The sequence below is a fragment of the Paraburkholderia phymatum genome (assembly GCF_040965635.1).
Classification (GTDB): domain Bacteria; phylum Pseudomonadota; class Gammaproteobacteria; order Burkholderiales; family Burkholderiaceae; genus Paraburkholderia; species Paraburkholderia phymatum_B.
Genome location: NZ_JBFRCH010000013.1, coordinates 1 through 181,295 on the forward strand (window position 1 = coordinate 1; position 181,295 = coordinate 181,295).

165 protein-coding genes and 11 pseudogenes are annotated in these 181,295 nt (G+C 61.1%); 104 read left to right on the top strand and 72 right to left on the bottom strand.

The genetic code is table 11. The annotated features are described in order from the left end of the window. Positions 1-319 precede the first annotated feature (319 nt). The 4 genes and pseudogenes from nhaA (at position 320) to AB4Y32_RS21710 (ending at position 4,391) form a co-directional block, all read left to right on the top strand. Complete coding sequence (gene nhaA, locus AB4Y32_RS21695) at positions 320-1,549, top strand: Na+/H+ antiporter NhaA (protein ID WP_368723469.1); 1,230 nt, start codon at positions 320-322, stop codon at positions 1,547-1,549. 50 nt (positions 1,550-1,599) lie between these two features. Beyond that, positions 1,600-1,938, top strand: coding sequence for a YXWGXW repeat-containing protein (locus AB4Y32_RS21700; protein ID WP_368723314.1), 339 nt, complete (start codon positions 1,600-1,602; stop codon positions 1,936-1,938). A 400-nt stretch (positions 1,939-2,338) separates the two neighbouring features. Further along, positions 2,339-2,698, top strand: a complete 360-nt coding sequence (locus AB4Y32_RS21705) for a hypothetical protein (RefSeq protein ID WP_368723315.1) — start codon at positions 2,339-2,341, stop codon at positions 2,696-2,698. Positions 2,699-2,862: 164 nt separating this feature from the next. After that, a pseudogene (locus AB4Y32_RS21710) lies at positions 2,863-4,391 on the top strand (phospholipase D family protein). Positions 4,392-4,426: 35 nt separating this feature from the next. Here the strand turns inward: AB4Y32_RS21710 and AB4Y32_RS21715 are convergent. Further along, positions 4,427-5,458: an AraC family transcriptional regulator gene (locus AB4Y32_RS21715; protein WP_368723316.1), complete on the bottom strand. Its 1,032-nt coding sequence runs from the start codon at positions 5,456-5,458 to the stop codon at positions 4,427-4,429. 142 nt (positions 5,459-5,600) lie between these two features. On the opposite strand from AB4Y32_RS21715, the gene AB4Y32_RS21720 reads away from it, so the two are divergent. The 12 genes and pseudogenes from AB4Y32_RS21720 to AB4Y32_RS21775 all read left to right on the top strand — a co-directional run. Continuing rightward, positions 5,601-6,008, top strand: a complete 408-nt coding sequence (locus AB4Y32_RS21720) for a carboxymuconolactone decarboxylase family protein (RefSeq protein WP_368723317.1) — start codon at positions 5,601-5,603, stop codon at positions 6,006-6,008. A 42-nt stretch (positions 6,009-6,050) separates the two neighbouring features. Next, positions 6,051-7,106: a 3-keto-5-aminohexanoate cleavage protein gene (locus AB4Y32_RS21725; protein WP_368723318.1), complete on the top strand. Its 1,056-nt coding sequence runs from the start codon at positions 6,051-6,053 to the stop codon at positions 7,104-7,106. 72 nt (positions 7,107-7,178) lie between these two features. Further along, on the top strand, positions 7,179-8,459 hold the full coding sequence (locus AB4Y32_RS21730; protein WP_368723319.1) for an MFS transporter: 1,281 nt from the start codon (positions 7,179-7,181) through the stop codon (positions 8,457-8,459). 2 nt (positions 8,460-8,461) lie between these two features. Then, a complete protein-coding gene (locus tag AB4Y32_RS21735; RefSeq protein ID WP_368723320.1) occupies positions 8,462-9,298 on the top strand; it encodes an SDR family NAD(P)-dependent oxidoreductase in 837 nt (278 codons plus the stop codon). A gap of 13 nt (positions 9,299-9,311) precedes the next feature. Beyond that, positions 9,312-9,542 carry a DUF1289 domain-containing protein gene (locus AB4Y32_RS21740; protein WP_368723321.1) on the top strand — a complete coding sequence of 77 codons (231 nt, stop codon included), beginning with the start codon at positions 9,312-9,314 and terminating at the stop codon, positions 9,540-9,542. A 12-nt stretch (positions 9,543-9,554) separates the two neighbouring features. Continuing rightward, complete coding sequence (locus tag AB4Y32_RS21745) at positions 9,555-11,192, top strand: 3-(methylthio)propionyl-CoA ligase (RefSeq protein ID WP_368723322.1); 1,638 nt, start codon at positions 9,555-9,557, stop codon at positions 11,190-11,192. A 79-nt stretch (positions 11,193-11,271) separates the two neighbouring features. After that, positions 11,272-12,417 carry a porin gene (locus tag AB4Y32_RS21750; RefSeq protein WP_368723323.1) on the top strand — a complete coding sequence of 382 codons (1,146 nt, stop codon included), beginning with the start codon at positions 11,272-11,274 and terminating at the stop codon, positions 12,415-12,417. Between the two features lie 32 nt (positions 12,418-12,449). Beyond that, complete coding sequence (locus AB4Y32_RS21755) at positions 12,450-12,824, top strand: BON domain-containing protein (protein ID WP_368723324.1); 375 nt, start codon at positions 12,450-12,452, stop codon at positions 12,822-12,824. 154 nt (positions 12,825-12,978) lie between these two features. After that, entirely contained in the window at positions 12,979-13,953 is a 975-nt protein-coding gene (locus AB4Y32_RS21760) for an NAD(P)H-dependent flavin oxidoreductase (protein ID WP_368723325.1), read from the top strand. Positions 13,954-14,257: 304 nt separating this feature from the next. After that, positions 14,258-14,398 carry a hypothetical protein gene (locus AB4Y32_RS21765; protein ID WP_368723326.1) on the top strand — a complete coding sequence of 47 codons (141 nt, stop codon included), beginning with the start codon at positions 14,258-14,260 and terminating at the stop codon, positions 14,396-14,398. A gap of 246 nt (positions 14,399-14,644) precedes the next feature. Next, a complete protein-coding gene (locus AB4Y32_RS21770) occupies positions 14,645-15,052 on the top strand; it encodes a hypothetical protein (protein WP_368723327.1) in 408 nt (135 codons plus the stop codon). Continuing rightward, positions 14,989-15,435, top strand: a pseudogene (locus AB4Y32_RS21775) (ABC transporter substrate-binding protein); the annotation flags it as partial. The gene AB4Y32_RS21770 and the pseudogene AB4Y32_RS21775, both read left to right, overlap by 64 nt. 467 nt (positions 15,436-15,902) lie before the next feature. Here the strand turns inward: AB4Y32_RS21775 and AB4Y32_RS21780 are convergent. The 5 genes from AB4Y32_RS21780 to AB4Y32_RS21800 all read right to left on the bottom strand — a co-directional run bounded on the left by AB4Y32_RS21780 (position 15,903) and on the right by AB4Y32_RS21800 (position 20,687). Further along, complete coding sequence (locus AB4Y32_RS21780) at positions 15,903-16,598, bottom strand: hypothetical protein (protein ID WP_368723328.1); 696 nt, start codon at positions 16,596-16,598, stop codon at positions 15,903-15,905. A gap of 440 nt (positions 16,599-17,038) precedes the next feature. Then, the gene (gene argE / locus AB4Y32_RS21785) at positions 17,039-18,217 is read right to left on the bottom strand and encodes an acetylornithine deacetylase (protein WP_368723329.1); all 1,179 of its coding nucleotides are present in this window, start codon (positions 18,215-18,217) and stop codon (positions 17,039-17,041) included. Beyond that, positions 18,210-18,887 (bottom strand): DUF1028 domain-containing protein, encoded by a 678-nt coding sequence (locus AB4Y32_RS21790; protein ID WP_368723330.1) that lies wholly within the window; start codon positions 18,885-18,887, stop codon positions 18,210-18,212. Before AB4Y32_RS21790 ends, argE begins: the two co-directional genes overlap by 8 nt. A gap of 10 nt (positions 18,888-18,897) precedes the next feature. Beyond that, complete coding sequence (locus AB4Y32_RS21795) at positions 18,898-19,329, bottom strand: RidA family protein (RefSeq protein ID WP_368723331.1); 432 nt, start codon at positions 19,327-19,329, stop codon at positions 18,898-18,900. Further along, positions 19,329-20,687 (bottom strand): flavin-containing monooxygenase, encoded by a 1,359-nt coding sequence (locus tag AB4Y32_RS21800; protein WP_368723332.1) that lies wholly within the window; start codon positions 20,685-20,687, stop codon positions 19,329-19,331. Before AB4Y32_RS21800 ends, AB4Y32_RS21795 begins: the two co-directional genes overlap by 1 nt. Positions 20,688-20,951: 264 nt before the next feature. On the opposite strand from AB4Y32_RS21800, the gene AB4Y32_RS21805 reads away from it, so the two are divergent. The 7 genes from AB4Y32_RS21805 to AB4Y32_RS21835 all read left to right on the top strand — a co-directional run bounded on the left by AB4Y32_RS21805 (position 20,952) and on the right by AB4Y32_RS21835 (position 28,877). Beyond that, complete coding sequence (locus tag AB4Y32_RS21805) at positions 20,952-21,875, top strand: LysR family transcriptional regulator (protein ID WP_368723333.1); 924 nt, start codon at positions 20,952-20,954, stop codon at positions 21,873-21,875. A gap of 131 nt (positions 21,876-22,006) precedes the next feature. After that, positions 22,007-23,158 (top strand): SRPBCC family protein, encoded by a 1,152-nt coding sequence (locus AB4Y32_RS21810; protein WP_368723334.1) that lies wholly within the window; start codon positions 22,007-22,009, stop codon positions 23,156-23,158. A 44-nt stretch (positions 23,159-23,202) separates the two neighbouring features. Continuing rightward, the gene (locus AB4Y32_RS21815; protein WP_368723335.1) at positions 23,203-24,405 is read left to right on the top strand and encodes an ABC transporter ATP-binding protein; all 1,203 of its coding nucleotides are present in this window, start codon (positions 23,203-23,205) and stop codon (positions 24,403-24,405) included. 2 nt (positions 24,406-24,407) lie between these two features. Further along, positions 24,408-25,463 (top strand): ABC transporter substrate-binding protein, encoded by a 1,056-nt coding sequence (locus AB4Y32_RS21820; RefSeq protein ID WP_368723336.1) that lies wholly within the window; start codon positions 24,408-24,410, stop codon positions 25,461-25,463. 27 nt (positions 25,464-25,490) lie between these two features. Further along, positions 25,491-26,747 (top strand): ABC transporter permease, encoded by a 1,257-nt coding sequence (locus AB4Y32_RS21825; RefSeq protein WP_368723337.1) that lies wholly within the window; start codon positions 25,491-25,493, stop codon positions 26,745-26,747. Between the two features lie 54 nt (positions 26,748-26,801). Beyond that, entirely contained in the window at positions 26,802-27,629 is an 828-nt protein-coding gene (locus tag AB4Y32_RS21830) for an ABC transporter permease (RefSeq protein WP_368723338.1), read from the top strand. Between the two features lie 234 nt (positions 27,630-27,863). Continuing rightward, entirely contained in the window at positions 27,864-28,877 is a 1,014-nt protein-coding gene (locus AB4Y32_RS21835; protein WP_368723339.1) for an SGNH/GDSL hydrolase family protein, read from the top strand. 263 nt (positions 28,878-29,140) lie between these two features. On the opposite strand, the pseudogene AB4Y32_RS21840 reads toward AB4Y32_RS21835, so the two are convergent. Further along, a pseudogene (locus AB4Y32_RS21840) lies at positions 29,141-30,979 on the bottom strand (efflux RND transporter permease subunit); the annotation flags it as partial. Between the two features lie 12 nt (positions 30,980-30,991). Further along, positions 30,992-31,642, bottom strand: a complete 651-nt coding sequence (locus AB4Y32_RS21845) for a hypothetical protein (protein WP_368723340.1) — start codon at positions 31,640-31,642, stop codon at positions 30,992-30,994. Positions 31,643-31,646: 4 nt separating this feature from the next. Between AB4Y32_RS21845 and AB4Y32_RS21850 the strand changes: the two genes are divergently transcribed. From AB4Y32_RS21850 to AB4Y32_RS21860, 3 genes are all read left to right on the top strand, one after another. Continuing rightward, positions 31,647-31,976 (top strand): potassium channel family protein, encoded by a 330-nt coding sequence (locus tag AB4Y32_RS21850; protein WP_368723341.1) that lies wholly within the window; start codon positions 31,647-31,649, stop codon positions 31,974-31,976. Between the two features lie 61 nt (positions 31,977-32,037). Then, positions 32,038-32,280, top strand: a complete 243-nt coding sequence (locus AB4Y32_RS21855; RefSeq protein WP_368723342.1) for a DUF2252 family protein — start codon at positions 32,038-32,040, stop codon at positions 32,278-32,280. A 41-nt stretch (positions 32,281-32,321) separates the two neighbouring features. Further along, positions 32,322-32,639, top strand: a complete 318-nt coding sequence (locus tag AB4Y32_RS21860) for a RidA family protein (RefSeq protein ID WP_368723343.1) — start codon at positions 32,322-32,324, stop codon at positions 32,637-32,639. A gap of 307 nt (positions 32,640-32,946) precedes the next feature. On the opposite strand, the gene AB4Y32_RS21865 is transcribed toward AB4Y32_RS21860, so the two are convergent. Continuing rightward, positions 32,947-33,924 carry a LysR family transcriptional regulator gene (locus tag AB4Y32_RS21865; protein ID WP_368723344.1) on the bottom strand — a complete coding sequence of 326 codons (978 nt, stop codon included), beginning with the start codon at positions 33,922-33,924 and terminating at the stop codon, positions 32,947-32,949. An 83-nt stretch (positions 33,925-34,007) separates the two neighbouring features. Between AB4Y32_RS21865 and AB4Y32_RS21870 the strand changes: the two genes are divergently transcribed. The 3 genes from AB4Y32_RS21870 to AB4Y32_RS21880 are packed head-to-tail and all read left to right on the top strand — an operon-like array spanning position 34,008 to position 36,267. Continuing rightward, a complete protein-coding gene (locus AB4Y32_RS21870; RefSeq protein WP_368723345.1) occupies positions 34,008-34,859 on the top strand; it encodes a class I SAM-dependent methyltransferase in 852 nt (283 codons plus the stop codon). Next, on the top strand, positions 34,856-35,695 hold the full coding sequence (locus tag AB4Y32_RS21875) for an MFS transporter (RefSeq protein WP_368723346.1): 840 nt from the start codon (positions 34,856-34,858) through the stop codon (positions 35,693-35,695). Before AB4Y32_RS21870 ends, AB4Y32_RS21875 begins: the two co-directional genes overlap by 4 nt. A 50-nt stretch (positions 35,696-35,745) precedes the next feature. Beyond that, positions 35,746-36,267 (top strand): hypothetical protein, encoded by a 522-nt coding sequence (locus AB4Y32_RS21880; protein WP_368723347.1) that lies wholly within the window; start codon positions 35,746-35,748, stop codon positions 36,265-36,267. A gap of 242 nt (positions 36,268-36,509) precedes the next feature. On the opposite strand, the gene AB4Y32_RS21885 is transcribed toward AB4Y32_RS21880, so the two are convergent. The 3 genes from AB4Y32_RS21885 to AB4Y32_RS21895 all read right to left on the bottom strand — a co-directional run bounded on the left by AB4Y32_RS21885 (position 36,510) and on the right by AB4Y32_RS21895 (position 39,995). After that, on the bottom strand, positions 36,510-36,869 hold the full coding sequence (locus AB4Y32_RS21885; RefSeq protein WP_368723348.1) for an acetoacetate decarboxylase family protein: 360 nt from the start codon (positions 36,867-36,869) through the stop codon (positions 36,510-36,512). Between the two features lie 135 nt (positions 36,870-37,004). Continuing rightward, a complete protein-coding gene (locus tag AB4Y32_RS21890) occupies positions 37,005-37,988 on the bottom strand; it encodes a LysR family transcriptional regulator (protein ID WP_368723349.1) in 984 nt (327 codons plus the stop codon). Between the two features lie 51 nt (positions 37,989-38,039). Continuing rightward, positions 38,040-39,995, bottom strand: a complete 1,956-nt coding sequence (locus tag AB4Y32_RS21895; protein ID WP_368723350.1) for an aconitate hydratase — start codon at positions 39,993-39,995, stop codon at positions 38,040-38,042. Between the two features lie 413 nt (positions 39,996-40,408). Between AB4Y32_RS21895 and AB4Y32_RS21900 the strand changes: the two genes are divergently transcribed. The 5 genes from AB4Y32_RS21900 to AB4Y32_RS21920 all read left to right on the top strand — a co-directional run bounded on the left by AB4Y32_RS21900 (position 40,409) and on the right by AB4Y32_RS21920 (position 45,657). Further along, entirely contained in the window at positions 40,409-41,605 is a 1,197-nt protein-coding gene (locus AB4Y32_RS21900) for a DUF3182 family protein (protein ID WP_368723351.1), read from the top strand. Next, the gene (locus tag AB4Y32_RS21905) at positions 41,602-42,378 is read left to right on the top strand and encodes an alpha/beta hydrolase family protein (protein ID WP_368723352.1); all 777 of its coding nucleotides are present in this window, start codon (positions 41,602-41,604) and stop codon (positions 42,376-42,378) included. Before AB4Y32_RS21900 ends, AB4Y32_RS21905 begins: the two co-directional genes overlap by 4 nt. A gap of 225 nt (positions 42,379-42,603) precedes the next feature. After that, a complete protein-coding gene (locus tag AB4Y32_RS21910) occupies positions 42,604-42,774 on the top strand; it encodes a hypothetical protein (protein WP_368723353.1) in 171 nt (56 codons plus the stop codon). A gap of 23 nt (positions 42,775-42,797) precedes the next feature. Further along, positions 42,798-44,018, top strand: coding sequence for a permease (locus tag AB4Y32_RS21915; protein WP_368723354.1), 1,221 nt, complete (start codon positions 42,798-42,800; stop codon positions 44,016-44,018). Between the two features lie 1,123 nt (positions 44,019-45,141). Continuing rightward, entirely contained in the window at positions 45,142-45,657 is a 516-nt protein-coding gene (locus tag AB4Y32_RS21920) for a peroxiredoxin-like family protein (RefSeq protein WP_368723355.1), read from the top strand. Between the two features lie 1,027 nt (positions 45,658-46,684). On the opposite strand, the gene AB4Y32_RS21925 is transcribed toward AB4Y32_RS21920, so the two are convergent. Then, entirely contained in the window at positions 46,685-48,004 is a 1,320-nt protein-coding gene (locus AB4Y32_RS21925) for a cation:proton antiporter (protein WP_368723356.1), read from the bottom strand. Positions 48,005-48,055: 51 nt separating this feature from the next. Further along, positions 48,056-49,000 (bottom strand): ribokinase, encoded by a 945-nt coding sequence (locus AB4Y32_RS21930; RefSeq protein WP_368723357.1) that lies wholly within the window; start codon positions 48,998-49,000, stop codon positions 48,056-48,058. A gap of 446 nt (positions 49,001-49,446) precedes the next feature. Between AB4Y32_RS21930 and AB4Y32_RS21940 the strand changes: the two are divergent. Further along, positions 49,447-50,334 (top strand): annotated as a pseudogene (locus AB4Y32_RS21940) (hypothetical protein). 95 nt (positions 50,335-50,429) lie between these two features. Here the strand turns inward: AB4Y32_RS21940 and AB4Y32_RS21945 are convergent. Next, positions 50,430-50,555, bottom strand: coding sequence for a DUF1328 family protein (locus AB4Y32_RS21945; RefSeq protein WP_368723470.1), 126 nt, complete (start codon positions 50,553-50,555; stop codon positions 50,430-50,432). Between the two features lie 107 nt (positions 50,556-50,662). Between AB4Y32_RS21945 and AB4Y32_RS21950 the strand changes: the two genes are divergently transcribed. Next, positions 50,663-50,851: a DUF3008 family protein gene (locus AB4Y32_RS21950; protein WP_368723358.1), complete on the top strand. Its 189-nt coding sequence runs from the start codon at positions 50,663-50,665 to the stop codon at positions 50,849-50,851. Positions 50,852-51,041: 190 nt separating this feature from the next. Here the strand turns inward: AB4Y32_RS21950 and AB4Y32_RS21955 are convergent, their stop codons facing one another. Continuing rightward, positions 51,042-51,479, bottom strand: a complete 438-nt coding sequence (locus tag AB4Y32_RS21955) for a CBS domain-containing protein (protein WP_368723359.1) — start codon at positions 51,477-51,479, stop codon at positions 51,042-51,044. A gap of 375 nt (positions 51,480-51,854) precedes the next feature. On the opposite strand from AB4Y32_RS21955, the gene AB4Y32_RS21960 reads away from it, so the two are divergent. The 3 genes from AB4Y32_RS21960 to AB4Y32_RS21970 all read left to right on the top strand — a co-directional run bounded on the left by AB4Y32_RS21960 (position 51,855) and on the right by AB4Y32_RS21970 (position 53,739). Further along, positions 51,855-52,343, top strand: coding sequence for a PhzF family phenazine biosynthesis protein (locus AB4Y32_RS21960; protein ID WP_368723360.1), 489 nt, complete (start codon positions 51,855-51,857; stop codon positions 52,341-52,343). Further along, positions 52,274-52,747 carry a PhzF family phenazine biosynthesis protein gene (locus tag AB4Y32_RS21965; protein ID WP_368723361.1) on the top strand — a complete coding sequence of 158 codons (474 nt, stop codon included), beginning with the start codon at positions 52,274-52,276 and terminating at the stop codon, positions 52,745-52,747. Before AB4Y32_RS21960 ends, AB4Y32_RS21965 begins: the two co-directional genes overlap by 70 nt. 449 nt (positions 52,748-53,196) lie before the next feature. Further along, positions 53,197-53,739 (top strand): LysR family transcriptional regulator substrate-binding protein, encoded by a 543-nt coding sequence (locus AB4Y32_RS21970; protein WP_368723362.1) that lies wholly within the window; start codon positions 53,197-53,199, stop codon positions 53,737-53,739. Positions 53,740-54,029: 290 nt separating this feature from the next. On the opposite strand, the gene AB4Y32_RS21975 is transcribed toward AB4Y32_RS21970, so the two are convergent. Further along, positions 54,030-55,241: a glycosyltransferase gene (locus AB4Y32_RS21975; protein ID WP_368723363.1), complete on the bottom strand. Its 1,212-nt coding sequence runs from the start codon at positions 55,239-55,241 to the stop codon at positions 54,030-54,032. Between the two features lie 108 nt (positions 55,242-55,349). Next, on the bottom strand, positions 55,350-56,528 hold the full coding sequence (locus AB4Y32_RS21980) for a glycosyltransferase family 4 protein (protein WP_368723365.1): 1,179 nt from the start codon (positions 56,526-56,528) through the stop codon (positions 55,350-55,352). A gap of 504 nt (positions 56,529-57,032) precedes the next feature. Here AB4Y32_RS21980 and AB4Y32_RS21985 point away from each other — a divergent pair. Beyond that, positions 57,033-57,929, top strand: a complete 897-nt coding sequence (locus AB4Y32_RS21985) for an ATP-grasp fold amidoligase family protein (RefSeq protein WP_368723366.1) — start codon at positions 57,033-57,035, stop codon at positions 57,927-57,929. Between the two features lie 448 nt (positions 57,930-58,377). On the opposite strand, the gene AB4Y32_RS21990 is transcribed toward AB4Y32_RS21985, so the two are convergent. Next, entirely contained in the window at positions 58,378-60,348 is a 1,971-nt protein-coding gene (locus AB4Y32_RS21990) for a lytic transglycosylase domain-containing protein (RefSeq protein WP_368723367.1), read from the bottom strand. 1,152 nt (positions 60,349-61,500) lie between these two features. Here AB4Y32_RS21990 and AB4Y32_RS21995 point away from each other — a divergent pair. From AB4Y32_RS21995 to AB4Y32_RS22005, 3 genes are all read left to right on the top strand, one after another. Continuing rightward, positions 61,501-61,899 carry a hypothetical protein gene (locus tag AB4Y32_RS21995; protein ID WP_368723368.1) on the top strand — a complete coding sequence of 133 codons (399 nt, stop codon included), beginning with the start codon at positions 61,501-61,503 and terminating at the stop codon, positions 61,897-61,899. A gap of 1,135 nt (positions 61,900-63,034) precedes the next feature. Beyond that, positions 63,035-63,238, top strand: coding sequence for a cold-shock protein (locus tag AB4Y32_RS22000; protein ID WP_368723369.1), 204 nt, complete (start codon positions 63,035-63,037; stop codon positions 63,236-63,238). A gap of 191 nt (positions 63,239-63,429) precedes the next feature. Then, on the top strand, positions 63,430-63,765 hold the full coding sequence (locus AB4Y32_RS22005) for an H-NS histone family protein (RefSeq protein ID WP_368723471.1): 336 nt from the start codon (positions 63,430-63,432) through the stop codon (positions 63,763-63,765). Positions 63,766-63,958: 193 nt separating this feature from the next. On the opposite strand, the pseudogene AB4Y32_RS22010 reads toward AB4Y32_RS22005, so the two are convergent. The 6 genes and pseudogenes from AB4Y32_RS22010 to tcuA form a co-directional block, all read right to left on the bottom strand. Continuing rightward, positions 63,959-64,154: pseudogene (locus AB4Y32_RS22010) on the bottom strand (Rid family hydrolase); the annotation flags it as partial. Continuing rightward, positions 64,153-64,574: pseudogene (locus AB4Y32_RS22015) on the bottom strand (NAD(P)/FAD-dependent oxidoreductase); the annotation flags it as partial. The pseudogenes AB4Y32_RS22015 and AB4Y32_RS22010, both read right to left, overlap by 2 nt. Positions 64,575-64,724: 150 nt before the next feature. After that, a complete protein-coding gene (locus tag AB4Y32_RS22020) occupies positions 64,725-66,131 on the bottom strand; it encodes a CoA transferase (RefSeq protein WP_368723370.1) in 1,407 nt (468 codons plus the stop codon). 40 nt (positions 66,132-66,171) lie between these two features. Further along, positions 66,172-67,482 carry an MFS transporter gene (locus tag AB4Y32_RS22025; RefSeq protein ID WP_368723371.1) on the bottom strand — a complete coding sequence of 437 codons (1,311 nt, stop codon included), beginning with the start codon at positions 67,480-67,482 and terminating at the stop codon, positions 66,172-66,174. A gap of 158 nt (positions 67,483-67,640) precedes the next feature. Further along, positions 67,641-68,813 carry a tricarballylate utilization 4Fe-4S protein TcuB gene (gene tcuB, locus AB4Y32_RS22030; protein ID WP_368723372.1) on the bottom strand — a complete coding sequence of 391 codons (1,173 nt, stop codon included), beginning with the start codon at positions 68,811-68,813 and terminating at the stop codon, positions 67,641-67,643. Next, on the bottom strand, positions 68,800-70,203 hold the full coding sequence (gene tcuA, locus AB4Y32_RS22035) for an FAD-dependent tricarballylate dehydrogenase TcuA (RefSeq protein ID WP_368723472.1): 1,404 nt from the start codon (positions 70,201-70,203) through the stop codon (positions 68,800-68,802). The genes tcuB and tcuA overlap by 14 nt, the downstream gene beginning before the upstream one ends. Before the next feature lie 234 nt (positions 70,204-70,437). Between tcuA and AB4Y32_RS22040 the strand changes: the two genes are divergently transcribed. Continuing rightward, the gene (locus tag AB4Y32_RS22040; protein ID WP_368723373.1) at positions 70,438-70,683 is read left to right on the top strand and encodes a hypothetical protein; all 246 of its coding nucleotides are present in this window, start codon (positions 70,438-70,440) and stop codon (positions 70,681-70,683) included. A gap of 530 nt (positions 70,684-71,213) precedes the next feature. On the opposite strand, the gene AB4Y32_RS22045 is transcribed toward AB4Y32_RS22040, so the two are convergent. The 5 genes and pseudogenes from AB4Y32_RS22045 to AB4Y32_RS22065 form a co-directional block, all read right to left on the bottom strand. Further along, a complete protein-coding gene (locus AB4Y32_RS22045) occupies positions 71,214-72,362 on the bottom strand; it encodes a branched-chain amino acid ABC transporter substrate-binding protein (RefSeq protein ID WP_368723374.1) in 1,149 nt (382 codons plus the stop codon). A gap of 5 nt (positions 72,363-72,367) precedes the next feature. Beyond that, positions 72,368-73,453, bottom strand: a complete 1,086-nt coding sequence (hppD, locus tag AB4Y32_RS22050; protein ID WP_368723375.1) for a 4-hydroxyphenylpyruvate dioxygenase — start codon at positions 73,451-73,453, stop codon at positions 72,368-72,370. Between the two features lie 25 nt (positions 73,454-73,478). Next, positions 73,479-74,843, bottom strand: a pseudogene (locus AB4Y32_RS22055) (amino acid permease). A 17-nt stretch (positions 74,844-74,860) separates the two neighbouring features. Next, positions 74,861-75,190: a hypothetical protein gene (locus AB4Y32_RS22060; protein WP_368723376.1), complete on the bottom strand. Its 330-nt coding sequence runs from the start codon at positions 75,188-75,190 to the stop codon at positions 74,861-74,863. A gap of 54 nt (positions 75,191-75,244) precedes the next feature. After that, positions 75,245-76,573: an NAD(P)/FAD-dependent oxidoreductase gene (locus AB4Y32_RS22065; protein WP_368723377.1), complete on the bottom strand. Its 1,329-nt coding sequence runs from the start codon at positions 76,571-76,573 to the stop codon at positions 75,245-75,247. Positions 76,574-76,822: 249 nt separating this feature from the next. Between AB4Y32_RS22065 and AB4Y32_RS22070 the strand changes: the two genes are divergently transcribed. From AB4Y32_RS22070 to AB4Y32_RS22170, 21 genes and pseudogenes are all read left to right on the top strand, one after another. After that, on the top strand, positions 76,823-77,512 hold the full coding sequence (locus AB4Y32_RS22070; protein WP_368723378.1) for a TetR/AcrR family transcriptional regulator: 690 nt from the start codon (positions 76,823-76,825) through the stop codon (positions 77,510-77,512). 344 nt (positions 77,513-77,856) lie between these two features. Further along, positions 77,857-78,564 (top strand): TetR/AcrR family transcriptional regulator, encoded by a 708-nt coding sequence (locus AB4Y32_RS22075; RefSeq protein WP_368723379.1) that lies wholly within the window; start codon positions 77,857-77,859, stop codon positions 78,562-78,564. 397 nt (positions 78,565-78,961) lie between these two features. Next, the gene (locus tag AB4Y32_RS22080; protein ID WP_368723380.1) at positions 78,962-80,263 is read left to right on the top strand and encodes an MFS transporter; all 1,302 of its coding nucleotides are present in this window, start codon (positions 78,962-78,964) and stop codon (positions 80,261-80,263) included. A gap of 21 nt (positions 80,264-80,284) precedes the next feature. Next, positions 80,285-81,292: a dipeptidase gene (locus tag AB4Y32_RS22085; RefSeq protein WP_368723381.1), complete on the top strand. Its 1,008-nt coding sequence runs from the start codon at positions 80,285-80,287 to the stop codon at positions 81,290-81,292. A gap of 334 nt (positions 81,293-81,626) precedes the next feature. Then, a pseudogene (locus AB4Y32_RS22090) lies at positions 81,627-82,007 on the top strand (integrase); the annotation flags it as partial. Positions 82,008-82,402: 395 nt separating this feature from the next. Further along, positions 82,403-83,773: an FAD-binding oxidoreductase gene (locus AB4Y32_RS22095; RefSeq protein ID WP_368723382.1), complete on the top strand. Its 1,371-nt coding sequence runs from the start codon at positions 82,403-82,405 to the stop codon at positions 83,771-83,773. 484 nt (positions 83,774-84,257) lie between these two features. Further along, complete coding sequence (locus AB4Y32_RS22100) at positions 84,258-85,286, top strand: hypothetical protein (protein WP_368723383.1); 1,029 nt, start codon at positions 84,258-84,260, stop codon at positions 85,284-85,286. 373 nt (positions 85,287-85,659) lie between these two features. After that, positions 85,660-86,221, top strand: a pseudogene (locus tag AB4Y32_RS22105) (tyrosine-type recombinase/integrase). After that, a pseudogene (locus AB4Y32_RS22110) lies at positions 86,179-86,964 on the top strand (amidohydrolase); the annotation flags it as partial. The pseudogenes AB4Y32_RS22105 and AB4Y32_RS22110, both read left to right, overlap by 43 nt. A gap of 3 nt (positions 86,965-86,967) precedes the next feature. Next, a pseudogene (locus AB4Y32_RS22115) lies at positions 86,968-88,015 on the top strand (diaminopropionate ammonia-lyase); the annotation flags it as partial. Positions 88,016-88,481: 466 nt separating this feature from the next. Beyond that, the gene (locus tag AB4Y32_RS22120) at positions 88,482-89,312 is read left to right on the top strand and encodes a substrate-binding periplasmic protein (protein ID WP_368723384.1); all 831 of its coding nucleotides are present in this window, start codon (positions 88,482-88,484) and stop codon (positions 89,310-89,312) included. Between the two features lie 385 nt (positions 89,313-89,697). Continuing rightward, positions 89,698-90,531, top strand: coding sequence for an amino acid ABC transporter ATP-binding protein (locus AB4Y32_RS22125; protein ID WP_368723385.1), 834 nt, complete (start codon positions 89,698-89,700; stop codon positions 90,529-90,531). An 8-nt stretch (positions 90,532-90,539) separates the two neighbouring features. After that, on the top strand, positions 90,540-91,208 hold the full coding sequence (locus AB4Y32_RS22130) for an amino acid ABC transporter permease (protein WP_368723386.1): 669 nt from the start codon (positions 90,540-90,542) through the stop codon (positions 91,206-91,208). A gap of 10 nt (positions 91,209-91,218) precedes the next feature. Beyond that, positions 91,219-91,884, top strand: a complete 666-nt coding sequence (locus tag AB4Y32_RS22135) for an amino acid ABC transporter permease (RefSeq protein ID WP_368723387.1) — start codon at positions 91,219-91,221, stop codon at positions 91,882-91,884. A gap of 32 nt (positions 91,885-91,916) precedes the next feature. Further along, positions 91,917-92,795, top strand: coding sequence for a dihydrodipicolinate synthase family protein (locus AB4Y32_RS22140; protein ID WP_368723388.1), 879 nt, complete (start codon positions 91,917-91,919; stop codon positions 92,793-92,795). A 55-nt stretch (positions 92,796-92,850) separates the two neighbouring features. Beyond that, positions 92,851-93,867 carry a 4-hydroxyproline epimerase gene (locus AB4Y32_RS22145; protein WP_368723389.1) on the top strand — a complete coding sequence of 339 codons (1,017 nt, stop codon included), beginning with the start codon at positions 92,851-92,853 and terminating at the stop codon, positions 93,865-93,867. After that, on the top strand, positions 93,864-95,153 hold the full coding sequence (locus AB4Y32_RS22150; protein ID WP_368723390.1) for an NAD(P)/FAD-dependent oxidoreductase: 1,290 nt from the start codon (positions 93,864-93,866) through the stop codon (positions 95,151-95,153). Before AB4Y32_RS22145 ends, AB4Y32_RS22150 begins: the two co-directional genes overlap by 4 nt. A gap of 40 nt (positions 95,154-95,193) precedes the next feature. Beyond that, positions 95,194-96,237: a proline racemase family protein gene (locus tag AB4Y32_RS22155; RefSeq protein WP_368723391.1), complete on the top strand. Its 1,044-nt coding sequence runs from the start codon at positions 95,194-95,196 to the stop codon at positions 96,235-96,237. A 2-nt stretch (positions 96,238-96,239) separates the two neighbouring features. Further along, positions 96,240-97,721: an aldehyde dehydrogenase family protein gene (locus tag AB4Y32_RS22160; RefSeq protein ID WP_368723392.1), complete on the top strand. Its 1,482-nt coding sequence runs from the start codon at positions 96,240-96,242 to the stop codon at positions 97,719-97,721. Between the two features lie 11 nt (positions 97,722-97,732). Further along, entirely contained in the window at positions 97,733-98,764 is a 1,032-nt protein-coding gene (locus tag AB4Y32_RS22165) for a proline racemase family protein (RefSeq protein ID WP_368723393.1), read from the top strand. Between the two features lie 72 nt (positions 98,765-98,836). Further along, entirely contained in the window at positions 98,837-99,544 is a 708-nt protein-coding gene (locus AB4Y32_RS22170) for a GntR family transcriptional regulator (protein WP_368723394.1), read from the top strand. Positions 99,545-99,595: 51 nt separating this feature from the next. Here AB4Y32_RS22170 and AB4Y32_RS22175 read toward each other — a convergent pair whose 3' ends face one another. Then, positions 99,596-101,008, bottom strand: a complete 1,413-nt coding sequence (locus AB4Y32_RS22175; protein ID WP_368723395.1) for a PLP-dependent aminotransferase family protein — start codon at positions 101,006-101,008, stop codon at positions 99,596-99,598. Positions 101,009-101,119: 111 nt separating this feature from the next. Between AB4Y32_RS22175 and AB4Y32_RS22180 the strand changes: the two genes are divergently transcribed. From AB4Y32_RS22180 to AB4Y32_RS22195, 4 genes are all read left to right on the top strand, one after another. Beyond that, positions 101,120-102,448, top strand: coding sequence for an aspartate aminotransferase family protein (locus AB4Y32_RS22180; protein ID WP_439899820.1), 1,329 nt, complete (start codon positions 101,120-101,122; stop codon positions 102,446-102,448). Between the two features lie 45 nt (positions 102,449-102,493). Further along, positions 102,494-104,017, top strand: a complete 1,524-nt coding sequence (locus AB4Y32_RS22185; RefSeq protein WP_368723396.1) for a CoA-acylating methylmalonate-semialdehyde dehydrogenase — start codon at positions 102,494-102,496, stop codon at positions 104,015-104,017. Between the two features lie 452 nt (positions 104,018-104,469). Beyond that, on the top strand, positions 104,470-104,781 hold the full coding sequence (locus AB4Y32_RS22190; RefSeq protein WP_368723397.1) for a high-potential iron-sulfur protein: 312 nt from the start codon (positions 104,470-104,472) through the stop codon (positions 104,779-104,781). Positions 104,782-105,083: 302 nt separating this feature from the next. After that, entirely contained in the window at positions 105,084-106,703 is a 1,620-nt protein-coding gene (locus tag AB4Y32_RS22195; protein ID WP_368723398.1) for an L-lactate permease, read from the top strand. An 81-nt stretch (positions 106,704-106,784) separates the two neighbouring features. Here AB4Y32_RS22195 and AB4Y32_RS22200 read toward each other — a convergent pair whose 3' ends face one another. Next, the gene (locus AB4Y32_RS22200) at positions 106,785-106,961 is read right to left on the bottom strand and encodes a hypothetical protein (RefSeq protein ID WP_368723399.1); all 177 of its coding nucleotides are present in this window, start codon (positions 106,959-106,961) and stop codon (positions 106,785-106,787) included. Positions 106,962-107,169: 208 nt separating this feature from the next. After that, entirely contained in the window at positions 107,170-107,406 is a 237-nt protein-coding gene (locus AB4Y32_RS22205; protein WP_368723400.1) for a hypothetical protein, read from the bottom strand. 35 nt (positions 107,407-107,441) lie between these two features. Between AB4Y32_RS22205 and AB4Y32_RS22210 the strand changes: the two genes are divergently transcribed. Further along, a complete protein-coding gene (locus AB4Y32_RS22210; RefSeq protein WP_368723401.1) occupies positions 107,442-107,681 on the top strand; it encodes a hypothetical protein in 240 nt (79 codons plus the stop codon). 139 nt (positions 107,682-107,820) lie between these two features. On the opposite strand, the gene AB4Y32_RS22215 is transcribed toward AB4Y32_RS22210, so the two are convergent. Beyond that, positions 107,821-108,099 carry a DUF1643 domain-containing protein gene (locus AB4Y32_RS22215; RefSeq protein ID WP_368723402.1) on the bottom strand — a complete coding sequence of 93 codons (279 nt, stop codon included), beginning with the start codon at positions 108,097-108,099 and terminating at the stop codon, positions 107,821-107,823. Between the two features lie 163 nt (positions 108,100-108,262). Between AB4Y32_RS22215 and AB4Y32_RS22220 the strand changes: the two genes are divergently transcribed. Next, entirely contained in the window at positions 108,263-108,571 is a 309-nt protein-coding gene (locus AB4Y32_RS22220; RefSeq protein WP_368723403.1) for a hypothetical protein, read from the top strand. 325 nt (positions 108,572-108,896) lie between these two features. Here the strand turns inward: AB4Y32_RS22220 and AB4Y32_RS22225 are convergent, their stop codons facing one another. After that, positions 108,897-109,613 (bottom strand): transposase, encoded by a 717-nt coding sequence (locus AB4Y32_RS22225; protein WP_368723404.1) that lies wholly within the window; start codon positions 109,611-109,613, stop codon positions 108,897-108,899. Positions 109,614-109,961: 348 nt separating this feature from the next. Here AB4Y32_RS22225 and AB4Y32_RS22230 point away from each other — a divergent pair, with 348 nt between their 5' ends. After that, positions 109,962-111,611 carry a diguanylate cyclase gene (locus tag AB4Y32_RS22230; RefSeq protein WP_368723405.1) on the top strand — a complete coding sequence of 550 codons (1,650 nt, stop codon included), beginning with the start codon at positions 109,962-109,964 and terminating at the stop codon, positions 111,609-111,611. 216 nt (positions 111,612-111,827) lie between these two features. Here AB4Y32_RS22230 and AB4Y32_RS22235 read toward each other — a convergent pair whose 3' ends face one another. Together AB4Y32_RS22235 and AB4Y32_RS22240 are read right to left on the bottom strand one after the other, a co-directional pair. Then, positions 111,828-113,006 carry an aminotransferase class V-fold PLP-dependent enzyme gene (locus AB4Y32_RS22235; protein WP_368723406.1) on the bottom strand — a complete coding sequence of 393 codons (1,179 nt, stop codon included), beginning with the start codon at positions 113,004-113,006 and terminating at the stop codon, positions 111,828-111,830. Positions 113,007-113,221: 215 nt separating this feature from the next. Continuing rightward, entirely contained in the window at positions 113,222-114,118 is an 897-nt protein-coding gene (locus tag AB4Y32_RS22240) for a GNAT family N-acetyltransferase (RefSeq protein WP_368723407.1), read from the bottom strand. A 212-nt stretch (positions 114,119-114,330) separates the two neighbouring features. Here AB4Y32_RS22240 and AB4Y32_RS22245 point away from each other — a divergent pair, with 212 nt between their 5' ends. From AB4Y32_RS22245 to AB4Y32_RS22295, 11 genes are all read left to right on the top strand, one after another. Then, positions 114,331-115,809 (top strand): aldehyde dehydrogenase, encoded by a 1,479-nt coding sequence (locus AB4Y32_RS22245; protein ID WP_368723408.1) that lies wholly within the window; start codon positions 114,331-114,333, stop codon positions 115,807-115,809. 225 nt (positions 115,810-116,034) lie between these two features. Then, on the top strand, positions 116,035-116,703 hold the full coding sequence (locus AB4Y32_RS22250; protein WP_368723409.1) for a haloacid dehalogenase type II: 669 nt from the start codon (positions 116,035-116,037) through the stop codon (positions 116,701-116,703). Positions 116,704-116,734: 31 nt separating this feature from the next. Beyond that, positions 116,735-118,009, top strand: a complete 1,275-nt coding sequence (locus AB4Y32_RS22255) for an NAD(P)/FAD-dependent oxidoreductase (protein WP_368723410.1) — start codon at positions 116,735-116,737, stop codon at positions 118,007-118,009. Positions 118,010-118,075: 66 nt separating this feature from the next. Further along, the gene (locus tag AB4Y32_RS22260; protein ID WP_368723411.1) at positions 118,076-119,698 is read left to right on the top strand and encodes an ABC transporter substrate-binding protein; all 1,623 of its coding nucleotides are present in this window, start codon (positions 118,076-118,078) and stop codon (positions 119,696-119,698) included. Between the two features lie 73 nt (positions 119,699-119,771). Beyond that, positions 119,772-120,728 (top strand): ABC transporter permease, encoded by a 957-nt coding sequence (locus tag AB4Y32_RS22265; protein WP_368723412.1) that lies wholly within the window; start codon positions 119,772-119,774, stop codon positions 120,726-120,728. Then, complete coding sequence (locus AB4Y32_RS22270) at positions 120,725-121,681, top strand: ABC transporter permease (protein WP_368723413.1); 957 nt, start codon at positions 120,725-120,727, stop codon at positions 121,679-121,681. Before AB4Y32_RS22265 ends, AB4Y32_RS22270 begins: the two co-directional genes overlap by 4 nt. Continuing rightward, a complete protein-coding gene (locus AB4Y32_RS22275; protein ID WP_368723414.1) occupies positions 121,678-123,507 on the top strand; it encodes an ABC transporter ATP-binding protein in 1,830 nt (609 codons plus the stop codon). The genes AB4Y32_RS22270 and AB4Y32_RS22275 overlap by 4 nt, the downstream gene beginning before the upstream one ends. Beyond that, positions 123,504-123,824 carry a (2Fe-2S)-binding protein gene (locus AB4Y32_RS22280; RefSeq protein WP_368723415.1) on the top strand — a complete coding sequence of 107 codons (321 nt, stop codon included), beginning with the start codon at positions 123,504-123,506 and terminating at the stop codon, positions 123,822-123,824. The genes AB4Y32_RS22275 and AB4Y32_RS22280 overlap by 4 nt, the downstream gene beginning before the upstream one ends. Beyond that, on the top strand, positions 123,803-125,245 hold the full coding sequence (locus AB4Y32_RS22285; protein ID WP_368723416.1) for an NAD(P)/FAD-dependent oxidoreductase: 1,443 nt from the start codon (positions 123,803-123,805) through the stop codon (positions 125,243-125,245). Before AB4Y32_RS22280 ends, AB4Y32_RS22285 begins: the two co-directional genes overlap by 22 nt. Beyond that, positions 125,242-126,411, top strand: a complete 1,170-nt coding sequence (locus AB4Y32_RS22290; RefSeq protein ID WP_368723417.1) for an NAD(P)/FAD-dependent oxidoreductase — start codon at positions 125,242-125,244, stop codon at positions 126,409-126,411. The genes AB4Y32_RS22285 and AB4Y32_RS22290 overlap by 4 nt, the downstream gene beginning before the upstream one ends. Beyond that, entirely contained in the window at positions 126,408-126,752 is a 345-nt protein-coding gene (locus AB4Y32_RS22295) for a helix-turn-helix domain-containing protein (protein ID WP_368723418.1), read from the top strand. The genes AB4Y32_RS22290 and AB4Y32_RS22295 overlap by 4 nt, the downstream gene beginning before the upstream one ends. 129 nt (positions 126,753-126,881) lie before the next feature. Here AB4Y32_RS22295 and AB4Y32_RS22300 read toward each other — a convergent pair whose 3' ends face one another. Further along, complete coding sequence (locus AB4Y32_RS22300) at positions 126,882-127,853, bottom strand: LysR family transcriptional regulator (RefSeq protein WP_368723419.1); 972 nt, start codon at positions 127,851-127,853, stop codon at positions 126,882-126,884. Positions 127,854-127,954: 101 nt separating this feature from the next. Between AB4Y32_RS22300 and AB4Y32_RS22305 the strand changes: the two genes are divergently transcribed. The 5 genes from AB4Y32_RS22305 (at position 127,955) to AB4Y32_RS22325 (ending at position 132,847) form a co-directional block, all read left to right on the top strand. Beyond that, the gene (locus tag AB4Y32_RS22305) at positions 127,955-129,031 is read left to right on the top strand and encodes an ABC transporter ATP-binding protein (RefSeq protein ID WP_368723420.1); all 1,077 of its coding nucleotides are present in this window, start codon (positions 127,955-127,957) and stop codon (positions 129,029-129,031) included. A gap of 69 nt (positions 129,032-129,100) precedes the next feature. Continuing rightward, positions 129,101-129,811 (top strand): HAD-IA family hydrolase, encoded by a 711-nt coding sequence (locus tag AB4Y32_RS22310; protein WP_368723421.1) that lies wholly within the window; start codon positions 129,101-129,103, stop codon positions 129,809-129,811. Positions 129,812-129,813: 2 nt separating this feature from the next. Then, on the top strand, positions 129,814-131,145 hold the full coding sequence (locus AB4Y32_RS22315) for an NAD(P)/FAD-dependent oxidoreductase (protein WP_368723422.1): 1,332 nt from the start codon (positions 129,814-129,816) through the stop codon (positions 131,143-131,145). A 38-nt stretch (positions 131,146-131,183) separates the two neighbouring features. Then, complete coding sequence (locus AB4Y32_RS22320; protein WP_439899821.1) at positions 131,184-132,053, top strand: ABC transporter permease; 870 nt, start codon at positions 131,184-131,186, stop codon at positions 132,051-132,053. Further along, positions 132,050-132,847: an ABC transporter permease gene (locus AB4Y32_RS22325; protein WP_368723424.1), complete on the top strand. Its 798-nt coding sequence runs from the start codon at positions 132,050-132,052 to the stop codon at positions 132,845-132,847. The genes AB4Y32_RS22320 and AB4Y32_RS22325 overlap by 4 nt, the downstream gene beginning before the upstream one ends. Positions 132,848-132,879: 32 nt before the next feature. On the opposite strand, the gene AB4Y32_RS22330 is transcribed toward AB4Y32_RS22325, so the two are convergent. The 6 genes from AB4Y32_RS22330 to AB4Y32_RS22355 form a co-directional block, all read right to left on the bottom strand. Then, positions 132,880-134,565, bottom strand: coding sequence for a GMC family oxidoreductase (locus AB4Y32_RS22330; RefSeq protein WP_368723425.1), 1,686 nt, complete (start codon positions 134,563-134,565; stop codon positions 132,880-132,882). Between the two features lie 115 nt (positions 134,566-134,680). Further along, on the bottom strand, positions 134,681-135,691 hold the full coding sequence (locus tag AB4Y32_RS22335) for an ABC transporter substrate-binding protein (protein ID WP_368723474.1): 1,011 nt from the start codon (positions 135,689-135,691) through the stop codon (positions 134,681-134,683). 243 nt (positions 135,692-135,934) lie between these two features. Continuing rightward, positions 135,935-136,279, bottom strand: a complete 345-nt coding sequence (locus AB4Y32_RS22340) for a cupin domain-containing protein (protein ID WP_368723426.1) — start codon at positions 136,277-136,279, stop codon at positions 135,935-135,937. Positions 136,280-136,319: 40 nt separating this feature from the next. Continuing rightward, on the bottom strand, positions 136,320-137,303 hold the full coding sequence (locus AB4Y32_RS22345) for a M14 family metallopeptidase (RefSeq protein ID WP_368723427.1): 984 nt from the start codon (positions 137,301-137,303) through the stop codon (positions 136,320-136,322). After that, complete coding sequence (locus tag AB4Y32_RS22350) at positions 137,300-138,772, bottom strand: NAD-dependent succinate-semialdehyde dehydrogenase (RefSeq protein WP_368723428.1); 1,473 nt, start codon at positions 138,770-138,772, stop codon at positions 137,300-137,302. The genes AB4Y32_RS22345 and AB4Y32_RS22350 overlap by 4 nt, the downstream gene beginning before the upstream one ends. Positions 138,773-138,805: 33 nt before the next feature. Next, positions 138,806-139,885, bottom strand: coding sequence for a tartrate dehydrogenase (locus AB4Y32_RS22355; RefSeq protein ID WP_368723429.1), 1,080 nt, complete (start codon positions 139,883-139,885; stop codon positions 138,806-138,808). A 143-nt stretch (positions 139,886-140,028) separates the two neighbouring features. Between AB4Y32_RS22355 and AB4Y32_RS22360 the strand changes: the two genes are divergently transcribed. Continuing rightward, on the top strand, positions 140,029-140,946 hold the full coding sequence (locus tag AB4Y32_RS22360) for a LysR substrate-binding domain-containing protein (RefSeq protein ID WP_368723430.1): 918 nt from the start codon (positions 140,029-140,031) through the stop codon (positions 140,944-140,946). Here the strand turns inward: AB4Y32_RS22360 and AB4Y32_RS22365 are convergent. The 8 genes from AB4Y32_RS22365 to AB4Y32_RS22400 form a co-directional block, all read right to left on the bottom strand. Next, positions 140,940-141,437, bottom strand: a complete 498-nt coding sequence (locus tag AB4Y32_RS22365; RefSeq protein WP_368723431.1) for an Lrp/AsnC family transcriptional regulator — start codon at positions 141,435-141,437, stop codon at positions 140,940-140,942. The genes AB4Y32_RS22360 and AB4Y32_RS22365 overlap by 7 nt on opposite strands. 43 nt (positions 141,438-141,480) lie before the next feature. Further along, positions 141,481-142,890 carry an aspartate aminotransferase family protein gene (locus AB4Y32_RS22370; protein ID WP_368723432.1) on the bottom strand — a complete coding sequence of 470 codons (1,410 nt, stop codon included), beginning with the start codon at positions 142,888-142,890 and terminating at the stop codon, positions 141,481-141,483. Positions 142,891-143,046: 156 nt separating this feature from the next. Continuing rightward, positions 143,047-143,973 carry a 2-hydroxyacid dehydrogenase gene (locus tag AB4Y32_RS22375; protein WP_368723433.1) on the bottom strand — a complete coding sequence of 309 codons (927 nt, stop codon included), beginning with the start codon at positions 143,971-143,973 and terminating at the stop codon, positions 143,047-143,049. A 3-nt stretch (positions 143,974-143,976) separates the two neighbouring features. Continuing rightward, positions 143,977-144,861, bottom strand: coding sequence for a GNAT family N-acetyltransferase (locus AB4Y32_RS22380; protein WP_368723434.1), 885 nt, complete (start codon positions 144,859-144,861; stop codon positions 143,977-143,979). A 156-nt stretch (positions 144,862-145,017) separates the two neighbouring features. Then, positions 145,018-146,652, bottom strand: a complete 1,635-nt coding sequence (locus AB4Y32_RS22385) for a choline dehydrogenase (RefSeq protein ID WP_368723475.1) — start codon at positions 146,650-146,652, stop codon at positions 145,018-145,020. A 2-nt stretch (positions 146,653-146,654) separates the two neighbouring features. Continuing rightward, the gene (locus AB4Y32_RS22390) at positions 146,655-146,966 is read right to left on the bottom strand and encodes a cupin domain-containing protein (RefSeq protein WP_368723435.1); all 312 of its coding nucleotides are present in this window, start codon (positions 146,964-146,966) and stop codon (positions 146,655-146,657) included. An 81-nt stretch (positions 146,967-147,047) separates the two neighbouring features. Continuing rightward, entirely contained in the window at positions 147,048-147,911 is an 864-nt protein-coding gene (locus AB4Y32_RS22395; protein WP_368723436.1) for a glycine betaine ABC transporter substrate-binding protein, read from the bottom strand. Positions 147,912-147,967: 56 nt separating this feature from the next. Continuing rightward, a complete protein-coding gene (locus AB4Y32_RS22400) occupies positions 147,968-149,224 on the bottom strand; it encodes a M24 family metallopeptidase (RefSeq protein ID WP_368723437.1) in 1,257 nt (418 codons plus the stop codon). Between the two features lie 202 nt (positions 149,225-149,426). Here AB4Y32_RS22400 and AB4Y32_RS22405 point away from each other — a divergent pair, with 202 nt between their 5' ends. Continuing rightward, positions 149,427-150,332, top strand: a complete 906-nt coding sequence (locus AB4Y32_RS22405; RefSeq protein WP_368723438.1) for a LysR substrate-binding domain-containing protein — start codon at positions 149,427-149,429, stop codon at positions 150,330-150,332. A gap of 143 nt (positions 150,333-150,475) precedes the next feature. Further along, complete coding sequence (locus tag AB4Y32_RS22410) at positions 150,476-151,018, top strand: DUF488 family protein (RefSeq protein ID WP_368723439.1); 543 nt, start codon at positions 150,476-150,478, stop codon at positions 151,016-151,018. Between the two features lie 78 nt (positions 151,019-151,096). Here the strand turns inward: AB4Y32_RS22410 and AB4Y32_RS22415 are convergent, their stop codons facing one another. From AB4Y32_RS22415 to AB4Y32_RS22425, 3 genes are all read right to left on the bottom strand, one after another. Beyond that, complete coding sequence (locus AB4Y32_RS22415; RefSeq protein ID WP_368723440.1) at positions 151,097-152,668, bottom strand: intermembrane transport protein PqiB; 1,572 nt, start codon at positions 152,666-152,668, stop codon at positions 151,097-151,099. A 259-nt stretch (positions 152,669-152,927) separates the two neighbouring features. Continuing rightward, entirely contained in the window at positions 152,928-153,110 is a 183-nt protein-coding gene (locus AB4Y32_RS22420; protein WP_368723441.1) for a hypothetical protein, read from the bottom strand. Positions 153,111-153,258: 148 nt separating this feature from the next. Then, positions 153,259-153,921: a DUF3313 domain-containing protein gene (locus AB4Y32_RS22425; RefSeq protein ID WP_368723442.1), complete on the bottom strand. Its 663-nt coding sequence runs from the start codon at positions 153,919-153,921 to the stop codon at positions 153,259-153,261. Positions 153,922-154,190: 269 nt separating this feature from the next. Between AB4Y32_RS22425 and AB4Y32_RS22430 the strand changes: the two genes are divergently transcribed. Continuing rightward, positions 154,191-154,787 (top strand): TetR/AcrR family transcriptional regulator, encoded by a 597-nt coding sequence (locus tag AB4Y32_RS22430; protein WP_368723443.1) that lies wholly within the window; start codon positions 154,191-154,193, stop codon positions 154,785-154,787. 65 nt (positions 154,788-154,852) lie between these two features. On the opposite strand, the gene AB4Y32_RS22435 is transcribed toward AB4Y32_RS22430, so the two are convergent. Genes AB4Y32_RS22435 through AB4Y32_RS22450 form a run of 4 tightly spaced genes read right to left on the bottom strand, consistent with a single transcriptional unit; the run spans position 154,853 to position 155,985 of the window. Further along, complete coding sequence (locus tag AB4Y32_RS22435; RefSeq protein ID WP_368723444.1) at positions 154,853-155,173, bottom strand: hypothetical protein; 321 nt, start codon at positions 155,171-155,173, stop codon at positions 154,853-154,855. A 38-nt stretch (positions 155,174-155,211) separates the two neighbouring features. After that, entirely contained in the window at positions 155,212-155,493 is a 282-nt protein-coding gene (locus tag AB4Y32_RS22440; protein ID WP_368723445.1) for a hypothetical protein, read from the bottom strand. A 10-nt stretch (positions 155,494-155,503) separates the two neighbouring features. Beyond that, entirely contained in the window at positions 155,504-155,713 is a 210-nt protein-coding gene (locus AB4Y32_RS22445; RefSeq protein WP_368723446.1) for a hypothetical protein, read from the bottom strand. 26 nt (positions 155,714-155,739) lie between these two features. Then, positions 155,740-155,985, bottom strand: coding sequence for a hypothetical protein (locus AB4Y32_RS22450; RefSeq protein ID WP_368723447.1), 246 nt, complete (start codon positions 155,983-155,985; stop codon positions 155,740-155,742). Positions 155,986-156,296: 311 nt separating this feature from the next. Here AB4Y32_RS22450 and AB4Y32_RS22455 point away from each other — a divergent pair, with 311 nt between their 5' ends. The 5 genes from AB4Y32_RS22455 to AB4Y32_RS22475 all read left to right on the top strand — a co-directional run bounded on the left by AB4Y32_RS22455 (position 156,297) and on the right by AB4Y32_RS22475 (position 162,238). Next, positions 156,297-156,617, top strand: a complete 321-nt coding sequence (locus AB4Y32_RS22455; RefSeq protein ID WP_368723476.1) for a hypothetical protein — start codon at positions 156,297-156,299, stop codon at positions 156,615-156,617. A 169-nt stretch (positions 156,618-156,786) separates the two neighbouring features. After that, entirely contained in the window at positions 156,787-158,943 is a 2,157-nt protein-coding gene (locus AB4Y32_RS22460) for an ATP-binding protein (RefSeq protein WP_368723448.1), read from the top strand. Continuing rightward, positions 158,940-160,565: a response regulator gene (locus AB4Y32_RS22465; protein WP_368723449.1), complete on the top strand. Its 1,626-nt coding sequence runs from the start codon at positions 158,940-158,942 to the stop codon at positions 160,563-160,565. Before AB4Y32_RS22460 ends, AB4Y32_RS22465 begins: the two co-directional genes overlap by 4 nt. Continuing rightward, complete coding sequence (locus AB4Y32_RS22470; RefSeq protein WP_368723450.1) at positions 160,562-161,194, top strand: response regulator; 633 nt, start codon at positions 160,562-160,564, stop codon at positions 161,192-161,194. Before AB4Y32_RS22465 ends, AB4Y32_RS22470 begins: the two co-directional genes overlap by 4 nt. Before the next feature lie 165 nt (positions 161,195-161,359). Then, a complete protein-coding gene (locus tag AB4Y32_RS22475; protein ID WP_368723477.1) occupies positions 161,360-162,238 on the top strand; it encodes a hypothetical protein in 879 nt (292 codons plus the stop codon). Positions 162,239-162,420: 182 nt separating this feature from the next. On the opposite strand, the gene AB4Y32_RS22480 is transcribed toward AB4Y32_RS22475, so the two are convergent. Then, on the bottom strand, positions 162,421-162,894 hold the full coding sequence (locus AB4Y32_RS22480) for a YbhB/YbcL family Raf kinase inhibitor-like protein (RefSeq protein WP_368723451.1): 474 nt from the start codon (positions 162,892-162,894) through the stop codon (positions 162,421-162,423). 581 nt (positions 162,895-163,475) lie between these two features. On the opposite strand from AB4Y32_RS22480, the gene AB4Y32_RS22485 reads away from it, so the two are divergent. Then, entirely contained in the window at positions 163,476-164,396 is a 921-nt protein-coding gene (locus AB4Y32_RS22485; RefSeq protein WP_368723452.1) for an adenylate/guanylate cyclase domain-containing protein, read from the top strand. Positions 164,397-164,603: 207 nt separating this feature from the next. On the opposite strand, the gene AB4Y32_RS22490 is transcribed toward AB4Y32_RS22485, so the two are convergent. Then, on the bottom strand, positions 164,604-165,341 hold the full coding sequence (locus AB4Y32_RS22490) for a glycine zipper 2TM domain-containing protein (RefSeq protein ID WP_368723453.1): 738 nt from the start codon (positions 165,339-165,341) through the stop codon (positions 164,604-164,606). A 363-nt stretch (positions 165,342-165,704) separates the two neighbouring features. Between AB4Y32_RS22490 and AB4Y32_RS22495 the strand changes: the two genes are divergently transcribed. The 3 genes from AB4Y32_RS22495 to AB4Y32_RS22505 all read left to right on the top strand — a co-directional run bounded on the left by AB4Y32_RS22495 (position 165,705) and on the right by AB4Y32_RS22505 (position 167,021). Then, complete coding sequence (locus AB4Y32_RS22495) at positions 165,705-166,244, top strand: DUF4142 domain-containing protein (protein ID WP_368723454.1); 540 nt, start codon at positions 165,705-165,707, stop codon at positions 166,242-166,244. 220 nt (positions 166,245-166,464) lie between these two features. Beyond that, positions 166,465-166,722, top strand: coding sequence for a type II toxin-antitoxin system ParD family antitoxin (locus tag AB4Y32_RS22500; protein WP_368723455.1), 258 nt, complete (start codon positions 166,465-166,467; stop codon positions 166,720-166,722). After that, a complete protein-coding gene (locus tag AB4Y32_RS22505; protein ID WP_368723456.1) occupies positions 166,719-167,021 on the top strand; it encodes a type II toxin-antitoxin system RelE/ParE family toxin in 303 nt (100 codons plus the stop codon). The genes AB4Y32_RS22500 and AB4Y32_RS22505 overlap by 4 nt, the downstream gene beginning before the upstream one ends. A 279-nt stretch (positions 167,022-167,300) precedes the next feature. Here the strand turns inward: AB4Y32_RS22505 and AB4Y32_RS22510 are convergent, their stop codons facing one another. Next, complete coding sequence (locus AB4Y32_RS22510; RefSeq protein ID WP_368723457.1) at positions 167,301-167,681, bottom strand: TraR/DksA family transcriptional regulator; 381 nt, start codon at positions 167,679-167,681, stop codon at positions 167,301-167,303. A 234-nt stretch (positions 167,682-167,915) separates the two neighbouring features. Here AB4Y32_RS22510 and AB4Y32_RS22515 point away from each other — a divergent pair, with 234 nt between their 5' ends. Next, positions 167,916-168,590: a dienelactone hydrolase family protein gene (locus AB4Y32_RS22515; RefSeq protein ID WP_439899822.1), complete on the top strand. Its 675-nt coding sequence runs from the start codon at positions 167,916-167,918 to the stop codon at positions 168,588-168,590. 67 nt (positions 168,591-168,657) lie between these two features. On the opposite strand, the gene AB4Y32_RS22520 is transcribed toward AB4Y32_RS22515, so the two are convergent. Continuing rightward, complete coding sequence (locus tag AB4Y32_RS22520) at positions 168,658-169,770, bottom strand: CapA family protein (protein ID WP_368723459.1); 1,113 nt, start codon at positions 169,768-169,770, stop codon at positions 168,658-168,660. A 228-nt stretch (positions 169,771-169,998) separates the two neighbouring features. On the opposite strand from AB4Y32_RS22520, the gene AB4Y32_RS22525 reads away from it, so the two are divergent. Further along, positions 169,999-170,334, top strand: a complete 336-nt coding sequence (locus tag AB4Y32_RS22525; protein ID WP_368723460.1) for a hypothetical protein — start codon at positions 169,999-170,001, stop codon at positions 170,332-170,334. A gap of 304 nt (positions 170,335-170,638) precedes the next feature. Here AB4Y32_RS22525 and AB4Y32_RS22530 read toward each other — a convergent pair whose 3' ends face one another. From AB4Y32_RS22530 to AB4Y32_RS22570, 9 genes are all read right to left on the bottom strand, one after another. Beyond that, a complete protein-coding gene (locus AB4Y32_RS22530) occupies positions 170,639-172,420 on the bottom strand; it encodes a Rieske (2Fe-2S) protein (protein ID WP_368723461.1) in 1,782 nt (593 codons plus the stop codon). Positions 172,421-173,076: 656 nt separating this feature from the next. Further along, positions 173,077-173,382 (bottom strand): hypothetical protein, encoded by a 306-nt coding sequence (locus tag AB4Y32_RS22535; RefSeq protein ID WP_368723462.1) that lies wholly within the window; start codon positions 173,380-173,382, stop codon positions 173,077-173,079. Between the two features lie 147 nt (positions 173,383-173,529). Then, the gene (locus AB4Y32_RS22540) at positions 173,530-173,817 is read right to left on the bottom strand and encodes a GYD domain-containing protein (protein WP_090869651.1); all 288 of its coding nucleotides are present in this window, start codon (positions 173,815-173,817) and stop codon (positions 173,530-173,532) included. 340 nt (positions 173,818-174,157) lie between these two features. Next, a complete protein-coding gene (locus AB4Y32_RS22545) occupies positions 174,158-174,802 on the bottom strand; it encodes a 2OG-Fe(II) oxygenase family protein (RefSeq protein ID WP_368723478.1) in 645 nt (214 codons plus the stop codon). A gap of 297 nt (positions 174,803-175,099) precedes the next feature. After that, positions 175,100-175,519, bottom strand: a complete 420-nt coding sequence (locus AB4Y32_RS22550) for a DUF3830 family protein (protein ID WP_368723463.1) — start codon at positions 175,517-175,519, stop codon at positions 175,100-175,102. A 17-nt stretch (positions 175,520-175,536) separates the two neighbouring features. Beyond that, positions 175,537-176,289, bottom strand: coding sequence for an aspartate/glutamate racemase family protein (locus AB4Y32_RS22555; RefSeq protein WP_368723464.1), 753 nt, complete (start codon positions 176,287-176,289; stop codon positions 175,537-175,539). 14 nt (positions 176,290-176,303) lie between these two features. Next, a complete protein-coding gene (gene hydA / locus AB4Y32_RS22560; protein WP_368723465.1) occupies positions 176,304-177,719 on the bottom strand; it encodes a dihydropyrimidinase in 1,416 nt (471 codons plus the stop codon). A gap of 10 nt (positions 177,720-177,729) precedes the next feature. Then, positions 177,730-178,458, bottom strand: a complete 729-nt coding sequence (locus AB4Y32_RS22565) for a maleate cis-trans isomerase family protein (protein ID WP_368723466.1) — start codon at positions 178,456-178,458, stop codon at positions 177,730-177,732. Positions 178,459-178,500: 42 nt separating this feature from the next. Continuing rightward, positions 178,501-179,796, bottom strand: coding sequence for an MFS transporter (locus AB4Y32_RS22570; protein WP_368723467.1), 1,296 nt, complete (start codon positions 179,794-179,796; stop codon positions 178,501-178,503). 224 nt (positions 179,797-180,020) lie between these two features. On the opposite strand from AB4Y32_RS22570, the gene AB4Y32_RS22575 reads away from it, so the two are divergent. Next, on the top strand, positions 180,021-180,719 hold the full coding sequence (locus tag AB4Y32_RS22575; RefSeq protein ID WP_368723468.1) for a GntR family transcriptional regulator: 699 nt from the start codon (positions 180,021-180,023) through the stop codon (positions 180,717-180,719). Positions 180,720-181,295: the final 576 nt, after the last annotated feature.

Genomic DNA, 181,295 nt, shown 5'->3' on the forward strand with positions numbered 1-181,295 from the left:
CTTGCGGGTGCGCTTCGTCGACAGATCCAGACCAAGACCAAGCTGTGTCATCTCGCCGCTCCTTGAAGTATCCCCATCCCAGGATAGTTCACGCTCACGTCAGTGCCAGGACTTTTGCAGAGATTCCATTACTTAACTAAGAGAGTGCGCGTCATTCGATGGCTGGAACGCGTCAGGCAAGCTCTTCTTGTTTCTGCCCGCATGCGTGACTAAATTGAGTAGGGTTTTCGATTGAGCGTCACGTTTCTGAGTGGCGAGGCCGTGCCGCAAACTGTGCCTCCGCCAGGTCTCGCCCGCTTGCGTAATTTACGGAGCCAACATCGTGATCGGCAACACGCTTCGCAAGACGAACGAGGGAATTTCCAACTTCCTTAAACTGGAGTCGGCGGGCGGGCTGATACTTGCAGCAACGGTTGTGCTTGCGTTGATCTGCAGCAACTCACCACTTCGCGTCGCTTACAACGAACTGCTGACGATTCCCGTGGAAGTTCGGGTCGGGTCGCTCAGTCTCGGAAAACCGCTTTTACTGTGGATCAACGATGGACTGATGGCGATCTTCTTTTTTTTGATCGGCCTTGAGGTCAAGCGCGAAGTGGTCGAAGGCGAACTGTCCAGTCCCGAGCAAGTCGTGCTGCCCGTCGTCGCAGGATCGGGAGGGATGCTTTTGCCCGCGCTTGTCTTCTTCGTCATTAACCGTGAGAGCGGCGTGGCGATGAATGGCTGGGCGATTCCGACGGCCACTGACATCGCATTTGCGCTCGGCATTCTCTCGCTTCTCGGCGACCGGGTGCCAGGGGCGCTCAAAATATTCCTGACCGCCGTCGCGATTGCTGACGATCTGGGCGCAATCATCATTATTGCGCTGTTTTATACCGCCGACCTGTCGTTCCCGATGCTGATTTTAGCGGTCGTTGCCATTGGGTTGCTGTTTGCCTTCAACTTCTTCAACGTCACGCGGATTGCGCCTTACGTGATTGTCGGCGTAATCCTGTGGGTATTTGTTCTGAAGTCCGGCGTTCACGCGACCCTCGCGGGGGTTGTAACTGCTTTCGCCGTGCCACTTAAAGCAAAGGATGCCGAAGGCCATGTTCCCCTGCACTGGCTTGAGCATAACCTCCATCCGTGGGTGGCTTTGGGCGTGTTGCCAATTTTCGCGTTTGCGAACGCGGGAGTTTCATTTACCGGAATAACCATAGCGGCGCTCGCAGATCCTCTCCCGCTCGGCATCGCCGCCGGCCTTTTCGTCGGAAAGGTTGTCGGGGTTTTCGGAGCGAGCGCTGTGCTGATCGGGCTGGGGCTGTCCAAACTTCCTGCTGGCGTCGGCTGGTCGCAACTGGCGGGTGTCGCTGCACTGTGCGGCATTGGCTTTACCATGAGCTTGTTCATCGGATCCCTGGCGTTCGAAGGACAGGAATACTTCACGCCCATCCGATTGGGCGTGATTACCGGATCGGTGCTTTCGGGCGTTACTGGCTATCTGTTGCTCAGGTTCGTGCCGAGGCGAGCCACAAAAGTTTCGCTTGATGGCCGCGCCGTCGAACCACCCTGAACCATATTTGCAATTGACCCGGTTCCGATACAACGTAACCGGACTTCTCCATGACAAAGATCATTCTTGCGGCATCGCTGGGATTGCTACTGGCCGGCGCGCTGCCTCCTGCTAGCGCCAACGCAGCCGACAAATCCCTGATTGTCGTGGAACAGGCTCCGCCGCTGGAACGCCACGAACGCGCGCCGAAGCCGCGCCGAGGCTACGTATGGGTAGAGGGCTACTGGACGTTCCGCGGCAAACACTACGCGTGGCAAAAAGGACGCTGGGTACTTGCACGCCCAGGTTATGAATATCAGCAGGCACGATGGGTAAAAATTCCGGGCGGATGGGAGTTGCGCCAAGGTGGTTGGAGACGTCCGCCTGAGGCACCTTTGCAGCCGCAGTAACTGAAGGGCAAACCCATTCAGTCGGTTGCAATACACAAACGTTCGCTTCTACCTGCCGAAGTTGATGGCAGTTCCGCCGACCCGTCTCACAGGCGGAAATCAGGATGCTGTGCGCGATACAATGCGGCCGCTACATCCCACCGATTGGAAGAGCAATCCACACGTGCCGGACGCAGCCAGACCTCCAAGGAACGACGGCTCCCGCGACAGCTTTCCACCGCAACACGGTAATGCCCGCCGTCTTGCCGTCACCCGCATAGTATGGCTTCCCGGGTGACGGCTTGGCCATAACATGGCTGTGGTTGCGCATGTGTAGCCGCTTCTGTCAATCTGCGTCGAATACGCCAGACATGATGCCCTGATCACCGAAAGCGCCGAAGCCATATTGAGGAGCGACTCCATGCGAGGTTTCACACAGCCGGTCACGCATGCACTTTTCGATCAAGGCGGACTGAAAGCCGCATTTGAGCATGTCCGGAACCTGGTCATTGCGACGGTCCTGGTCGCAGCGGGTTTCGAGACGATAAAGCGCTTCGATGTTATCGACTTGCCCGGATTGTCGAATCCGCGCTTCGCCGGCTACGTCGTAGCCGGTATCGGATGCGCACTCATCGTTCTCAATCTGCTGGCCGGGCTTAGGCAGTTGTCCAGACTGAAGTGGCATTTCGCATTGCAGACGGCGCTCACGATCATTTACATGATCTTCTCACTGAGAATGGTCCAGTTGATTATTCTTTTCAGAACAAATACGTGTCAATGAACCGGCCCAACGGCACTTAAGGGATCTGATCCTATCTTGATCTGTCTGCGAGCGATCCATCTGGGTAGAGCACGTCTGCGGGCGTTTCATGTCAACGGCCTCCGGCCACAATGCGCCAGTACACAATTTTCCCGGGAGCGGTCGTCTCATACAAACGCCCGATCATGGCGTTGATTCTGTTACTGGCGACGATGCTCGCAGGTTGCGCCATCCCGCCACCAGCGAACCGCACGCAATCAGCCGCGGTGACGCCTAAGCAGGCACGGGCTACTCATCTGGGTCGCGTGGTTGCACCTGAACTGGAAAAACATCCCGGCCTTGCCGGCATTGATCCGCTCGTCGATCCTCTCGATGCATTCGCAGCAAGGATGGATCTCGCCCGCTCGGCGCAGCGCTCGCTCGACGTTCAATACTACATCTGGCGCGATGACCTGACGGGCACGCTGCTGCTGGAAGAGCTTCGCGAAGCGGCGGACCGGGGCGTCCGTGTGCGCCTGCTGCTCGACGACAACGGCATCCCTTCGGATCTCGATGACACGCTGGCAGCGCTTGGCGCTCATCCGAATATCGAAGTGCGCCTGTTCAATCCATTCAAAATCCGCAGGCCAAAGTTCATTGGCTTTCTCGCCGATTTTTCGCGTCTGAACCGTCGCATGCACAACAAGTCCTTTACCGCTGACGCTGTCGAAACGATCGTCGGTGGCCGGAATATTGGAGATGAATACTGCGGAGCGACCGACGGTATGGTTTTCGCCGATCTCGATGTCCTCGCCGTCGGTCCCGCTGCGACGGACGCTGCTTCGGATTTCGACCGTTACTGGGCGAGTGCCTCTTCCTATCCCGTCGGGCAGATCCTTGCGACCGCGCCGCGCGATCAACTGGAAGCGCTGGATCGCAAGGCTCTCGCGGTACAAAGTGATCCGGCGGCCACCGCATATACGGCCGCGCTGCGGGAGACGACCGATGTGGCCGACTGCTTCAGGGGGCGCTGAAACTTGAATGGGCCAGGACCCGCCTCGTCAGCGATGATCCCGCCAAGGCCTTTAACAGCGCGTCACCGGACACACTCGTGACGCGTCAGCTGCAGGAGATATTAGGCGTGCCGACGCGGGAACTCGACCTTGTCTCCCCGTATTTCATGCCTGCCGAAGCGGGAACGCACTACTTTACGCAGTTGGCTGGTCGAGGCGTCGCGGTGCGCGTGCTGACCAATTCACTGGAGGCCACGGACATCGCACTGGTTCACTCCGGTTATGCGAGAAGGCGCGTCGAACTCCTGTCGGGCGGTGTCGAACTCTTCGAACTGGCACGCTTTCCGGATACCTCTGCCAGACACCACCGCGCGGATAATGCCGGCAGCGGGGGATCGAGCCTGCATGCGAAGACCTTCGCGGTTGACGCCGAGCGTGTGTTCGTCGGATCACTCAATTTCGATCCACGCTCGGCGAACCTCAATACGGAAATGGGTCTCTTGATTGAAAGCCCTAGGCTGGCAAGCCGCATTGAAGCCGTATTCCATTCGCTCGCGCCGCAACTCGCATATCGTGTCAACCTGGACCAAGGTGGCAAGGTGTACTGGATCAGACGAAACGGGGACGCGCTGGTGCGCTATGACAGGGAACCGAATTCGACGTGGGCTACCCGGCTCGGCATCTGGTTTTTCTCGATTCTTCCCATCGAATGGTTGTTGTGACGGGCGGGAAAATGTGACGAACCGGCATTTGTGTTCTAACGGTCGCCGTCTTCGTCAGCGCCAATAGCGCGTTGCCTGTTTTCCCGGCGCCACGCAGACACGCTGCAGCCGAACCGGCCGCTGAACCAGCGGGAAAACGCACTCAACGATGAAAAGCCGAATAGCGAGGCGACTTCAGACACCGGCCTGTTGCCGCTACCGAGATACCGCGTCACCATCTCTACCCGCACCGAATCGACAATCGACAGATAGTTCTCGCCGTGCTGTGCGAGATTGCGATGCACGGTCCTGCGATCCACGCCCAGATGCTGCGCGATCCGATCGACCGAACAGGCGCCTGACGGCAGCAGCGCAACGATCAGCTTCCTGATCTTGTCGGGCATCGTCGCGCTGGACTGCAGCAGCATCGAATCGAGGTAGCGGCGCACCTGCTTTGCCATGACCGGATCGTAGGCGGGAATCGCGGCATCAAGATCGGACGCGAGGCACACAATGCCGTCGAAGTCCTGGTTGAATTCGACGGTTACGCCAAATACGCGCGCGTGGATCGTGGTGCCGGCGGGAGCATGATGCGTGAAACAGACGGCGCGCGGTTTCCAGGCGGCGCCCAGCACCATGTCCAGTACGCGGTACAGGACCCCCAGTACCAGCTCCGTTGCCTGACGCATCGAACCGGGTACGCCCACGATGTCCTCGCGGATGACCACCAGTCCCTCCGATTCCTCGATGCGCATCACCACGGCCTCGTTCTGCAACCGCAGGTAGTGCGCCGCGGATTCCAGCGCCTTTCGTAGCGTCGGCTGTTCGCGCATCACAAAACCGAGCGCGCCGAGGTTCGAGATATGGCGGGTCTCGGCCATGCGCAGCCCCAGATCCTCGACGGCGGCGCCCCGGGCCGATGTCTCCAGCAGTCGCGCTACTGCCTCGGCCGGAATCATGATGTCGGGATCGAGCAGCACGGACCGCTCGATTCCCGCGTCGCCCAACTGCTGATAGGGATCGAGGCCCACCAGTCGGGCCTCCTCGACGAAATTGGTGAGGGCTGCACTGCGAAGCAGATAGGACATATCGTTTTCCCGTAGTGTCCCAAAATGTAAATTCTTCGTCCCAATCCGTCAAACGTCTCTTTGCCGAAATCCGATACTTGTCCCCGTGGGGACACCACCAAGCAATGTACCGACTCTTTCAGAAATGCAGAGGACACAGGCAATGAGCAATGAGACGAACCGCAGCGCCACGTCAGTGTGCGATCAGCTGCGCGCAACGGGCAACTGGAATCCTGCGTGGGATGCGATTGCCGAACTCGATCCCGTCTGGGCCGAGAAATTCATGACGATGGGCGCACACACCGTGATGTCCGGTGTGCTTGAGCCCAAGGTGCTGGAGTTCCTTGCCATCGCGGTCGATTCGTCCTGCACGCACATGTATGCGCCGGGCACGCGCCGGCATATCCGCAAGGCGCTCGAACTGGGCGCCACAAAGGAAGAGATCGCCGCGGTTCTGCAGGCCGTAAGCGTCCTTGGCATTCATTCGTCCAGTCTCGGTGCGCCGATCCTGCTGGAGGAACTGGCAGCGTTTGAGCAGGCAAAGAGCAACGGCGCGCGGGCCGCTGTCTGACGCCACCCAACATCTACCCATTCTCAATCAGGAATACACATCATGCATTTCATGGACGATTCGCTGCTGCCTGAAAATCAGGAAAAACTTGTGATTCAGGTCGCGCCTTACGGACCGCAATGGATCCCGGGCGATTCGGACGATATCCCGGTCGCGATGGACGAGCAGGTGCAGAAAGCCGTCGACTGCTACAACGCGGGTGCAACGGTGCTGCACGTGCACGTGCGCGAAGAGGACGGCAAGGGCAGCAAGCGCCTGTCGAAGTTCAACGAGATGCTCGCGCTTCTGCGCGAAGCGGTGCCGAAGATGATCCTGCAGGTCGGCGGCTCGATCTCGTTCGCGCCGGAAAGCGACGGCGAGATGGCCAGGTGGGCGAACGACGACACGCGCCACATGCTCGCGGAGCTGAGCCCGCGTCCCGAACAGGTGACCGTCGCGATCAACACGGGCCAGATGAACATCATGGAGTTGCTGACAGAGGCCGACATCGCCGGCACCTCGTTCATGAACCCCGCGCTGCAGGCGGCTTACCGCGACATGATCTCGCCGTCCAATCCGTCGTGGCATGTCGAGCACATCCGGCGGCTGTTTGCCGCGGGCATCCAGCCACAGTTCATGCTGGGCAATCTCACGCAGCTCGAAACACTCGAGCGCCTGATCCGCAAGGGTGTCTATACGGGGCCGCTAAACCTCAATTACGTGGCCATCGGTGGTGGCGCGGCAGGGCTGCATCCGGCCGACATGCTGGAGTTCGCGCGCCGCACGCCGGATGGTGCCGTGCTCACGATCGAAACGCTGGGCCGCAATGTCGTGCCGATGAACACGATGGCCATCGCGCTGGGCCTCCATGTGCGTGTCGGCATCGAGGACACGCTGCTCGGCCCGGACGGCAAACGCGCGACCTCCGTGCAGCAGATCGAGCAGATGGTGCGCATTGCGCGCGAGCTCAATCGTGACGTCGCAAGTGCGGAGGAGGCACGCGGCATCTACCAGATCGGTACCCAATGGAAGTCGGTTGAAGAGACGCTGGACAAGCTGCGCATGGCACCGAACCGGGCATCCGACCAGCGCGGCGTACTGGCACGCAAGGTCGCCTGAGCAGCATGACGAGGTGCAGGCGGCAACATGCTGCGCCTCGCATGTAGTCCAACCCATCAGGCATGGAGACAGATGATGTTCTGGAAGAAAAGCCCCGCTGCCGTCGTGGCATCCCTGCTGGTGATTCACCTGCTGGCGCACACCGACCGCAACATGCTGCTCGGGTTTTCGCCGCAGATCATCCGGGATCTGGCGCTCAGCCATACGCAATACGGGTTTCTCGCGGGTGCAGTGTGGGTGCTGAGTTTCGGCGTGATGGCGATGTTCATGGGTACGCTCGCCGATCGCTTCAGCCGCCCCCGGATCATCGCCGCCGGTGTGCTGATCTGGAGCGCCTGCACGCTGGCGTCGGGCCACGCCCAGAGCTTTGAACAGATGGTGGTGGCCCGGTTCTTCGTCGCCAGCGGCGAGGCGGCGCTGGTCCCTGCCGCAGTGGCCCTGCTGGCGGAACTCTTCTCCGGCAAGCGGCGTGGTACGGCAATGGGGCTCTTTTTCATGGGCATTCCGCTGGGTGTCGGCTGCAGTTTCCTGCTCGCCGGCAGTTTCGGCGCCACGCTCGGGTGGCGGTCGACATTCCATGCGCTGGGCGTGATTGGCATTGCGATTGCGCTACCGCTGGCACTGCTCAAGGAGAACCGAAGCGTACTCGCACCGCAGGAGCGCGGCGCACCATTCCTCGAGCAGGCACTCGCCGTGTTGCGCACCGTTGGCAGTAGTCGTGCACTGGGTTTCACGATTGTCGGTTTCGTGCTGGTGCACCTGGTTTTTGCCAGCTTCTCCTTCACGCAACTGTGGCTCGTTGACGAACGGGGCATGAACGCGGCCGGTATCGCCACACGGATCGGGGCGTTGCAGCTGGTATTCGGCACGCTTGGCGCGGTCGCGGGAGGCGCAGTGGGGGATCGCGTCGCGAGGCGCCTGCGCGGGGGGCACGCAAGCTTCATGGCGCTGCTCGTCCTGGTCTGCGCACCGTTGATCCTCTCATATCGATTCGTACCGGTCGGCTCGCCCGCGTTCTATGTCGGCATGTGTGCCGGATTCTTCCTGCCGATGGCGGTCTATGGCTCGGCCCTTTCGGCCATCACCGGTATGACGCCGGCAAGGATGCGCTCGACGGTGACTGGCTTCACGATGTTGCTGATCAATGTATTCGCGCTTGCCATTGGCACGGTGGTCATCGGCATGCTGGCTGACCATTTGAAGCGGGCAGGCAGCACCGCTCCGCTAACGGGCGTCCTGTTCCTCAGCGATGTGCTGGCGATCAGCTCGGCCCTGTGGTTCGCCCTTGCGGCGCGCGCCTCAGGCAGGCAGCGCGCTCCCGCGACCGAAAATGTTCAGCCTGTGAGATCTTGAGAATGCAGAACCAGCGTCAGAATCTGGGGGGGCGTATTGCCCTAGTTACGGGTGCCGGTCGCGGCATGGGTGGCGCCATTGCCATCGACCTGGCCCGCGCGGGCGCAGACGTCGCGATCTGCGATATCGACATGCCTGCGCTCGAAGCCACGCGCGCAGCGGTGGAAGCGACCGGCGTGCAGTGTCTCGCGCTACGCTGCGATGTCTCGTCGAGCAGCGAAGTCGCGCGGCTGTTTTCCGCCATCGCGGAGCGCTTCGGCACGCTGCATATCCTTGTCAACAACGCCGCACGCGTGCCGAACACGCCCGTCGATACCGGGCGTCGCAACGAACACTACGCCTATATCACCACACCCGTGCCGCGGCAGTCGCTAGGCTTTACCAGCACCATCAGCGATGAGGAATGGCATCGCTACTGGGACGTCAATGTGCATGGCCTCTTCTATTGCACGCGCGAAGCGCTCAGGCTGATGGAGCCGCAGCGCGACGGCAGGATCATCAACATCGCGTCGATTGCGGGCATATCGGCGATGAGCGCGCACAGTCCGCACTATTGCGCGACCAAGGGTGCGGTGATTGCCTTCACGAAGTCGGTTGCGGCCGAGGTGGCGGGCGCCAATATCTTCGTCAATGCAATGGCGCCGGGTGGGGTGGCCACGCCTGAATTCAACCAATACTTCGAGGCCGCAGGTGAGGAAAAGTGCAACCAGTTCTGGCAACTGGTACCCGCCGGGCGTCTGGGTACGATGCAGGAATATGCCTCGATGGTGACCTACATGGCTGGCGATCACTATCTGGTCGGCCAGATCATCAGCCCGAACGGCGGCGTCGTGATCTGACCGGATGTGCCACATGAATCGAAGCTATACCGTCGCCAATCCTTGCATCAATATCTGCAGGATGGACCCGAATGGTCAGTTCTGCCAGGGGTGCTGGAGGACGCTCCGTGAGATTGGCCTCTGGGATCAGATGAACGACCAGCAGAAGGCCGAAGTCGCCGCATTGCTCGCGTGCCGTCGCAGCGGAATGTTGCGGGTGGCGTTGACCGGCGACTCCGCTTTAGAGAATGAATTGCCGAAATGAATGGGAGACCTCATGAATGGTTTGATGCTGCAGAAGCAGTTACTGGTTTCCTCGCTGATCGTGCATGCGGATCGCCATCACGGCGATACCGAAATCGTGTCACGCAGGGTCGAGGGTGACATCCATCGCTATACGTACCGCGACTGCCACCGCCGCGCGCGTCAGCTGGCCAATGCGCTTGCCAACCTGGGCGTCCAGCCGTCCGACCGCGTCGGCACGCTGGCGTGGAACGGCTATCGCCACATGGAGCTGTACTACGGCATCTCCGGCATGGGCGCGGTGATGCACACGATCAATCCGCGCCTGCACGCGGACCAGATCGCCTACATCGTCGATCATGCGGAGGACCAGTACCTGTTCTTCGATCTGACGTTCCTGCCGCTGGTCAAAGCCATCGCCGGCCGCTGCAAGACAGTCAAGGCGTTTATCGCCATGACCGACTCCGCGCACATGCCCCAGGACTCCGGCATTGCATGCCTGCTGTGCTACGAAGACCTGATCGAAGGAAGTTCGTCTGATTACGCGTGGCCGAATTTCGACGAGGATACCGCGTGTACGCTGTGCTACACGTCGGGTACGACGGGCAACCCGAAGGGTGTGCTGTACTCGCATCGCTCGTCGCTACTGCACACCTGGGCCGCCGCGTTGCCGGATGCGCTGAACTGCTCGGCGCGTGATGTGGTCCTGCCGGTCGTGCCGATGTTCCATGTCAATGCGTGGGGCCTGCCATACGTCGCGTGCATGGTCGGAGCGAAGCTGGTGTTCCCCGGCGCGGGACTCGACGGCAAGTCGCTGTACGAGCTTCTCGAAGCCGAACAGGTCACGTTCGCCGCCGGCGTGCCGACTGTATGGCAGGGACTGCTGGGTCATCTCGAACGGGAAGGCCGGACATTCTCGACCCTGAAGCGCACTGTGATTGGCGGCGCAGCCTGCCCGCCCGCGATGCTCCAAAAGTTCCAGGACAGGTACGGCGTGGAGGTCCTGCACGCATGGGGCATGACCGAACTAAGTCCGCTCGGCACCATCGGCACGATGAAATACAGGCACCTGACGATGTCCCGGGAGGAGCGTTGCGCCGTGCAGTCGAAGCAGGGGCGCGCGGTGTTTGGCGTCGACATGAAAATCGTCGACGCGAACGGGCAGGAACTGCCATGGGACGGCGTGACTTCGGGTGAATTGCTCGTGCGCGGGCCGTGGGTGGTGCGCAACTACTTCCGCAATGAGGGCGGCAATCCGCTGCGCATCGACGCCGACGCGCATGGCTGGTTCCCGACCGGCGATATCGCGACGATCGATGCAGACGGCTTCATGCAGATCACCGACCGCAGCAAGGATGTGATCAAGTCCGGCGGCGAATGGATCAGCTCGATCGACATCGAGAACATCGCAGCCGCACATCCGGCGATAGCGGGCGCGGCCTGTATCGCGGCAAGACATCCGAAGTGGGGCGAGCGGCCGCTGCTTGTCGCCGTGAAGCGGCCCGAAGCACGGGTGACGACGGAGGAACTGCTGGCGTACTTCGACGGAAAGATCGCGAAGTGGTGGATGCCGGACGCCGTCGTGTTCATCGAGGCGATGCCAATGGGCGCCACAGGCAAAGTGCTGAAGAACCAGCTGCGCGAAGCGTTTGGGGACTATCTGCTGGTCTGATGTGTGGGATGACGGTTCTTTGCATCGAGTGGGATGGAAGTCATTGCGAATTGATTAGACATGCTAAGCAGGAGACAAGATGAAGTTGAAGTGGTTAGCGGCAGCCGTGCTGGCTGCAACGGGAAGCGCCACATACGCGCAGTCGTCGGTGACGTTGTATGGCGTCATCGATTCCGGACTGTTGTATCAGAGCGCGAATGCGGCGAACTTTCAGTCGAAAGTGAATCTCGGACATGTCTACGCACTCAAGGACGGCGGGATCTATTCGAGCGTCTGGGGTCTCAAGGGCAGCGAAGACATCGGGGGTGGCTACAAGGTCAACTTCAGGTTGCAGGGGGCGTTCAACAGTTCGAACGGCAAGTCCGGGCTGTCTGATACGCCGGGCGCCACAGCGATGTTCAACCAGCAGACGACAGTGGGCGTGTCGAGCCCGTTCGGCACGATCGACATGGGCCGGCAGATCGTGCCGATGATCTATGCGATGGCGGACACCGATGTACGGAACGCCCAATACTTCGGCAGTATCCTGACCGCATGGCTCGGCATGAACCAGGCTGCGGGCTGGCAGGGCCTCAGCACGAACGGCCCGATCGGCGCGCTGTATGACGACAACGCGATCGTCTACCGGTCGCCGAAGTTCTATGGCGCGTCGCTCGCGCTCGAGTATTCGCCCGGCGGCGTCCCAGGCCAGTTCCAGGGCGGCACGCGCGAGTCCGCCGTGCTGCAGTATTCGAACTATGGCCTGAACCTGGCGGCCGTTTACTACAACGGGCACGATACGAATCCATTTACGCAGACGGGCCCTACGACAATCGTCACGGCGCCGTCGACGGGCCTGGCCAACAACCGCTTCTGGTATCTGGGCGCGCAGTACACCTTCCACGATTTTTCCGTGTCGACGTCATACAGCATCGGCAAGAACCCCGCGAACAGCGGCCAGGCCAACTTCGAGATGATTTCCGGGGGGCTCGGCTACAGGTTCAGTCCGGCCTTCAAGGTTACCTCGGGCTTCTATTACCTGAAGGATCGTAACCACTCGTCCAATCAATCGGATGAGTTCGCGCTGGGCGCCGAATACAGCCTGTCCAAGGCGACCCTCGCCTATGCGCAGGTTGGCTACGTCAACAACCGCGGCAATATGAGCCAGACGATCACCTACGGCGCGCCCGTTCCGGAAGGCAGGTCAACCACGGCGGCGATGATCGGTATCCGCCACGGCTTCTGATGACCTCACACAGACAACGACTGGAGCATGCAATGAAAGCAAACTGGGCGCTCGGGATTGCGGGCGGCGTATTGATCGCCTCGGCATCTGTTCATGCCTGGGCGCAGGCGGGCGCGAGCACGGCTTCGAACGGAACGGCGATCGCGGCTTCGGGCAGCATGTCGGCGAAAGACATCCGGAAAGCCGATCGTGCGCTGCGCCGCAAGGTCTATTCTGCGATCGTCACGCACAAGGCGATCAACGCTGGCAACATCAGCGTCATCGCGAAGAGCGGCGCAGTGACGCTCGACGGAACCGTGGTCGATGCATCGCAGATCGATAAAGTGAGCGAGATCGCGAGAGGTGTTCCGGGCGTCACATCCGTCACCAACAGGTTGACGGTCAAAAAGCCGTTTGGCGGGCAGTAACTGTCTCCGGCCTTTGGCTCTGGCCGGTTGGTGCGAGACCACGGCACCATTGCGCCGGCCTGGCGGCAATCCGACAGGGTCCGGTGTGATGTCGGGGCAGGCGCTTAACGCCCAATCCATTTCTATCAACCGAACGAGGTCGAGGAGTTCCACAATGACAATTCCTGTCGCGCTGGGAAAGAACCTGAAGTTGCCCGTTATCGCCGCGCCGATGTTTCTGGTATCCGGTCCGGAGCTCGTCATCGCGACCTGCCGGAGCGGAGCGATCGGCACCTTTCCTGCCCTGAATCAGCGCACCACTGAGGGGTACGCGCAATGGCTGGATACGATCAAGGCGGGACTGGGTCCCAACGACGCCGGGTTCGGTGTCAATCTGATCGTCCACAAGACCAACCCGCGGTTGAGTGCTGATCTCGACGTTACCGTGCGACACCAGGTACCACTAGTGGTTACTTCGCTGGGCGCCGCACGAGAAGTCGTCGATGCTGTGCACGCCTACGGAGGATTAGTGTTTCACGACGTCACCACAATCGCGCACGCCAGGAAGGCTGCCGAAAAAGGCGTGGACGGTCTGATCCTCGTCTGCGCCGGCGCGGGTGGCCATGCCGGAACGCGGAATCCTTTCGCTTTTGTGCACGAAGTGCGTCAGTTCTTCTGCGGCACCATCATCCTGTCGGGTTGTATCTCCACCGGTCGCGACGTAGCGGCGACGATGCTGATGGGCGCGGACCTCGCCTACATGGGTACACGATTTATCAATACCCGTGAGAGTCGAGCCGCCGCCGAATACCGGGAGATGATCATCGCCAGCCAATCGGACGACATCACCTATACCGCCGCCATCTCCGGCATTCCGGCGAACTTCCTGAATGCATCCCTTGCCGCTTGCGGCCTTGACCCGAAGTGCCTGCCGGAGAAGGGCGCGGTAGATATTGGCGGAGAACTCAATCATGAGGCACGGGCCTGGAAGGACATCTGGTCCGCCGGCCAGGGAGCCGGCGCAATTACAGACGTATTGTCGACGTCGGAATTGATCGTGCAGTTGGCGCGCGAACTGGATGCGGCGCGGTCTGAATTGCCCGCGCGACTCTCGCAATTCGCTGAACCGCTCACGGAAGGACACGCATGATGTTCGACCCGGTCTCCGCGGCCTGGGTGGGCTGGCCCCCTGCCAACTGGCGAACTGCTGCTTGAACTCTGGCGGGTACACCCGTCCGTGCCATGACCGCTATCACGGACACGATCTCACGGCGTGGCATCCCGCTCGCGCATCCTCTAACACCGCGAAGCGTCCCGGCCCATCAATCACCACGGCCTCACACGACTCCGACTGCGTCGGGGCATTCCGCAGTTTCCTGCCTTCCAGTTTATTCAACGCGTGCCCGCATGTCCCGTCGCGCGCTTCTGGCCCTGTAGACATGGACCGCCAGGCGTTGAGCAGACTTCAAGAGCACCCGCCGGTCGAAGTGATCGCGCGAATGGCCGTTGCAGTTGAAAAAGCCGCCGTCGAGGCGGCGCTGGGTCGAACGGCGGGAGTGGGTCGCGAAGACTCATTCGAAGGCGGCGAGAGCTGACATTCGAGGCTACGACGGCGCGAATGGCGGCAAAGCGCCTACCAGATGCCTCACGGTGGTAGACGCCCGAATGTCATCAAAGCCGAAACGGCTCCTCTGCTCATTGAGGCAAATTTTGCTGTGAATCAGCCGGCGAGTCACAGTGGTTGGGACTGTTCCAGCGGCAACAATCGGCGCGATTGTGAACAGTAGTGACGGCAGCGTCGTTTGACAATGGAACTGCCATCTTTCCTGTGGGAGTCTGCCATGAAGACCCAACAACCTCGTGAAGCGTGGAATAAAGGCAAGCTGGTCGGCCAGAAGCCGCCGCTCCGACCCAAAGACGTTTGGGCCATCCGGATCCACCTACAGAACGCTCATGCCGTCCGCGATCTTTCCTTGTTCAACCTCGCAATCGACAGCAAACTGCGTGGCTGCGATCTTGTCAGTCTGCGAGTCCGGGATGTCACTCACTTCAATCAGGCCTTGATTTACAAACGCACGAAGAATCTCAGAGCCGTCCAGTTGCTGCTCGGCCATAGCAAGATCGAAAGCACAATCAGGTATCTTGGCGTTGAAGTCGATGACGCGCTGGAGATCTCCGAACATGGACGACTGAGCCGACCACATCACTGTTGCGCGCGAGTGGTGACGCAAAAGTGTTGGTCGATTTGAGCAGCGTTGATGGTACCCGCGCCGCTCTGGGCGGGTTGTATCCCGCGTCCAGTCTTTATGTCCAGCGCAGTTGGGCACAAACACATAAAACTGAAGCGGAGAAACTGGCAAGAGCGTTTGTCAGAACCTTGCGGTTTATCCATACACACTCCCCCGACGAAATTGCCGCGAAGATGCCTGCTGACTACTACGGCGGCAACAAAGCGCCATACGTTCAGGCGTTGAAAGCGTCGCTGCCGATGTACTCACCCGATGGAAAGATGCCGGATGAAGGCCCCCAAACAGTACTGAAGGTGCTGACGGGCTTTAATCCCAACATCGAGGGCAAGCATATCGATCTGTCGAAAACCTACACCAACGAATTCGTCGATCGGGTCAAGTGAGGGCGCGGGATTTGTTCCGATTGCCGTGGCGTCTCTCGCTGTGTACCAGGCGCTTTAAAGGAATTGAAATGTCAATTGACAATGTCTTTGTGACTTCGGAAGTCGTGCCAATACCTTCGCCGCTGATCGAACACACGAAGTCTCAACGATATCTACCAGAGCGCTCATTTCCTGCTTTCGCTGGAGGACAATTATCGGCCTCAGCTGACTTTCAGGCTCACCGTTTGTAAGGCCGCTCCAGTTCTTTCTTGTCGTTCGGACGTGCACGGCCGCGAATAACTCAGGAGGCGTTCAGCGAACGCGAACTCGCGACCCGTTGCAGACGAATATCATTCGTGCATGGCCTCGGATCCCGTGCGCCTCCAGCGAAGACTTCACAAAACCGCACTCGACCATGTGCACGATGAACCGATACAGAAGGTGAGCAGCCGCCTCACGTCCCTTCGGTGTTCCCATCGCCTGCTCGATTACCATGAAACGCCCTGGCAGCATCCGCAGCCCCGGAAAACGAGCGGCATCATATTCGAGCTGCTGCCTGACGCCTGCTGGTACCTCATAGCCCTCTGACATCTTTCGGGGAAAAGGTAAGCCCCCTCGATCAGAAGATAAGGACGGGTCTGTTCGATCTCTTTGCCGCGCAACGGATCTCGCGCAACAAATGCAACGTCCCATTCGTCCCGCTCGCTCCCGGCAACCACTTCGCCAGCACCGTCATACAGGATCAGTTGCAGAGGCGCATCGATCAGGGCGGCCAGCTTTGTCGCAAGATAGACGGAGACGCCGCACGGTTCACCCGTTTTCGGATCGCGAGTGGCAAGTATCGGATTGCCGAAGTTGATCGCCGGCCGAAGCTGACCTGTCGGCACCAGTTCGCGTGCCTCTCGTGGAAGCTTCAAAGCGGTTGATCTTCTCTTTCCGGTGCGCTGAAACATTCGCATTACGACTCTTTTTCCTGTTGGCCTTTTGTTCTCTCGGCACAACTCTTGGAAGGATTGCCAATAGGCATTGAAACGAGCTTTTTCGCCTTCGATCTTCGCTTTATGTCTGGCCTCCCGTCCTCTTTGTACTAGTTGCGCAGCATACTCTGGTGCCCGCTTAAGGATGCAGGTATAGCTAACGTCGAGAAGCCTGGCGGTTTGAAGTAGATTCTTCGTCTTCCCCAAGTTGTCGGGCCTCTTCAACCCTACTATCAGACGTTCAGGAGATTGAAACTTGCCGAGTCTAGGTCGATGCTTTACTTTTGTCCTAAACTTAAAGCTTGTATACGTCGCTTTCAGCTTAACTTCGTTTCAAAGTAAGACATCGGAAATTGCGCAGCCACAACGGCTCGCGATATTTGCCAGATGTGGAAGCGATGGCTGTGTTCAGGAGCGCCCGTTACCGTGATAAGGCGGTTACCATGCCTTGACAACATCCATCTTAATTTGGATCGCCCAATAGATTAGATATGCATATTAAGAAAAGTACGCGTTAATACAAGAAAAGTTATCTTTATAGAACGATCTGTGCGCTCGTTTTGTCGGAAAAGTGGGCTTCGATCATCGACGTGTCCACTTCTACATCATCGAGGTCAGAAGGGCGCAGCAAAGAAAAGCTCTGCACTTTATGACAAAAGGCTCGCGAAAGCGCTCCGAAGATGCTCACCCAGGCGCACCAGCATCGCGTCGCATCGGTGCAGTTGCTCGAGCGTGACGAACTCATCCGGTTTGTGGCCCTGGTCCATGCTGCCGGGTCCGCAGATCATGGCCGGAATGCCTGCTTGCGTGAACAATCCGCCTTCGCTGCCGAAGGCCACCGTTTCGAATGCGTTCGATCCGCTCAGCAGCGCGAGCAGCCGTGCAGCGTCGCTATCGGGTGAAGTCGCAAGGCCCGGATAGTCATTCAACGCCTGCAACCGGATGCCTGTATCGGCTTGCACCGCGCGCATCTTCGGCAGCAGTTCGGCTTCCGCATAGGCTTGCAGCTTGTCCGTGACGACGCTGGCGTCGAAGCCCGGCACGGTGCGCACTTCGAAATCGAACTCGCATTCGGCGGGCACGATGTTCAGCGCACGTCCGCCTTTGATGACGCCCGTCTGCACCGTCGAGAACGGCGGATCGAAACGCGCGTCGCGATGTTCTCGCTGCGCGAGCTCGTCGCCGACCTCTTCCAGCCGGTTGATCAGCCGCGCCGCATATTGAATCGCGTTGACACCCTGCGGCGCGTACGCCGAATGACATGCAGCGCCCTTCACATGGCAACGCATCGCGAGCTTGCCCTTATGTCCGAGCACCGGTTTCAGTGCGGTCGGCTCGCCGATCACGCACAGACGCGGCTTGTGCACGCGCTTTTCGAGTTCGGCGAGCATCGGCCGCACGCCGAGGCAGCCCACTTCCTCGTCGTACGAGAACGCGAGATGCACGGGCAGCTCCAGCTTCTGCTTCAGGAAAGCGGGCACGGCCGCCAGCACGGACGCGATGTAGCCCTTCATGTCGGCGGTGCCGCGTCCGTACAGGCGCCCGTCTTTCTGCGTGAGACGGAAAGGGTCTACGGTCCACGCCTGCCCGTCGACGGGCACGACATCGGTATGACCGGACAGCACGATGCCACCACGGTCGTGCGGACCGATGGTGGCGAACAGACTGGCCTTGGTGCGCTCGGCGTTATGGAACAGCTCGCTCTGCACGCCGAGATCCGCGAGGTATTGCTGCACGAACGCGATGAGCTCGAGATTCGAATCGCGGCTGACGGTCGCGAATCCGATCAGCCGCTCCAGCAGCTCGCGGCTCGACAGCTCACTCATCGCCCGGCACTCCGTAGCTTGGCGCCGTGGTCGGATTGAGTGCGCGCACGATGTAATCCTGCATCTGCGGCCGATAGGCTTGCCACAGCGCATCGAGCCGGCCGATGGGGTCATCGTCCGCCCAGTCGATACGCAGATCGACGACCGGCCAGACTTGTGCATCGACGATCTTCAGTGCGGCTGAGTGCACGGGACCCGCTTCGCCGCCCGCTTCGACCGCGGCATGCAGCGCCTGTATCAGGCGATCGGCGAGCGCGCCTTGTGTGCTCTCGAACGCCTTCACCATCGCGTCGATCACCTGCTTGCCGGCGAGCAGATTGCCCGCCCCGACACACTGATTGCCGGCGAGAGCGTGATGCACGCCGAGCGCTTCCTTGCCGGTGAACATCGCGGTTCGGCCCTGACTGTCGATCACCGTCACCTGCCGGTACTCGCTCCATTCGCTCGAACTCAACGCGCGTTGTAGCGCCGCGTCAGGCGTGAGCTGTTCGCGTTCGAGCAGATCGAGAATCTGCGGACCGAGCGCAGGCAGCGTGACGTTCTGGGTTGCCACCGCGCCGACTCGCGCACGCGCCCACGGACACCGCGCGCCCACCGAGATGCTCGACGAACTGATCGCGAGGCCGAGTTGGCCCGTCTTTTCGCAACGTCCGACGATCGAGAATGTCATGGGTCGCTCCTTACGCCTGAGCGGGCTTCCAGTTGTCCGGAATCACCGCGATCACGTCGATTTCCATTAGCCACTGCGGCTGGCCGAGCGCGCTGACGACGAGTCCCGTCGAAATCGGATACACGCCCTTCAGCCATTTGCCGACCTCCTGATACACCGGCTCGCGATAACGCGGATCGATGATGTACGTCGTCGTCTTGACGATGTGCGTCAGGTCGCTGCCCGCTTCTTCGAGCAACTGCTTGACGTTCTTCATCGCCTGCTCGGCTTGGGCACGCGGATCGCCGAGACCGATCAGATTGCCTTCGAAATCCGTGCCGACCTGGCCGCGCACATAGACCGTGTTGCCCGCGCGAACAGCCTGGCAAAGATCGTTGTCGAGCGACTGGTTCGGGTAGGTATCCTTCGTATTGAACATGCGGATGCGGGTATGCGTCGGCATCAGTTCACTCCCATTTCGTTGACCTTCCGTGCGTGCGGCTCGTCGCACGCGGCATCGGTTGCGTTGCCATCATGCGCGCGCCGCGCGTCCTGCTGACGCTGCGACGCGTCGCGATAGGCGAGATATTTGCGCTGCGTGACGATGTGATCGGCAATATGCTTCGCGTCGTGCCAGACGCCCCAGATGAACGACGACGCGCGACGCGAGAGCCACGGCAAGCCGAGGAAATACAGGCCCGGCTCCTTCGACACGCCACGCTGATGCTGCGGCTTGCCCTTCGCGTCGAACGCGTCCACATGCAGCCAGCTGAAATCGACGGCATAGCCGGTGGCCCAGATGATCGAGTTCACACCCGCCTTCGCCAGATCGAGCTCGGCGAGCGGATGAGTCACGCATTCCGGGTCGGACGGAATCGAGCGCGCCTCGGGATCTTCCGGCAGATCGATACCGGTGCGCGTAACATAGGCGTCGGCCGCATCGAGCAGCGACATCAGGTTTTCGTCGCCGCGCTTCAGATTCGCAGCGAGGTCCTGTTCGAAACTCACGACGCCATTGTCGAACGATTTCGTCAGACCTACGAGCGTCATCCCTTGATGCGCGAGTCTGCGGAAATCGATGGTCTGGCCACCGTATGCGCCGCTTACCGCAATGGTCACGTGCTCTCGTCCCGGCGTGGCGACTTCCTTGTCCCACTCTCCGAGCACGCCCAGCCACCAGCAGAAATCGCGATTGCGATACGCACGCGGCGGACGGTCGTGTGCGCCAACCGACAGATAAACTTTGCGGCCCGCGCGTTGCATTTCATCCGCGATCTGCACGCCCGACGAACCCGCGCCGACGACGAGCACAGCGCCCTCCGGCAGTTGCGCGGGGTTGCGATAGTCGGCGGAATGGAGCTGCGTGAGATTTGCATCCCGAGGGGCGATCGGCGGAATGACGGGACGCTGGAAAGGCCCCGTCGCGACGACCAAGCGATTCGCTTCGATCGTGCCGTCTGACGTTTCGATCATGAAGCCCGGACGCCCCTCCCGCCGCGCGACGCCTGTCACTTCGACGCCCGTGCGGATCGGCGCGTCGACCTTGCGCGCATAGGCTTCGAAGTACTCGGCGACCTGATCCTTCCCAGCAAACGCATCGGGATCGAGTCCTTCGAACTCCATATTGGGGAAACGGTCGTGCCAGGCCGGGCCATTCGCGACCAGCGAATCCCAGCGGCATGTACGCCAGCGTTCGGCGATGCGGTCGCGCTCCACCACGAGATGCGGCACACCCAGTTTGCCCAGATGTTCGCTCATCGCGATGCCCGCCTGACCAGCACCGATTATCAGCGTGTCGATCGACAACCGTTCAGCCGTCATGGCTGTCTCCTTCTGAAAAGCACTCTGACTCAGGTCCATGTTCGATGACGCATTGCAAGATCGAGGCGACTGACGACGGCGACGCGGTTTTCGCATCGGCGTGTTGTGTCGCCCACGTCACGCCCGGTCACTGTTCGGACACAATGTACGCTGCGCTACGCATAAACAAAAATACATTCAAAAAATGCCATGCATTGTTTTTGGCTATGCAGCTCATCCCGATTGCGACGACAATGACTGTGAACGATGCTCCGGAACGAACTCATGGACGGAAATACAGTGCGTTATTCGCTGCGCCAGTTGCGGTACTTCGTCGTGGCAGCGGAAGCGCTCTCTTTCACCGCGGCGGCAAAGCGATTGCATATTTCGCAGCCTTCGATTTCGACAGCACTGGCCGATCTCGAAGCGTCTTTCGGCGTGCAACTTTTCATTCGGCATCACGCCAGCGGTCTGTCGCTCACGCAGCCCGGCCGCGATCTGCTGGGGCACGCGCGCAATCTGTTGAAGAATGCCGAAGAACTGCAATTGACGGCCAAAGAGATGGATGGCGGAATGTCAGGCTCGATTTCTCTCGGGTGCCTGGTATCGCTTGCCCCGCCTCTCATGCCGGGCATCATCAGCCGCTTCGTGCAGGAGTATCCCGCCATATCGTTCCGGACCACCGAAGCCCATCAGGACACGCTGTTAAACGGTCTGCATGACGGCTCACTCGATATTGTGCTGACCTATAGCCTCGATATCGCCGATGGCATCGCGTTTACGCCACTGCTTTCGCTGCCGCCCTATGCGATCCTGCCCAGAACGCACAGGCTTGCGCGGGCGCGCAAGGTGTCGTTGGCCGATCTGCTTCACGAGCCGTATGTGATGCTGGACCTTCCGCATAGCCGGGAGTACTTCTCTGCGCTATTCGATGCGGTCGGCAGCCGTCCCACCGCGGCCTTCCGTTCGTCGCAGCCCGAAGTCGTGCGTGGCATGGTCGCCAATGGACTGGGCTACAGCATTCTCAACTTCCCGCTCAAGTCGAACCGGACCGTCGACGGCGAGGACTTCGTCATCAAGCGCTTCAAGGAGAACGTCAACGCCACCACGCTCGGCATCGCGCGATCCGGCAGCATGAAGCCGCGCGAAATCGTCAAACGCTTTTCGGCGTTCTGCGAAACATACATTCGCCGTCTGCACATCGAATAGAAGTAATAGAAGTCAGCAGAAGCACTGCATAGCAGTAGTCTATTCAATGCATCCAAAAACAGTATTTTGACTTGAAAATTGGATTGTTAGATTGGAGTTCATCGCGATACATACGCTGACACGGAGGCCGCATGGCAGCTATTCCCATTCCGACGACCAATGGGCTCGACGTCGTTCGCAATCTGCGCGAGAACTGTGAGCGCCCCTTCGAGGATGCGCACGCGATGCCTCCCGCTGTCTACACGTCGGAGGCGTTTCTCGCGCTCGAACGGGGTGGCGTATTTCGCAGCGAGTGGCTATGCATGGGCCGCACGAGCGCGCTAGCGAACAACGGCGACTATCTGACAGGGACAATAGACGATCAGCCGGTCTTCGTATTGCGCGATGCGAACGGCGAGTTGCGCGCGTTCTCGAATGTCTGTCTGCACCGGATGTCGGTGCTGCTGGAAGGACGCGGCAACGTGCGCCGCATCGTCTGCCCGTATCACGCGTGGAATTACACGCTCGCCGGCGCACTCGCCGGCGCGCCTTTGATGGATCGCCAGGCGGGCTTCTGCAAGGAACAATACAGGCTGCCTGCCGTGCGTTGCGAGACATGGCAAGGCTGGATCTATGTGACGCTCAACGCGGAGGCGCCGCCAGTCGACGCGCATCTGGCGGACCTGACGAAGCTGATCGAGCCATACGGCATGAGCGATTACGTCGAGACCTTCCACGAAGAGCACGTGTGGAACACCAACTGGAAGATCCTCGCGGAAAACTTCATGGAGAGCTACCACCTGCCGATGCTGCATCGCGCAACGGTCGGCCCGCACTCGAAGCTCGAAGAAATGGAATGCCCGCCGGGCCTTCCCGCGTTCAACTATCACTGGATCACGAAGGAAGCTTCGCTGCCGATCGGCAATGCGCATCCCGCCAATACGCGCCTGCAAGGCCACTGGCGCCGCACCACCGCGTTGCTGGCGATTTATCCGACGCATCTGATCACACTGACCCCCGGCTACTTCTGGTATCTGATCCTGCAGCCGCAGGGCGTCGGCCGCGTGCATATCCGCTTCGGCGGCGGCCTCGCGCCGGAATTCATCGACGATCCGAAAGCCGCCGACTACATGGCGACGCTCAAGACACTGCTTGACGAGGTGAACGCCGAAGACAGGCGCGGCGTCGAGGCCGTGTTTCGCGGCGTGCATGCGCCGCTCGCAAAGCCGGGCAATCTGAGCCCGCTCGAGCGGCCGAATTATGACTTTGCGCGCTACCTCGCGGCACGCGTGGGCGCGACGTGACAGCGACGCCTCGCATGGATCGCCAACACTCACCCGAGCCTCCCATGTCAAGCCAATCATTCATTTCCTTTGCAGGCGTCAGCAAGTCATACGATGGCCTGCACAGCGTGGTCGAAGGGCTCGACCTCGACGTCGCGCGCGGCGAATTCGTCTCGCTGCTCGGACCATCGGGTTCGGGCAAGACCACGACGCTGATGATGCTCGCCGGTTTCGAATCGCCCACGCGCGGCGAGATCCGCCTCGCGGGCAAGCGTCTGGACGACAAGCCGCCCCATCAGCGCGACATCGGCATGGTGTTCCAGAACTACGCGCTCTTCCCTCATATGACGATCGCCGAGAACGTAGCATTCCCGTTGTCCGTGCGCAGGGTGAGCCGCAGCGAGCAGAAGACGCGGGTGATGCGTGTGCTCGACATGGTGGAGCTGTCGCATCTCGCGGGACGGCGTCCGTCGCAGTTGTCGGGTGGCCAGCAGCAGCGCGTCGCGCTTGCCCGCGCGCTGGTGTTCGAGCCGAGCGTGGTGTTGATGGATGAGCCGCTCGGCGCGCTCGACAAGCGGCTACGCGAAAACATGCAGTATGAAATCATGAGGCTCCATCGCGAACTGTCGCTCACGATCGTCTATGTGACGCACGACCAGAACGAAGCGTTGACGATGTCGAACCGCGTCGCCGTGTTCTCCGATGGACGCATCCAGCAGGCCGCCACGCCGACCGAGCTCTACGAAAACGCAGCGAATGCCTTCGTTGCCAACTTCGTCGGCGAGAACAATGGACTGACGGGTCGCGTGATTCCGGACAACGGCGAATGGGCCGCGATGCAGCTCGCCGACGGCGGCATCGTATTCGGCCGCGCAGGGGCGGGACTCGCGGTCGGCGATACCGCGATGCTGGCGCTGCGCCCCGAGCGAGCGCACATCGCGGCGACGCCCGATGCCGAGCAGGAAGCGGCACGGCAGAACATGAACGTCGTGCACGCGCTCGTGGAAGAACTCGTCTATTGCGGCGACCATCATCGCGTTCATCTGAAGCTCGGCCATGGCGAAACCGTGGTCGTCAAGGTGCCGAATACGCAGCACCACGATCTGCCTGCGCTAGGCCGTCCGACGGCCGTGACCTGGCATCGCGACGATTGCAAGGTGCTGCCCGCAGCCGAAGTTCTGCGCGCCGCCGGACCTTCTGACAGCGCAGCCCGTTCCGCGACTTTTCCTTCCTCGTCCGCCTCGCCACTCATCGCAGGAGTCAACTGAAAATGAAAACCAACATTTCGTTATTCCGGACCACCATCGCGGCGTGCGCGCTGGGCGTGTTCGCTGCCGCTACGGCTCACGCGGCCGATACGATTTCCGTCGTCACGTTCGGCGGCGCCTATGAAGCCGCCGCGAAAAAGGCCTGGTTCGAACCGTTCACTGCGAAGACAGGCGACCAGTTCGCGACGGAATCGTATGATGGCGGCCTTGCGAAGTTGCAAGCGATGGAGCAGGCGAAGAACCCGACGTGGGATCTGATCGACCTCGAAACCAACGATGCGATCACCGCATGCGACGAAGGCCTGATCGCGAAGTTCGACAGAAAGTCGCTTGGCAGCACCAGCGATTTTCTGCCGGGCTCGCTCAGCGACTGTGCGGTCGCGGCGATGGTGTGGTCCACAGTCTATGCGTACGACACCAGCAAGCTGAAGACGGCGCCGAGCAGCATCAACGATTTCTTCGACCTGAAGAAATATCCCGGCAAGCGCGGCATGCGCAAGTCACCGAAGGTGGCAATGGAGTGGGCGCTGATTGCCGACGGCGTCGCGCCCAAGGACGTCTACAAGACACTGGGCACGCCCGCCGGCGTCGATCGCGCGTTCAAGAAGCTCGACACGATCAAGTCGAGCATCGTCTGGTGGGAAGCGGGGGCACAAGCACCGCAGCTGCTTGCCGACGGCGCAGTCGTGATGACGCAGGCCTACAACGGCCGCATCGACGATGCCGTTCATAAGGACAAGAAGCCGTTCAAGATTGTCTGGGACGCGCAGGTGTACGACTACGAATGGTGGGCCGTGGTCAGCGGCGCGAAACATGCCGACGCGGCGCAAAAATTCATCGTGTCGGCCTCGACGCCGCAAGCCTACGCGGATCTGTCGAAGTACATCGCCTACGCGCCGCCGCGCAAGGACGCGATTCCGCTGATCGACAAGGCGCGCCTGAACGATCTGCCGACCGCGCCGGAGAACTTCAAACGTCCGCTGCAAATCAATGCAACGTTCTGGGCCGACAACGCCGATGCGATCAACAAGCGCTTCCAGAACTGGTTGACGCAGTAAGGCCAGAGCGAAACGAGATTGACGACGATGAACACGCCGCTGCCAACCACTGCTCCCTTTGGCCGCGGCCCGCGCGCCGCGGATCGCGAGCTGTTTCGCGCCGCGCGCCGCAAGGCTGCGATGCGCGCGCTGCTGCTCGCGTTGCCGCTGCTCGTGTTTCTGCTGGTGACGTTCGTCGCGCCGATCGCGAGCCTGCTCGGCCGCAGCGTACAAAATCCCGAAGTGCGTGACGGCATGCCCGAGCTGAGCGCGGCGCTGGCCGCGTGGAACGGTGCGGGCGTGCCCGGCGAGCCTGCATTTGCCGCGCTTGCGCACGACCTGAAGCGTGCCGGCGAAAACGGCCAGCTCGGCAACATCGCGCGACGCATGAACTTTTATCAGTCGGAATTCCGCAGCCTGCTCTTCAAGACGGCGCGCGCCACGCGTTCGCAGACGTCCGCGCAATGGAAGCCTGCTCTGACTGATATCGACGCACGCTGGAACGAGCCGGAAACCTGGCGTCTGCTCAAGCGTGCGTCCGTTTCGCCGACACCCGACTATTTGCTGAACGCCGTCGACGCGCAAGTCGCACCTGACGGCTCAGTGGCGCCTGTCGCAGCCGATAGCGCCATCTACCGCGCCGCATTCGGCCGCACGGTGACGATCAGTGCGACGGTCACGCTGCTATGCCTGCTCTTCGGCTACCCGGTCGCGTATCTGCTCGCGACATTGCCGGACAAGCAGAGCAACCGCCTGATCCTCTTTGTGATCGTGCCGTTCTGGACTTCGCTGCTCGTGCGCACGACCGCGTGGTACGTGCTGCTGCAACCGGGCGGCGTGATCAACAGCGCGCTGACCCGCCTTGGGCTCGTCAGTCATCCACTGCCGCTCATCTTCAACCGTACCGGCGTGCTGATCGGCATGACGCATATCCTGTTGCCGTACATGATCCTCGCGATCTATTCGGTGATGAAGAATGTGTCGCCCGTGTACATGCGCGCGGCAAAATCGCTCGGCGCGCATCCCGCCGTTGCATTCGTGCGCGTCTACATTCCGCAGACGTTGCCGGGTGTGGGCGCGGGATGTTTTCTTGTGTTCGTGCTCGCGCTCGGCTATTACATCACCCCCGCGCTGCTGGGCGGCGCAGGCGACGAAATGATCAGCCAGCTGATCGCGTCGCAGACCAACGAGAGACTGAACTGGGGCCTTGCGGGCGCGCTATCGTGCTATCTGGTCGTCTTCACCGCCGTGTTCTATTTCATCTTCAACAGGCTGGTCGGGATCGACCGCTTGCGCTTCGGCTAGCATGCAGCGAGGCGCGACGCTCACTCCGTATCGCTCATCGACAGGTGGATTCACATGAAAGACGGACGCACGCGGCTACTTTCGGAACGCATCGCCGGCGCGGGATTACGCGCGCATTGCGCGATCATGTTCTTTTTCCTTGTCGCGCCGATTCTCGCGATCGTGCCGCTGTCGTTCAATTCGGGCTCGTTCTTCTCGTACCCGATGCAGGGCTTCTCGCTGCGCTGGTACGCGCAGGCGCTGGCTTCGCCGGACTGGCAACGCGCGTTCGTGAACAGCATCGGCATCGGCGCGGCGTCGACGCTGATCGCGACGGTGCTCGGCACGCTTGCTGCGCTAGGCTTGAGCCGCGCGCAGTTTCCGTTCCGCTCGATCGTCATGCCCGTCATCGTGTCACCGATGATCGTGCCCATCGTGGTCGTCGCGGCAGGCTTCTACCTGGTCTTTTCGCCGCTCGGCCTGGTGAATTCGTATCCCGGCGTCGTGCTTGCACATGCCGCACTCGGCACGCCGTTCGTCGTCGTCACGGTGACGGCATCGCTGCTGTCGTTCGACCAGAGCCTGCTTCGCGCCGCGTCGGGACTGGGGGCGCCGCCATGGGTCGCATTCCGCCGCGTCACGCTTCCGCTTATCGCGCCCGCCGTTGCAACGGGCAGCGTGTTCGCGTTCGCGACTTCGTTCGACGAAGTGGTCGTCATTCTGTTCATCGGCGGCCCGGATCAGCGCACCGTGCCACGACAAATGTGGAGCGGCATCCGCGAGCAGATCGACCCGTCGATCCTCGCCGTGGCCACGCTGCTGATGGTGTTCGCAATCGCGCTGTTTGCGTGCATGAACTGGTTGCGCAAGCGTGCAGCGGCGGCTAGCCGATCGTTTGCGTGAACTGGGCGTTTCACTGAAACAGCGACCTCTCAGCCGGACAACGGCGGGAGCGTTTGCGCCAGGAAACGTGTCAGCCAGTCGATGCCGGCTTGTCCCACGAATAGGTGATGTATCCTAGGGCTACGCAGGGTGCCTCTTTGCGAGAGCATGGTTCATCGCGGGTTATGTCAGGTGCGTGACGAGGAACCATGTATGTGGAGGCATGGCAATCCGGTCGCGCAGTGGAGAACCCCGATGAGACGAATTCGTCAGTGGGCATACCTGGCATCGTTGGTCATACTGATTGCAGTACTTGCCGCATGCGGGGGAGGCGGCGGCGGTTCCAGTGGTGCAAGCAGTCCGCCGGGCGGCGTTCGTCTTCAAGTTGTCTCCTTTGGCGACAGCCTGTCGGACGTGGGAACCTTTGCGCCCGTCGCGAGCACCGTGGGTGGGGGCCGTTTCACGACCAACCCGGGGCAGGTATGGACTCAGGATGTGGCGCAATATTATGGGGACACGCTGAGCGCTGCCTTCACGGTCAGTGTCGATCATAAACTCAGCGCACACGACGGCCTGGGTTATGCGGAGGGCGGCGCAACGGTTTCGACGCCAGCCAACCTGAATGATTTTCTTGTCGACGTGATCGGCAACGTTGAAATGCCCGTCAACCAGCAGGTTTCGAGCTATCTCGCCGCTCACGGAAGCTTCAATGCCGGTCAACTTGTTCTGGTCTGGGCTGGCGCGAACGACGTACTTCGCGCGGGCTCGCCGCCCGCCGCTGTGACGACGGTGCAAGCGGCGGCAATTACCCTGGCCCAGATTGTGGGGCAGATTGTCCAGAACGGCGGCACGCACGTCGTCGTGGTCAACGTTCCCAACGTCGGTATCTCGCCCAAGGGGCGCGTCGCGTCTGACGGTGGGGCGAACCTGACCCAGTTGTCGCAACTCTTTAACACAACATTGAACGCTGCCTTGCAGGGCAGTGGCCTGCAAGGCAAGGTTATCCAGATCGATTCCTATAACTGGGTGAATCAGATCATCGCGAACTTCAAGGGCAACGGCTTTGCCGTGTCCAACACGGGTCAGGCCTGCGATCCCGCGAAGACCCCCGATGACACGGCGCTGCTGTGTTCGCCTGCTACATACGTCACACCCAATGCCGATCAGACGTATATGTTTGCTGACGACCTTCATCCGACCACGCGTTTGCATACGCTTTTCGCCCAGTTCGTCGAGCAGCAGATCGCCGGTAGCGGTCTTGGTCGCTGAGCATCGGAACGTTGAAAGTTACGGGGCGGACCTTGTCGTCGCATTTACGGCGCAAGCCAAAGCGCCGCCTCGCGGGCGCTTGACGTTTCGCCCCGTGCCGGAGGACAAATCGTGTATCGGATCACGCCAACGTCCGTCTCGTCGGAATAGCCACTGGGCATAACCAGTTCGATATTCTGGGGTCGTCCAAAAAAGCCGTGCAGACATGAAGGCCAGGAAAGGCAAACGTCCAGCCCTCATGGTCTGCGTCGAAAAACCACCCATCAGCCCGTCCGGCTCCCCGGACCGCGCTTTTTCATCAGCAACTGAAGCAGCACGGGCAGCAGCAAAAGCACGAGCGGCAACTGCACGATGAGCCCGGAGATGATCGCAATGGCGAGCGGCTGCTGCATCGCCGAGCCCTGGCCCAGTGCAAACGCGAGCGTCAGCAGCGCGAGAATTGCAGCGATGGTCGTCATCGCGATGGGACGCAGACGGTTGCAGCCCGCTTCAATAAGCGCGCGCTCGAACGGCAGGCCTTCGTCGCGCACAAGTCCCTGCAGTTCCGACACGTAAAAGATGGCGACCTCGGTCACGATGACGATGATCATCGTCATGCCCATCATCGCGGAGATGTTGAGTTAGTTGCCCGTCACCCATAGCCCGATGAAGACCGCGCCCGCTGCGAGCAGCGGCATCGCCATCACCGAGAGCGCAACGCGAAAGCGCTCGTAGAGAAAGAGCAGCAGGCCGAAAACGAGCGCTACGGCCCCGCCGAGCACCGTGACGAGTCTCTCGAACGCGATCTTCTGCTGCTGGTACAGACCACCAAGCTCGCAATAGACGCTCGACGACAGCAGTTGCGGTTCACTGAGCGCCTTCTGCACGTCGGCGACCATCGAGCCCAGATCGCGCCCGTCAATGCGTGCCGTCACGGCCACCATGCGCTTGAGGTTGTCGCGGCTGATCTCCGGCTGTCCCGTGACCTTGACCATGTCCGCGACGCGGCCAACGGGAAACAGATGACCGTCCGGGGCGCGCACGAGCAGCTGGCCGAGCTGTGTATCGGTGAGGCTCAGCGCGTTGGCGACACGCACGCGCACGCCGACCGTCTTTGGCCCGCTCTGGAACTGCGTGGCAACGCTGCCTTCCAGCATGTCGGAGACAGCCTGCGCGACCGATTGCATATCCATCCCTTCGGCCGCCGCTGCGTCGGGGCGGATACGCAGTTCGAGCGCATCGCCCGCAGGGTTGATGCCGTCGTTCACATCGACGATGCCAGGAATCTTCGCAATGCGGGCCGCGACGTTGCGGGCCGTCGTGTCGAGCGTGTTCTGGTCGTCGGAATAGATCTTGATCTGCACGGGTTGCGGCACCACTGTCAGATCGCCGATCAGATGCTCCATCAGTTGTGCGAGCTCGACGCTAACGCCCGGGACCTTACTCTCGACCTGCGAACGGATTTCTTCCATCACCGTTTCGATCGGCTCGCGACTGCCGGACTTGAGCCGCACGAAGAAGTCACCACGATTCGGTTCGTTCAGGTCGCTACCCAGACCCGCGCCTGTGCGGCGCGAGTACGTCGAGACATTCGGATTGGACTGCACGACCGATTCGATCTGCTGCATCAGACGGTCCGTTTCGGCGATGGACGTGCCGGGCGCCGTGTGATAGCCAAGCACGAAGCCGCCTTCGTCCATCGTCGGCATGAAGCCGCTGCCGACCTGCGTGAACGCGAACGCCGCGACAGTGATGAGCGGCACGAGACCAGTCAGCACGAGCAAAGCCTTCGACGTCACATGCTCGATCAGATACGCGTAGCGCCTGTTCATCCACGAGGCGAGGCACGTTCCTTCTTCTTCCGCGTCCTTCGCCTTGAGCCAGTGATCATACAGAATTGGTACGGCGAGCCACGTCACGATGAACGAGATGAGCAGCGCGCTGGCCATCGTCACGGACAGCGCCTTGAAAAACGCGCCCGTCACGCCGGAAAGAAACGCAAGCGACACGAAGATGATCAGCGTCGCGGCCGACGAGCCCGCAAACGGCCGCGTGAACTCGAGCGCTGCCGACATCACGCGGCCATGAAACGCCTGCGCGCCCGCTTCGCGCATGCGTCGCACGTTCGGTCACGGTTACAGGCAGATCGAGGAGCACGAAATGAGCGGCAATTCCAGCCTGACAAGCGGGTACTCCTGCACAAGCCCTTTCCCGAACCGTTCGGGCTTAAGGGCGGTGTGCAACATCGGAACGTGGCTCGATCGATCTCTCATTGCACGATGGATAACAGCCTCGGCATATTCAGAATCGGTGGCGTGGATTCGCACGATAGTCCGCGAGCGATTCGCGCATGGCGCCATATCCGCTGGTTCTTGTGTGCATGGAGCCTGCTGGCCATTCCTGCCTTTTACGGCGAACTCACCGCGACCACCCATGTTGCGCTGGCCGTCGCGCGGATGCTGTATCTGTGCATGTTCGCAGGTTTCGCTGTTTCGATCCTCTGGGTGCTGTACCTCAGCAAGAAGCCGAAGACGCTGCTTACGCATAATCGCCTCGACGTTCTGATCGCGATGGGTGCCGCATTCAGTGCGGGATGGGGCGCGCCGCCATGGCAGACGGCCGAATGGATACTCCGGTTGTTGTTCGTGAGCCTCGTCGCCGTGCGGATCGTGTTGTCCTTGCAAGGCTTTTTTACGCCGAACCGGCTTGTCTGGCTGCTGGTGGCGGGCGCTGCCGTGCTGGCAATGGCGGGTGCCGGCTTTTTGTGGCTCGAACCCAAAGTGCATTCCTATGCGGACGGACTGTGGCTCGCGTTCGAAAGCAGCGCAACCGTTCGGATATGGCGACATCGCCCCGACCACGCCAGCTTCGCGCGTATTCGCCGTATTCGTCGTGCTGCTGGGTTACGGCATGTTATCGCTGGTCTTTGCGAGCATTGCAGCGGCGCTCATCGGAAGGGAGGAAAGGGCGCTGCGACGGGAAATGCATCGGGACATCAAGCATCTGACGGGCGAAATAGGCAGACTGCACGTCGAGCTTCGTGCGCTCCAGGAAACGCTGGTGCAGTCTTCCAATACGCCTGGCGAGGCATGCCGCCCAGCCCCGCGCGAGCATGGGTGAAAACCACTTCGAATCACTCGCCGCGAAAACCCGGCAATGGTAACGAGCGCTTGAACGTCTCGTGAGTTGCGGGCTTTCACGGACTCGCCACGCTGGCAGAAGCCGTGACTTCCGGCGCGTAGCCACCGATCTCGTGCGCCAATACCGCGAGCGCATGCACGACTATGCGTCGATGCGCGCACTCGACGTTTGGTACGACAGAATCGATCTGCAAAAATTTCAGGACCGGACGGGCCGTCGCGACTACAGGGATTTTATCCAGGCGATCCGGGAAGGTCGGATTCAGGCAATGACCGAGGAATAGGCAAGGCCATCGTGTCGCGGTCCGTTCGTACGCAGACGGCCATGCCGCCTCGCCAGAGGGGCTCGCGGGCGGCCTCGCATCCATTCGACGCGCAGGGCCGAAAGCTGACGGACGCGTCATTCGAGGTGCAAGCCGGACAGGTGCTAACAAATCTCGCGACGGCGCTGGAAGGTGCTGGCAGCAGCATCGCGCGACTGGTGCAGGTTCGGGTTTATCTGGCCGATATCGAGCATTGGCCGAGCTTCAATCGGATTTACGCGGACTGGGCGGGCGATGCACGACCAGCCCGCGCGATCGTGCCAGTTGGTCCGCTTCACTTCGGCTTCAATATCGAGATCGAAGCTACGGCGATGGTGTGAGGCAGCGTGGGGCAGGAGTCGGCCGAGGTGGTGTGAAAACGCAAAAGTACTCGGTTTTCGGGTGTCGCTTTACCCTTCACGAGTCGCCACCAGGCCGATACGTGGCGATCTGAAGGGTCGACTTTTGAGAAGGCTTCGTGAGCAGCGCGTTTTCACACGACCTCGGCCATCAACGGCCGCTCCTGGGCAACTCTTGTCGGACGCTCGAACGTCCCTTCCGCTTCCGAAAACTGCCCTTTGCCCAATACAGGACGACGTATCGGGGATGAGCCGCGCGCCGTCTCATGCCTGGAATTCGCGCAGGCCCTCACCCTCTTTTGCCCGACCCGGCACGCCTGGAGTCATCTTGTACCCGAGCCTTGCTATCGCCTGCCGGGCGGCTCTTCACGTGATCGATGAATGCGCGGAGCTTCGGCAGGATCTGCCGGCGGCCTGGATAGTAGAGAAACACGCCCGGTATCACCGGTGCGAACGGCTCCAGCACTTGCACGAGTTTTCCCGCTTTCAATGCCTCGGCGGCCATCGGCTCGGGTATCTGGGCAAGGCCTATGCCTTCGATCGCGGCGCCGAGCATGGTGGGAAAGTCACTGGCGATGAGCGGGCCGGATACAGCGATCTCGATCGTGTTGCCGTTGTCGTTATCGTTGAATGACCATAGCGCGAGCGCGCCGCTGGATCGCCGCCATCGCAAGCATGCGTGCTGGCGCAGATCGTCCGTTTGCCTGGGCCTGCCGCGCCCTTCGAAGTAGGCTGGGCTGCCGACGACGATGAGACGAAACGGTGGCGTCAACGGCACCGCGATCATGTCGTCGGCAATGAACTGACCCAGCCGGATGCCGGCGTCAAATCCTTCCGCTGCAAGATCGATCAGCTCCTTGCCGGCCGCAATCTCCACCTCGACTTCGGGATACGCCTTGCAGAAGGATGCGATCAGTGGCTCCAGCAGGATCGGCACCACCGCGCGCGGCACGGAAAGACGCAACAATCCGGCGGGCCGCTGGCCGAGTCCCCGAGCAACCTCGCTTGCGGCAACAAGCTCCTCGAAGGCAGGCTTTGCGCGCGAGAGAAACCGTTCGCCTGCTTCCGTGAGGCCAACGCTACGCGTGGTGCGGATGAAGAGCGCTGCGCCAATGCGCGTTTCCAGTACACGCACCGCCTGACTGATGGCCGACGGCGTCACGCCGAGTTCCGCGGCTGCCCTGCGAAAACTCCGATGCTGGGCCACGCTCAAGAACGCCTCCACACCATCGAGCGCTCCCTGTCTGACTGTGAAGTTCTGCTTCATGGCCCATCAACATTGTGATGAATAGTCGTTCACGCAAGACGATGGTACATCTAACGTGCAAATCAGGAGTGAGGAGCCTTGCAATGACTGATGCACTTGATGGTGTGCGCGACCACTATCGCGCGACTGGCCTGACCGGGCGGCTGAAGGCCGCGCTCACGGTTCTTGGACCCGAGGATCAGCCGCTCACACCGCAGCAACTGGTCGCGCTCGACCAGTTTCACACCCGTGGGTTCGCAGCGACGGCCGAGCTTGCAGAACTGGCTGGTATCACCGCCGACATGTCGGTGCTGGACGTCGGCTCGGGCGTTGGCGGCCCGGCCCGTCTGATCGCTGCAACCTGTGGCTGCCACGTGACGGGTATCGATCTGAGCGAAGCGTTCGTGGATGCCGCACGCTATCTCACCCGGCGAACAGGGCTGAGCGAACAGGTGTCGTTCCATGCTGCCAGCGCGCTGGAACTTCCCTTCGACGGCAGCCATTTCGACGCCGTATTGCTGCAGCACGTGGCGATGAACATCTCCGGGCGCGCCCGCCTTTACCGGGAGATAGGGCGCGTGCTGAAGCCAGGCGGCAGGTTTGCGACGTTCGACATCGTCGCAAACGGTGGCGAACCGTACTATCCCGTTCCCTGGGCACGAACGCCGTCAACAAGCTTTCTGCTGACAGCCGATGCAACGCGCGAGGTGATCGAACAGGCGGGCTTTCGTACGCTGGTATGGCAGGACGACGCCGAGGCCGCCAAGGCCTGGTTCGCCCAGCTGCGTGCGTCAGGGCCGCCGCCCTCGCCAAATCTCGGCGTGGTGATGGGGCCGGACTTCGCACAGCTTTCCGCGAACCTCGCGCGAAGTCTTATGGAAGGCCGACTCGGCATCTTCACCGGGGTATTCGAGGCCGCATCCGCGAAGACACACGTTCAACCGGAGCGCCAATGATGAGCACCGCCCACGTTCCCGCTGGTATCGTTCCGCCGCATCCCGCCTGGCGCATCATGCTTTGGATCGTCCCGCTGACAGGCTTGTGGATTGCGTTGATCTACTGGCAACCGGTTATCCCGGACAGCGGCGTTCCAACCACCGCCCACCAGCTGATGGCTCATGCGTTTATCGCGGTCGGCTTGTGGCTCGGCCTCGAAAGCACTGACCTGACGCCGAACCAACGCCGCGCGACCTGGCTCGCGATCATGATCACAGACACGCTCTGGTTTGCGGTCGTCTGGAGCGCGGCGATCAATGGCGTCTTTCACCTCGACGCCTCACCGCGGTCTGTGCCGTGGCTGCCGTTGGCGATCTTCCTGCCGGTGATGATCGGCGCGCCGTTGTTACTGTTGTCGAAGCGGGTGGGGCAGGTGCTCGACGCGATGCCGGCGAGCTGGCTCATCGCGCTTCAGCTTTACCGGGTATTCGGCAGCTGGGCGCTTGCTGCGTGGCTGCGTGGGGTGCTGCCCGGCGTGTTTGCGTTGCCGGCGGGAACCGGCGATCTGCTGACCGGCCTGTCCGCCGTGCCGGCGGCAATCGCGGTGGCGAGCGGTACAGCGCAAGGGCGGAGGGCGGCGATCGCCTGGAACCTCTTCGGCCTCGCCGATTTCGCAGTCGCACTTACCTTGGGGCTGATCACCTCGCCCGGCCGGTTCCAGTTGATCGTTCCAAATGTGCCGGGCATTGGTGCCGGCGCTTATCCGAATGTGCTGACCCCTGCTTTCGTGGTACCAGGCTCGATCCTGCTGCACGTGCTGTCGCTGCGCCAGCTGATCCGACGACGTGCTTGCTGATCTTCTTCCTATCCATCCATGCGCCAGACGACAACTGGCAGGAGGGCAACATGTCACCTGAACTTCTCTTCCGGTTGCATCTCGTTCTGGGGTATGTCACCTGGCTGCCTTGCTTCGGTGTGTACGTTTGGCCCAGGCTCAAGTCGATGGACCCACTTGAAGCGCAACGCGCGATCGCCACCTTGCACAGCTTCCGTTTCTTCGGGCTGGCCTTCATCCTGCCGGGCGTCGTCAGTCCCGATCTGCCGGCCAGCTTCACTGTGTTCGCCGCATATGGCGACTTCGCAACGGGAGTGCTGGCGCTGCTGGCGCTACTCACGGCACGCATACGCCCACTCTTTTGGCTGTTCGTCGTAGCCTTCAATCTTGTGGGGGCGATCGACCTCATCCTCGACTACTACCACGCTACCCTGGCCGATCTACCTGCGCGTGCGGGAGAGTTGGGCGCCATGTATGCGATTCCGATCATCTACGTGCCTGTGCTGGCGATTACGCATGTTGCCGCCTTCTATCTCCTGCTGCGACCACAGCCCAAGGCGGTTCGAAGCTACTGGTCGTTCCGCAAGCCATGAAATTTCCGAAGCGTAGCTTGCTTCTGGCCGGCGGCGATGATGCCATGCCCGAGTGACCGCAACATGGCCGATGAGCGGAAGGCGTGGGCATGAACGAATGGTGGATGGACTTTGAGAACGGACGTTCGGAGCATAAACACCCGATAGGCTGCAACGGCTCGACATCAGGCGTCGTCATAAATTTTAGGCGCCACACAAGCGGCCGCCGCAGGTGCAAGGCACGGCCGCAGCCCTTGTGGCCACTAACCGCGCGAAGCTCCCCTAGTCGCGCTCCCGTTGGAAGCGCTGCACCAGGCCGCGGCTTCTTGGCGAGGAACGACCTCCATGTAGTCATGCAACACACGTCCATAAGGGAGCGTGATGTCGGCAATGAAATCAACGGCTCCGAAAACGCGCTTGACGGGAAGATCAGCAACGGGCGCATTGACGTGCGGAACAAGACCGAGTCGCGCCGGACCCGACCATGCGCCTTTGACGCGAATGTCGGCCAGGCTGTAGCCGACGAGTTGCGCAATGGCAGGCGCGCGCCGTCCACGCCCCGGAATGATCTTCAGATTGACTGGGTGGTACTCATCTTGTCGATAGTCGACGTAGGGGAGCACGCACGTCTGCCTTCGACGTCGTAGAGCAGATGCTGATGCTTGTGTCCCATCGTGCCGACAGCGACCTTGATAGCCCCGTTACGATGTCGATCCGCAGCGAAACACCATCGCATGGGGCAAAAGTGAGGAACTGCGTTACCGGGCCACCATACCCTGCTTACCTTCCGGGTGCTGTGGTGCGCCGCCTGCCTCGACCAGAAAATCGACGAACGTGCGCACCTTCGCTGATGTATGGCGATTGCCGGGATAGACGACTGAGACCGACTGCGGCGGAGGACGAAAATCAGCCAACACCTCGACGAGACGACCACTGCGTAGATCGTCCTCGACAGTGAAATCGAGCAGTTGCGCGAAGCCCGCATCGTTTAGCGCACCTGCCAGTGTCGCCAGCGGGTGATCAAACGTGATCGAGGGCCGAATGGCAACTTCGTACGCAGCGCGTTCGCTTCCTGAAAACGTCCAGGGCAGCACGCGGCCGCTGTCGGGCATCACGAGACCGAGGCAATCGCAACCGCGCAAGTCTTCCGGCCGCGCTGGAACGGCGTGCCGGCGCAAATAGCCCGGCGCGGCCACTACGCGAAAACTGGCCTGGTGCAAGGTCCGCGCGACAAGGCGCGAATCGGCCACGTGGCCCAACCGGATCGCCATGTCGAAGTCCTGCTTCACGAAATCCGTCAGGCTGTTGCCGAGGGAAACGGCGACTTTCACCTGTCCCAGATAGCGTTCGACGTACCTGGGTATCAGTGGAATAACCCGTTTGATTCCATAGCTGTACGGCAGACTGATCCGCAATTCTCCACGCGGCATGCCATGGCGCGTTAGCGCCTGTTCGGCGTCCTGGATGCTTTGCAACGCCGTCTGACAGGTCTTGTAGTAGGCAAGACCATCGTCGGTCAGACGGATCGCGCGCGTCGTGCGCTGGAACAATTTGAGCCCCAGCCGGTTTTCGAGGCGCTGCACGGCTTTGCTGATGGCGGAGGGTGTCACTCCCAACGCCGATGCCGCGGCAGTGAAGCTTTGCGCTTTCGCCGCGGCGCAGAAGAGTTCCACCGCATTCAGCCGGTCGATCCCTGAATCTTTCATGAAGTGCGTGCCCCTCGGGTCGGAAAGGACGCCCATCGTGCCCGAGTCTCGCGTCCCTTTTCAAGGCTTCGAGTTTGGGACACCCACTCATCCACGCTGTGCGAGCGCATCCCTCATCCAGTTGATGAGGCCGCCCTTGAGCACCTGCTCGACCTGACGCGGCGACAGGCAGTGGCGAACCGCGAAGGACAGCTTTCCGCCGTCGACTTCGGCGTGCAGTTCGCTGCCTTCAGCGAGCCGGCGCCTGACTTCATCGAGCCGTACCGTTTGACCTGCTTCGATACGTTCGTAATCCTCCGGCTTCACGAACACGAGCGGCAGCACGCCGAAGTTGGCGAGGTTCTGCGCATGAATGCGCGCAAAGCCCTTCGCGATCACAGCACGCAGCCCCAGAAAACGCGGGCCCAATGCCGCATGTTCGCGGCTCGAGCCCTGCCCGTAGTTCCAGCCACCCACCACAAGGTGCCCTTGCACGGTCTTCGCCTGCTCCACATAGGTCGGTTCGACGGCGTTGAAGCTGAATTCGGCAATCCGGGGAATATTGCTGCGAAACGGTAGTACGCGTGCGCCCGCCGGCATGATCTCGTCGGTCGAGAGGTTGTCGCCGACCTTGACGATGACCGGGCCTGTGATGGAATCGGGCAAGGGATCGAACGACGGCAGCGACGCGATGTTGGGTCCCTTCTCGAGTGCAACGTTCGAGGCAGTTTGCGCGTCAGGCGGTGCGACGAACAATTGACGGTCGACGATCGGCGAATCGCAATCCGTGACGTGCGGGTACGGCATGCCGAGCGTACGCGGGTCCGTGATGACGCCGGCGAGCGCAGACGCGGCTGCCGTTTCAGGACTGACGAGGCATACCCTGTCTTCCTTCGTGCCGGAGCGTCCGGGGAAGTTGCGCGGCACCGTGCGCAGCGAAAGCACATGCGTCGCGGGCGCCTGTCCCATTCCGATGCAGCCGTTGCAACCGGCCTGATGCAGGCGCGCGCCCGCGTGCAGCAGACTGCCTATATGCCCGTCGCGCGTCAGCGTCTCGAGCAGTGCGCGAGACGTCGGATTGACATCGAATGACACACGGTCGTGCGCCACGCGTCCCTTGACGATCTCGGCTGCGATTGCGAAGTCGCGGTATCCGGGGTTGGCGGAAGAACCAATGTAGGCCTGATAGATCGGCTGACCCGCGACTTCGCGCACGGGTTGCACGTTATCCGGGCTCGAAGGCATGGCGATCAATGGCTCGAGCGCGCCCAGATCGATTTCATCACGGATGTCATAGTTGGCATCCGGATCGGCCAACAGCTCGATCCAGTCGGCTTCGCGTTGCCAGGCACGAAGATAACGCCGCACGGCTTCGTCCGACGGAAACACTGTGGTGGTCGCACCCAGCTCCGCACCCATGTTCGCGATGACATGGCGATCCATCGCGCTCAATGCTTCGAGACCGGGGCCGTAGTATTCGATGATGCGGCCGACGCCGCCATCGACCCCATGACGACGCAGCATTTCCAGCACGATGTCCTTCGCACTGACCCACTCCGGCAACTGCCCAGTGAGTTTCACTCCCCAGACCTCCGGCATGCGCGTAAAGAAGGGCTCGCCTGCAATCGCGAGTGCGACTTCGATCCCGCCTGCGCCGATGGCCAGCATACCGAGAGACCCGGCAGCGGGCGTATGGCTGTCCGAGCCCAGTAACGTTTTGCCTGGCTTGCCAAAGTTTTCCTGGTGGCATGGATGACTGACACCGTTTCCGGCCCGCGAATACCATAGGCCGAAGCGCTGGCATGCGCTACGCAGGAACAGGTGATCGTCGGCGTTCCTGTAGTCTTCCTGGATCAGGTTGTGATCAACATATTGCACGCTGATCTCGGTCTTCGCGCGGGCGAGGCTCATCGCTTCGAGCTCGAGCATTACGAGCGTTCCCGTGGCGTCCTGTGTCAGCGTCTGATCGATCGACAGGCCAATCTCGTCACCCGGTTGGAGCGTCTGGAAACTGCCAGGAACCAGGTGCGACCGGATCAGTTTTTGCGAAACATTCAGATTCATCGCTTGCCTCGTCAGCGCGGACAACCTCCCTGTCTGGAAGGCCGTACAAGCATATTTCGCCGCAGTCTTCATGCCAGCTTCTGCTCGCGCGCGGCTGCGCTTCTGGATCGTCGCGGCATCTGGCGCACGCACTTCGTGACGGGGCGTCCACTGCAGGCAGTTGCCCTGAGGCGGCGGCCGTAATGCGTCAGCGACGCGCAGCCACGCATCCTGAGACGCCCGCCGCCAGTGCCACGATGCCGAAAAGTCTGAGCACGATCGTTTCCCGTACACGCATGGCGCAAGTGACCTGGATGAAAATGGGGCGATACGGCACCATTGGCCAGTGACCATCGACCGCTTTCCTGTGACGCAGACAAAGGCACAAGCCTTGCTCTCTGGCAAGTGTCGGCGTCGACCGATGATGCCCGCGCATGGCAACGTATGCCGCGACTATCGCGCCACGGCGCGGGGAGGACAACTTGAAGGTGCGTTTATCTCCGGCGAGGCCCGCGCTGCCCGTTGTCCTCGTCTATCGTGGGCAACGCAAGACTGATCAAACCCGTCACGAGGTCGACACGCATCGGGCGCTCGCCAGGCTTATCGCGGAACTCAAGGGCACGACGCTTGCGGGTGAGTTCGATGCAAGTGAAGCCTATCCCGCGCATCGTTACCTGATCCCCGACGATACGCTGACGCTGACGCAAGCGCGCAAGCTCGGCGTGCGATCCGTGCGCGATCTGTTCGGCGGCGTCGTGCCGTTTCCGTTCGTCGCGACGAAGCTGATCGCACACGCGCTGCCCGATGACGCGCGGGCTTCGCCGCCTGGCTGGTCGCGCGTATTCGGCGAGCACACTGCTTCGCTGGTTCTGCCCGGCTACTCGGCGTTTTCGCGCGACGATGCCTGCAACGCGGCGCGCATGCTCTGGAAGGAGGGCCGTGTGCGGGTCAAGCGTCCTTATGGGATCGGCGGAGCAGGACAGGCACTGGTCGCCGATATGAATGAACTCGAAGCGGAACTCGATGCGCTCGGCGACGCGGCACTGCGAGCCGAAGGCATCGTCGTCGAACGGCAGCTGGACAGCATTGAAACGCTGAGCGTCGGCCAGGTGACGCTCGACGATCTGGTAGCGAGCTACTATGGCGTGCAGCATCTGACCGTCAACAACCATGGCCACCACGTCTATGGCGGCACAGACCTGGTCGTCGTGCATGGCGGCTTCGATATGCTTGCGCAGCTCGACGTCACAAGCGATATCCATGAGGCGATCACCAAGGCGCGCGCGTTCGATGCCGCCGTGCAAAACGACTACGCCGGCTTTTTTGCATCGAGACGCAACTACGACGTCGCCTGGGGCATCGATGCACAGGGCGTGCGCCGTTGCGGCGTGCTCGAGCAGTCGTGGCGGGTCGGCGGCGCAACGGGTGCCGAGCTTGGCGCGTTGCGCATGTTCAGGGCGGACCCTCAGGTCTATGCGGTGCGCGCCTCGACACGGGAGCTTTACGGAGACGACGTACAGGTGCCCGACGGCGCCTGCATCCTCTATCGAGGCGTCGATGCGCAAGCGGGCGCCATCACGAAGTACTACACGGTGGATCGCCATACCTTGCAACGGAGCAGCGGCATATGACAGCTGAACGCTATGGCGTGCAGATCAAGGTCGAGAATGGCTACCTCGACGGGACCCTGCTCGCGCCCAAGACAACGGTGCCTGGTGTTCTTTACGTGCACGGCTGGGGCGGCAGTCAGGGGCAGTATCTCGAGCGCGCCCGGCAGACGGCGGCATTCGGCTGTGTCTGCCTCACTTTCGATCTGACGGGACATGGGCGCACGCTGGACGAACAGCAAAACGTGACGCGGGAAACCAATCTGCAGGACCTGCTTGCCGCCTACGATGCGCTCGTCGCACATCCGTTGATCGACCGCGATGCGGTTGCCGTGATCGGCAGCAGCTATGGCGGCTATCTCGCCGCGATCCTGACGGAACTGCGCCCCGTGCGCTGGCTGGGTCTGCGCGTACCGGCGCTCTATCTCGACGAAGGGTGGAACATGCCGAAGCGCGCGCTGCACGTCGAACATGATCTCGTCACATATCGCAAACGCATCGTGCCATCGTCGGACAACCGCGCGTTGCGTGCGGCGGCCCGCTTTGGCGGCGATGTTCTGCTGGTCGAATCGGAGCATGACGAGATCGTGCCGCACACTGTGATCGCCAGCTATCTGCAGGCCTTTTTGCAGGCGCATTCGCTCACCTACCGGATCATCGAAGGCGCGGACCATGGACTATCGGATGATCCCAGTCAGCGAGCGTATACCGCGCTTGTCGTGAACTGGCTGGTGGAGATGGTCGCGGGCCGGCGAGCAGGAGTCCAGGGAGCCGCGCAGGATCAGACGAGGACGTAGAAGCCTTCTAGCGCCCCGGCGCGGAAGTTCATACGCGGAAAAGACGACATCCGGATACGCGTGCCATCACCCGAGTGCGGCAGCGCCTGATATCCGAAAAACAGACCGACTAGCGCAATCACGCTACCGCAGATATACGGCCCCTTGCGTGCGAAGTCACCAAATCTGCTCCACCGGCGCGGCACATGCCTGACGCTGCGGCTGCTCGCAAGGATGCCGAATCATATGGTTTTATCGGCCGACAACAAGATTGTGTTCATCGGCTGCGGGAGTCACGTTCCGCTTACCCGTCACGTGAGCATCATCGACATGAAGACGCTGAAACTCGTCAACACCATCAAGGTCGGAAGGTCCGCCCACGGCATCTACTTCTACAATCGCGCGCCATTGTTTTAGGAACGCATATCAGGGAGGTCGTGATGCACATTCTCAGCGCAGTGGGTCACGCCCTCTGGATGTCCTTCACGATGCTGTGGCAGATATTCTGGGGACTCAGCCTGGGATTCCTCTTTTCCGCCGTCATCGAAGTGATGGTGTCGAAGTCGGAGATGTCCAAGCTTCTGCCGGACAGCTCCTCGCGTTCCATAACGTTAGCGAGCCTGCTTGGTGCCGCGTCATCATCCTGCTCGTACGCAGCCGTTGCCATGGCGCGCTCGATGATTCGAAAAGGGGCCGACTTCACCGCTGCCATGGCATTTCAGTTTGCCGCAACCAATCTGGTGCTTGAGTTGGGCGTACTCATGTGGGTGCTGATTGCATGGCAGTTCGCCGCTGCCGAATTTCTTGGCGGCCCTATCATTATTTTCGTGCTTGCCCTGCTGTTCCGGTTCCTTGTGCGAGACTCACTCAGGAAGCAGGCTATCGAACAGGCGGACAAAGGTATCGCCGGCAGCATGGAAGGGCATGCCGCGATGTCGATGGGCGAACAGAAAGGCACCTGGAAACAACGCCTCACTTCGAGGGACGGCTGGACTGCCATCAGCCATAGTTACGTGATGAACTGGGTCATGCTATGGCGAGACATTGGCGTGGGATTGCTCGTTGCCGGTGCCCTCGCGGCATGGGTACCGGACAGCTTCTGGCAGAAGTTCTTTCTGGTCAGTCATCCAACCCTCGCCGTGATATGGGGCGCCTTCGTCGGTCCGCTCATCGCGGTTGCTTCATTCACCTGTTCGGTCGGAAACGTGCCGCTGGCGGCCGTTCTGTGGAAAGGTGGCATCAGCTTCGGAGGCGTTGCCTCGTTCATATTCGGCGATCTCATCATTCTCCCAATCCTCAATATCTACCGGAAGTACTACGGCGGGAGAATGACTGCGTTCATGGCAATTGCGTTCTACGTCGCGATGGTTGTCGCTGCGCTTATCGTCGAGGCGCTCTTTCAGCTGTTGGGCTGGGTACCTCATCAACGGCAGCCCGCAGTTTCCAATGCCGCGATTTCATTCAACTACACGACAGTACTGAACATCATCTTTGGTGTTGTGTTCGTGATATTGACGACGGTTTTCTTCAGAACCGGCGGCACCGGGATGATGCGGACGATGGAAGGCGGCGAACATGACCATCACGGTACTGGACACGACGCGCCTTCCCATGCACATCGCTCCCCGGAACATGGCCGCCACTCCCATCGCCAACATTGACCCCTGAACAAGGAGGTGGATATGCAAACGCGAACTGCAGCACTCACTGGCCGTCCGCGCAGCATTGACGCTCGGTCTCACAGTTGGCCCCGCGAGTGCGCAGCAGGGCGCGTCCATGCGCGGCATGAATATGGGTAGTGCCTCTGACGCCGGTCGTCCGGTTCCACGCGGGCATTCAAGAATGCGCACGGGATGCAGACGCCGTGCATGAATTACCCAGCAAGGCCTGGTCCCATTTCTGCCCGGATCAGTTGGCCTGGCCCCAAGGGACGGGTACATTAGAGGGCGTTATTACCGTCGGCGCCGCAGTGTTGCATGCTCAGCCGCAAAAAGGGAGGAATCGATGAGTCAGAGGTCGCGAGAGCTTTACAGGAGCGCAAACGGAGACCGTTGGTCACTTGTCCACGACTACGGCTCCGGCCGGGTGTTTGTGCGACATGAGCCCAATCTGGCCTCAGGTGGCCGTCCGTCCGAGATGTCAGTTGGCGACTTCCTCGTTCGAAATGGCAACGGGCCGGAGCATACCGAACTGCTGCGCCTGATCGGGACATTGGTGGAGACGCCAGCCGCTAACTAGCAGTTACCGAAGACAAGGTGCTCTCGAACCGCGATGGCCGCGGATGGATCAAGAAGTCGCATTGCACAGTTTCGTTGATGCAGTGCGCCGCCATCCAGCACAGCGCCACCATCACACGAGCTCAAGGGTGGCCGTTCCGTTGCGCGACGTCGCGTGGCAACTCGGCGCGCGGGAGGTCGGTACGAGCAATCGTCGCAAAGCCGCGAGGGCTGCTGTGAATTCGCGGCGCCTGCCCGAAAGGTTACGTCCGGCATGTCCCTGGATTTATGCGGCAGGCAGTGGGGTTTTGCGTTTGCACGCGCCGTCAGCGACGCGCCAGTACGGGGAGCCACGGCATGGCATGGACATTCCCCGAGGAACGCCATTGTCCTCAGGATCGAGCGGCACGCGCATCACGCCGGGACAGGCAGCCATCGCGATAGCGACCGGTTCGCTGAAAGGGAAGTGACCGTGATTCTGCCTTCGCGACATCGCGCGGATACCGAATGTCGGGCGAGAAATTTGCGTCAGCGCTGACGTGTTGCGCTCGATTTGAGGGAGCTAGTCATGTCTGATTTGAAACCCCGCGCCCCCGTCCCCGCGCTCAACGTGGCGATGACGAACGGATCGTCCTGGCAACTTGCCGGGCGGCGCCCTGAGCAGTTCACGATGATCGTCTTCTATCGGGGGCTCCACTGCCCAATCTGCAAGACGTACATTGCGGAACTCGACGCAAAACTGAGCGAATTCACGCGTCGCGGCGTCGACGTAGTGGCCATCAGTGGCGACACGAGAGAGCGCGCGCAACAGAGCTGCGAGAAATGGGGGCTGACTCAGCTGGCGGTGGGCTATGGCTTTCCGGTTAATGAGGCGCGGAACTGGGGGCTCTTCATCTCCAACGCGATCAAGGAGTCCGAGCCTGCCGAATTCTTTGAGCCTGGCCTGTTTCTGATCAAGCCGGACGGCACGCTCTACGCGTCGTCCGTCATCTCGATGCCCTTTGCGCGCCCCCATTTTGGTGATGTGCTGAATGCCATTGATTTCGTTGTGAAGAACGGATATCCGGCCCGCGGAGAAGCGTAGCGATGCGGTCACGACAAACTCGACATAAGCTTTATGCGATGTTCCGTAGGACCGTTATCGACCGCGACAATTGCTGGGTAGACCTGGCAGACAGCGCAATGCGTTCCGGAGAGGCAGGCGGCGAATGTCGGGTGGCGGGAACCGCAGTGCGGCGCGGGTGACAGATTCGGGTGAGAACCTTGACCATGTGGTGGCAGACGAACATGCGCATACGGATGCTAATCGTCAGCGCGATCCTGTTGATCTTTGGGGCGCGCTCTTTCAACGCGCATGCGAAAGTCGACCAACTCTGTGTGTCCGTCCAGGCTAACACATGTAATTCGACATTGGCGCGATGTCAGTGCACCGCTTCCGGGCGGACGAACGAGCGGGATGGCGTAGCGGAACAACAGAGGCGGTGTGCGCAGAATTGCCAGGAGGAGTATCAAAAGTGCCTCGCTGACGCTACCCGTTTGTGTTACCGATAGGCGAGTGTCGGGCGTGCTCAGCAACACGCATTCTGGTGTCTTCGTGGTTCGCGCGGCGGAGCGGGACATCTGGAATCTCGATAGAGGAAAAGCATAGATATGCTGATGCTTGGGCGATTGTGCGTCGAAGCATGTGCAGAGAACGGCAACGACCCTCGCGCTGGATGCGGCGCGACGACAGTGACATGCCTATGGAGGCAATATTCAGTTCAATGCCGGAATGCGCCATGCACCACGTGGCCGTCGACTTGAGCGGTACAGTACGGGAGCTCGCGCGCGAGATCGGCTCCGCCGTGTCAACCCGGATGCATGCCGTGGCGCCCACGACCAACGTGCTCGCTGAAAACCCAGATCGCGATAAGCGGCAGGAGGCTGGAAAACGGCGTCATGAATCTCGGCAAGGTCTCGCCGTACACGTGTCCCCGGCGGGAAAGACCTGGGGCCAGAGATCGCATGCATAGGGAGACCGCTGGTCCGAAGCGGCGGCGTGAACGCGATTCCGCCGCCGCTGCAACTGGAGGCACTTCGATGAGCGGCCCACGCACATCGCGACATTGCGCTCATTTGACGTGGCGCACGCGGCGATACCAGTTCATCAGCGGAGTGGCGGACACGCCGTGCACGATCACGGATGCGACAACCGTTGCGATCACGAGCGGCACGAGGGGAAGGACATCTGCCCTCCGGCCATGCTCCAGCGCATAAGCCAGGTAGTAGAACGAGCCGATGCCGCGAATGCCGAACCAGCTCATCAGGCGACGCTGGGCATGCGTCGCCTGCGAGCCCGCAAGAGAAAGCTCCACGGCAAGTGGCCGCACGACCAGAAACAGCACGGCGACAACGGTCGCGCTGTGCCATGTAAAAAGCGGCTCGCGCAGGTTGCCGACCACGTTGCCAATGACCGTCATCACGAACACTTCTGCGATGCGTTCCAGTTCGATCGTGAAGCCGAGCACCGATTCGGCCATGTACGCATGTGCCTTGTCCGGATGCGACGCGGTGGAAACGACATCTTCTGAATTCACCGCGCCGATCACTTTGCGGGGCGATCGCTCACCGCTCGCACGATGCTCGACGCGTCGCATCGAAACGCCCGCAGCGAACACGGCGATGAATCCATAGCTGTGCGCGAGCTGAGCTGCGCCGTAGGAAAGCTCGATCAATCCGAGTGCAAAGAAGCCCTCGAGCCCGAGCGCCTTCGCGTGGCGCGTGCGCAGCCACGCTACCGTATGTGTCGTCGCCCATGCGAGTGCTCCGCCTATCGCCGCTGCGCCTGCGATGCCCCACAGCGCAAGCGCGGCGAAAGCAGGCATCGACGGCAATGTGTGCGGCGGCACGTCGCCGGCTTCGCATACCGCAAGGCTGAAGACAGCGAACGGCAAAGCGATGCCGTCGTTCACGCCGCCTTCGCCTGACAGCGCGAACCGCACCCGGTCCAGATCGCCTGGATCATGCACCTGCACGTCATGGGCAAGCACCGGGTCGGTCGGCGCGAGCACAGTGGCGAGCAAAAGCGCGGGACCCCATGCCAGCTGCAAGCCCTGCATGCCGAAGAACGCGATGAGCGGGATGGTGACGATCATCGCGAGCAGGCCGAGCCGCAGAGGAAGGATCCATAGGCGGTCGTCGAGCGGCACGCGCAATCGTAGGCCGATTGCGAACAACGACACCAGCAGCGCCACTTCCGTGAGAACGCGCAGCAGATGGGCGTCGCGCACGATATCGAGCTGCAACAGGTTGGCCCCCGGAGGGCCGAGCAGGTACCCGATCAGCAGATAGAACATCGCTGCGCTGACGGGCAGATGCTTGAGTGTCGAGGCGGCAATGCCCATGAACACGAGCAGGCTGCCGACAATCAGGAACCAGATCGTTTCGTGCATGAACAGTGCACCGAGGAGCGCCGCATCGTATGGAGGGCGGCAGTTGTGAATTCAACCGTCAATACGCTCAACGGTTAGCTTCGCAGACCACGAATCAATCTCGTCGCGTCGACCGTACGCCTGTTGCGATCCCCAACGCGTGACAGCAAGATTCGCAGCCGCGGTCGCAAAGCGCAACGCGTCGTCCAGCGGGCGCTGCTCAGCGAGCGTCACGGCGAGCGCGCCAGTGAATGCGTCTCCCGCCCCCGTCGAATCGACGACGTCGACCTTGCCGGCGAGCACGGAGATCGCACCTTCATCCGATACCGCGATGCAACCGCCATCGCGACGCTTGACGCACGCAAGCGCGATGCCATTGTCGTGAAGACAGCGCGCTGCACGCACGGCGTCCGACTCCGTGTCGATACCAATGCCCGTCAGCGCGGTGGCCTCTTCCTCGTTGGGCGTGAATGCATACACCATGGGCCAGAAACGCCGGACTGCTTCGTCGAGCGCACGCGCGGGCGGAGCCGCGTCGAGCACGATGCGCATGCCTCGCTCGACGGCAGCATCGAGCAATGCGCTGCATGCGTCCGGCCCGATTTCGCAATCCATTGCAACGAGCGCGGTTCGCGGCACTGACGTCAACGCGCGCACTGCAAGTTCGATAGCGTCTTGATCCCATACCTCGTTTGCATTCGGCGCAAAAACAATGTGCTTTTTTCCATCGGGCGGCACGACGATGATCGACACCGCCGTCGCAACGCCTTGCGCAACTCCGACGCCCGCCACGTCGACTCCAATGCCGCTGAGGGGCGCAAGTACTTCCTTGCCGAAATGGTCGCTTCCCACCATGCCGATCAGTGTCGCCTCATGCCCGAGAACGCGCGCGAGGTACGCGCGGTTTGCTCCCTTGCCGCCAGACAGCTGCGAGAACGCATAGGCGCGAATGGTCTCAGCGCCGGGCGGCTCGTCGCTGCGCATCTGGAGGTCCAGATTGATGCTGCCAATGCTCACGATGAAGGCCACGATGCAGTATAAAACTGGGGAAATATCGACTAACGCTCGCAAGGCGCGGGCCTGACGTGTCGCAAGTAATTGAAGCTATTTCAATCAGCGGGCCTGACTGATGTCAGGCGCGCTGATTGCTAGCCGGCCGCTCATGACCTCTGACACGCATCCGTTGAGCCTCGATGCATACGATCCGCGTGACGAGCGGCGCCGCGACTCGCTGCTCGGACTCGGCAACGGAGTGCTATTCGTGCGCGCGAGCGCACCGGAGCAGCGCCTTGCGCGTTCGAGCGTTCCATCCGCAGACGAAGAAATCGCGCACTATCCTGGCCTCTATCGCGCCGGCCTGTGCAACGTCGTGACGAGTCGCGCGGACGACGAAACTGTGCGCGCGACATTCCTGCCGCGCCTGCCTGACGCGACCGTGCTCGTCTCAAACTGGCCAGCCCGGCCTGCGCAACAATGCGTTCACGAACGTGATGGCGATGTGGACTCTGCTGTGCGCGCGCAAGGCGTTCACGTCGCAGATCGAACGCGATCGTGCCGCATTGGCACGCAAGATCGCGTTGCGCGACGACGAGCCGCAACGATGGAGCGAGGTCGCGCAACGCTTGTATGCGCCTTTTACCGGCGATGGCGTGATTGAGCAGTTCGAAAGCTGCTCGCACTTGCGGCCGGTCGCCGATCCGAAAAGCCTCGCCAGCGATGTCGCCCGGGTGGACTGGTCGCTCGAACGGCGCGGCGATTCGGTCAACGCATGGCAGGTCGCGAAGCAGCCCGATGTCGTGATGCTGTTTTATCTGCTCGGCGAGGCGGGTCTGCGCGAACTGCTTGCGCAGGCAGGCTAAGCATTCGATACTGCCGCCGCGCGTCGTACGCTCGACTACTACCTCGCGCGTATGACGCACGAATCGAGTCTGTCGCAGGTGGTTTGCGCGGCTGCGCTTGCGCGCGGTCAGCCGGAACGCTCATGGCAGTATTTTCGCAACGCGCTCGCGACGGATGTCACGCCGCTCGAGGGCAGCGCTCACGAGGGTTTGCATCTCGGTGCGCTGGCGGGGACGCTCGATGTCCTCGTGCGTCACTACGGCGGCGTGGATTTCGAGGGCAATATGTTGCAGTTCGGCCCGGCGTGGCCGCACGAGTTGCCGCGAACGCACCTGTCGTTGATGTTCCGACATCAACGACAGGAGCTGGAAGGCAGTGCACAGGCGGTATCGCTGCGCACCGCGTGCGATAACACGAACGGCATCTGCGTCGACGCGCGTGGAAGGCACTACATGCTCGACCCCGGCGCTGTCTTGACGATCGATGCCAGCGGTGCAGCCGTGGTAGCGTAACCTCCGCTGAAGATGCCGCCAGGTCGCCGCATTGGCGGCAGGCGGCCATCATGACGGGCACGATTGCGATCGAAACGCATCACGAAAGCGCGCTGTTATCGTCGCATCACACCCATCAACAGCGTGACGATGAAAATGACGAGGAAGACAAGTAAAAGAATCTTCGCGATGCTGGCCGCTCCCGCAGCGATTCCGCCGAATCCAAAGGCGGTCGCAACGATGCGGCAACGCCCGAGCGGACGGGTACATCGTTTGCACGCCCAGAACGACACAGATAGCGCCGTTCGTTGCACCGCCCGGCGCGAATGACAGGACAAAAGGAGGTTATATGCCCGCAAGATCCAAAGCGCAGCAAATGGCCGCCGGTGCCGCTCTTTCGGCAAAACGAGGCCAGAGAAAAGCCAGTTCGCTAAAAGGTGCCTCGAAATCGATGTACGAGTCGATGAGCGAAGAGCAACTGGAAGAATTCGCGTCGACGAAGCAGACAGGCAAGCCGCAGTACAAGTCCACGCATTGAACGAAGCAGCATCGTGCCCGGAAGGCTGAGCTAGCTGGCAGTCCGACGTTTCAGGAGGCGGCACGAATCAGTGTTGCCCGCTTCGGGCGTGCCATTACGACTTTCGCAGCCCGTCACCGCAAACGATGTGAGTTCGCTGCGCGAAATGCTGCACAAGTAAATGCGGCGACGGATTGCGGGGGCGAATTTGTCACGTCTTGCCCGGGCGATCCGGTACGGATGGCGCGGAAACCGCGCCGAGGGTGGACGACAGCCCGCCGTTTGCGTTCGTCGCGACGTCGCCGAGCGACAGTATCCCGACCAGCCGTTTTTGCCTGTCGAGCACGGGCAACCTGCGTATCTGCGAGGACGCCAGTTTTTTTTCCGCTTCGGTGACGTCATCGTCTTCGAAACAGTATTGGACGGGGCCGCTCGCGACGCCTTCGACGGGCGTGGTCGGATCGAGGCCTTGTGATACTGCGCGTACGACGATGTCGCGGTCCGTCACGATGCCGATCATCGTCACTCCGTCGCAGACAGGGAGCGCACCGACATTCAGCCACTCCATCAGGGACGCCGCATGGCGGATGGTATCGCTGGGCGCGAGCGTCGCGGCATCGCGCGTCATCACTTCGCTTACCGTGGTCATGAGAGGCTCCTTCAATGTCACCGAAACAGGTATCCAGTGAGCACCCGCCGTTCCATCAGCCGATGAGGCTCGGCATGCGCATTCAACCATGCGCGCCCGTGATCGATTCCTGTCGCCCGCGAAGCAGCGCAAGGGCCATCACTCGCCCGAGGCCTCGACCCGCGTCCGTGATCAACGCCACTCTTTCTGCCAATTTGCGTTCCCCTTGAAATCTGTGCAACGCATGTCGCCCGTAGACCGAGTTGTTGCAAAAAGCGCTCCACATAAAGCACCGCCTGGCATTTGCAGCAAGCCGATAGAAAGCGCAGCATCATCACTGCTTCGATAGCCTGATTCATGCCGGAAGCAAGGCGCTCATACTGATACTCATCGCCTATGCAAAAGAATCTGCATTTCGTACGAGTCTTTTCCGCAGGACCGGGCGGCGGCAACCCTGCGCCTGTCGTGCTAGATGCGGACGCAATGACCTCGCGGGAAATGATGGCCGTCGCCGCGCGCTGCGGCCACGAAAGCGCGTTCATATGTGCGCCTCGCGACACGCGCAACGCGTTTCGCCTGCGCTTCTTCGTTCCGCGGCACGAGATGGAGATGTGCGGACACGCGACACTCGGGGCGTTATGGCTGCTGCGTTCGCTTGGCCGTTGGACGTCGTGCGCGGCGACGCTCGAAACGTCGAGCGGCATCGTCGACGCGCGGTACGACGAACGCACGAAGATCATCGAGGTAAGCCAGCCCAAGGGTATCGTGCAACCGGTCGAGGACGCGCACCTGCGTGCGGCGATTTGCGATGTGCTATGCGTCGCCCGCGTGAATTGCAGACGCGCCCCATCCTCAATGCGACCACGAGCCGTACCAAGACGCTGATTCCGCTTCGCTCCGTGCAACGGCTTCATGCGCTCACACCGCGCTTCGACGAAGTGCGCGCATTGTGCGATGCGCTTGATTCGACAGGGCTCTATCCGTTCGCCGTGGAATGCGCACATCCGCTCGACGTTCATGCACGGCAGTTTCCGCGTGCCTCCGGATATCCGGAGGATGCCGCGACAGGCATCGCCGCGGCTGCATTGTTGTACGGTGCGGTGTACTACGGTCTGCTTGCATCCGGCGCATCCGGCGCATCCGGTGCACCCGGGGTGACGGTGCATCAAGGCTATGCGCTGGGCAAGCCATCGTGCATTTGCGTCGAGCCGCGCGATCCCGACGATAGCGGCGCCGGCTGCTGGATCAGCGGCACCGTCGATCGGATGACGCTTGCGCCGCTGCCGTAGAGCGAAGCAAGCTGTCAATGACCTGGATAGTAGAGCGGGGTTTTAAGCGAGCAGGTTGACATCTTTGCGTTCGGTCCGAGCGGCGCAAAAGTATCAATTCGCACATGTCCGTATTAATTTCGTCAATTCTCCTCCTACACTTCGAATCCCGTCTCGTCGGCGTGGAGCCCCATGGAATAGTCGTTTTCGCCGGTCAAGCCAATCGCGCTTGTGCGACCACCAGGCGCGCATCGGTTCGAAGCATTCAGCCCCAAGCTGCAGCGTCGGATCACGTTCTGTCGACGTCTCCTGCTCGAATTGTGGATGCTGCTCGAGACGGATCCCGCGGTGGTTACTTTCTGCGAGCGTCCGGGTTACATACAGATAGAAGGTGTCTCTCGTCTCGCGGATTTTCCAGTTCGTTACGTGGTACCGATTAATTCATTATGCGAAGAGATGCGAATTAGACGGTGGCATGGGCGAGACGGCTGTGGTGCAAATTTCGGGCGCAAGCGAAAAGCCGTGGATTCAACATTGAATCATCGAAGATTCTCGATTCGACGACGGATGTGGCGATCACAGGCAACATCGTCGACGATGCACGGCTGTATTCCCGTCATCTCGGTGCGCACGAGATCCTGTTCTTCGCGAATTCAGGTCATCCATGGGCACAGCTCGATTCAATCAAGCTCGCACAGCTGGACGGACGAAAAATGATCGTGCGCGAACGCGGTTCAATGACCCGGACTGCTTTCGAAAAGGAACTCACGCAGCATCGCGTGACACCGAAGGTCGTGATGGAAGTCTCTCGCGACGCGGTGCGCGAGGCCGTGCTGGAAGGCTTGGGAATTGGCGTCGTTTCCCAGGCCGAATACCGGCCGCATGACAACCTGCATGTGATGCGTGTGGCGGACTTTCCGAGCTTCACGCACTCGTATGTGGTGTGCTTGCGCTCGCGCCGGTTCGCCAAGGCTATTTCGGCGTTCGTAGAGCTGGCTGAGTCGGGCGTGTGATCGACTCAGCGCATAAAGGTGGCACTCACGCCATCACTTCGCGAACTACGCTCGAGCCCTACGCTCGAGCCGCGCTGCTGACCAGCGATTGCGGTCCACGGATTGGCGAAGCGTTGCACGTAAGGCATTCCGGGTTGATTTTACATTAAGCGAATTAGCAATATTTCGTATGTACTGCGTAGAATCATCGCGACTGTTAACGGCGCAGAATCGCGGACAGCCGTCTTGAATGAGCAGTTGCGCTCATGCTTCGAGCGATGGTATCCGACGCTCGCGTGCAACGATCACGCTCACCATCTCGCAGCATAGAGTCCCCGCTTTGGCGCGGTCTCCTTATACAGGGCAAGCGCGTCGAGCAAGGATTGCGTGGACTGAGCGATATGAAATCGGGAAGTGAAGCACTGTCTGGCACGCGTGCGCATGTCGGCCCACTCGCGTCGCGAAGCGCCCAGCCAGCGGTGCAACAAGCGCACTGCCCCTGCCAGGTCGTCCTTGTCCACGATGCCCGCGCCAGACTGTTCGATCTCACGCCAGATGTTGACCTTGTCTGTAATCAGCGTCGGCAGCCCGGCAGATAACGCTTCCGCCACGGAAACCCCAAAGTTCTCCTGATGCGAGTTAAGCACAAAGGCGTCGGATACAAGGAATGCGCCCCACTTGAGTTCATTGTCGAGCATTCCCGTCCACGTCACCCTCTCTGTCAACTGCAACTCGTAGCACAGAGCCTTGGCCAACTTCGCGTACTCGCCTTCATCGGGGCCGGCGATGATCAGTTGCACATCGTTAATCTGGTCTTGCGGAGTGTCTTGCACACATTGAGCCAGCGCTCGCAGCGTAAGGTCGATTCCCTTCTTTTCGTGGATTCGCCCAAGAAAGAGCAGATTTTTTTTACCGCGCAGATGCGGAAACCTCGACAGGAAAAGTTCGCGTTGCGTTTCCGGATTGCCAACAGCACCCGCTGTGCCGTAACTGACGACATGCTCGTTGCAACGGTACGGGCGGAACGATTGGCGAGCCAATAGACGCTCTTCCTCACACGTAAAGAACACGGCATTTGCATCGCGAAGCACCCGATAGTCCGCCCATGGCCAATAGAGCATCTTTTTGAAGTGCTTTAACGGGTAGCGTTGTTTGAAGTACGGATCCAGCATCCCGTGCGTGAATACGTAATAAGGTACCCCCGAATCGCGTAGCGCACGCCAAACGCCAAACGATGTGTAGTTCCAGATGCCGTTGACAATAACAAGGTCGTATTTCGGCGCGTTGGCGTGCAGCCATGGGATCAGCCTGGGGGAATACCTGTACTTGCCGAGCCCCGGGCCGACGGGGTGGCAGATGACCTCGCAATGATCGAGTGAGCGCTCGTCCTGTCCGTCGAGCGTGAGGATCTCGACTGAATTTCCTCTGCGCCGATGCTCGCGCGCCGCCTGAACGATCCCTTCAATCGGCCCGCCATATGCAGGATTGACCGTGATGATGGCGTGAAGAATTCGCAAACCCATGAGAGTGAATCCTTGAAATTGCGGTCGGCCCTGCCAATGCGGCTTCTAACAGCATTGCGGGGATGGGAGCAATTCCCATCAAGCAATTCCCATTCCCTTTCGACCCTGTCAGCTTGCGTGCACGTCATTTCGCTTCAGGCATACGTTTGCGAGAGCAAGCACGTTTTCGGCGAAGAGCTCGGGTGTCCAGTCTTGGATTGTTGTTTCCGCGTCGCGGGCGAGCTTTTCGCGAAGCGCATGGTCTTCGGCGAGCTGCTTCATTTTTTTCGCAAGCTGCTCGACGTCGCCGGGTCGAACGATGAAACCGTTGATTCCGTCGTAGACAAGTTCGTTCGCGCATCCGCAGGTCCGCGACACGATCGCTGGCCGCCCAGCAGCCATCGCCTCATTGACGCACAGCCCCCACTGGTCGAATGCGCTGGCGAGCACAATGAAGTCGGCGAGGGCATAAAAGGCCGGCATGTCGCTGTTCAGAACCGCCCTGAAAATCAGGACTCGCTCGCTTAGCCCGAGCGCGGAAACCCTTTCGCGTATCGTCTGCTCGAGCGGACCCTGCCCGACCAGGACGAGGGACAACCCTCGTTGCGCAAGCCCTGAGCAGGCGAACGCCTCCAGAACGAGCGGTACATTCTTGCGCTCCACAAAGCGGCTCACACAAAGCACGTATCGCGTCGGCAAGGCGAAGCGGCATCGCTCGCTGTCGGCGTGCGCGCGCGCGTGCCTTGCGGCGTCGCGGAAGTATGCAACGTCGATGACATCTAAGCCGACACGTGATCGGTGCAAGGGAATGCCGAGCGACTCGGCGTATCGACGATGCTTCTCACCGGCCACAAGTGCACCATCGAAGCGTGAGACGAGGATTCTTTTTAAGGCTTCCTTGAGTCGGTGCCGTTTGCCGTCGTCAGCCTTCGAGTCCGACATATAGATCAGCTTGAATCGGCGCGTCAGCGTCCTCAGCAGACACAAGTAAATCGAATAGCTGGTGTGGTAGCCGAGCGTGATGACAACGTCGGGGCGCGTGGCACGGACGATCAGGCCGAGCCGGGCCGCCACCGTCAGCCAATGCTTGCGGCCTGCAACGGTACCCTTGAAGACTGTAATCATCTCGGACGGCACATCTTGCAGGAACGCCCCGCGATCGCTTTGCGGATAGTCATAGAAGCTGGTGTATTCGAACAGCTCTACGAGGGATACCTGACATCCGTGTCTCAACGCGAGCCGCACGAGCGCGCGATAGCGTGGTACGTGGTAGTCGCTCAGGTTGCCGATAACGAATTGAATGCGCATAGAATCGGTCTCACCAGGTGCCATACGTCGCATTTCGCTGCCGCTGCGTGAAGGCGCGGGACGTCTGTCCGCACGAACGAATTGGCCTCAATGCGATCGGCCTACCGCACAGAGGCAAGAAACCGTCTCCGAGCTGCAATCATTGGACTGGCCTCGTCAGCCAGACTCGCGTCAAAAGGCGTCGGCATAGTTCCTGGCTACAAGAAAGGGCGACGGACGCCACCCCTTTTTACATTTTGACAGGTGCGTCCTTACGTCAGAATCTGGCTCATTTGCGCCATCGATAACGCGCATGAACATTGGGTCAACAACCGATTTCATGCCAAGCGGGTGTGTTTTCAAATATAGCCACTAATCCACCAAGCGCGGCGAGCGGCAAATGGCGGCTGGCGTGATTTATGCACGAGTTGCTGCGCCGACTCACGTGGAGGCGAAGTGCTGATTGCGGATATCCGGGATTTCAGTTGTCGAGCAGGTAGTAAGCGCATGGGAGGACACAAAGCCATGAACAATCTCTTCTACAGGAGCACGCGCCGCGTAATCAAAAGTGCAGCGTCGCTTATGCCCGACGATTTGTATTTGGCTCTTTCTCATCGTCGAAGAATCGGGCGGTTCCCGAACATGAAGCATCCGACGGCTTTCAACGAAATGATTCTGATGCGATGCCTGCACCCGGATCCGCGCTGGAGCCGTCTGACCGACAAGCTGAGGGTTCGCGAATACGTGAGGGAACGCATCGGGGAGAAGCACCTTATTCCGTTGCTTGCGGCCCCCGACGTTTTTACGAAAGAGGTTTTCGACTCACTTCCCTCATCGTTCGTCATGAAAGCGAATCACGGTTCCAACTTCGTCGAAGTCGTCTGGGACAAGTCGAAAAGATCGTTCGAAGAACTGCGCCGCCTTGCTGACAGATGGTTGAGCATTGACTATTACCGGGTCGCGCGTGAACAGCACTATAAGGGCATTCAGCCACGGATCTTCTTTGAGACCCTGCTTCTCGACCGATCGGGCTCCGTTCCGGCCGATTACAAAATGCACATGTTCGGTCACGGTCCAGACGGTCCGATAATTTATACGGGTATCATTTCCGACCGTTTTGGCAAGCCTCGCGCCGATGTCTACGACCCCCGGTGGAACAGGCTCGACCTGGCGTGGGGCGACTACGCGCGCAGCGAACGCGCCGTGGCGCGACCGTCGAATTGGGAAGAGCTGAGCAACGTTGCCACGCTGCTGGCCCATGGCCTCGGCTACGTGCGCGTGGATCTCTACGCGCATGACGAGCATATATTTTTTGGGGAGCTGACGTTTACGCCCGGCGGCGGGACGATGCCCTATACCCCCGATCATTGCGATTATGAGTGGGGAAGCATCCTGAAAAACGCCAACTACTCCGTCGCTTGAGGATAGGTGCAAAAGCCACCAACGAACGCCCGGGCTAGCGGCAACGCGAGCGTCGATCTTTCACTGGTCGCTGGCCCGACATCGGCAAAGCTGACCATAGCGGCCGTTGGCGGATGGGCCAGCGTCTGCTCCGGTCAAGCTGTCCGTTTGAAAGGCTGATTCGCGGGGAACAGGCACCCGACGGCACCCGTTCGTATGCCGCGTCGCAATGTCGTGGCTGCCGGAATTCACCTTCACTTTCCCGGTTCCCCGTTCCCCGTTGTAAGGCCATCCGGAGACAGGTGGATCGTTGTTCAGTCTCGCGTATGCAGCCGCCACCACCGCGCCCGAAAGCCGGTGCAGCGACCGTGGCCTGATCCTGAACCTGAGTAAGACGGCCGGTGATGGACCCACCCGGATGGCACTTTGTTCTATCCGTGCGCTCAGCGCGGCAGCGTTGCGCACGATGTCATCGGGGCGCGATATGGCCGAGCCGCTCCGTCAGCGATTGCGGGCGGCCATCAAACAGCGCCGCGTAGTAGACCGTGTTCGACAACACATTCTTGACGTAGTCGCGGGTTTCGTCGAACGGAATCGTCTCCGCGAAAATCGCGCCTTCCACCGGACGCGGCAGCCTGGCCTGCCACTGACGCGAGCGCCCGGGGCCGGCATTGTAGCCGGCCGTCGCGAGCACGGCAGAACGGTCAAGCTGGTTGTAAATCATCGACAGATAATGCGTGCCGAGCAGGATGTTCGTGTCGATGTCATTCATCCTCGCCCGCGAGATCGTACCGAGCCCGATCTTCCGCGCGACCATCTCCGCGGTGGCCGGCATCACCTGCATCAGGCCGCCCGCGCCAACCTCCGAGCGCGCATTGATGATGAAACGCGACTCCTGGCGAATGAGGCCATACGCCCATTCGACATCGAACCCGGTGGACTGCGCATCGCGCTCGACAATCGTGCGAAACGGCGCCACGTAGCGCAGCGAAAAGTCATGCTTGGTCTGCGTCCTGTCGGCGGTACTCACAGCCCGGTCGTAGAGCTCGATGCGGCGTGCGTACTCGGCGACGGCGAGCAGTTGCCGGTCGGTCATGCCGCGCAATTGCCAGTTCCACTCACGGTTGCCTTCCGTGCGCAGATTCAGCGCATAAAAGCGTTTTGCCAGCTCGAAGCCCGGTGTCTGGCGGGCCTTGTCAACCTCCTCGTCGGTCACTTTGGTCTGTGGCGGAAGCACGATCTGCTGGCCGAGCGCTTCAGAGGCCAGCTGGCCATAGAACGTGTAGGTTCCCGCGATCTTTCCGAATGCCTGGTCGGCCAGCGTCACCTCGCCGCCCTGCTTCAACGCGCGTGCGTACCAGTAGACCCACGCGGGTTGCGCGCGCAGCGCGGACGGCATCTGCTCGATCGACCAGCGCACCATCGTCCAGTCCCCGGCCAGCAGCGCGCTGCGCGTGCGCCACTCATAGGCCTGGCTCGACAAGGGCGCGTTCGCCGACAGCCGGTACCAGTCCACTGCGCCTGGCAGTTGCCGGTTCGCCGCCTGACAGGCAATCGTGCCCCAGCCGATAGCGCGTTCCGCCAGGGTAAGCGCCGGTGCGATCGCGGTGAAGGTGGCCGCGGCCGCCGCCGGATCGCTGGCCGCCACCTGCGTGATGGCGAGCAGCACGAGTTGATGGGATGCCGCGTCCGGCTGGACGCCTTTCGCGAGCAGCAGGCGCGGCTGGTTCGTCGCCTGATCGAGGAGCAGCGGAGCCGGGCGTGCCGCGCCCAGCGCATCGACGAGTCTGCCGCCCGTCGTCGTCGCGCCCTCTTCGTAGGCCTGGCGAATCTGCTGCCAGACATCCTCCGACGTGAACTGCTGGTTACTATCGAGCGCGGTGACGAGATCGACGCAGCCGTCGCCGTACCACTTCGGTTCGACGAGCAGCGCGCGCGCCGCGTCGGCAACGTTTTCACCCCGCGCGGCGCGCGACTCGAGCGCATAGCACTTCACCTGCGTGTCGTCGTCCAGGACAAATTGTGCGTATTGCGAGTCGAAATCGTGCCAGTCGTGGCGCGCGCCCAGCACGCGCAGGTAGTCGTTGCGCAGACGGTCGGCGATCGCCTGCCCGTCGTAGTGCTGCAGAAACGACAGCACCGGTGCGTCCGGCGCGTCGGGATTCGCATGCCCCGCGCCGTTGAACAGACGCGGCTTGAGCTGGAAATAGCTGAGATACGCCGACGCCGGATAATTCGGGATCAGGCTCGCCAGTCGCGCGGCACGCGCGGGATCGTTGTCGCGGGCGGCGTCACGCAACTTGATGAAAATCTGATCGTCGGCGGAAAGCGGAGAGAGCCCGGTGGGATGCCTCGCCAGCGCCGGGCAAGATAGCACGAACGTCGCCGCGGCAAGGGCAAAACCGAGTGCGCGAGACACCCGGTGGAGTCGTGTAGCCATCGTTGACCTGGTTTCGGTGCACAAAATTGAGCCAAAGCTTAGGCCGCAAAACGGCGAAACGAAGCGGCGAAAAAGACGGGACTCAGCCCGTAATTCGGCCCTTTGCGGGCCGGATGCCTGGGCCGCCCCGGCACGTGCGTATTCGCGTTTTCGTCGCGCAGGCCTGGAGCGGGATTCGCTACTGAGTTCATGCAGGTCCTGAATGCGGTGCAGGCCGTCGTGGCCGGGCTGCCCGCTTGCGGATGGTCCTGGCGAGAAGGACGGTCACGAGCACTGTGGATAAATGGAAAGAGGCCCACGCTTGCCTGGGAAGGCGTCCGATTAGGCCGCGAAAAGCTCTTGATGGACCGGACCGGCTAACAGTCACGGCTGCTGGGTGTGGATTGGTTGTTGAACCCAACCCCAGCGGCCAGACGGCGAGTCCGGGGGGGCAGGGACGGAGCCCCCCGGTTCCCGCGCGCCGCGTGCGGGCCGCTCTTGCGGACGGTCGCGATCATGTCTATCGCGCCGCTCGTCTGCTTTCACACCGGGTTGCGTTTCAAAAGAGGGAGCGTGCGCATGAAGCACAAGGCAAGATGCGGGACAAGACAAGACGAGGCCGGAAGGCACAGCAGAATGACAAGAAAGGACCGTCACGACGGATGTTTCCGGATGATCTCTCGAACATAGCGCGCCAGCCGGACGATTGAGGACCGTACCATGGAGGGCCTTTGTCGACACGAGTACACGTTCATCATAGACCCTGATGGGGGCTCGTCATCTGTGATGAAAACGATAGGAATGCAAAATATAAAAAAGGAATATTGAGCAATACAGGCATGGAAAAGAGAACGTCCCTGCAGATTCTCCAGTCGGCTCATAGTACTGAGCTGGCCATAGCCGTCGCGTGCACCGATCTATCGGTTTGCGACCAGGAGACCCTGGTCACGAGCCCAGAGGACTTGCTCGACGTTCTGACAACGTGACCGCATCGCGCGAATGGGATGCGTCGGACATTGCGCTTGACGCGGACGCCGCCTGCGATGTCGTAAACGCGGGTGCATCATGTTGTCGGGCGTGTCCGCGCGTCAGATGAAGACATGTCCCTGACGCCGCTGGTCCGCGACAATCCATATCGCGGTGCGCGATCATCACGCACCCCTCAATGCGCGAATGAAGAAGTACGGTCTGCTGGAGTTTATGATCCTGCGCTTCATTGAAGTCGCGATCGATCAACGTTATCAGCTTGCGGCTCATGATCCGCTGCACGCGCCTGCTCAACTTCCATGCGTCGCGCTGAGTTTCCACCATAGTGCCGGTAAGCGGGCTCAGCGTGCGCACCAGATCGCGATCAGACGCGATGCCTTGCAGCTTGCTGTCTCCGACGGCGGGAAGGCGATGAAACCCCCGCCAGGTACGCGCGGAGGTCGTGCGCCGAAATCCGCGGGCACTTATTTGATTGCCTTACGCCAAAAGACAAGGTATGCAGCTGCAAAGAATGCGATAAGCAGGACGCCTCACATCAGGGCCATGCTGACCAGAACGGAGGTGACGAAAATATCGGTATCCTAACTAGAGTGATTAATTTTAAACACACAACTGCTTCACCCCTGTGCCAGCGATCTTTGTTGCCCGTCAGAATACTAGCGGGACGACTTATGATGAGGCGGCTCAGCATGACAACACGACGGGAATCGACTGAGACAGTCGGCGCCGACAATCGGTGAAAGAGAGTCGAGTCAATAGCAGCATAGCCTAGCCTTGCCGGCCGCGCGGGATGTGGTGTCGAAGCGCGCGCGCAGAATGACGACCGAACAGTTCCGCCCCGGTTGTTGCCGAGGAGCAGATATTCCCGACGTAGTTGGCCGCGCGGGAAGATTTACATCCTTTTCGGCTTATTGGGGTTAATTCCGATGCCGTATTTGCGCTGCCAGAATTGTTAAACGGTGCAGCTTGCTGTACCTTTATCGCTCCAAAAGCTAGAGCAGTATTCCTGGCTTTTGGTGCGTGTCGGGAAATCCCGCCGGTTTTGAGACTAGACCCCTCATCAGGAGAGCTGGCGGGGCTTTTTTGCAAAATCGAGAAGGCGCTGCGTTTACTGGCTGCGGAGTACGTTGCCGTTGCAACGATCCCGCTTCCGGCTTCGACTGAAAAATACCCAGTTCCGGCGACAGACTGTTTGCGCGGACGGTAGCGTTATCCGTCGCCACGACGCGACGGGCAATACAAACACGTCTGAGAGACTCTAAACAAATGAATCGATATGCTCAAACCATCGAGCACCTCGAGCGTAGCGGTGAGAACAGCGGCCTGAGACGCGCCCTTGCTGCGCGCCTCAACAACGCCCTCAAGCGAGCCAACGTCAGTTCGTCTCGCGTTGCCAGGTGGCTCGGCGTCAGTGAATGTGACGTTCAGTTCTGGCGCCGAGGAATTACGGTGCCTCCGCTAAATGCATTCAAACGGATCGCCGCGGCGCTCGATCTCGATGTGCATTGGCTTTGTACCGGGCAGACACAAGGGGTGCCGGCTGAGCTGCCTCTGGAAGGATCGCGATGCTTGCGGTCCTGCGAGCATCTGACAATGGCATTTCGAGTCGCCTCCCGAAAAGACGTATTGCTGGCAGAAGCCGCTTCGTCAGTCAGATATTGACAGGGCGTCGGCGAGTGCCGGTCGCGTTTCAACTCAACGGTTTGGGAACAACAGGAAAATGGCAACAGGTACAGTGAAGTGGTTCAACGATGCGAAGGGCTTTGGATTTATTACGCCGGACGACGGCGGTGAAGATCTGTTCGCACACTTCTCCGAGATACAGGCAAAAGGCTTCAGGTCTCTGCAGGAAAACCAGAAGGTGAGCTTTGAGGTGAAGCAGGGACCCAAAGGCAAGCAGGCGGCAAACATCCAACCGCTGTAATCGGCTTGACACCGGTCTGCACAGGAAGACGAGGCACGTCTGATGGCTGCACGATTTCGCGCGCCTGATGCGCGGTCGCTCTCGCCGCTTCTGTTACTGGACTTCGCGGGAAGACCGAAACATCAAAGGCACGAAGTTTGCGCGCTGGCATTGCGTCCCTCCGTGCAATACCGATGAGAGAGGAAATCACAGTGGATCAACGAAAACGGGACAGCATTGTCGCTTACCTGCGCCGTCGAATGGCCGAGGTCGGGATTGACCTGGACGATGTTGCAGCCGCCATAGCGCAGGACGAAAACGCTGCACGGTATCGTAGCGCAACAGGAGAGACATGGTCCGGCAATGGCGAGATGCCCCAATGGCTTAAACAGGCCATCAGTGCTGGTCAATCTCCCGAACACTTTGCCGTTGATCGAACGGCGTCGCAGCTCGACGCTGCCACGCGTCGAAAAACAGACTGGCGCCAAGATCCGTTTGCAGGTACGCGCCTGGCGACGGTTCACCCTTCATATGCTCATGCCCGTTGATGCCTGAATGCAGTACTGGCGTGGCGCGCTTCTGCTCGCGACGGACACGTCGGGCGCAGTCATCCACGCGCAGACCAAAAGGAACCCCGCGTATCGACTTAAAGTCGAGCATGTCCGAAGCAGCCTGTCGGCGCACTCGAGTGCAAACCCGTCGACTCGCCTGCGCCGCGTAATACGGGTTCTTCGCCCGACGCTATGCCAGGCCAATAACCGCAATTTCGACCAGCAACTCGGGCGCGGCGATCCTCGCTTCAACGGTCGCACGAGTCGGCGCAGCCGGCCGGCGTCCACGCATCCCAGACGCTGTTCATCCCGGTAAAGAGCCACAACTGGGCGGACACGAAGCGCGACTTGTCGATGTCTGCTTTCTCGAGAAAGCTCTCGATGCGCGCCGTGTCGTTGCGCGGCGAGCCGGAAGGCCGTCGTGGTTTTATAGGGCAACGCGTAGCCGTCGCGCTCGACCAAGATGCCGCCCGTCACATGTGGCGCGAGCGCGGGTTCGAGTTCGTGCACGATGGCGCGCGATCGATCAGCTTCTCGTGCGTGAAGCCGTGCTCTTCGAGCAGCGCGACGCGCGCGAGACATTCGTCGAGCCCGGCGTCCGTTTCCGCGATCTTCAGCTGCCCGGAAGGCACGAAGCCGCCGTCGTCGGCAATCGTGTCGCGCGCAACGTGTGCCAGACTTCGCGCGACATCAGCGCAAGCGGAATTTCAGGCAGCGGCCGCCCGAGTGTGCGTACGCCACCGGCGTTGACGCCCGACGAATGCCGCCCCGACGTAATCGGCTCCGAGCACGGTCACTTTCGCGCCTCCTGGTTCACTCGAACCAAAGGACTCACGCATGTATGTTGGCACCAAGGCGGCTACCACATGCCGACAAACGGCCTTTGAACCGTCAGCTCGTTTTGGTAAGGGCGCCCGCGCCGAGCAACAGTCAATCGGAAGCCTGCACACAAGGCTTCAGCGCCAGCATGGGGACACGCTGCCCAGTGCGCTAGCCGGCAGATCCCAATGTACGTCGACGCCGGCGATCCGCCACGGCGCAGCAATGCGGCGCGCCGGCCCCCATGGAGTCGATTCGATCAACCCGCGCGTGTCGTCTGCGGACTCCGGTGCGAGCGGCGTATCGTCCCATGGGTCATCGAAGTCAACGAGCAGTCGCGCGGTCCGTGCAAGCGAGAGACGCGCGCGTGTCGCGACGCCATGCTTTAGCCGCCGCCTCAGGCCGCGCAGCGTCGCGGCCGCCATCAGATAACCTGTCGCGTGGTCGAGCGCTTGCACCGGCGGCGGGACTGGCGAGGCGGACGCGCGCCAGCGCATCCCCGCGTCGGCGATGCCGCTGCTCATCTGCACCAGGCTGTCAAAGCCACGCCGCATCGCCCACGATCCGCTCCAGCCGTAGGCGTCGAGGCTGACATCGACGAGTCCGGGCGCGAGTCGCTCGCGCGTGCCCGCGTCAAAGCCGAGCCGGTCAAGCGCGCACGGGCGTAAGCCGTGAACGAGCACGTCGGCGTCCGCCAGCAATCCGGCAAACGTCGCATGTCCAGATGGCGTTTTAAGATCCAGCCGTGCGCAGCGCTTGCCGAGCGTGACATCCGGTACGGCGCCGGGTTCGTCCCAGTCCGGGGGATCGATGCGCAAGACCGTCGCGCCGAGGCCAGCAAGAAACCGGGTCGCCACCGGTCCGGCGAGTACGCGCGTGACGTCGAGCACGCGCACGCCGTGGAGCGGCCGCTCGCGCGCAACGAGCCAACCCGGCGTAGCGCCAGCCGGGCCTTGCTCGCATGCGACGAGCGGTTCGGCCGCCACCGCGCTGCCTTGAGGATGCACGCGCCACGCGTCGGCGTCGCGCATCTGCGCGGCACAACCTCCAGCGTCGATAATCGTCTGCTCGAGGTCGGCGCCTTCCCATCCCGCGACGGCCGCTGCGGCCGCGTTTCGGTCGGCGACCGCGCCGAGCGTTCGATGCACGGCCGCCCGGTGATGAGCCGCGTTGGCATGCAGGCGGATCCAGCCGTCGCGGGTCGGATAGTCGCCCGTCAATGGATCGCGCAATGGAGGAACCTGCCAACCGTGCGGCCGCAGCGACGTCGCAAACCAGAGCGAGGCAAGCCGCCGGTCAACTTCGACGGCGACGGGCTGGCGAGTCTGAACGGGGGATGAAGTACCCTCGTCCGGGAGCGAGCGCACGGCGTGCGGATGGACATGCGCGACCAGTTCGTCGACTGCAAGCGCCGCGGCGGCGACCGACGCGGCGGCGAAGTCGGTTACCGCGAACGCCGACTGCAGACTGCCGGCGCCGCGAAAACCGAGCCGGTCCAGATCATCGACTTGCCCGCCGAGCGCGTCCCATATGGTGCGAGTCATGGCAAGCGCGGCAGACGGCATCACGTCGCTCCTTGTGAAATCAGGATTCGAGATCGACACCTTTGGTTTCGGGCGTTGCGAGGATCGCCAGGATTGCTGCCACGGCGTAAAACATCACGAAGATTCCGATATAGATATAGGCGCGATGAATCCCGTACGCGTGCAGGATCACGCCGGCGATGATCGGAATGAGACCTCCTCCATAAACCTGCGAGATCTGATAGCCGGCGCTCGCGCCCGACGCGCGGAAGCGGGTCGGGAAGTTCTCGGTATAGAAGTTGGGGATCGCCCCATAGCCGAACCCGAACACGAAACCAAAGCCGATCACCTCCGCGAGTACCGCGAGCCAGAAGTTGCCGGTATTGATCAGATAGAAGTATGGGATCGCCCATACGAGGAACACGACGGCCGAGATCAGCAGGATCGTGCGCCGGTTGATGATGTCTGCGAGCAGCGAGCCGATGATCATAAATATCAGCATCGAAGCGGCGGCGATGAGACCGATCTGTTCTGCGAGCGTTCCTTCGAAGCCGACTGCCTTCATGTAGCTCGTGCCGAATACGAAGCACAGGAAAAATGCGCCGCTAAACATCGCGTTCACGAGCGACGTGCGCAGCACGCGCAGCGGCATTTCCTGCCACACAACGACCGCCGGAATCCTGAGTGTTTCCGCACCGCGCTTGAAGCGATCGAACACGAAGCTGTCCATCGTGCGGGTTCGGATCACAATGCCGACGATCGCGACTGCGAAACCGACGTAGAAGAAGATCCGCCAGCCCCAGGCGGTGAAATGCTCGGGCGTCATCAGTGACCTGACGATGAGGACCGAGCCGAAGCCGAGCAGCAAGCCGATGGGAATCGCGAATCCGACCCAGGCTCCCCAGAACGCACGATGCTTCGACTTCGCCGCCTGCTCGACGACCCACGTCGACGCGGTGCCGAATTCGGCTCCGAAGCTGATGCCCTGCATCAGGCGGAATACGATGAGAAGGATCGGAGCAGTGATACCAATACTGTCGTAAGGCGGCGTAAGCCCGATGAACAGCGTGCTGATCCCCATCAGCAACAGCGCGTAGACCATAGCGTCCTTGCGGCCGCGGCGATCGGCGATGTTGCCAAAGATGAATGCGCCAACCGGGCGGATCACGATACCGATGCCGTATACGCCGATCGCGGCCGCGATTGCCGCGAGATGAGGCAGCTTGAAGAACACGCCACCCCAGACGGTCGCGGCGATCACTCCCGTAACGAGAAAGTCGTACTGCTCGATCACCGACCCGATGATGCTCGCCATCGCAACCTTGAGGACCTGTTGCTGCGAGGGCGCCTCGGCACCTTTTACTGTTGCCACTGTTCGTCTCCTGCTGGTCTCAGGCTCGTCGATCGCACTCAGGAGCGCGACGCGTGTGCGGTTGGATGCATCCGCGCGCCTGTGCGCACGCAAGTCCTAATCGAGGCGATCCCTGGTTGTGACGGCGTCGTACGCCACCGCGCCCGCGCCGGGCACACTTACGAGTCGTCAGCAAGACCCGGATGATCAGGCTGGCGTCGCTCGATCGCCCACCTGAGCAATGCTGCCGCGCGCAGTGGGCCATGCGCGAATTTGCCATACGGCAATGTCAAAAACAGAGCAATCACCATGCCCAGATGAACGGCGAGCAGTAAAGGCATCGCTGCGCTCGCGCGCCAGACGGAGAGCGCAAACCCGCTCACGGCGATGAAGAAAAGCAGCGCGGTAAAGCCGCGATCCACTGGGTTTTGTCGCGCATCACCCTGTAACGGGTGCCGCCGCAGGTTCAGCCAACCGAGGCCAGGCGTGCCGACCGCAATGCCGACGCCGCCCGCGATGCCGAGCAGCACCGGCAAGCTCGTGTATGCATACGGCGCTTCGAGACCGAACAAGTAGTGATAAAGCGTGGCGACGCTTGTCGACAGGAAGCACAGCAGAAAACCATAGAAGGTTGCTTGATGAAATCGCCGACGGGCGAGCGAGAAGCGGTCATCTTCGTCGTTGCAGCCATCGCCATGGCCACCCCCGAGATACCTGAGCGTCGCCACCGCCGCCCCGGCCTCGGCAGCTTCCGCGGCGCCTACCGTACCCGGCGTCATCTCGCGCCAAAAGCGCCGAACGCCAACGCCAAGCGCGCAGACCGCGAACAGGAACACCGGGCCGAACACGCCGACCATCAGTGCATGCGGGAACACGTCGTAAAAGCGCCCGCCGGGCGCTGCGCCCCACAAGGTGCCGCGCAACGCAAGCACGAGGATCAGAAAGAGCGCGACGCCGGCGGCGAGCGCCAGCGAAACCACTACCCCGTTGTGCTCGTAAAGCCTGCCGAACGCGCCAGGCCACGCGTAAAGACGATAAGTACGCAGGCGCACGCGAGCCATCGCCTGCGGCACGTTCACCGCGAATTCGTGCGGCGGCGCGTACTGGCACGCGTGCAGGCACGCGCCGCAGTTGTGGCAGAGGTTCGCGAGGTAGTGCACATCAGCGTCTCCGAACTCGAGACGCCGCGTCATCGCCGGAAACACCGCGCAAAAGCCTTCGCAATAGCGGCATGCGTTGCAGATCCGCAGGATGCGCGCGACTTCGTTCTCCTCGGGAGCGGCATGCGAAGTGAACGACGAGCCGTCCGCTGCGGCCTGGGCATCACGAATCAGAATTTCAAGCGGCTGCATCCACGCGCTCCTTGCGTGCCGCGGCGGCCGCGTTGCTTCCTGCGATGCGGCCGAAGGCCGTCCCGATGCTCATGCCCACGCCCGCTGTATAGCCTTCGCCGAGCACGTTGCCCGCCATCATTTCGCCCGCCACGAACAGGTTCGGGCTGGGGGCGCCGCCAAAATGGACGGCGGCTGTCTGATCGGTCTTCAGACCAAGATAGGTGAAGGTAATACCCGGCCGCAGCGCATAGCCGAAAAAGGGCGCGGTGTCGATCGGACGGGCCCAGTGTGTTTTGGCGGGGGCCAAGCCTTCGGTGCGGCAGTCATCGAGTTGCGTGTGGTCGAACGTGCCGGGCCGGCATGCAGCATTGTAAGTGTCGAGCGTTTGCATGAAGCGCGCATCGTCCAGCTTGAGCTCGCGCGCGAGTTCCAGCAGGCTGTTCGCGCGCGCGCCCGGAAAAACGGGCGGCATGAAATGGCCGACGGCTTTTGCATCGATGATTGACCAGGCGATCTGCCCTGGTTGCTGCGCGACGAGCCGGCCCCAGATCGCATAGCGCTTTGGCCAGAAATCCTCGCCCTCGTCGTAAAAACGCGCAGCCTCCCGGTTGACCACAACGCCAAGCGACACGCAATCGATACGCGTGCAGATCCCGCCGTCATAGAGCGGCGCTCGCGCGTCGATTGCAACCATGTGAGCCTGCATCGGGTCGCCGATGCGATCCGCCCCAGCGTCGAGCATGAAGCGCAGCAGCGCGCCGTTATTGAAGCGCGAGCCGCGGATCAGGAAGTTGTCCGCCGGGTACTCACCGCGCTCGTTCTGGCCCCACGCGGCGCGCAGCCACTCGCGGTTCGATTCGAAGCCCCCGGCTGCGAGCACGCAACTGCCCGCCGTGATGCGCTCGGCGCCCACGTAAGCCGCGATAAAGCGCCGTCCATCGAACTCCAGCTGCTCGACGGGTGACTCGTAGCGGATCTTCACTCCGAGCCGCTCGGCGCTGCGGTAGTACGCGTTGACGAGCGCCTTACCGCCGCCCATGAAGAACGCGTTGGTACGCGCCGTGTGCAGCGCACCCGACAGCGACGGCTGGAAGCGCACGCCGTGACGGCGCATCCACGGACGGCAGGTCGACGAGGCACGGATCACGAGGCGGGCGAGCGCTTCGTTCGTCCGCCCGCCCGTGACTTTCAACAGATCTTGCCAGAACTCTTCTTCGGGATACTCGCCGACTAGCACGTCCGCAGGGCCGTCGTGCATGCAGCGCAGATTGCGCGTGTGCTGTGAATTGCCGCCGCGCCATTCGCGCGGCGACGCTTCGACGAGCAGCACTGACGCGCCCGCTTCGCGCGCCATCAGCGCAGCGCAGAGCGCGGCATTGCCGCCGCCGATTACAAGGACGTCGACCATGTCGAGTGCAACCAGGGTCATCGAGTCGAATCGAAACAAGCACCAATCGCGCCTGCGGTGTCCACGGGCAAAAAACGGAACAAGGCAGCGACGTAAGGGATACACATCATGCTTGATAGCGCAATGGACATGCGTCGCAGACGGAATGCTGCTGCTATGTATCGGCGCCGCGTTGCGGGAGTATTGGGGCGACCGCGTCCCTTTCTCTGCAAGAGGCAGGTCAGGCGAGACGTGATGGGTGAAGAGCTCAAGGCTCGCTGGCAGTTATGGCCAGGGCGTTGTCACGTCAAGTTGCTGGCAACGCCAACCATGGACCTTTCCATGCCGGAACCGGCTGACAATGTTGTTCTGTTCCTGCACATCTTACCGGCCACATCGGCGACTCGCCGGATCACCCGCATCGAAAAAAGCAGCGTGGGAACTCGTGATGCGTCTCCAACCGTTCGCTGGCGCGTTTGGCTGGACACGAGCCACTGCTAAACATAGCAACAGGCGTATTCACCCGTGTGCAGACCAGGTCGAATCACGCGGAAAAATAAATGGAAGGTCTGCACTGGGCTCATGAAGCGAATCAGCGGCGGTCGTCCGGACAACGGGATCGTTTCGCGGTCCGTCAGCCACTTTCACAAGGTTGATGCGACGCAGTTGACTCCGTCGACGTAGTGATCGCTCAGGAATCACACGACCCACGTTCGGAGATCCGCAGTTTGGGATTCGGAGCGGCCGCGGAAATGACCGTGTGATGCCGATGGTGAACGGCTACGGATGACCGCAAGCACCAGTTCAGCGAACGTTCTCAGGAGCGGACGCTGGAGTCATCAATGGCAGCTCCCGGCAGGTTGGGTGAATGCGTACTCCCGGCCACGAATAGACATTCATCGTCGCCCTTTCGTGCGAACTCCGGCGGCCGTTCCAGGCTTGCAAGCGGTCGTTCAGTTCGTTGGAGCCGATAGCGCATCGACGACCAGCGACCAGCGTCGCTGGCCGTCGCACTTGCGAGCTCGCCCAGTTCAGTTTTGCGCGGAGTTGCGTGAACTTGTCATCGTGCTCACCGGCTGGAATTTTCCGCCTTTCGCCTCATACAACGTAACAGCGGCTGCACGAAGCTCGCCTTTGGTATCGAAAGCAATCTTCCCGGTCACACCATCGAACTCGACCTTCTTCATCGCAGGCAGATAGTCAGCCGGCGCGGTCGAATCAGCCAGTTTCATCGAGTTGATCAGCGCCCAGGTGGCATCGTACGCATACGGTGCGAATAGCACGACCGAGCCGAATTTCTTGTACTTCGCGGCAAAGGCGGGGCCATTTTTCATCTTCTCGAGCGGCTGACCGGACTCGGCTGAAACAGTGCCTTCGGCTGCAGTCGGACCGGCAAGTTCGACGAACTTGTCGGTTTCGATCGCCGACCCAACGAGCGGAATCCTCATCGCAAGGTTCATCATCTGCTTGCGAAGTGGGCCAGCCTGCGCGTCGACGCCGCCATAAAACACAGTCTGCGCATCTTTCGACTTGATCGACGTGAGAATGCCGCGGAAGTCCACAGTCTTGTCGGAAACGAACTCACGGTCGACCACGTCGACGCCTGCGGCCTTCAGTTCCTTGACGACGACATCCGCAAGGCCCTGGCCATAGGACGACCGGTCATCGATAACGGCAACGCGCTTGTATCCCTTTGTTTTTCCCATGTACTGGGCGATGACGCGTCCGACTTCGCTGTCGTCGCCGATTACCCGATGCGCGGTAGCGAAGCCCTGTCTCGTCAGTTCAGGGTTCGTCGCCGATGGCGAGACCTGCGGTATCCCCGCAGTCGAATACACTTTCGATGCCGGAATCGTCGCGCCCGATGTGATGTGGCCGACCACGCCGTTCACTTTCTGATCGACGAATTTCTGTGCGACTGTGACGGCCGTCTTGGGATCAGCCGCATCGTCTTCCGATACGAGTTGGAAATGGACCGGTTGCCCCTTGATCTTGATGCCGGCGGCGTTGGCATCCTCGATCGCAAGCCGCACGCCGTTTTCCGCATCCTTTCCGACGTGCGCAACTTGCCCCGTCAGCGGGCCGCCAAAGCCGATCGTGACCGTCTGGTCCGCGTGCGCAACACCCGTCAGCAGCACAGTGCAACCGACGAGCAGCATGAGTTGAGTTTTCGATTGCATGCTCATCACCTTGCGTCCAATGTCTGAAGAACACCACGCCTGATCTGGTCGCGCTCCATCGACTGGAACAGCGCCTTGAAATTGCCTTCGCCGAAACCGTCGTCGCCCTTGCGCTGGAAGAACTCGAAAAACAACGGACCGAGCAGCGCCTGCGAGAAGATTTGCACCAGCAGGCGCTTGCTGCCGTCTTTGGTCGTGCCGTCGAGCAGTAGTCCGCGTGCCTGCAACTCGCCGACATTCTCGCCGTGACCGGGCAGGCGTTCTTCCAGCATTTCGTAATAGATGTCGTTGGGACCGGTCATCATTGGGATGCCGGCCATCTGCAAGGCGTCGACGCTTTTGAAAATATCATCGGTCAGCAGCGCCACGTGCTGGATGCCTTCGCCGTTGAACTGCATCAGGAACTCTTCGATCTGTCCGGAACCCTGTTTGGATTCTTCGTTGAGCGGGATGCGAATCTTGCCGTCGGGCGCAGTCAGCGCCTTGGAAGTCAGTCCCGTGTATTCGCCCTGGATGTCGAAATAGCGGATCTCGCGGAAGTTGAAAAACTTCTCGTAGAACGAGGCCCAATGCGCCATGCGTCCGCGATAGACGTTGTGCGTCAGATGGTCGACAACCTTGAAGCCGTGACCGACCGGATGGCGATCCACGCCGTGCAGGTACTCGAAGTCGATGTCGTAGATACTTTTGCCGTCTTCGAAGCGGTCGATCAGATAGAGCGGTGCGCCGCCAATGCCCTTGATCGCAGGCAGGCGCAATTCCATCGGGCCCGTCGGGATATCGACTGGCTGCGCGCCGAGTTCCAGTGCGCGCGCGTAGGCCTGATGAGCGTCCTTCACCCGGAATGCCAGGCCACATGCAGAGGGTCCATGTTCCGCGCCGAAATACGATGCGACACTGTTGGGCTCGTTGTTGACGATGAAGTTGATATCGCCCTGGCGGAACAGCACGACCTGCTTGCTGCGATGCCGTGCGACCATCGTGAAGCCGAGCTTCTCGAATAGCGGTTCCAACACGCCAGGCGTGGGCGATACAAACTCGACGAATTCGAAGCCCATCAGGCCCATCGGGTTTTCAAAGAGATCAGACATGACGATATTCCAGAAGTAACGTGAATCAGGACGAGGCCATGACAGCTTCGGCGTGACGGCCCCGCACGCAGCGATATGCGAAGTACAGGACGCCGATCCACACCGGGATCGCAAACGCGGAAGCACGGATGCCCGGTGTCAGCAGCATGACGCCGACGATCAGCGCCATGAAGGCAAGGCACAGATAGTTGGTAATGGGGCAAAGGGAGCAGGAAATCCCAACTTCATGCCGCGCGCCATGCGCGATTTGCGGAAGCGCAGATGCGTCGCGACGATGGTGACCCACGTGATGACGAGTGCGGCCACGATCAGTGACATCAGGATTTCGATCACGCTCGCCGGCGCAACGTAATTCAGCACGATGCACAGCGCGGTGAAGATCGCCGGATAGACGATGGCCCGAACAGGCACGCCACGGCTGTTCACCTGCATCAGCGACTTCGGCGCGTTGCCTTCACTTGCCATGCCGTAGAGCAACCGGCTGTTGCAATACACCATGCTGTTATAGACGGAGAGCGTCGCCGTCAGGATCACAAAGTTGAGGACGTTTGCCGCCAGGGTTTCGCCGATGCCCGAGAAGACGAGTACGAACGGGCTGTTGCTGTATGTGCCGCCGTCCGTCTTGAGCTGGCCGAGCAAATGGTCCCACGGCGACAGCATCAGCAACACCGCCATCGACCCGATGTAGAACACCAGCACACGGAAGATCAACTGGTTGATTGCCTTTTGGAATGACCTGGCGCGGCTTGTCCGCTTCTGCTGCAGTGAAGCCGAACGAGAACATGATGAACGCCATCGCCATCACGAGACCGGAAACGCCGTGCGGAAAGAACCCGCCATGCGACCAGAGATTGCTGATCGATTGTCCGGGACGATCGGTGCTGACGATCATGTAGACACCCACCGCAATCATCGCAATGACGGCGACGATCTTGATTAGCGCAAACCAGAACTCCACTTCGCCGTAGATCTTCACGTTGATGAAGTCCACCCCATTGATGATCACGAAGAAGACGGGGATGCCCGGCCACCAGAACTGGACGAACTTGCCGACGGCCGTCAATTCGAGCATGCCGACGAGCACATACAGCGCAACGCAATTCCAGCCCGACAGGAAGCCGACAAAGCGCGAGCCATAGCGATTCGCAAAATGGCTGAACGAGCCGGCGATCGGTTCCTCGACCAGCATCTCGCCGAGAAAGCGCATGATGAGAAAAGCGACCAGGCCACCGATGGCGTAACCCAGCAGCATCGAAGGTCCGGCAAGTTCGAGCACGCCGGCGGAGCCGAGAAAGAGGCCGGTGCCGATCGTGCCGCCGAGTGCGATGAGCTGGATGTGCCGGTTCCTGAGCTTGCGCTCCAGGTGTCCGTGAGCGGACTTGGTTTGCATGCCGTTCTCCTGACGTATCAGTTGGTCACGAAGAACAGCTTCGCGTGAGTGCCGAAATATTTGACCGTGGCGCCTTTGCAGAGCTGGATCACGTCGCCGGGACGGCCTTCGACGCGAATGCCATCGCTGGCTTCGACGCCGAACATGCCTTCGAGCACGAGGATCACTTCGTCATAGGTAAGCGTCTTGGGCTCGCACAGTGCTTCGTGCCAGCGTCCGAAGCCGCAGGGCAGGACCGCGCCCTCCTTGTCGGAAATGGCCCATGAGATTTCTGCCGTGCCATCGGCGGCTCCGCCACGATCCTCGGTCTGGATCGAGTCGCCCTTGATCAGTCGGATGCTCCGCATTGCTACGTCTCCTTGATTGAATAAAAGTGGTGCGCGACGCGCATGCGCGCTGCGCTAGATTTCGTGCCGACCCGAAGCGCGTTCACGCATCAGCGTCAGATGCACGCCGATGTCACGGATAGGCCGGGGCGGGATATAGCTGGCCGTGCCCTGAACCAGAAAGTCATCGGTCAACTCGCTGCGCTGACCGTTTGCGAGTTCTGCGATCAGCATCCCCGCTGCGGTGTGACGCACGATGCCCGCGCCGTTGCAACAGGCGGCGGCATAGACGTTATCGCTGACCTGGCCGAAGGCGGGCGCGTGGTTGTGCGAAACGGCGAGCCATCCCATCCAGAAGTGTTCGATGTCGAGCGAACCACCGAGGTGTCCGAAGCGGCGCGCGAGCAGTTCCATGTGCTTCGCGCGAGCAGCATCACGACGCGCCTCGTTGGTGGTCAGCGACGGGGAATAATCGAAGCCCTGGCGAATCAGCAGCCGCTTGTCTGCGGTGAGCCGAAGCGTCGAGCCAGCTACGCCATGCGCAGGCGTGATGCCCCAGCTAGCGTCCGTGCCGAGTCTTGCCTGCTGTTCCGGCGTCAGCGGCTTCGTCAGACTCGCGAAGAGCAGAACCGGAATCTGCCTGTCCTGGAAGACGCGAAAGGAAGCCGAGAACGCGTTGACGGCGAGAATGAGCTTGCCGAACCGGATGCGGCCGATGGTGGTTCGTACGAACGGCGAAGGTCCATTGAATTCAACCTCGACAACCGGCGAGTTTTCGAACAGCTCGACTTCGGGCGGAAGGCTGTCGGCGAGACCGCGCACAAGCGCTGCGGGATTCATCAGGCAGGTGCCCGATGTGTAAATCGCCGAGTGGTAATAGCGCGTGCCGAGCCGGCCTTCGAGTTCGTCGCGCATGAGCGGCTCAAACGGTTCGCCCCACACGCGCAGATTCGACGCATACGTATCGAGCACCTTGCTGGCGACCTCACTCGTCACGGCAGCGTGATAGCGGCCACGTCGCTCCCAGTCGCATTCGATGCGATGGTCCTGGATGAGTCGTTCGAGCTCGGCGAGCGCAAAGCGTCCGACGCGGATCGCGCGGCGACCCTGTTCAACGGACGCCGCGGAGGTGGAAGGCGCGTGCGGCAGGTCGATCGCGAAGCCGGAATTGCGTCCCGACGCGTTTTCTCCCACGACGCCACTTTCCACCACGGCGACCGATTCACCTGGCCGAAGCGCGGCCAGCCTGCGGGCTGCCGCCAGTCCCGCATATCCGGCCCCAATCACGACCCAGTCGAAATCCCGCTCGCCGACGAGTGACGGCCGCGGCGAACGCCCGGGCAGCAGGGCGCTCCAGCCATTGGTGTGGTCGTCGTTCGGGAGGCGGTCAATCAGGCGGGGCATGTCAGATCCGGTTGAGGTTGCACGAGGCCGCGAACTGCGGCGGAGACCTCAACTATAGAAAAACAATAAATTATTATTATTGGTGTTTGTACCTATCCTGCCAGAGATGGGCGCTGCGAGCAAGAGGAATAAAAGCGGTGCTACCGCGCATGCGAGCCGCGGGATCGGCAGCAGGTCCGTGCGGAATGGGATTGCGAATAACCGAGAAGTATTTATTATTGTTTTCGTGTGACTGAACAGGCGAGAACCATGGAATCACCATCACAACCCGCGCGTACGCGAACGCCGCAAAGCGAACGCATCGAGGTGACGCAGCGAAAAATTATCGAATCAGCGCAGCGGCTGCTTCGCGAGGAGGGCTTCAAAAGCGCGACGTTGCAGAAGATCGCACGAGGGGCCAACGTCTCGCTCGGCGCTCTGCAACACCACTTTGAAAGCCGGGATGCGCTGATGGAGCGACTGGTCGACGAAGCGATGGCACCATTGAGTGACCACGGTGGGGTGTGGCCGGATCCCGCGCTTCCATTGCGCGAGCGTGCAGAAGCGTTTGTCCTGCAGGCATGGAAGCAGATTTTCGGCGCTCCCGGTTACCTCACGGCGTGGAGCCTGTTCTTCGGCTGCAAGGCCACCCCATCGATCTTCACTCGTATCGATGCCAAGCGCGCGAGCGAGGACAAGAAGTTTTTTTCGCTGTTTCGGGCGGCGTTTCCTGAACTTGATGAACACCATCCGCACCCGAAAGGATTTACGACGTCGGTGTTTTCCACGCTACGCGGTCTGGGCGTATTTGAACTGTTCGACGTATCGTCGAGCGAGAAGCGCGAGGAGCTTCAGGCCCTCGTCGAGACCATCGTCAGGGCGTGCTCGCCGGGCGTTGTCGATTTGCCCAGGGTGAAGTCGAAAGCGCGCCAGCCGCGCAAGGTCGCAACACTGGACTGAAGTGGGCCAACGCTGCTGGCTGCGCGACGTTGCATCGAGCATGCGCAGCGGCTTGCAAAGGAGCCTTCACGAAGGTCGAAAAATTACTTGAGGGGTCCTCGACGGCAAGGCCATTACCTGCCAGTGAAAATGACCATGTCGCGGTCCGTCGGACGGCTGCACCGGGCGGGGTTGGGCCGTCAATCCGGGACGAAGTTTGAGTGACCAGTCTGCACCGAGGACGCATCGGTGCATCCGATCTGCTATGGAACTTGCAGGTGGTCAACTCAAAGAGGGTGACAACTCTGCGTGGGATAAAATCTGGCGTCGGTAGGTCACTACCCGAACAGATGCGGAAGCGCAAAATGCAGAGCAGCGAATCTTCGAACGAGAGACCATCGCAGGCACATCGCCGGCGGACCCAAGCTTCGCGGCGCGAAGAGACACAGGCACGGATACTTGATGCGGCGCTACGTGTCATCCGCACGCAGGGAGTACAGGGAGCAACTTTCACGGAGATTGCGCGCGAAGCTGGTGTGACCGCCGGCGCGCTGCAGCATCACTACGGTTCGAAGGATATCCTGCTTACCAAAATCATCGACCTTGTTTTCGAAGAGCGGAAGGCGGGCGGGTCGATCTGGCCGAGTCGTGAAATGCCGGTTCGGGACCGCGCGTCCAGTTTCGTCGAGCACGCGTGGCAGGCGATTTATGGCAACGAACGTTATCTCGCCTCCTGGCATCTTCATTTCGGGTGTCACACGTCTCCCGCTCTCGCGGACCGGTTGAATGAAATGCGTGGAGATTGGGTTAGGGAGATGACCTCCTGCTTTCTTGAGTCGTTCCCTGAACTCAATTCGTCGGAAAACGCAGAGGGATTTGCAAAGTTCGTCTTCTCAAGCCTGCGGGGCATCGGAATGCTTGCATGGTTCGGTGATCCGCCCGACAAGAATAGTGACCAGTTGAAGGCTCTCGTCGACGCTATCGTGCGGGCGTGCACCGACTCGCACGCCAGCAGGCGCAAACAGACAGTCGCAGTTAACCGCACCGGCGCGCGTAGACGGGACCGCACCTGATTCTCCCCTTCGGCGAGAGCTTGGCGCCCGCAGTGGAGCAGTTGCCTGGTCCCGGGTCACCCGACGCATCGAGTCTCTATCCATACTTGTGACCCAGAATTCCTCGCTCGGATAGCTCGCTGCACTTCTCTACCGCAAACCACCTGGCCGGACGACATTCGGGGCCAGAAAGACGCGTGAGCCGCACGGCGGGATTTCGCTCGTGAGTGCCTTCGTTTTGCTGCCTGCGTCGTGAGCACAGTGAACCCCAGCGCCTCGGCCCCCGAGCAAGAGGCATAGCATCTTCGTGCAGGGTAAACGATGACCTCTTTAAGATACAAGTAACATTACATGCATATTGTTTTTATCAAATTGGACGTCTAGACTGCCCGCATGCTCACTCCGTGCAGGGCTTCAAATGACTCCCGCAGAGATTCGCTCCATCGTTCCAGCAGAAGCTACTGGTCGTAAAACCGCACTGTTCGCCACGATCCTCGGCAACGCCCTGGAGTGGTATGACTTTATCGTCTACGGGTTCATGGCCGTTTTTATCGCCAGGAAATTCTTCCCCGCAGGCGATGAAACCGCGGCGCTTCTTTCGACCTTCGCAACCTTCGCGCTCTCATTCGTAGCGAGGCCAATCGGAGGCCTGCTCATCGGTATATACGCAGATAGACGCGGCCGCAAGCCGGCCCTGTCACTGATCATGATGACCATGACTGTCGCAATGTTGCTCATGGTGTTTGTCCCGACGTACGAATCCATAGGCGTGTTCTCCACGGTTCTGCTCGTCGTGGCGCGATTGCTACAGGCGTTTTCGAGCGGGGGCGAGTTCTCCAGTGCGTCAACCTATCTTCTCGAGTCCGTCCCGGTGGAGAAGCGAGGCTTTTATAGCGGCCTTTATAGCAGCGGTCCGCAGATCGCCACGGTCCTCGCGGCTGCCGTAGGCCTGCTCATCACAGTGGGGATGTCGCCGGAGACAAGGGATTCGTGGGGATGGCGGATTCCGTTCGTCATTGGTTTGCTAATCGCCCCGGTAGGGTACTACGTGCGTAGGTACCTTCCGGAATCCGAAGCATACAGTTCATCATCGGATACGCTCCAGAAGAAAGTACCTGTGGGACAGCACATGCGACAGGCTGCGCTGGGGATTGTGATCGCTGTGGCACTCGCGGCAATCGTCAACTCGTCGTCCTACATATTGCTTGTCTACGCGCCGACCTACGTGGTCAAGACGCTCAAGTTGCCCATGTATGTGCCTTTTGTCGCCCTGGTCGTCAATGGCGTCGTTGGAATGCTTTGCATGCCGATCTTCGGAGCTCTCTCCGACCGACTCGGCGCCCGGCGGCAATTCAGCGTGAGTCTCCTGGTGCTTATCCTCTGCGTAGTGCCGCTATACAGTTGGCTGAGCACATCCCCTTCGCTATCGAAACTCATGATCAGCGCTGCGATCTTTTCCGTGCTGGGCTCATCCATCAGCGCCGCCATGCCGCGTCTTATGGCGTATCTCTTCCCGGTTGCAATAAGAGCGACTGCGATGGGGCTTGCGTACAACATCAGTGCAACTGTTTTCGGCGCCTCATCGCTTTACTTTGTGACCGTTCTGATTGCGAAAACCGGAAGCTCGCTCGTCCCGGCGTACTACCTGGGAGCAATTGGCATCACCTCATTGCTGGTGACGAACCTGCTCATAGGTAGGGTCCATCAGCAAAACCTCTAAAGCCTGTGTTAGGAAATAGAAATGAACAACTGGAATATCTCTGAGCAAGCCGCCAACTTGCATGCCGATGCAATGGTGTGCGACATGACTCTTCCATGGCGCACGCCTGGCTCCCAGGCAATCAAGGACGAGGTGCCCCGGAAACTGCGCGAAGCGGGATTCAATTTTGTGTCCTTCACCGTCGCCGGTGACGAATCTTCAACTCTGGATGCCATTCGCGCTGTCGCGCGTGACCGGGCATTCCTCCAGTCACAGCCAGATGAATGCATCCTGGTCGACAAATACGAGGACGTCCTCCGTGCGAAAAGGGAAGGCAAGGTCGCCATTGGATTGCATTTTCAGGGGACAGTCCCGGTGGGGCGTGAACTGAAGCTCGTCGAAGTTTTTTATAAGCTCGGCATCAGGCATATGTTGATGGCTTACAACCAGAAGAATTTTGTGGCCGATGGCTGTCACGAAGTCGGCGGAAGTGGCCTGAGCCGCTTCGGACGGGAACTGATCACCGAGATGAATCGCGTCGGTATGTTCGTCGATGTGGCACACACGAGCTACAACGCCTCTATGGAAGCAATTGAGTTTTCTGATCGGCCCGTGATTGTCAGCCATGGCAACATATGGAAGTTCCATGAGCACCCGCGCTGCTACCGTGATGACCAGATCAAGGCGATTGCACAGAGCGGAGGTGTGATTGGCTTGACCGGCCTTAGCATCTTCACTGGAGATGACGATGCGTCGATCGGGAAGTTCGTCGACCAGATTGACTATGTCGCTGAACTCGTTGGTCCCGAACATGTTGGCTTCGGTTTTGACTATGTTCCCGACCTGCCGGCACTGATTGCATCGGCGGCCTCGGAAGCCAGCAAGTGGCCCGAAGAAGGCGGATATTCGCGACCTGACGTCAAGCAGATTGAGCCGGAGCGGGTTCCCCAAATCACGCAAATGCTGCTTGATCGCGGATATTCGGAGAAATATGTCCGCCTGATTCTCGGAGAAAACTGGGCGCGACTGATGCAACAAATCTGGAAGTAGCGTTTCCTTGTGGCGCGACAATCGGGACGAGAGACGTGCGACGAATGGCCCCGGCAATCGTTTATTGATTGACGCTGGCACGCACGCTCATCCTGTTTGTCGCGCGGCACGCGTCGGGGATGGACATGCCTCTCGACTGGGTGAGAGGGTCTGTATTAGTGGCGTTTCCTTTCGTGACTATCGCCGCTCGCCAGCCTTGCCGGCACTGTGCCATGCCTGTGTCGGCGCCGTCAGCGACCGACCATCTGCGCATAGTTGCGACTGGGCATAGGGGTCGAAAAGCGCCCATTTTCGAAGCGCACAATCGATCTCCCTTCGTTGGAGAGGAGTTGACATGGAAACGCTTAATTCTTCCGCTGGGCGGCGGGTGCCGTGGAACAAGGGCAGGTTGGCCGGCCAGAAGCCACCGTTAAAACTTCGTGAAATCTGGTCCATTCGAACGCGACTTCAGACGTCGTCGAATGTTCGTGAGTTGGCATTGTTCAACCTCGCGATCGACAGCAAGCTTCGCGCGTGCGATCTGACGCGGCTGCAAGTGCAGGATGTTTGCGTGGGAGGTCACGTGGTCTCTCGGGCAACGTTCATGCAGCAGAAAACTCAACGGCCGGTGTAGTTCGAAATCACCGAGTTGGCCCGGCTGAGTATCGCGGCATGGATTTCTGCACGAGGACTGAATTCTGCCGACTATCTCTTTCCGAGCCGGCTGCGTGCCTCAGTTGCGACCCGGCGGTCATTCAAATGATCATTTGAGTCTGTGTGCTGGACACTAAAAGCCCTCTACTGATCAAGTCTCCGGCTGGGACGTGCTTTTTGGACCGCAGGGCGGGCGCCGATTTGTCGGGCTTCATTCGGCAGGGCCCTCGCTCGTCTTGCTATGTGTGTCGTCAATCGCAAGTCCCTCACGGCATTTGCGTGGGAGCACTATGCTTTTTATCAAGTGATCTGCGAGGCCAAGCTCGCGAATGGCTACCGGATAGGGTGCGCGGTGCCGATTTGATTCCATGCGCCAGATATTGTCCTTATCGACAGTTCGGCGCGAGGCTTCTTGATACGTCGGCGCATCGTCGCGCGTGGGTGCGCGATGAATTAACTGTTCAAGGAGGCAGCGTCATGAACGAGTTCGCGATTCAGGGATTTCGCGGCATGCTGATCGGTCCGTCAGACGAGGACTATGACGAGGCGCGAGCGCTGTACAACGGCATGATCGATAAGCGGCCCAAGGTGATCGCGCGCTGCACCGATGCCGCCGATGTGATAGCGGCGGTCAACTACGCGCGCGATAACGAACTGCTTCTCGCAATCCGCGGAGGCGGACACAACGGCCCTGGTCTGGGCAGTTGCGAGGGTGGGCTGGTCATCGATCTGTCCCAGTTGCGTAGCGTGCGTGTCGACCCTGCGAGCCGCACCGTGCGTGTCGATCCGGGCTGTACTGCAGCGGATGTCGATCACGCAACCCACGCATTCGGCCTCGCGGTACCGCTGGGCATCGTCGGTAGCACGGGCGTCGCAGGTCTGACTTTGGGCGGAGGAACCGGCTACCTCACGCGCAAGCATGGCCTCACGATCGATAATTTGCTGGAGGTGGACGTAGTGCTGGCCGACGGCTCTTTCGTCACCGCTAACAAGGATCAGCACGTTGACCTCTTCTGGGCAGTGCGCGGTGGCGGCGGTAACTTCGGCGTGGCCACAAGCTTTCTGTTCCAGGCCCACCCGGCCAAAATGGTGTTCGCCGGTCCGATCTTCTGGGACGCCCGGGAAGCCAGGCAAGTTATGGCGATGTACCGCGACTTCATCCCAGACGCCCCCGAAGAACTCGGCCTCTTTGTCGGCCTCAAAACCGTGCCTCCAACCGATCCATTCCCCAGGGAGCACTGGAACAAGCGCGCCTGTGCTCTGATCGGTGCTTTCAATGGGCCGATCGAAGAGGGCAATAAGCTCATGGCCTCGCTGCTCGAAAAACTGCCCGCTCCGCTGTTCAACTGGATGGGCGAGATGCCATGGACTGCCATCAACAGTCTGTTCGACCCCTTCTTTCCTAAAGGCTTGCAGTGGTACTGGAAGGGGGACTTTGTCAAGGCGCTGCCTGACGAGGCGATCGATGTGCACATCGCCAACGCGCTCGAGGCACCCACTCCTTTCTGCCTGATGCACCTTTATCCCATAGATGGCGCCGTTCGGCGGGTCGCCAAGGATGCCACGCCGTGGAGCGCGCGGGACGCGTCTTTTTCGATGGTCATTGCGGCGATCAGCCCGGATCCCAAGGACGCCGAGGCACTCAAGACGTGGGGCCGTGCCTACTGGGAGGCCGTCCACCCGTTCAATCTGGAAGGCGCCTACGTCAACTTCATGGATGCCGACGAGGCCGGGAACCGAGTCGAACTGAGCTACGGCGGGAACTACACGCGCCTTGCCTCGATCAAGGCGAAGTACGATCCCAATAACCTCTTTCGGGTCAACCAGAACATTAGCCCGAAAGCGTGAACCTACGCGGCCTCGCGCGCCCGCGCCGCGTAGTGGTGTTCAGTGGAAACATGCGGACGACATTGCCATCGTCGTCGCCGGGTGACTTGCTCGTGTCACGCGCGTTTGAAGGGCACCCACGTCGCGCCGAATCTGATCGGCGCGACGCGCGAGTCAAATCAGGGTTGGATCTTTGCACGGGATCTTACAAAAGTCCACTTGAGTGGCGAGCGAAAAATGAAATGTTTTGCACCCTTGCACTCGGCAGGGGTTTCGACCGTTGGTTGCTGCGCCTGAACCAGCCAACATGCGCAAAAATAACGGTCATCGATATACGACATAGGACCGTAACGCGATGGTACGCCGGGCTACCCTTGGATACCGTGGGTATTCCCCTCGCATTGCCCGCCAAAACACAGGTTTCAACCGGTCTGCACTCGTCCGGCCTCCTCCGGCGTCTATGCTTGAACGGCGCATTCGCACAATGTGACCAAGGAGGCGTGTCATGAAACCCGTGTTATGTGTCGTCGTCCTCAGTATGCTGTTCGGGGTCCAGCAGGCGCACGCGGCCTGCCCCAACGACGCCGTCTTCCTCATTCTCGGTGATCAGATTCGCGGGTACTCGTTGCGCGCGAACGGTGCCACCGAGCCCTGCCAGGTGCTGCAAGGGCCGCTCACGACCCTTATGACCGCTGGCGCGACGGTGATCGACGGGAAGAAGTCCTTTCACGTCGCGCAGTTTCTCACCAGCAGCACTGTCGACATCTTTCCGCGGAAGGCCGAGGGAAATCAGGCGCCCAGTCGCGCATTCATGTTGACGCTTACAAATGATCTGCTCAGCATCGCGGTGGATTCCCACCTCAACGATTTCGTCCTGAGCATTCGCCCCTCCGAGGCGGGTGTATACGTTGTTCCCAACAACAGTTCCGGGCCTCTGGCCATTTCGATGCACATTACAGATCCGAATATGAGCCAGTACGAGAGCGTTGCGATTGACAGCGACGACAATCTGCTGATTGCGGGTTACGACATACAGGGGACTGCGATCATCGACACCTTTGGCACGAGCCGGAGCATGACCTCCCCGCCTCTTCTGCGCAGCCTCACGGGTCCCAAAACCGGCCTGTTTTCGGGCCGCGGGATTTTTTTCTCACGAAACGACATGACGATCGCCGTCGATCCTCGTACGGACGAATTATTCGTCTACAACACGTCGACGGATCTGACGCAAAGCCAGGTGAGCGTTTTTGTCGCCAAGGCGAACGGCGACGTGCCACCCGTTCGGACAATCAGCGGTCCAGCCACGGGAATCACTAACAATGGTTTGCCGGGAAACAAGATCGCCGTCTCCTCGGACGGTCGGCTCTTCGTTGCCGAGCCGAACCTGCGCATTCTCGCGTTCGCGCCAGGCACACGAGGCAATGCGGCACCCTCTCAGATCATCGAGGATTCCACTGCCGGTCCAACCGCCCAGGGAGGGATTGCGGTCCGCTCAGAAGGAAGCAGGCAGAATGAAAATGACGACGCTCAATGAAACGGATGAAGCCGGTGGCAAATAATTCGATCGAACGGAGCAGCCGCAGGATCCGATGACTTCGGACGAAGGCGCCTCGGTCGTCGCTCCGGCTCATGCTGGCGGACATGCGGGTTTGTTTGCCACACAGCGCAAGCAAGTAGAGGTGTCAGCTGACGTTTTGCTCATTCACACGAAAGCATGTGAAGTCGAGTAACCTCGGCGTCGAGGCAGGATGACGCTGAGCGTATGCTGTTGACGCTTGCTTTCAACGGCCGATAGCCAATCGAGAGCCGTCGCCTTCGGCCGATGCATCGAACGGCCGAGAAGGGTCGAAGAGCGACCACTCTCTCGAGCACACAATCGATCTCCCTTCGTTGACGAGGAGATTGACATGGAAACGCTTAATTCTTCCGGTGGGCGGCGGGTGCCGTGGAACAAGGGCAGATTGACCGGCCAGAAGCCGCCATTGAAGCTCCGGGAAATCTGGGCGATTCGGATGAGATGAGACTTCAGATGTCGTCGGATGTTCGTGAACTGGCATTGTTCAACCTGGCGATCGACAGCAAGCTTCGGGCGTGCGATCTGACGCGGCTGCAAGTGCAGGACATTTGCATAGGAGGCCACGTGGTCTCGCGGGCAACGTACATACAGCAGAAAACTCAACGACAGTGCAGTTCGAAATCACGGAGCAAACTCGGCAGAGCATCGCAGCCTGGATTCCTGTGCGAGGACTGAAACCCGCGGACTTTCTCTTTCCGAGCCGGCTTCATGCCTCACCTCATGTGTCGACACGCCAATACGCCCGCATCGTTCACCGTTGGGTCGCATCAATCAGACTCGATGACGCGGCGTACGGCACTCACACGATGCGCCGAACGAAGACTTCGCTGATTTATCGACGCACCAGGACTTTCAGGCGGCAGAAGAGCATGGCCGCGGCGCGAAGGCGATGATGGCCGACGGTCTGTTCGAACGGTTCCCGTTCGATCCGATCTTCGGTGCGCACAACATGCCGGGCATGCGTGCGGGAACCTTTGCAACGCGTCCGGGCGGCATCATGGCAAGTGAAGATAACTTTGTCATTCATATCAAGGGGCGCGGCACACATGCCGCACGTCCACACATGGGGGTGGACCCGATCGTCATCGCGTCGCAGATCGTCATGGCATTGCAGACCGTCGTTTCGCGCAATCTCGCCCGGAGTCTGCAGGCAGTGATTTCCTGCACGGAATTCATCACTGATGGCCTGAGAAACGTCATTCCTTCGAATGTCACCATCAAGGGCGATACGCGAAGCTATTCGCGCGAAGTGCAAACGCTGCTCGAGACTCGCATGCGCGAAGTATGCGAAGGCATCTGCCGCACACATGGTGCCGATTGCACGTTCGAGTACACGCACGAGTTTGCTCCGACGGTTAACTCGGAGCAATTCGTGGACGTTGCGGTAACAGCGGCGCGCAATGTGGCGGGAAGCGATGGCGTCGACGCCAACATCCAGCCAATGATGATTTCGGAAGACTTTGGTGCGTTCCTGCAGGTCGTTCCTGGCAACTTCATCTTCATCGGCAACGGCGAGTCAGTGGAGAAAGGGGGTATTCCCCTCCACAACGCCACCTACGATTTCAATGACGAAATCCTTTTGACGGGAGCTCGATATTTCGCTGAGATTGCCCGGCTCGAGTTGCCCGTCGGCTAACGCATCAAGGACGAGTCAGCGCGCTCCGTACTGGGTAGCTTCAAGGCCCTGGGTGCGCCCATTGCACTGGTGCGCCTCATCCAGCGGCTATGGCCGGATCATGATCTCGATGCGCGTGGTCTTTTCGAAGGACGCTTTCGGGACCTGTTGACGCATTTCACGGTGGTGAGCGCCACGGACGGCAACCACGGAAAGGGACTGGCTGCTGCCGCACAAACGCTTGGTTGCCATTGTGTGATCGTGCTGCACGCCAACGTTAGCGTCGAGCGCGAGGAGGCCAATGCCACGTACGATGCCGAGATTGTCCGGATCACCGGAAACTACGATGAATCGGTCGAAGAGGCGGCTCGCCTGGCTTCGCTGAACGGCGGGCACGTCGTTTCCGACACGTCATACGACGGTTATGAAGACATCCCGCGTGATGTGATGCAAGGCTACGGCACGATTGCAGCGGAGATTATCGAGCACAGCGATAGCCAGCCAGATCAGCCGGCCTATACGCATCTGTTTCTCCAGGGCGGTGTTGGTGGCCTTGCAGCAGGATTGGCCAGTTACCTGTGGGAATTTCATGGCGAGCATCGTCCGCGATTTGTTATCGTCGAACCGCAGCAGGCCGACTGCCTGTATCGGAGTGCATTGGCGGGACGCGCTGCGCGTGCGACGGGCTCGGTCGACTCCGTGATGGCTGGGCTCGCTTGCGGCGAGACCTCGCCGCTCGCATGGAAGTTTCTCCAACCTTGTGTCGACGATTTCATGACGATCAGCGATGACGATGCAGTGAACGCCATGCGTATTCCGGCTGCCGGCAGCGATACCGACACACCGATCGTTGCTGGCGAGTCGGGTGTAGCGGGTCTCGCTGGTCTCATCGTATTGTTGCAGGAGCAACAGCTGGCCAGGCAAGTGAGCCTCGATACACATCCTGCGTATTGCTCGTCAATACTAAAGGCGCGACCGCGACCGCGCCCGCAACCTATCAGGAACTGGTCGGGAGTCCGCCGAATCCGTCCTCGATCGCCAACTGGCCTGGCGCGCCAAAGCGATAGCCTGAGCGAACTCCCGCTCGCCGTCATCGCCAGCGCGATGACGGCATTCATTGCCTTGGACGACAACGACGGATCGCGGTGGCGAGAATCGTCAAGCCCCTCGGTCGAGCTTCAGGACACAAACCAATCGGGGATAGCGCTAAAGCGGAGTATCCGTTCGGTCGCATTGCTCTTCGCACACCAGCGTTATCGGCCCGGATATCAAATCGGCGCCTGCATACATTGACGATTGCCTGACGCCGCCACCATTGCACGAACGATTGATGAGGTCGCGGTCCTGGGCATCGCGTAGCTGATCGCGCGCCTGCCCCGACCTTGTCCTCCCTACCGGACGAGCCTGAGGGTAGGGCAATCGCCTAGTTGACAGTCCAAATATTGACTTCCTAATATGCATACAACGATGCACACAAACAGATGCACAGTTATGTGTGGTGTAGGTCTGCGGGATTATCCTTATTTGCGAGGTCACTTATGGTTCGGCTGTCTCGTTTCACTCATCAAGCTCTTCTGTGTCTGGTCGCGGCCAGCTGCGTTATCGCGAGCGCGCCGTCGCGTGCCGATGACACCGGCTGGGAAAGCGTGAAGAAAGCAGGTGTTCTGCGGTGCGGGGCGGCAGTGGCACCCCCATATGTCATGCGCGATCCTAAAACCGGGGAATACAGCGGCTTCTTTTCGGAGCTGTGTCGAAACTTTGGGCAGAACGTACTCGAGGTGAAGGTCGAGTTCGTCGATACGACGTGGGACAACATCGTCGCCGGTCTACAGTCAGACAAATGGGACCTGTCGATGGCGCTGAACGATACGCCAGAGCGGGAAAAAGCAATTTCTTTCTCAGCGCCGGCGACGGATTACAACGTGTCTTTCGTCTACAACAAGAACAACCCAAAGATTCCCAAGGGTGCTCACACGATCGCGGAAATCGACAAGCCGGGCGTGAATGTCGCGGTCATGTCCGGAACCGCGCAGGACAAGGCGATCTCGGCCGTATTCAAGCAAGCTCAAATCATGCGACTGCCGGGCAACGACGAAACGCGTCTTGCGTTGATGTCGAAACGCGCGGACCTTCTGGCAGACGCGAATATCACCAATATGCTTTTGACTGAAGCGCATCCGGACTGGGCCGCCGCCATTCAACCGACTCCGCCGCTGGCGCAACAGGAAGTCGCATTTGGCGTCCGCAAGGACACACCGCCCGCCGACATTGCCGTTCTCAACAAGTATTTAAGCCAGCAAGTCAGTTCTGGTGCCGTCAATCGGCTCATCAAGGCGTCCGTCCAGTCCATGCTGGCGTCGAACAAGTAGTTTCGCCTCGCATTGCCGCGAGCCCGTAATGGGCTTGTCGAAGCATGCCGACTGCGATGCTTGCTCTTTCACGGTAGGGAGCGATCTGGCTTCCTGCCGTTTTTCATTTCAGCCATCGCCGAGCTTGTTTCCTTTTCCAACCAGGAACACTCCTATGCTCGGTGGTTTCCCTGGATTTGGCCAACAGTCGTTGACAGCCCAAGACACTGTCTCCTAGTATTGCATACAGCGCTGCACACAATGAGGAACACAAAAATGTGTGTTGCATAGGAGGTGAGGCTGGAGACGATGCAGCCAACTTCTGCGCGTCGTGTCAGCACATCAGGAAACGCCGGATTCGATTCACAATCACGCGCCCATCGGCGCGTTCCGCTGGAGAGATTTCATGTTGTCACCCCAAACCATGGTTTCCCAAAACCACATTCCGTCGGCCGTTGTGGATTTCTCGCCGTCAACGACCGGCGAATTTGTGCAATTCAAGGACGTGTTCAAGTCCTATGGCGAAAACCTGGTGGTCATGGACCATATGAATCTCGACATGCGTGCGGATGACCGGCTCGTCATCATCGGCCCGAGCGGCAGCGGCAAGAGTTCTCTGCTGCGCGTGATGATGGGGCTCGAAGGCATTCAGGGAGGACAGATTGGTTTTCAGGGCAAGCCGTACATCTACGGCGCGGATGCCGGGCGCTCAAAGCGTATCGACACCAAACTGCAGAAGCAGATCGGGATGGTCTTTCAGCACTACACGCTGTTCCCGCACCTCTCCGTCCTGAGCAACCTCATCCTCGCGCCCGTGAAGGTCAGCGGCCTTTCCAGGGCGCAGGCAACAGAACGCGCCCGCATGTATCTGGCACGGCTCGGTCTCGAAAGCAAACTCCACGCATATCCCAGTCAGCTCTCTGGCGGCCAGAAGCAGCGCGTCGCCATTGCTCGCGCCCTGATGCTCGAGCCCAAGCTGATGTTGTTCGACGAAGTGACCTCGGCCCTCGACCCTGAGATGATCGTCGAAGTGCAGAACGTAATGCTTCAACTCGCCGAGCAGAAGATGGCGATGATTATCGTGACGCACGACATGCACTTTGCGCGCGACATTGCTACTCGCGTCGTGTTCTGTGCGGGCGGAAAAATCGTCGAACAAGGCGCACCCGCCGATATGTTCAAGTGCCCGAAAGAAGCCCGCACTCGCGAATTCCTCGAAAAAGTTCTGCATCTCGATTGAGGTCTGCCATGTATCACTTCGACTTCAACTTCCTTCAAGGCAGCTTTGGTGCGCTGCTTGCCGGTCTCAAGGTGACCATCGAGCTTGCGATTGCATCGAACATCATGGGCCTCGTGCTGGGATTTCTTCTGTGCCTTCTCGCCATGAGCCGTTGGGTCATTCTTCGCTGGCCGGCGCAACTGTTCATTGAGTTCTTCCGCTGCACGCCCGCATTGCTTCAAATCGTCTGGTTCTTCTACTGCATTCCGATGATGGTCGATGTGTTTATCGACCCCATCATGATGGGCGTGCTGGCACTCGGTCTCAACCTGACGGCATTCAATGCCGAGGCCTATCGTGCGGGTGTCCAGGCGGTGCCCAAGGAACATCTCGACGCGTCAGTCGCGCTTGGGCTGAAGCCCTGGCAACGCACGGTCTACGTGGTACTGCCGCAATCACTTCGTAGTGCGATGCCCGTCCTCATGACCAATGGCATTGGGAGTCTTCAGCAAAGCGCGCTCGTCGCCATCGTCGCAGTTGCGGATCTCATGTATGTCGGCAAGAGCCTCGCGACTGAGGCGTATCGGCCGCTCGAAACATACACGGTAGTCGCGCTCATCTACTTTGCGCTCTCCCTGCCGATTGCAAAACTCGTCCATGTTATCGAGCGTCGTCAGGACCTCGCTGTGCAGCGTTGAGGGGAAGACCATGCATCTCGACTTTTTCACCGTCCTGCCGTACTGGCTGGTATTGCTGAAGGGATTGGGGCTTACCGTCGCGTTCACGAGCAGTTGCGCGGTCATCGGCAGTCTCGCCGGGTTTGTTCTCAGCCTGCTGCGAATGTCTCCCTCGCGCTGGATGAAGGCGGCGACAACTCTTTATGTCGAGTTCTTCCGTGGAACGCCTTTGCTTATCCAGCTGTTCTGGGTGTACTTCTGCTTCCCCGTGGTCTTCAGGGTTCCGATTCCGCCGTATGTGTCCGTCGTGATTTCGCTGACGCTGTACATGGCGGCTATTACCAGCGAGACCTTTCGCGGCGCGTTGAAATCCATTTCGGCAGAGCAGCACGACGCGTGTATCGCGCTGAGCCTTTCGCCTCAGGCAAAAATTCTGTACGTGATTTTTCCGCAGGCATTGCTGCGAGCGATTCCGCCGTTGCTGTCGAACATTGTCAGTCTGTTCAAGGAGAGTGCGCTTATCTCGTCCGTCGGTGTCGCCGACCTGATGTTTGTCGGGCAGAACATCTCGACCAGTACCGCGCGCCCCGTCGAGTTTTTGACGACTGTCGCACTCATTTATTTCCTCGTCGCTTTCCCGCTGACGCGTCTGGTCGGCGTGGTTGAAACGCGATTGCTCAGGCGTTTTGCCTACTAACCCAACCAGTCCATCGTTAAGTGGAGAAACACATGCAGATGAAAGGAATCCTGCCCGCGCTCGTTACGCCGTTCAACCCGTCGGGTGCTGTCGACCACGACACGCTTGCCAACATCCTCGAGTTCCAGCTCAAGGCAGGGGTCAGCGGGTTCGTGCCCCTGGGCTCGACGGGTGAATACTATGCGCTGACGCACGACGAGCGACGCGCCATCCTGAAGACGGTTCTCGAAGTGGTGGGTGACCGTGGCACGCTTATCGGCGGCGCGAACGGTTCGTGCACGCGCGAAGTCATCGAACAGGTTCAGCTCGTTCGCGATGCGGGCTATAAGAACGTGCTCATCGCCCCACCGTACTACGCTCTGCCGTCGCAACAGGAACTCATCGGCCACTATGAAGCGATCCTGAAGGCGGTGCCGGACGTCGACATTGTCCTTTACAACTATCCGGTCAGGACCAACGTGGAAGTTGGCTTCAGCGTGCTCGACGCATTCAGGGACAACCCGCGCGTCGTCGGTATCAAGGAAAGCAGCGGCAATCTATTGCGTGCCATTGAAATCGGCGAGAAGTACAAGGACAACTATCAGCTGTCGTGCGGCTCTGATGACCAGGCGCTCGACTTCTTCCTCTGGGGCGCAAGCAGCTGGATTTGCGGTCCCGCAAACTGCTTCGTGAAGCCGGTGGTGGACTTCTACAACAAGTTCACGGCAGGTGACATTCGCGGCGCTCAGGATGTGATGCGTTCGCTCTTCCCGGTCATGGCGACCATGGAAGCAGGCAAGTTCGTGCAGAAGGTGAAGTACGGCTGCGAACTCGCCGGCTTCAAGGTCGGCGTAGCCCGCATGCCGTTGCAACCGCTCACCGACGAAGAAAAGGCCGAATTCCGGGCCGTGTTCGAAGCCGCGCAGGCTTGATTAATATGCCGGCGAAGCAATCCGCCGGCATTCTTTTCTTTCGAGACATTCTGGAATGAGCAGACACAGCTTCGCGAGCATCGAAGGGCATACTGAAGGTATGCCTGTTCGTATGGTGGTTGACGGGGCGCCGCCTCTGCCGGGTGCGACCATGGAAGCGCGCCGCAAGGCGCTCATCGAAAGTCACGACTGGATTCGGCGGGCGTTGATGCTCGAACCGAGAGGTCATTCCCATATGTCGGGGACACTGTTTTATCCGCCGCTTTCCGAAGATGCGGACATGAGCCTGCTATTCATTGAAACCTCGGGCTGCCTGCCGATGTGCGGGCATGCTTCGATTGGCTCCATCTCGTTTGCACTGGAGGCCGGACTTATCCAGCCGAAATTGCCCGGCACGGTCATCGTTGACGTGCCTGCGGGAAAACTGGCCGCCACGTATGAAATGGAAGGCGGTCGCGTCAAGACGGTCCGCTTTACCAATGTGCCGAGCTTCCTTCTTTATCGGGACGTTGAAATCGATCATCCGCATTTCGGCAGACTCAACGTCGATATTGCTTACGGCGGCAATTTCTACCCGATCGTCGAAGTGCAGCCGAACTTTCCCGGATGCGAGCACTTCTCTCCGGATGAACTTCTGGAGTGGGGACGCCAGATGCAGGTCGCGGTAAATGAAACCATCGAAGTGGTCCATCCGGACAACCCGAGCATTCGAATGGTCAAACACACCATGTGGACAGGGGGACCCCTATCGGATGGTGCTGACGCACGCGCGGTAGTTATCGCAGGCGACAGCCTCATCGACCGCTCGCCTTGTGGGACTGGCACGTCTGCGCGTGTCGCACAGCGACATGCGCGCGGACTTCTCAAGGAGGGGCAAGCCTTCCGGCATCAGAGCCTGATTGGTAGCTGTTTCACGGGTCGGGTCGAATCAACAACGACGCTAAAGAACGGTCTCGATGCGGTTCTACCGAGCGTCGAAGGTCGCGCATGGCTCACGGGGCGCGCCGAACACTACGTCGACGACGCACAGCCATACGCTCATGGTTTCAGTCTGCAGGAGTATGTCAATTGAACGCAGTTCCTCGCGAAGCGTCTTCGCTCGATGGGCTCCCTTCGGTCCAGGAAGTGGCCGTAGTGATAGGCGGTGGAATCGTGGGCGTATGCTGCGCGCTCTATCTTCAGCGGGCCGGATACGCTGTCACGCTCATCGACCCGGAGGCGCCGGGCAACAGCACCGCGAAGTGGAGTTGTGGCCAGATGGCCGTGAGCGAAATCATTCCACTCTCCAAACCTGGCATTCTCATGAAGGTGCCGGGTTGGTTGATGGACCAGAAGGGGCCGCTCGCGCTTCGTCCCAGCGCACTGCCAGGCATCATCCCATGGTTCGTCCGGTTTCTCATGTGCGCGAGACACTCGAAGATCGTGGACATTGCCCAGTCCATGGCCACGCTTACGCATGACGTCTATTCGGACTTCGCTCCGCTGCTTGATGCCTGCGATGACAAGACGCTCATGGGTGAGCGCCCCATTCTGGAAGTTTTCGACGACCGTCGTGGACTGGACCACGAGCAGCAGTATCTGGACCTGCGACAGTCACTTGGTTTCAAGTCACAGCGGCTCAATGCGAAGGAAATCAGTGACCTTGAACCGGCACTCGCCGGCAAGTTCTCTCACGGGATGATTTTCCCTGACTGGCGCGCTGTGAGCGATACGATGGGTTTCATCGCGGCACTCACGGAGAGTTTCATTGCCCAGGGCGGCCGCCGCATCCGGACTCAAGCCACAAAAATCGACGAGGCAAATGGTCGAGCGACCGGGGTTACGCTCGCGAATGGCGAACGCGTTGCAGCGAACCACGTCGTCGTTGCAGCAGGTACGGGCACACGCAGGTTCTTCAACTCGCTTGGCATCGATGTACCGCTGGCAGGGATCGCGGGCTATCAGGTCGTAGTTTCGGACCCGGGTATCGAAATCCGCCACTCGACCATCTATGCGGACGGAGGCTTTTGCTTCACCCCGATGACCCGTGGTCTCCAGATTGGCGGCACCATCGAATTCGCGGCCAATGGCGCCGAACCAAATTTCAAACGTGCGGACATCATCCTTGAAAAAGCGAAGCGCGTGCTACCGGAAATGCGGACGTCGCAGGTCGAGTACGGTGTGGGATATCGCCCATTCCTTCCCGACACCAAACCCATCATCGACCGCTCTCGCAGGCTGGACAATGTTTTTATGGCGTTCGGTCATGGGCAGCTTGGCCTCACGCTCGGCGCCACAACCGGGAGGTTGATTGCCGACCTGGTAGCAGGCCGGCCGACCAGGCAAAACGTTGCGCCATTCAGTGCCTACCGGTTCTAGAACAAACGGCTCATCTGAAGCATTTGCCGCGGAGAAACCAATGCGTTGGAACAGGACTTTCACGATGGTGAGTTGCCATGCCGAGGGCGAAGTCGGCAATGTGGTGACGGGAGGACTGATTGACGTGCCAGGCGCAACCATGTTCGACAAGATGATGTATCTCGAAGAACACGGCGACGAGCTGCGAAAGATCTGTCTCTTCGAACCTCGCGGGGCTGCCAATCACAACGTCAACTTCATTTTGCCGGCGACGGACCCACGCGCGCAGATGGGTTACGTGATTGGCGAGTCAACCGAATACGTGGCGATGTCCGGCTCGAACACGATGTGCGTCGCGACAGTACTGCTCGAAACAGGCATTCTGAAGATGGAAGAGCCCGTAACCGAACTGGTGCTGGAGGCGCCCGCCGGCCTCATTCACGCGCGTTGCGAGTGCTCGAATGGCAAGGTGAGGCGAGTTGAATTCACGAATCAACCGGCCTTCGTTGCTCACCTTGATGCCAATGTCGAGGTCGCTGGTGTCGGCACCATCAAAGTAGATGTCGCCTATGGCGGCATGACTTACGCACTTGTCGATGCGCAATCTCTTGGCTTTGAGATTACACCGGATGAGGCGCGAGACCTTAGTGAACTTGGACAGAAAATCAAGGCCGCTGCAGTCGACCAGCTTCCCTTCTCACATCCGCTAAATCCGCTCATCAAAGGCGTCACGAACACGCAGTTCATGGGGCCGTTAAAACGGGAAAATGGACGGCTCTTCGCGCGCAATACCGTGATTGTTTCGCCCGGACGCTGCGACCGTTCTCCATGTGGTACGGGAACCTCGTCGCGTCTCGCAGTGTTGCATGCGCGCGGCCTCATTGACGTGGGCGAGAGCTTTATTCACGAATCGATTACCGTGACGAAGGTCGGCGATTACGCAGCCGTGGTGCCCGTCGTAGCTGGCCAGGCATGGATAACCGCCATTTCCCAGATTGGCGTCGACCCGACGGACCGATTCCAGAACGGCTTCACCGTCGCTGATACCTGGCTCGAAACCGTTGACGACAAACTCATCAAATCGCGAAAGCAGGAATGCATCTGACCATGAAATCGTACGACAAGCTTTTCATCAACGGCCACTGGGTCGCGCCCGTGCAAAACGGAACCTTCGAAACCACCGACCCGAGCACGGAAGAGGTGCTTGCGAACGTCGCAGCCGCAACTTCGGAAGACGTCGACGCGGCAGTCGAGGCTGCCCGCGAAGCCTTCGACAATGGTCCGTGGCCACGTATGAGCGGCGCCGAACGTGGCGCCATTCTTCGCAGAATCGGAAAAGGTATTCGCGACCGTCTCCAGCAACTCGCGGAAATCGAGGTGCGCGACAACGGGAAGCCGCTCCCTGAAGCTCTTTGGGACCTGGGCGACGCAGCTGGCTGCTTTGAGTTCTATGCCGGGCTTGCTGAAAAGCTGGACACTGATGCGGAGAAGCCCATTGCGCTGTCGGATGGCCGCTTCAGCTCTGTTGCACGCAAGGAGCCCGTCGGTGTCGCCGGCGCCATCATTCCCTGGAATTTCCCAATGCTGATGGCCGCATGGAAAGTCGCGCCAGCGCTCGCAGCAGGTTGTACGATGGTCCTGAAGCCGTCAGAACTGACGCCGTTGACAGCGCTCGAACTCGGTGACATCGCGACTGCCGCTGACCTGCCACCCGGCGTGCTCAACATCGTTACCGGCCTGGGTAAGGATGCGGGCGCTCCGCTAAGCGAGCATTCCGGCATCGACAAGCTGGCGTTCACCGGTAGCGTGCCGACCGGCAGCCGAATCATGCAGGCGGCCGCCCGCGACATCAAAAACATCAGCCTCGAACTGGGCGGGAAGTCGCCATTCATCGTCTTCGACGATAGCGATATCGACGCGGCGGTCGAGTGGATTATGTTTGGCATCTTCTGGAATCAAGGCGAAGTTTGCTCGGCTACATCGCGAGTGCTCGTGCAGCGTGGCATTTACGAACGCCTGCTCCAACGGCTCGAAGAGGAAACGCGCAAAATCACTATCGGAAACGGCCTAGAGGATGGCGTGCTGCTCGGTCCAATTGTCAGCCAGGGACAGTACGAAAAGGTGCTCGAGGCGGTACAGCGTGGCAGGGATGAAGGCGCTCGTCTGGTAACGGGCGGAGGACGGCCGGCAAATCTCGACAAGGGTTACTTTATGGAGCCGGTTGTATTTGCCGATGTCCCGGCCGAAAGCTGGGTATGGAACGAAGAGATTTTCGGCCCCGTGGTCTGCATCCGGCCTTTTGATGACGAGGCCGAGGCCGTACGGTCCGCAAACGACTCGCGGTTTGGCCTGGCTGCCGCAGTGATGTCTCGTGATGATGCGCGTTGCGCGCGTGTGGCCCGCGCGTTGCGCGCGGGCATCGTCTGGATCAACTGCAGCCAGCCGACGTTCACGGAAGCGCCGTGGGGCGGCTACAAGCAGAGCGGCATTGGCCGCGAACTCGGCGAGTGGGGCTTGAACAACTATCTCGAGACCAAGCAAATTACGCGTTTCAATAGTGACGAGCCTTGGGGCTGGTACATCAAGTAAGCGGGACAATCATGCGTTGGAGAAGAACACTGCAGCTGGTCGACGTTCATTGCGAAGGCGAAATCGGCAAGGTCATCACAGGAGGGGTCGTCGGCATTCCAGGTGAGACCATGCTCGACAAGATGAACTACATCAACGAAGTAGATGACAGCCTTCGAAGGCTTGTCGTGCTGGAACCTCGTGGATGCCTTCAGATGTCGGTGAATCTGCTGCTGCCGCCGACACGCCCGGAAGCGCATGCGGGCTTTATCGTGTTGCAGGCGGACAAGGCACATCCGATGTCTGGCAGTAACGCGATCTGCGTTGTGACTGCGTTGCTGGAGCTGGGCATGGTCGAGATGCAGGAGCCGGAAACGACTGTTGTGCTCGATACGCCGGCAGGACTGGTCACTGCGCGCGCGACATGCAAGGATGGGCGTTGCACCGGGGTCTCACTCGACATGGTTGCATCGTTCGTCGAGCAACTTGACCTTGGCCTTGAGACGTCCCAGTTCGGGACAATCAAGGTCGACGTCGCTTTCGGCGGCGTCTATTACGCCCTCGTCGATGTGGAGCAGGTGGGCCTGAAGATTGCCCCCGAGAATGCCCGCGAACTCGCAGAACTCGGCGTTGCGCTGAAAGAGACAATCAACCGGCAGATTCAGGTGCAACATCCTCTCTACCCGCAGATCAACGAAGTCGCCTATGTGATGTTCCGCAACCGCGTCAGTGACGACGTTTATCAAACGTGCACGACACTGCCCCCCGGTCGGGTCGACAGGTCGCCGTGCGGGACAGGAAGTTCGGCCAACCTCGCGACGCTGGCCGCCCGGGGACTGGCCGATGTGGGCAGCCGACTCAAATCGCGCTCGACCATCGGGGGCGAATTCAACGTGGAACTGCTCGGAAAGACCGATGTAGGCGGCAGGCCGGCGGTTCTTCCGCGTATTCAGGGGCGGGCATGGCTCTACGGTATCCAGCAGATCGGGGTCGACCCCGACGACCCGCTGGCCGCCGGCTTCATGCTCAGCGATACGTGGGGCTCGGGTTTCCCGAAGGCGTGAGGCAGAGTGCGCGCGATGATAAACTTAAATGCGCGCCCGTCTTTTCGGGCCCACGATTATGGTGGTGAAACGATGAGCAAAGGTACGGCGGAGACTGAGCCCAGCGGCCGTCGGCATGGCGGACGATACATCTATGAAGAACTACGAAAGCAGATCCTGACGCTTCGACTGAAGCCAGGTGCCCCGCTGGACGAAGTTTCTCTTGCGGAGCAGTTCGGGCTTTCGCGCTCGCCGGTGCGTGATGCGCTCGCGCGACTGATTAGCGAAGGGCTGGTGACGATACTTCCGAACCGGACGACGCTTGTGACGCCGTTCGAGATTGAGGAATTTCCGAAATACATTTCGGCATTGGACCTTATCCAGCGCGCGGTAACGCGCCTCGCAGCGCAGCACCGGACCGATGCCGACCTTGCCCTGATCCGCAAGGCGGATGACGTCTACATGCAGGCGGTGGAAAGTGGCGACTTCCAGGCGATGTCCGAGACGAACAAGGCACTACACATGTCCATCGCGCATGCGGCGAACAACCCTTACTTCGTCGGATACTACGAGCGCCTGTTAGGCGAAGGCCAGCGCTTGCTGCATCTGCATTTTGACTTCACGGTCACTTCACCCACTGCGGGCAAGCTGGGACGCGATCACGATGAACTGATCGACGCAATAGCGAGGAAAGACGCCGACGCCGCCGAAAAAGCGGCACACGAACACACCATGCTGTTCCAGAAGCGATTCCTCGACTACATGCGGCAGAACATGACAGAGTCGATGGCGATTCTGTAACCGACGCGTGCAGCTTTGGTCTCTCCAGGGCTGCCTTTTTCTCGTGGTTCGCTATGTGGTTCGTCCCGACAATCCCTTCATAAAAGCCCACAGCTCAGGAACGTCAGACGTCGCTGCGTTGAACCTGAACCATTCCGATGCAGGCTCCCCGGGCCGGAAATAGGAGCCGGGTGCTAGCCATATCCCTTTTGCCAACGCTTCGTGAGCTACTTCGATGCTGTCCTCAGGTCTGATAGGCAGCTTCGCCCACAAGAACAGCCCGGCGTTTGGCGTGTGGAAGACTTCGAGTCCGGAGTTGGCCATCGCTTCAGTCACGCGCATGTGCGCATTGAACAGCCGCTCCCGGATATGAGCTGTATGACGGTCGTAGTGACCTTCGATAAGCACGTTCGCGACGGCCCTCTCTGTGATTTCAGACGATGTCAGGCCCACTGCCATCTTGGTCAACGCAAACCGCGAGACCAGGTCACGGCTCGCGGCGATGTAGCCGACGCGCATCGCCGGCGTAATCGTCTTTGAAAAGCCCGACACGTAGACGACTCGTCGCAAGCCTTCCATGGCGGCGAGGCAGGGCGCGCCGGGCGGTGCAAGTTCTCTGGAGATGTCGTCTTCGACGACCCATAATCCTTCGCGGTCGGCAATCTGAAGCAGGCGGAACGCGGAGGATGCGCCGAGCGATGTCCCTGACGGGTTTTGCAATACCGTGTTGATGAATATCCCCTTCGGCCGATGCAGCCTGACAATCTCTTCCAGTTCGGCGCTATCGATTCCATCCGGCGTGCGAGACACGCTCACGACATTCACGAAGGCCACCTTCAGAATCTGCAGCAGGTTGCAGTAGCACGGGTCTTCTACGATGACCGTATCGCCCGGCTGAAGCAGGGTACGGACGATGAGGTCTAACGCCTGGGTGACACCTTGCGTCAACAGGACATCAGCGGGTCCGACTGAAAGGGAATATCTGCGCAACGAGCTGGCAATGTGCTCGCGCAGGGTAGCGAGCCCGTACGGATGACCATACCCTCCAATGCGCGGCCCAGGAACACGGCTTACGACGCGCAGCGCGTGCTGGATGCCGCTTTCGTTTATCCAGTCGTTCGGAATCCAGCCGCATCCCGCCTTGATGGGCACAGACTGGTCTGCAAATACATCAGAAAGGAGCCACGCGGCATTCAGGCTCGGCGCACTCCAGGCGGGTGCTGCAGGAGCCTTTGCGGCGGGCGTTGCAACGCGATACCCCGCGCCTGCACGCGCCACGACGAGCCCGAGTGAAACAAGCCGTTGATACGCTTCGGAGACCGTGTAGGTGCTCAGGCTATGTGATTTCGCAAACGCGCGTACTGACGGCAATGCTATACCAGCAGGATACGTCCCATGTTTCAACTCTTCTTCGATTGACGAGACAATCTGGTCCACCAGCGTGCCCTCGTCCTTTCGCGACCGGGACAGCTTCAGTTTGAACATTTCAATACAGTTGAGAAGAAAAAATCAGCACGGTCTGGCTGTTTGATTTTGGCTGTCCAGTGATTGTAGCGTGCGAAGTCGATAGAGTTGGCTCCATATTCACGGAGTCAAATGATGAGCACAACGCAAAGCCCTGACCTCTCGAATTTCTGGATGCCGTTCACGGCGAACCGCCAGTTCAAGGCAGCACCTCGACTCTTCAAGTCCGCGAAGGGGATGTATTACACGACGGTCGATGACCGTCCCGTACTCGATGCTACAGCGGGACTCTGGTGCGTCAACGCCGGTCACGGTCGTGCGGAGATTACGCAGGCCGTGGCTGAGCAGCTTGCAACGATGGACTATGCGCCTACGTTCCAGATGGGCCATCCGCTCGCATTCGAAGCGGCGACCAAGGTTGCAGAGTTTATGCCCGCCGGTCTTGACCGCATCTTCTTTACGAACTCGGGTTCGGAGTCGGTCGACACTGCGCTGAAAATGGCGCTTGCCTATCATCGCGCGCGTGGCGAAGGTCAACGTACCCGCTTCATCGGTCGCGAGCGTGGTTATCACGGTGTCGGCTTTGGCGGCATCTCGGTGGGCGGCATTCTGGCGAACCGCAAGACTTTCTCGGGCAACCTGATGCCGCACGTCGACCACCTTCCGCATACATTGAACATTGCGGAAGCTGCGTTCACGCGCGGCCAGCCGACATGGGGCGCACATCTGGCCGACGAACTCGAGCGGCTCGTGGCTCTGCATGACGCGTCAACCATCGCGGCGGTTATCGTTGAGCCGCTGGCCGGTTCGACGGGCGTGATTGTTCCGCCGAAGGGCTATCTCGAACGGTTGCGCGAGCTGTGCAACAAGCACGGCATCCTGCTGATTTTCGATGAAGTGATTACCGGATTTGGTCGCCTCGGTGCACCCACCGCGAGTGAATACTTCGGCGTCGTGCCGGACATCATTACGATGGCCAAGGCAATCAATAACGCGGCAATACCGATGGGAGCTGTGGCGGCCAGCCGTGCCGTGCACGACGCTGTTGTCAATGCGGGCGCTGAGAATGCCATCGAATTCTTCCACGGCTACACGTACACGGCGCACCCGGCAGCGGCGGCTGCCGCAATCGCCACGCTGGACATTTACAAGCGTGACCGTTTGTTCGAGCTTGCAAAGGAACTCTCCGGCGTGTTTGAAGATGCCGTGCACGAACTGCACGGTTCCCCGTATGTGAAGGACATCCGCAATCTCGGTCTCGTTGCCGGTGTCGAGCTTGAGTCGCGTGCGGGTGCGCCGGGGGCACGTGCATACGAGGTGTTCCTGAAGTGCTTCGAAGCCGGTGTGCTTGTGCGTTATACGGGCGACATCCTCGCCTTCTCGCCGCCGCTGATTGTCGACGAGCAGAAGATTGACCAGATTTTCTCGACGGTGCGGGACGCTCTGCGTAACGTCGCCTGATTTGAACTAGCAGGCCGCGTCGGCCTTCGCATCCGGAGTTTTGAAATGAACGTAGCAAACAAGAAGGCGAATCTCGCCGTCAAACAGGTGAGCCACTTCATCAACGGTCAAGTGGTTGCTCCCACGAGCGAGCGCTTCAAGGATGTCTTCAATCCGGCAACGGGTGAAGTGACGGCTGCAGTGGCGCTGGCATCTGTCGAAGAAGTGGACCGCGCGGTACAGGCAGCAGCGGCGGCATTTCCAGGCTGGAGCGAGACGGCTCCGCTCAAACGTGCTCGCATCCTGTTCAAGTTCAAGGAGCTGCTGAACAAGCATCATGATGAACTGGCGATGCTCATCACGCGTGAGCACGGCAAGGTGTTCACCGACGCACAGGGCGAAGTCGTCCGTGGCATCGAAGTTGTCGAATTTGCATGCGGCATTCCCAACCTGCTGAAGACGGACTTCACCGACCAGATTGGCGGTGGTATCGACAACTGGAATCTTCGCCAGCCGCTTGGCGTGGTTGCAGGCATCACGCCGTTCAATTTCCCGGTGATGGTCCCGATGTGGATGTTCCCCGTCGCCCTGGCCTGTGGCAACACGTTCGTGCTCAAACCCTCCGAGCGTGACCCGTCGGCTTCGCTGCGTCTGGCCGAACTGCTCAAGGAAGCGGGGCTGCCCGACGGTGTGTTCAATGTGGTCAATGGTGACAAGGTCGCGGTGGACGCGCTCATCGAGCATCCGGACGTTGCTGCACTGTCGTTCGTTGGCTCGACGCCGATTGCCGAATACATCCACACGGAAGCGTCCAGGCGTGGCAAGCGTGTGCAGGCTTTGGGCGGTGCGAAGAATCACCTCGTCGTGATGCCGGACGCCGACCTTGACCAGGCCGTCGACGCACTGATTGGAGCAGCCTATGGGTCGGCAGGTGAACGCTGCATGGCTATCTCGGTGGCAGTTGCGGTCGGCAACACGGGAGACCGGCTCATCGAGAAGCTGATTCCTCGCGTCAAGTCGCTCGTCATCAAGAATGGCGAGAATCTCGATGCCGAGATGGGGCCTCTCGTCACCGCTGAACACAAGGCGAAGGTATCTGGCTATATCGTTTCCGGCGAGGCGGAAGGCGCAAAGCTCATCGTCGACGGCCGAGACCATCCTGTGTACGCAGAAAATGGATTCTTCATCGGCGGCACGCTGTTCGACGATGTCCGAACGTACATGAAAATCTATAAGGAGGAAATCTTTGGCCCCGTCCTAGCCGTGATTCGCGTGCCAGATTTCGCCAGTGCCGTGAAGCTGATCAACGCTCACGAGTTTGCGAACGGAGTGTCACTGTACACCTCGGACGGTGGCGTGGCCCGAGCATTCGCACGACAGATTCAGGTTGGGATGGTTGGCGTCAATGTGCCTATTCCCGTTCCGATGGCGTGGCATTCATTCGGCGGCTGGAAGCGTTCGTTGTTTGGCGATCATCACGCATACGGTGAAGAAGGCGTGCGCTTCTATACTCGCTACAAGAGCGTGATGCAAAGATGGCCTGACAGTATCGCCAAGGGCGCAGAATTCACGATGCCTGTCGCAAAATGATGTGTTGACGTTCCTGTTAAGCGGACCCCCAAGCCGGGTCCGCTTAATAGATTGTGATTGGAGACGTCTGCTACCGCATATATGTCACGTTATGATATTACAAAAGGCGGAACACAACCGTGGCAAAGAATTTCCGATTGCCACCGATAATGATCCGCGCGAAGTTATTTTAGAGTCCCATTGCTTCCAGTTCAGGCATCACCACGGTCCCGGTGGCGTCCTGAGTCAAGGTCTGGTTGATGGCGATACCAATCTCTTGATCTGCCCTCCGCAGTTCACACCATAGTGAAATACGTCAACCCATATATGTTGACCAACGGGCTGGCTGAGAACGGTTATACGTAAATCGTAAGGCATGCTGATTGCTAGTCTTGTTGACGAGGCGGTTTGCGCTTGACCAGTTTACTGCCACGTTGCCGCCATCTGGTCGTGTCCCGAAAGGAGTTCCGGACGTGTCACTCTCTCGGCGTCATTTCATGCTACTTGCCGCATCCGTTGCCTCAACCACGGTTCTCTCGACAAGGTCAAACGCGGACGCGGCCGTGCTGGCGGAAAACGATCCGACCGCGCGGGCGCTCGGATACAAGATGGACGCGTCGAAAGTCGACAAGACGAAGTTCCCCAAGTACCAGACAGGGCAGACCTGTGCCAATTGCCAGCTATATCAAGGCAAACCCGGCTCCGCGAACGGGCCGTGTCCGACCTATGGGGGCAAACTGGTCGACGCAAAAGGATGGTGTAACGCCTACGTGAAAAAGGCGTAACTTACACGCCGTCGTTGTCTGGACATACGGCAGTGTGTAGAGCGACAGCATACGGATGACTTGACTCGCGAGCTACGTGACATCCGGACGTCGACGCGGCCTGAACGAAAATCGTACGACATATGCGGCGCTCGGCATTTCGCGGGATATGGCGGCGCTTTGATCGCTGTCTTCACGGTCTTCGCCCTCCCGCGCGCGTGCCTTCTGCGCTTTTCGCGGCAAGGTTTTGCCGCCTGCGCTGAAAGGCAGGTCACATAGTGACGTTGTGCTCCTGGCGTTGAACAGTCAGAGGGAGTCGTATCATGTTCCAGCAAGTCCTCAACCCAACGGGCAACCTCTTCATTTCCTGGTTGCTATCCTTGGTGCCCGTGGTCGTTCTGCTCGTACTCCTCGCCGTATTCAAGCTTTCCGCCTGGCTCTCCGTGCTGATCGGCGCAGTCATTACATTCATCCTTGCGGCAGCCGTCTGGGCCATGCCCGTAGGCACAGGGATACGGGCTTTTGTGTATGGCTCGCTGACGGGCATCTGGGCGGTTGACTGGATCACTTTCTGGGGTGTAATGCTGTTCAATTCCCTGACACTCACCGGTGTGTTCGATCAATTCCGGCGCTGGCTCACCGCCCAAGGCACGGCCGACGTCAGAGTTCAGACGATCATGTTTGCCTGGGCTTTCGGTGCATTGCTCGAAGGGCTCGTCGGATTCGGCTACCCGTGGGCGTTCGTGGCGCCGATCCTTATCGCGCTGGGCATTCCCGATCTCAACGCGATTCGGGTTGCCGCGATCGCCAATAACGCGCCCGTTTCCTACGGGGCGCTCGGCGTGCCGATCATTGCGCTGGCGGCCGTGACGGGCCTGCCGATACTCGCGCTTTCCGCCTCGGTCGCACATATCGTGGCGGTGCTCGCGTTACTTCCGCCGTGGGTATTGATTTATCTTGTATCAGGCCGAACCGGACTCAAGGACGGCTGGCCCCTTGCGGTGGTCGGCTCGCTGGCCTACATCGCCGGACAATATCCCGTCGCCGTGTACCTCGGCCCTTATCTGCCGGATGTCACCGGGTCTATCGTCTGCTTTGCCGCGCTGCTCGTGCTGCTGAAATTCTGGCGACCCAAGCGCACGCTCGGCTATGGCGGTATTCCGATCGGGGAAGCGGCAGAAGTCGGCAACTCGTCGCACGGACTTTCGAGCACGGAGGTCTTTCGCGCATGGCTGCCCTTTATCGTGCTGATCGTCGTGGTCGTGCTGTGGACGGGCCCATGGTCGCCGCTGCCGAAGATGGTCTTGCTGAAGCTGTCGGTCGCAGCGGGATCGTCTATTCACAAGGGTTCCGAGGTGAGCGCCGTCTTTTCCTTCGCGCCTTTCATCGGCGGCACGGCGATTTTCATCGCCTGGCTCATCACTGTGCTCATGATCGGCATGAAGCCCGCGCAGTACGCGGAGGCTTTCCGTCGTACCTGGCATCAGATGTGGGGCGCCTTTTTGGTCGGGGTCCTCATCTTCGGCCTCGCGTATGTCTTCAATTTCTCAGGCATGGCGGCCTCGCTCGCTGAGGGATTCTCGAAGATCGGGGTCGCCTTCATCATCGTCGCGCCGATTCTCGGCTGGATCGGTGTCGCCCTTTCCGGCAGCAATACGTCGACCAATGCAATGTTCGGCTTTTTCCAGGTCACGGTCGGGCGACTGCTCGGCTTCCCGACTCTGCTGTTGCCGACACTCAACTCCGTGGGCGCAGAGGTAGGAAAGCCCGTCGCGCCGCAAACCGCGAGCGTGGGTGTCTCGACGAGCCGTTTTGTGCGCAATGAAGGCGAGGTCATTCGTCACAACATGGGATGGACGTTCATCCTGCTCGCCTACCTGATCATCATCGGGGTGGGCTTCTACTTTCTTGCGCCCGGCTTGATGACGCTTCCAGGAGGCTAGGCGAGGCCCGTCGAGATTTCTATCGTGGCCCATCTGGCCATCGCAGTACGCACGGCCAATCGTCCCGCGGTACGTGGGAACTCAGACGCCATATCCCGAATCGCGCATCAGCTGGCGCGAGACCTCGCTGTCCGGGCCTTCCGACTCGAATTGCGCGCGAAGGCTCGTGTCTGCCCTGCGGGTCACGCCGCGGTGCATGGCCACAAGCAACGCGAAAAGGGCTACGAGAAAGAGAAACGTCGGTACGGTAATCATCATGTCGCTCCTTTCTGGTCCGACCGGATACATGCCTGGCGACCGTCGAGCGCAATCGCACTGCAAATCGCCATGTCTGTCTGCACTGGGCGCATAACACGGGCCTGGAGGGCGCCCGTCGGCAACTTGATGGAATTGGGGCACGGGCGCGTGCGAGACCGATTCGCGCTCGGCCGGCGGAGTCTCGAAGTGACTGGCTGCTTCCAGACAACTACCAGACAGCTAACCAATGATGAGGCGACGAGTGCGAATGGCGCTTCCTGGGTCGGTAGCCGTCTTGAATGCGATGAATGAATTCCTCACTGCCGCCTCCATGCTGACGTCGCACGCCGATTTTGTCGTGGCGTACGGCAAGGAACTTCGTCTGCCGGAGTTCGCCGCGAGGCGTCCATTCGCGGAAGGAAACCTCGACCACGATCCTCCATTCGATCTTGCTGCTCTCGCTCATACTAGAACTCCCGCGAACAATTCTGGAAAAAGATCATGATCAGCGCGATCAGCACAGTTCTGAACTTCATCGGACTTACCATGATGGCTTTCGGCGGAATCGGCGCCGCCTGGTTTTCGCCTGCGTCTCACCCAGATCCGGACTGGTCTGTCGACCATCTTGGGGAACAGAGAGTCAAGCGCGTTGTGACGCACCATAGCCAGAAACTGGTCAAGCCATGCTTTGCCCTCGTTGGTGTGGGCGCGCTGTTCCAGCTTGCCGCCATGGCGTTTTGATCGTCACGCCTTATCTCCCTTCTCTGCGAATGCTGCGACCGGGCGCCATTCGATCAGTGGCTGAACTGAGCGCACGTAAAGCGGGTAACGTGGCGAGCCATCCTTCGTAGTGCCGAGGCACCACAGTCACACTCCAGCGTCAATCAGGATGCTGGCGACGCGTGCGGCGCGCTCCCGCTTTGCATTCGGACCGCATGCACAAACCCGTCGCCGCACTCGCGCGCAAATTCCAAACGTAGTCGTCGTTGCCCGGGCCGATCGGATCAGGATGCGACCAGAGTGCAGCCGGATCGTTAGAGATCAGCGCGTAGACGTTAGCCACGGCGAGGCCGTTGCAGTCCCATAACTTCGCGAAGCCGCGGCAGCGACGAATCGTTGGATCGTCGAGTGTTGCTTGCTGATGATTGCGCTCATGCAATGCCTCTCACCGATTCACAGGAAAATTCTCGATTGAGACCGAATTAAATCCGCCCGCCCGGCATGTCGGATGCTGACTTTATACGGGTCACCATCTGTTGACCGCGGGAGCAGACGACGCGCGCAACTCGTCGCATCGCGCTGTTTCCGTAGCGAGGAAGGCCATGTCCACCAAGTCCTATGCGTCATATCGCGGATGCAAGATTGAAGTCCACGTCACGCCGGCCAAGTGGCATGCGTTCGGTGGCATATGTCGGCGCTACCGCGTGTCGTGGTTGATTTCTTCGCCTGGCATTCCAGATCAAGTGCTTGCAAGTTTTCCAGAACGGTTCGACTTTCTTACTGAGCAAGAGGCATTCAGGTATGGGGAGAGTCGAGCGCACACTTTCATTGATTCGATCCTTTCTACGCCATCGCAGAGTCGGATCGCGGGCAACAATTCGGAGCACGCAGATGAAGCGCCCACGGTCTGATGGTTTTTTTGTGTCCCTCATTGCCACAATAATCGGAATTTTGTGCGTGCTTGCCTTGTGGGATCTTGCCGTATCGCTCGGCCAGTATTAGCCACCTTTTCTGCGGACGTCGCGATAGAGGCGCGGTCGAGGTACGGAAACAAAAAGACAGGAGGTGCGGCGGCAACTTCGGTCACCGTGCAGGAATGGATTCACTATGCGGCCACGGCGTTCAAAGATGAACGCAACGGGCAGGGCGGCTTCGCGACACCGGCCGAACGGATTCAAACGCTCGACCTGACGTAGCGCCTCTTAAACAAGCAAGGTTTCCTTGCTTGTTTTTTCGTTAGCCCACGTGTGCGAGGGCGCGTGTCGCGCGAACCTTCGCGGGCCGGTCGCGCAGCAGCAGGGGCATCAAACGCCGGTTGGCTGTTTGCGCCGCCCACTCGCAATACGCGGCGCTACCGAGCACCCAGCCATTGAGCGTCGACTGCATCAGGTTATCGACCTCGCGATCGTCAAGAGGCTGTGCGCCCAGATCACGGTAAGCCTGGTGGCGCTCGATCGGCGTATTGCCGAGCGCCCGGTAGAGTGGATGGTCCTTGATGAAGCTATCGACACGCAGCCCGATGTGGTGTGTGTAGCTCGACCACGGGTAGCTTCCCGGCTCGGCCACAAGGCGGTTGCGCACCGGCGCATGATCGATGACCTGGCTCGCGAGCAGGAAATACCGGTCGGGCTCAATCACTGTTGCCCGGTACCCGCCACGCCACACCGTACCGCGGCGTCCGTGGCGGCGGTTGAAGGTCTCGACATAGCGACGGCCGACCGCCTGCATCGCCATGGCCACGCTCGACTCGTACGAAGGCGTGACGAGGAACTGTACCGCGTCGGGCATGAGTACCCACGCGTGAACTGCCAGATCGGCGACGCGCGCTGCATCTGTCAGGCAGGCGAGGAAATACAGGTAGTCTCCTTCGTCCAGGAATGCGGGGCCCGCGAGCCCCTGCAAGATAACGTGTTGCGGTTGTTCCGGGACGTAGTGCCGTGCGAGCCGTGTCATGCTGAATTAACCGGAAATCCGATGTGAGAAAGCGATCCGACAGGTATCGGATGCGTGACGGTGCGTAACGTGTGTATAGGACGAAATTCTATCGATCACGTCTGTGAGTTTGCATCGCGAACAGGCGTTTTTTCTGGCCTCTTTTCGCTGATTTGACGACCGCAACCAACGTCTCTCTTATGTCACCGCTGAATAGCAGCGCCGCGCTATGCCGCGATGATGGTGTCTGCCTGTGTGGATTCTGAATGGACAACCCAGTTGCATTAATCGTGTTCAGACAATAGGCAAGTCCTATTGCAGCCTGCAAAGCAACCCGTCGATAGACAGGTTGTAGCGGCGCATCGGAAAATGTCGCCCGAACTTTCGATCATCTTGTTAACCATGGCGCTTCGGGTGGTGGAGACAGTGGGAAAAACGACAGGCGCGATCGCGTCCCTCAAAGCAAGACTGAGACGCGTCGAGTTTGCGACGCCTTACAGCATCGTCTGCGGTGGCCTGCTTGTCGCCTGCGTGATGGTCGGTCTTTGTGCGATGGTCCTGTACCAGAGCCGGCAGGATGCACTCGAACGTGCCAGTGGAACATCGCGCAACGTCGCACTGATTGCCGAGCGCGACATCGAGCGAAACTTCGAGCTGTATGCGCTCTCCCTGCAGGCGGTCGTCGACGGCCTCAATCAGGCGGACGTGATGGCGCTGCCGCCACATCTGCGTCACCAGGTTCTGTTTGACCGTGCCGCCACGGCCAAGGACCTGGGCTCGATCCTGGTGCTCGATGCGTCCGGTAACATCGTCATCGACTCCGGCAGCGACATTCCACGCAAGGGCAATTTCTCGGATCGCAAATACTTCACGATCCAGCGTGACAACCCGAACGTGGGTCTCTATGTTAGCGACCCGTATCAATCGAGGTTGCGAAACAGCTCGCCCAGCATCGCTTTAAGCCGCCGGCTGTCCCATCCGGACGGGTCGTTCGCGGGGATCGTTCTGCTTTCGGTCAACCTTGAGTATTTCCGCCTTCTCCTGGCTGGACTCTCACTCGGACCGCACGGCGCAGTGTCCCTGATCGGCCGTGACGGCATCATGATCATGCGGCAGCCCTACGACCCGCGTACCCCGGGGCGCGATATCAGCAAGGCAAGCACATTCCGGCGTTTTGTCTCGGCCGCGGAAGGCAGTTTTTCCGACACCGCGTCAATTGACGGCGTACGCCGCCTGTATTTCTTCAGGAATTTTCCGGACCTGCCGCTGATCATCATGGTCGCGGAGGCGGAGCAGGACATCTATGCGGCGTGGCGACGCCGCGCCCTGACGATGGGCACGCTCATGGTCGGGTTCGGCATGGCGTTCGTTGGGGTCTCGTTCCTGTTCGGTGCGCAGTTGCGACGCCGGATGCGCGCGGAATCCGAACTGCAGCTGCTTGCGAGGACGGATGGCCTCACCGGCCTGCACAACCGCCGCACGCTGGGCGAGATTCTCGACCAGGAGTGGCGCCGGGCCAGGCGGACACGCAGCGTCTTTTCGCTGCTGTTCGTCGATATCGACCGCTTCAAGGCCTACAACGACACGTACGGACACCAGGCGGGAGACGACGCGCTGGCCGCCGTGGCACGGTGCATCGGCGAAAACATCCGTCGGCCGGTCGACAGCGCGGCGCGTTACGGTGGAGAGGAGTTCGTGGTGGTATTGCCCGATACGCCGCCGGCTGGCGCCTCGCTGATTGCCGAGAGGATCCGCTCGGCAATCAGCGACCTTGCCATTGAGCATGCGGGCAGTGAATACGGGCGCGTGACTGCGAGCATCGGTGCGGCCAGCTGGACGCCGGAGCGTGACGACGACGTGACCGCGATGATCAAGGCTGCCGATGAGGCACTGTACAACGCGAAGGCGACTGGCCGGAACAAGGTAGCCCCCGTTCCGGGCATGACAGACATGCTCTCCAGAATGAGGCATGCAGGTATCATCCCTCGAAAGCACGGACAAGACCGGCGGGCCCCATGAGTTGCCGGTTCTCGCACGGCTGCGCACCCGCGCAATCCCGTTTTGTTCGTCAGGGGCGACTGCGTTGCCCTCACAACGACCAGTCTACCGACGCATGCGACATACGCGCCATCGTCGGCTGGAAATGCCGTAAAGGATGATTGTGTTGCAGCGAAGGCGCGTTCGAACAGTTCAACGACACGGCGTACGCACGGAGCCAGTTGCCGAAGTATCCCGTCACATATCGGCTACTTCTCTCAATGCCGCCACAAAAACGTCGAGTTCGCTTTTGAGCATATAGATATGCGGTGAGACGCGAAGTCCCTCGATGTGCCGTACCTGACGGTATTTCACGTGAATCTGGTGGTTTTGTCGAAGCTCCTGTTCGATTTTCTTCGAATCGAGGTTGTCGATGGAGAACAGGCTGACCGCACCCAGGTCGCTGTTCAACGGCGAATGCAGCCGGAAGCCTGGGATGTCACTGGCCAGTTCGATCCAGTAACGGGTAAGCTCCTGCAGCCGCGCATGGACTCTCTGTGTGCCGATCTCCTGATGGAATTTCAGCGCAGGAACAATCCCGGCTTGTAATGCCGAATTGCAGGTGCCGAGACTCCAGTGATCGAATTTGTCGATGCGCAGAGGAGGCGGATCAAAGGGAGCCAATAGCGGCCAGGTGTCGTCAATCCGGCCCTGCCTGACGATCAGCATGCCATTCCCGATCGGGGCACCCAACCATTTATGAAGGCTGGTCACGAAGAAGTCGCAATCGAGATCGCGGAAGCTGAGCGGCACCTGTGCGAACGTCTGGGCGCCGTCAACAACGGTGATGATATTTCTCTCACGCGCGAGTTTGCAGATCCGTTTGACGGGTAACAGCCGCCCCGTCCAGTGCAGCATATGGGTAAGCTGTATGACACGCGTCCTGGAAGTGATGGCTTCTTCATAAGCCCTGACGATTTCGTCGTCGCTGCCCATCACGTCGAAGTCCACGCTCGAGACGGTGATGCCCTCCCGCTGCAGCCGCTGCAGCCAGGCTGCGCGTACGCTCGGATAGTCCCATTCGGAAATCAGTACTTGATCACCCGCGCGGCAAGGTATGCCGAAGATGACTGTGGATAGACCTTCTGAAGAATTACGGTTCAATGCAACTTCGTCGGAACTGCAATCCGCCAACGCCGCGAGTTGCTTCTTGGTCGACGGAAGGGCCGCGTCGAGCTTGCTCCACATATTGACGTCCGGATTCTGGCTGACAAACCGGAAGGCATCAATGGTCGCCTGTTCGACGACAAGCGGAGGAGGACTAACGGCCGCATTGTTAAGGTTCATCAGTGGTTGCTGCCTTGGATACGCAGCGCGAACGCGCTCCCAATAGGCTTCGCCGGAGAGCTGGATGCCTGGTGTCGGTGCTGCGTTCATACGTATTCTCTCCGCATGTTGGGCATAGGATTAAATGCGTTAGCCACGCGGGCCCACGCTGTGCAAACACCCTTGCGCATCGTTCCCGATACTGCGCGATAGCTGACGACGAGGTGGACCAGATGTGAGTTCGAAGTGCCCGCGTCGTTGCGCGAATCGCGTGTCGCGCGCACGCGGGCCTTGTTCTTTCCTGGCGCGCTAACGGCTTGCGAGCATCACCATACCGCCTGGCTCGCAATCGCAAACTGCTTGAACTGTGCATCGACAGGGAGCGGCCCATTGCGCATCATCCTCTCGATGCTGTCGACGTGCGGCAGCCCGAGCCCTTCGAGCCACGTGGAGAGCCCGTGCTCCACGGGCGTATCGACTCGCACGAACATGCCCGCATTCAACGCGAGCCAGTGGCTGATCAGTGCCTTCGCGCGGCTCGCATCGGGCGAGCCGGGCGCGATCACGGGGCCAATCACATGTCCATCGCCGAAGCGCCGGAACAGCGCGAAGCCGATCAGTTCGCCATCGCGGTCGAGCGCGATGCCGCTCGAGATATCGAGCAACTGCGGGAGCAATTCGCGCCGGTCCAATCCGCTTGCGCGCGAAGCGAGTTCGACGAGACGCGGCGCATCGTTGACGCCGAGAGGGCGAAGACGCTCGCCAGCCGGCAGTGAGACGAGCGGCGGCTGAAATGCCGCGCCCTGATGCTGATGGATCGTGCCGATGCTGCGAAAGCCGAACTGCTCGCACAGCGGCAGGCCAGCGGGGCTCGCGTGAATCAGCAAGGTACGCGTGCCGAGGTCTTCGATCAGTAGCTCGATCAGCTTGCGTCCGACGCCGCGTCTTTGTCGCCCGGGCGCCACGATCAGCATGCCAAGCGTCGCGGCCTCGCGACCGAACCGCCACGACAGCGCCGTACCGATCACGCCGCTCCCGTCCTCGGCGACGAAGCCTTGGCCCGTGCGTGCCGCAAAGCACCAGTCATCGGGACGGTGCCGCCATCTGACGGCGCTCGACAGCGCATGGGCTGCCGCGATGTCGTCGGACGTGAAAGGGCGGTACGCGATCACGCCGTTGCTGTTTGGGTCGGGCACGCCGGCCTCCTCGTTCTGAAGACACATACCGTGACTCTCTCATCGTCCGGCGCGCCTGGCTAGGACGATCTTTCTATCGCATGGTCCGCAACCGTGACGACGATGATGCAATGCAAAACGCAGGGTTCCTGCCACGACAACGCGTCAATTCTGCTGTGCGCGCTTTTTTGTCGGTGAAATCTGCCGACCAGCCGGGCATACGATGTCCTGCATCCAAGGCAATCGAAGGACTCACGCAAATGGACCGTTTCGATCCCGCAACCATCAACGTGCGCAGCGGACATTTCATCGACGGCGAGTATGTCGATGCAGGCGCGTCGCACATCGAGGTCGCGCGTCCGTCCGATGGTGTGATCTATGCGTCGGTGCCCATCGCCGATGCCGCGCTGATCGATCGCGCGGTGCAGAACGCGTGGACCGCGTACGGGACGAGCGGCTGGGCGCGCACGGCGCCGCGCGAACGTGCTCGCGTGCTGCGGCGCTTCGCCGATCTCGTCGCCGCCGACGCCGACACGCTCGCGCCGCTCGAATCGCTCGGCTCGACGCGGCCCATTCGCGACGCGTTTAACTGGGACGTGCCGTTCACGGCGGAAGGGATTCGCTTTTACGCTGAGTTCGCGGACAAGATCGGCGGCGACGTCGCGGCGACGGACCACGATCATCTCGGCATGACGATCGCCGAGCCCTACGGCGTAATCGCCGCCATTGCGCCGTGGAATTTCCCGCTGGTAATGGCATCGTGGAAGATCGCACCCGCGCTCGCGGCGGGGAACGCAGTCGTGCTGAAGCCTTCGGAGATGACGCCGTTCTCCGTGCTGCGGCTTGCTGAACTCGCGGTGGAAGCGGGCGTGCCGCCCGGCATCTTCAACGTCGTGCAAGGCGACGGACGCACGACGGGCGATGCGCTCGTGCGCGACCCGCGCATCGCAAAGGTGACGTTCACGGGATCGACGCGAACGGGCGCCGCCATCATGGCCGCATGCGCGGAGTCCGGCACGAAGCCTGTCACGCTCGAACTGGGCGGCAAGAGTCCGCAGATCGTCTTCGCGGATGCGCCGCGCCTCGATGATGTCGCGCGCCGCATTGTTGGCGCGATCACGGTGAATGCGGGGCAGGTGTGTGTGGCGGGATCGCGGCTTCTCGTCGAACGGTCGATCGCGGATGAACTCGCTGAGCGGATCGTCAACTTCTTTGGCGAACTGAAGGCGGGCCCAACGTGGGCGCCCGGCACGACATTGCCGCCGATCATCTCGGAGCCGCAGGCGGTGCGCATCGACACCATCATCGAACGCAGCGTCGCGAGCGGCGCGACCTTGCGTGGCGGCGGCCGGCGCGCGGACGCCGCCACGCCCGGCGCCTTCTATATGCCGACCCTGCTCGCGAATGTCACGCCGGACACGGAAGCCGTGCGCCACGAAGTCTTCGGGCCTGTGTTGACCTTGCAAACCTTCGATACCGAAGAAGAAGCGCTCGAACTCGCTGCGCATCCGGAGTATGGGCTCGCGGCGGGCGTGCATACGGCCGATCTGGGCCGCGCGCTGCGTATGGTGCGGGGCATGGAGGCGGGCACGGTCTGGGTGAACCGCTACGGGCGCACCAGCGATTTCATGATCCCGACGGGCGGCTACAAGCGCTCGGGCATCGGCAAGGATCTCGGCCGGCAGGCTTACGAAGCGAATCTGCGCTTCAAGAGCGTGCTGATCGACGTGCGCCTCTAAAAATCCTTACGCGCGTATGCGGGAAACGGCGCCGCATAGTCTGCTGCCGACGCCACTCAAAACGCGTGGTTTGTATCGCCGGAGCCACTCGAATCAGCGACATCTGTACTTTTTGCACTGTTTAAATTTTCCACAGGGACGAGGTTTCCTGTTTTCGCCACTGAACTCCAGATGGGTCCCGTATGGGTCGCCGCACGGGGTTCACATCACGATAGGACTGACACCATGATCGATTTCGAGCCGAAGTACATCACGTTCGACTGCTATGGCACGCTGACGAAGTTCCGTATGGCCGACATGGCCCGCGAGATGTACGGCAATCGCCTGCATGGCGCCGAGCTGGAGCAGTTCGTCGCGTTCTTCGCGGGCTATCGCCGCGACGAAGTGCTCGGCGCGTGGAAGCCGTATCGAGACGTGATCGTCAATGCCGTGCGCCGCGCGTGCAAGCGCATGAACGTCGAGTTCAATGAAGCGGAGGCCGAAAAGTTCTACCTCGCCGTGCCGACGTGGGGCCCGCATCCGGACGTCCCGGAAGGTCTGTCGCGTCTTGCAAGGAAGTACAAGCTCGTGATCCTGTCGAACGCCTCGGACGACCAGATCCAGAGCAATGTCGACAAGCTCGGCGCGCCGTTCCACCGCGTGTTCACCGCGCAGCAGGCGCAATCGTACAAGCCGCGCATGCAGGGCTTCGAGTACATGTTCGATCAGTTGAACTGCAATCCGGGCGACGTGCTGCACGTTTCGTCGAGCCTGCGCTACGACCTGATGACAGCGCACGACATGGGCATCAAGCACAAGGCGTTCGTCAACCGTGGCCACGAGCCGGGCACGCCGTACTACGAATACTACGAAGTCGACACGATCGGCGATCTCGCGACGAAACTCGGCCTCTGATTCACGCTCGTCGCTCACGCGAGGACACCTGATGAAACTCGACTCCTACTGGCTCGATACCGCGCCTGCCGGCATTCAGGCAAGCGAGGGTCCCGTCGAAGGCCATGTCGACGTCGCCGTGATCGGCGGCGGTTTCACGGGGCTGTCCGCCGCGCTCGCGCTGGGCAAGCGCGGCGCAACGGTGGCGGTGCTCGACGCCGGGCGCGTCGGCGGTGGCGCGTCGGGGCGCAACGGCGGCCAGTGCAACACGGGCGTCGCGCAGGACTATGCGGCGCTGCGCGAGCAACTGGGCGTCGAGCGCGCACAGGGCTGCTATCGGGCGTATGCGGCCGCTGTCGATACCGTCGAGCGGCTGATTCGCGAAGAGAGGATCGATTGCGACTATCTCGCGTCGGGCAAATTGAAGCTCGCCGCAAAGCCGCGTCATCTCGAACATCTCGAGCACACGGCTGAGCTGATTAGCCGTGAAGTCGATCCTGATGTCGAGATCATCGCGCGCGAGCGCATTCGCAGCGAAGTCGAGTCGGACTGTTTTTACGGCGGACTGCTGCAAAAACGCGGCGGGCAGATGCATATGGGCAAGTTCGCCGTCGGGCTCGCGAACGCGGCGGCGCTTCGCGGCGCGCGCATCTTCGAGCATGCCGCCGTCACGTCGATCGAGAAGGATCACGGCGCGTGGCGCATCGAATCGGCGCGCGGCACGTTGCGCGCGCATCAGGTACTGATCGCGACGGGTCCGTCGCGGCATGGTCCGTTCGCATGGTACCGGCGCAGGCTCGCGCCTGTCGGCTCGTTCATCGTCGTGACGGAACCGTTGCCCGCTAATCAGCTCGCGCGCCTGCTGCCGAAGCGCCGCTCGTACACGACGAGCCGCCTGATGCACAACTACTTCCGCGTCACGTCCGATTCGCGTTTGCTGTTCGGCGGACGCGCGCGCTTCACCGCGTCCGAACGGCCTTCCGATGCGAAGAGCGGCCGCATCCTGCAGGCGAGTCTCGCGCAGATGTTCCCGAGCCTCGCCGGCGCGCGCATCGACTATTGCTGGGGCGGACTCGTCGATATCACGGCGGACCGTTTGCCGCGTGCGGGCCAGCACGACGGCGTCTACTTTTCGATGGGCTACAGCGGCCACGGCACGCAGATGTCGACGCATATGGGCCAGGCGATGGCCGAGGTGATCGGCGGCAATGCGGCCGCGAATCCGTGGCGCGATTTCGACTGGCCCGCCATTCCGGGGCACACGGGCAAGCCGTGGTTTTTGCCGCTCGTCGGCGCGTATTTCCAGATCAAAGACATTTTCTACTGACATTGCTTCCACACAGACAGCCCGAAGCTGCCGATTTCCCCATGACCATCTGACGCGGAGAGTTTCATGAGCATCGATAAATCGCCTGAAGCAGTCGCCCATGCCGGCATCCGGCTCGAAGAGTTGACGCGGCGCGGCGCATCGCGACGCGATGTCCTGCGCGCGATGGCGGCGGGCGGACTGATGTCGCTGACGGGTGCGGGCCTGCTGGCGACGAGCAGCGCCGCATTCGCGCAGCAGCAGGGCAAGCCGAAGCAGGGCGGCAAGATCCGCGTGGCGACGCAGTCGTCGTCCGCAGCCGATACGCTCGACCCCGCCAAGGGCGCGCTCGGCACCGACTACGTGCGCGCCAACATGTTCTACAACGGCCTGACGGAACTCGACTCGCACCTCGGCGCGAAGATGGCGCTCGCCGAATCACTGGAAACGAAGGACGCGACCGTGTGGGTCGTCAAGCTGCGCAGCGGCGTGCAATTCCATGACGGCAAGTCGCTCGCGACGAACGACGTCATCTATTCGCTGATGCGTCACAAGGACCCGGCTGTCGGCTCGAAGGCGAAGACGCTCGCCGACCAGATCAAGGAAGCGAAGGCGACGGGCCCGAACGAAGTGACGATCACGCTCGAAGGCGCGAACGCGGATCTGCCCGTGATTCTCGCGACCTCGCACTTCCTCATCGTCAAGGACGGCACGACGGACTTCAAAACAGCCGTCGGCACCGGGCCGTTCAAGCTGAAGGAGTTCTCGCCGGGCGTGCGCACGGTCGGCGTGCGCAACGAGAAATACTGGAAGCCCGGCATGCCGCATCTCGACGAGGTGGAACTGATCGGCATCGGTGACGAATCCGCGCGCGTGAACGCGCTGCTTTCCGGCGACGTGCAACTGATCAACGCAGTGAGCCCGCGCTCGACCGACCGCATCAAGGGCACGCCGGGCTTCTCGGTGCTCGAAACGAAGACGGGCGCGTACACGGACCTGATCATGCGCGACGAAGGCGGCATCACGGGCACGACCGATTTCCGGCGCGGCATGATGCACCTGATGGATCGCGAGCAGATTCGCCGCGCGGTGTTCCGCGGCTATGGCGCAATCGGCAACGACCAGCCGATCGATCCGACCAACAAGTACTACATGGCTGGTCTGCCGCAACGCGCATTCGATACGGACAAGGCGAAGTTCTATTTCCAGAAGGCGAAGCTCGGCAGCGCGCCCGTGCAACTGTACGCATCGCCTGCCGCCGAAGGCTCCGTCGAAATGGCGATGCTGCTGCAGCAGGTCGCGCCGCAAGCGGGCCTGAACCTGCAGGTGGCGCGCGTGCCCGCGGACGGCTACTGGTCGAATCACTGGATGAAGCATCCGCTTGGCTACGGCAACATCAATGCGCGCCCGAGCGCCGATGTGCTGTTCACGCAGTTCTTCAAGTCCGACGCGCCGTGGAATGAAGCGAACTGGAAGAACCCCAGGTTCGACCAGATGCTGGTCGCCGCGCGCGGCGAACCGGACGACGCGAAGCGCAAGAAGATCTACGGCGACATGCAGCAGGTCGTCCATGAAGACGGCGGCATCGGTATTCCGCTGTTCCAGAGTTCGCTCGACGCGCATACGTCGAAGCTCAAGGGCCTCGGCTCGATTCCGCTAGCGGGCCTGATGGGCTTCACGTTCGCGGAAAATGTCTGGCTCGAGGCCTGAGCCTGGGCACGATCCGCCATCACGCGTGCCGCCGACGTGCGGCACGCGGCTTCAACGAAGGAGGCGATATCCGATGAAAGCCCACGCGCAACGTCTCATCGCCGCGCGCCTCGGTCTTGCGTTGCTGACGCTGCTGCTGGTGTCGGCGATCGTGTTCGCGATCACGGGCCTGCTGCCGGGCGACGCCGCGCAACAGGCGCTCGGCCAGGCGGCGACGCCCGAGCAGGTCGCGGCCTTGCGCCATCAGTTCGGCCTCGATCAGCCCGCGCTGCAGCGATATGTCCAGTGGCTGATGCATGTCGTGACTGGCAACTTCGGCACGTCGCTGTCGAACAACCTGCCTGTCAGCGAGCTGATCGCGACGCGCCTGCCTAACTCGCTGGTGCTTGCGGGATTGACGGCGCTCGTGTCGGTGCCTGTCGCGCTCGTGATCGGCATTCTGTCGGCGATGTTTCGCGGCTCGCTGCTCGACCGCGTGCTCAACGTGCTGACGCTGTCGACCGTGGCCGTGCCCGAGTTTCTGATCGCGACTGTCGCCGTGCTGGTCTTCGCGGTGAAGCTGCGCTGGCTGCCGGCATTGTCGTATCTGTCCGAGGTGACGTCGTTCGGCGCGCTGGTGCGCATCTACGCGATGCCCGTGATGACGCTGTGCTGCGTGATCGTCGCGCAGATGGCGCGCATGACGCGCGCCGCGGTGCTCGACCAGCTCAATGCGTCGTACGTGGAGATGGCGCTGCTCAAGGGCGCGTCGCCGATGCGCATCGTATTGCGTCATGTGCTGCCCAACACGATCGGCCCGATTGCCAACGCCGTCGCATTGAGTCTGTCGTATCTGTTCGGCGGCGTGGTGATCGTCGAGTCGATCTTTAACTATCCGGGCCTCGCGAGCCTGATGGTCGATGCCGTCACGAACCGCGACATGCCGCTCGTGCAAGGCTGCGTGATGGTGTTCTGCGCCGCGTATCTCGCGCTCGTGCTGATCGCCGACCTCTGTCAAATCATCTACAACCCGAGGCTGCGTCAACGATGAACCGACCCGCCACATCTCATGCAACGACCGTGCTGTACGCGGTGCCCGACGAAGACGGCGAGCTTTGTGCCGATGCCGTGCAGGAGGTGCCCGTCGAAACGGAAGTCGTCAAACGCGGTTCATTGCGCCGCCTCGTGAACCGCTTTTCGTTGCTCGGCCTGATTGGTCTCGCGATCGTCGTGTTCTGGCTCGGCGTCGCGTTCATTGGACCGCTGGTCGCGCCGTACAAAGGCGGCGCGGTGACGTCGACGGAAATCTTCGGCGCGTACGGCGCCGCGCATCCGCTCGGCACCGATTACCTGGGCCGCGACATGCTGAGCCGCGTGCTTTATGGCACCCAATACACGGTTGGGCTTGCACTCGCAGCGACGGTGCTCGCGAGCTGCGTTGGCACCTTCTTCGGTCTCGTCGCCGCCGTGTCCGGGCGATGGGTCGACGAAATCCTGAGCCGACTGTTCGACGCGCTGATCTCCATTCCGAGCAAGGTGCTCGCGCTCGTCGTGATTGCCGCGTTCGGCTCGTCGGTGCCGATGCTGATCATGGTCGCCGCGCTCGCCTATATTCCCGGCGCGTTTCGCATCTCGCGCTCGCTCGCCGTCAACCTGATGACGCTCGAATACGTACAGGTCGCGAAGGCGCGCGGCGAAGGTCTGTTGTACATCGCGCGCGTCGAAGTGCTGCCCAACATGATTCACCCGATGCTCGCAGACTTCGGCCTGCGCTTCGTGTTCATCGTGTTGCTGCTCTCGGGCCTCAGCTTTCTCGGCCTCGGCGTGCAGCCGCCGAATGCCGATTGGGGTTCGCTCGTGCGCGAGAACATCGGCGGTCTTGCGGAAGGCGCGCCCGCCGTGCTGATGCCTGCCGTCGCGATCGCGACACTGACGGTCGGCATGAATCTGCTGATCGACAGCCTGCGCCGCCACGGCGCGCGCGCTCACGGAGGCGGCCAATGAGCATGATCGAAGTGAAAGGCCTGCGCGTGGTTGCAGGCACCGCGCCCGATGCCGTCGTCGAGATTGTCAAGGGTGTCGATTTCTCCGTGAAGAAGGGCGAAGTGCTCGCGCTGATCGGCGAATCGGGTTCGGGCAAGACGACCATCGCGCTTTCGCTGCTCGGGCACGCGCGCGGCGGGTGTTCGATTGCGGGCGGGTCGGTGAAGATCGGCGGCGTCGATGTGCTGTCGCTCGATGAGCAAGAACGGCGCGCGTTGCGCGCGCGCACCGTCGCATACGTTGCGCAGAGCGCATCGGCGGGTTTCAACCCCGCGCGCACGATCATGGACCAGGTGACGGAGCCCGCGCTGCTGCACAAGCTGATGGCGCCTGCCGCCGCGCGCGCCAAGGCCGTCGAGCTGTTCCGCTCGCTCGCGCTGCCTGCGCCGGAAACGATCGGCTCGCGCTATCCGCATCAGGTGTCGGGCGGGCAGTTGCAGCGGCTGATGGCGGCGATGGCGCTGATTACCGATCCCGCCGTCGTCGTGTTCGACGAACCGACCACGGCTCTCGACGTGACCACGCAGATCGAAGTGCTCGCCGCGTTCAAGAAAGTGATCCGCGAACTCGGCACGACGGCCGTGTACGTGTCGCACGATCTGGCCGTGGTCGCGCAGATGGCGGACCGCATCGTCGTGCTCAACGGAGGGAAGGTGCGCGAGAACGGCACGACGGTGCAAGTGCTCGATGCGCCCGCCGACGAATACACGCGTCAGTTGCTCGCGGCGACCCGGCGTCCCGAGCCGGAGCCGGTATCGCCCTTGAAGGACAACCCGCCGCCGCTGCTCGAGATCCGCAACCTGAGCGCGGGCTATGGACGCATCGATGCGAACGGCGTGCCCGCCGTGTGTGTGCTCGACGACGTGAGCCTGAAGATTGCGCGTGGCAGCGCGCTCGGCGTGGTCGGCGAATCGGGCTCTGGGAAGACGACGCTCGCGCGCGTCGTGGCGGGGCTGGTGGATCGCGCGCGCGGTGACATATTGCTCGACGGCAAGCCCCTGCCCGCGAAGCTCTCCGAGCGCACACCCGATCAATACCGGCGCGTGCAGATAGTTTTTCAGAATGCCGACACCGCGCTCAATCCGAGCCGCACGATCGCCGACATCCTCGCGCGCCCGATGTGCTTCTATCACGGCCTGCGCGGCGCTGCGGCGCATAAGCGGATGCTGGAACTGCTCGATCTGGTGAGGCTGCCTGCATCGGTTGCAAAGCGCCAGCCAGGTGGTCTGTCGGGCGGGCAAAAGCAGCGTGTGAATCTGGCACGCGCGCTCGCCGCGAACCCCGCGCTGATTCTTTGCGACGAGGTGACGTCTGCGCTCGATACAGTGGTCGGCGCAGCGATCCTCGATCTGCTCGCGGAATTGCGCCGCGAACTGGGCGTGTCGTACATGTTCATCAGCCACGACATTTCAACGGTGCGTGCGATCTGCGAGGACGTCATCGTGCTCTATGCCGGTCAATGCGTGGAAGCCGGCCAGCGGAGCGTGCTGGCGGCGCCGCCGCATCACCCGTACACAGGCCTGCTGGTCGATTCCGTGCCCGCGCTGCGGCCCGGCTGGCTCGATTCGCGGCGTGCGCTGACGGGCGGCGCGTTGCCGTCGATGGGTCCTGCCAGCGATTCGAGCGACCTGTGCAGTTTCCGCGCGCGCTGTCCTGCGCGCATCGATGGCAAGTGCAACCTCGTGCCGCCTTCGATCGTGCTAATGCCTTCGGGTGCGCAGGTTCGCTGCCACCATTCGGCAGCGGAACTGATGCGCATGCAGTCGCCTGATACGGTGACGGCATGAACGCGCGCTTCGTGAGGGTGGCGGAAACGGGACGCAAGACGTTCGACATTACCGTCGACGGCCTTGTCACGCAGGTGGCCGAAGGCGACACGCTGATGGTCGCGTTGCTGACGACGCAAGACACGTTGCGCGATTCCGAGTTCGGCGACGGCCGCCGCGCGGGCTTTTGCCTGATGGGCGCGTGCCAGGACTGCTGGGTCTGGACGATGCAAGGCGAACGCGTGCGCGCCTGCACGACCTTCGCCGCGCCGGGCATGTCGATCGTCACGCGCGTCGCGCTCGTCGGGGAGGGCGTATGGCCACGCATCGGGACCTGAAGCAGTGGAAGGTGATCGTGATCGGTGCTGGGCCGGCGGGTGTGCGGGCGGCACAGGCGCTCGTCGAAGCGGGGCTGCGTCCGACCGTCATCGATGAAGGGCGTCGTGACGGTGGTCAGATTTATCGACGTCAGCCGGAAGGCTTCTCGCGCTCGTATGAAACGCTGTATGGGACGGAGGCGGCGCGTGCCGCGTCGCTGCATCGCGACTTCGATGCGTTGCGCGCGCGGATCGACTATCTGCCCGACACGCTTGTCTGGAATATCGGGCCGAAGGCATTGCATGTCGTGAGTGGCTCGCGCTACGACGAACTCGCGTTCGATGCGCTGATCGTATGCAGTGGCGCGACGGATCGGCTGATGCCCGTTCCGGGCTGGCATCACGCGGGCACGTTCAGTCTTGGCGGCGCGCAGGTTGCGCTGAAATCGCAAGGCTGTGCGGTAGGCGCGCGCACCGTAATGATGGGCACAGGGCCGTTGCTGTATCTGGTGGCCGCGCAGTACGTGAAGGCGGGCGCGAAGGTGAGCGCGGTGCTCGATACATCGACGTTCGCACAGCGCATGCGCGCGCTGCCCCAATTGCTCGCGATGCCTTCGACGTTGCGCAAGGGCGTCGCGCTGATGAAGGTTCTGCGTCGCGCCCGCGTGCCCGTTCATCGCGGCGTGACGCCCGTTGCAATCGATGGTTCGTCCGGGCACGGCGTGACGGGCGTTCGCGTGACGCTCGCCAACGGCGCGACGCTCGACGTGAAATGCGATGCCGTTGCGCTCGGCTATCACTTGCGTGCCGAGACGCAGCTTGCCGATCTCGCAGGCTGCGAATTCCGCTTCGACCACGCGACGCAGACGTGGCTTCCGCATATCGACGCGGATGGCCGCAGCAGCGTCGCGGGCGTCTATCTGGCGGGCGACGGCGCACGCGTGCGCGGCGCCGATGCGGCGGAACGCGCGGGCCGGCTCGCCGCGTTGGCCGCGCTGCACGATGCGGGCATCGAACGCGAAGGCGCTTTGCAGTTGCGCACGGAACTGGCGCGCTTCACGCGCTTCGCAGCGGGCTTGCGAGTGGCGTTTCCGTGGCCCGCGCGCTTTGCTGCGGCGCTGCCCGATGACACGATTGTGTGCCGTTGCGAGGCGATCACGGCAGGCGAATTGCGGCGTGTCGTGCGCGACATGGGCGCGAAGGAAGCGAATCGCGCGAAGGCGTTTTCGCGTGTCGGCATGGGCCGTTGCCAGGGGCGCTATTGCGCACATGCGGGCGCCGAAGTGATCGCAGCCGAGGCACGCGTGCCGCTCGAAGCAGTCGGACGGCTGCGCGGCCAGGCGCCTGTCAAGCCGCTGCCGATGGCGCTCGTGCCGAAACGCGCAGTTCGACGCGATTCCGAACAACAAACAGACAGCCGCGCACAGGAGTGCAGCGAATGAGTGATCGTGCCGATGTGATCGTGATCGGCGGCGGGATCGTCGGGACGTCGACGGCGTTTTTTCTGCGCCGCAGACAGCGTTCGGTGATCCTTCTCGAACGCGGATTGACGGGACAACAGGCGAGCGGCGTCAACTTCGGCGGCGTGCGCCGCCAGGGTCGCGCGATGACACAGCTCGCGATGGCCAATCGCGCGCTCGATACCTGGCGCCGTTCGAAAGAACTGCTTGGAGAAGACGTCGAGTTTTTGCCGTCGGGCCATACGCGCGTGTGCTACCACGCGCACGACGCCGAGTATTTTCACCGCTATGCCGTCGAGGCCCGTGTGCATGACCTCGATCTCGAAGTGCTCGAAGGCGCGGCGATGTTCAGGCGCTTTCCGTTTCTGGGCCGCGAGGTGTTAGCCGCATCCATTTCGCCGCTCGACGGTCACGCGAATCCGCGTCTTGCCGCGCCTGCATTTGGGCGCGCGGCGGCGCGTCTAGGCGCGCGCATCGTCGAGAACACCGAGATCGTGCGTGTCGAGAACGAAGCGGGCGGCTTTCGCGTCGAGAGCGCGGCGGGCAACGTCTATCGCGCGGAGCAGGTGTTGATCTGCGCGGGCGCATGGGCGAACGTCCTGTCGACGCAATTCGGCGAACCGGTGCCGCTCGTCGCGCGCGGACCGCAGATGGCCGTCACGGAGCCCGTGCCATACGTGTTCAGGTCGTCGATGGGCGTGTATACGTCGATCAAGGAAGAGAGCGTCTATTTCCGGCAGATTCCGCGCGGCAATATCGTGCTCGGCGGCGGGCCGCCGGGTCCCGCTGATGCCGCGACACGGCGCGCGTCGGTGCTGCCCGAAAACACCGTGCAGCAGATCGCGCAGTTCCGCCGCCTCGTGCCCGCGCTCGCGCCGTTGCATGTGATTCGCGTGTGGAGCGGCGTCGAAAGCTATCTGCCCGATTACGAGCCGGTGATCGGGCCGAGCGCGAAGGCCGACGGGCTCTTCTATGCATTCGGTTTCAGCGGATCGGGATTCCAGATCGGTCCGGGCGTCGGCGAGACGCTGGCCGAGCTGATGGACACGGGCAGCACGCCAATTCCGCTCGAATCGTTTTCGATCGGACGATTTCAGTGCGCCGCGCAATCGCGAGGTGCATCGGCCACTATCGAGGTTTCTTCATGAGTGCCGTCAACCGGTCGTCCGTGACTCTCGGCGATGCGCTCGCCTATATCGAAGCGAATTTCGACAAGACTGTGAGCCTCGCGCAACTGGCCGAACTGTCGGCCCTTAGCGTGTCGCGGTTTGCCACTGTATTCAGGCAGCAGATCGGGCTTTCGCCGTACAGGTATCTATGCGACGTACGCGTGCGGCGCGCGCAGAGCTTGCTGCTGGCGGGCGTGCCCGGATCGGTGGTGGCGACGGAGGTCGGTTTCTTCGATCAGAGTCATCTGGCGCGCCACTTCAAGCGGTTTTGCGGCATGACGCCGAGCATGTTCCTGCAGCATGCGCGAGGGGCGAGGTGAGGGAACTCGCCAATGAGTTTTAGCTGGTTCATATTTATTCTGCCTGGCATCCGCGGCGTAGGCGCATGCGCGGATGACAGCACAAACGCAAAAAGAACCACCAGCGCGGCAGGCACAAAAAGCTGCCGCTTACCCGAACTTGAGCCCCTTCTGCTCCATAGTTTCCCGCAACCTTAGCCCAGGGTACTTCTTCTCGACGATCCGCAAATCGTTGCACATCTCTTCGATCAGCCAGTCGCGCACATTCGCGACGAAAGGCCGTAGCGGTTTGTTCGCTGGTATCACCAGACAGCAGCGCCGGTTCGTCACGATGATCTCTTCTTCGGCAGGCAGCAATGCGCCTTGCGCCAGCCAGTGCGACACGACATTGAGCCAGCCGAGCGCCATGCCCTGGCCAAGCAGGGCGGCCTGCACGACGATCGCGTAGTCGCTGAAACTCAGCATGCCGGCGACGTGCCGTGCGTGTCCGGCGAACGCGTCGAAGCGCTCGTGCCAGCCGCGCTGCTCGTCGTCCATTACGATGACTGTGTCGCCGTGTTGGCGGCCCGCGTCAGTCTGCGAAATCTCCTGATAGCGCTGGTTGCACACGGGCAAGAGCGTTTCGGGCATCACCAGCACCGCGTTCTCGTCGATCTCCCCATCGTGCAGAAAGCGCATGCCCAGGTCCACGTCATTGAGCGGACCGCCGATGCGCCCCGATATCAGTTGGAAGCGCAAGTCGATATTGGGAAAAGCCTGATTCAGGCGGCCCATGCGCGGCATCAGCCAGTGCGTGGTGAAGCCCGTCGATACCGACAGCATGACCAACTCGACACCCGTCGCACGGGCCTCGATTTCCCTGATTGCGTTTTCGATCCCATTGAAGCCTTCCGAGATCGCGCGGTACAGAACCCTGCCACTTTCGGTCAGCTCGATGCCACCGCGGACGCGCTCGAACAGACGCACGCCGATATGGTCCTCCATGCGCGCCAGCATGCGGCTCACGGCGGGCTGGCTCACGTATAGCTCCTGCGCCGCGCGCGTGAAGTTGCCGCAACGGGCGGCCGCTTCGAACACAAACAGCGCATTGGCGCTCGGGAGTTTCCTGCGAAGGTTTGGCATGACTTGATGTTATGCCTGGTCCAACAATTTGGGAATTGCCGTCAAAAAGAACGGGACTTATATTTTTTCTCAAGTCACCCCTTTCCAGCGAGAGATACGCAATGGACGCACGAGCGAAAACGGGAGTATCGATCCGGTCGGCAACGAAGCGTTACGGTCCGGTGGTCGCGCTGGACGACGTGTCGCTCGATATCGCACCCGGTGAATTCGTGTCGCTGCTCGGGCCGTCCGGTTCGGGCAAGACGACGCTGCTCGGCATTCTCGGCGGCTTCGTTCAGCCGACCTCCGGCGCAGTCTGGGTCGGGGAGCACGACGTTACATTTGTGCCGCCGCACAAACGCAATATCGGCATCGTGTTCCAGAACTATGCGCTGTTTCCGCACATGACGGTCGGCGAGAACGTGGCCTTTCCGTTGCGCGCGCGCCGCGAGCCGAAAGCGGGCTGGGCGAAGAAAGTCGCCGATGCGCTCGCCATGGTGGAACTGAGCGGCTACGAGGCTCGCAACATCAGCCAGTTGTCGGGCGGCCAGCGTCAGCGCGTGGCGCTCGCACGCGCGATGGTGTTCGAGCCGCAACTGATCCTGATGGACGAACCGCTCTCCGCGCTCGACAAGCAATTGCGCGAGACCATGCAGATCGAACTGCGCCGACTGCATCGCAAGCTCGGCGCGACCATCATCAATGTCACGCACGATCAACGCGAAGCGCTCACGATGAGCGACCGCGTCGCCGTGCTGAAGGACGGCAGGCTCGTGCAGATCGACACGCCCGAGCGTCTCTATGACCGGCCCTGCGATGCGTTTGTCGCGAGCTTCATCGGCGAAGCGACGCTGCTCGACGTGAGCCGCGCCGGCGACGATGCCGTGCGTCTCGGCGATGCCGTGTTGCGCACCGCGCATCGGCTGCCGCGCGGTGAAAAGCTGTTGCTCGCGGTGCAGACTGAAAAGCTCGTGATTGACGGCGGCGATGCGCACGCAAGCGCGAACCGTCTGTCGTGCCGTGTCACGGAAGTGCTGTACCAGGGTGAGAGCTTGCGCGTGTTCGCCTCGCTCGCCGACGGCACGGCCATCAGCTTGAGACAGCCCGGCAGCCACGAAGCGCGCCGGCGCATTCCATCGCCGGGTGCGCAGATGACCGTCGCGCTCGATCCTCAGGACACGATCGTCGTGTCCGCCTGATTTCTCTCGCCGCCTGTGCACGGGCATTCTGTCTTACGCGATTCACGCAAACTGCAAAGGATGATGCAAATGAAGCTCACCGATTTCAAGGTTCTGACGTTCGATGTTGTCGGCACGCTAATCAACTTCGAGAAGGGCGTGCTCGCGTCCGTACGGCGTCTGGGCGGCGCGAAAGCGAAAGACCTGACCGACGACGAGATCTTCGAACCGTATATGCGCGGCCGCGCGACATATCCCGGCCGTTCGAGCGACGAGATGGCGAACGTGTATCTGTATCTCGCGAAAGAACTTGGCCTGCCCGACGATGCGCAATCGGCCGCTGCATTCCAGCGCGACGTGCTCGACTGGCCCGCGTTCGAGGATTCCGTCGCTGCGTTGAAGCGCCTGCGCAAGCACTATCGTCTCGTCGCGATGACGAATGCGGATCGCGTCGCGCTGTCGGCGTATGCGCACACGCTCGACGATCCGTTCGACGACACCGTGTGTTGCGACGAAACGGGGGTAGCGAAACCCGATCCGCAGTTCTTCGCCTATAACCGCGGACGTCAGGCTGCGTTCGGCTACAAGTTCAGCGAGATTCTGCACACCGCGCAGAGCCAGTATCACGACATCGGCATCGCGACGAAGCTGGGTTACGCGACCTGCTGGATCGAGCGTCGCCAGGGCATGAAGGGTTTCGGCGCAACGCCCGTTCCCGAAAACGTCACCCAGCCGACGTTCAGGTTCGCGACGCTCGCTGCGCTCGCGGATGCCGTCGAAGCCGAAGCGCGCGCCGCCTGATCATGCTCGCGCCAACGACACCGCACAGGCCGCAGCCGGATTCGCTCTGGCGGGCGATGGCTGCGCGTTCGCCCGTCATGCACGCGCCTGTCAGCACGGGCTCGCCGCTCTCGCGCGATCTGATCGTCGATGTGGCGATCATCGGCGCCGGGTATTCGGGCCTCGCGGCGGCGTATGCGCTGCAAAAGCGCGGCGTCGACTGTGCGGTGTTCGACGCGAATCCTGTCGGCTGGGGTGCGAGCGGCCGCAATGGCGGCGTGGTGTCGTCGAAATTCCGGCTGTCGTTTCCATCGATCGCGAGCACCTACGATCTCGATACGGCGAAGCGCATGCATCGGCTCGCGCATGACGGCGTGCGCGTCGTCGAACAGTTCGTCGACGAGTTCAAGATCGGGCGTGCAAGCTTCGAACACACAGGCAGTCTTCGTTGCGCGCACACGGAGCGCGCGTTCGCGTCGATTCGCGCCGAAGCCGACTGGGTGCGCACGCAATTGGGCGATACGTCGATGACGGTTCTATCGCACGAGGAAGTGACGCACGAGACGGGATCGAAAGGTTTTGTCGGCGGCGTGCTGAGCGCCGACGCGGGCACAATCCTGCCGCTCGAGTACGTGCGCGGCATCGCACGTGGCCTGACGGCGCGCGGCGTCCCCATCTACGAATCGACGCCGGTTCTCGACATGAAGCGCGTGCAGGAAGGGGTCATGCTGCGCGCACCCGGCGGCACGGTGCGCGCGAAGCAGGTGCTCGTCGCGACCAATGCCTACTCGAATCTCACGAACGCGACTTCTCCCTATCAACGCGAACTCGTGCCGTTTCGCAGCGCGATGATCGCCACGGAAAGACTGCCTGCGGAACTCGACGCGAAGCTGATGGTCAACCGGCGCAGCTACACCGAGACGCGCCGCATGATGAAGTGGTTTCGCAAGGTTGACGGGCGCATGCTGTTCGGCGGCCGCGATGCGTTCGGCAAGGAGGGCCAGGCAACGGGCTTCGACGCGTTGCAGCGCTCGATGGTCTCGCTCTTTCCCAATCTCGCCGGCGTACGGGTCGAGTACGGGTGGTCGGGTTATGTCGGGATGACGTTCAACGCGTTGCCGCATGTCGGGCGCAGCGATGATGTCACGACATTCTGTCTTGGGTATAACGGAGCAGGCGTCGCGATGGCGAGCCTGATCGGCCAGCATGCGGCCGCGCTGGCGCTCGGCGAGAAGCCCGAGCTTGCGTTGCTCGCACAGGAGGGCTTGCGGCCCGTGCCGTTTCATTCGCTGCGCGCGCCGGGCGTTCGGATCGTCGCTGCGTGGTATCAGTTTCTCGACGCCGTGGGTGCATGATGACGACAGTCAAACGGACATTTCAGGAACAGACTGTAATGCAGGCCGCTACGATCGATCCGTCGGTTCGACATCAGCGTCGCGAAGATCGCACGATGCTGCTGTTAATGGGGCCTGCGCTGTTCGTCGTCGTGGTGCTGCTCGTGTTGCCGCTCGCGTGGCTTTCGTGGCAGTCGGTCTATCACGATGGCGCGTTCACGCTCGCCAACTATCGGCGCATCTTTACAGGCACATATCTCGACACCTTCCTGCTGACGTTCAGGCTGAGCTTCATCGTGACAGGCATTACGCTGTTGCTCGGCTATCCCGTCGCGTATTTCGCGGCATCCGTCCCGCCGAAATGGAGCGCGCTGATACTCGGCATGGTGATCCTGCCGTTCTGGACCAGCGTGCTCGTGCGCACCTATGCGTGGCTCGTGCTGCTGCAACGCACGGGGCTCGTGAACAAGGCGCTGATGTCGATGGGTTTGATCGACAGACCCGTGCAGCTTGCGTATAACCAGTTCGGCACGATCATCGCGATGGTGCATATCCTGCTGCCGTTTATGGTGCTGCCGCTTTACTCCGCGATGCAGAAGATTCCCGCCAACCTGTCGCAGGCGGGCGCGAGCCTCGGCGGCTCGCCGCTGCATGTGTTCTGGCGCGTGTTCCTGCCGTTGTCGATGAGCGGCGTCGTGGCGGGCGTGACGCTCGTGTTCGTGCTGTGTCTCGGCTTCTACATCACGCCTGAACTGATGGGCGGCGGCAAGTCGATCATGGTCTCGATGGTCGTGAGCCGCAACGTCGAGATCTATAACAGCTGGGGCGCGGCGAGCGCCGTCAGCGTCGTGCTGCTGATCTGCGTGTTCGCGATCTTCTATGCCGCGAGCCGCGTGATTCCACTCGAAAAGACCCTGGGCGCGAAATGAACAAGATCTCGTTCGGAAGGTTCACGCTCGGCGCGGGCGTCGTGCTGATCCTCGTGTTCCTGATGTTGCCCGTGGTGATCGTCGTGCCGCTGTCGTTCTCCGATACGCGGTTCATGACGTTCCCGCCGCCTGCCTATTCGCTGCGCTGGTATCACTCGTTCTTCGACAACCCTGCGTGGATCGACGCGGCGCGCGTCACGTTGACGGCCTCCGTATGCGCCGCGCTGATCGCGACGCCGCTCGGCATCGCCGCTGCGTATGGGATTCAGCACGGCTCGCACTGGTCGATGAAGTATCTGCGCACGCTGCTGATGCTGCCTTTGATGGTCCCCATCATCATCGTCGCGGTGGGCGTGTTCTTCGTGTTCACGCAAGCGGGATACGTGAACACGCTGGGCGGGCTGATCGTCGCCGATACGATGCTGGGGCTGCCGTATGTGCTCATCTCGGTCGGCGCGGATTTGCGGACCTTCGACCGCACGCAGGAGATGGTCGCGCGCAGCCTCGGCATGAACCGTTTTCGCAGCTTCATGGCGGTGACGCTGCCGCAGATCAAGGCGAGCGTCATCTCCGGCGCGGTGTTCGTGTTCATTCAGGCGCTCGATGAGACGGTCGTTGCGCTCTTCATTTCGGGCGGCTCGAATCAGACGTTGACGCGGCGCATGTTCGTCACGCTGCGTGACGAGATCGATCCGACCATTGCCGCGATCAGCACGATGCTGACGGCGCTGACGTTGTGCCTCGTGATGATCGTCGTCGTGAGCCGCCGTTCGTCGGCGGTTGCGCGTGCCTGATTTCTTTCCACGGAAGCAGGAGTGGAAGCGCATCACACCGCTGCGCATCCCTTAAGCAACTCCGCCACCCGCTCCGCCATCATCACCGTCGGCACATTCGTATTCGCGCACGGAATCGACGGCATCAGCGACGCATCGCAGACATGCAGTCCTTCCACGCCGTGCACGGCGCCGTTCGCATCGGTCACCGCCAGCGGATCGCGTGCATCACCCATCCGGCAGGTACCCGACGGATGCCACGTTCCGCCGACCGAGCGCGTCACGAACGCCGTCATCGCCTCATCGTCGGCCAGCAGTTCTCCGATCGACACCCCCTGCGTGACCACGCGGCGAACCAGCGGCCCACGCAACGGCCCCGCGATATCGAGCAGCGCGCTCAATGCGCCGCGCTGGAGAGCATTCCACACGCCCGGCACGGCAACGGCCGCAACACGCGGCGAATAGCTCGACGGGAACACGATATCCCGATGCGCGGCCATCGAAGGCGCGGCCAGCGTCCGCGCGCCGAAGCGCAACGCGAGCTTCAGCCGTTCGAGGTCGCGCCCGTCCGACAGCATCGCGAAGTCGACGTGCGGCTCCTCGAACGGGCTCGCCGACGCGAGCTTCACCTGCCCGCGCGAATACGACTTGTTGACCCAGAAGAAGATCGTTCCGAGCCGATAGCCGACCGAATGCCATCCCGAGCGCGACAGGATTGCGCCGTGCATGTCGCCGGGCACCGTATCGGGCAGCCCCGACGAAAAGCGCACGATGGCCTGCTCGTGATGCTCGTCGGGAAACGGCGTGCGGGCGACGCGCGGCAGAAATGCCGACACGGCAATCGACGGATGCTCCATCAGGTTGCGTCCTACGCCCGCGCGATCCGCGCGCACCTCGATGCCGAGCGCCGCGAGATCGCTGGCGGGACCGATGCCGCTTCTGAGCAGCAGTGCGGGACTATGAATCGCGCCCGCGCTGACGATCATGCGCGCAGCGAGCACGTCTTCGTGCGAACCATCGGCACGCAGAATGCGCGCGCCCGTCGCGCGCTGCCCATCGAACAGAATCCGCTCGACCACGAGGCCCGTGCGGATCGACAGGTTCTTGCGCGCGCGCACAGTGTCGCTGAGATAGCAGACGGAAGTCGGAATGCGTTCGCCCGCCGCGCTCACCGCAATCGAGCCAATGAACACGCCGTCTTCCCACGGACCGTTCTGATCGTCACGCAGCGCATGGCCGCGCGCTTGCAACGTGCAGAGCACCGCTCGCACGAACGGCGAGATGCGCGACCATGGCGTGCGCTGAATTCGCACGGGCCCAATTGCGCCATGCAGTTCGCCGTCGAAATCGCAATCGGATTCGAGCTTGCGGAAGTAGGGCAAACACGCTTGCCAGTTCCAACCGCGCGCGCCGAGCGCTTCCCATTCGTCGTAATCGGCGGGGGCGCCGCGATTGGCCATCAACGCGTTGATCGCCGAGCCGCCGCCCAGCAGCTTCGCCTGTTCATAGCGGCGCAGCGCCGCAGGCGCGCTCATGCGCGCCTTCAGTTGCTGCCAGATGTTGTTCACGTCGAGATAGGCGCGGCCCGGATAGCGGCTGCGGATCGCATTGGGCATGGTTGTCTGCGAAATGTCGCGGCCCGCTTCGATCAGAGACACGCACTTGCTGGCGTCTTCGGAAAGGCGTGCGGCCAGCACGCATCCAGCCGATCCGCCGCCCAGAATCAGATAGTCGATCACGTCGAATCGTATGAGGCGCGCGGATCAACAACGGCGCGCGAGCCGATGAAATGAAAAACGCCCGCAACGAACGACGTTCCCGCGGGCGCCTGAATGACGATGGACGACGGCCTGCTTACTGCATGAACTTCAGCCAGCGCGCTTTTGCCTGAATGCCGGCATCGGATGCCCACCATTCTTCGGACATCAACGCCTGCTTCTGAGCGTTTTCCGGCGAGCTCGGCAGCTCGCTGGCGCGCTTCGCCGTGATCTTGCCCGTCTTGAACGCAGCGGGATTGCCGGGGCCGTAGTCGATATAGAGCGGCAAATTGGCTTGCAACTCCGGCGACACGGCCGCGTTGACGAACTTGATCGCTTCGGGCAGATTCGGCGCGTTCTTCAGCACGCACAACTGCGTGTTCTGCAGAATGCCGTCGTTGAACGTGAAGTCCACATCGGGATCATCCTTCTTTACGGCGCTTGCACGGCCGTTCCAGATCATCGTCATGTCGACTTCGCCGTCGTGCAGCAGTTGCGCCGACTGGCCGCCCGACGTCCACCACACGGTAATGTCCGGCTTGATCTGCTGAAGCTTCTTGAACGCGCGATCGACGTCGAGCGGATAGAGCTTGTCGCGCGACACGCCATCCGCGAGCAGCGCCGCTTCGAGCACGGTCTGCGGATCGTTGCGAAGCGCGCGCGTGCCGGGGAAGTTCTTCACGTCCCAGAAGTCCTTCCAGCTTTGCGGCACTTTCTTGAGGTTCTTTTTGTTGTAGCCGATGACGGTCGAATAGAACTCATAGGCGACCGAGTAGGGCGTGCGATATTTTTCCGGCACCGACGCCGCATTCGGGATCTTCGAGAAGTCCAGCTTTTCCAGCAGACCTTCGCGGCCGCCCCGCAGACAGTTCGATGTCGGCGTATCGACCACGTCCCAGATCGGCTTGCCCGTCGCCCCTTGCGCCTTGATCTGCGGCCACGCGTCGGGAATGCTGTCCTGGTTGATCGTGATGCCCAACTGCTTCGCGGCAGGGTCGAGGATCGCCTTGGTCTGGGCTTCCTGATAGGTGCCGCCTTGCGAGACGAAGGTGATTTTTCCCGCTGCGAAGGCGGGCGCCATCCCCGCGATGCTCAGCACGAGCGTCATAACTAAAGGGCGCAACTTGGGTCTGTTGATCACGACTTTTCCTCGACACGGTTGAAGCGAAAAAACATCTTCCAGGTCGTGCTGCCGCGCTTCCGGCTTGCGCGAGAACAGCGCGGGACTGATTGAAAATATAGTGAGTCAATATCGACGGAGCAACGCCGGAATTGTTGGAGTCCCCATGACGTAGTGTTATGTCAGACGCTTGCTGCGCATGTCACCAGGGCTCTTACCAATCGCATGCCGTCAGAAGATCACGTAGACCTTGCGCATCGTCTCTTCGACTTCCCATGTGCCTTCTGTATGGGCTTCGAAGAACAGCGTGTCGCCGCCCGTGAAGTGGACGGCGTCTTCGCCGTCGGGTGTGAAGCGGCCACGGCCGCTCAGGAAATGCATGACCTCGGCTTGCTTGACCGAGCGGCGGTAGGTGCCGGGCGTGCATTCGAAGATGCCCGTGTCGATCGCCTCGCTGCCGCGTATCACCTTCTGCACGCCCGATACCCTGATCTCCGGCGTGCCCGGAAGACCGGCCGTGCCCCAGTCTTCCAGCCCCTGCAATGCAATGCCTTGTTTGATCTGCTGGACTTTCATCTCGTGTGTTCGTCGACGATGGTTGGAATGACAGCAACGCTCATTGCTCACTGTGTCTCGCGATCCGCCGCTCGATCCTCCCGAGCCGCACGACCGTCACGCCCGGACGCAATTGCCTGAGCGACGGCATCACGAGCATGCAATCGGGATACGGAGTGCGCACGGTCTGGCCGTCCGACCAGCCGATCACGCTGCCCGCATCGGGAAACACTTCGAGCCCCGTGTAGTGATCTGCGAAGCGAAAGTCGAGGCTCGTCGCGACGACGGGTTCCGTCACGCGCACGATCAGCATTTCGTCGGGCAGCGGCATGATCCAGCCTGGCGGCACATCCTCTTCGCCGATGACACCCGACAGCACCAGAAAGCGTGCCGTGACATCGCGCGCGACGGCCACGGCGCCCGCCTCCCAATGCTGCCCGCATTCGATCAGCAGCGCGTTCTTCACACTGTGCGGATCGCCGAAGCCTTCGTAATCGCGCATCCGGCGTCCTTCGGGATGGCCTTCGTCGCAGATCACGGTCGCTGGCGTGCCGAGCGTCTGGGCAAGCGCGATGCCCTTGTCGAGCGGCCCGGCGACGATCAACGGCTTGCTCTTTTCGTGCATCGAATGCAGGTCGAGCAGCAGATCGACGGTATCGATCACGGGCCGCATCGCGCGTGCGCGGCGCAGCTCGCTGGAATCGAGTGCGGCGTTGTCGAGCGTTTGCGCAGTCCACACGCGATTGAAGTCCTGACCGACGAAACGCGCCGCGTCGGGGCGCGACGGATCGAAACGTGCATACGCATCGACGTTCGCGAACGAGAGTGTCAGCTTGCCGCGCCGTGGCCGCAGCTTCGCGCGCAGCAGCGCATCGACGACGATCGCGCCGCACACTTCGTTGCCGTGCGTGAGCGCGTTGATCATCACGTGCGGGCCGGCGATGCCTGATTCGAAGGTGCTGACGTACGGAATGCCCGTGTCGCTGCGCTCGTGTGCGGCGATGTCGGGAAACGCGAGTTCGATCGGGTAAGCGTGCGCGTTCATTCGAGCCCGCCCTGGCAGAGGTATTTGATCGACAGGTAATCGTCGAGGCCGTACTTCGAGCCTTCGCGGCCATAGCCCGACTCCTTCACGCCGCCGAACGGCGCGGCTTCGCTCGCGAGCGCGCCTTCATTGATGCCGACGATGCCTGCTTCGAGCTGCCGCGCGACGCGGTCGATACGCCGCACGTCCTGGCTGTAGAAGTACGACGCGAGGCCGAACGGCGTGTCGTTGGCGGCGTGAATCGCTTCGGCTTCGTGGTCGAAGCGGAACAGCGGCACGACAGGGCCGAAGGTTTCTTCGCAGCTCAGTTGCATGTCGGGCGTCGCGTCGGCGAGCACAGTGGGCGCGTAGTAGTTCGGGCCGAGTTCGGGCAGGCGCTTGCCGCCCGTCAGCACGCGCGCGCCGCGGCTCACGGCGTCGTCGACATGGCGCGCGATCTTGTCGATGGCGCGCGCGTTGATCATCGGGCCGATCTGTGCGGCGGGATCGGTGGCGGGCGCGACCTTGAGCGCGGCGACGCGCGTTGCCAGCAGGTCCGCGAAGCGCTCGTACACGCCCGACTGCACATACACGCGATTCGGGCATACGCAGGTCTGCCCGCCGTTGCGGAATTTCGCGGCGAGCATGCCGGTGACGGCGGCATCGAGGTCGGCGTCGTCGAACACGATGAAGGGTGCGTTGCCGCCCAGTTCGAGCGACAGCTTCTTCAACGTGCCAGCCGATTCTCGCGCCAGATACTTGCCGACAGGCGTCGACCCCGTGAACGTGATCTTGCGCACGCGGCTGTCGGCGAGCCAGTCGCCAACGGCAGGCACCGCGTTCTCGCGCGATGCCGGGATCAGGTTCAGCACGCCCGCCGGCACACCGGCTTCATGCGCGAGCATCACGAGCGCGAGGGCGGTGAGCGGCGTGTCTTCGGCGGGCTTGCCGACGACGGTGCAGCCCGCCGCCAGCGCGGGCGCGATCTTGCGCGCGATCATCGCGAGCGGGAAATTCCACGGCGTGATCGCGGCGACGATGCCGACGGGTTCTTTGATCGCGCTCATCCGCTTGCCGCGCTGCTGCTGCGGAATGATGTCGCCGTAGATGCGCGTCGCTTCGTCCGCGAACCACGCAACATACGACGCGCCGTACATCACTTCGCCGCGTCCTTCGGCAAGCGGCTTGCCCTGTTCGAGCGAGATCAGGCGGCCGAGCGCGTCGGCGTTCGCGACGATCAGCGCGTGCCAGCGGTGCAGCACGGCTGCGCGGTCCCTCGGCAGCGTGTCGCGCCAGCCGGGGAACGCGCGGGCGGCGGCATCCGTAGCGGCGCGCGCGTCGGCGGCGTCACTGTCGGCGACCTGCGCGATGACTTCGCCCGTCGCCGGGTTCGTCACGTCGAAGCGCTTGCCGCCAGCTGACGCCACCCACTTGCCGTCGATGAAATTGTCGCTGCGGATCAGTTCGCTCAACTCGTATTGCTGTGTCATCAGAACACTCCTTTGCAGTTCACGCGCGACCCATCACGCGAGACGATGCGCAATGGCCGCGCCCACTTCCGCCGTGCTGGCCTTGCCGCCGAGATCGCCCGTATGCGGGCCTTCCTTGAGCACGGCTTCGATGGCGGCGAGGATCGCGTCATGCGCTTCGCGCTCCTTGCCCTGGCCGTTGCCGAGAAAATCGAGCATCATCGCCGCCGACCAGATCATCGCAACCGGATTGGCGATGCCCTCGCCCGCGATGTCCGGCGCGGAGCCGTGCACCGGCTCGAACAGCGACGGGAATGTGCGGTCCGGATTCATGTTGGCCGACGGCGCAATGCCGATCGTGCCGGTGCACGCGGGACCCAGGTCCGACAGGATGTCGCCGAACAGGTTCGTCGCCACTACCACGTCGAAGCGGTCGGGATTCAACACGAAGCGTGCACAAAGAATGTCGATGTGCTGCTTGTCCCACTTCACGTCGGGATAGCGCGCGGCCATTTCGGCGGCCCGCGCGTCCCACCACGGCATGCTGATCGAGATGCCGTTGCTCTTCGTCGCGACCGTGATCTTCTTCGCGCGGCGCTGCGCGAGATCGAATGCGAACTTCAGCACGCGCTCGGAGCCCTTGCGCGTGAAGATCGACTGCTGCATCACGAACTCGCGCTCGGTGCCTTCGAACATCGTGCCGCCCACCGACGAATATTCGCCCTCGGTGTTCTCGCGCACGATCATGAAGTCGATGTCGCCCGCCTTGCGGCCCGCGAGCGGCGACGGCACGCCTTCGAACAGCCGTGCGGGACGCAGGTTGATGTACTGGTCGAACTCACGGCGGAACTTGAGCAGCGAACCCCACAGCGAGATGTGATCGGGCACGGTGTCGGGCCAGCCGACCGCGCCGAACAGAATGGCGTCGACGTTGCTCAGCTGCGCTTTCCAGTCGTCCGGCATCATCTGGCCGTGCCGTGCGTAGTAGTCGCAGCTCGCCCATTCGATATGCTGATGGTCGAGGCCGATGCCATAGCGCTTGCTGACGACATCGAGCGCGCGCAACGCCTCGGGCATCACTTCCTTGCCGATGCCGTCGCCGGGAATCACAGCGATGCGATAGTTGCGGGTCATATGCGTCTCCTCTTGAGAAAGTGTCAGGATGGTTGGGAATCAGTCGGGCAGAGGCCGTTCATCACGACCTTGCATGGCGACTAGTCTATTCCTGATCAACCGTCATAAAATCGCGCTTTTGGTTAAGCTACTGTGCACGAACTGTGAATAAATCGCCGAACCTCGACGACCTGCGCGTGTTCTGCACGGTCGCCCGCAAAGCCAGCTTCAGCGCGGCGGCGGACACGCTGTCGGTGTCGGCAGCCTATGTGAGCAAGCGCGTGAACATGCTCGAAGCCGATCTGGGCACGCGGCTCTTTCATCGTTCGACGCGCCGCGTCGCGATCACGGAAGCCGGCGAGCGCGTCTATGCGTGGGCCGAGAAGATTCTCGACGATGTGGACCGCCTCGTCGAAGACGTGTCGACCACGCGCCGCGTGCCGCGAGGCACGCTGCGCGTGTCGAGCAGCTTCGGCTTCGGCCGGCATGTCGTTGCGCCGGCGCTCGCGCGGCTCACGGAGCGCTATCCGCAACTGAGCGTGCGGCTCGACCTGTTCGACAGGATCGTCGACGTCGCGGGCGAGGGCTTCGATCTGGACATTCGCATCGGCGACGACATTGCCTCGCATCTGATCGCGAAGCGCCTCGCGTCGAACCATCGCGTGCTGTGCGCGGCGCCCGCTTATCTGAAGCGGCACGGTACGCCGCGCCAGCTTGCCGATCTCGCCTCGCATCAGTGCCTCGCGATCAAGGAGCGCGATCATCCGTTCGGCATCTGGCGTCTGACGGAGCGCGGCGAGACCGTTTCCGTGAAGGTGACGGGGCCGCTGTCGACCAATCACGGCGAAGTGGCGGTGCAATGGGCGCTGGCGGGACGCGGCATTGTGCTGCGTTCGATGTGGGACGTGCGCGCGCTGCTCGACGGCGGCGCGCTCGTGCAGGTACTGCCCGGCGTCACGCAGCCGGCGAACGTGTGGGCGGTGTATCCGGCACGGCTGGCGTCGTCGGCGAAGGTGCGCGTGTGCGTCGATTTTCTGGCCGACGAATTCAGCCGCATGGCCGAGCCCGACGCGCCTCAGTGATGGTTCTGCGAGAAGAGCGTTTCGAGCGGATAGTGCGTTTTGATGAACGGCGTCTTGATGATTACATAGCTGAAGTATTTCTCGATGCCGATATCGCGCTCCAGCAGCCCTTCGATGGTGCTCTGATAGTGGCTCACGCTGCGCGTGACGAATTTCAGCAGATAGTCGTAGCCACCGCTCGCCAGATGGCATTCGACGATCTCGTCGACATCCTTGATCGCGTTGACGAACTTGATGAAGTCCTCGCGGCGATGGTCGGCAAGCGTGACCTCGGTGAACACGATCTGCACGTCGCCGAGCTTTTCCAGCTGGATCTGCGCACCGTACCCGACGATATAGCCCGCTTTCTCCAGACGCTTGACGCGAATCAGGCAAGGGCTGGGCGACAGGCCGACGGCGTCGGCCAGTTCGACGTTCGTGATACGCCCTCGCTTTTGCAGTTGCGAGAGGATGCGCAGATCGATTCGGTCCAGCTTGCAGTCGTTGCTCATCGTGAGTCGGTCGGTCCCGCATGTCGAAGGTCGATCGATGTTATCACGCGGCTACGCGGCGTTTGTATTCGATCGAGCCCTTCAGCGCGGCGCGGACGTCGGCTTGTTCGAGCACGTCGTCGAGCGTTTTCTCGAGGCGCTCGAACAGCAGGTCGAACTCGGCTTCCGAGTAGCAGAGCGCCGGCGCGAAGCCGAGGATGTTGTCGCCGAATGCGCGAAACACGAGGCCGTTGCGGTATGCGGCGGTTGCGATGCGGTCGGGGAGTTTCAAAGACGCATCAAAGCCCTGTTTGGTGTTCTTGTCCGACACGAGTTCGAGCGCGCCCAGCAACCCGCGATGCCGCGAATCGCCGACGAGGGGATGCGCGAGCAGCGCGTCGAGCCCTTGCGCGAAGCGCGGCCCGCGTGCGATACCGTTCGCAAGCAGCCCGCCTTCGTGATAGAGGCGCATCACTTCGAGCCCGATCGCAGCGCTCACCGGATGCGCGGAATATGTGTGGCCGTGGCCGATTGCCGCCGACACGTCGCCGCCATCGGCGATGCCCTGATACATCGCGTCCGACATTAGCACGGCGCCCATCGGCGCATAGCCGGCGGTCAAGCCTTTGGCGACCGTCATCAGATCTGGCTCGACGTCTTCGGCCTGACACGCGAACAGCGGACCTGTGCGGCCAAAGCCCGTGATCACTTCGTCGGCGACGAACAGGATATCGAGCTTGCGGCACGCTTCGCGCATCGCTTTCAGCCAGCCGACAGGCGGCACGATCACGCCGCCCGAGCCCTGGATCGGCTCGCAGAAGAAAGCGGCGATGTTATCCGCGCCGAGTGCCTCGACCTTTGCTTCGAGTGCTGCGACGGACGCTGCGATCAGCGCGGCATCGTCGGCGAAATCGTTGCGGTACGCGTAGGGCGACGCAATGTGATGCTGTGTCGCGAGCGGCAGGTCGAAGTGGCGATGGAACACGGGCAGCGCCGTGAGCCCCGCGCCGATCGACGACGAGCCGTGGTAGCCGCGCTGCTGCGCGATGATGTGCTTCTTCGACGGCTTGCCGATCGCATTGAAGTAATACGTGATGAAGCGCAGCGCGGAATCGACGGCGTCGGAGCCGCCCAGCGTGAAGTACACATGCTGCAGCGATGCGGGCGACAGTTCGATCAGCTTCGCCGCGAGTTCGATTGCAGGTTCGGAGCCGAAGTGGAAGTAGCCCGTCGCGTAGGGCAGGCGGGCCATCTGCTTCGCGGCGGCTTCGACGATGCTTTGATGGCCGTAGCCGGTGTTCACACACCAAAGGCCGGAGAACGCATCGAGCAGTTCATTGCCTTCGATGTCTCGCAGAAACACACCGTGCGCGGACTCGAGCACGGTGACGCCGCGTGCTTCATGCGCGCGATAGCTGACGACGGGGTGAATCAGATGTTTGCGGTCGGCTTCGATGAGCGATTGGATCGACATAGTGTGGCTCTCTTCTCGGAATGGGCTGCGGACCGTTTCATACTACTGAGAGAAGCCTGTCGGCCGATTCGCCAAAGAGATCGCGAAAAAGCGCAAACGCGGCTTTTTACGGGGCGCGCGCAGCATTTTGTGCTGTGGCCTGCTTGCTGTGGCTTGCTAATATCCACGACTACGGTCGATCTCACCGATCATCGGCAATCCATCCCGATGACGTCGGATATTGTCCAGCACAACATCGACGGCGGTTTCCGGCCGCGTCGCGCTCGCGATATGCGGCGTAATACGCACGCGCGGATGCGTCCAGAACGGATGCGACTCTGGCAGCGGCTCGGGGTCAGTGACGTCGAGAATCGCGTTCTGCAACCGGCCGCGGTCGAGCGCGTCGAGCATGTCCTGCTGGTTCACCTGCGGGCCACGCCCGGCGTTGATGAACGAAGCGCCCATCGGCAGCTTGCCGAACAGACGCTTGTCCAGCAGGCCGCGCGTCGCGCCCGTGAGCGGCAAAAGGCAGATGAGAACATCGGTGCGAGCGAGAAACGCGTCGAGGCTCTCGACGCCCGCGTAGCATTCGATCCCTTCCAACTGATGCGCCGACCGGCTCCAGCCTGCGCACGGAAAGCCGAACAGACGCAGCCGTTCGAGCACCGCCGAGCCGAGCATGCCGAGTCCCAGCACGCCGACGCGCCGCGATGATGCCGCGCGCACGGGCATCTCGCGCCAGGCGCGCTGCCGCTGCTGCAACGCATAGTCGAAGAGATCGCGATGAATGGTCAGCACGGCTTGCGTCACATACTCGACCATGCCTTCGACGATGCCCGGCTCGATCATGCGCACAACGGCGATATGCGGCGGTACGCCCGACAGATCGAACTGGTCGATGCCCGCGCCGACCGAGAAGATCACTTCGAGGTTCGGCAGCGTGCGCACGGAGTATTCGGGCGGCTGCCACGCGGCGAGATAGCGGACCGACGCGGGATCGCCGATGTCGGGCCACAGGCGAAAGGGAATCTCGGGCGCCTTCTGCGCGAAGAGCCGCGCCCATTGCTTGCCGCGTTCGGGATCGGCTTTGTAGAGAAGCGTCATGATTCAACCCAGTGCCTGATTGACGATCGCGAACTGCCCGACCGATTCGTCGATGGAAGGCGCTCCGTTGCGTGACATCTTGACAACGGTATCGACGCGCAAAAGGCCAAGTTCGTCGAGCCACGGGGTGAGGCCGCTGTCGCCGGGCGTATCGATGCGCGTGAATGCGCCTGCGTTCTCGGCAAGGCAATGCGCGATAAGCGCCTGGGCGCGGCGCATCTGCTCGCCGCCGGCGTCGACCGCGACGACGGGGCCGATCGCGTGGCCGCGTCCGAAGCGCCGCAGTAGCGCGAAGCCGAGCAATTCACCGGCACGTTCGAGCGCGACGCCTTGAGCAACTTCGAGCAAAGCGGGGAGCAGCGCGCTGCGGTCGAGACCGCTCGCGCGCGATGCGAGATCGACCAGGCGAGCCACATCGTCGGCGCGCAGCGGGCGCAGTTGCTCGTCTCGTGCGAGGGCAACATGTGGTACGCGGAAATCGGTGGCTTGATGCTGATTGATCGTGCCGATCTTCGCGAAGCCGAGCTTTTCGTACAGCGGCTGGCCGGCAGGCGTCGCATGCAGCACGGCAGTACGTTTTCCCAGCACATCCAGCAACAGTTCCATCAGCTTGCGCCCGATGCCTAAGCCTTGTCGTTCTGGCGAAACGATCACCATGCCGAGCGACGCGCCGCTGTCCCCGTACTTCCAGCAGAGCGCCGTGCCCACGATTTCGTCATCGCTCTGCGCTATGAAACCGGAGCCGGCTTCGACGACAAAGCGCCAGTCGTCGGCGCGATGCGGCCAGTTGACCTGCGTCGAGAGCGCGTGCGCGGCGGCAATGTCCGATGATGCGAACGGCCGGTAAGTGACGGTTGTGACAGGGGCAAGCGGTTGGGGTGCGGACACGGAGGACTCCTCGGCTGGGACGCGTTCCGTCACTTTGTCATCGAGGCAGAGCGGTGGCTAGGATGATCCTGTCGCGTCGCACGCGCAGCTTGCGACGCTTCCGTCCGCTGCGCCAGCGCACCACGGATGACATGTGCCTATCAGAATGTAGTGGGGTCAGGCAACGAACTGCAGGGGTTCGGCTCGCATGGTTGGTCGCCCGAGCACGAGATCACTTGCGCGCTCGGCCAGCATGATGGTCGCGGCATTGATGTTCGCGCTTGGCACAGACGGCATGACCGATGCATCGATGATACGCAGTCGCTCTACCCCTCTTACTTTCAGATCTGGGCCCACGACGGCTGACCCGTCATGCTTCGCTCCCATCTTGCACGTTCCACAGGGGTGATACGCGCTTGACGCGTCCAGCCTGATGAACTCGTCGACGGCCGCGATTGCGCTTACATCGACGCCTGGCATGTCTTCACGGTAATGAAAGCGACGGAAGGCAGGTTGTCGTGAAAACAGCAGGCCGAGCCGTACCGACTCGCGCATCACGCGCCAGTCTTCCTCGGTGTCCATGTAGTTCGGATCGATCGAAAGTGGAGCTTCGGCCTGCCTCGACTTCAGCCGGACACGCCCGCGACTGGTCGGGCGCATCGGACCGACTCCGATGCGATAACCATTTGTTTGCCGCGTGGGTATCCAGTCCTTGTCGAAGAACACCGGGAAGAAGTGAAACTGGATATCCGGATGGGGAACGTGGGGAGCGCTCTTCAGAAAGGCGCCGACATGACACTGGTTGACGGACGCCACGCCCGACTTGAAACCGAACCACTGCACGCCCGCCCACAGCATCCGGTGAAGCTGCAGCTCCCGGTTGAGCGAGACAGATTCCCTGGTTTCGATCTGGATGTGACATTCCAGATGATCCTGCAGATTTTCTCCGACCCCGGGCAACTCGACTCTCGGCACGATGCCTTTTTCCTTGAGATGATCGACCGGCCCGATTCCCGACAACATCAGCAGTTGCGGGGAACCGAAGACGCCCGCGCAAAGTAAAGTCTCCTTACGTGCAGTGACGTTCACTACAGAGCCGCCGTGCAGCACCTTGAACCCTGTCGCCCTGTTGCCGATGAGATTGATCTGCTCGAGTGTGCTCTGCGTCCAGATCGTCAGGTTGCCGTCGTCTTTGCGCGAGTGAAGGTAGCCGTACGAGGCGCTGTTGCGAATACCGTGATCGACGCTCATCTCGAAGCGCGACACACCTTCCTGCCGGTATCCGTTCACGTCGTCGGTGAGCGGAAAGCCAGCTTCGACGCCCGCATCGAGAAAGGCCTGGTTGAGCGGACAGAGATGCTCCTGACGCTGCGCATGAATGAACCCGTCGGTACCCCGATAAGCGCTGCTGACATCACTCCGCTCGATCTTCCGGAAGTACGGCAGACAATCCTTCCAGCCCCAGCCCGTTGCTCCTTCCCGCTCCCAGCGCTCGTAGTCGAGTGGATGACCGCGAAGCCATGTCATGCCGTTGATGGAGGATGAGCCGCCGAGAACGCGGCCTCGCGGCTGCTGGATACGGCGGTTGCCGAGGTTCCGCTGCGGCTCGGTCTCGAACCAGTAGTTATATCGCGAGCTCGGCTTGAAAATCGATCGCAGGCCAGCGGGCATACGGATCACCCACGAATTGTCACGTGGACCCGCTTCGATCAGCAGTACCCGATTACCGGCATCAGCGAGCCGGCGCGCGAGCACGCAGCCGGCCGAACCTGCTCCGCCAATTACATAGTCGAATTCCACGACCTCGCTCATGATCACGCCCCTGTCGCTGCACCGCGATCGTCGTGATACGTGTAACGCGTTTCGATGGGCGCAGAGATCTCCCACACCGCCTCCGCGCCGTCGCCGATCGAGACGAAGTCCCCCGCTTCGATGTCGAGTTGCACGCCATGTGCGAAGGTCAGCCGCGCCCGGCCATTAACGACGTAGAACGTCGCGCCCGGTACATAGCGATGCTGGAACGTATTGCTGTCGCAATGCCATGTGTCCCAGTCGGCCGTCGTGTGTTCGATGTCATCCGGCGCTCGTTGCCTGGAGATGGATGGAGTCTTGATGGAAGCGTTCATGTCGGACATGGAGAGTGAATGTTGGGTTGACGCGAACTGGTGAGCGAGGCGTCGGGATTCGTCGTCGCGTGTCAAGCTGACCTATTTCGTCCACTGCTGAACCAGCGTGCGGTTCGCATCGATCCAGGCCTTCGCGCCTTTCTCAGGGTTTGACACACCTTGCTTGATGATTTCCGACATCAGCCCGCCCAACGAGTTGTCATCCATCTTCCATTGCTGCAACCAACGCTCGACGTCGGGATGCTGCTTCTTGAATGCCTGAGTCTCGATTCCATAGATAGAGTCGGTCGACCCATAGGCGCCTTTCGGGTCCTTCAGATATTTGAGCTTGTATTTGGACCAGATCCAGTGGGGTTTCCAAAGCGTCACGACGATAGGCTCCTTGCGCTGAATCGCACGTTCAAGCGACAGGACCATCGCGGACTCGGACGATGACTGAACGTCATAGTCGAGCTGATAGGTGGTCTTTGCCTTCTCCGTCAACTGCATGAGGCTGCTGCCGGAATCGATGCCGACGATCTTTGGGCGGCCACTGGACGCGAAGAGACTTTTGTTCGCATTCAACTGGTCGATGCTGTCGACGGCAACATAGTCAGGCACGACGAGGCCCAGATTTGCCTCCTTGAACCAAGGCCCGATCTGCACCACTCGGTCTTTGACCTTGTCGAACGCAGGCTTGTCGCCTGACGGAAGCCAGACTTCGAAGGTCAGGTCGATTTTCCCCTGTGCGACGCTGTTGTAGATCAGCGCCTTGTCTGCGTTTTGTAACTGGACCTTGAGCCCTTTCTCGTCGAGAAGAACTTTCCACATGTTCGCGACAGCGATGTTCTCCGCCCAGTTGTTCACGCCGATCGTGATCGACCTGTCTTCCGCACGCGCTGTGGCGCCCATTAGCAGAAAGACTACGGGCAGTAACCACTTGAGCAATCCAAGCAACTTGATCATTTTCTACGCTTCCATTTGAGGGTTGAAACGGTCCAGCACATGCAGCGCCGCCTTGCTTATCGCAGCAATGTTTCTTCGAACGGGAAAAGTGAAAGCAGGCGCGTTCCCGTCTCCGTCACGAGCAATTGCTGCTCGAGCTTCACGCCTTCCTGTCCAGCGCGCTCGCCGATGTAGCTCTCGACGCACAGCGTCATTCCCGGCTGTATTTCACCGTCGTAGCCAGACGCAGCGAAGTCCGCATGATGGTAGAGGTACGGGTATTCGCCCGTCATGCCGCACCCGTGTGCCGACAGGTAATAGCGATTCGCGTGATATTTGTCCGGGATGTTCCAGGCCTTGTCGCTGTATTCCCTGAACGTCATGCCCGGACGAATGATCCCAATGTTGTGATGTACCTGCTCGTGAGCGAGCTTGTAGAGCGTGCGCTGGTTCTCGCTCGGCTTATCCGGCCCGGCGTGGAAGGTACGGGAAAAGTCAGAGTAGTAGCCGTGACAGCCAACGACATCCGTATCCAGCGCGATCAACTGGTTTGGTTCGACGACATGGCTGGATGTTTCCTGGAACCAGGGGTTGGTTCGATGCCCGGCACTCAACAGGCGCGTCTCAACGTAGTCGCCGTCCTGAGCGATAACCGATTGATGCAGCACAGACCACAATTCATTCTCCGACATGCCGGGCCGGATCGCGTCCCGAAGCTTCCCGACGGCAGCTTCTGTCGCGCGCAGTGAGGCGATGACGCACTTCAGTTCCTCGGCCGACTTGATGGCACGCGCCATCTCGATCGGCTCCTGTGCATCCACCAGATGCACGCCATGCCCGGCCAGCGCAATCGCGACGCCCGCGTTCATGCGCTCGATACCGACCGTGGGCTTCGGACCGACGAGTGCAGTCAGCGTGGCCGCCATATCGGCCGCCCATGCTTTTTCACGCGCCGCGATGGCCGGGCCTGCCGCGACGAAACTGGCGGTTGACGATGAACGGACTTCGTCGATCGTCTCCAGGCCGTTGGCCAGGTGCTCGCAACCCGTGAACTCGAACAGAATCGTCCGGCTTTCCGTGACGATGAGGTAGCGCGAAGGCGTGTTACGGGCGCAAAAAATCTGCATGTTGCGCGCGCCCGTGGCGTACCGGATGTTCACCGGGTCGCTGATGATCAAAGCCGCGATATCGCGCTTTCGCATTTCGGCCCGGACTCTGCCAAGGCGATAAGCTCGCACCGACACGAGGTCGATTTCAGAGCCGTGCAAAGAGCGATCGAGCGACTGAAGATCGGAAAGATCTTGGCGCTCGCGGTGCCAGTTAAGCGTAGTCATAAGAACGTCCAGATGGGGAAAACACTAACCTCTAGTTATGTACCGCATCGCGACACCCGACGCTTGGGAGTCCCGGTTCTGCCTACTTGAAAAGGACTTTACGAGGCGAAAATTTCCCTGTACACAGATGAAATCTCATGTCCGTTGATAACTGTGTGTTATGAAGAGCCTACGCCATCGCCTTCCGCCGCTGACGAGTTTGATGTTTTTCGAGGCAGCGGCCCGGACGTTGAATTTCACGCGAGCTGCGGAAGAGCTTCACGTTTCACAGGCGGCAGTAAGCAAGCAGATCCGCCAGCTTGAGGAGGGGCTTGGGTTCGTACTCTTCGAACGGGTCGGGCGACGGGTACAGCTGTCGCCGCGCGGAACGCAGCTTCATGGCAAAGTCAGCGCGGCGTTCAATTACCTCGCTGATGCCGTGGATGAGATCAGCGTCAAGCGCAGCGCGACCATGGTGACCCTGGCCGCAAACACAGCGATCTCGCATTTCTGGCTGAGTGAAGTCATGAAGGACTTCCGTGACCGCAATCCGAGCTTTTCGGCGAGCATTCGTACAATTACGTCCGATCAGCCTTCTGATCTGTTTGACGACAGCGTCGATCTTGTCGTGGCCTATGACCCGGGTCAGCGAATCGACTGGACCGCGCAGTTGTTGTTCGAGGAAGAGATATTTCCCGTCGCGAGTCCTGCCTATATCGAGAGTCATCCGCTACGCGGCGACGGTCCCGAAGCATTGCTATCACAGGTTCTTCTCGAGTACGAGCGCCTCCAACCCAACTGGATCAATTGGTCTATCTGGTTCAAGTCGCTAGGAATTGAACCGAGCCGCGTGAGAGCGACCGAGTACGGCAACAACTACATCGTGCTTGTGGATGCGGCCTCGCGCGGAAGAGGCGTGACGTTGGGCACTCGCCATCTTCTTGACGCGGAAATTCGCAGTGGCAGACTGGCCCGCCTATCGTCGTTGAGTGTGCGCCCTGGTCGCGGCTACTTCCTGATGCGCAATGACCAGCGTCCATTCAGCCCTGAGGTTGAACAGCTGTATAGCTGGATTGCCGGTTACCGTGTGAACCAGGACATTCGCGAAGCACCTGTCGCTTCCGGGTAGCAGCGATCGTCGAAATCACCCGACAAAGCAAGGCATGCACGGACGTCCCGGACTCATATTCGCCGTCGGTTACGACCGTAAGCTCAGAAGAGGGGATCTCTGTACACTGAAAGCATCGTCGCGATCACCCGCGCGAGGCATCGATGTCAAATGCGTTTTTTACGATCGGCCATTCGACTCACCCGTTGCGCGAATTCATCGGGCTGTTGACGGGCGCACAGATTGAGAACGTGGTCGATGTGCGCAGCATTCCCCGTTCCCGCACGAATCCGCAATTCAATCGCGAGACGTTGCCCGACGCGCTGAGTCGGCAGCACATTGGTTACATCCATCTGGCCGGCTTGGGCGGGCGGCGCAGCAGACCCAAGGGCGCCGCTCCGTCGCCCAATGGCTATTGGACGCATCCTGCCTTTCGCAACTATGCGGACTACGCGATGAGCGCCGCATTTCGCGACGCGCTTGCGCAGCTGCTCGAACTCGGCCATCGGCACAGGTGCGTGATTATGTGTTCGGAAGCTGTCTGGTGGCGATGCCACCGCCGCATCATCACGGATTACCTGCTGGAGCGCGGCGAGACCGTGCTGCATATCATGAACGCGGGTCGCACTGAACCAGCAACCATGACACCCGGTGCGCAGCCGCAGCCTGACGGAACGCTGATCTATCCGTCCGATCCGGGACATTGATTGTCGCGAGTTCTACGCGAGACCCGCGATCTTCAGCAGGACGGCTATGGAGGTGAACGGGTGGGCCAGATACATTGATCACTTCCCCCGAGAAGGCGCGGAAGCTTTTCCCCACACGAGCGATTCCGGATGTTGTTGCAGATAGTCGGCGAGCGAATTGAGCGAAGCAAGTGTGCGCCGCAATTCCGTCAGCGCCCGATGCATGTCGGATTGAAGCGGAGAATCCTGCGCAAGCGTAGCGTTCGCCGCATTGAAGGATTGCTGGGCGGCCGACAGCGTTGCGCGGGCTTCAGGTATCAGTTCGGTGTCGACCTGCTTGAAAAGCGACGCGGTGGTTCGAAGTGTCTGGTCAAGACTTTGGCCGATCTTGTCGAATGGCACGCGGCCCAGTTTGTTCACTATGCCTGCAAGCTGGTCCTGAAGTTCTTCGAGGGTATTGGGTACTGTCGGCAGTTCGACAGGCGTTCGCTGCGTATCGATTTGAACCTTGCGTGCGCGTGGGAAAAAGTCGAGCGCTACATATCGCTGTCCCGTTAGAACACTCCCTGTGCGCAGCTGCCCGCGCAAGCCGTTTTCGACGAGTTGATGCAGCAGATGTCTGCCCGCTGCGCTGTCGCCGTTTCCGAGTGCCTGCCGGTAGCGGTGTCCCAGCCGCGTGGGGTACAGATCGAGCATGGCGAGCATGTCGATCCGAGCCGTTGCGGGATTGAAGTCCATATCGATTGCCGTCACCCGGCCCAGTTCGACACCGCGGAATTCGACGGGTGCGCCGATGGACAGACCGCGCAACGATTGATCGAATCGCATGAGGACGCGCGCGGCGGCTCCGTCCTCCGCTCGTTGCGTTGCATCGGTGCGGTTGGCGGCAAGCACGAAGGACGCGCCATCTGCAGCGTGGAGCGGGGCTGGCATGCGTGTGACCGTGTCGAATGCGACGCCGCCGGAAAGCAATGACGCCACAGACTGCGTACCGAGTCTGAAACCGTCGGAGCCGAAGCGCACATCGATCCCGCTTGCCTGCCACCAGCCGGTAGCCGATGTCACATACCCGTCGTAGGGTGCGTCGACGAATACGTCGACGACCACATCGGCGCCATCTGCGGAAAGCGAATAATCGAGAACCCGGCCGGCTTGCACATGACGGAACAGCACGGGTGAGCCGGCTGTAAGAGAGCCCAGGGAGTTGGCGTGAAGCACGAAGCGCTTTCCCTTCTGATCGCTTGTGACGGAGGGAGGCGTTTCGAGTCCGATGAACGCTTTGCATTGTCTCGATGAGCCGCCGATGTCAGCGGCGATGTATGCGCCGGAAATGGCTGTCGAAAGACCCGAGACGCCTGCCATCCCGATGCGCGGACGAACCACCCAATAGCGTGTGCCGCATGCCGCAAACGGTTTTGCGGAATCGTCCAGTTGCACATCGGCGAGAACGCGAGCGCGGTTGGTCGAAAGATGCACGGCCTTCAGTGCGCCGATTTCGACATCTTTGTAGCGCACCCGCGTTTTACCCGCCTCCAGGCTTTCGGCTGTCATGAAGCTGATCGTGATGCGCGGTCCGCGCTGCACAGTCGCCCGGACGAGGAGCGCGCCTGAGACGAGCAACGCGACAACGGGAATCAGCCACACGATCGACGGTCGGAGCCGATCGCTCACTACAGCTCTCCGGTCACGACGTCGCGCAGATGTTTGCCGATCCGGCGCGCCCGGTGATGCACGCGTTGAAGCGACGACAAGGGCGGTTCTTCGAATGCCTGAAAGACTCAAGCGCAGACTCACGTACAGACTCACGCGCGAACCAGTGACATGAAAATGCACGACCACGACACCGGATTCGTACCCAATGCGACATGGGCTGCCACCCGTTCATCATGATCGAACGGTCCATAGCAGGTTTTTCGTTTTGACGTGGCGCTTAACGGGCGTTCGCATGAGAGTGGACCGCCAGCGTGATATAGGCGAGCGCAACGAACACGCCCGCCATCGTTCCGAGCACGTCCCGGTAGCCGGCCCCTCGCGTGAAATGGACGGGTAGTCCCACGACGAAGTACGTAACAGCGAACACGATCACCACCATCAACGGCGGCGGTGTCGTCATCAGGAGGTCTCTGACTGCGTACATCATTTCCCGAACCAACAGGTGACGAGCAGCCGTCCCTGTCGACGTGCTGCTGCTGTTGTGGACACATCCTTGCGATGCGAACCTTTGCCTTGCCGCGTGCCGCCCGTTGGGCTCACACCGTCTCTTATTGCAGTTGGGCGACGAGGGCCTCGGCACCTTTGTCGAGGCCGGTTCTGGCCGCGCTGAGCGATCCGAATGCAGCGGGCAGATTCATCGCGTTCGGATATTGCTTCGACACATACGCCCGCAAAAGGCGGTTGTTGGAACTGTCATACACCTCAACGACGTATGTCACCGAGCCGCTGAACGCGCCTTTGCCTCCACGGATCGCCTGGACGCCGTTGTAAAGGTTCCCCGCGATATCGAAGTGCATTACCTGTCCGACGAGCGCAGTGGTCTTTTCCGCGCCCGTCAGCGTCAGCTTGACGCGCAAGGTCGCAGGCGAAGGCTGGCTGGCGACTTCGAAACGCTTCGCGAGCTTCGCCGCAAACGTCTTGCCCATGTAGTCCGCGAGCGCGGCCTTGTCGTCGTCGGGCATATCGGCGAACTGGTTGTCATTGCCTCGATACACGGCGACGGGTTCGATCATGACCTGCGTGTAACGCGACCAGACGACGGGAGCGGCATACCGGTAAGGCACTTTTGCTGCGTCATCGTCCCTGTTCTGCTTCAGTTGCGGCGATGACGAAATGCCCGAATAGGCAACGGGCTGCACGCTCGAACATGCCGTCAGGGCAAGCGTTAGCGCGCTGACGAAAAGCAGCAGGGCGGGTCTTATGGCGGGCATTTCTCGTTCCTCGCAAGTGGATGTCAGATGTCGGCGACGTTTCAATTCATTGAAAGACGACCTGGCCGAAGCGTAGCACCGCCGATTCCATATGTAAACCGTCTATCCGGTTTGTTTCTTGCGTGCGATATCGAGCGTACAATCCCGGTTTCCCGGTTCGGGCGATATGCTGCTTCCAGTTTTTCAGTGATTGGCGTGTTGGGCTTCCAAGGCCACGACTTTGGAGAACAGATGGCTGATCGGCTCGAATGACGTCACTTTCAAGATCAATGGATAACCAGACCCGTTCGGAAAACACCCGCAAGAAGGCCATCGAGGCCGCGCTGACGATTCTCACGCATGAAGGCGTGGGTGGGCTCACGTTCGATTCGCTGTCGCGCGAGAGCGGGATCAGCAAGGGCGGGTTGCTGCATCAGTTCCGTACCAAGAATGGCGTGCTCAAGGCGTTGCTGGAGCATCAGCAGGAGCAGTTCGATCAAATCGCGCGCGAGCACATGGTGAAGGATGGCGCGGCGAAGGTGGAGCCTTGCCTGTCGTCCCAGATCGCCATTTACAGGGAATCCGTCAAGCAGCCTCATTCGGTTGCACGGGCGATCCTCGCCGCTTTGGTGGCGAGTCCGGAACTTCTGGAAGATCTCAAGGCGACCGATGCCGCGAAGATGAAGAAGCTACGGGAAGAATCTGCTGATCTCGAACTTTCCTTGCTCCGATACTTTGCAGCCAGTGGCCTCGCTTTCAATTCGTTGCTCGGGCTATCGCCTCTGCCTGAGTCGATGCTGAACCGGCTTTTTGCCCGGTTGCTCGATGAGACGGCCTGGGCGGTTCACAGGAGTGAGCCGAAAGCGCGTAGGCGGGTTGCCCGCTGACTAGTGAAGCCATCGTGAGACGCCGAGCGCGGCGTCACGCTCGAGCGCCCGCTTCGAACGGTTCCTCAGGAACGACCGTTCAAACCATGCAAGCTTGCATTGAGAGTGGACGGAAGCAGACCCACCGAGGTGCGCTCGAGACCATCCGCCAGCATGGCATCGATAAGGGCGCGAGCGTTGCGGTCGACGCAGGTGAGAGCGACGCTCTCCGAATCGTATATGACGGGATCGGCAAAGTCTCCGATGACCTTTTGTCTTGACGTCAGTGTGCGCAACGACCACGCGACGCGGTATCTCAGCGCGACACCATCGGACGACCGGACCGTCCGCGGCTCCATGTGCGCCTCAATCGCGAATCCGCGATAACGCCCGACGATATGTTTCATTGATTGGCTCCACAAATTTTCGCGAGCAAGCGTGTCCGTCAGCGTCCGTAACCAACATCCACACCCGCATGCGCACTGAAGCGCGGCTCGTCGATCCATGCGGCGAGCCAGTCATGGAATTGTCCCCAGTCGTCGGCGAGGTCGAGTTCACGTGCGTGCAATCCGCTGTGCCTGCCATCGTTGCCCTCGCCAATCCACGCATAGACTGTCCGCGCGCCATTCCACCAGGCGATCATGCCGTCCGTCAGATCGGCGGTCGTCCCCGCGGGCATCGTGACCAGCAGGCGCGACAGGCGGGCATCGAACTCTTCAAACCTCATCGCTCGCCTCTCAATGCACGAAGCCGAAAAACGCCATCGCGCCTTCGGCTGGCGTCAGGCCCGCCTTGAAGTACCCCTCGAGCCGGTCCGCAATCGCTTCGTCGAGTGTGAAGGGCGGATGGATGTAGCCCACATTGAACGCATGGTCGTACCAGTCGCTGAGCCATGCGCGCAGTTCGATCACATATTGCGGCAATGCATTCGAAGCGTCGTCGTGCATGTGCGTCTCCTTGGCTTGCAGAACGATCAGGCTGCCTTGCGGCCTATCCCCATCTCCGGTCGGCGCCTGTCCGGTGGAAACACATGCCATGTGCCGTCGGCATGGCGAAAGAAGAAGAGGGAGAACGAGCCAGTCGGCCGTTCGATCTGAATGCACACGCGACACGTTCCACCCGAGCGCGAGCGTTCCAGCAGGCGCACGCGCGCTGCCCGGCTTCGTGTCGAGCCGACCAGTTTTTCGACCTGAGAGCGCAGCGATCTGTTACCCGCCATGACTTTCCCCGCGATGCACGATGAATCGATGCTACGGGCGAGCGGTGCGCGCGCCCAATCGGCGGCGGCGGAATGTCGTCTCAGGAAGCGCTGATTTCGGCCGTCAGGATTTCCTGAACCGGCGTAGCGTGAAGCAACGGCATATGAGGGTTTTCACCGGCGCCGGGGCTTTCGGCGTGAATGGGCGCGTTAAGGATTTCCTGACACGCGAATCAGGATGTCACACGACCGTGTTTGCGCTTGCACTGACTGCGACACAGGTTCTGATCGCAGATGATGAGTCATCGAAACGCGATATGAACCGATGCATCATGATGGCCTATCTGTCCGAGCGGGAGAATGTTGTCGAGCAGGTCGATTCGCTCTGTCTGCGGCTGTTCGACACCTGGTGCGAGACGCGCAGTGTGACGCCGCTCGCGTATTTGTTGCATTGCTGGCCGTTGACCGACAGCGCGCCGGGTGCTTTGCGGCGGGTGGGTGAAACGATGCGCTATTTGCGGCGCCATCATGGGGATCAGCTCGACGCGTACGGCTTTCAGGCGCTGTGCGAAATGGCCGATCTGATCGACGAACTGATAGAACGTCCGGCGCGTACGGTCCGGCTGATGGCGGTGGGCGAGGTGCCGGAATAACAACAGGACACGGCAGGCAAAAACGCGCAAAGACATGCGGGCAGCGCACAGTGACTACGGGCGCGCGTTGTTTCATCTGATGTTTGAAACCCGGGTGGGGCGCGATAGACCGGGCTTTGGCATCGAGTGCAGAATAGGACACACACAACGGCGGCACTCGCTGGAAGATATGGCTCTCGACAGGTTCGACGCATGGCGGAGCGGGCTCCGTTACGTGCGGCGCAGTGTGGTGCTGCGGCTGCTCGCGACGGTGCTCGTCTTTAGCTGCGCGATCACGCTGATCCTGACGGCGGTGCAGCTCTATCGCGACTACGAGCGCGGCATCGCGCAGATTCAGAACCGTCTCGTCGATATCGACCGCAGCTATAGCGACAGTCTCGGCGAAGCGCTATGGCGGCTCGATCAGCCGCAACTGAAGCTGGAACTGGAAGGCATGCTTCGCCTCGCGGATATTCGCGCCGCCGAAGTGCGCGAGTCGCCGTCGGCAGGCACACCGATGGTCGTGGCCGTGGGCGGGCGCATGACGGAGATGACAGTCGCGCGAGAGTTTCCGATCCTGTACCGCGTGCAGAACAAGGTCGTGCGCATCGGCACCCTGTATGTGGAGGCGACGCTCGCCAATCTCTATCACGAGCTTGCGCGCACCGCGCTGGTGATCCTCGTGAGCCAGGGCGCGAATACGTTTCTGGTCGCGCTCTTCACGTTCTATATCCTGTGGCGGCTGGTCACGCGGCATCTGGCAGCGATCGCGCGCACTGTCGGCGATTACGATTTCCACGAGCCGCCGCGGCCATTCGTCCTGCGGCGTACGCCGCCGCGCGAGCCGGATGAACTCGACCGCGTGGTGTCGGCGTTCAACGCGATGGGTACGCGCCTGCATCGTGCGTATCTCGACGAGCGCGAAGCGGCGATCGAGCGCGAAGCCCGGCGCTCGGCGGAAGCGGCCAATCGCGCGAAAGGCGAATTCCTCGCGAATCTCAGCCACGAACTGCGCACGCCGCTCAACGGCATTCTTGGCTATGCGCAGATCCTTGGGCGCGACAGCACGTTGAGCGTGCGTCAGCGCGACGGTGTCGCTGTGATCCAGCAAAGCGGAGAACATCTGCTGACGTTGATCGACGAGACGCTCGATTTCGCGAAAGTCGAAGCGGGCAAGCTGCGCATCGAGATCTGCGACGTGCCGCTCGCGGGTCTCGTCGATTCGATACGCGAAATCATCGGCGTGAAGGTCGAGCAGAGACGGCTTGCATTCGAATGCGAGGTCGCCGCCGATGCGCCATCCGGTGTGCGCGCCGACGAACGCCGCTTGCGCCAGGTGTTGCTCAATTTGCTGTCGAACGCCGTGAAGTTCACCGATGAAGGCAGCGTGCGCCTGCATATCGGACGAAGCGCGAGCGGTGCCGTCCGCTTCGAAGTGCACGACACGGGCATCGGTATTCGCGCGGAACATCACGAGAAAATCTTCATGCCATTCGAGCAGGCGAGCGGCGCGGAACGGCGCGCGGGCGGCACGGGCCTCGGGCTTGCGATCACCCGGCAGTTCGTTCGCGCGATGGGCGGCGAGGTGCACGTCGAGAGCGAACCAGGCCAAGGCAGCGTGTTCTGGTTCGAACTGCCGCCGTCGCTCGTCGAACTGACGGCGTCGTGCGCGCAGGTTCCCGCGTCTGTCGTCACGGGCTACGAAGGGCCGCGTCTCAAGGTGCTCGTGATCGACGACGTGCAGGTCAATCGCGCTGTCGTCGTCGAACTGCTGGGGCGGCTCGGCTTCGATACCGTCGAGGCCGACAACGGCCGCGACGGCATCTCGATCGCGCAGACAGAGCATCCCGATCTGATACTCACGGACATCGTAATGCCAGGCATCGATGGTCTCGAAGTGACGCAGCGTCTGCGCGCGATACCCGAATTCGCGCACGTGCCGATCATAGCGGTATCGGCGACGCCGTTCGGCGTGGACGGCGCGAAGAGTCTCGACGCTGGCGCCAACGCGTTCATCGCCAAGCCGGTGGACTTCGACTTGCTGCTCGCACGCATGGCCAGTTTGCTCGACGTCACGTGGATTCACATTGCCGCGCGGGCCGACGTTGTGCCGGATGTACCTCTGACGTTTCCCGCCGCGATGTCCGCCGATGCAATGAACGAACTGCATCAGCTCGCGCGCGACGGCAACATGCGCGGCATCGCTCAGTGGGCGGAGCGCATCGCGGCGAGCGATCCGGCGCATGCGGTGTTCGCCGCGCGGCTGCATCAACTGGCGCGCGCGTATCAGTCGAAGGCGATCCTGCAACTCGTCGAGCGGTACCTGGAGGGGAACACCGCATCATGAGCCCTCTCGCCGCCACGGTCGCACATACGGGCACGGTCCTGATCGTCGACGATACGCCCGCGAATCTCGGCGTGGTCGTTGACAGTCTCGAAGCGCGCGGCATCCGCGTGCTGGTCGCGCTCGACGGCATCGAAGCGCTGGAGCGCGCGGCATTCGCGCAGCCCGACGTGATCCTGCTCGACGTGAAGATGCCGGGGATCGACGGCTTCGAGACGTGTCGCCGTCTGAAGCGCGACGAACGCACGCGCGATATCGCCGTTATCTTCATGACCTCGCTGACAGGCAACGAGGATCGCGTCGAGGGCTTTTCGGCGGGCGGGGTCGATTACGTGACCAAGCCGTTGCGCGTCGACGAGACGCTGGCGCGTGTCGGCGTGCATCTCCAACTGCGCGCGATGCACAAGCAGCTTCTTGCACAGAACCGGCAACTGCTTGCGGAAGTGGCCGTGCGCAAGGAAACAGAGGCTGCGCTATCGCAGGCGCGCGACGATCTCGAACAGCGCGTCGCGTTGCGCACCGAAGAACTGGCGCGCGCCAACGCGAACCTGCAGGCGCAGATCGACGAGCGGCGGCGCGCGGACGCGCGCTTGCAGGCAAGCGAGGCGCGCTTTCGCGCGATCGTCGAAACCAGTCCGGTGCCGTTGTGCATCACGTCGATGCCGGATGGACACATCCTCTACACGAACGAGCCGCTGCGCGAACTGTTCGGCATGGACGAAGGCATGTCGGCCAATATCGCGGATTTTTACACCGATCCAGGCGAGCGCGACCATCTGATCCAGTATTTGAGGACGGAGGGCAGTCTGCAAAATGCGGAGGTGCAGTTCCGGCGCCCCGACGGCACGCGGTTCTGGGCGATGGCGACGGCGCGCGTCGCGACCTACGACGATTCGCCCGCGATCTATGTCGGCCTGAACGACATCACGGGGCGCAAGCGGATGGAACAGGAGCTCGTCGAATCACGCGAGCAGCAGCGCGAGCTGTCCGCGTACATGGAGGCGATCCGCGAAGAGGAGAGAAAGCGCATTGCGATGGAGATTCACGACGAGCTTGGCCAGTTGCTGACTGCGCTCAAAATGGACGTGTCGCTGCTCAAGATGCGCCTCACGCACGATCCGGAAGCAATGAAAAAAGCCGATGACATGCGCGAACTGGTCGAAGGCACGATCTGGATGGTGCGCAACGTCGCGAGTCATTTGCGGCCGGCTGCACTCAATTTCGGCATCGTGTCGGCGCTCGAGTGGCTCGTCGACGAGTTCAACCGCCGCAATCCGATTCATTGCGAGTTGCGCATCGTCGGTGGCGAGCCTGCGCTGTCGGATGCGCACGCGACGGCTGTGTTCCGCATCGTGCAGGCCTCCCTGACGAACGTCGCGCGTCATGCCGACGCGACGCGCGTGGACGTGACGCTGATCTCGACGGCGGAGAAGCTTGAACTGCAGGTGCGTGACGACGGCCGCGGCTTCGATCAGCAAGTGGTGAGGCGCAATTATTCATATGGCCTGCTCGGCATGAACGAGCGCGCGCGGCTGATCGGCGGATCGCTTTCGATCGGCAGCGCGCCGGGCGCGGGCACCACGGTTTCGATTCACATTCCGCTCGATGGCGGATCTCGAACATGATCAGGATACTCATTGCAGACGATCATGCGATCGTCCGTGGCGGACTCAGGCAGATCATCGCGACCACGAGCGATATCGTCGTCGTGGCGGAAGCGGCGCAAGGGGCAGAAGTGGTCGACAAGCTGCGCAGTTGCGTCGTCGATCTGCTGCTGCTCGACATGACGATGCCCGGCATCAGCGGCGTCGATCTGATCCGTCGAGTACGGGCAGAGCAGCCTTCGCTGCCCGTACTCGTGCTGAGCATTCACGACGAGGCGCAGGTGGCGTCGCGCGCATTGCGCGCGGGCGCGACGGGCTATCTGACCAAAGACAGCGATCCGGACGTGCTGCTCGCGGCGATCCGCAAGCTCGCGGACGGTGGCCGCTTCATCGATCCGAAACTCGTCGATGCCATGGTCTTCGAAACACAGCGCGGCGACGTGCCGCCGCATGAAGTGCTGTCGGACCGCGAATTTCAGGTGCTGCAGATGCTCGCGGCGGGCAGGAGCATCAACGAAATCGCCGACGCTTGCGCGCTCAGCGCGAAAACGATCAGTACACACAAGATGCGACTGATGCAGAAACTCGGGCTTTCCAACAATGCCGAGGTGATCCGGTACGCGATCCGGCACGGATTGATCGTCGAGTAGAGGGATGCTCGCCCCGCAAAATGCAGGGATGAGGTGAGTATCGATGAGCGTTCTGTCAGGGGGTTTGTCCGCATTTTTTTGCGGTACCGCCCGTGACAGGATTTCATCAGGCTCGCCGGCAATAAGCGAGCCACCTGGACGACCCAGTTTCAGTCACCCGTGGTTATGCATCGCAGGCGCTTTATTATCTCGGCGGCGAGTGCCGCCGCTGGCGCGGTGTTTTCCGCGCGGGCCGCACCGGACCAGCATTTCGACATTGTCTATCCGCAGATCAGGCCGGGTCGCGACGTGCATGCGGCGTTCGCGCTCGCTACGCTGGATGTCGCGATGAAAGCGGCCAACGCGTCGTATACGACGCGTCAGCTCGAGGTCGTGATGGAGCGCGGCCGCGCGCTTGCCGAACTCGCCAGCGGTACGACGATCAACCTGCACTGGACGAGCATGGAGGCGCAGGCCGAGCGCGGCCTGAACGTCGTGCATATTCCGATTCATCGCGGTCTGATCGGCTATCGCGTGTTTTTGATCAGACAGGACCGCCAGGTCGATTTCGACGGGATCGAAACGCTGGAGGATCTTCGCTCGATGACGGGCGTGCAGGGGCTCGGCTGGATCGATGCGAGGATCATGCGCAACGCCGGCCTTCGCGTGCAGACACCTTCGACGTACGAGACGATCTTCAGGATGCTGGAGGGCCGACGCGTGGACTATTTCCCGCGCGGCGTGATCGAGGCGTATCCCGAACTGGAATCGCGCAGGGCGACGGAGCCCGATCTCGCCGTCGAGCAAAGTCTGCTGCTCGCGTATCGTTCCGATTTTCTGTTCTATGTGTCGCCGAATCATGGAGAGCTGGCGGAGACGATTGCACGTGGCTTCACGGCCGCGTATCGCGACGGATCGTATCTGAAGTTGTTCAACACGCATCCGTACATCCAGAATGGGTTGAAACGCGGGAATCTGGGTGGCAGGAAGGTGATACGGCTGGACAATCCATTCATGTCGGACGAGGATCGAGCGATTCCCGATTCATACTGGATGCGCCTTTAGACGGCACGCGCAGTAGCTGGCAGCGCGCATCGTTCCGCATGAACTGTTCGAACTGAATGCGTTGATGGCGATTGCGTTGATGGTCGACGGGGGGTGCGCTGGTTCCGGATGTCGTCTCGCCGTTGATAGCATCCTTGAAGGTAGCAAAAATCGCCTTGCCGCGATCGGGAACACGCTTCGACTCAATGCTTCTGGTATGTCCCAACAAGGTGCGCCTCTGCAATCACGTGCGCCTTCATTGCTTGTTCCAATGCGGATTTGCTGGGCGTGCCGAGATCCGGCAACGCGGCATCGAGCGCATACAGTTTGAAGAAGTAACGATGACGACCGATGGGCGGGCAGGGACCACCGTACGTCACTCGCTTCCAGTCGTTGGCGCCCGCGAGCGTGCCTGGCGGTACCTGAGTTCCGGCGGCACTTTCTGCAAGGCCGCCGGCCGTCGGTGGAATATTGTAGAGAACCCAATGCACCCAGACTGTTTTGGGCGCGGCCGGGTCCGGGGCATCGGGATCGTCGACGATCAGGACGAGGCTCTTTGCGTTCGCGGGCACGTCGGTCCATGCTAGCGGCGGCGACAAATCTCCGCCTTGGCAAGTATGACGTCTGGGGATCTCATCGCCGTGTGTAAAGGCTGAAGACGTCAGATTCATGGTCATAGGGACCTCACGCGGACGGTCGCAAGCGGCGGCGCGGCCGAGAGGTCAACGAATTCGCGCGTCTGCGAAGCAAGGCCTTCGTGCCTGCCGGAAATTTTCATGATAGACGATAGGTGCATCGCACGTGAAAGCGGCGGACATCATGATTCGACGTCGCCGGGATCGTGGCGATAGGCGATCAGCTTCATGCTCATGCGCTCGCCCCCTCATTGAAATATGAAACCGGCAGCGTCCCGCGCAAACGCAAACGCGTGTGGCCGCCACGTCGCGCCCATTCAGGCGCAGAGGCTTGCCATGCCGCTTCTGTTGACAGATAGGTGGATGGGACACCCGTCGGCATATCGGGAATCGATTCGCCGAGCGAATTCGAGCGGACAGGCCTTTCAGCTTATGCATCGGCTCGTGCTCGTCAAAAGCTCGGGGCGTAACAGACCGGCGCGTCCGAATTGCACCACAACCCGGGCGACCCCGGTGCTGCCCTCGGCACGGCACAGTACTAAACTGACGGGCAGGAGCGCTGCGCAGGCTGGCTGGCGAACAGCGCTTCGGCGCCGGCTCGACGACCTGACGACGGGTTGCTCATGGATGACAAACCGAATTATCCGATGTCTCACGAGTCCGTGATGTTTGCGGACGTAAGTCGCAGCACGGAGCTTTACGAGACTGTCGGCGACATGCTTGCCTTCGAGGCGATCGCGCAGTGCATCGCGCTGATGAAATCGTGCTCGGAAGCGTTGGGAGGGCGAATCGTCAAGACCATCGGCGACGAAGTCATGGCGGTGTTCCCCTCCGCCGAACACGCGATGCAGGCCGCGATCGATATGCAGTTGGCCGTCTCCGGGTTGCCCGCCGTGGCGGGACAGCCGATGTCGCTGCGAATCGGCTTTCATCACGGCCCCGTATTGCCCGACGAAAGGGGAGACGTGTTTGGCGACACGGTGAACCTGGCCGCCAGACTGACCGGCTTTGCTTCGCCGGGACAGGTCGTCACGAGCAAAGACACGGTTGAGTGTCTCTCGGCGAGACTGCGTCAGATGGCGCGCCACCTTTACCCGATACAGGTGCGAGGAAAAAGACAGCCAACGGAGTTGTTCGAGGCGATCTGGCAACAAGGCGCTGACCTGACGGTCACAGGTAACGATCTGCAGCGTCTGCCCTGTTCATCGTTGTTGACCCTGCGGTATGCGGATGTCTGTGTGGAAATGAGTGAAGCGTCCGCGCTGGTGACCATCGGCCGTGGCGCGAACATGAGCATTGTCGTGCACGATCGCCGTGCGTCGAGGGTGCACGCATCGATCGAGTGCCGCAGCGGAAAGTATGTGTTGCGCGATTGCAGTTCGAACGGCACATGTATCACCATCGACGGTGGCCATGAGCTCATTCTTCGCCGCGACGAGGTCACGCTTTGGGGCCACGGCTGGATCTCGTTCGGACCGTCCGGCGGCGATGAGGCGGAGCGCGTGGACTTTTCCTGCAGACTCCTCTCCGGACGGTCGGGTTGACCGATGACATATGAGCGGGCGAAACGCACCAGGGTTCGGGATCGACGCCGTCGCGCCTGGGCTGGCCGGTCACGGCAGACCGCTTGCCGTTGGTATCCGCGCGCGAACAGGGCGTTGCCGCGGCCATGAACGTGCTGCTCCTGGAACCGATGGTAATCACGGCTCGCGCATGACGAGCCGTTCTTTACCGTGCCGGATAGTACCCGGTCATGAAGAGGTCAACGTATCGCCCGACACAAGAACGCGCTGTCCAATCTGCACGGTCGGCTGCGTCGAATAGCTGAAATTGCGGTAGCTTCCGTCTTCCATGCGGACCTGTACCTGGTAGCTGGTCTGCTTGCGTACCGCATGCTCGATGCCGTTGCCCGCGAGACCGCCGCCGACGGCGCCCGCGACCGTGGCGAGAATGCGGCCGCGTCCACCGCCGATCTGATTGCCGATGAGACCACCCGCAACCGCACCGCCGACTGCGCCGAGGCCGGTCGTCGGCTCGGGCGTCTGAACGGGAGTGATCGCGACGACTTCGCCGGCGTTCGGATCGGCAGCGATCTGTCGTGCGCCGGAGGGTTGCGAAGGCGCCTGCGAGTACTCGCCGTTTGCGTACTGCGGGGCGGGCGCGACGTGCGGTTTGTGCGTGTGATGAACGCGCGGGGGAGCCGCAGGTCCCGTCTGTTGCGCATAAGCCTGAGCCGCCGGTTGAACGGCGGGTTGAACGGCGGGTTGAACCGGATTGGGTTGCTGTACGGCCAGCGGCGAGCTCGCGGGCTGTGCAGCGGCTGCCGCGACCTGCGCGCTGGGTGACGGCACTGCATGCGATACGGGAAGGATACCCGTCATCGCTGCGACGCCTGTCGCACAGGCGAGGATGACGGACACGGCTGCGCCCGCGATCAACGGATGAATGCGGCTGCGTTGCGCGATGCTGTTTGTGACGTTGGTGTTCATTGCGGCCTCCACTGGTGTGTGCCAGCAATAACGTCGCGTCGACGAGGGCGGTGCACGCGCGGGGGCGCTCACTTTGTAAGCATTTGTACCGCGTCGGGGGCCGGGTTGTTCGACGCGCCTCGCATCGGAAGAGCAAAATGCGCCAAGGTCCTGTCCAGTCGCCTGTCGATCTCAACGCTGCGAAGAACAACAGAAACTGGTTGGCGAGGTCGCGGCCATTGCGGCGGATAAGCGCGGGCTGCGAATGGTTACATGGAGCAGTCCGCGAGGCCGCGTCATGTAACTAATCTTCTGAATATGGACACTCGCTTGCGTCTCCCGACCTGTTGCGACAGAACCGGGCACGCGAATGTGAGGCGAGCAATGAACGTCAAATATACCGCTGGGGCGCTATTGCTGCTCCTCGCATCGACAATTTGCGCATTTGGCCAGGAGGCACGTCTGACCGACGCACAGATCGTCGGCATCCTTCTTGTAGCGAATCAGGCGGAAATCGCGGCCGGCCAAACAGCCTTGCGCAGATCCCAGTCGCGGAGCATACAAAGCTTTGCGAGCCGGATGGTTGACGAGCATGGACAGGTGAATCAGGAAACCGCCGAATTGATGCGGAGACTCGCGGCGACGCCACAACGAAGTGCGGCTAGCGATGCGCTGACCCAGCAGAGCTACGACGACCTCGCGAGGCTCAACGCAGTCGAAGCGCGCGAGTTCGATCAGGCATACCTCGATCGCGAGGTCATCTTCCTGCAGCAACTGGTCAAATCGGTAGACGCGTTCATCCCGGCCACGCAAAACGCGGAATTGAAGGTACTGCTCGTCCGGTCCCGCCCCTCTTTTATTTTCCATCTCGACCAGGCTCACCGACTTCAATTGGCGCTCGAACGGCCGGGCTACGGACGATGATCCGCGCGGCGAGTAAAGGATGTAAAGGACGTAAAGGACGTAAAGGACGTAAAGGACGCTCGCCGGCTACATGAAAACCATGCAGGGCGCCGTGGCGGTCGCCTGCGAACACCGCGCACTTCCGGACAATTCGGCCGCGTCGGTGTGCAGGCCGGCTGTGCGGCATCGCCCTATAATATTTATCGGACGGTCTCGCGAATGGACGTTCCGGAGTATAGCTATGATCAATGCGGATCTTGGGCAGCAGCTTGAGGGCTATGTCGCGAAGCTGGTTGAGTCGGGGCGCTACGCGTCTGAAAGCGAGGTACTGCGCGAAGGCGTGAAGCTCATTCAGGATCGTGAGCTGCAACTCAACGCGCTGGATGCGATCATCGACCGCGGGATTGTCGATTCGGAGGCCGGACGGGGCAAGCACGCCGGAGACGTGTTCGACCGGCTTGAAGCAAAGTACCACGCGATGGCGAGCACCAGGCAATGATTGTCCAGATCCTTCCTGACGCGGACGCCGACCTCGAGGCCATCGGCGATTACCTGGCCCGCGACAATCCCCGTCGTGCGCTGAGTTTCGTGCGCGAGCTGCGCGACAGGTGCCGGCGGCTTGCCGACATGTACGTTGTATTCCCGATGGTGCCGCGCTACGAAGAACGCGGCGTGCGTCACTACGTTCACGGCGGTCACCAGATTTTCTATCGTGTCGTAGGCGAGCCCCCCGAGCGCATCGACGTTATTCACATCCTGCACAGCGCGCGCAACTACTCGGCGATACTGTTTCCCTGAAGTTCGCGTGAGCCACCCGACGACGATCCGATTGCTTCTGCGGGTGTGACCTTTGCTCAAGAACGGCGACGTTCCGCGCAAACGCGCGCCTTTGCCGATTGCCCATACTTCACCGCGCATCGTTGAATGCCGATGCCCGCATGTGTGAAAGCGCGACTTGCCTCGCCATTTCCGACGGGTTGCACGGCAATGGGTTTTCCGGATGCCGTTGAACTGTCCATGGGCGGATTACTGCGCGTATCGCACGAGCAACGCATTTCGTACCTGATCGGCCTCTTATTAGCGGGTTGCGCGGTGTCGTTCATACGCGGTCTGGCACGAAACGCAACGGGCCGTGTAGGGCGCTGCGACAAGCCGCTCATAACCGATCGGTTCCCCGCACTCGACGCATGCGCCGTAGAGGCCGGCGGCGATGCGGGCCAGCGCCGCGTCGATTTGCTGCAGTTCGGCGAAATCGTGCCGCGCGAGCGCAGCGCGCAACTCGTCGCCCGCCTTGCGCGATGCGGTCTCGTCGGGATGCGACTCGGGGCCCAGCGCTTCGGGCGGCCGGGCTCCGGCGAGATCTCCGTATTCGCCGTGCAGCGTCGCCTGCAACTCACGACGGCGCTCGCGGAGCCTTTGCTGTAACAGCATGAGTTCGGAAGAGGTGAGGGTGATCATGGACAGGTTCGATGTGTTCTGTAACGCCACGCACAACGGTGGCACTGCGAATGCTTTCGTCAGATTGCATGCCCGCCGATTAAGTATTCAACTCGCGCTCGATTCGAGTTCGACGCGCATGCTTCAAGTATAGGTTTTGCAAAGCAGCAGTATCGACCCGTCGTTAGAGAGGCCTTACGAGCGCCCGGATATGGGGGCGGGACGGCATGCACTGACTTGCGAACGGAGGATGCCATGGAATCCCGGCTATCTATGCAGGAGGTTACGATTCCCGTGGAGGGCGCGCGTCTGATGGGCACGCTTGCGCCACCGCAGGACACTCGTTCACTGGTTCTGTTCGCGCACGGCAGCGGCAGCTCGCGGTTCAGCCCGCGGAACCGGTACGTGGCCGCGGAACTTAATCGGGCGAGCATCGGAACGCTGCTGATGGACCTGCTCTCCGAGCAGGAGGACATCGGCCCGGCTGCCCGCTTCGACATCGACCTTCTGGCGGCGCGTCTCGCGCAAGCGACGGAATGGATCGCGGCGCGGCAGACACCACCGCTTTCTGTTGGCTACTTCGGCGCGAGCACGGGCGCCGCTGCTGCAATACGCGCGGCGCGGATATCGTCTGTTCCGATCCAGGCCATCGTTTCGCGAGGCGGGAGGCCCGATCTCGCCGGACGCGACGTGCTCTCGTCAGTGCACGTGCCTACGCTGCTGGTGGTCGGCGGGCTCGATACTCACGTCATCGAACTCAATCGCGCGGCGTTCGCCCTGCTCGACGGCCCGAAAGATCTGGTGATCGTTCCCGGCGCGACGCACCTGTTCGAGGAGCCCGGAACGCTGGAAGCCGTCGCGCGGCTCGCTGTGCAGTGGTTCGAGCGCTACCTCGGCAACTCGCGTGGCAATACACGCGGTGACGCGTAATGCTGCATCCGTCAGCGTAAGCCGGCCGGGCTGGCGAGGCACACGAACTGCCGTGGGTGTACAGCGCCTACGCAAATGCACGCAGCACAAACGTGTCGTCTGCGCGCCGCTCCACGTGGGCGCCTAACGGCCGGCTCTCCCGATTGAGCGTTTCTTCCAGCCATCGTATGCCTTCTTCAGGCGCATGGTTGACGCGCAAGCGCCGTGTCTGCGTGGGCGTCATCGACAGCTTGACCAGCTTGCCCGTAGCGACGTCGACGACGGGGAAATACATCAGCGCGAGATCGCCGCGATACGCTTCCTGGCCGCCAATACCTTCATAGTCGTTGATGAAGTCCCCGGCGCCGTAGAGGAGGAGCTTGTCCTGATACACCTCGATGCCCTTCACATGGTGCGACGAATGGCCATGCACCACATCCACTGCAGCCGAATCGACGAGATCGTGTGCGAAGCGCCGGTGCGACGCGGGTATGTCGAAATCGAAGTTCGCGCCCCAATGGATCGAGACGACGACGATATCGGCGGGCTGCTTGATCCTACGCACTTGCGTCGCGATGGCGCGCACGGATTCGGCGGAAAAATCCGCGAGCCTGTTCACACCTGGACGGCCCCGGCCAGCAGCCCAGTCCTCGTTCACGCCGCTGCATTGCGTCGCAAGGGCGAAGAGCACGACCCTGCCGCGTCCCGCGAGTTCGATCAGGGCCGGTGCGGCCGCCTCGACGTCGTCCTGTCCCGCACCGGCCGTATGAATGCCGGCGGCACGCAAAGTACTCAGGGTTTCCGTCAGACCACGGTAGCCCCAGTCGAGCACGTGATTATTCGCGAGCGAGCAGCAGTCGATTTTCGCCGCGCTCAGAACGGGCGCATTGGCGGCGTGCATGCGGTAGTGGATGCCCTTCCTGGGCCAGGCGTCCTCGCTGGACGTGACGGCGGTCTCCAGATTGATGATGCGGGCATCGGGATTCATCCGATCGAGTTCGCGCAGCGCATCGCCCCAGACGTAGTCGAACGGGACACGCTCCGGCAACGGGCCGGCATTCGCCTCGGCGAGGCTCACATAGTCTTTCGCCGATCGAACATAGGGCTCGAAGAGACGGGGCCGGTTGGGATGCTTCAGTATCTGATCGATGCCGCGCCCCAACATCACATCCCCGCATAGAAACAGCGTAATGCAGTTCATGCGTCAGCCAGCAGCGGAATTCCCAGGCAGCGCCCGTCGTCGCGTATCGGCAGCGGCATCCCGGCGCGTGGACGCTTTCAGAATAGTTCGCTGGCATTTCTGCGTCCAGGTAAGCGGTCCGTACAATGGCGATACGCGCATCGTTTTCGATTATCGGCGTTGTTCCTGCACGTTTCGGCAAGGCGCGAGAGGCGATCGGCTTCCTGCCCCGGATCATTTCGTTGAACCATGAAATCCCATACTGTCCCGCGCAAACGCTTTTATGTCCTCGATGAGAAGGACAGGCCTGTCGAGGTGTTCGACCGCAGCGAGTGGTCGCGCTGGATGTCTGAGAACGAACAGATCTTTCGCCGCACGTTGCTGGAAGAGTCTGGTGTGACAATCACGACCCGCTTCCGCGGTGTGTCCGAAACGGATGTCGGGGAGGCCCTGCTGTTCGTGACGCGCATTGCTGGAATGCAAGCACGGGACAACAAGAGCTACGGAGCACGTACGCTCGATGAGGCGCTGGAGCAGCATGAGCGCATCGTACAAAAAATCCTCCAGATGCTGACGGGGCGATGATCGTCACAATTGCGGCAGATGTTCTGCGACGGTAGGCACGCCTTGCGAAGGAGAATTGCGTACCTGCGCGTTCACGGGAACGTCCGGCAGCTATTTGACCTGCCTTTCTCCGCGACGCAAGTGATCGCCGGCTAAACGGCCTTGGAGCGCGACGTCGGCAGGCCGTGGAGGAATTGCCGTGCTCGTTAGCGATGTGCTGCCGCGTTGCAATGAGCAGTTCCACCCGCTAGCGTCGCAAGTACTCCTTCTCTACTGCCCCTTATTCAATCAACTCCCTTTGCCACGACAGCGCACTCTCGCGCGGTCACGAAGCTTCAGCTGCCTGATGTACTTCGCCACCCCGCATCAAGCGCCGCGCGATGTCGGCCGTTTGCAGCGTCCCGCGTTCAGTCGGCGAATGAGCCGCGAGATAGCGGACGACCGCAATGAGAACATGCCGGCCCTCGCCGGTATTGCCCCACGCAGCAAACTGCCGAACGCCAGCCTCCAGCATCTGATAGGCATGGAAACCCGCATCTTCGCGCAGCACCGCAAGGGCAAGCGTGCCGATCAGCGTCTGCGGCGGATGGTCAAGCGTGAGGTGCCGCGCCACCAGCCTTGCCGCAAGATCAACCTGTTGCTGCCGGTCGAGGGCGTCAAGCAACGCGGTGCGAATTGTTTCTTCGTCGGCGGGAAGGTCGTCGAGCTGATCGTTGCCCTCGCCCGGAAGGCGGGCCGGTGGCACGTTCAGATACCGGGCAAGGTAGAGCGCCATGGCGCCATGCATGATGGCGCGTATGGCCGTGACATGACCGTCGATGCCCGCGTTTCCGGTCCGCGTAAGCATCTGGTGGAGCGCGTTGGCATGGGTAAAGACGTGGTGCGTCGTTTCCCAGTCAGCGTGCTCGTTGGCATTGCCGAAGCGCGCTACGCGCAGCGCCGCTCCGTAAGCGAGGGACTGTCCCAGGTCAGCAGGCGCGGCGCCTGCGCGGATCGCCGCTTTCAGCGCATCGATGATCTTTGCCGGATCGTCTCCGAGCAGTTCGCGGGCGAGCGACGCGTGGTTCGACCAGCCCTGCAAGCCGCGCCCGGCAGTGAGAAGTTGCCCCATCTGGCGGGCTGATTCGTCACACAGCGCGACAAGATCAACGGGCTGGCGCCAGGCGGTCGATTCCTCGGCGCCACGCGCGGCTACCATCTGGGCGACGATAGTAGGCAGCACAGCCGACGCGTGCTCCCAGCCGATCAGGTCGAGACACTCAAACGCCTTGTTGATGAAGTCGAGCGTATGACCGGTGTCCGCGAACGCCCGTTCGGTCCCGGCCGACAGTAGGGCGTCGGCCAGCACAGATGGTGAGAGACCAGCGGCGATCGCCGTCAACAGCGTGCGCTCGGCCGCCTCGCGATGGCGCACGTTGGTCCAAAGCCGCAGCCAACGCTTGAGCATGGCCGGCTCCGGCCGGCTTCCAAGCGGCGCGCGTTCCCGCCGCGGCGCTTCGCCTTCGCAGTCCGCCGCTACACGGCGCGCGCTCTGGAACAGGGCGAGCCAGGCCTCGTCGTCTGGCAGCATGGGCAGCAGATTGGCGAGCGCCGTCAATATCGTGAGACCGACGCCCCAGCCGTCACGGTTCCGTGCCCCGAATAGCACCACCTGCCGCACGATATCGGCGGCCGGCACATCGGCTGCGAGCAGACCATGCACGGCTTTGGCGATGACGAGTCCGAGGTCGTGTGCGAGGCCGTTTTCAAGCCGCTGATGCCAGTGCGCCGCGGGATCGGAATGTCCAAACGTGGTCGCCACCCAGACGTCGCCATTGCGCAGTTCGACCGCGCGGCACGGTACATCGTCCGCCCAGAGATCAAACGTGCAGCCGCTTTCCAGATCGAAGCGGGCGTGGTGCCAATGACAGGTCAGGATGCCGTCATCGACAGTGCCTCGCTCGAGCGGGAAGCCCATGTGGGGGCAACGATTGTCGAGGGCGAAGACGCGCCCGCGGTCGTAGATGACGAGGATCGGACGATGGTCGCCTTGCACGACGAGCCGGCCCTTCTCCTTCAGCTCCTCCAGGCTCCCCACGAGCACGAATTCGTTATTCGGTGAATCCATGCGCATACCTCCCGCATTCGTTCCTTCACGGACGTCGTAGGCACGCCCGGTCTCTTGTCAACAAAGCATACTCTCATGCAAAACGCGATTGGCGGGAGGGCGGGTTGATTGCTTCTGGTCGTCACGGATGTGTGCCCGGCTGCAGTTCCAGGTTGCGCGACCTGGCGCCGCGCCCGTCGGCTGAACTTCCTGCTAGCGCGGACCGACGACGGCCTGCAGACGGCGTACACTTCAAATACGGCGCGGCTGCCGTATCGGAGGTTGCTATGGTCCGAAAGTTCTCTGATCTGTTCAGGCGGCATCCAATGACAGGTGCTCCTGATGACACGGCCCACGCGGAATCTCAATCTCAACGGGATGAACACGCACGGTTTGCTCAGACGCAGGCGAAAAAGCTCTGGGAAACAGTCAGTCGTCGTCGCCACAGGGATATGAGAGGCCGTTAAGTGGGCGAAATGGACGAACCCATCGTCCGGAAACTCGAAACGCGTAATTCCGTGCCCCAGGGTGCTCCGGCTACTGGGGCCTCCGGAATCGTGTTTCGGGTATTCGACCAATTCCTTCAACAGGCATTCTGCAATGAATGAGCCGCTCCTCCCGTTGTGAATTTGCCCCAATTGGAACGACGAAATCAGCGCTCGAAAACAGTCGGGTTCCTAATCGAGTAGCGCGCGAATAGCGCGGAATTCCGATTCCGCAGCCGTCATTTGAAGCCATGCAACCAGACGCTGCTTGCGTTCTGCATCGGTGATGCGGTCGTCGTCCCGCCGATTGAAAATTTGCCGTGCTCCACGTACCGGCCCTGCTATATGCGTTCCATTCGGCACCGGGGGGCACTGGCAGTGATGGAAGATGTAAAGCAGGACGCCGAGCGCCGGAAAGTCGAACTCGTTGTCGTGCCGACGGAGGAGGCCTTCGCCAGCCTCAATGAGCAGGCAAGCCGAACCGACGCGATTTTGCATGTCACGTGCCGAGGGCGCTACTTGCGCAGCGTTTCAAAGGCGAGCCGGCCCGACCGAAACACCGTGGGGCGTCCGGGCGCGTTGTCACGAAGTTGCCCGGTGAGCGCGCGAGTCCGGGCACACGACATGGAGAGACGAACAGCGCGGCTACAGCGCCCCGATGAAATCCTTCCACACGGTCGCTTGCATGGTCTCGGTTGCGGCGTGACCATAGCCCCGGATGATCAGCGCCGCGAGTTCAAGCTGTTTGAGATCGTTCGACTCGACGATGTCCACGACGTCGAATCGCCCGAGTGTCAGATAGCTGTCTTTCCAGGTGACGGAGGGGCATTCAGCTTTGATCTTCTCCGCCACGGTGTCGGCGATCTGTTTGAGTTCCCTGGGGTCCTTGAACGCGTCAGGAGCGAGACGGCTGAGGATGACGTAGGTAGCCATGGAATACCTCCGTGCAAAATTGGCCCGCGAACAGGTACAGCAGTCACGTTTGATCGGACGGCTACCCGTCAGGCGGTGCGTTGCTGTGCCTCTTGATTATAGTAACGTCCCCTGTCGTTAAACCCTGAGGTCGCGGGCCTTGCTGGTCGTTTGCCAGCCCGGTAATACGCGGCGGGGCGTCGGCCTTATGCAAATTATGCAAAGCCCGTCCATGACGGGCGGAAGGATTCTCACCGTCCGCAGACGGCCTGACAACAGAATGGACCCGGGATGCACCCGTGATGCACCCGTGATGCACCCGGGACGGCGCAACAGCCGGGCGAGCTGCGCCCGACTCGCGTCAAGGCAGTCCCCAGAGCGGTGGGCTCATGATCTCGTCATAGTCGGCGAACATGATGTTAAAGCTGACGCTCACGCGTGGCTGCGCGCTCGAATTTGCGGACACCGAATGCGGTAGCCAGGCCGGGAACATTAACAATGTGCCTTCGCTGACCGGCAAGACCACCTGGTCCGTGTTGTATGCCGTTAGCTCAGTGACGGGCGGACGAATAATGGCAGTCTGCGGGCGCGGATCATGAAAATTGATCGTGTCCGCGCCCGTTTGGGCGCGCAGGTAGTACACGCCGCTCAGGAAGTTATTCGGATGACTGTGCATCCCGTGTGACCCGCCTGGCGCGAGCACATTGATCCAGCATCCGGTGATGCGAAATGAGGCGCCGGCCACCTTGAGAAAGATGAGCACGTCGCGCGCTGCCTGTTCGATGAGCGCAACCAGCGCAGCGAGCTCGGGCTTTCCATGCTGCTGGTGGCCCGATTGCCACGCAGCGCCTTCGCTATGGGCGACATCACCGCTCCGGATCAGGCCGTCCACGTATGCCATCAGATCCTGATCCAGAGGCTCATAACACGCGGGCTCGAGCCGGCGCTGCCATACGAACGTCGGAAAAATGCGGACGATATCCGCAGTGGAAGTGGAGCCTGCCATTGCCGTGCGCGTGCCGCGCTGTATGGGACACCCATTTGTCACTATAGGTCGGAAGTCGGCACCTGTTTGCCGCATCACGTGATCAGGAACATCGGAGGCAAAAATCGATTCTCCTGAAAGGCACGACGAAGAATTAATCGCAGGGCCCTACACGTGGATGAATGGAACTCCCTTGCGGCTCGTTGCGGCGAAAGACAATCGCCCGATCGACGCTGTCTGCGCCGATCTCCTTCCACTATGTCCGCGACGGTGAAGGCTGGTCCCTGCAGAAGAACAGTTCTCTTGATGGACGGGGCGCTACGCGTTCAACGCCGAAAACGTAATGTCTTGCGCGCCTTCCCATAGAACGAGTTTGCCGAATGCTTCCAGGTGCTCGTGGCCTTCCGTCAACGTAAAGAAATGATTACCAGCCAGCTGGCCCATTTTGCTTGCAAAGATGGAGCTGCCATAGACGAACAGGAATTCCGTCTCGCTGAAGCCTCCCGGATAGAGAAGGATATCTCCACGTGATGCGTGGCTCGTGTGATTTTCGAAAGTCAGACCAGTATCGAAGTCGCCCAGCGGAATCCACACCGCTTCGCCGCTCCAGCGAGAATGAATTACCTTATTTTTGAATGGCAGCAGTTCGAGAAAGCGTTGGCAGGTGCGCGGTGCTTTCTGTTCTTCGAGTTGTCCGACAAAGCGGAACGGTCCGGCGTCTACGAGAATCTTTTTCATGTCGACTCCAATTCGGGTCAGCCTGTCTGGCCGCGGTTCAGCAGCCGTTCAAGCGGTTCGGGCAGACCTCGATTCGGCTTGACTGGCGGCTGGGTAAAACTCCCCTTCGACGCCTTTAACGGACCGAGCCGGATAAGGCCCTCAAGCTGCGTAATCGCACTCGACACACCATCGACCACGGGCACGGGTAATTCGTCACGGATTTCACGTGCGAGCCCCGCGAGCGGCGCGCCCGCGATAATGATGACGTCGGCGCCGTCATCGTCGACTACCTGGTTGCATAGGGCCTTCAGTCTCGCTGCGTAATCCTGCTGCACGCCGCCGATATCGCGCAACGGTTCGTCGAGCGCGCGGATGCTCGCGAGCCGGCTCGCCAGATGACTGCGTTCGACGGTCTCGCGATACCACGCCTTGATTCGAGGCGAGATCGCGATGATCGAGAAGCGCTGCCCGAGCGTCGCCGCAGTCATCAGTGACGACTCCGTCAGCCCGACTGCGGGCACGTCGATCAGTTCCTTGATGCCCTGCAAGCCCGGGTCGCCGAACGCCGCCACCACGACACCATCGTAGCTGCCGTAGCGCTCGGCCGCCACGCACGCCGTCGCGTATGCGCCGACCAGCGCTTCGAAGCGTGTCTCGATGTACGCAACACCGAATGGTGCCGTCGCGACCTCGATCCCGGTGCCGGGCGAGGCACTGCGCTGCGCCTCTGCCTGGATCAGCGTCGAAACGCTTTCAGAGATGTTGGGGTTGATTATCAGGATATTCATGCTGCGCTCCGATATCAGAGATCGACGTATTGCGGTTTGCCGGCGGCGAGAAAGCGGCCCCGGCCTGCTTGCGGTTCGAGATAGCGGCCGCTCTCGACCAGCAGTTCGCCGCGTGACAGACAGTGCGTCGGCCAACCCTGGACGGTTCGGCCCTCGTACGGCGTGTAGTCGACGTTGTGGTGCATCGCTTCGTTCGAGATGGCGACGTGCTTGAGCGGGTCCCAGAGCACGATGTCGGCGTCGGCACCGACCGCGATCGTTCCCTTGCGCGGATAGAGGCCGTACAGCTTTGCGGGATTCAGCGATGTCAGTTCGACGAACTTGTGCAGTGACAGCTTGCCGCGGCTCACGCCATCGAACAGAAGCGCCAGTCGGGTCTCGATGCCGGGAATACCGTTCGGGATGTGCTCAAACGACACCTCTTTGCCGCCGGGCTTCTTGCCCTGCGGATCGTCGAATGAGAACGGCGCGTGGTCGGACGAGAACACGCTGAACACGCCGCGCTTCAGCGCGCTCCACACTGCCTTCTGGCTGGACGTGTCGCGCGGCGGCGGACTGCAAACGCACCTGGCGCCGTGATAGCCGTCCTCGTGGCCGAGGTCTTCGGCCGTCAGATACAGGTACTGCGGGCAGGTCTCGGCGTAAATGTTCAGGCCGCGTTGCTGCGCCCATTCGATCTGTTCGATCGCATCCTGACCCGAAACATGAACGATCAGGATCGGCACGTCGACGAGTTCGGAGAAGGCAATCGCACGGTGCGTCGCCTCTCGCTCGACCACGCCCGGGCGCGATAGCGCGTGATACTTTGGCGCGTGCTTGCCGGCTTCGGTGAGCCTGTCGGTCAGCCAGGCGATGCAATCCGAGTTCTCGGCATGCACCATGACCAGCGCCTGGTTGTGGCGTGCAACATCCATCACCTCGAGGATCTCGCGGTCGCTGAGCTTGAGATCGTCGTAGGTCATGTAGATCTTGAACGACGTATAACCGGCCGCAATCAGTTCGGGCAGTTCGTGCTTCAATACCTCCGGCGTCGGGTCGGAGACGATCAGATGGAACGCGTAGTCGGTGACTGCACGACCGTCCGCGCGGCAATGGTAGTCGGCAACTGCGGCTTTGAGCGATTGCCCCTTTGCCTGCGCGGCGAACGGGATGACCGTCGTGGTGCCGCCGCACACGGCGGCGCGTGTGCCGCTCAGGAAGTCGTCTGCCATCTTCAGCCCATCAGGCATGGGCTGATCGAGATGGCAGTGCGCATCGATACCGCCGGGCAACGCCAGCAGGCCGGTGGCGTCGATCTCGCGTCTGCCTGCGCCGAGATCACGGCCCAGCGCGACGACGATGCCGTCCTTCACGCCAATATCGCAGTTGAAGCGCTCGGACGCAGTTACCACGTCGGCATTACGGATGACCAGGTCATACACGATTGTCATGGCGGGTCTCTCAGGCAACTTCAGAAAACAGACGACCCCAACCCGCGAGCCGGCTCGTATCGTAGCCGGCCAGCTTCAGCGACTTCCATACCACGGTCGAAATGGTGTCATAGAGCGGGATGCCGTGATGCTGCTCCACTTCCGAGGCCAGATGCGCGGCATGCAGGTTGGTACAGAAGGTGACGATCGCTTCGGGACGGTGCATCGCGACCTCGCGGATCTGTGCGCGCAGCGTCTCTTCGGTTACTTCAGAAAACTGGAAGTTCACCTTCAGGCCGAGATGGTTTTCGGAAGAGCAGTCGATGCCGTTGTCGCGGTAATTGGCGACGATCTTCTGCTGAACTTCCTTGAGGTACGGACTGACCAGACCGAATTTTTTCACGCCGGTTTTGTCCAGAATCTCGTTCAGCGCCAGCACCGACGTAGTCGCGGGGATGCCGGTCGCCTCCTCGATCTCGCGACACAGGCGGCGGTCGGTCTCGAAACCGAGCCAGCCGGATGAAGTGCCGTTCCACGCGATCACATCGACCTTGGCGTCGGCCAGCAGCCTGGCCGCCTGAATGATGTTGGTTGTGTCGAACTGTCCGAGCGCTTTATCGGACAGCGAGATCTCAGTGACCGTGAAGCGCGAGAAATGGGCACTGACACCGGGCAACTGGGCCACCATCGCGCTCGTGATCGGTTCGAGCGCGGTGTTGGATGACGGGGTAAGCATGCCGAGCAGGACGCGTTTGCTCATGATGAAATCAGCAATCAGTTGTTGAGAGTAAGAAAGCCTGGCTTAGACGGGCAGCTTGCGTTCGTAGTCGATCAGCGTCGAACAGACGAAAAGGCCAACGCCTGCGGCAGCGAAAAACATCAGGGCCAGAAAATAGGAGCCGGTAGTCTGCACGATCAGGCCAACGATGATCGGAACGAGAACGCCGCCGATATTGCCGCCCAGGTTCATCAGACCGCCGAGAAAGCCGATCTTGTTGCGCGTGCCGAGGATGGAAGGCAGGCACCAGTACAGACCGCACCAACGCAGGAAGAACAACGTGGATGCAAGCAACACGACCACCGTCATCGGATTGCCGACATAGGCGACCGAGAAGATCGACGCTGTGGCCGCCACGGCGGCGATACCGAAGAGCGTGCGCATCACGCGGTTGGGCGAACCGCCGGCCGCCTTCCACTTGTCGGCGATCCATCCGCCGACCAGTTCACCCACGAATCCGCTGAAGAAGATCGCGAAACTGGCGCCGCCCATCTGCTGAATATTGAAGCCGTGTACCTTGTTCAGATAGTTAGGCATCCAGGTGAGCAAACCATAGAAAACCGAGTTGAAGCACATCCAGCCGAAGAACATGCCCCACACCGAGCGGTAGCGGAAAAAATCGAGGCTGCGCCCGCTGGCGTGAGCCGGCTCGCTGCGGTGTTCCTCTAGCAGGGCCGCTTCGAGATAGTCCGCTTCGGCCTGATTGACGGCCGGATGCTCGCGCGGGTTGTTACGGATGTAGTACCAGGCAAACAGGCCGGCCAGCATGGTGCCGACACCCGCCACCACGAAGGAGGTGCGCCAGGAGCCGAACTCGCTGATCAACCCGGAGATGATCACCGCGCCGAGTGCAGCCCCTAGCGGGGCGCCACCGTCGAGCAGCGTCGCGCCGCGGCCGCGTTCGTGCCGCGTCATCCACATGGCGTTGAGCTTGCCGCCGGCCGGGTAGATCGGTGCTTCGGCGGCGCCCAGCCCCAGACGGGTGAAAATCAGCGCGGTGGCCGTCGTGCAGACGGCGGCAATGCCCTGGAAAAAACCCCAGAACAACGTGGCGCACGCGATTACGATGCGCGGCTTGAAACGGTCAGCCAGCATGCCCCCCGGGATCTGCATGAACGCATAGGTCCAGAAGAACGAGCTGAGAATCAGTCCCTGCACTGCAGGGGCGATGTGAAACTCCTTTGCGATCAGCGGCATGGCCACGGACAACGAGGCCCGGTCCACATAGTTGATGGAAATCAGCATCAACATGATCAGAAAGATTCGCCAGCGTACGCCGGTCCTGACCTGGGTCTGCACAGCCGTATTGACGGTTTGCATCTATGTCTCCTCCGTTCGCCTGATGAAGGCCTTCGGGTTTCATGTCTGTGGCCGGAACCGCTCGCGGCACCGGTGCGCTGCATGCGCCGGTGCAGTATATGATGCCTAATTATGAATTACAAGCGTCGCATTGCTTTGATTTTATTGAGTTTTTTATTTTTGTAGATAGCTAGACAAACCTGTAAGACAATTAAGCAAAGACGGAAGATTCGGAAACGGGCGACATGGACATGAAGTCACTATCGGCAGAAACACGCAAGCGAATCAGCCTGCGTGGCACGGGTATGTATGCGGCGATTGCGGAGCGATTGCGCGAGATGATTCTCGAAGGTGAGTTGCCGCCCGGCGACCATATCGACGAGAAAGCGCTGTGCGAACAGTTCGACATCTCCCGAACACCTTTGCGCGAGGCGCTCAAAACGCTCGTGACCGAGGGCCACGTCACCCACCGGCAACACATGGGTTTTCAGGTCGCACCGATCGACAGGGACGAGATTGCTGCCATCTTTGAAGTGCTGCATGGACTGGAGGAAACGGCCGGACGGCTTGCTGCGCAGCGCATCGACGACAAGCAGATGAAAATGCTTCTGGAGCGCCATCGGGCCATGGAGGCCTACCACCGCGAGGGCAAACGCACGGCCTACTACCGCGCCAACCAGAAAGTGCATCAGCACATCGTCGATGTCGCGGGCAATCCCGTGCTCTCCGACATGTACTCGTCGTTGATGAGCAAGGTCCACCGTGCGAGAGGCGCGGCGAATGCCGATGTGCTGCGCTGGGCCGAGTCGCTTGGCGAGCACAGTGAAATACTGAACGCGCTGGCGAAGCGCGATGGAGCATGCCTCGCCCGGTTACTGCGCGAACATTCGGAACACACGGCAGCGGAAGTGATGAAAGTGCTAGAGGCCAGGAGCGGGAATTAGAAGGCCTGTAATACTCGCATTGGCCGTCGGCCACTTGCGAGTGAAACCGCAAACTGAAGTCGCGGCTATGCGAGCAGCCCCGTTAGCAATTGCTCCCATACGTACATCGCTCAGTGAACTCACGCCTAAGAACGCAGACGGCCGCCTGGTCATGAACGCATCCTTCTCGCGCTTGAACCATGAACGGAACAGCACGACCAGTTCGTCGCCAACTTCTCATCCGGAACGCACGCGCGCCTGGCCTTCGAGGGTCCGCTGATAGCTACCACATGGCCGTTCAAATGAGGTGACCCGGTGGCGGCTCCGGGTTCAAAGGACGAACGACGTGTACTTCATCGCTCGCATTGCGCTTCAATAATCGGCTGCGGGTCCGCCTTGTGATCGCGATCACGGCCAGCACGACGGGCCCTATCGCCAGGCCTTCGGCCAGCTCGGGCTCGATGGGAAGACTTAGGGCAATGCTGATCAAGTCCACCGTTCATGGCTGTCATGCGTTATTGCGTAGACATGCAACGGTAAAAAAAATGAAGAACCAACTGACACTGGCGATGGCGGTCGATCAATGCGGAGGATTCG

Coding starts and splice junctions, on each gene's coding strand:
- AB4Y32_RS21700 (WP_368723314.1), top strand. CDS start 1,600: ATGACAAAGATCATTCTTGCGGCATCGCTGGGATTGCTACTGGCCGGC.
- AB4Y32_RS21705 (WP_368723315.1), top strand. CDS start 2,339: ATGCGAGGTTTCACACAGCCGGTCACGCATGCACTTTTCGATCAAGGC.
- AB4Y32_RS21715 (WP_368723316.1), bottom strand. CDS start 5,458: ATGTCCTATCTGCTTCGCAGTGCAGCCCTCACCAATTTCGTCGAGGAG.
- AB4Y32_RS21720 (WP_368723317.1), top strand. CDS start 5,601: ATGAGCAATGAGACGAACCGCAGCGCCACGTCAGTGTGCGATCAGCTG.
- AB4Y32_RS21725 (WP_368723318.1), top strand. CDS start 6,051: ATGCATTTCATGGACGATTCGCTGCTGCCTGAAAATCAGGAAAAACTT.
- AB4Y32_RS21730 (WP_368723319.1), top strand. CDS start 7,179: ATGATGTTCTGGAAGAAAAGCCCCGCTGCCGTCGTGGCATCCCTGCTG.
- AB4Y32_RS21735 (WP_368723320.1), top strand. CDS start 8,462: ATGCAGAACCAGCGTCAGAATCTGGGGGGGCGTATTGCCCTAGTTACG.
- AB4Y32_RS21740 (WP_368723321.1), top strand. CDS start 9,312: ATGAATCGAAGCTATACCGTCGCCAATCCTTGCATCAATATCTGCAGG.
- AB4Y32_RS21745 (WP_368723322.1), top strand. CDS start 9,555: ATGAATGGTTTGATGCTGCAGAAGCAGTTACTGGTTTCCTCGCTGATC.
- AB4Y32_RS21750 (WP_368723323.1), top strand. CDS start 11,272: ATGAAGTTGAAGTGGTTAGCGGCAGCCGTGCTGGCTGCAACGGGAAGC.
- AB4Y32_RS21755 (WP_368723324.1), top strand. CDS start 12,450: ATGAAAGCAAACTGGGCGCTCGGGATTGCGGGCGGCGTATTGATCGCC.
- AB4Y32_RS21760 (WP_368723325.1), top strand. CDS start 12,979: ATGACAATTCCTGTCGCGCTGGGAAAGAACCTGAAGTTGCCCGTTATC.
- AB4Y32_RS21770 (WP_368723327.1), top strand. CDS start 14,645: ATGAAGACCCAACAACCTCGTGAAGCGTGGAATAAAGGCAAGCTGGTC.
- argE (WP_368723329.1), bottom strand. CDS start 18,217: ATGAGTGAGCTGTCGAGCCGCGAGCTGCTGGAGCGGCTGATCGGATTC.
- AB4Y32_RS21790 (WP_368723330.1), bottom strand. CDS start 18,887: ATGACATTCTCGATCGTCGGACGTTGCGAAAAGACGGGCCAACTCGGC.
- AB4Y32_RS21795 (WP_368723331.1), bottom strand. CDS start 19,329: ATGCCGACGCATACCCGCATCCGCATGTTCAATACGAAGGATACCTAC.
- AB4Y32_RS21800 (WP_368723332.1), bottom strand. CDS start 20,687: ATGACGGCTGAACGGTTGTCGATCGACACGCTGATAATCGGTGCTGGT.
- AB4Y32_RS21805 (WP_368723333.1), top strand. CDS start 20,952: ATGGACGGAAATACAGTGCGTTATTCGCTGCGCCAGTTGCGGTACTTC.
- AB4Y32_RS21810 (WP_368723334.1), top strand. CDS start 22,007: ATGGCAGCTATTCCCATTCCGACGACCAATGGGCTCGACGTCGTTCGC.
- AB4Y32_RS21815 (WP_368723335.1), top strand. CDS start 23,203: ATGTCAAGCCAATCATTCATTTCCTTTGCAGGCGTCAGCAAGTCATAC.
- AB4Y32_RS21820 (WP_368723336.1), top strand. CDS start 24,408: ATGAAAACCAACATTTCGTTATTCCGGACCACCATCGCGGCGTGCGCG.
- AB4Y32_RS21825 (WP_368723337.1), top strand. CDS start 25,491: ATGAACACGCCGCTGCCAACCACTGCTCCCTTTGGCCGCGGCCCGCGC.
- AB4Y32_RS21830 (WP_368723338.1), top strand. CDS start 26,802: ATGAAAGACGGACGCACGCGGCTACTTTCGGAACGCATCGCCGGCGCG.
- AB4Y32_RS21835 (WP_368723339.1), top strand. CDS start 27,864: ATGAGACGAATTCGTCAGTGGGCATACCTGGCATCGTTGGTCATACTG.
- AB4Y32_RS21845 (WP_368723340.1), bottom strand. CDS start 31,642: ATGCACTTTGGGTTCGAGCCACAAAAAGCCGGCACCCGCCATTGCCAG.
- AB4Y32_RS21850 (WP_368723341.1), top strand. CDS start 31,647: ATGCGGACGGACTGTGGCTCGCGTTCGAAAGCAGCGCAACCGTTCGGA.
- AB4Y32_RS21860 (WP_368723343.1), top strand. CDS start 32,322: ATGCCGCCTCGCCAGAGGGGCTCGCGGGCGGCCTCGCATCCATTCGAC.
- AB4Y32_RS21865 (WP_368723344.1), bottom strand. CDS start 33,924: ATGAAGCAGAACTTCACAGTCAGACAGGGAGCGCTCGATGGTGTGGAG.
- AB4Y32_RS21870 (WP_368723345.1), top strand. CDS start 34,008: ATGACTGATGCACTTGATGGTGTGCGCGACCACTATCGCGCGACTGGC.
- AB4Y32_RS21875 (WP_368723346.1), top strand. CDS start 34,856: ATGATGAGCACCGCCCACGTTCCCGCTGGTATCGTTCCGCCGCATCCC.
- AB4Y32_RS21880 (WP_368723347.1), top strand. CDS start 35,746: ATGTCACCTGAACTTCTCTTCCGGTTGCATCTCGTTCTGGGGTATGTC.
- AB4Y32_RS21890 (WP_368723349.1), bottom strand. CDS start 37,988: ATGGGCGTCCTTTCCGACCCGAGGGGCACGCACTTCATGAAAGATTCA.
- AB4Y32_RS21895 (WP_368723350.1), bottom strand. CDS start 39,995: ATGAATCTGAATGTTTCGCAAAAACTGATCCGGTCGCACCTGGTTCCT.
- AB4Y32_RS21900 (WP_368723351.1), top strand. CDS start 40,409: ATGGCAACGTATGCCGCGACTATCGCGCCACGGCGCGGGGAGGACAAC.
- AB4Y32_RS21905 (WP_368723352.1), top strand. CDS start 41,602: ATGACAGCTGAACGCTATGGCGTGCAGATCAAGGTCGAGAATGGCTAC.
- AB4Y32_RS21910 (WP_368723353.1), top strand. CDS start 42,604: ATGGTTTTATCGGCCGACAACAAGATTGTGTTCATCGGCTGCGGGAGT.
- AB4Y32_RS21915 (WP_368723354.1), top strand. CDS start 42,798: ATGCACATTCTCAGCGCAGTGGGTCACGCCCTCTGGATGTCCTTCACG.
- AB4Y32_RS21920 (WP_368723355.1), top strand. CDS start 45,142: ATGTCTGATTTGAAACCCCGCGCCCCCGTCCCCGCGCTCAACGTGGCG.
- AB4Y32_RS21925 (WP_368723356.1), bottom strand. CDS start 48,004: ATGCACGAAACGATCTGGTTCCTGATTGTCGGCAGCCTGCTCGTGTTC.
- AB4Y32_RS21950 (WP_368723358.1), top strand. CDS start 50,663: ATGCCCGCAAGATCCAAAGCGCAGCAAATGGCCGCCGGTGCCGCTCTT.
- AB4Y32_RS21955 (WP_368723359.1), bottom strand. CDS start 51,479: ATGACCACGGTAAGCGAAGTGATGACGCGCGATGCCGCGACGCTCGCG.
- AB4Y32_RS21960 (WP_368723360.1), top strand. CDS start 51,855: ATGCAAAAGAATCTGCATTTCGTACGAGTCTTTTCCGCAGGACCGGGC.
- AB4Y32_RS21965 (WP_368723361.1), top strand. CDS start 52,274: ATGCGTCGCCCGCGTGAATTGCAGACGCGCCCCATCCTCAATGCGACC.
- AB4Y32_RS21975 (WP_368723363.1), bottom strand. CDS start 55,241: ATGGGTTTGCGAATTCTTCACGCCATCATCACGGTCAATCCTGCATAT.
- AB4Y32_RS21980 (WP_368723365.1), bottom strand. CDS start 56,528: ATGCGCATTCAATTCGTTATCGGCAACCTGAGCGACTACCACGTACCA.
- AB4Y32_RS21985 (WP_368723366.1), top strand. CDS start 57,033: ATGAACAATCTCTTCTACAGGAGCACGCGCCGCGTAATCAAAAGTGCA.
- AB4Y32_RS21990 (WP_368723367.1), bottom strand. CDS start 60,348: ATGGCTACACGACTCCACCGGGTGTCTCGCGCACTCGGTTTTGCCCTT.
- AB4Y32_RS21995 (WP_368723368.1), top strand. CDS start 61,501: ATGAAGAAGTACGGTCTGCTGGAGTTTATGATCCTGCGCTTCATTGAA.
- AB4Y32_RS22000 (WP_368723369.1), top strand. CDS start 63,035: ATGGCAACAGGTACAGTGAAGTGGTTCAACGATGCGAAGGGCTTTGGA.
- AB4Y32_RS22020 (WP_368723370.1), bottom strand. CDS start 66,131: ATGACTCGCACCATATGGGACGCGCTCGGCGGGCAAGTCGATGATCTG.
- tcuB (WP_368723372.1), bottom strand. CDS start 68,813: ATGCAGCCGCTTGAAATTCTGATTCGTGATGCCCAGGCCGCAGCGGAC.
- tcuA (WP_368723472.1), bottom strand. CDS start 70,203: ATGGTCGACGTCCTTGTAATCGGCGGCGGCAATGCCGCGCTCTGCGCT.
- AB4Y32_RS22040 (WP_368723373.1), top strand. CDS start 70,438: ATGGGTGAAGAGCTCAAGGCTCGCTGGCAGTTATGGCCAGGGCGTTGT.
- AB4Y32_RS22045 (WP_368723374.1), bottom strand. CDS start 72,362: ATGCAATCGAAAACTCAACTCATGCTGCTCGTCGGTTGCACTGTGCTG.
- hppD (WP_368723375.1), bottom strand. CDS start 73,453: ATGTCTGATCTCTTTGAAAACCCGATGGGCCTGATGGGCTTCGAATTC.
- AB4Y32_RS22060 (WP_368723376.1), bottom strand. CDS start 75,190: ATGCGGAGCATCCGACTGATCAAGGGCGACTCGATCCAGACCGAGGAT.
- AB4Y32_RS22065 (WP_368723377.1), bottom strand. CDS start 76,573: ATGCCCCGCCTGATTGACCGCCTCCCGAACGACGACCACACCAATGGC.
- AB4Y32_RS22070 (WP_368723378.1), top strand. CDS start 76,823: ATGGAATCACCATCACAACCCGCGCGTACGCGAACGCCGCAAAGCGAA.
- AB4Y32_RS22075 (WP_368723379.1), top strand. CDS start 77,857: ATGCAGAGCAGCGAATCTTCGAACGAGAGACCATCGCAGGCACATCGC.
- AB4Y32_RS22080 (WP_368723380.1), top strand. CDS start 78,962: ATGACTCCCGCAGAGATTCGCTCCATCGTTCCAGCAGAAGCTACTGGT.
- AB4Y32_RS22085 (WP_368723381.1), top strand. CDS start 80,285: ATGAACAACTGGAATATCTCTGAGCAAGCCGCCAACTTGCATGCCGAT.
- AB4Y32_RS22095 (WP_368723382.1), top strand. CDS start 82,403: ATGAACGAGTTCGCGATTCAGGGATTTCGCGGCATGCTGATCGGTCCG.
- AB4Y32_RS22100 (WP_368723383.1), top strand. CDS start 84,258: ATGAAACCCGTGTTATGTGTCGTCGTCCTCAGTATGCTGTTCGGGGTC.
- AB4Y32_RS22120 (WP_368723384.1), top strand. CDS start 88,482: ATGGTTCGGCTGTCTCGTTTCACTCATCAAGCTCTTCTGTGTCTGGTC.
- AB4Y32_RS22125 (WP_368723385.1), top strand. CDS start 89,698: ATGTTGTCACCCCAAACCATGGTTTCCCAAAACCACATTCCGTCGGCC.
- AB4Y32_RS22130 (WP_368723386.1), top strand. CDS start 90,540: ATGTATCACTTCGACTTCAACTTCCTTCAAGGCAGCTTTGGTGCGCTG.
- AB4Y32_RS22135 (WP_368723387.1), top strand. CDS start 91,219: ATGCATCTCGACTTTTTCACCGTCCTGCCGTACTGGCTGGTATTGCTG.
- AB4Y32_RS22140 (WP_368723388.1), top strand. CDS start 91,917: ATGCAGATGAAAGGAATCCTGCCCGCGCTCGTTACGCCGTTCAACCCG.
- AB4Y32_RS22145 (WP_368723389.1), top strand. CDS start 92,851: ATGAGCAGACACAGCTTCGCGAGCATCGAAGGGCATACTGAAGGTATG.
- AB4Y32_RS22155 (WP_368723391.1), top strand. CDS start 95,194: ATGCGTTGGAACAGGACTTTCACGATGGTGAGTTGCCATGCCGAGGGC.
- AB4Y32_RS22160 (WP_368723392.1), top strand. CDS start 96,240: ATGAAATCGTACGACAAGCTTTTCATCAACGGCCACTGGGTCGCGCCC.
- AB4Y32_RS22165 (WP_368723393.1), top strand. CDS start 97,733: ATGCGTTGGAGAAGAACACTGCAGCTGGTCGACGTTCATTGCGAAGGC.
- AB4Y32_RS22170 (WP_368723394.1), top strand. CDS start 98,837: ATGAGCAAAGGTACGGCGGAGACTGAGCCCAGCGGCCGTCGGCATGGC.
- AB4Y32_RS22175 (WP_368723395.1), bottom strand. CDS start 101,008: ATGTTCAAACTGAAGCTGTCCCGGTCGCGAAAGGACGAGGGCACGCTG.
- AB4Y32_RS22180 (WP_439899820.1), top strand. CDS start 101,120: ATGATGAGCACAACGCAAAGCCCTGACCTCTCGAATTTCTGGATGCCG.
- AB4Y32_RS22185 (WP_368723396.1), top strand. CDS start 102,494: ATGAACGTAGCAAACAAGAAGGCGAATCTCGCCGTCAAACAGGTGAGC.
- AB4Y32_RS22195 (WP_368723398.1), top strand. CDS start 105,084: ATGTTCCAGCAAGTCCTCAACCCAACGGGCAACCTCTTCATTTCCTGG.
- AB4Y32_RS22200 (WP_368723399.1), bottom strand. CDS start 106,961: ATGATGATTACCGTACCGACGTTTCTCTTTCTCGTAGCCCTTTTCGCG.
- AB4Y32_RS22205 (WP_368723400.1), bottom strand. CDS start 107,406: ATGAGCGAGAGCAGCAAGATCGAATGGAGGATCGTGGTCGAGGTTTCC.
- AB4Y32_RS22210 (WP_368723401.1), top strand. CDS start 107,442: ATGATCAGCGCGATCAGCACAGTTCTGAACTTCATCGGACTTACCATG.
- AB4Y32_RS22220 (WP_368723403.1), top strand. CDS start 108,263: ATGTCCACCAAGTCCTATGCGTCATATCGCGGATGCAAGATTGAAGTC.
- AB4Y32_RS22225 (WP_368723404.1), bottom strand. CDS start 109,613: ATGACACGGCTCGCACGGCACTACGTCCCGGAACAACCGCAACACGTT.
- AB4Y32_RS22230 (WP_368723405.1), top strand. CDS start 109,962: ATGTCGCCCGAACTTTCGATCATCTTGTTAACCATGGCGCTTCGGGTG.
- AB4Y32_RS22235 (WP_368723406.1), bottom strand. CDS start 113,006: ATGAACGCAGCACCGACACCAGGCATCCAGCTCTCCGGCGAAGCCTAT.
- AB4Y32_RS22240 (WP_368723407.1), bottom strand. CDS start 114,118: ATGTGTCTTCAGAACGAGGAGGCCGGCGTGCCCGACCCAAACAGCAAC.
- AB4Y32_RS22245 (WP_368723408.1), top strand. CDS start 114,331: ATGGACCGTTTCGATCCCGCAACCATCAACGTGCGCAGCGGACATTTC.
- AB4Y32_RS22250 (WP_368723409.1), top strand. CDS start 116,035: ATGATCGATTTCGAGCCGAAGTACATCACGTTCGACTGCTATGGCACG.
- AB4Y32_RS22255 (WP_368723410.1), top strand. CDS start 116,735: ATGAAACTCGACTCCTACTGGCTCGATACCGCGCCTGCCGGCATTCAG.
- AB4Y32_RS22260 (WP_368723411.1), top strand. CDS start 118,076: ATGAGCATCGATAAATCGCCTGAAGCAGTCGCCCATGCCGGCATCCGG.
- AB4Y32_RS22265 (WP_368723412.1), top strand. CDS start 119,772: ATGAAAGCCCACGCGCAACGTCTCATCGCCGCGCGCCTCGGTCTTGCG.
- AB4Y32_RS22270 (WP_368723413.1), top strand. CDS start 120,725: ATGAACCGACCCGCCACATCTCATGCAACGACCGTGCTGTACGCGGTG.
- AB4Y32_RS22275 (WP_368723414.1), top strand. CDS start 121,678: ATGAGCATGATCGAAGTGAAAGGCCTGCGCGTGGTTGCAGGCACCGCG.
- AB4Y32_RS22280 (WP_368723415.1), top strand. CDS start 123,504: ATGAACGCGCGCTTCGTGAGGGTGGCGGAAACGGGACGCAAGACGTTC.
- AB4Y32_RS22285 (WP_368723416.1), top strand. CDS start 123,803: ATGGCCACGCATCGGGACCTGAAGCAGTGGAAGGTGATCGTGATCGGT.
- AB4Y32_RS22290 (WP_368723417.1), top strand. CDS start 125,242: ATGAGTGATCGTGCCGATGTGATCGTGATCGGCGGCGGGATCGTCGGG.
- AB4Y32_RS22295 (WP_368723418.1), top strand. CDS start 126,408: ATGAGTGCCGTCAACCGGTCGTCCGTGACTCTCGGCGATGCGCTCGCC.
- AB4Y32_RS22300 (WP_368723419.1), bottom strand. CDS start 127,853: ATGCCAAACCTTCGCAGGAAACTCCCGAGCGCCAATGCGCTGTTTGTG.
- AB4Y32_RS22305 (WP_368723420.1), top strand. CDS start 127,955: ATGGACGCACGAGCGAAAACGGGAGTATCGATCCGGTCGGCAACGAAG.
- AB4Y32_RS22310 (WP_368723421.1), top strand. CDS start 129,101: ATGAAGCTCACCGATTTCAAGGTTCTGACGTTCGATGTTGTCGGCACG.
- AB4Y32_RS22315 (WP_368723422.1), top strand. CDS start 129,814: ATGCTCGCGCCAACGACACCGCACAGGCCGCAGCCGGATTCGCTCTGG.
- AB4Y32_RS22320 (WP_439899821.1), top strand. CDS start 131,184: ATGCAGGCCGCTACGATCGATCCGTCGGTTCGACATCAGCGTCGCGAA.
- AB4Y32_RS22325 (WP_368723424.1), top strand. CDS start 132,050: ATGAACAAGATCTCGTTCGGAAGGTTCACGCTCGGCGCGGGCGTCGTG.
- AB4Y32_RS22335 (WP_368723474.1), bottom strand. CDS start 135,691: ATGACGCTCGTGCTGAGCATCGCGGGGATGGCGCCCGCCTTCGCAGCG.
- AB4Y32_RS22340 (WP_368723426.1), bottom strand. CDS start 136,279: ATGAAAGTCCAGCAGATCAAACAAGGCATTGCATTGCAGGGGCTGGAA.
- AB4Y32_RS22345 (WP_368723427.1), bottom strand. CDS start 137,303: ATGAACGCGCACGCTTACCCGATCGAACTCGCGTTTCCCGACATCGCC.
- AB4Y32_RS22350 (WP_368723428.1), bottom strand. CDS start 138,772: ATGACACAGCAATACGAGTTGAGCGAACTGATCCGCAGCGACAATTTC.
- AB4Y32_RS22355 (WP_368723429.1), bottom strand. CDS start 139,885: ATGACCCGCAACTATCGCATCGCTGTGATTCCCGGCGACGGCATCGGC.
- AB4Y32_RS22365 (WP_368723431.1), bottom strand. CDS start 141,437: ATGAGCAACGACTGCAAGCTGGACCGAATCGATCTGCGCATCCTCTCG.
- AB4Y32_RS22370 (WP_368723432.1), bottom strand. CDS start 142,890: ATGTCGATCCAATCGCTCATCGAAGCCGACCGCAAACATCTGATTCAC.
- AB4Y32_RS22375 (WP_368723433.1), bottom strand. CDS start 143,973: ATGACGCTTCTCTACAAAGCCGATCCCGAACGCGGCAAGCAATGGGCG.
- AB4Y32_RS22385 (WP_368723475.1), bottom strand. CDS start 146,652: ATGAGCGAGGTCGTGGAATTCGACTATGTAATTGGCGGAGCAGGTTCG.
- AB4Y32_RS22390 (WP_368723435.1), bottom strand. CDS start 146,966: ATGAACGCTTCCATCAAGACTCCATCCATCTCCAGGCAACGAGCGCCG.
- AB4Y32_RS22395 (WP_368723436.1), bottom strand. CDS start 147,911: ATGATCAAGTTGCTTGGATTGCTCAAGTGGTTACTGCCCGTAGTCTTT.
- AB4Y32_RS22400 (WP_368723437.1), bottom strand. CDS start 149,224: ATGACTACGCTTAACTGGCACCGCGAGCGCCAAGATCTTTCCGATCTT.
- AB4Y32_RS22405 (WP_368723438.1), top strand. CDS start 149,427: ATGTTTTTCGAGGCAGCGGCCCGGACGTTGAATTTCACGCGAGCTGCG.
- AB4Y32_RS22410 (WP_368723439.1), top strand. CDS start 150,476: ATGTCAAATGCGTTTTTTACGATCGGCCATTCGACTCACCCGTTGCGC.
- AB4Y32_RS22420 (WP_368723441.1), bottom strand. CDS start 153,110: ATGACGACACCGCCGCCGTTGATGGTGGTGATCGTGTTCGCTGTTACG.
- AB4Y32_RS22425 (WP_368723442.1), bottom strand. CDS start 153,921: ATGCCCGCCATAAGACCCGCCCTGCTGCTTTTCGTCAGCGCGCTAACG.
- AB4Y32_RS22430 (WP_368723443.1), top strand. CDS start 154,191: ATGGATAACCAGACCCGTTCGGAAAACACCCGCAAGAAGGCCATCGAG.
- AB4Y32_RS22435 (WP_368723444.1), bottom strand. CDS start 155,173: ATGAAACATATCGTCGGGCGTTATCGCGGATTCGCGATTGAGGCGCAC.
- AB4Y32_RS22440 (WP_368723445.1), bottom strand. CDS start 155,493: ATGAGGTTTGAAGAGTTCGATGCCCGCCTGTCGCGCCTGCTGGTCACG.
- AB4Y32_RS22445 (WP_368723446.1), bottom strand. CDS start 155,713: ATGCACGACGACGCTTCGAATGCATTGCCGCAATATGTGATCGAACTG.
- AB4Y32_RS22450 (WP_368723447.1), bottom strand. CDS start 155,985: ATGGCGGGTAACAGATCGCTGCGCTCTCAGGTCGAAAAACTGGTCGGC.
- AB4Y32_RS22455 (WP_368723476.1), top strand. CDS start 156,297: ATGATGGCCTATCTGTCCGAGCGGGAGAATGTTGTCGAGCAGGTCGAT.
- AB4Y32_RS22460 (WP_368723448.1), top strand. CDS start 156,787: ATGGCTCTCGACAGGTTCGACGCATGGCGGAGCGGGCTCCGTTACGTG.
- AB4Y32_RS22465 (WP_368723449.1), top strand. CDS start 158,940: ATGAGCCCTCTCGCCGCCACGGTCGCACATACGGGCACGGTCCTGATC.
- AB4Y32_RS22470 (WP_368723450.1), top strand. CDS start 160,562: ATGATCAGGATACTCATTGCAGACGATCATGCGATCGTCCGTGGCGGA.
- AB4Y32_RS22475 (WP_368723477.1), top strand. CDS start 161,360: ATGCATCGCAGGCGCTTTATTATCTCGGCGGCGAGTGCCGCCGCTGGC.
- AB4Y32_RS22480 (WP_368723451.1), bottom strand. CDS start 162,894: ATGACCATGAATCTGACGTCTTCAGCCTTTACACACGGCGATGAGATC.
- AB4Y32_RS22485 (WP_368723452.1), top strand. CDS start 163,476: ATGGATGACAAACCGAATTATCCGATGTCTCACGAGTCCGTGATGTTT.
- AB4Y32_RS22490 (WP_368723453.1), bottom strand. CDS start 165,341: ATGAACACCAACGTCACAAACAGCATCGCGCAACGCAGCCGCATTCAT.
- AB4Y32_RS22495 (WP_368723454.1), top strand. CDS start 165,705: ATGAACGTCAAATATACCGCTGGGGCGCTATTGCTGCTCCTCGCATCG.
- AB4Y32_RS22500 (WP_368723455.1), top strand. CDS start 166,465: ATGATCAATGCGGATCTTGGGCAGCAGCTTGAGGGCTATGTCGCGAAG.
- AB4Y32_RS22505 (WP_368723456.1), top strand. CDS start 166,719: ATGATTGTCCAGATCCTTCCTGACGCGGACGCCGACCTCGAGGCCATC.
- AB4Y32_RS22510 (WP_368723457.1), bottom strand. CDS start 167,681: ATGATCACCCTCACCTCTTCCGAACTCATGCTGTTACAGCAAAGGCTC.
- AB4Y32_RS22515 (WP_439899822.1), top strand. CDS start 167,916: ATGGAATCCCGGCTATCTATGCAGGAGGTTACGATTCCCGTGGAGGGC.
- AB4Y32_RS22520 (WP_368723459.1), bottom strand. CDS start 169,770: ATGAACTGCATTACGCTGTTTCTATGCGGGGATGTGATGTTGGGGCGC.
- AB4Y32_RS22525 (WP_368723460.1), top strand. CDS start 169,999: ATGAAATCCCATACTGTCCCGCGCAAACGCTTTTATGTCCTCGATGAG.
- AB4Y32_RS22530 (WP_368723461.1), bottom strand. CDS start 172,420: ATGGATTCACCGAATAACGAATTCGTGCTCGTGGGGAGCCTGGAGGAG.
- AB4Y32_RS22535 (WP_368723462.1), bottom strand. CDS start 173,382: ATGCAAAATCGCGTCGGTTCGGCTTGCCTGCTCATTGAGGCTGGCGAA.
- AB4Y32_RS22540 (WP_090869651.1), bottom strand. CDS start 173,817: ATGGCTACCTACGTCATCCTCAGCCGTCTCGCTCCTGACGCGTTCAAG.
- AB4Y32_RS22545 (WP_368723478.1), bottom strand. CDS start 174,802: ATGGCAGGCTCCACTTCCACTGCGGATATCGTCCGCATTTTTCCGACG.
- AB4Y32_RS22550 (WP_368723463.1), bottom strand. CDS start 175,519: ATGAAAAAGATTCTCGTAGACGCCGGACCGTTCCGCTTTGTCGGACAA.
- AB4Y32_RS22555 (WP_368723464.1), bottom strand. CDS start 176,289: ATGAATATCCTGATAATCAACCCCAACATCTCTGAAAGCGTTTCGACG.
- hydA (WP_368723465.1), bottom strand. CDS start 177,719: ATGACAATCGTGTATGACCTGGTCATCCGTAATGCCGACGTGGTAACT.
- AB4Y32_RS22565 (WP_368723466.1), bottom strand. CDS start 178,458: ATGAGCAAACGCGTCCTGCTCGGCATGCTTACCCCGTCATCCAACACC.
- AB4Y32_RS22570 (WP_368723467.1), bottom strand. CDS start 179,796: ATGCAAACCGTCAATACGGCTGTGCAGACCCAGGTCAGGACCGGCGTA.
- AB4Y32_RS22575 (WP_368723468.1), top strand. CDS start 180,021: ATGGACATGAAGTCACTATCGGCAGAAACACGCAAGCGAATCAGCCTG.